We start from the raw sequence: 230,686 nt of genomic DNA, 5'->3' as shown, positions 1-230,686 counted from the left end.
TGGTCCTGCGACCAGAGCAGGTCGGCATTGATGCGGTAGTCACCGCCCAGGAAGTTATCCATCGGAACGTACAGGTCATACGTACCACCGATGGAGACTTTCCACTCACCCGGAATTTCGAAGTTCGGGTCGAGATTGTTCATCTCGAAGCCCGGCGAACCATTCCCGGCCGCAACAGCGTCGATCAGCTGCGACGGAACCGAGTAACCCGGTCCGGCACCATCCGGATAGACAATGCCTGCATCGAACAGCGTCGTGAAACCGGCACCGTAGAAGAGGCCTTCATTCACGCCGAACTGGGAGATGAAGTCGGTCGAGTAGGTGTTGGAGAGCCAGACGTTCGGATCACCACCGGAGAAGAGACCGAAGCCACCACGCAGGGAGAGATCGTCATTGACATCCCACTGGACGCCGACACGCGGCTGAAGCAGGTCACGACCGTCCATGCTCTGGGCGTTCGAGTAGCCGTAGGATGCGAGGAAGTTCGCATTCTCGGCCGGGCTGTCGTCCGAGGTGTAGAAGTCGTAGCGCAGGCCCGCAGTGATCACGACGCCATTGCCCAGGTCCCACTCGTCCTGTGCGTACAGGGCGTTGGAAGCGTAGGACCAGTCAGCAGCCGCATCGGCCGGGTTCAGGCTCGGTGCGTTGTTGTAGTCGATGTCGTCCGGGATACCATTGCGGAAGTCTGCAATGCTGTCGAAATCGTACTGGCCGATCGTGTGCTGGACGAAGAGGTTGAAGATCTCCGTCTCTTCACGCTCGTAACCGAACGAGAAGGTGTGATCGTTCCAGGTGTACGTACCGCGGGCGGTCACGTTGAACACGGTGTAGTTCAGCTCGTTCGACTGACGCGAGTCGTCTTCACCGATATAGATCGTGTTGCGCTGACCGGTGCCGTCGATGGCGACCGTATTGCTGTCGGTGATGCGCATTTCGCCGAAGCCGTCATTGCCGATCGAATCCTGGGTGTTGACCAGGTCGGTAAAGCCGATGCGAACTTCGGTGGAGAAATTGTCGGTCCAATCCGAATACAGAGAGCCGACATAACGGTTCAGCTCGGCGCCACGCTGGTACAGGTGGTTGGAGAATTCGAACTCGTTCGGGTCACCATCGGACGCGGTGATGTTGAAGCCGTCATTGTAGAGATAGACGAAGTCAGCACGGTGTTGGTTGTTGATTTCCCAGTCGAAGCGAACCAGCAGCTTGTCGTCTTCATTCGGGAAGCTCGTCGGTGCGAAGCCCGGATCGTAGTTGTAGACGGTGCGGGCAATGTCGAGGATTTCGTCAAACTCGGCCTGCGTGAAGCCGGCAACTTCGTTCAGGGCGCCAGAACCTTCAACGCCGCGCGTGAAGGTGTTGGCACCTTCGAGGTGCTCGTAGTTCACGAAGAAGAAGAGACGATCTTCGATGATCGGGCCACCCACGTGGAAACCGTAGCGCTGCTCGTCGAATTCCGGAGCCTGAACGCCAGACCCTTCAAGGCTGTCGCCCTGCATGGAGTCGCTGGTGTAATCGTAGAAAGCGCCGCCGTGGAACTCGTTGCCGCCGGATTTGGTGACGGTGTTGATGTTACAGGCCGAGAAGCCGCCGTAGAAAACGTCGAACGGAGCCAGCTCAACAGCGACCTGCGACAGGGCGTCAAACGGGAAGGGCTGACGCTCGGTCGGGAAACCGTTGCGGTTCAGGCCGAAACCGTCATTGATGCGGACACCGTCGAGGGTCAGCGAGTTGAAGCGCGAGTTGGCGCCGGCACACTGGATGCCGTCGACGTCGGCTTCATCGACATAGATGCGCGGATCGGTACGGATGATGTCGTTGATCGTCCGGTTGACCGACGGCAGACGCTCGAGGTCCTGCTGGGTGAACACGGCCGACGGGCCGACAGCAACTTCAACGGCGTTGATGGCGGATGCCGTCACGACGATGACGTCAGCCGACGCGGAGTCGAGACGCAGGTTGAGGTCGGTGGCAGCGCCAAGCTCGACATAGACACCTTCAACGCGCTGGCCGGCATAACCCGGTGCCGACACGGTGACGATGTAAGGTCCGCCAGGACGAAGGTTGTCAGCGGCGAAGGAACCGGTCGAACCGACCGTTGCGGTCCGCACGGAGCCGGTCGGCACGTGCTGGACTGTGACCGAGGCACCGGCCATGGAAGAGCCGTCGCTGGACGAGACAGAACCGGAGATCGAACCGGTCGTCTCCTGCGCGTAAACCGCAGCCGGAGCTGCAGCCAGCAGGGCGATGGCCGCCGTGCCGAGAGAAAGTTTCTTAGTAAAAGACATTGATCATGTCCCCCGATAAACCGAAGAGCGAGGAAGAGTTCCCCGTACGAAGCAAGCGCCGTCTACGCCGGGCGCTCGAACTTTCCAAGACATCTACGCGAAGCTTTTGTGACAGCCCGCGCCTCGCCCTCGTCAAAGACACCCCTTCGCGAGCGCAGCAAATCGCAAGATATGTGTGTGCAGCCGCACAAAACCTCAAAATCCGCGACGTTCAGAAATTTTCGCCGAAGTTTTTTATCCCCACGGCTCTTTACGGCCAGAGTCGAAAAGCGCATAGGCTGCGGCGAAAATGTAACACTTTTAGGCAGCCCTCCGGACCCATCATGCCCGAGTCACCCATCGCTTCTCCGCTGAGTCGGGACACCTGGACCCGCGCCGCGATTGTCCTGATCGTCGGCTTCGCGGTCCTGCGTATCATCGCGCTCGCGATCAGCCCGGTGTCGCTCTATCAGGACGAGTCCCAGTACTGGGTCTGGTCGCGTCAGTTCGACTGGGGCTATTACTCCAAGCCACCGATGATCGCCTGGTTGATCAGCCTGTCGACCGGCATCCTCGGCGACAGTGATTTCGCGATCCGCTTGCCGGCGACGCTCCTGCATACCGGAACCGCGACTTTCCTGATGCTCGGGGCACGGCAATTATGGGATGAGCGGACCGGATTCTGGACTGCCGCCCTCTATCTCACCATGCCGGGGATCTGGCTGTCCGGCTTCGTGATCTCCACCGATGCCGTGCTTTTCCTGGCCTGGTCAGCGGGTCTGTACGCGCTCCTCCGCTTGCGGGCGGGCGGTGGCTGGGGCGCCGCGATCGGACTCGGTTTTGCGCTGGGTTTCGGCTTCCTGTCCAAATACGCGATGATCTATTTCCTGGTCTCGACCGGTCTGGCCATCCTCTTCGATGAGCCATCGCGGCGGGCCTTGCTGAGCCTTCGTGGCGCCGCGGCGCTGGCCATATTCCTCGCCCTCCTTGCTCCCAACCTCGCCTGGAACGCGGCCAACGACTTTGCGACGGTCACCCACACCGCCGCCAACGCCAATTGGGGTGGCGACCTGTTTCATCCCGGGGAGTTGTTCGAATTCCTGGTCGCCCAGCCCGGCGTCTTCGGACCGTTCACATTCGGCGTGCTCCTGACCCTTTTCGGCCTCACCATCTCCCGTTTCCTGCGCACCGATCCGGATCAGCGCCTGCTGGTTCTCTACGCCCTGCCGCCTCTCGCCGTTGTCGCGGTCCAGGCCTTCATCTCCCGTGCGCACGCCAACTGGGCGGCAGCGACCTATGTCGCCGGTACCCTGCTGGTAATCGGATTTTTGTTGCGCGGTGCAACATGGCGGCGCTGGGCGCTGTATGGATCAATCGGATTGCACACAATCATCGGCCTCGCCGCCATTGCGCTGGCCGCCAGTCCGGCCCTCGTGGTCGCCCTCGGGGCAGAGAACGCGACCAAGCGAATCCGCGCCTGGGACGTCACCGCCGAACAGATCCTCGCCGCCGCGGAAGCCGACGACTATGCGATGATCGTCTTCGACGACCGCAACGCCTTCCACCAGATGCAGCGCTATGCCCCCCAGCTGGAGGGGCGCATGGCCATGTGGCTGCGCTTCTCCGGACCGACCAATCATGCCGAGGATGTCTGGCCCCTGTCAGACGATCAGAACGGCCGCCTCCTGGTGATCTCGAACAGGCCCCGCGAAGTGCCGCGGCTGCGGGAAGATTTCGAGACCTTCGAAGCTGTCGGCCAGCTGGCCATCCCGCTGGATGGCCAGTACACGCGCGATTTCACGCTTTGGGAGGCCGAAGGCTATCGACGTGTCGAACGCGACGAAGCTTACGAGATCCGGTGGCAGACCTTCGATGCGTCCGACGAGGCACCACCCGCACGCGGTTATAGCGGCGACGGTCGGTAGCGCCCCTCTGGCAGGCCCAGCGCCAGGGTCAGGTTCTGCATCGCCTGAACGGCGGCGCCCTTGAGCAGATTGTCGAGCGCGCTGACAACGACCAGTCGGCGGCCGTCCGCACTGACGGCGAAACCACCGACCACCGCACCGGGCTGCCGGGCGCCATCGCGGACTTCGGGGATGTCAGAGGTCACCTGGATCAGTGGCTCGTCGGCATAGGCCCGCTCGAAGGTCGCCCGCACGTCCCCAGACGTCATGGAAGCTTTCAAGGTCAGGTGCGTGGTCGCGACAATACCACGAAAAAAGGCAGCAACATGCGGGGTGAAGCAAACGCTCTCGCCGGTATGACGCGCCATCTCGCCTTCGTGCAGATGACCGGCCAGCGCATAAGGCATGAGATTGTCGGCCAAGGCTTCGGTGTCATTCTTGCGCGAGGGCGAGGTGCCGGCACCGGAATAGCCGGACACGCCGAACACATGGACATCGCCGTCGAGCTGACCGCGCAGCGGCGCGATCGCCAGCTGGCCGGCGGTCGCATAGCAGCCCGGATTGGCGATCCGCCGTGCACCGATGAGGCGGTCCCGTCCGTAAATCTCCGGCAGGCCATAGGTCCAGGCCTCGTCGAAGCGATAATCGGCCGAAAGGTCGACGATCACGGTGCCCGCGGCGATGGCCGCCACGAAGGGAGCCGCGGCACCATTTGGCAGAGCCAGGATAACGGCGTCCACATCACGCGCCGCCACGTCGTCCGGCGACAGGGCTTCGAAGTCGAGACCAGTGGTGATTTCCGGCGCCATCTCCGCGACCGGGCGACCGGCCCATTCGCGCGAACTGGCGAAGGCCAGCTCCAGATCGTCACGCTCACCGATCAGGCGCAGGAGTTCCCGTCCGGTATGGCCGCGCGCGCCGACCAGGCCGACCCGCCGGGCGCTCATTTCGGCGCCTCGAGGGTCGGCGGCAGGGCGAAGGCCTTTTCCACCACGTCGGCCACTTCGACCGGACCCATCTCGCCGCGCCAGAACACGGTCCATTCATCCCGCCGCACCGCGCCGTCACACTCCTCGAAATAGAAGCCATTGACCGGATTATTGGTACGCGAGCGCCAGATCAGTCGCGGTGCATAATCGACCAGCCGGTTCCACACCGTCCGCCCCAGCCCCTCACCGCGCGCCTCGTCAAGGACAGCAAATTTATCAAGATAGACCCAGCCATCCAGCCGCGTGGTGATCGCTGCGGCGCGATAGCTCTCGGTGACGAAAGCCCGGTCCACAACCAGCCTGTCCCAATATCCGGAGACGGCCGACCGGCCGAAAGCCGCCTTGACCAGATCATCCAGACGCCCCAGATCGAGGCTCGACTTGTCATCGGTGGCGACAATCCGCTCACCGCGGCGGATCAGCGTGCCCGACCCGGCATGGGTGAACAGTTCGCGCGCCAGTTCTGACGGACGGGTGATGGAGACCGATGAGGACAGAGGCAGGTCGTCGAGGAGACGCTTGATCTCCTCAAGCTTGAGCCGCATCCCGCCATTGACCCAGTCGGCCTGCATCAGGTCACCAAAATCAGTCGCCAGGTTGATCGAGGACAGGATGTCGCCATCCTCGTCCAGCAAACCGCCAGTGCCGGTCAGGAAGACCACCTTGTAGGGCTGCAACGCATGCACCAAGGCCCGAACGGCGACATCGGCATTGATATTGACCAGCGTGCCATCCGGCGTCTCGCCGAGACAGGCCAGGATCGCCGCCTGCCCGGCCCTCGCCGCCGACCCCACCAGATCGAGATGGATATGGCGCGGCTCACCGACCCGGCCCAGCTTGTCCGCGTCAACGATATCGGCCTCGAACACGCCGCGCGGCACGGCAGCTGCCCGGCCGCCGGCATCGCGGATCGCATCGACCAGCGCCAGATTGGCCTGGGTCAGCGTATCCCGGATGATCGGGATCGCCTTGTCGCGGGTGACGCGCAATCCATCAACGCGCTCCGTCGGGATATCCGCCGCTTCCAGCGCTGCGTCGAGTTGCGGACCACCGCCATGAACAACGACCGGTGTCAGGCCGACCGTCTGCAGGAAGGCCAGCGCCGAAGCGAGGCCCGGAAGGTCGTCCTGGATGACCGCACCGCCGACCTTGATGACGGCGAAACGCTCCTGGTCGATGCCGGAAAAGCGGTGCAGGTATTCACGGATCTCCTTGCCGTCGCGCATGTGCGACAGCAATTGAACGATGGTCTGGCGGACGCCCGGTGCGTTCGGATTCATTCCGCCCCTCCCGGTTGTGAGGCCAGCGTTTCCATCACCGCCATCTGTACCGGCAGGCGATTGGCCGCCTCCTCGATGCCCATGAAGGCCGGACTGTCGACCACCGCGTCAGCAATCTTCACATTGCGGCGCATCGGCAGGCAGTGGCTGACGGTGGCATTATTGGTCAGGGCCATCTTTTCCGGCGTGATCATGAAGTCAGCGCCCTTGGCCCGAAGCGGGGCCTCGTCGCCCCAATTGCCATAGAAGGGCAGAGCGCCCCAGCTCTTGGCATAGACCACATCGGCACCGTTATAGGCGGCCTCGACATCCGTCGTCAGCGTTACCGAACCGCCGCCCTCGGCGGTAAAGCGCTCGGCCGCCGACATGTAGCGCTCATCGAGGCGATAGGCCTCGTCGGGCACCAGGATGCGGACATTGGCGCCGAACTTGGAAGCGATCAGCAGGGAGGAATTGGCGACCGCCGTATTGAGCGGCTTGGGATGTGGCACCCAGGTCAGAAGATAGGTCTTGTCGGCAATCGGCCCCATCCGCTCCTGAAGCGCCAGCATATGGGCCAGCTCCTGACAGGGGTGGACGATGGTTTCCATGTTGATGACCGGCACGGTGGCGTGTTTGGCGAAGGCCTCGATCAGCGGGTCCTCGCGCTCGGACTGCCAGTCCTTGAATTCCGGGAAGCAGCGGATGGCGATCAGGTCGACATAGGAGGACAGCACACGCGCGGCCTCGCGGACATGCTCTTCCTTGTCGCCATCCATCACCGCGCCATCACCGAACTCCATCGGCCAGGTCGCGCCCTTGGCGTCGAGCACGATGGCGTGGCCGCCCAGGCGTTGCGTGCCGATATCAAAAGAGGTCCGCGTCCGCAGCGACGGATTGAAGAAGACCAGCGCTACCGATTTGCCTTCGAGTGATCGGCTGACCGTGCCGGACTTGAAGGCGCTGGCTCGGTCGAGCAGGCCCTGAAGTTCGTTGCGGGTCCAATCTGCGGTCGAAAGGAAATGGCGCATGTCCGGTCCTTGCTGGCGGTTTGAGGGGTAAATCTGTGCGCAAGCCATATGGCGCGCCCGCACTCTCTAGGACATCCGTGCAGCTCACGCACGGAAAATTCCAGCATCCGGGCCTGCCGGGCTTGATGCGGGAGTGGAAATTGCAGCGCGTGTGTGGAACAAGCCGGTGATCACTGGATTTGAGGCCCGCCATGTCCGTTCTCGCCGTCATTCCCGCCCGTTTCGGATCGACCCGTTTTCCCGGCAAGCCACTGGCGATGATCGCCGGCCGGATGATGGTCGAGCGCGTCTGGCGCATCGCCGCGGCAGCGCCCGGCGTCGACCGGGTTGTCGTCGCAACTGACGATCAGCGGATCATGGACGCGGTCGCAGCCGCCGGCGGCGAGGCAGTCATGACCGATCCGGACTGTCGCAACGGCACCGAACGGGCGCTGGACGCGGTGAAGCGTCTGAACAGCGACGCCGATATCATCATCAACGTCCAGGGCGACGCGCCATTGATCCCGCCTTGGGTGATCGGCGGGGTTGCCGAAACCCTGCGCGGCGACCCGTCACTGCAGATGGCCACACCCGCCATCGCCCTGCCGCCCGAGACCGAGGCCCGCATGCGCGCCGACAAGGCGAACGGGTCTGCCTCGGGCACCACCGTCGTCTTCAACAAGGCGATGGATGCGATGTATTTCTCCAAGAATGTCATCCCTTTCCGCCGCAAGCCGGACGAGGGCGCGCCGACCTATCAGCATATCGGCCTGTACGGTTATCGCCGCGACACGCTGGAAGAGCTGGTGGCGCTGGAGCCAACCCCGTTTGAGCTGACCGAGAGCCTGGAACAGTTGCGGGCGCTCGAGAATGGCATCCCGATCCGCGTCGTGCTGACCGACTACCGCGGCCGCTCGGCCTGGTCAGTCGATGCACCGGAGGATGCTGTCCGCGTTGAGGGCATCATCGCGGCTGAAGGCGAGCTGGTCTGATGGGCCGTATCCTGCTCGCCCGCCACGGCAATACATTCGGCCCCGGCGACACGCCGGTCTGGGTCGGGGCGAAGGAAGACCTGCCGCTGGTCGAGAGCGGCGAGGCGCAGGCCCGGGCGCTGGGCGAGGCCCTGAAGGCGGCGGGTGTCACCCCGGCCCGCCTGATCTGCGGCCCCCTCAAGCGGACCCGCCGGGCGGCAGAGATCGTCGCCGGACTGACAGGCTTTGCCGGCGAAATCGAGATCGACCCCCGTTTGACCGAGATCGATTACGGGTCCTGGGGCGGCAAGGCGAATGATGAGATCATTGCCGAATTCGGCCAGGACGCGCTGGATTGCTGGGACAAGCGCCACACCCGTCCGGGCGGTGTCGACTGGTCACCGTCGGAGGTGGAACTCAAGGCCAACGCGCTCGCGGCCATGACGGACGCGGCAACAACGGACGGCCTCGCCCTGGTGATCACCTCGAACGGCATCCTGCGCTACATGCACGCAGCGCTGAGCGGCGATGATGGCAATGCCAAGGTGAAGACCGGCCATCTGTGCGCCGCCGAGATCGACGGCACAACCGGATCACGCCTGCTCTGGAACGAGAAGCCGGACGCCGACCTCATCGCCCGACATTTCAGCTGATCAGTCGACCCGTCCGAGGAAGGCTTCAACCGCCTGCCAGGCTTCCGGCTCGGTGATGAAGGGGGCGTGGCCGACATCAGGCACCTCGACCGTCGCCAGGTCAGGCTTGCGCCGCTTCATCTCGGCGATGGTCGCCGGCGTCAGCAGGTCCGATATGCCGCCACGGACGACCAAGGTCGGGATGTCGGCAAAGGGTGTCCAGAAGTCCCAGAGATCAGGCAGCGCGCCGCCCTCATCCATCTGCTCGACCAAGGCCCCGTCATAGGCGAGCGCGATGGTGCCATCCTCGCGTTCGACCCAGGTCTTGCGAGCGAAATCATCCCAGAAAGCGGCATCACCATCGCGCTTGGGGAAGGCGGCGAGGTTTGACTGGCGCGTGCGCGCTGCGGCTTCGGCCCAGTCAGTGACCGGATCGCGGCTTGAGACATTCGACTTGATCCGGTCCAGACCGTCACTGTTGATTTCCGGACCGATATCATTGATCACCGCCGCCGCCACGAGATCCGGCTGCAAGCTGGCGATGATGAAGGTCATCAGCCCGCCCATCGACGTCCCGACAAAAACCGCCCGCGACACCTCGATCGAAGCCAGCAGCGCCATCACGTCCCCGGCATAGGTCGGTGGCTGATACCGCGTGGCCACCGGATCATGATCGGATTGGCCGCGACCGCGCGAGGAGATCGAAATCACGCGCCGCCCGGTTGCCGCGACCATTGGCGCGAAATCCTCGAAATCCCTGACATTGCGGGTCAGCCCGTGCAGGCAGATGACCGGCAATCCGGTCTCCTTGCCCATGGCCGGATAGTCGCGCCAGTGAATGCGCGGCCCATCCGCGGTCTCGAAGAAATGATCGGTGAAGTGCGCGTCAGTCATCAGGACGGTTCAGCCTCCGTCGGCGGTTCGGCCTGCGGGACAGGCACGGTTTCCCCATCGCCTTCCCAATCACGGGCCAGATAGCGCGACGCCCAGAACATGAAGAAGGCGGCAACGAGATAGAGGCTGGCGCCGATCACGATGGAGATCCGCAGCGAGCCATCACCGAAGGTCGGCTGCAGCACGGTCGACACACGGCCGAGCACGTACACGCCGCCGCCAATCCCCAGGAGGTTGTTGATCAGCAGGAAGACCGAGGATGCACTGGTGCGCATGTGCGGTGGCATCAGGTGCTGGAAGGCCGACAGGACCGGGCCCAGCCAGGCCAGGCCCAGCGCGGTCGGGATGAACAGGATGATCACCGCCATCATCGGCGACGGCGCCATGATCCCGGCCCAGTAGAGCGGTGCGCTCAACAGGAAAGCGATCGCCGGCACGGTCGCGAAGGCGGAGCGCTTGGCCTTGCCCATCACATCGCCCATCACGCCGCCGAGGAAGATGCCCAGGCTGCCGGCTACAAAGAGCACGCCGCCGAACAGCCAGCCGGTTTCAACCAGGCCGAGCTGGAAGCTGCGCGAGAAGAAGGACGGCAGCCAGAAGAAGACGCCATAGCCCATCATCGACGAGGCCGAGGCCCCCATGATCATCAGCCAGAAGCTCGGCTTTTCGAGCGCCAGCGACATGAAGTCCCGGAAGGCGGCGAAGAAGGCGCCGATGAGGAAACCAGCCGCCGCGTGACCGATCAGCCAACCAATAGCCGCCGTCGAGAGACCGGCTCCGCCCATCGCGGGAACAAGCCAGGCGACCAGGGCGGACAGCGGCATCAGCACGGCGAGGCCGACCATCAGCATGACCGGGCTGGTCGTGCGGGCGACCCATTGACCCGCCATCCAACCGGACACGGCGCCGACACCGGCCGCCGCAAGCAACAGCGGTATGGACTGCTGGGACGTGGCACCGAAGACCGCGATGTTGAAGATGGAAAGCAGGCTGGGAAGGGTGAAGATCACCGCTCCCGCAATGGAGAGAATGCGGGCCTTGTGTGCCGGGTAGACACCGACTTCCTGTTTGGCCTGGGCCGTCTTGGTCGGGACACTGTCAAACTGGCCGCGCTTGGGTTCGCGAACCACCAGCTTGAAGATCGGCGCCAGAACGATGCCGGCGATCCCGACAATGAAGAAGGCCGAGCGCCAGTCCAGCGCGTCGGAAATGCCGCCGCCGGCGATCTGTGAACCGGCGATCACGCCGAAAGCGCTGCCGACCGGAATCCCCAGCGAGTAGATCGCCAGGGCCCGCGAGCGTTCTGCGGGCGGATGATAGTCGGCGATGATGGTGTAGGCCGGGGCGACCCCACCCGCTTCACCAATGCCGACACCGACACGCGCCAGGAAGAGGTGGGTGAAGTTCTGGGCAAAACCGGACAGCGCGGTAAAACCACTCCACACCGTCAGAGCGGCGGTCATGATCCAGGTCCGGCTCATGCGGTCGGCGAACCAGGCGATCGGAACGCCGAGGGTCGAATAGAGAACGGCAAAGGCGATACCGCCCAGCAGACCAAGCTGCTCGTCGGTCAGGCCGAGATCCTCCTTGATCGGAATGGCGAGGATGGAAATGATCTGGCGATCCAGAAAGTTGAACGCATAGACCAGAAACAGCAGCAGCATCACAAGGCTGCGATACCCTTTGCTGGTTTTTGTCGCGGCAGCGGATGCGCCGTCCCCGTTTTCACTCGCCATGATCTCTCCCCTCAAGGCCTGCCGGTCGTTGTCCGACCGTGCGATGCATCGCTCTCCATCGACGCAAACATGAATGGTCATTCAGGTTTGGTCAAACCCGATTTCCATCAAACGCCTGCGTGCGCTAGTTTGCAGCGCGCCGCGACGCAGGCACGATGTTGCACAGAAAAAGGGCAATGCCCAATGATTGATAGGGGTTGAGATGAAACATACCGGAATTCCTGCAGCGCTGATCGGACTGACGATCGCCGCCTGCTCACCCGCCAGCGAAAACGGGACAGACGCAACCGCCGCGCCGACCGAAGACAGCGCTGCCAGCCATACCGAAAGCATGACCAGCGTCGCCATCAACGAGGCCGACCTGCGTCACCGCATTTCGACCCTCGCCGATGACAGCTTCGAGGGCCGCGCCCCGGCGACACCGGGCGGCATCGCCGCCAGTCAGTGGATTGCCGACGAAATGGCCCGTATCGGCCTGGAGCCGGGTTTTGACGGCAGCTATTTCCAGCCGGTCTCCCTGCTCGCCGTGACGCTGGACGCCGAACAGTCCAGTTTTGACGTCGCCTTCGAGGGCGAACCGCTCGGCCTGAGCATGGGCGAGGATGTGGTTTACTGGTCAAAGCTGAACTCGTCTGACATCGCCATCACTGACAGCGAGCTGGTCTTCGTCGGCTATGGCGTTGTGGCGCCGGAATATGGCTGGGACGACTATGCGGGCCTCGATGTCGAGGGCCGTACGGTCGTCATGCTGGTCAATGATCCCGGCTATGCCAATCCGGACAGCGGCCTCTTCAACGGCAATGCCATGACCTATTATGGTCGCTGGACCTACAAGTACGAAGAAGCGGCCCGCCAGGGCGCAGCCGGGGTCATCCTGATCCACCAGACGGCGCCTGCCTCCTATGGCTGGAACGTGGTCTCGGGCTCGTGGTCGGGCACCCAGCTCGATCTGGCACGCGAACCGGGCCAGGGCACATTTGCCGACATTGAAAGCTGGGTCACCGAAGACCGGGCCCGCCAGATGTTCGACCTCGCCGGACTCGACTTTGACGCCGTGACCGCAGCCGCGGCCCAGCCGGGCTTTGAGGCGGTTCCGATGACCGGCCTGACCGCCACCGGCTCGCTGGTCAATACGGCCGAGACGATGGACTCCCGCAATGTCGTCGGCATCGTGCCCGGCACAACGCGTCCGGACGAATACGTGCTCTACACCGCGCATTGGGACCATATCGGCATCCGCGACGTGCCTGAGGGCGAGGACGGTATCTATAACGGCGCCGTCGACAATGCGACCGGCACCGCGGCCATCCTCGAGATCGGTGAAGCCTTCGTGGCCAATCCGCCCGAGCGCTCGGTGATGATCCTGGCGGTCACCGCCGAGGAGTCCGGCCTTCTGGGTTCGGCCTATTACGGTGAAAACCCGATCGTGCCCTATGGCCAGACCGTGGGCGGCATCAATATCGACGCCATCCTGCCGTCCGGTCGTTCGCGCGACGTGGTCGTGGTCGGCCACGGCGCTTCCGAACTGGAAGACGTGCTGACCGCAGCCGCCGCCGAACAGGATCGCTATATCGTTGCCGATCCGACGCCGGAAGCGGGCTATTTCTACCGCTCGGACCATATCTCGCTCGCCAAGCATGGCGTGCCGATGCTGTACGCCGATGGCGGGTTTGATCTGCGTGAAGGCGGCACCGAGGCAGGTGAAGCGATGGGCGAGGACTACCGCGCCAATCGCTATCACGGTCCGGCCGACGAATACTCCGTCGACTGGGACATGTCGGGCATGGTCGAGGACACCACGCTGTTCTTCAATGTAGGCTCGCGTCTGGCCAATTCGGGCGATTGGCCGAACTGGTATGAAGGCAATGAGTTCCGCGCCCTGCGCGACGCTCAAATGGGCGAGTAGCCCAGACCCGAAAACAAGCAGCAAAGGGCGGCCCGACGGGTCGCCCTTTTTGCTGAAACCAAGACCCTCTTCACACCGGATTTTAATCCAATCCCGTCATGTTGGCTGTCAGGATGAGGTGTTTGAAGGGGGGCTGGTGATGAAGATTTCAAAAGTATTGGCAGGTTTGGCCGGGGGCGCGCTGAGCCTCGCTGGCTCCGCTTTCGCCGAGGATTTACGCGTCCCGCAGGGTGAATATTTCCAGATGGGCCGGATCGGCGGCAGCATGGATTCGGACCCTGAATACTTCTGGGCCCATTTCCTCGCGGCCCACGATAGCGACGGCACACAAACCAGGGGCGTTGTCATGATGATCCCGGCCGGCGGAGACACCGACACAGAAATGGTCGGAACCTGGACGGTGGACAACGAGACCGGGGCGGTGACCATCGAGCCAGGATTTTATGAGACGACACATTGCGATGCCTGGCCCGAATATTTTGACGGTGAAACCATCGACCTGACGGCACCGTCAGAGAAGAATTGCTGGGTTGGCAACAACCACGCGTCCTATGTCAGCGAAATGGTCTATCAGGGCCTGCGCTAGGGTCGGTGGATTGATTTCGGCTTGAGCGGTATTTGGCCGCCAGGACGCGACAAAAAGGGCGACCCGAGGGGCCGCCCTTTTTCTGTTTGCATGTTGACCGGCCGGCGTCAGAAGGTGCGACGCACCACGACCTTGTCACCACGTTCTTCAAGCCGCGCCGAATAGCGCTTCTCGTCGAGCGTCGCGCCGGAGTGGATGCAATAGACCGTCCGGGCCTCGGAGATGCGCGGCCAGTGAATGAAGTCACACAGCAAGGACTGCATGCCGGCCGAAACATTCACCTCCAGCGTTCCGATGCTCTGGGCAAAGGCGAGATTGTTCTGGAACATGCCCTCGGCCCGCAATTGCTCGAGCGCTGCCGAAAAATCACCGCCGAGGAAGTCGCGGACATTACGGCCCTCGATCTCATTCCGCTTTATCCCGAACAGGTCCAGCGCGCCCAGCGAGATCGCCTTGATCATGCCCATTGAGTCGGTCACGAACTCAACGGTCGGATTGAGTGATACGAGGTCGACCCAGGTCGGAGCCGGCGCGATCACGAACGCATCCTGGACCAGTTCGGCCATGCGTCGCTTGATCCGCTCGGGTGGTTCACTGTCGCCATTCTCCCAGCGCGAGATCATGGCCTGGGTGACGCCGAGATCACCTGCCAGAGCGGCCTGCTTCAGCCGTTTTGACATGCGGAAGTTCCGGATCACCGACGGCCAGTTCACCTTGCTCGACGTCATCGACAATTTGATATCGTGAACCAATCCGTCCCCCTTGCAGGCTCAACCCCGCCCTGTCAGTTCAACTTGCCCGCCCAACTCCCGGCGCAGGCTTTCAAATTCCGTCGGGCTGATCCTTGCCCCGGTCAGCATCCAGCGGACCCGGCCATCTTCAGCCGCATGTGGCCAGTGCAGACCATGCACCGGTCCAATATCGCGATTTTTGTATGTACTGGCAAAACAATACATGTCAGCACTTTCGACGCTTTCAAGCGCGCCGTCAAAGAAACCTTTGGCAACGAGAATGTTGAACAGGCCGACAAGGTCACCGCAGAACAGCGCATCGATGCCTTTCCCCTCTATTTGACCGCGTGACAGGTCGAGCTCCCGGATCAGGCCGGCGCTGGCGGTTTCGACCACACCATCAACGCTCACGACGGCCGCCATGCCGGGCTGGAAGGATACATGATTGCGCCAGCCGACCAGGGGCGACGCCATCGCGTCGGAGGTCCCGGCGAGCGCCCGAATACGCGCCTGCATCCCCGGCGCCGGGCTGACCTCGCCGGACTCCCAGCGCGACACCATGGCCTGGGTGACACCCAGATCCTCGGCGAGAGCAGCCTGCTTGATATTGTTGGTGAAGCGATAGCGGCGCAGATAGTTGCGCCAGATATCGGGTGCGCCTTCCGCCGGATTGTCATCGACGGGCATGGACTATATCGCCTTGCGGATGATGCGATTTCCGCCAAGCCGCATGCGAACATCATCGCGAACACGCACTGATACTTCAGCGCCGGACAGGAGCCAGACGATTTCCGGTCCGGGCAGGAAGCTTGGCCGGTGCAAGCCATGCACATATCGCGTCCGGCGGGTGCCGTCCGGTGCGTGGAATGTCACGGTATCAATGCTCTCGGCCGATGAGACACGGCCTTCAAACAATCCCGATGAACACAGGTCGTCATACAGATCCAGCCAGTCGCCTTCGAAGGCTTCGTGGACATAACGGCCTTCCAGCCCGTGACGGTCACAATCCAGCGCCCGGCAGAAGCCGCGGCTCGCCCGCACGATCCGGCCGGCGGCATTGATCACCCCGACGACAGCCGGGTGTCTGCCGATACGGTCGAGCCAGACATCGCGGGAAACCGAGGCCTGGGAAGCCCAGTAGAGATCAAAAAGTCGGGCCTGGATTCGGTCCGATGGCAGCGCGGCAGACGACTCCCATCGGGACACCATGGTCTGGGTCACGCCCAGATCATGCGCCAGGGCCGCCTGTTTGAGGCCTTTCGACAGTCGATAGTGGCGTATGACGGACGGCCAGTGAATGGCCTGGACATCAAGGGTCGGCGAAGGTGCGGACATGTGCGCTTCTCCTGATCGAGAGGGCGCGCCGGTGCCGGTCATCGGCGGTTATAATTTATAACGCGTTTTGGTCGCGCTGTGAAGGCTGGCGCTTAAAGCAACCAAATGCACGCAATCACAGGCTCGATTGCGACACTTGCGTGAAAAAGACAGGCGACTGCGCCTCGCTGATTGATTGATTGCGCTGCTCATTGCTACGTGGCGCGGGGATTTGTCTTGAAGGGGTCCGGGCCATGGCCGATCTGAGCACCACCGTGTGGGTCTTTTCGATCCTCGGATTTCTCATCGGCGCCTATTCCATTGTCGCCAATGATGCCATCCAGACCCTGGGCACATTCCTGAGTTCCAACGCCAAGCGCCCCTGGTGGGGCCTGTGGGCCTATGCCTGCTCGATCATCGTGGTGGTCATGCTGTGGGGCTTTTTCGGCGGCGCTGGCGATATCGCCTTCGGGCGCCTGAACTCCCTGCCCTACCCGGATGGCGGCGTGCAATGGTGGCACGCCATTCCGCCGCTCTTCCTGCTGATCCTGACCCGCTACGGCATCCCGGTCTCGACGACCTTCCTTGTCCTCACCATTTTCGCACTGACAGGTGGCGCCAATACCGAGGGCGTCCTGCCGAAAATGCTGACCAAATCAGCGCTCGGCTACATCGTGGCGATCAGCGCCGCCTTCTTCGTTTACCTGCTCATCTCAAGGGTTTTCGAACGCTGGATCGATCGCACGAAGGACAAACCCCACCACCCGGCCTGGTTCGTCGCCCAATGGGCCGCCACCGCTTTCCTGTGGTCGCAATGGCTGATGCAGGACCTCGCCAATATCTTCATTTTCCTGCCACGGACGACCGAGCTCGTTCCCGCACTCGATGGTGATGGTCTGCCATTGATGCAGGAAGGCGTGGCGGTCATGCAGACCCAGGTGACCTTCTCTCCCTTACTGCTGGTCTTTGCGACGGTCGTGATGCTGGCCCTGCACGCCATCATCTTCCGCAATCGCGGCGGCGAGATCCAGAAGATTGTCCTGTCGAAGACCAACTCCACCGACATCCGCGCGGCCACCGCCATCGACCTGATCTACGGCGTCATCCTGTACATCTTCAAGGAGGTCAATGACGTGCCGATGAGCACGACCTGGGTCTTCCTGGGCATGCTGGCGGGCCGCGAAATCGCGATCGCCTATATCGCCGGCCTGCGCTCCAGACTCGCCGCCCTGTGGGATGTGACCTCGGACGTGCTGCGCGCTTTCCTGGGCCTGCTGATCAGCGTCATCCTTGCCATTTTCCTGCCCGCCTGGGCTCGCGGTGAACTGGGCGAGCTGATGTCGGACCTGCCCGGTTACGTCGCTCGGGCCCTTGGTTTCTAAGCCCGTCCATCACCCGTTTGGACGTGGATAATTCATATTTTATGAGTGCTCATTCATCCGCACAGAGCGGCAAGATAGTCCAAGATTCAAAGGGGTTAGAATTCCATCTTGGATATCGACTGGGCAAAGACGGTCCGCTCGCTTCGACTGAGGTTGAGGCTGAAACAAGGCGCGATGGCCGAGCTCATCGGCGTCAGTCAAACCTATGTTTCACGGATCGAGTCCGGTCTGGTTCTCCCACCGGAACCCGTCGCGGCCGCCATCATGAAACTGGCCGAAGATCCGCGCACCCGTTCCCTGTTTGATGATCTGCGCGCCACGGTCAACCACAGCCCCTTCCCCTGCCTGCTCCTTCAGACCGGACCCGATGGCCCCAGCGTCGAAGCCGCCAGCACGGACATGACACGCGACTTCATGGCCGGCACGAAACAGGTCCGCGACACGCCGGGTCTCGACCGACTGATCAGTGACCTCGACGCCCTCGCCCGGGAAGGCCTCAACGATGGTAGCATTCTAGGCGCGTCCGCCGTCTGGGTGGACCGTGAGCGTTCAGATCGGTTCTGGCAGGTGCGCTACACGCCAATCCGTGACGAGACCGGCGCCAGCTTCGTCCATGTCACCCTGGCCGGCCTGGAAGACAGCCCGGCCGCCCGCGCCGCCGCCAATGACGCGACGCCGCGGATCGACCGGTTCAACGAAAGCTGACGTCAGCGGTAGCGCGATTGCAGCTTGGCGAGGGCCGCCCGGCCCGGTGTCAGGCGCTCGTAGGGCACCTGGTTCAGCGGGGTTTTCGGCAGCTTGTTGGCCGCCTGCATGTCCGGCAGGTCGCTGTTGAGATACAACAGGCCGGTACGGATCTCGCCCTCGGTCTTGTTCATCATCAGCGTCTCGATCGCCTGGGCGCGGTCGCGCGGATCGTAGTCACTGTCGGTCTTGCGCAGGAAGAGCTCGCCGCCATCCTGCATCGTCACCCGCATTGCTCCGTCCTTGTCGTAGGACCCGGTCACCTCGTCGGCATGGGCGACGAAGTCCGTATGCACCATCGGGTGATAGTATTTGTAGGTATGGGCATAGCTCTTGGTCGACCCCTTGTGATCATTGAAGGTCACGCAGGGTGAGATGACGTCGATCAGGGCAAAGCCCTTGTGCTTCAGACCGGCCTTGATCAGCGGGATCAGCTGCGACTTGTCACCGGAAAAGGCGCGCGCCACGAAGCCGGCGCCCAAGGTCAGTGCCTGGACGCAGGGGTCGATCGGCATCTGGTCATTCTCGATGCCTTTCTTGGACTTCGATCCATAGTCGGCCGCGGCCGAGAACTGGCCCTTGGTCAGCCCGTACACGCCATTATTCTCGAGGATATACAGCATGTTCAGATTGCGCCGGATGGCGTGGGCGAACTGGCCAAAGCCGATCGACAGCGAATCCCCGTCACCGGAGATGCCGATATAATTGAGATCGCCGTTGGCGGCATTGGCGCCGGTCGCGACCGACGGCATGCGCCCGTGCACGCAGTTGATGCCGTGCGACTGGCCCATGAAATAGGCGGTCGTCTTGGACGAACAGCCGATGCCGGAGACCTTGGCCGCGCTTTCCGGCGCCAGATCCAGTTCCCAGAAAGCCTGGACCAGGGCGGCAGTGACCGAGTCGTGGCCGCAACCGGCACAAAGGGTCGACATCACGCCTTCATAATTGCGGACCGACAGGCCCAGCTTGTTCTTGGGCAGATGCTTGTCGATGAAGGGTTTGCTCATGGAGGTCATGCGACGTCTCCCAGGGCTTCCAGATGGGCGGAAATGCCCTCGATAATGAATTTCGGATTGGCGGCCATGCCGGCATAATCGAGGATCGAAACCAGCTTGTGCTTGGGTGCTTCGGTCTCGTTGACCAGCAAGGACCGCAATTGCCCGTCCCGGTTCTGCTCGACCACGAACACCTCGTCATACTGGTCAATAAAGGCATCGACTTCGGCATTGAAGGGGAAGCCGCGGACGCGCAGATAGTCCAGCTTCACGCCATTCTCGGCAAAGCGGTCGAGGGCTTCCAGCACCGCGCCATCACAGCCACCGACCGAGATGATCGCCCGCCGGGCGTGCTGGCCGCAGCGCGTGATGACCGGCGCGGGAACGGCATTGGCGGCGTTCTTCCACTTGGTGGTCAACCGGTCGAGCACTTCCTTGTACTCATCACTGTCCTCGGTATAGCCGCCCTTCCAGTTATGGCCGGAACCGCGCGTGAAATAGGCGCCCTTGGGATGGGTGCCAGGCAGCGTGCGGTAAGGAATGGCATCCCCGTCACGGTCTTCATAGCGGTAGAATTTCTCGAGTTTGTCGATTTCCTCGGCGCTCAAGACCTTGCCGCGGTCAGGCTGGTAGCTGTCATCCCAGTCCAGCTCCGGGATCATCCAGTCATTCATGCCGATATCGAGATCGGTCATGAAGAAGACCGGCGCCTGGAAGCGTTCGGCGATGTCAAAGCTCTGCACCGCCATCTCGAAGCATTCCTTCGGATTGGCCGGGAAGAGGAGGATATGCTTGGTATCACCATGGCTGGCATAGGCCGCCAGTGTGATGTCGCATTGCTGGGTCCGCGTCGGCAGGCCGGTTGACGGCCCTGCCCGCTGGACGTCGAACAACACCACCGGCACTTCGCCATAATAGGCAAAGCCGATGAACTCACTCATCAGCGAGATGCCCGGCCCCGACGTCGGGGTGAAGGAGCGGGCGCCATTCCAGCCAGCGCCGATGGCCATGCCGACCGAGGCCAGCTCGTCCTCACCCTGGATGATGCAGAAATTCTTCTCGCCGGTTTCCGGATCAACGCGGAACTTCTCGCAAAACGCTTTGAAGCCATCCATCAGCGAGGTCGAGGGCGTGATCGGATACCACGCGCCAAAGGTCGCCCCGGCATAGACACAGCCCAGGGCCGCAGCCGTATTGCCGTCGATCATGATGTGACCGGCGGTCTTGTCCATCGGCTCGATGCGCAGCGGCAGCGGGTCGGGGTGATGTTCGCGGACATAATCGAGACCGAGGCCGATCGCCTTCATGTTGGCGTCGATCAGATGCTCCTTGGTACCGAACATCTCCTTGACCAGATTGCGGATGACCTCGACATCGAGACCGGTCAGGCCGGCGACGGCACCAACATAGGCCATGTTCTTCATCAGAACGCGGGTGCGGGCATTATCGAAGGCAGCATTGACCAGACGCGCCAGCGGCACACCGATCGCGGTGACATCGGCGCGGGCATGCAGGTCCGGGCGCGGCCAGGTCGAGTCATAGAGCAGGAAACCGCCTGGGCTGACCTCGGCGAGGTCTTGTTTATACGTCTCCGCATTCATGGCGACGATGAACTCGGCCGTGCCCGAGCGCGCCATATAGCTGTCCTTGGTCAGGCGGATCTCATACCAGGTGGGCAGGCCCTGGATGTTGGAGGGGAAGAGGTTCTTGCCCACCACAGGCACGCCCATCCGGAAGATCGCCTTCATCAGAAGACCATTGGCCGACGCCGAACCGGTGCCGTTCACATTGCCGATCTTGATGACGAAGTCGTTGACCCGGACTGCGTCTGTCACGTCCACGAGATCCTTCATTCGGCCGCCACTTTCTTCGTTTCATCGTCGACATGCGGAATGAAGATGTCGGCGTCCTGCATGTCCCACGCCGCGGTCGGGCAACGCTCGGCGCACAGGCCGCAATGCAGGCAGAGGTTTTCGTCCTTGACCATGACCCGCCCGGTATCCTTCAGCGGTTCGGAAACAAACAGGTCCTGGTCCTTGTTATTGGCCGGCACGCGCAGCGACTGGCGCAGCTCGGCCTCCTCGGCGACCGGCACGATCGACAGGCAGTCAACCGGGCAGATATCCATGCAGGCGTCGCACTCCTTGCAGAGCGGGGCCTCGAACACGGTCTGCACGTCGCAATTCAGGCAACGCTGGACCTCGGTCGCGATCTGCTCGGCGGTATAGCCTGTCTCGACTTCCATCTTGCGATTGGACAGGCGCGCCTTGAGCTCGGCCAACGGCATTTGCCGACGATGTTCGCCGGTATAGCTGTTGGAATACATCCACTCATTCACGCCCATCTTGGCGGATTGCAGATTGACGCCACGCGGCAGCCGCGCGGTCATGTCGGTCGCCTCGCAATGCTTGTGGATCGAGATCGCCGCCTGATGGCCATGCTCGACCGCCCAGATGATGTTCTTGGGACCAAAGGCACTGTCACCGCCAAAGAAGATGCCCTTCTTCGTCGACTCGAACGTCGTCTCGTCAACGACCGGCACGCCCCATTTGTCGAATTCGATACCGATATCGCGCTCGATCCAGGGGAAGGCATTCTCCTGGCCGATCGCCAGGATGACATCGGTGCAGGGGATGACCTTGGTTCCGGCGATCTTGGTGTCAGTGATATTGCCGTCCTCATCGAGCTGATACTCCATCAGCTCGAATTCCATGCCGGTCAGCTTGCCATTCTCGACGACGAAGCGCTTGGGAGAGTGATTGACCAGGATGTCGACATTCTCGTCCTCGGCGTCTTCCAGCTCCCAGGGGGAGGCCTTGAAAAATTGCCGCGGCTTGCGCGCCATCACCTTCACATCAGTCGCGCCGAGGCGCAGCGAAGTTCGGCAGCAATCCATGGCGGTATTGCCGACCCCGATAATCAGGACTTCCTTGCCGATCTTGTCCACATGCTCGAAGGCGACGCTTTCCAGCCAGTCGATACCGATATGGATATTGGCGTCGGCCTCGTCGCGGCCCTCGATCTTGAGGTCCTTGCCCTTGGGCGCGCCGGACCCGATGAAGACGGCGTCATAGCCACTCTCGCTCAAGGCCTTCAGGCTCTCGATCCGGTGGCCGGTCTTCAGCTCTACGCCCTGGTCGAGGATATAGCCGATCTCCTCGTCCAGCACTTCTTCGGGCAGGCGGAAGGAGGGGATGTTGGCGATCATCAGCCCGCCGGGACGGTGATGGGCTTCAAAGATCGTACACTCATAGCCCAGCGGGGCGAGATCATTGGCCACGGTCAAGGACGCCGGACCGGCCCCGATCAGGGCGATCTTCTTGCCATTCGTGCTGGCCGGCTTTTGCGGCACGAGGTGTTTCACCTCGTCGCGATGGTCGGCAGCGACCCGTTTCAAGCGGCAGATCGCAACCGGCTCCTCCTCGACCCGGCCACGCCGGCAGGCCGGCTCACAGGGCCGGTCACAGACCCGGCCGAGAATGCCGGGAAAGACATTGGATCGACGATTGACGAGATAGGCTTCGGTGAATTCACCTTGCGCAATCAGGCGGATATACTCGGGCACCGGCGTATGCGCCGGGCATGCCCACTGGCAATCCACGACCTTGTGAAAATAGTCGGGATCGCGCGTATCGGTCGGCTTCATGCTCCTCACCCCGGGCTTGCACCCGTTCTGTCTGTATGGGCCGGCAACCATCGAGGGTCGCGGAATTGGCCCCATACTCACATGGTGAACGCCGCAAGGGTCAAGCAATTTCCCCTTTAAGCGACCGATTGCGCACGCCTTTGTTTGTTAGTGCGAGTGAATTGCAAAATGGTGGCGGTAACGGCCGAATGCATTGCAACTAGAATCGATACAACCTCGAAAAATAACAGTTTGGATGGACCACTAGGTGCAGAACGTCTTTGCTCAGTTCGGCCATAGCGCACAGTCCTCGCCTTGGGAAACGGTTTTAGTCTCGTTTTCTGGCGTGTTGCTCGGCGGCCTGATTTCGCTTTTTTCAGCTATGTACTTGAATGCTCGCGCGAACAGGAAAAGCGCACTTAAAGACGGCCTTGTATTTGTTTCGAACGCCACTTCGCTGATAAATGACATCGCATCTGTTCATAGGCCAATTATGAACCAAATAAATATAGCCAACTTGCTATTTCAAAGCGATTTATACTGGCAAGCCATTCTGCCCTTTGTATCATCAAGAGATTCATCGTTTACATCTCCAGCTGAATCCATACATTTCGTTATGGAAAAAATGGACGATGAAACACTCAACAAGTTTACGCAATTAATAAATATGCGCAACATACTTGTTGCTGCACTTGCCTACTATAGCAAAACAAGACTTGAGCTATCCGCACTTCTTGATGAACATTCTACAATCGAAGAAGATAATCCAGTTGGTGGTTTGATGAAGACTGAGTTCACCAGCACCGGAAATGCCGGACTAATACGCCGCATTGGCGAAATTCGAGGTATCGCAAAAGAACTCGTAGAATTGGCAAGCGAAGCGATGGTACTCGCCTACGCCTTTTCGGAGCACGTCAACGCCAAGCTATATGAACGGTATCCGAAGCGAACCGGATTGTTCGGAAGGAGGATTCCAACCCAATTTCCGTATAGACTCGCTCCGATGTAGTGCTGTGCCATGACACGCCCCACACCCCTCCAGAACCGCGTCACCCCCACCGGCGAGATTTGTGCCCACACGGCCCGCGGCACGCTGATGGGCAATCGCGGCATCCTGCATGATGAGCGCCAACGACTCGGCACGGCGCGCTGGAAACACCTGGCCTGGGTCACGTGCACCCTTGCCTTCAAGGAACGCCGCCGCGAACTGATGAAGCCCGGCTGGTATACCGAGCTCTTCTTCACAGACGAAGCCGTCGCCCTCGCCGCCGGGCACCGTCCCTGCGGCGAATGCCGGCGAGACGATTTCAATCGCTTCCGGGAGGCTTTCACGCGCGCCCATCCGGACCTGCCAGGCCTGGTTCGAGCGCCGGATATGGACCGCTTGATGCACAAGGCACGGGTCCTGTCGCGATCGCGGGCGCAGGTGACCTATGGGGCCACGCTTTCGAAGGTTCCGGAGGGTGTCTTCTTTCGGGTCGCGCCCGACGGGGAGCCGCTGGTGCGCTGGCGGGGACGGGTCTGGTCCTGGTCGTTTGATGGTTATGCAGCGGGACCGGACGCTTTGCCGGATCGGGTGGAGGTGCTCACGCCGGAGCCGACTGTGAAGACGATTGCGGCGGGTTATATGCCGGTCTGCCACGCCACCGGATAAACCCCTCCCATTTCTCCCGGACGCGCGTTCGCGCGATCCGGGACCCACGAGAGACTCATCATCACCGGAGAAGCCCGTCGGTCCCGGCTCTGCGACCTGCCTGCGCAGGCCTCCGGCCGGGAAAAATGAGTTTTGGACTGGTAGCGCCGCGCGCGGAAATACCCATAGATCGCTTGTCAGCCAGCAGACGCTATCCGGTTTTCAAGCTCAAGGGTGAAACCGCGAAGCGGCGCGTACGCGCCCTTGACCTTGAAAACCGGCTAGCGCGAACTCACGGCAAGCGATGAATGGGCAGCTGAGCGCGAGCGCCCCTCGCCCACGCCCCCCTCACAACTCATCCACCGAATGCTCATGCACGCGCGCCTCGGCCTTCAGCCAGGCGATGAAGGCCTGCGCATCCGGGCTCAGAGGCCGGTTCCGCGCTGTCACAATATGATAGGCGGAGCGGACCGGCGTCGTTCCGTCGGGGAAGAGGGCGACGAGGCGGCCACTGGCGAGATCGTTCTGCACCAGGGCGCGCTTGGCCAGGGCGACGCCGCGACCGGCGACAGCGGCGTCGATGACCAGGGCTGACTGGTTGAACCGCACTCCCCCGGCCACATCGACACCCCGCGCGCCGCGCGCCTTGAGCCAGGACGCCCAGTCGGCGCCATCGACCTCGGTTTCCGGAGAAGCGTCGTGCAAGAGCGTCTGGCCACGCAGGTCCTGGGCGCGGGCGAGCGCCGGGCCATCACGCAAGAGGTCGGGCGAGCAGACCGGCAGGACTTCCTCGGCCAGCAGGGCTTCCTCATTCAGCGTCATGTCGCCGCCAGGGCCGTAGCGGATGCCGAGATCGGCGGCGCCGGCAGCCAGATCAACCCGCTCCGAGGTCGCGGCGATCCAGACTTCAACGCCGGGCACTTCCTCCTGGAAGCGGAACAGGCGCGGGGCCAGCCATTTGCCGGCGAAGGAGGGCGCGACCGAGACGGTCAGGGCGCGGCGATGGACGGGCTGGCGCATCAGGGAGACGGCGCGTTCCAGGGTCTCGAAGGCTTCCGATGTGACCCCGGCTGCCGCGCGGCCCGCCTCGGTCAGGCTTAGCCCCCGCCCCTGCCGGACGAACAGTGGCGCCCCGACATGCTCTTCCAGCTGCCTTATCTGCTGGCTGATCGCGCCCGGCGTGACCGCCAATTCGTCAGCCGCGCGGGCGAAGCTTTCAAGCCGGGCGGCGGCCTCAAAGGCGCGCAGGGCATTGAGGGGCGGAAGGCGGGATGTCTGGACCATGCCATGAATTTAGTTTTTCTAATGTCAAAAGCCAATAATCGTCGTTTGTATTCACTGCAACGAATAGAAATATTGAACTCGTCGCGCCACGAAGGCGCAGGAACGGACGAGTGACCATGCGTGTATTTCCTGCCTCCATTCCCCTAGATGGACAGACGGTGATCGTTGTCGGGCACGGCCCGATGGCCGAGCCGAAGGCACGCCTGTTCGCGTCTTCCCCAGCCCGGTTGCTTTGGTTCACCGGTGAGTCCAGCGATCCTGTTGCTTCGGATATTGCCCAGTATGCGAAGATTTTACGCCGTGTGCCGACGCGGCGGGACTTTCGTGGCGCGACAATCATCTTTCTGGCTGGCGGCGAAGTCCGCGACGTCGCCAAGCTGGCCCGCTGGGGCCGCAGCCAGGGCGCTCTGGTCAATATCGTCGACAGCCCGGCGGCGTCCGACTTCCAGACACCCGCCATTGTCGACCGCGACGGCATCGTCGTTTCGATCGCCTCCGGCGGCGCCGCTCCCGTCCTTTCCGTCGACATCCGTGCCGCCATCGAACAGGTCCTGCCGGCCCGCATCGGCGTGATCGCCGACCTCGCCCGCGAGCTGCGCGGCACGGTGAAGTCCGTGCTCTCCAAGTTCGACGACCGCCGCGCCTTCTGGGAACGCGCCCTGCGCGGCAAGGCCCGTGACCTCGCCCTCGCCGGCGACAAGGCCGGTGCCCGCCGCGAAATGCTTCGCGAACTGAATGGCGAGACCGCCGAACGGACTGGCATTGTCCACCTGGTCGGCGCCGGTCCCGGCGATCCCGACCTCTTGACCCTCAAAGCCGCCCGCCTGCTGCGCGAAGCCGATGTCATCGTGCATGACCGACTGGTGTCTGAAGGCGTGATGGATCTCGCCCGCCGCGACGCCCTGCGCATCGATGTCGGCAAAACCAAGGGACATCACCCCGTTCCGCAGGAGCAGATCGGCGAAATCCTGGTCCGCGAGGCGCGCAAGGGTCAGCGCGTGGTCCGCATCAAGGGCGGCGACCCCTTTGTCTTTGGACGCGGCGGCGAAGAGCTGGATGTCGTCCGCGCCGCCGGGATCGCGGTCGAGGTCACCCCTGGCATCACCGCCGCTGTCGCCTGCGCCGCCTCAGCCGGCATTCCCCTGACCCATCGCGACCACGCCCAATCGGTCACGTTTGCGTCGGGTGTCGTCAAGCAGGACGGGCCGGACGCCGACTATCGCGCCCTCTCCGCCGCCAATTCCACCACCGTCTTCTATATGGGTGTCGGCGCTGCGCCGGATATCCAGGCGAAGATGGTCGCGGCCGGACGGCATCCCTCCACCCCGGTCGCTCTGATCGAGAACGGCACGCGCGACAATGAGCGCCGCGTCTTCGGCACGCTCGGCGATCTCGCCGGCCTGGTGAAGCGCGAAGCCATTTCCGGCCCCACCATCATGATTGTCGGCGAAGTGGCCGGTGCTGCCCTCGCAGGCGCCCGGACCCTGGCCGGACAGGAGCAATTCGCATGAAGACCGTGACCGCCAACCGCCTCACCGATGGCCGGGTGATTTATCGCACCGCGACCGGCCAGTGGACGACCGAACTCGCCGAGGCCGCCCGTCTCGACGAGGACCAGGCCGATGCGACGCTCGAGATTGCCGCGGACGAAAGCCACATCGCCGTTGGCGCCTATCTGATCGAACTCGAAGAGGACCGGCCCGGCGGCCAGAAATGGCGCCGCGAGGGCATCCGTCTGACCGGTCCGACGACCGGTTCCACCCACGCCCAAGCGACGGTCTGAGCCATGTACCAGTATGACAGCTATGACCACGCCATGGTGGCCGACCGGATCGCGGAGTTTCGCGACCAGGTGGCGCGTCGCCTCGATGGTCGCCTGACCGAGGACCAGTTCAAGCCGCTGCGCCTGATGAATGGCGTCTATCTGCAGCTGCACGCCTATATGCTGCGGGTGGCCATTCCCTACGGGACGTTCAACAGCACCCAGATGCGCACCCTGGCCGGGATCGCCCGCGATTATGACCGCGGCTATGGCCATTTCACCACGCGCACCAATATCCAGTACAACTGGCCGGCCCTAGTGGATATTCCCGACATTCTCGACCGCCTCGCCGCGGTCGAGATGCACGCCATCCAGACCTCGGGCAATTGCATCCGCAATGTCACCGCCGACCCGTTTGCGGGCGCAGCGGCGGACGAGCTGGAAGATGGTCGCCCCTGGGCCGAGATCGTGCGGCAATGGTCCAGCTTCCACCCGGAATTCACCTTCCTGCCGCGCAAGTTCAAGATCGCCGTCAACGGGGCGAAAGCCGACCGTGCCGGGATCCGTGTCCACGATATCGGCCTGCAGATCGTCCGGAACGAGGCCGGGACAACCGGGTTTGAAGTCTGGGTCGGTGGCGGCCAGGGCCGCACGCCGCGCCTTGCCCAGTTGATCAAGCCCTTCCTGGCGCCGGAGGGCCTGCTGTCCTACCTCACCGCCTGCCTGCGCGTGTATAATCAGCATGGTCGCCGCGACAATCTCTACAAGGCCCGGATCAAGATCCTGGTCGAGGCCCTGGGCGCCGAAGAATACGGCCGCCAGGTCGAGGATGAATGGGCGGTGATCCGCGAGGGCGAGCTGAAACTCCCCGCCGCCGAGATCGCCCGCATTCGTGCCTTCTTCGACCAACCGAAACAGGCCGATCCGACGCCTGTCCCGGTGACCGGGAACCGCGCCTTTGCCCGCTGGCTCGACCGCAATCGCCGCGATCATGCGGTCAATGGCCTGTCCTCTGTCGTGATTTCCCTGAAACCCATCGGCGGCACGCCGGGCGACATCACAGACGCGCAGATGGACGCCGTCGCCGACCTGGCCGAGCGCTTTGGCTTCGACGAAATCCGCGCCACGCCGGACCAGAATTTGATCCTGCCGCATGTGCGCAATGGCGATCTGGAAGCGGTGTGGGCCGGGCTGGTCGAGGCCGGCCTCGCGACGGCCAATGCCGGCCTGGCGACCGATATCGTCGCCTGCCCGGGTCTGGATTATTGCAACCTCGCCAATGCCCGTTCGATCCCGATCGCCCAGGCGATTTCCAACCTGCTGGAGGAGACCGGCCTGTCGGAGAAAGCCGGCGATGTGACCATCAAGATTGATGGCTGCATCAATGCCTGCGGGCATCATCACGTCGCCCATATCGGCGTACTCGGCGTCGACAAGCGCGGTGAGGAATTCTACCAGATCACACTGGGCGGGGCCTTCGGAACCGATGCCGCCATCGGCTCGATCATCGGCAAGGGCCTGGCCGGCGAGGACGTTCCCGCTGCCATTGCCCGCCTGCTGGAAACCTATCTCGACATTCGCGCCGACAAAGAGCGCTTCATCGACACGCTGCGCCGTGTCGGACCTGACGCCTTCAAGGAGGCCATCTATGCTGACGCTTGATCGCAAAGACGACACCCCCCCCATCGCCGACGCCCAGCTGGCGGCCGGTGGCGGCCGGATCGTGGAGCTGACCGGCGATACCGATTGGCGCCAGGCGAAAGCCGCGATCGCCGGCGCGGTGCGGGTCGATATCCGCTTTCCAAAATTCAATGATGGCCGTGGCTTCACCCTGGCCACCCAATTGCGCCAGCGTGTCGGATATACCGGCAAGCTGCGCGCCGTCGGCGATCTCATTCCCGACCAGGCCCAGCACCTGATCCGCGTGGGATTTGACGATGTCGAACCGGACCGCAAGGGGTTCGACGCTGACTGGGCCCGAGCCCGCACCCGCTTCGCCCACGCCTACCAGCCGGGCCAGGGCAATGTGACGCCGCTCTTCCGCCACCGCCACAAGCGGCCGGAGGACGATCTTGCCGCACTGAATGCCCGCTACCGCGACTTGTCTCCGCAAGATATTTTGCGCGATGCCATCGAGAACGAGTGGATCGGCAAGATCGCCATCATGTCGTCTTTTGGTGCCGAGGCCGCCGTCGGCCTGCACATGATCTCCCAGATCGATCCGGCGACCCCGGTCATCTTCCTCGATACCGGGCGCCTGTTTGCCCAGACCGAACAATACCAGCGCCAGCTGACTGACCAGCTCGGACTGAGCAATATCCGCCTGTTGAAACCGGACGCCGAAGCGGTGGCCGAAGAAGACAGCGACGAACGTCTGTGGCGCCGCGACGCCGACGCTTGTTGTTCCCTGCGCAAGGTGCGTCCGCTGGACGCAATCATCGGCGATTACGACGCCTTGATCACTGGTCGCAAACGCTTCCATGGCGGCGGCCGCATGAGCCTGCCTGTGGTCGAGCGTATCAATGGCCGCATCCGGATCAATCCGCTGGCCAATTGGGACGCGGCCGCGATCGAGGATTATTTCCGGCGCTTCGATTTGCCGCGACACCCGCTGACCGATATGGGGTATGCCTCGATCGGGTGCTGGACCTGCACCGCGCCGGTCCAGGCCGAGGGCGATATCCGCTCCGGTCGCTGGCTTGGTCAGACCAAGACCGAATGCGGAATCCACACCCCGGCCCAAGTTGCGGCTGAATAAGAAAGCTGACGAAAGGACACAGCCAGTGTCTGCCAAACATGTGCTCGACCTGATCGGCAACACCCCGCTGATCCGGCTGGATGGCCCGTCCGATGCGACCGGCTGCGAAATCCTCGGCAAGGCCGAATTCCTCAATCCGGGCGGCTCCGTGAAGGACCGCGCCGCGCTCAATATCGTCCGCGAGGCCGAGGCCGACGGGTCCCTGAAACCGGGCGGCTCCATTGTCGAGGGCACGGCCGGCAATACCGGGATCGGACTCGCCCTGGTCGGCGGCGCGCTGGGCTATGACGTCATCATCGTCATGCCACGCACCCAGTCGGAAGAGAAGAAGGCGGCGATCCGCTCCTTTGGTGCCCGCCTGATCGAGGTCGACGCGGCCCCCTTCTCCAGCCCCAACCACTTCGTCCATTATTCTCGCCGCCTGGCCGAGGAGCTCAATGAGAGCCAGCCAAACGGCGCCATCTGGGCCAACCAGTTCGACAATCTCGCCAACAAGCGCGCGCACACCTTGACCACCGGCCCGGAAATCTGGGAGCAGACCGGTGGCGAGATTGACGGCTTTATCTGTGCGGTCGGTTCCGGCGGCACGCTGGCCGGCGTCGCCGAAGCCCTGCGCGCGCAACGGCCCGACATCGCCATCGGCGCCGCCGATCCGGCGGGCGCGGCGCTCTTCAACTATTTCACCAAGGGTGAGTTGAAGGGCGAAGGCTCATCGATCACGGAAGGGATCGGCGTCAACCGCATCACCGGCAATCTGGAAGGCCTCGCGGTCGACCATGTCTACCGGATCGAAGACGCCGAAATGCTGCCCATCCTGTTTGATCTGGTGAAGACGGAAGGCCTGTCCCTGGGCGGTTCGGCCGGCATCAATATCGCTGGGGCCATGCGACTGGCCCGCGATCTGGGTCCCGGCAAGACCATCGTCACCATGCTGTGTGACAGCGGTGCCCGCTATGCCGGCAAACTGTTCAATCCGGACTTCCTGTCCTCGCGGGGCTTGCCTGTTCCGCCCTGGGCCGATACCGAAGCGCCGCGCGTGACGGCCTGACGCCTTATCCGACAGACCCCACCCGAAACCGAGTACGAGACCATGACGATGACCGCGACCGCGCCTGCCAAGAAGAATGCCGTTTCCGCCAAGCCCGGCCCGTTCACGGTCGAGACGGTATTGTCGGTGACGCACTACACCGACCGGCTGTTCCATTTCCGGATCACCCGTCCGGACGCCTTCCGCTTCCGCTCCGGCGAATTCATCATGATCGGCCTGCCCAAGGAAGACGGCAAACCCCTTCTGCGCGCCTATTCGCTGGCCAGCCCATTCTGGGATGAAGCCCTCGATTTCTACTCGATCAAGGTTCCCGATGGACCGCTGACCTCACGCCTCCAGCACATCAAGGAAGGCGATGAAGTCCTGCTCGGTCGCAAGCCGACCGGCACGCTGGTGCTCGATGCCCTGAAGCCCGGCAAGCGCCTCTACATGATCTCGACCGGCACCGGCATTGCGCCGTTCGCCAGCCTGATCCGCGACCCGGAGACCTACGAAAAATTCGACCAGGTCATCCTCACCCATACCTGCCGCGAGGCCGCCGAGCTGACCTATGGCAATGAGCTTGTCGCCGCCGTCAGAGACGACGAGCTGATCGGCGAATTCGCCCGCGAAAAACTTGTCCACTTCGCCTCGGTCACCCGCGAAGACGGGCCGATCAAGGGCCGCGTCACCGACATGATCAACTCCGGCGAACTGTTCGAACGCCTCAACGTCCCGCCGCTGGACCCCGAGGCTGATCGCGTGATGATCTGTGGCTCGGAAGGCCTGCTGAGAGACGTCAAACAGATCTGCCTCGACCGGAACTTCATCGAGGGCTCGAACGCGGCGCCGGCAGATTTCGTCGTCGAGAAGGCGTTTGTGGCGACGTAGGTCAGCGGCGTTGGCCGGTCAGGCCATTCCTCACCTCCCTTCCTCTGTCATTTTTCCCGGAGGCGCGCAGCGCCATCCGGGACCAACGGGAGACTCATCGCTTGCCGGAGGGTTTCGTGGGTCCCGGCTCTTCGCCCCGCTGTTGCGGGGCTGCGGCCGGGAGAAATGTGCTTTGGTTTGAGAGGGATTGGCACGCGGCAGCTTGCGGCAACATCCGGCGCTGACGACGCGCGTGTCATCCCGGGCGAAAACCTGCGCAAGCAGGTTGCAGACCCGGGATGACAAAATTTTTGTGCATTTATCCCCGCTGTGCACCGCTTTCCTTCTCCCTCGGGAGAAGGTGGCCGGAGGCCGGATGAGGGGGATTCCTCTCGCGTTCATGTGGACTTACCCCTCCCCCTCTCCCTCTCCCAAGGGAGAGGGAGAGGGCGCTCTATCAAAAAAATCGGCCAAACTTATCCCCACCCCTTATCCGTCGACACATAATGTCTCCGGTTTTCGGGATGGGAGGCACGGGCCCTGTCACTTGTGCCCGGAAACTTGCGGAGCCTGTCCGCGCCTTGGATGTGACACTCCAAAGCTCCGGCAGGGCGTGCGATCAGGTCCAGGGGCACTAAACGACCGACCCTCAGTACCTGCCGCGTTGGAATCGGGGGCGAGAGCGTCCGGGAAATCTCCGTGAGCGGGATGCTTGTCGAAGCCTACCGTTATCAAAACAGCGCTTTATCGGCTCCGGCCGGCATCCCGCTCCCTCCCATCTCTCCGGCGCGAAAGCGTGCGGAGCCCTCACCCTGTGGCTTGGACAGGGTCGGACTCGATCGCTTGACACATATAAACATATCTTTATATGTGAAGTCGCGCCGATTTGAGATCTAGCTTGCGGGCGCGGAACAAGTGCGGCTAAAGCGGATTGATCGAGGCACCCGGCAATCGCCACGCATTCCCTTGGCCTCGTCAGTACCCCGCAATCGGCGTGTCGCGCTTTCCGCAAAGACGGAATGTGAAACAATGTCCCTGGTTGCGGCGCTTGATTATCCCCTTGATACGGTCCCGGCGACGGCTTTGACGCCGCGCCTGCGCGTTGTCCTGCTGGGCTGCGGCACGGTGAATGCCGGTGTCCTGGCGGGTCTGGAAGCCATGCAGGCCGAGGTCGAGATCGCCGCCATTGTCACCCGCAAACCGCGGCGCAGACACGACGACCGATACGCCTGGCTGACCGATCTCAATGCCGCTTTCGACACCGGGCCGGACCTGATCATCGACGCCCTGCCCGACTGTGCTGCGGCTGAAAAGGCCCTCACCCTCGCGGTCGAGCGCGGCGTGCATGTGATCTCGGCCAACAAGGCCGTCATCGCCCGTCGTCCGGACCTGGAAGCAAAGGCCCGCCGGGCCGGCACCGGCTTTGCCTATTCGGCGGCCGTGGGCGGCGGCGTGCCGGTGCTGGAAACGGTAGCTCGGTTGAAGGCCTCAGGCGAAACAATCACCCGGGTCCGGGGCGTGCTCAACGGCACCTCGAATTTCGTGCTCGGCCTGCTGGAAAAGGGAATTGGGTTCGACGACGCCATCGCCGCCGCCCAGGCCGCCGGATTTGCCGAGGAAGACCCCAGCGCCGATGTTGACGGGCTTGATGCCGCGGCCAAGCTGGCCCTGATTGCCCGCGCCGCTTTCGATATCGCCCCCGACCCCTACGCCATTCCCGCCGACAGCCTGTTCGACCTGTCGGTCGGCCAGATTCTCGGGGCCCGCGAAAACGGCCTGCGCTACCGGCAGGTGGCCGAATTGTCGGTGCAGGAGGAGGGCGTCATCGCCACGGTCAGACTGCAGGCCCTGGCCGAAGACCATGCCCTGGCCCGGGTCGAGAATGAGGAGAATGCGGTCGAGATCGTCTGCGCCAGCGGCACCACCCTCATTCTCAACGGTAAGGGCGCCGGCCAGACACCGACCGCCGGCTCGGTCCTCTCCGACGTGCGGGCCCTGCTTGCCCAGGGCGGCGCCTGATGTGTGTGACCCTGGATCATCCACCCGCCCTTCGATGTCGGGACATCTCGACCATCGCCCTGACCGCGACCGGCTCACCGGTCTCGGTGACCGGTCGCATTGCCGGGCCGGAAGGCGCGCCGGTCATTCTGGTCCTCGGAGGCATTTCCTTCGGCCGTGGCGTAACCGATACGGTCGACGGGAATGGCTGGTGGCGGCAACAGGCGGGCCCGGGCAAGGCGCTGGACACCAATCGGCACCGCATCCTGTCTTTCGATTTCATCGGCGCGGACATCCACCCCTTCCCGTCCACACAGGATCAAGCCCGCGCCATCCTCGCCCTGGCCGACGCCGCCGACATCCGGGACTTCGCCATTGTCGGCTCCTCCTATGGCGGCATGATCGGACTGGCCCTGGCAGCGCTGGCACCGGAACGGGTGCGCGAACTCGTGGTCATTTCCGCCGCCGACCGCGCCAGTGAAATGGCCCGCGCCTGGCGCTCCATCCAGCGGGAGACGGTCGAATTGGCGCTGCGCTTGGGCGACGGCAAGGCCGGACTGGATATTGCCCGCCGCCTGGCGCTGACCACCTATCGCACACCGGACGAATTCGAGACCCGCTTCGCCGAACCGGACCCTGACAGTCGCGACGCCAACGGCGTCACCGGCTATCTGGCGGAAAACGGCCAGCGCTATGCCGACCGGACAGACCCACGCCGCTTCCTGGCCCTGTCCCGGTCAATGGACGAGCATCGCGTCGATGTGTCCGCCATCACCTGCCCGGTCGCATGGGTCGCCGTGCTCGAGGACCGTCTCGTCCCGGCCGACCAGATCGCCGGCGCGGCTGCGCGCACCCCGAACGGGCGGCTGATCACCTTCTCGTCGCTCTATGGTCACGATGCCTTCCTGAAGGAAGACACCATCATCGCCGCCACACTGGACGAGATTTTCGGGAGCTGACATGTCGAGCGATCAACGCACCAAGGCCATCCGGGCCGGACTGAACACCGACCGCAGCTGGAACGCGGTCATCCCGCCGCTTTCGCTCTCGACCGCCTACCGGCGCGACGACCCGGCCATCCAGCCTGCCTTCGATTATGCCCGCACCGGCAATCCGGGTCGGTCCCTGCTGGCAGATGCCATCGCCGAACTCGAGAACGCCGCCGGAGCCATCGTCACCGGGTCCGGCATGTCGGCGATCGACCTCCTGCTGCACGACATTCCGCACGGCGCCCGGGTGCTGTGCTCGCATGACGCTTATGGCGGCACACGGCGACTGCTCGACGCCCGTGGTCGCGGCGGCCGGCTGGTCCCGGTCTATGTCGACACAACTGACCTCGACAAGGTCGCCGTCGCGCTCAATGAGGATGCCGCCCTGATCATCGCCGAGACGCCGTCCAATCCGCGCCTGCGCATCTCCGATATCAAGGGCCTCGCCCGCCTCGCCAAGAACGCCGGGACAGAGCTGGCCGTCGACAACACGGTGATGTCGCCAGTGCTGCAACGCCCTCTGGATTGGGGGGCCGATTATTCGGTCCAGTCCGTCACCAAGCTCTTGAACGGACACTCCGACATGGTCGGCGGGGTGGTCTGCTGCGCCGACCCCGAACGGGTGGCCGAGCTGACCTGGTGGGCCAATTGCGTCGGCGTCGGGGCGGCCGCCTTTGACAGCTATCTCGCCCTGCGCGGCCTGCGCACCCTGCCCTTGCGGGCCAGGGCCCAGTGTGAGAGCGCGCTGGAAGTGGCCCGATGGCTGGACGCCGATCCTCGGGTCGAACGCGTCGACTATCCGGGCCTGGAAAGCCATCCCGGCCATGCCCTCGCAGCGCGTCAGCAGGACGGGTTCGGCCAGCTGATCAGCCTCGAACTGGCGCCCGGCGCACCGTCACCGCGCGATGTGGTCTCGGCACTCGAGATCTTCACCCTGGCGCAATCGCTGGGCGGCGTGGAAAGCCTGTGTTGCATCCCGGCCCTGATGACCCATGCCTCGATGTCACCGCAAGCGCGAGCCGAGGCGGGTGTCGCCGACAGCCTGATCCGCCTGTCGATCGGCCTGGAAAGCGCTGCCGACCAGATCGCCGATCTCGACCGGGCGCTGTCCGCGGCCTGAACGGTTACACGGCGTCGGACCGCACCCGCGCCACGGCCTCATGCCAGCCCTTGCGGTCGGCATCGCGCCGCTCCGGATCGCCGGCCGGCGTGAAGCTTTGGTCCGCCGCCCACAGCTTGCGGCCATCCTCCAGCGAGGCAAACAGGCCGCAGCCAAGACCAGCTAGAAAAGCCGCGCCCCAGGCCGTCGCCTCGACGCTGGCCGGTCGGACGGTTTCAATCCCGGTCAGATCGGCGAGGCGTTGCAGGAAGGTGTCATTGCGGGCCATGCCGCCATCAACGCGCAGGCTGCGGGCCTCGACACCGTCGGCGGCCATGGCTTCCAGCAGGTCGCAGGTCTGGTGGACCGAACTGTCCAGCGCCGCCCGGGCGATCTCGGCGCGACCGGAACCACGGGTCAGTCCCGTCAGCGCGCCGCGCGCTTCAGCATCCCAATAGGGCGCGCCAAGGCCGGTGAAGGCCGGAACCAGGTAGACGCCGCTGTCGGGATCAGCACTCTGGGCCAGGGCCTCGATCTCGGACGCCTTGGCGATCAGGCCCAACCCGTCTCGCAACCACTGAACGGTCGCCCCGGCCGACAGCACCGAGCCTTCCAGTGCATAGGTCGTTTCGCCATCGATACGATAGGCAATTGTGGCCAGGAGCTTGTTCTTCGAGCGCACTGGCGTATCGCCGGTATTGATGAGCAAAAAGGCGCCGGTGCCATAGGTCGATTTCATCTCGCCCGGCTTGAAGCAGACCTGGCCGATGGCCGCCGATTGCTGGTCGCCGGCGACCCCGGTGATTGGCAAATCACGGCCCAGCACAGCGGTCCCTGCCCGACCGAAATCACCGGCACTGTCCCGCACCTCGGGCAGGACCGCCGCCGGCACATCGAACAGGTCGAGCAGGTCCTCATCCCAGCGGTTGGCAGCGATATCGTAGAGAGCGGTTCGGCTGGCATTGGTCGCGTCAGTGGCATGGACGGCGCCACCGGTCAGCTTCCAGATCAACCAGCTGTCGACCGTCCCGAAGGCCAGCTCCCCGGCTTCGGCCCGCGCCCGGGCACCGTCCACATGGTCGAGGATCCAGGCGATCTTGGTGGCCGAGAAATAAGGATCCAGCACAAGTCCGGTGCGGTCGGACACGAGATCGACATGGCCCGCTTCGCGCAAACGGGCACAAGTGTCCGCCGTGCGCCGGTCCTGCCAGACGATGGCGTTGTGGATCGCCTCGCCGGTCTTGCGATCCCAGATCAGGGTCGTTTCGCGCTGATTGGTGATGCCGATCGCCTCGGCGCGATAGCCGGCCTTCTCGGCAGCGGCGAGCGCCTCCCGGGCGGTGGCGCGGACGGTCGCCCAGATGACGTCGGGATCATGCTCGACCCAGCCCGGCCTGGGATAGATCTGCTGGAACTCGCGTTGGGCGGTGGCCACGACCTTGTAATCGGGTGTGAAGACAACGGCTCGCGAACTGGTGGTGCCCTGGTCGATCGCCAACAAGGCCTTGCGCTTGGAAAACATTGCCATCCCTCCCCGAAAACCGCCCGTCGCCGGAGCGTCGGTGTGACTATAGCCCTGACGGCGCCGGTGAAAACACGCTAGGCTCACTGGCAAACGGGAGGATGCATGAGCGACTCAGATTTCTCGCTGGAACGGTTGGCCAGCCCCAGCGGCGCCGATCTGGCGATCTATACGCATGAGGCGGAAGGTTCGCCACGCGGCATCGTCCATATCAATCACGGTCTCGCCGAACGCGCCGGGCGCTATGCCCGCATGGCCAACCAGCTCGCCGGTCGCGGCTATCATGTCATTGCCCATGATCATCGCGGACACGGCCAGACCACAGCCGCCGACGGCGGCCCGCGGCGCTTTGCCGACAAGGATGGCTGGACCAAGTTGATGCAGGATGTGGCCGCCGTCCACGCCGAGGCCCGCACGCGCTGGCCCGGTCTGCCGCTGGTCATCTTTGGCCATTCGATGGGCTCGGTCATCGCCTTCAACCATATCCTGCGGGCGCCGGACAGCGTCACCGCGGCGGCGATCTGGAACGGCAACATGGCGCTGGGCGGCCTGAAGGGCGTGATGCGCCTGGTCCTGTTCTTTGAAGCCCTGTTCGGTGGCGGCGCACTGGCGACCAGCCACACGCTGGACAATCTCACCTTCAAGGCCTGGAACAAGCGTTTCCCGGAAGACCGCAGCGATGCCGACTGGCTGTCACGCGACACGGCTGAAGTGGACGCCTATGTGAATGATCCGGAATGCGGATGGCCGTCGACGGTCTCGCTGTGGCGCGACTTCCTCGACGGCGTCGCCTATGCCGAGGATGACACGCATCTCGCAGCCCTGCCCAAGGCCTTGCCGATGCATCTGATTGCTGGCTCGAAAGACCCGGCGACGGAAGGCGGCAAATCAATGGAAGCCCTGGCCAAGCGGTTGAAGAAAGCCGGCCTCACCGATATCCGTCTGGAAGTGCTCAAGGATTTCCGCCACGAGACGATGAACGAGATCGGCCGTGACGCGCAGATCGAGGCGTTCGCCGACTGGCTCGACCGGGTTACCGGCTGATCCATGGACCCGCGTGATGTCGTCATCATCGGGGCCGGTGCGGCCGGGCTGATGTGCGCCATCGAGGCGGGCAGGCGCGGGCGGTCGGTGACGCTGATCGAGCACAGCAAGGCACCCGCCGAGAAGATCCGCATCTCCGGCGGCGGACGCTGCAACTTCACCAACATGCATACGACGGCCGAGAATTTCCTGTCCGGCAACCGCCATTTCGCGAAGTCGGCGCTGAAGCGCTACACCCAGTGGGACTTCGTCGACTGGATCAATGGCCACAACATCCCCTGGCACGAGAAGACGCTGGGCCAGCTGTTCTGCGACCACTCGGCCAAGGACATCATTGGCGCCCTGCTCACAGACCTGAAATCCGCCGGCGGAGAGCTGCGCCTGTCGACGTCGGTCACCGCCGTCGCCCGTGAGGGAGACGGTTTCCGCCTCACCCTGTCTGACGGATCGACGCTGGGCTGCCAGTCCCTGGTCATCGCCTCGGGCGGCAAATCGATCCCGAAAATGGGCGCCACGGGCTTTGGCTATGACGTGGCCCGCCAGTTCGGTCTCGACCTTGTCGAGACCCGGCCCGGCCTGGTGCCGCTGACCTTTGATCCGGACACGCTGACCCGCTTCAAACCACTCGCCGGCGTCGCGGTCGACGGGATCGCCTGTCACGGCAAGGCGCGCTTTGCCGAGGCCATGCTGTTCACCCATCGCGGCCTGTCCGGACCGGCTATCCTGCAGATCTCGTCCTACTGGCGAGAGGGCGACACGATCCATGTCCATATCCGGCCCGATCTCGATGTGTTCGAAGTTCTGCGCGCCGCGCGGCAGACGAATGGCCGCCAGGCCGTGCAGACCGCCCTCGGCGAACACCTACCCAAGCGACTGGCCGCGATGCTGGTCGAGGAGTTCGGAATGAGCGGCAATCTGGCCGACCAGTCGGACAGGAAACTGCGCGCTTTCGCCGACCATCTGGCTGCCTGGCCGATCACCCCGACAGGGTCGGAAGGATACCGCACAGCCGAGGTCACACTCGGCGGTGTGGACACGGACGGGCTGGACAGCCGCACCATGCAGGCGCGGGCGGTGCCGGGGCTGTATTTCATCGGAGAAGTTGTTGACGTGACGGGTTGGCTTGGCGGATACAACTTTCAATGGGCTTGGTCGTCCGGCTGGTGTGCCGGACAGGTCGCCTGACAATAAATGAGACCGGGACGGGCGCGACAAAATGGGTCGCGGATTGTTCTCGCCACGAAACGGTATGGGGGGTATCTCTGAGGGAATGAACGGCGTTCGCCGGGCTGGCGTGACGTCGATTGCAGACCGACGAGAGCAGTTTGGCCATGAAGTTGAATACGTCATACCTGTCTGCGGCCGGCATCTTCGTCGCGGTCGTGCTTCTCTTCACCCTCGGCACCGTGTTTCGCAGCGATGCCGGCATACAGCCGGGCACGCAAGGCCCCGAACATCCGCTGTTTGAAGTCGTTACCCGAACCGTCACCGCCTCTCCGCGTCCCGCCGAACTGCGTCTGCGCGGCCGGACCGAGGCGATCCGCGCCGTTACCGTGAGAGCCGAAACCGGTGGCCGCGTGGTCGAAGCGCCGGTTCTGGAAGGCTCGCCGGTTTCCACCGGAGATGTCATCTGCCGGCTTGAGGTCGATGCCCGCGCCGCCGCGGTCGATCAGGCCGAAGCCGACCTGCGCGCGCGCCAGCTGGAATTTGAAGCTGCCACCGAACTCCAGGCCCGCGGCCACAGATCGGCCAACAGCGTCGCCGCCCTGGAGGCGGCCCGGGACGGTGCCCGGGCGCAATTGCGCGCCGCCCGCGAAGAGCTGGCCAATATCGATCTGCGGGTACCCTTCGACGGGTATTTTGATGGACGTGACGCCGAGATCGGCGACTTCCTGCGCACGGGCGACCCGTGTGGCACAGTGCTGCAGCTCGACCCCATCCTGATCGTTGCCGAGGTCGCCGAACGCGATGTCAGTGCCCTGCAGCCGGGCATGCCCGGCGAGGCCCGCCTTCTGAGCGGCGAGCGCGTTGATGGCAGCATCCGCTTTGTCGAGCGCCGTGCCAATCCGGCCACCCGCACCTTCCGCGTCGAACTGGAAGTTCCCAATCCCGATGGCCTGATCCGCTCGGGCCTGACCGCGGAGATTCGCCTCAACCTGCCGCCGGAGCCCGCGCACCGCGTCCCGGCTTCCATTCTCGCCCTCGATTCGAATGGCGATCTGGGTGTGCGCATCATCGAGGATGGCGACACGGTCCGCTTCCTGCCGATCCAGCTCTTGAGCGATGATGGCGAGCAGGTCTGGATCAGCGGCCTGCCGGAAACGGCGGAAGTGATCGTGCTTGGGCAGGACTTTGTTTCTGATGGTACCCAGGTCGATGTCCGCCCGGAGGGAGCGAGCCGTTGACCGGCATCGTCGACTTTGCCATCGGCCGGGCCCGGATGATCCTGGCCATTTTCGTCTGCGCCCTGATCGCCGGCCTGATCGCCTTCGCGACCCTGCCGCGCGAAGCCGACCCGGACATCCCCTTCCCCTTCGTTATTGTCGTGGTGCCGCTGGACGGCATCTCCCCGGAAGACGCCGAGCGCCTGATCGTTCGTCCGACAGAAACCGAGATGCGGGCGATCGAGGGGCTGGAAGAGCTCAACGGCACCGCCTCGCTCGGCGCCGGCACGCTGGTCGCAGAATTCGACGTCCCCTTTGACGCCGACCAGTCCGTGCTCGATGTGCGCGAAGCCGTCGACATGGCCCGGCGCGAATACCCCGAGGACGTCCGCGAACCGGTGATCCAGGAATTCAACTCGGCGCTGGCCCCGACAATCGCCGTCCAGATCTATGGCGAAGCCCCCGAACGGGCCCTGTTCCGTACCGCTCGCGCCCTTGAAGACGAGCTGGAAGCCCTGCCACAGATCCTGCAGGTCGACATTCAGGGCCTGCGCGAGGAAGTGCTGGAAATCGTCATCGATCCGGCGCGGCTGGAAACCTATGGCGTCACCTATGCCCAGCTGTTCAACGCCGTTCAGTCCAACAACCGGCTGATCGCCGCCGGCTCGCTCGACAGCGGCGAAGCGCGCTTTCAGGTCAAGGTGCCCGGCCTGTTCGAAGAAGCCGATGACGCGCTGAACCTGCCACTGACCCGCTCGGGCGATACGGTCGTTACCCTGCAGGATGTCGCCACCGTGCGCCGGACCTTCAAGGATGCCGACAGTTTCGCCCGCTATAACGGCGCCCCGGCCTATACGCTCCAGGTGGTCCGTCGGTCCGGCGAGAACATCATGGAGACCGCCGCGGCGGTGCGCGCGCTGACCAATGAGGCCGCGGCCAACTGGCCCGAAACCATCCGCCATGACTTCTCGCTCGACCTGTCGACCTATGTCCGCGACAGCCTGCAGAGCCTCACCTCGTCGATCATGCTGGCGATCATCCTGGTGTTGATCATCGTGGTGGCCGCGCTGGGCCTGCGCTCGGCCCTGCTGGTCGGGATCGCCATCCCGTCGAGCTTCCTGTTCTCTTTCCTGCTGCTCGACCTGTACGGGCTGACCGTCAACTTCATGGTCATGTTCGCCATGGTTCTCGCGGTCGGCCTCTTGGTCGATGGTGCCATCGTGGTGGTCGAATATGCCGACCGGAAACTGGCGGAGGGCGAGACCCGCAAACAGGCCTATGCCAGCGCCGGCAAGCGGATGTTCTGGCCGATCGTCTCCTCGACCGGGACCACGCTGGCGGCCTTCGTGCCTTTCCTGTTCTGGAACTCCATCCCCGGCCAGTACATGGCCTTCCTGCCGCTGACCCTGATTTTCGTGCTGACCTCGGCGCTGGTGATGGCGTTGATCTTCCTGCCGACCCTGGGTTCGGTCTTCGGTCGCAAGGGCGGCGTCGTCGACACCGGCAGTGCGGTCGCCCACCTCAACGCCCAGGAGGACAGCGATCCGACCGACCTGCCGGGTCTGACAGGTATCTATGCGCGGACCATCGCCCGCCTCGTGAAGCGACCGGCCATGGTATCGCTGGGAGCGCTCATCATCGTGGTCGGCGTGGTGTTCAGCTTCGGTGCCACCGCCTCGAACATGCGCACCGAGTTCTTTCTCGATGCCGAACCGGAACAGCTCTACGTCTTCGTCCGCGCACGCGGCAACATGTCACCGGCCGAACAATACGAATTGGCGCTGGAAGCGGAAACCCGGTTGCAGGGCATTGAGGGCATCAAGGGCTATTACACCGTCGCCGGCACACCGCCCGGCCGTTCACCGTTCGACGGCGTTGGCGCCGCTCCGGCGGACACGGTGGCGCGCATCTTCGTCGAGTTCGAACCCTTCGGGCAGCGCCCCAATGGCCGCCTCATCGAGCGTGAGATCCGCGAGGCCATGATCGGTATTCCCGGCGTCATCATCGAGGTCCGGCCCTTCCAGCAGGGCCCGCCCGTCGGCAAGGACATCCAGGTCGAATTGCGCTCGGATGACGCCATGGCACTGGAAGCCGCGACCCGTCTGGTGCGTGGCTTCATCGACCAGATGGACGGCGTCACCGACATTGACGACACCCTGCCCCTGCCCGGCGTCGAATGGCGTCTCGATGTTGATCGCGAAGAAGCCGGTCGCTATGGCGCCGATGTCACCCAGCTGGGCGCAGCCGTACAACTGGTGACCACCGGTACACTGGTCGGTCGCTATCGGCCCGACGACGCCGAAGAAGAGGTCGACATCCGGGTCCGCTTCCCGGCCGCCGACCGCGACATTTCCCGCCTCGACGATCTGCGGGTCAACACCTCCACCGGCGCAGTCCCGATCTCGAATTTCGTGACTCGCGAGGCCCGCCAGCGGGTCGACTCGATCAGCCGCCGTGATGGCAAGCGCGTCCTGATCGTCCGCGCCAATGCCGATGAGGGATATGCCGGCAATCTGCTGCTGACCGAGTTGCGCGACTGGATCGACGCGCGGGTCGCTGACGGCACCATCCCGCGCAGTGTCGAAATCAATTATCTGGGCGCTGACGAGGAAAACGCCGAGGCCGGCGCCTTCTTCGGCAGCGCCATGCTCGCCTCGCTGTTCATGATGGCGGTGATCCTGCTCTGGCAGTTCAATAATTTCTGGCATGTCGTGCTGACCCTGCAGGCGGTGGTCCTGTCGGTGGTCGGCGTCCTGCTGGGCGTGATGCTGACCTTCCCCTACATCTCCATCCTGTTCCTCGGCACCGGTGTGGTGACGCTGGCCGGCATTGTGGTGAACAACAATATCGTCCTGATCGACACCTTCCAGCGCCTGCGCGGGCTGGGCATGCCGGTCGACGAAGCGATTGTCCGCACGGCGGCCCAGCGCTTGCGACCAGTCATGCTGACCACGATCACCACGATTTTCGGCCTGCTGCCGATGGTCTTCCAGCTCAATGCCGACTTCGCCCACGGCACCCTGTCGATCGGCGGACCGGCCAGCGAGTGGTGGGTGCAATTGTCGGCGGCGGTGGTCTGGGGGCTGGGCTTCTCGACCCTGCTGACCCTGCTTTTGACACCGGTCCTGCTGGGTGCACCGTCGCGACTGGGCGGGCTGGTGCGACGTCTGATCGGGCGCCCAAAACAGGCCGATGCCCTGCCCGCCGAATGATCAGTCGCGACTGACCCGGATCAGCCGCCCCTCGGCCTCGTCGGTCAGCAACCAGACCGCACCATCCGGCCCGACCCGGACATCGCGGATACGGGCCCCGACCTCTCCGAACAGGACCTCCTCGCCGACGACCTGGCCATCTTCCAGATCAACCCGTCGGACATGGCCCGAGGGAGTATCGGCATCGCCGGGAATGAGGGCTGCGACCAACAGGTCTCCGTCCCAGTCGGGAAACATCCCGCCGCGATAGAGCGCCATCCCGGACGGCGCGATCGAAGGCACCCAGACATGAACGGGCTCGGTCATGCCGTCATAGGTCTCGAACGGTGTCACCAGGGCGCCGGTATAGTCGATGCCATGACTGGTGATCGGCCAGCCGTAATTGGCCGAAGATGAAAGCTCATTGATCTCATCGCCACCACGGGGGCCGTGCTCATGACTCCACGCGACATGGTTTTCAGCGTCGTACACGACCGCCTGAGGGTTTCGATGACCGAGGGAAATTACGCCGGGCGCTGAGCCTTCGATGACCTGTTGGGCCGGCTGCCCATCGAGGAGAAGGCGGACAAATGTTCCAAAATGCGTCTCCGGATTCTGCGCCTCTTCGCGATAGTCGAAACCGTCACCAATGCCGATGACAAGGCTGGGCGGCTGGCCGACCAAGGCCGGGAGCATGGCGATCCGACCGCCATAATGGACGTCGGTCCGACGATGCGGCATGGCCTCGAAAAGAACGTCAAACTCGACAAGCGCGTCGCCCTCAAGCCGCCCGCGACCGAGGTATAGCGTGTTGTCACCCGCCCGGCCGCCGCTCCAGCTGAGATAGACCAGGCCGTCCGTCTCGAAGTCGAGCGACAACGCCACATCCAGCAATCCGCCCTGGCCGGAATAGAAGACCTCCGGCACGCCGCTGACAGGCGTTTCGACCAGGCCGGTCTCATCAATGATCCTGAGACGCCCCGGTTTTTCGGTCACCAGCATCCGGCCGTCCGGCAGGAAGGCCAGGCTCCACGGGTATTCCAGGCCTGTGACCCGCGTTTCGAGCGTCTGCGCCGATACCGGAGCCGAAAGGAGCAAACACGCCAAAGCCAGAACCGAGATCACCCGCATCATTCACTCCCGAATTGTCGTTGTCTCCGCCACCCTATAGGCTCGCGGCCACCCTGTAGAGTACCAGCGAGGCCTTCGGGATGACGACAGTGCGAACAGTAGCGATCTACCTCCTCGCGGTCCTCGTCGGGACGGTTCTGGTCAGCCTGGCCAATACCCATGTCGACCTGCAGGCCCTCGCCCGGATTGGTGCGGAGATACCCCTGGATGTGCGGACCGATGCCAGCCTGCGCGACTTGCAAGGCTTCGCCCCGACGCTGCTGGTCCTGAACCTGATCGGCTTTGCGATCGCCTTTCCGGTGGCCGGGTGGGTGTCTCGCTGGCTTGGCCCGAACTGGCGCCTGTTCGGCTTCGGCCTGGCCGGTGGGCTGGCCGTGATCGTCATGATCACGAGCATCACACTGGTCTATCAACACCTGCTCGGATCGACGATCACGCCGGTCGCTGCCAGTCGCGAGCTGTCTGGCCTTCTGACCCTGGCGCTGGGCGGCGTGCTCGCCGGCCTGCTGTTCGCCAGTCTCAAGCCGGCGGCGGATTAACCGCGTCATCCGGCATTCGACTCAATTGAAAGTCGAATGCCGGTGCTGCGACAGACCTCTCCTTAAAACCGCTGTCCTAGCCTGACCTCATTGAAGGAGAGGCTGATGACACGAGTTCGCGAGACCGTCCGTTCCGACCTGCGCAACATCATCAAGGGTGGGGCAACCTCGCGCATTCTCGACCTGCACTCGATTGCCAAGCGCTATGGCGAATTTGACGCCCATGCCGACAACCCCTTCTTCCAGCACTCCCGCCTGAACCGCTGTTTCGTGGTCAAACACACCGTTCGCGCCCATGAACGGCCCTATGTGATGTCGAGCCAGCCTGTCGTCACCAAGGTCCTGGTTCCGCTCGCCCATGATGACCTCGCCCTGGGCGGACACGCCGTCTTTGTCGAGGAACTGGGCTTTGCTTCAAAGATGCGGACCCTGTTCGAGCGTACCGACGAGCCACACCTGCTCGATCTCGACCTGATCCGTCTGCGTGAACTGGCCGCCCTGCCCTCCTTCGACCCCTTCCTGATCGCCGAGCGGTTCCGCGACCATGTCCGCCCGATCGACGATTGCTACTTCAACATTACCGATGCCGAAGTCGACCGGATGGAGTCCTCGGTCGCCAAGCAGATCGTGTCGGTCATCGCCCTCGCTTTTGGTGAGGAAAACGGCGGGCGCGATGACGAGCGGGCCATGCGCTTCACCCGCCAACTCCTGTCAGGCGATCTCGACGGACGGATGCAGGCGCTGCGCAAATCCCTCGACATGACCGAAATGGAATTCAAGTCCGGCATTTTCGGCTGGAAGGGTGTGCTCTACTACCGCTGGTGCATGAGCGAAGCCCTGGACGCCCTGAAAACCTTCATCGCCCAACTCAAGGCCGTGTCGATTGTCGGCGCCTCGGAACCGGAAAGTCTTGAACTGCAACGCATGCGCCGAACCATCATTGACGAGACACGACACAGGTGGAGAAGCCTGACATCGATAATGGATGAGTATGAAACCGTCTTCGGCCGCTTTTGCCGTGGCGAAGATGTCAACGGGTTCCGCAACTTCCTGTTGAAGGCACCGACTTTGTTCTACGACGTCGGGAGTGACCTGTCGGTGGTCAGCCATATACCGGGCTATTGGTCCTATTGGGCCAAACAGAACACCAAGGGATTCCTGCATGCCCGCGAAGCGGTCATGCTGTTTTCAGACTTCACCGCCAGCGTGACCCGCGTCTCACCGGACAGCGAAGGCCGCCCTGACGATACGCGTCGACGCATCCATTCTCCCATCCCGCACCCGGTAGTCCACGCGGTCAGCGCTGCCTAGTCGAATAACTTATGAGCGGCCGAGCCGGCCTCGATTACCAATCTGACAGGATTGCTGTCCATCCTTGGCAAACCAAGGGTGAGAACGAGTATGGATGCCAATCTGAAGCGGATCGTCCAGGGCGGGGCGACAACACGCATCTTCGACCTGTATTCGATCACCCGCGCCCATGCGGACGACCTGGAGTTCGAGCGACGGCCGGTTTTCCAACACCCCAAACTGAACCACGCCTTCCTGATCAAGCACACGGTCCGCCCCCACGAACGGGGCATGCTGGCGGTTGATGCGGCTGTGGTGACCAAGGTCATCATCCCGGTCAGCATAGATAACCTGGGGATGGGCGGGCACTCACTCTTCGTGGAGGAACGGCGTGGTCTGACCAAATTGCGGCGCTTCCTCGATGTGACCGTCGACGGCGGCGACCATCTGGATGACGATCTTGCACGGCTGCGCGAGCTGTCCAAGCTCCCCTCATTCGACCCCTTCCTGCTCGCTGATCGCTTCCTGCGTCATGAACGCCCCATTGATCCGCGCTATTTCCAGATCACGCCGAAAGAGCGCAAGGCCATGCAGGCCTATGTCGCCAAACAGATCGCCGGGGTGGTCGGACTGGCCTTCGGTCACGAAAATCTCGCCGATGATGACGAGAGGGCCCTCAAATTCGCCGTCGAGATCATCGAGGGCGAGGACACACCGAAAATGAACGCGCTGCGCCAGACCCTCGGCATGACCAAGGAAGAATTTGTCGATGGCATGTTCGGCTGGAAGGGCGTGCTCTATTACCGCTGGAAGCTGAATGATGCGACCGACCGCCTGCGCCAATTCGTCATTGAGATGGACGATCTGATGATTCGTGGCGTCACGCCCCAGGAACGCAGCCAGATCAACGAGATCCGCAAACTCATACTCAAGGAGACCCGCCAGCGCTGGGCGGCGCTGGTTTCGGTGCTCGACGGTTTCCAGACGGAATTCGACCGCTTCTGCCAGAGCGGCGACCCGGTCACCATCCGCGAATTCCTGCTCAAGGCAGACGGGTATTTTTACCATCTGGGCAGCGACCTGTCGGCGCTGACCCATGTCACATCCTATTGGGAGTACTGGTGGCGCGGTCGCGACCCCGGTTCCCTCTCGGCCCGCGACGCCATGGAAGTCTTCCCCGCCTTCTTGCGCAGCCTCATCCGCGACAAGGGGCAGGGCGTTCCCAAGGCGTTGATCGGCTGATTGCCCCTCTGTCCGACACAAAAAAGCCGGACCCGAAGGCCCGGCTTTCCTGCGCGCCTGAGCGCCGCCCTACTCGATCGTGACCGGCATCAGATTGTCGTCTGAATTGCGGTCGATCAGCTTGTTGTAGGGATCAATCCCCGCATAGAGCGGCTGCTCGTCGACGATCAACTCGATCCGCATCGTGGTCTCGTTGATACGATGCTTGTCCATGTAGAGCACATGATCCGAGCCCTCATAGGCATCGTCGAGGTTTTCCGTGAAGACACCGATATCGATCATGTAGTCAATGGCCTCCTCGGTCTGCTCGCCGGCCCCGTCGGCCTCAAACTTGTGAGCTTCGATCTCCAGAACCAGGTCCCAGCGACCATCTGTCCGTTCGCTCGCCGTGGCCGAAGTCACATTGAGATCGAACAGGACGATGCGCTCGAAGAAGTCATGGATCATCGCCTCATGCTCAGGCCCCGCCTCCTCGCGCAACAGGCGCAGGAAGTCGAGCGTCGTCGCATAGGGCTCACCCTGGAAGGCCCGCTCGGCGATCAGGCGCTGCATGGCCCGGTTCACCACGTCCTCACCGACATAGTCCTGCAGCGCATACATGATCACCGCGCCCTTGCGGTAATGGATGTATTGCTGGTTCTCGACCCGGTAGAGCGGCTGCTCCTCGATCGCTTCCGAACCCCGACCCGACAGATAGCTGTCGAGCTCGTACTTCAGGAAGCGACGCATATGGTCCTCGCCATATTCCTGGCGCATCACCATCAGGGCCGAATACTGGGCGAAGGTCTCGATCAGCATCGTGCCGCCCTGGACATTGGCCGACATCACCTGATGCGCCCACCACTGGTGCGCCGCTTCGTGGGCGGTGACGTAGTAGACATAGTCGATGTCCTGCGGGTCCGAGAGATCGGCGATGAAGCCGATGCCTTCCGAGAACGGGATGGTGTTCGGGAAAGCCTGGGCGAAGGTCGCGTAGGCCGGGAACTCCAGAATGCGGTACTGGCGATACTGGTAGGGGCTGAGATGCTCGGAAAAATATCCGATCGAGTCCTCACCCGCCTCCAGCATCCGCTCAACATTCCAGGCATGATCGGGATGATGGAAGACCTGGTAGAGAATGCCGTCGGTCTCCCGCTCCGCCACCTCATACTCGGCCGAGAGCCAGGAGTAAAAGTTCAGGATCGGCCGATCCATGACGTATTCAAAATGCGGGCGGCCGTCCTCTTCCCACTCACGCGCCAGATAGCCCGGCGCGACTGCGATCTGGCCCGGAGCCGTCGAAACGGTGGTCCGGAAGGTCACATAATCGGAGTTGGTGATCCCGTTCTCATACCAGCGGCTTTCATCCTCGAGCGGATAGGCCCGCTCGATCGGCTCCAGACCTTCGCGGCGGCGCTGCTGCCGGTCGGTCAGGCGCCAATTGCTGTTGAAGCCGATATTGGGCATCGACTCCGAATTGTTGAAGAAGGTGCCGTTGTGATTGACGGTCCCGACATTGCCGGAATTGCGGAAGCCCGGATTGTTGCGCTCGACCGTGAAGTCAAAACGCCGAGTTTCACCGGGTTCAAGCGGCGTGCCGAGATCGAAGGAGTAGAAGTAGAACCCCTCATCCGAGGTCGCCAGTGAACCGCCTTCGAGCTCCTGCGAGACGATGGTTGTTCCCTGTCCGTAGGAAATCCACAGCGTGTCGATCGCCGTGTCTTCCTTGTTCTCCAGCACATAATGACCGGTGGCCGTATAGCGACGATCCTCCGGATAGATGTCGACGTCATAGGCCGTCTCGATGATGGTCGGCTGCGGCAGGTCCTGCAGGTGCAGATACTGACGCTCATACTCCGCCGCCAGGCCCCGCTGGTCGGGTCCCGAGATATAGGTGTTGAGGATGTTGGTGTTGTAGAAAATCCAGCCACCTGTCGCACCCGCGCCGATGACGGCGATGAGGGCGACCATGCCGGTGGCGGGGGTGAAGGCCCGGGGAAGCGCCAAAACGCGCTTGGCAATCGGCCTCATAATGCCTCGGGTCCACAACGCATACGACAAGGCCAGCAACAATACCGCCCAGAATGCCCAATAGGTGTAGAACCAGGCGGCGATCCCGACGAAATGACCATAGCCATTCATATCAGAATAGGGAGTGCCCGGCGCATTGCCGTAATTATAGAGCAGATGATCATAGCCGAGCGTCGCCAACCCGCCGCGCGCGAGCAGGTAGGCGATCATGACGCCCATTCCGAGCCAGCGGTTATTGAACAGGACCTGCACAAACACGGCGAGCGCCGCGAAAATGCTGAACGGTACGATGATCTCCACCAGCGAGCGGATCAGATACTGATCGAGCTCGATCGCTGTATAACCGCGAATGAGCTGGATGGTCACTGCAGCCACAACTCCCAGCAAGGCCAGCGCGGCAACAACGACGCAAAGCGCAAAGAATTTGGTGGTTACGAAAACCCAACTTGGTGTGGGTGTGGCATCAACAATTTCGGAGAACCCAACCCGCCGTTCGCGCCACATCACCTCAGCTGCGTAGTAAATGATAACGACCAGCGGGAACCAGGCAAAATTCGAGTTGATCACGCTGAACATAACCCGAGTGACCGGGAAGTTCGCCGTTCCGTAGAATTGGCTCCCAAGGATCAGCCCCGGGATGGTGTTGAGCAGGGCGAACGCGAGGAGAATCCAGAACGCCACATTAAAAACGACCCCCTTCACCTCGAACCCGAGCCGCGCCATGAACTGGCTGAACGCCGCGCCAACATCCGTACGCGGCGTCATGCGGGGAAGTCGTATCTCGCCAATGGCGTAGCTGCTCTCAACGGACGCCCTCGAACGCCCGAACAACCCCGCCCCACCAGGAGCGCGGAACCTGAACGTCAAGACATTCACAACCAACAATGCGACCGAAATTCCAAGCCACAGAAGCCGGTTCGTGAGGAAAACGCCTTCAAGCGGCACGATCTGGGAGTTCTGTTCGGAGATTGTCCAGTACCGGGTAATCTCGCCAAAAGCGTTCAGGCCAAACGGATCGACTATCGCAAACAGGTCGCGCAAGTCAGGTTGGAAAGCCGAGAGGAAATTGCCGACGACCCACAGGATCAAAAGCCCGATAAACGCGGTGTAAGTCAAAATGGTCGACCGCGTGAGATTGGCGACTGTAAAGAGGATCGTACCGGTCGACAGCATGTTCACCAAGCCACCGACAACAAACATATAGGCATACCAGCCTAGATTTGTCGGCCCTATCCGTTCAGGGTCGAGCCACGGCATGCTGGTCGCAACCAGGAACGCCAACGGCACGCTGGCAAAGACCACCGCGGTGATCAAGAACCCACCTAGAAAACGCCCGAGAACAAAGGTTCGCTCGTCAACCGGTCGGGAATGAAACAATTCCGCCGTCTTAAATCCATAGTCCCGCAACACACCGGACGACAGGAACGCTGTTGGAATGATGGCGCCGAACACGGACATGGCGAGCACGACAAGCGTCAACTCGGTTGGCGAATTGAAGTTGATGGCGCGACTGCCGCCGAGTGTGACCTGTTCGGTCGCACCGATCAGAAAAACCAAGATTACGAACAGCGCAAATATCGCGATAGACGCTGGGGATAGGAGTTGAAACCGGAATTCGAACCCGGCGATTTTGCCTAACATGATATACCCTCCGCCCGCGCCGACTTAAGCCGCTGCCGCTGCGGACTGGCCGCCGCGGATGGTCGAGAAATACACATCTTCAAGATCAGCAGCCGCCGACACGAAGTCATCGCCCGGCTGGCTGTCGGCCAGGACGCGGATCATCACCTGGCCCATGGTCAGGCGTTCGGAGATGACATTGTGGCGGGTGCGCAATTCGGCGAGATCGGACTTGGCGGCCGTCTTCGACCAGACCTTGCCCTCCAGCGCCTTGACCAGATCGGCCGGCACGCCCTGGGCGACAATCTTGCCCTGGTTCATGATCGCCATTTTCGGGCACAGGTCGGAAACGTCCTCGACGATATGGGTCGACAGGATGACCACAACATTTTCGCCGATCTCGGACAGGAGATTGTGGAAACGGTTGCGCTCTTCCGGGTCGAGGCCGGCGGTCGGCTCGTCGACGATGATCAGCTGCGGGTCACCCAGCAGGGCCTGGGCAATGCCGAAACGCTGGCGCATGCCGCCGGAATAGGAGGCGACGGATTTCTTGGCGTGCTGGGTCAGATTGGTCTGTTCCAGCAGGGCTTCGACGACCTGCTTGCGTTCCTTGGCATTGGTCAGGCCCTTGAGGACCGCCAGATGGTCCAGCATCGCCCGCGCCGACATGCGCGGATAGACACCGAAGTCCTGCGGCAGATAGCCCAGCGTGGCGCGCAGTGCCTTGGGATCCTTGACGATATCGATCTCACCGAAGGTCGCCTCACCACTATCGGGTGCCTGCAGCGTGGCCAGGGTGCGCATCAGCGTCGACTTGCCGGCACCATTGGGGCCGAGCAGGCCGAACATGCCCTTGGGAATGTCCAGCGTGACCCCGTCCATGGCGCGCACGCCATTGCCATAGGTTTTCGTGAGATTCTTGATCGTCAGCATGATGTTATTGCGCCGGCCTTGCCCGCGTCCCTCTCCTGTCCCTGGGCGCCAACCTAGGCCGCGCCCCATTATGGCGCAAATGAGGCTTTGTTCAGGATCGGCGCCAGAGGGACGCGTGACCCGATCTGTCCCCCCCAACCAGAATCCGGCGGATTCCAGCGCGCCCTCTGCCGGAACAGCGTGACCGCAAGCCTTCGCGATTGTATGCGGAGACACATGGCTCCACCTCTTCTCACGCTCCAGAACATCCATCTCACCTTCGGCGTGACGCCGCTGCTTGCGGGCGCCGACCTGCAGGTCGATGAAGGCGAACGCCTGTGCCTAGTCGGGCGCAATGGCTCGGGCAAGTCGACCCTGCTCAAGGTCGCGGCCGGTCTGGTCGAATGCGATGAGGGCGACCGTTTCGTCCACCCGTCGGCCACGGTGCGTTACCTGGAACAGGATCCGGACCTGTCGGCCCATGCCACCATCCGCGACTATGTGATGTCGGGCCTCGCGCCGGGCGATGCCGATTACCGGGCCGACTATCTGCTCGAACGCCTCGGCCTGACCGGCGACGAGACCCCGGCGCAGGTTTCCGGTGGTGAGGCCCGACGCGCCGCGCTGGTCCGCGCCCTGGCGCCGGACCCCGACATCCTGCTGCTCGACGAACCCACCAACCATCTCGACCTTCCGGCGATCGAATGGCTGGAGGAGGAGCTGCGCCATTGCCGTTCGGCCCTGGTCCTGATCAGCCATGACCGCCGCTTCCTGGAAAACCTGACCCGCAAGACCGTCTGGCTCGACCGCGGCCAGACCCGCCAGCTCGACCAGGGCTTTGGCGGCTTCGAGGCCTGGCGCGACACGGTGCTGGAACAGGAACAGGACGAGTTACACAAGCTCGACCGCAAGATCGTGCGCGAGGAAGACTGGCTGCGCTATGGTGTCACCGCCCGGCGCAAGCGCAATGTCCGCCGCCTGGGTGATCTGCACGCCCTCAAGCAACAACGCCGCGACCATCGTGGACCGCAAGGCACCGTCAAGCTGGAGACCTCTGAAGCCGGCGAAAGCGGCAAGCTGGTCGCCGAGGCCAAGGGCGTCTCGCTGAACTATGGCGAACGCGCCATTGTCAGTGACTTCTCGACCAAGATCGCCCGCAATGCCCGCATTGGCCTGGTCGGCCCCAATGGTGCCGGCAAGACCACCTTACTCAACATCCTGACCGGCCAGCTGGCGCCGGACAGCGGCACGGTCCGCCTCGGCACCAAGCTGGAAATTGCCTCGCTCGACCAGAAGCGCCTCGCCCTGAAGGATGACTGGACCTTGTCGGAAGCCCTGACCCAGGGCAGCGGCAACCAGGTCGAGGTCGGCGGCAAGACAAAGCATGTCGTCGCCTACATGAAGGATTTCCTCTTCCCGCCGGAACAGGCCAACACGCCGGTCCATGTATTGTCCGGCGGCGAGCGGGCGCGGATCATGCTGGCACGGGCCCTGGCCCTGCCGTCCAACCTGCTGGTCCTCGACGAGCCGACCAATGATCTCGACCTGGAGACGCTCGACCTGTTGCAGGGCCTGATCGCGGATTATGCCGGCACGGTCTTCCTGGTCTCGCACGACCGGGACTTCCTCGACCGCTGCTGCACCTCGGTGATCATCGCCGAGGGCGATGGCCTCTGGCAGGAATATGCCGGCGGCTATGCCGACATGGTCGCCCAGCGCGGCGCCGGCGTGAGCGCTCTCGACAAGTCTGGCGGCAGAGCCGGCAAGCCAGCCGAAAAGCCGGCCGCCAGCACCGAGGTGAAGCCGGAACGCCGCCGCATGGCCAACAAGGATCGCTACGCCCTCAAACTCCTGCCCGACGAGATCGAGAAACTCAGCCAGGAAATCGCGCGCCTGGAAGCCGACATGGCCGACCCCAAGCTGTTCGCCGACAGCGCCCGCTTCGCCGCCGTCTCCAAACGCCTCGGCGAAGCCATGCAGGACCGCGCCGACAAGGAAGACCGCTGGCTGGAACTGGAGGCCTTGCGCGAGGAGATCGAGGGCTGACCCCCTAGCGCAACGCCCGTGAATGCGCCGGTCCCAGCAGGATGGCGTTGAGGAGCAGCAGGTCGAGACCTTCCAGATAGGCGCGCGTGGTCGGCGACTGGGTGATCGCCACCACCTGTCCGGCGCCCTGACGGGTCGACAGGACGAAGGGCTTCAGGGCCAGCTGGTCGGCATATTCCTCCCACAGATAGCCGCCCGCGAGCAGCGTATCCCGGGCCTCGAAACGCAGGGCGGTTGTGGCATCATCCATCGCCACGGGCGCATAGATGTCGGAGCCGGTTACGAGGGCGGCCGCGCCGCCACCATATCCAGCGGCCATCCAGGCATTGGGATTGGCGACCACATTCACCAGCGCACCCGGAGAGGATTCCGGCAGGGAACCGGCGGCGGCTTCCAGGACCCGAAGCTCGGTCTCATTGGCCAGCACTGTGCCGTCAATGGTCTGGCCCGAAGCCGAAACACCGTCGCGCGGAGTATCAGCAGCGCGCTCGCGCTGGGCCGGGATCAGGCCGACATCACTGGAGGCCAGCCAACGGGTAGCATCCCCCAGACCGACCACAACGCCGCCTTCACGCACGAACTCACCAATCGCGCTCGCACCAGACGAACCCAGGGCTCCCGACAGGCCACCATACCCCTGTTCAGGCAGGATCAGCACATCGTAATTGTCCAACCGGGCCCGACTGGCAGACCGGGCACGGATCACCGAGACCGGAATGTCGTAGCGACGCTCGAGGACATAACGAGTGGCACCGGCCGAGGTCGGATCGGTACCGGCGTCCCACAACATGGCGACGCGCGGTGCGCGCAGGGCCAGAAAATTGTCGCTGCCCGGGTTGGGACCCTCATCGACCCAGCTGGTGGCCATACCCTCAAATCGGGCACCGCTCTCCGCGGCCAGGCGGTTCATCAACGCGTCCAGATCATCGGGCGCGCCATGGCGCGGCACGACGACAGAACCACGCGGGAAGTTGCGGTCGCCGATACGGAAGGCGGCATCGGTGGTTCGCATCGCAACACCGGCACGCGCCAGCGCCGCCACAAAGCGGGCCTGCCCGGCATCGGTCCAGGCGATGACATAGCCCCACTCGGCGCTGTGCTGCGTGGTGACGCGTTCGATCGGCATTTCCGGCTCCACCGGGTCGGTGGCCAGGTTCGGCGAGCGGCGGCAGGTGGTGGCATCGACATTGTTCATCAAAGGCAGCGACCAGGCGGTCACGTCATAGAGCTCATGACCCAGACCGTCGGCCCGGCGGCGCTCCTGCTCGACCATAAAGTCGGCGGGCAGATCGGTCGTGGGCTCCAGGAGTGTGCGGGCAAGACGGCCAGCGGGCTGGTCAAAACGAACCAGGAAGCCGCCATCGTCCAGTCTCGTCCCGCAAGCTGACGTGCCCGGCGCAACGCGCCCCACCTCGATGCCCTGGGCCGCCAGGTTGCGCGCAGTCCGCTCGGCGCCCCAGCGATTGCCGGACAGCGACAGCAACATGGCTTGCGGATCATCGTCGCTGGTCGACGCGCTGGCGCGGAATTCGACGAAATCGGTCAGGAAACGTTCGCGGTTTTCGGCCACCACCTGGGCGGTCGACAGGCTGGCCACGAAGTGATGATTGACGCCATCGGCATAGGTCAGTGTCGAGCCGTCGCGGCGGCGCCAGGCCAGACCGCGGGCCGAGGCCTGCTCATAGGTCATGGCGACCGAACCCTGCAGCGTTGGCCACATGTCGCCATAGCCGGGGTAGAAGGCGTCATAGACTTCGCGCGTGAAATAGGCATAGCCGAGCCGGTCGAACCATGTCCCGTGATTGCGGCCGATCAGGGCCTGGGCGTCACGCTGCGACTGAACGATCTCGGGATTGAAGGGTTCCGCCGACGGGGCGAAGAAATAGCTGCTGTCGCCGCTCATTTCGTGGGCGTCGACCACAACGACAGGACGCCATTCCAGGATCGCGTCGGTGCGACCGCGCGTCTCCGGCTGGGTACGGGCGAACCAGTCGCGGTTCAGGTCGAAAAGGTAGTGGTTGTAGCGTCCGCCCGGCCACGGCTCGTCATGCTCGGCGGTGTACCGGTCGCCGCTGAATTCGAGACCCCGCGCGGAGCGGAAGGACTGGAGAAAGCGGTTGCGACCATCCGGGTTCTGGGTCGGGTCGACCACGACAATGGTATTGTCGAGGATGGTCTCGACCACCGGGTCGTCCTGCGCGGCGAGCAGGTGGTAGGCGGTCCGCAGCCCGGCATCGGTCGAGGATATCTCATTGCCGTGCACGCCATAGGACAGCCAGACTACCGCCGGCAGATCGGCGATCAGCGCCGCCCGACTGGCGGCATCGAGGCCGCGCGGATCGGCAAGGCTGGCCAGACCGGCCCGGATATCATCAAGACGGGTCATCACCTCGGGATTGGCGATCACCGCATAGGCCAGCGGCCGACCTTCCCAGCTGCGCGCATACTCGACCACATCGACCCGGTCCGGTGCCGCCGCTTCCAGGGTGTAGAGATAGTCGATGGCGTCCTCGGGCGGCGTGATCTCCTCACCGAAGGCATAGCCAAAGGTCGCCCGTGCATCGGGAATGGCCGGATCGTAGCGGGCTTCAAACGGCGATGGCTGCGCCCAGGCACCTCCGGCACCGGAGATCAGGACAGCACTGGCAGCGAGAACGGCGCGAAACATGGAAACCCCCGGGGCGATTGAACAAACACTTAACCAGCTTTTGCCTCGCGGGGAAAAGCCCGCAATCCAGCGCGTTAAGGTGTGACGATCGGAAATCCGGCCTGCGGCTGCTCCAGCATGGCGAAAAATCCGAGCAGGGCCAGACGATCTCCCTGCACCGCGAAGTCCTCCGAGCCGATCATGTCCATCAAGCCCGCTTCCTGTTGCAGCAGGCGCATCCAGAAGGCTCGGGTCAGCGTGACCGTGGCATCGGCGTCGCTCTCGGCAGCATCCTGGCGATGATGCATCACCCCGTTTGACAGACGGACGACATGGGTCTCGCCGACGTCGGAGAATATGAAATTGAAGGTCCGGTTCCGCCCTTCCGCCCGCTCGCTGTCCAGCCGCGTCGCCATGGCCGCAAAAAACATGTCGAGCGGGATCTCGTTGAGAATTGCCGATCCGGCCGCTGTTGCATCAAGCGCGGCCACACCATGGCGCAGCTCATGGGCGCCGGTCAGGTAGACATCGCGCCAGGGCGCCGACTCGGCAACATAGCCAAGTTGTTCGTACGCCCGGGCCAGCATGTCGCGGGCCGCGTCATCATCCGGCGCCGCGAAGACCGCATGCTGCGCCAGTTCCGCAGCCCACCGGTCGTCACCCGCCTCGTGAGCGTCCTCAGCCATCTGGACGACGGCATCGATACCGCCCATCGCCTCGACATAGCGCTGCGCCGCGACCGTGCGTGGCAGCGGATCCAGATGCGCCGGCACCGCGTCATACCAGCCGAAATAGCGCTGATACACGGCCCGGGCATTGTGCTTGAGCGTGCCATAATAGCCTTGCACCGCGAAGATATCCGCCAGACCCTCAGGCAGGGAGATGGTTTCGGCGATCTCGTCCGGCCCCAGGCCCCGCGCGGCGAGGCGCAGCGTCTGGTCATGGATGAATTTGTAGACATCGCGTTGGGCGACAAGGAAGTCCGCCGCCTCGGATTGCCCCCAGACCGGCCAGTGGTGGGAATTGAAAATGACCTGCGTGCGCGGACCGAAGCGACGCAGCGCATCGTCGATCGCCCCGGACCAGGCCAGCGCATCGCGGACCTGGGCACCGCGTAGGGTGTAGAGATTGTGCATTGTGCGCGAGACCAGTTCGGCGCCACACCAGGCTTGAAGGTCGGGGAAAAAGACCGTGAGTTCAGCCGGCGCTTCGGTGTCGGGCGCGTACTGGAATTCCATGCGCACCCCGTCGATTTCCAGCGTCTGGCCGGTTTCATCGATCACATGGGTCGGCTGCGCGATGGTGTGCGTGCCGAGTGCCGGATGCTTGCCCAGCCCCGATCCGACATGACCCCGCCGCGAACGAGGCAATTGCGTGCCGTACATGTAACCGGCCCGTCGCCCCATCACGATCCCGGCCATGACATTCTCGCTGACAGAGGCCTCAAGGAAACCCGCCGGCGCGATGATCGGCGTGTCCGGTCCGGCCACGGCACCGACGCCACCAAAATGATCAATGTGAGAATGAGTCAGGATGACCGCGCTGACCGGGCGCTCACCCAGCTCGCGATTGACCAGTGCCAATGCGGCCCGGGCAGTTTCCACCGAGGTCAAAGGATCAATGATGATGCGGCCGGCCTCGCCCTCGATCACCGACATGTTGGCGAGGTCGTATCCTCGAACCTGGTAGACGCCGGGGATCACTTCGAACAGGCCGTAATGATTGTTCAGGCGGGCTTGTCGCCACAGACCGGGATGAACGGTTGCCGCTGGCGCGTCGGTCAGAAAGTCATAATCGGTGACGCGCCAGATAGTCGCCCCGTCGGCGTCACGAATATCCAGGCTGTCATCCCGCCCGACAAAGCCCCGCATGGCCAGGGCGTCATCATCGGACACAATCGCATCGATGCGCGCCGCAAGCTGACCATTGGCCGCGGCAGTCGCCGGTGACGCCGGATTGAAACCCGCCCTGTCCGGCCCTGCTTCACCCGCGGCAAGCTCCATGTCCGTCTCGCTGCCGCTGCACGCCGCTAGCAGACATCCCAGTCCTGCCATCAAGGCCACCAAATACCGCATCATCCCCTCCGAAACCCGACCTGGCCGCAAGCCTAGCCTCCATTGCACCACTTGACGATGGAGACACCGCCAGCCTGTCAGACAAGCAACCGAATTTGCTGGTATTATTGTTCAAGCTGACTAATTTTGGCGACCAGTTGCGAATATCTTTCATTTTGATTGCCCCGCCGGGAGCAGGCATGACGCTCGACACATCCTGGAACGCCGCCCTTGCAAGTCTCGAGATTCGGGATGAGGCGGCCTGCCGCGATATGGTCGGACAGGCTGAGCGTGTCCATGTCGCAGCGGGAACAGTCATCATCGCCCAGGATGAGGCTGATGATCGGGTATTCCTTCTCTTGAAGGGCAAGGCGCGGGTCGTGCTGTTGTCAGAGAATGGCCAGGAAATCTGGCTGGATGCCTTTGGATCGGGCGCCGTTTTCGGTGAGCTGGCTGCGCTGACCGGCGCGCCGCGGATATCGGGCATCATTGCTGAAGACAATTGCGACTTGGCAATCTTTGACGGCACTGACTTCTTTGGTTTGATGCGCCGCCATGGCGAGATCGGGCTTGCCCTGGCCCGCCTGCTCGCCCGACGGGTCCAGCACACCACGCAGCGGATGTTCGAGCTGTCGGCCCTGTCCGCACCCGGTCGCATCTATGCCGAACTCCTGCGCATGTCTCGCCCGGTCGGCCTGGACCGGACGGCCCGCGTGATCCAGCCGGCACCCTCGATGAAGGAGCTTGCCATGCGGGTCAATTCAACCCGCGAAACGGCGTCGCGCACCATCAATGACCTCCAACGCAAAGGCCTGCTCGAAAAGCTGAATGGCCGGATAGAGCTGGTTGACCCGGACCAGCTAGATCGACTTCGTGGATCGAGCTGACGGACTCATCTGCAAGCCGACGACCGCATCGCTGGCGGTTGCCCTGAGTGCGTAAAGGCGTTGCTCGGGCATCATCGCGTCGATCCGTATCTGGCCGACATACTCGCTGCGAAACCCTGTCGACGACATCGCCAGTGCTGCTGCGAATGCCTCGCTGACAAAGATCGATCCGGGCACCGTCACCGCCTCGATCCGGGCCGCGACAGCGACCTGCCCCCCGAACAATGATGGTCGTTTTTGCAGGGGATCCTCGCCTTCATGAACAGGCCCGAAATGTCCGGCTATCCTCAGCCCGACAGTCGTTGGCAGATCGTGGGCGACCAGGTCGACCGCCGCGAAAGCCTGCCGCAGCGCATCGGCCGCGACCGCAGCGCTCTCGACCGAGTCGAATGCCAGGAACATGCCGTCACCCCAGCTGTCGGCATGAACGGCCGGAGCCGCCAAGCCGTCGCAGCAATCAGCCAGCGGCTTGAGTACGGCCTGCACGAAATGCGGCACCCGGTCGTCCGGAACAGCTGAAGATCCGGCGATGTCGAGGAAAAGCATGGCTCGCATGACCGGATGAAACCCCGGCTCGAGTGCGGCTTCTCCCTTGGGGTCGATGCTTCCGGTACTCCGTGTCCCGGTATAGGCAATCCGCGCCTGGTCGAGGCCGCAATCCGTCCAAACCTGCCCATCGTGATGGGTACCAAACAACGCCGGATCACAAGGCACAGCCTCGTCTGCGATGAGTATCTGCACGGGTGTCGTGGCGAGAACACTGGCGCGCATTCGCGCCAGGCCCATGGCGACGACGCTGGAGAAACTCAGCGCCCGGGGCGAGGCGATACGCCGGTCTGTTGTCAGCTCGACAACTTTTTCGGCCTTCTCGAGACAGGCTTCAAAGCGATGGACCCAGGCTTCGCCGAACGGGCGCACGGACGCATCCAGAAACACCGGCACCGGAACCGGCAGGACAATGTTCAGCTCACAGCCCCGCGCCAGCGCCGCCTCGGCTATCACGATATCCGACCCCGCAGCGAGGGCGCCATGTACCGGGCCGACATGATGCCGGGCAAGCAACAGTTCGACCGTGTCACGAAGGCGGTTCTCATCGCTGGGCGCAAGTAGTCCCGCCCCTTCGCCGGTGCCGAAGATATGACCGGCAAAATGCGCCGGGCGCGGTGGTTCAAGCGGCGCCAACCAGTCGGATTCAAGTCCCAGAACGGAGACCAGCAATCGCAACTGGCGCAGAGTTGTCGCGTGGGCGAGATGATTGCCCGGATCCTGGCGGAAGGCTTCGCGCAGAGTCGACCGGGCGGCGGGCAGGTCGCCGATCAGGAGGTAGGCCTCCGCCTGGGACGCGTGCCGGTAATAGGCCTGCTCGGGTGAGGCCGAGGCGGTTTCGAAGCCACCGAACAGGACCCGCCGCGCGAATGTGTCGGCCTCTTTGGACCTACCTGCCAACATGTACATGCTGGCTGCGTTGACGGCGGGATAATGGCCGCCGGTTCGGGCGAAGACGTCGGCATAGTTTTCGGCGCTTTCAAGCGCGAGACGGGCAAAATCCTGCCCGGACGACTCCAGTGCCAGCGCTTTCAGCAACCGGGCCCCGACCGCGAGACAGTCCTCGTCATGGCGGACGTCCGCCAGCCTGTAATCCCGGTAGGCCGCCGCGGCCCGTTCCAGCGCGCCAGAGCGGATCAGACAAAGAACGGCGCGATGCTTGAGCCAGACATCATCCGGACAATCACGCAAACCGTCCTGGCACAAATCATAGGCCCGCGCGAGATCGCCTTGATTGAAGCGGTCGATAATGCGCTCACGCATTCCGTGCCACTCCGCGTGAAGCGGGATGTCGCGCATTGGCAACCGAATCAGGGCGGGAGAAGGCGGACCTGAGGGTCGATAATGACGCGCGTCGCCTGGTTTCCGGCATCCTGGGACGCATTGATGAAGAGCGCGAATTCATAGTCGGCAGGGGCCTCGACCGGTTGGGTCTGGATCTGGAAGCTATAAGGCTTGCAGTTTTCTCCATTAAGGGTGAGCCAGTCCAGCCCGCAGAACTGGCCGGTCGGGTCTTTGCCCTTGAACTTGATGCGGGCCTCCTCGAAGCCCCAACCCGGAACGTGGATATTGAAAATCATCCGGGTGCGCCCATGTGCGTCCTGATCAAACGGACAGGGCAATACGGCGCTGCAGGGTGTCCACATTCCGGCAAGAGCGGCGCCCACCGCCGTGCGCATGGTCGACGCGTCGGCATCGCTGAACGCGTTGACGGTTTCGGCAAAGACCACGAAGATTTCCGCGATCTCGGTTTCGTCAAACATGTCCCGCCCGACATCGCTACCGTTCATGACGGTGAAACCGTCACTCGCTCGCGCGATCAGGCTGATTTGTGTCTGCGTGGGCAATTGACCGCAATCGGCCAACAATTCTTTCTGGACCAGTGTCCCGTCGAACGCGTCTTTATCGATCACAGCCATTTGGATCCCCTCTGGCATCTTTCGACCGCCCTGCCGTCGGGCCAGTCGCATTCACTCGGTCGCCTGCAACTCGCGTTCAAAGGCCTCGCGAGCGTATTGCAGCTCGGCGGCCGAGTCGGTGCGGATCCGATCCTGCACGGGCTCAAGCCGGCGGACAATCTCCTCGCGAATTCGTCGCGCCTCGGCGTGATGGCCCTGCGCCTCGCGCACATCGGCCAGCGTGTTGGCACCTGCCGCATAGTAATAGGGCGCGTGATCAACCGCACCGGACCAGTCATCGACCTGACCCAACGCGGTCAGCATGTGTTCGATCGAGGCCTGGGCCGCTGTCAGGTCACCGCGCGCGGCAAAAATCCGCCCCTCGATCAGGCTGGCATGCAGGCGACTGACGGCGAAACGGGCCCCCTCAGCCGCGCCCCAGGCCTCATGCGCCATGAATCCGGTCGCCGCGACATAGGCGTCGCGGGCCAATTCCACCTGGCCGGCATACAAGGCGGCCTGGGCCAACCAAAGACGCTGACGCACACCAATGAGGCGCCACTCCAGATTCTCCGGCTCGTGCGCGATCAGGGCGGCCGCCTCCAGAGAGGCGGGTTCGAGAATTTCGAGAGCCATCTGCAGATCGGCGGATGATGTCCGTATCCCCGGCGCGATCAACAGGCGCGCCAATGCGTACTCTGCAGCAATGACGGATCGGCGCACACGCCAGTCATCGGTCGGATCGACCCGGCCACTCTCATACAGGTCGAGTTGCTCGCGCAGCACGCCCATTGCAACGTCTCGACCGTCGGTAATCTCCGATATCGACGCCACCCAAGCCAAGGTCTCCGAGACTTCCAGCCAGGCCGGATCATTGTCCGGCCGGCCAGCCGCAATCGCGCGAAGCTGGGTGAGGCCTGCCGTTGCCGCAGCCAGCGCATCGTCCCATCGCCGCTGGGCGACAAACAATGCGCCCATGTTCGAGTGGGCGTAGGCGACCTCCGCCTGCCATTCGGGATTGTCGGGATTGATCTCGATCAGTCGGTAAGCGAGGTCACGGTACTCGCCAAATCGCTGTTCGGCCGTCGCGAGATCTCCCCGGCGCCAGGCGAAATAGCCGACATAATAGCTGCTCTGGGCATGCTCATAGACCCGCTCGCCCATCGTGGGTTCGACGGCAAGAATGCGGCTGGTCGACTGGTAGGCGATGCGGAAGTGCTCGTACGCGTGCTCAAGATCTCCTTGCGCACTGTCAATGACCCCCAGGAGGTGGAAGGCGCGGGCCCGTCGGCCCAGCTCATCGGTCGTCATCGCACCGCCGCTCTGACCGTCATAATACTCGATGACCTTCGCGCCGACGGCATCCAGCACGTCAAGACGCCCGACCGGCTCCAGATTGTCTCGCAAATCATTCAGCATGAATTCTATGAGGTCCTCGGCCTCGGCCTTGCGCCGTACCGCCTCGGACCTTGCCGAGATGGCGAACAACGTCAGAGTGGCCATGATTACAGAAAGGAGAACAGACGCGCCTGTGATGGCCGTCACGCGGCGCTGGCGGCGCTGGATGTCGCGCTGGATCAGCTGATCGAGGCTGACACCGATCAGGCCCGCCACCAGTTTCAGCAATGCCATCCGTCGACCGTCGGCCTGTCGGCGCATGTCCGCAGCAACCGGTTCGGACTTCGTCCCGTCGGCAGCCGGTTCGAGCAGGGCCGGCGGGAAGCAGCGCTCGCCAGGCTCGGCATCCGGATCGGCGTCAGGATTCCCGGCCACGACGGCGGCCAGCACAATCCCGTTCGGACTAAGCTGGCGATAGGCGCGGATCTCCTCGTTCACCCAACGTGACGCGACGGCATCAGGCGAACAGATCACGATCAATGCATCAGAATTGGCGAGGGCGTCACGGACCGACGCGGACAGATCGCGAGTGGCCGCCAGGTCTTCCCGGTCCCGGAAAATTGGCGTCAGACGGCGTGGAACCGGACCGTGCCCCGTATCGCGCCCGACCAGCCTCGACGGAATGTTGTATGTCTCCAGCTGGCGATGCAACCAGCGCGCAAACACCTGATCCTTATGGCTGTAACTGATGAACGCCTTGTAGCGCGTGCCCACACCCATCACCTGTCCCCAAACCGCAGGCAGCCATCATTGGTGTTTCGCACGACCTGTGCAACCGCAAGCAGCCAGCGACGAGGGTGCGCACCGGGCTTTCAACACTTTTCTGCATCAAATCCATGTGGTGACACGCATACCGAAGTGGGCGCGGATCTCAGCTCCGGCCGGACCATCCGTCCAAATTGCGGCGGGGCACAAGGCGAAGTTGGGGCTTCGCATGGGCAAGGACTTGTGCCCCGCCGTTCCCGTCTCAGAAGACTGGCACGGGGTTTGGGGCCGCTCGATGAGCGGTACCGGCAATCTAGTCAGGTGTTGCCGCGCAACATGTGACGACGGTCACGCCTGCAGAAAAATCATCCCTGCGCCGGCGCCGCCCCGGTCACATCCAGGCTCAAAAGCTCGATTGTGACCCCGCCGAAGCCCGCGCGCGTATGCAGGCGCACCGGCAAGTGACCATTCTGCCCGACAACAGGGGCAAGCCACAGGACCAACGGATGACGCAACTCCCTTTCATTCGGGTAGTCTTCCGGATCATAGCCGGAGATTGGTTCGTACCAGGCGTGGCAGACCAGCGCCTCGCCGCGCCAACCACGCGTTCTGACACGCTCGAAACCGACTGTTTCCAGTCTCAGGTCATACCGGGCCTTGCCGTCAAAGACCGACAGCCGCCCCTGACACCCGTCACCGTCTTCCAGGCGTCGAGACAATTCGAAAAAGGCGGTCATCGGGTCGATCACCCCGGTCCGGTCGCTTTCGCTGGCTGGTGGTTCGCCCCAGGATCCAAACGGCGGTTCGACGTCCGTTTCCGCGACAGGCCCCGCAAAGTCGATGCGCACATCTCGCACTTTTGAACCGGTCCGCTCGGTGTGGGCGTAGGCCAGAGGCTGCCGTCCCCCACTTCCACCGCGGCCGCTGACTTCGGCACGAATATCGAAGTCCGTAAAGAGCGCGGCCAGGCCGGCGGCTTCAATGAAACTGTCGGCTTGATACCCGGCCTCGCTGAACCGGGCATCGAGTGTGATTTCGCCGACCTTGAATATCAGGACCGACGAAGCATAGCGGGCCGTCACCCGGGTCTCGTGGGCCGGGGTGGCCGTGGTGGACGGGCTGGCCGCAGTGACTGTCGCTCCGTCTGCCGAAAAGCCGTCGCCGATCGCAAGGCCAAGTCCGAGAACAAGGCCGGAAACCAGAACCCGAAACGAACCAGCTGTACGCATGTCACAATCCTATCCGGTCAAACGGGCTACAGGCTGGTAGAACCGTGCGGCAGGATGATGGCAGGTCAGGCCGGAATCAATCCACTGCCAACCGGCGAGGCTGTCACAAGGTCAGGAATGGCCAGCGCTCCCTCCTCGGCCGGCCCCGCGAGCTGACGGAAACCGGCAAACAATTCACGCCCCATCCCGGCCTGTGCCGAGCTGGGCGTTTGCGCAAGTTCACGCCCTTCAAACCCGTCTGCGACAATGGCAAGTTCACCCGAGCGGGCATCGAGGCGGATCAGGTCCCCATCATGGACCCGGGCCAGCGGACCCCCGAGCGCCGCTTCCGGGCTGACATGGATGGCCGCTGGCACCTTGCCGGAGGCGCCGGACATGCGGCCGTCAGTCACGAGGGCAACCCTGAACCCGCGGTCCTGCAAAGAGCCAAGGGCCGGCGTCAGCTTGTGCAGTTCCGGCATGCCGTTCGCCCGGGGCCCCTGGAAGCGCAAAACCGCAATGAAATCACGATCCAGATCGCCCGCCTTGAAGCGGTCGAGAAAGCTCTCCTGGCTTTCAAACACAATTGCCGGCGCCTCGACGATACGGTGCTCCTCCTTCACGGCCGAGACCTTGATCACCGCCCGTCCGAGCGGACCTTCGAGCAGTTTCAGGCCACCATCAGCGGAGAACGGCTCAGCCACAGGCCTGACAATGGACAGGTCGGCAGAGTGACCTTCGACCGGTTTCCAGATGAGTCCGTCGCCGTCCGGGAAGGCTTCCGTGGCGTAGGCCCGCAAGCCCTCGCCCATCACCGTGCGGACGTCATCGTGCAGCAGGCCGGCATCCAGCAGCTCGCGTATGACAAAACCCAGACCGCCGGCGGCGTGGAAGTGGTTCACATCGGCCGGCCCGTTCGGATAGACGCGGCACAAAAGCGGAGTCACCGCAGCAAGCGCGTCGAAATCGCTCCAGTCGATCAGGATGCCGGCGGCGCGGGCAATGGCGATCAGATGAATGGTGTGATTGGTCGAACCGCCAGTCGCGTGGAGGCCGACAATGGCGTTCACCAGCGCTTTCTCGTCGACCACTTCTCCCATCGGCGCATAGTCTGTTTTGTCGGCAGTGATGGCAGCGGCGCGCTGGGCTGCGGCACGTGTGAAGGCCGCGCGCATCGGGTCGGCCGGATTGACAAACGCCGCGCCCGGGATGTGCAACCCCATGATTTCCATCAGCATCTGATTGGAGTTGGCGGTACCGTAGAAGGTGCAGGTGCCCGGCGAATGATAGCTCTTGCTCTCGGCATCAAGCAGGGCATCGCGACCGACCTTTCCCTCGGCAAAGAGCTGCCTGACTCTTGCCTTTTCCGGGTTGGGCAGGCCCGAGCGCATCGGGCCGGCCGGCACGAAAATCACCGGCAGGTGGCCGAAGCGCAGCGCGCCAATCATCATGCCCGGAACAATCTTGTCACACACGCCCAGGCACAGGGCGGCATCGAACATGTTGTGGGACAGGGCCACAGCCGTCGACATGGCGATCACATCGCGGCTGAACAGGGACAGTTCCATGCCCGGTTGCCCCTGGGTGACACCGTCACACATCGCCGGAACCCCGCCAGCGACCTGCCCCACGGCACCAACCTGGTTGAGCGCCTTCTTGATCTGGTCCGGATAGGGGCCGAAGGGTTGGTGCGCGGACAGCATGTCATTGTAGGCGGTGACAATTCCGACATTGGCCCATCCACCGCTCTTGAGGGCGCGCTTGTCATCACCACCGCATGCCGCGAACCCGTGGGCGAGATTGCCGCAGGACAGGGTGGATCGGTTCCGTCCGGTTTCGCGCGCCGCGGCGATCTGGGCGAGATAGGCGGCACGGGTCGGTGCGCTGCGGACGCGGATGCGGTCGGTGACGGCGGCGAGCGTCGCGTTGATCGTCTGGGTCATCATCGTCTTCCGTTCGTGCAGATGCTCGGTGGGTCCGGTTAAATCAGGGCGCCCAGTGAATATCGGGACGGTCCGTTTCGGAGCGCAACAGTGCGCGGACCGGCATGTCGGCGACCGGACCATCGGCCATTGCCGATTCCAGGGCCGCTTTCTTGCCCTCACCCGCGATCAGGAGAAGGCTCATACCGGCGCCGGCCAGGGCTGCTCGGGTCAGTGTCATGCGGTCGGTCAGGTGGCCGGTGACGGCAGTCTGCCGGGCCCGGATCGCGCACACCGGCGCGCCGGTCTCGGAAAGCGCGGTCTCCAACCCATCGGCACGCGGAAACCAGGACGCTGTGTGGCCATCATCGCCCATGCCGAGGATCACCACGTCAGGCGGGAAACGGACGCCTGACAGACTTGCGGTTACATCCGCCACACCGTCCAGCGGAGTCTCGCCACGAGCCTTCAGACCGATCAGTCGGGCTGCGGCGGCCTTGCCGGTCATCAGGGTCGAACGCAGAAAGGTCTCGTTCGACCCTGGCTCTCCCGCGTCAACCCAACGCTCGTCCACCAACACGACACACACACGTGCCCAGTCGAGTTCGGTTGCCGCCAGACGTTTGTAAAGCGCTTCAGGCGTCGAGCCACCGGACACCGCCAGCACAGCCTCGCCATCCCGCGCGATCGCTGTCTCCAGAGCAGTCGCTATCGGCCCGGCAAGCGCCTCCGCCATCGCTGCCCTGTCCGGATGGACGGTCAGTGTGTCTGTCTGCTCAGTCGCCAAGGCCATCAAACCATTCCCTTTCCTCTCGGGCGAGCAACAAGGCGGATTGTGTGGGCCCGTCTGTGCCGGCCTGGTAGCCATATAGCTTTGACTGGGTGTCCTCCCAGGACTGGATGATTCCGTCGACCCAGCGCCAAGCCGCCTCAACCTCGTCGCGTCGCATGAACAGGCTGAGATTGCCGCGCACGACCGCCATCAACAGGCGCTCATAGGCGTCCGGATAGTCATGATCAAAATGCTCGGCATAGGCGAGGTTGAGCGGCACATAGCGCAAACGCAGACCGCCAGGCCCCGGGTCCTTGGTCATCAACATCAGCTTGACGCCCTCATCCGGCTGCAGGCGGATGACCAACCGGTTCGGACGCATCGCGCCTTCCGTCGCCCCCACAACATCATGCGGAATGGGTTTGAACTGGACGATAATCTCTGACCGTCGGGCAGCCATGCGTTTGCCGGTCCGCAGGTAGAAGGGGACCCCCGCCCAGCGCCAATTGTCGACATGGGCCCGGACACCGACAAAGGTCTCTGTCTGGGTCGCATGGCCGACTTCCTCGGCATAGCCGGGCACGGTCTCGCCATCGACAGCACCGGCCTGATACTGCCCGCGCACCACATCCTGGCCCACATTGACGGCGGTCACCGGGCGCAGAGCCTTGAGGACTTTGAGCTTTTCTGTCCGGACTGCGTCAGGATCGAGCGAGGCAGGCGGCTCCATCGCGACCAGACAGGCCAGCTGGAGCAAGTGATTCTGGACCATGTCGCGCAACGCACCGGACCGGTCATAATAGCTGGCCCGCTTGCCGGCCCCCAGCGATTCCGCAACCGTGATCTGGACGTGGTCGATGCCGTTGGCATTCCAGATCGGCTCGAACAGATAGTTGGCGAAGCGCAGGATCAGCAGGTTCTGGACCGTCTCCTTGCCGAGATAGTGGTCGATACGGAAGATGTTGTTCTCGCGGAAAACCTCACCGACCTTGTCATTGATCGCCCGTGCCGTGTGGTAGTTCGACCCGATCGGCTTTTCCAGGACAATGCGGGCGTTCGGCGTGTTCAGCTTGTGCGCCGCCAGGCCGGCACAGATTGACCCGTAGATCGAGGGCGGCAGGGCCAGATAATAGAGCCGGATCTTGTTCTCGTCGGGGTCGAGCGCCGCGGCCAGATCACTCCATCCGGCAGTCTCGCTTGCAGCGTCCACGGACACATAGGCCAGGCGCCCGGCGAATTCAGCCCATGCCGCCTTTCGTTCTGCCGAGGTTTTTCCGGTGATCACATGGGTCGCGGCAAGCTCCTGAAAAACCGAGGACTCCATGGTATCGCGCGACGCGCAGATGATCCGGCTGTCATCGGTGATCTGACCATCGCACCAACGGTGAAAGAGCGCGGGGATCAATTTGCGGAGCGCCAGATCCCCTGTCGCTCCAAAGACAACAATATCAAACGGTTCAACGGGTACGAGTTCGGCCATGTCCGGCTTCCTGCTTGACGCTCCAGGGCCTGCGGGCGTCTGCTGCTAGATTAATGTTACCCCTAACATGCTCGCATCATGTGGTCGACCATGATCTCCATTGATCGGCGCCCCGCGCGACTCCGACGCCCGCCCCCTGCGCGCTTTGGGCGCATGCCGGTCCGGACAACACCGCATTATTCTCTCAATTAAATTATGGAGAATTTCCGGCATGCCCTCCGTCGACCCGACCTTTATCGCCAAATACGCTCTCGAGGCCGTACCACGCTACACCTCCTATCCGCCGGCGACGAAGTTCCGCGGCGGCACAGGACTTGAACAATGGCAGGGCTGGATGCAGGAGCAGGGCGAAGCCCCCGCCCTTTCGGTTTACGTCCATATCCCGTTTTGCAAATCAATGTGCTGGTATTGCGGCTGCCACACCACGATTCCGAACGGTCACCAGCGGGTTCGCAACTATCTGACGGCCCTCGACATCGACATCACAAGACGGGCCGAGATCGCGCCGACAGATGCACGCGTCTGCCATATCCATTTCGGTGGCGGCTCGCCCGACATGCTGAGCGCCGACGAGTTTCGCGCCGTGATGCATCGCATCCGCACCGCGTTCAATGTCACAGCGGATGCGGAGATTGCCGTCGAGCTTGATCCCCGCGAGTTGGACGCCGAACTCTGCCGCGCAATGGCCGAAACCGGGGTCAACCGCGCCAGCCTGGGTGTGCAGGACATCTCTCCGGAAGTTCAAAAGCTGATCAATCGGCCCCAGTCACGCGACGTGGTCCAGGCCGCCGCAGACCGATTGCGTGAGGTCGGCATCGCGGCCATCAACATGGACATGATGTACGGCCTGCCTGCTCAGACAGTCACCAAAGTCCGCGAGACCGCCGGTGCTATCGCCGAAATGGGCGCAGATCGCGTTTCAGTGTTCGGCTATGCGCATGTGCCCTGGTTCAAGAAACACCAGCGCGCCATTCCGGAGAACCGGCTTCCGGGCGCCGAAGAGCGGTTCGACCAGATGCAGGCCGCTGGACAAGCCCTCAGCGAAGCCGGCTATGACCGGATAGGACTGGACCACTTCGCCCGCCCGGGCGATCCACTTGCCCAAGCCGCGCGAAACGGCGGACTTCGCCGCAACTTCCAGGGCTACACCACTGATCCTTCGACCATCCTCGTCGGGCTTGGCGCCTCCGCGATAAGCGAATGCCCGCAAGGCTACGTCCAGACCGAACCCAATCCGGTCCGCTATGCCGACGCGGTGATTGCAGGCAAGGACATGTTGGTGCGCGGCATCGAACGTTCCCCTGCCCAGCGGGCCGTCGCAGACCGAATTGCAGCCCTGCTGTGCAAGTTCGAAACCTGGCTTGAAGCCGACGACCCGGTCGACCAGATCAATGACATGGTCCTGGATGGCCTCGCCCGGATCGACGGTCAGCGGATCACCCTGACCGCGGCCGGGCGCCCCTATGTCCGCAATCTCGCGGCACGGCTCGATCCGGATTTCCGGTTCTCGACGGATCAACACAGCGTCGCAGTCTGACACCACAATAGGGGAGGACAGGTCGCCGTCCGGGCCTTATAAACCTTGGATCGAGTTCCATGGTGACCCGGTTTGAGAACCGCCCTTCTTGCAGCCCTAGTCTTGTTGACCAGTCCGGCGGCTTTCGCCGAACCGTTGGCACATGTGCAGGGCGTGCGCGATGCCGAGCTGCTGGCGGCCTTGGTAGCCGCCGTTGGAGATCGCGAGAGTTCAGCGGATATTCCGGCCACCAGTGCCATGCGCGATGCCCGGACAGCGGCTGGCCGGGCGCGCCGCTTGTTGCGGTCACGAGGCTATTACAGCGCCCGTGTGGATACCTATGTCGATGACCGGCACGGCGCGAGCCTGCGAGTCCTGCCGGGTCCGCAATTCACGGTCAGGCGTGTGGACGCGCAGACCGGCACCGATTCCGCTGCCCGCGACAGTGCCCTGGCGGCCGTCTCGCTGCCCGTTGGCGCACCACTTCTCGCACAGCCTGTCATCGATGCCGAAGCCCGTGCCCTGCGGGCCTTGCAGAATGGCGGCTGGCCTGACGCCGAACTGCTGGATCGCGAAGTTGTCGTCGACCATGCCGGCCAGGACGCCTTGATCACCTTCCGCTTCGAGGCCGGACCCTTTTCGCGATATGGCGATGTCAGCCGCGAGACGGATTCCTGGGACCCCCAGTTCATCGCCCGCATCTCACCCCTTCGGCGTGGCGCGGCGGCCAGTCGCGAAGAGATGCTGACCTATCAAAGGCGCCTTGACGGGCTGGCCAGCGTCCGCTCCGCAAGGGTCACGCTGGGGCCGGCCACTGCAGAAACCGCCGAACGAACGATCAATGTCTCACTGACAGCCGCCGCGCGCCACACGATCGAGACCGGCCTGAGTTATTCCACCAGCGAGGGCGCAGGTGCGGACATGCGCTGGACCCGGCGCAACATGTTCGGGCGGGACGAGACCCTGACGCTGTCGACGACGCTGGCGACCCTGAACCAGTCAGCATCGGCACGTCTTGAGCGCCCGCATTGGCGGCGCCACGCACAGACCCTATTCCTCCATTCCGGGGTGACCCGGGAGACCACTGACGCCTATGACCAGGACGAGATCGAGGCCGGTATCGGCATCAATCGCCGGGATGGGCGACGGACCTACGGCGCCGGCATATCGCTCGACACCTCGCGGGTGACTGATGTCGATGGCGAGCGCGACATCGTCACCGCGGCCTTCGATCTGAGCGGAGCCTATGACAGCCGCAATGATCCGCTTGATCCGACCGGCGGTGTACGCCTGTCACTGCAAATGACACCCGCGCTGACATTCGGCGACGAGGACGGCCGGTATGTCCGCCTGGATGCCAGGGCGGCTGGCTATTTCCAACTGGGCGAGGACCTCATCGCAGCCGGGCGGGCCCGTATCGGGTCCGTTCTGGGCACCTCCGCGTCAACGCTCGCCGCCGATCAGCGCTTCTTCGCCGGCGGCGGCGGGTCAGCACGCGGGTTCGAATACCAGTCCCTCAGCCCTGTCGGCAGTGACGACCAGCCCTTCGGCGGACTGTCGGTGGTCGAAATCAGCACCGAGCTTCGCTGGCGGATCAACCCGCAATGGGGCGCGGTGGCGTTCGTGGACAATGCCATCGCGTCAGACCTCAACGCCCCGGAATTTGGCGGAATGCGCAGTGCGATCGGAGTTGGTGCCCGCTACTATTTCGACTTCGCACCAGTCCGCATCGACATCGCTACACCGCTCGACCGTCGCAGCGGCGAGCCCGCCTTCCAGATCTATTTCAGTCTCGGCCAGGCGTTCTGAGCGTGAACCGCTTGGCTCTCATACGACGCCTTGCGCTCTGGGCGGGACTTGTCTTGATCGGTCTCACGGTCATTGCGATCGGCTTGCGAGTGGCAGCCAGCCAGGCACCGGGTCGCTGGCTGGTCACCAGCCAGCTGGACGGACGCCAGATTGCGGGCGTCGGACGCATCGCGGTTTCCGGCGTGCGCGGCGACCCCCTGTCCAGGCTGTTCATTGAACAATTGACCCTGAGCGATGACGAGGGAATCTGGCTGACCGCCAACGCCATCACGCTCGACTGGCAGGCCCGAAGCCTCCTGATGCGCCCTGTCCGGGTCAATGAAGCCCTGGTCGAACAGGTGGTCATTGCCCGCCGCCCCATTTTCGACGCCGCCCCGGCGGTTCCGGCCAATGACCGATCAAGCGCCCCTGCGAGATTGCCCGCTGTCGACCTTGATCGTCTCGAACTGTCGCGCCTGGAATTGGCACAGGGCGTGGCCGGACCACAAGCCGAGCTGACGGCTGGGGCGAGCGCCCAGATTCGGCCAGGGGCGAGCAATCTGTCACTTCAAGTCGAACGGCTTGACGTCCCGGGTGACGATCTGGCGGCAGACCTGCGCATCACGGCGGAAGGCATCGCGGGCACGCTGATCGCCAATGGAGAGGCCGGCGGAACACTGGCGGCCCTGTTACGATTGCCGGATCAAACCATCCGGATCGCCGGCCACGCAGACGGCGATTACACATCCGGTCGCGGCGAGCTGACCCTGAGGGCCGACGGCGACATCAGGGCGGAAGCGGGCATCGAGTGGGACGAGCGTGACTGGCGTGCCGCCGCCACCATCAATGTCGCTGCTTGGGACTTGGTCGCCGAACCTCTGGCGGCCGAAGTCACAGCGGTGCGCGTCGAGGCTGACGGTATCCTCGCAGACGGCGTCACGATCAATCATGTGACCCTCCGATCCAACGATAGCCGGCTCGTATTGCGCGGCGTGACCGCGCCGGTCATCCAGGCAGAGTTCGACATCAGCCCGGCCCTGATCGCCCGCCTGTCGGGCGACCGTGTCCGCACCCGCTCGGTCAGCGGATCAGCAGACCTGACCCGGGGTGATAGCCTCGACATTCAGCTTCGCCCCGTAGCCGAAGGGGTCGAACTTGCCGACATGTCCGTACAGCGCATCGACGGATCCGTCGGCATTGCCCTGTCAGACGGGTTGCCCCGGCTGACACTGGGCCTGGATCTGGATGGTATCCGGACTGACTGGCCAGAGATTGACCGGCTCGCGGACGGCCGGTTGCGGCTGTCGGGCAGCGTCGCCAACACCGGTGGCGATACCGGCTGGCGGATCGCCCCCGGCTTCGCCATCACCTCGGAGCAGATGACTGTCATCGCCGGCGGATACCTGCCACCTGATGCCGCTTGGCCTGTCGGCGAGGCGACTATCAGCCTCATCGAGACTTCGCTGGTTCATCCTGACCTGGCCGGACCCGCAAATATCGAGATTTCCATCGCGCCGGACCAGTCGGTGGATTTGCGTATCGATGGCAGCGACATGATCTGGCCCGATGCGGCTGACGGCCTGCTCGACGGCATCACCGCACGCACCAGCTTGCGCCCGACCGGCACCGGGTGGACCGTTTCAACCTTCAATGCCCGCAGCCCGGCCCTCGACCTGACCCTCAGTGGTGATTTTGAGGACACGCTTGACTGGCGCGCGACCGGCGATTTGGCGATGTCCGGCGCCATCCCGGTCTCCGCTGTGGAGATTGACGGCGGTCTGGCAACGGCGTTCCGGCTTGTGCGGGACCGCGAGGCCCTGCGGATTCGGGCCGTGACCACGTCGCGGCAGCTACAGGCCGGTCCCGTCCGGCTCCACTCGCCAAGGCTGGGTGTCAGGGGCCGGTTGGGCGGGGTGGTCGACGATGCAGCCACCACGCTGGAATGGGTTCTCACCGCCGACCGCGACACGGGTGACGTCTCGCTCAACGGGACCGTCCGTCATCAGCCCGGTCGCAGTGAACTCATCGTCACCGACGGCCGGTTCGACGACGTCGAACTCAGCGGATCGGCAGCGCTGGCCGGACAGGATGTGACCGTGGCGCTCCAGGCCGAGCGCGAGGACCTGATGTCCCTGACGGCCGGCTTCACCGCAACGCTCGATGACCTGCGCGCCGGGCATTTGGATGCGGAGCTTGCCCTGGAAGCCCAACGGATTGGCGCGGCCGACCTCAATGCCGCAAACCTGACCCTGTCCGGCCCGCTGTCGCGCATCATCGTGTCCGCGCGTGCCGATGGCCGGGTTCGCAGCAATGTGGATCTGTCCGCAACCGGCGAGATTGTCCTCACCGATGACGGCGTGTCCGTTTCCCTGTCGCCTTCGGGAAAATGGGCCGCACACAACTGGACCACTGTTGAGCCCATCCGCTTCGCAACCAACCCGGAAGGCGTGACAGCTTCTGCCGCGATTACGCTCGGGGGTGGTCGTATGGACCTCACCCTTGAGACCGCCGGCATCAGCCCGATTGCCAACCTGATGATCGACAGCCTGCCCGTTGGTGTACTCGCCGATATCACGGCCATGCCCGCGACCCAGGGCATGATTTCCGGAACGGCGGACCTGCGCGAACGAGACGGGATCTGGCGCGGTGACGCGGAATTTGCCGCAACGGGACTGCTGACCAGCGACCTGCCCGACATGCCCGCCCTCGACCTGGTTTTCGAAGCCTCCCTGCAGGACAATGCACACTCAGTGCTCAATCTGACCGGTGGCGGCCTGGTGGCGCGTGCCGAGATCAATCGGGCCGGCGCAACCACCGATATTGCCCGCCCGCAAGGTGACGCCGATGCTGCCCTGTCCGGCCGGATCGAAGCCGATGGAGAGCTGATGGCGCTGGCAGCGTTGTTCCTGCCATCGGACATCCTGTTGGAGAGCGGACAGGTCGACGCCGGTCTGACGGTTTCCGGCACAGTCTCAGCCCCGCACCTGGACGGCGAACTGGCCCTGCGGGATGGCCGGATCAATGCGACGACCGCGGGAAGCCGGATTTCCGACCTGGAGATGGATCTCGCGATGAGCGGCACGCGGTTTGAGCTGACGCGCCTGTCGGCGAACGACGCCCGCGAAGGTCGGCTGACCGGACACGGACAACTGGAACTCCACGAAGATGGCCCGCCACACGGTTCGGCACGGTTCGAATACCAGCGTTTCGTCGCGGTACGCCGCCCGGAACTGACGGTCCAGGCCAGTGGTGATATCGACCTCACGCTTGATGGCGATGGACTATTGGTGGGCGGGGAAAGCCGGGTGGACCAGTTGCGGACACAGCCGACGCTGAACGGGGCCGCGTCGATCCCTCAATTGCAAGTCGTCGAGATCAACCAGCCCAAGGATCACCGCGCCCCGAATGAATCCCGCCTTCCGGTCCGTATCGATTACCGGGTCCGGGCGAGCAACGGCCTGTATGTCTCATCGAGGGCATTCACCTCCGAGTGGGGTGTCGACCTGCACATCACCGGACCGGAGAGCAAGCCGTCACTGTTCGGCACCGCGACCCTGGTTGGCGGGTCGGCCTTCGTGTTCAATCGCCGATTCACGCTTGCGGACGGTACGGTGACCTTTGACGGCGCGCCCGGCGATGCCCGTGTCGACCTGAGCGCCGTTCACAACCGGACAGACTTCCAGGCAACCGCCAGGGTCACCGGCTCGGCCCAGGAACCGACCATCACATTGACCAGCGATCCGGCCCTGCCGGAAGACGAAATCCTGTCCCGGCTATTGTTCGAGCAGTCGGTCAGCGAGCTTGGAGCATTCGAGGCCGCACAGCTGGCTGCGCAACTTTCAGGGCAGAGCCTGCTGGACGTTGTCGGGCAGCTGCGCGACCTGGCCGGTATTGACCGCCTCGACATTTCAACCAATGCCGACGGCAACCTGTCGGTCGTCGGCGGGCGCCGCTTTGGTGACAATGTTTACGTCGAGGTTGGCGCCAATGGTGCCTCGGCCATCAATGAAGCGCTGATCGAATGGTCCCTGACCCCGGATCTCAGCATCCTGTCACGCGTCTCGGCCGACACCGACGCCGCCGTTTCTATCCGCTGGCGCCGTGATTACTGAGGCCGGGCAAGCGCTTGCCTCGAACCGGCACGCAGAGTACGGCTGATGGTTGGGGCGTGATTGCGCCACAAACCAGAAAAGGCCTGCGGGCATGAAGACCTTCCTGTTATCGCTGATCAAACCGAATGGCGCCTGGGCCGGCATCCTGGTCTTCGCGACGCTTGTTGCCGTCCTGGCCGCCGGCATGTCAGGCCATCTCGACACGGTCCGGACCTATCTCGACACACCGATGCTGACGTTTACCGTCGGCAGCCTGGCGGTCAGCGCCTATGACGTGCTGCGCGGCGCGCTGGTGCTGGCCATGGTGTTCTGGACCACGGCAATCATCGCCGCCCTTGTTGAAGGCCGGTTGAGCAAGCTGACCAAGCTGCGCGCCACCACCCGCATCCTGATCACCAAGGTTTTCCAGATCGCGCTCTACCTGGTCGCCTTCCTGGTGACCATGGACCTGATGGGGCTGGACCTGACCACGCTGACCGTGTTTTCCGGCGCCCTTGGCATCGGCCTGGGCTTCGGTCTGCAGAAGATCGCATCGAACTTCATCTCCGGCATCATCCTGCTGCTGGAACGGTCGGTGGAGCAGGACGACCTCATCGAACTACCCGACGGGGTGTCCGGTTTCGTGCGCAAGTCGAGCGCCCGCTACACCCTGATCGAAACGCTTGATGGCAAGGAGATCCTTGTTCCCAACGAAGACCTGATCACCAACCGCGTCACCAACTGGACCCTGACCAATACGCGTGGCCGCATCGAAATCGGCATTGGCGTCTCCTATGGCTCCGACCTGGAGAAGGCACAGGCCCTGATCCTGGAAGCGGCGCGCGAGCACCCGTCCACAATCGAAGACCCGAAGCCACAATGCTTCCTGCGCAATTTCGGCGACAGCTCGGTCGACTTCACCCTGTTGTTCTGGATCGGCGATGTCGTGAAAGGTCGCTGGGCGCCCCAGAGCGAGGTGATGTTCACGATCTGGCGCAAATTCCGCGATGCCGGGATCGAAATCCCCTTCCCGCAGCGCGACGTGCATATCAAGTCATCCGCTTCCGTGCTGGAGGGCTGACATGGACGACACTGCCGGCATTCTCTACGCCGCCTCGATCACCGGAGATGGCAGCGGGCAGCTGCTCAGCGGCACCGCCGTCGCCCACGAAATCCAGGATGACGCCCTGGCCTGGGTTCATCTCGACGCCCTGCATCCAGCCAGTCGCGAGTGGATCGAAAACGAGCTGGACTATCTCGACCCGCTGATCATCGACGCCCTGCTGGCCGACGAGACGCGGCCACGCCTGCTCGAATTCGAGAACGGCGCCATGATGATCCTGCGCGGCGTCAACCTGAATGCCGACTCCCAACCCGAAGACATGATTTCCGTGCGTGTCTGGGTCGACCCGTCGCGCATTATTTCTGTCCAGCGGCGCCAGACCAAGGCCGTCCGCGATATCCAGGACAAGCTGGCATCCGGCAACGGCCCCAAGGATGCCGGCGAGTTCATCGGCCAGTTGTCGGCCCGCCTGTTCGAACGCATGGAGCCGGTGATGACCCAGCTGCACGAGCGGCTGGATGAGGTCGAGGAACGGGTGATGGAGGAGCCGTCTGTCGCCGAGCGTCAGGAGATCACCGCCTTGCGCAAGCAGGCCATCATCTTCCGCCGCTATTTCGCCCCCCAGCGCGACGTCATCGCCTATCTGCGCACATCCGAGTTGGACTGGCTGAACACCGGCCACAGGCGTCGCCTGCAGGAAAATCTCGACCGCATCACCCGCTATCTCGAGGACCTCGATGCCATCCGCGAGCGGGCGCAGATCGTCAAGGACGAGCTGGCCAATGCGCTGGCCGACCGGATGAACAAGAATCTCTACGTCCTGTCACTCGTCGCCGCGATCTTCCTGCCGCTGGGCTTTCTGACCGGTTTGCTGGGTATCAATGTCGGCGGAATCCCCGGCGCCGACCTGCCCAGCGCCTTCTGGATCTTCCTGGTCATCCTGGGCGGGATCAGCGCCGTGCAGATCTGGATATTCAGGATGATGAAGTGGCTGTGAGCCAGCCGCTGAACCGCGGCTAGCCTTCCGCTTCAACCGGTTTGTCCTGCGCCGCCTCCAGCGCCCGTTGGGCCCGCAAATCCGACCACAACCCCTTCCAGAGGCTGTAGCAGCACACCAGAAGCACGACCATGAAGGGCAGACCGGCCGTGATCGCGCCGGCCTGCAATCCCTGCAGGGCCTGCGCTCCACCGCCATAAAGCAGGACCGCGGCAACCAGACCCTCGATGGACGCCCAGAAAATCCGCTGCGGCACGGGCGCATGCAGTTTGCCGCCAGCTGTGATCGAGTCGATAACAAGCGAGCCGGAGTCGGACGAGGTCACGAAGAAGACGAAGACCAGGACGATGGCAATCCCCGAGGTGATCGCGGCAAACGGCAGGTGTTCGAGCATCTGGAACAGGACCAGCGAAACCTCGCCGACCCCGTCGGCCAGCTCGCCGATACCATTTTCATACTGGAAAATCGCGGTCTCGCCGAAGGTCGAGAACCAGGCGATCGTGATCAGCATCGGCACGAAGATCACGGCGACCAGAAATTCGCGGACCGTCCGCCCCTTGGACACCCGTGCGATGAACATGCCAACAAAGGGCGACCAGGATACCCACCAGGCCCAATAGAATACGGTCCAGCCATGGAACCATTCGGTGTCCTCGCGTCCGACCCAATTGGCCAGCGGCAGGAAATCGCGGACATAATCGACGGTGTTCTCCCAGAAACCGTTGGCGATCAGCAGCGTCGGTCCGACGATGAAGATGAACAGCAGGAAGATGCCGGCCATGACCATGTTGATGTTGGACAGTACCTTCACGCCGCCATCCAGACCGCGCACCACCGACACGATCGCGATGGAGGTGATGCAGCCGATGACGATGATCTGGGTCAGGATGCCCGGGTCGATCCCGAACAGGAAGTCGAGGCCACTGGCGACCTGTTGCGCGCCCAGTCCCAGCGATGTGGCCAGCCCGAACAGGGTTGCGACCACCGCGAGGAGGTCGATCAGGTGGCCAGGCCAGCCCCAGATTCGCTCGCCGAGAAGCGGGTAGAAAGCCGAGCGCACCGTCAGCGGCAGGCCTTTGGAGAAGGTGAAATAGGCCAGGGCCAGACCCAGGACCGCATAGATCGACCAGGCATTCAGGCCCCAGTGGAACATGGTCGCGCTCAGCGCCAACCGGGCCGATGCGTCGGTGCCGGGCTCAACGCCCAGCGGCGTGCCGAACCAGTCAGTATGATAGGCCAGCGGCTCTGCCGCCCCCCAGAACATCAGCCCGATACCAATGCCGGCGGAGAACAGCATGGCCAGCCAGGACCGGGTCGAGAAATCCGGTTTGGCCGAGCTGCCGCCGATGCGCAGCTTGCCGAGCGGCGAGACCATGACGACCAGACAGAACAGGAAGACCAGATTGACCCCAAGCACGAAGAACCAGTCGAATGTCGCCAGCACCCAGTCTCGCGCCGCGAACAGGCCTGCCGAAACGGCTTCCGGCATCAAGACGGCCGCTGTCACGAAGCCGATCATGATAACCGCCGAGATGAAGAAAACCGGGTTGTGAACATCGAGGCCGAGCACGGAAATATTGTCCTGCCCGATTTCATGATCGGTCTTGTAGAGGCGTCTGGTCATGATGTTCCTTGTCCCGCTCGGGCCAGTATATCCTCACCCAGCGCACGCTTGAGCGGGTCGAGATGCGGTTCGAATTTCTTCCACTGCGCCACGCCCGCATCAAAGATCGGCTGGCGAACCTGTTCCGAACTGGCCGTCCGGACCGCACGCTCTGTCGTGTGGAAATCGACGCAGGCCTGTTCGAATGGCAGGTCGCAATGGTCGAGAATGCGTCGAACCTGGCCTTCAAGGTCTGAGACGACGTCCTCATAGTTCACGCGCAGGACCTGCCCGGGCAGCACCCGGTCCCAATGATCCATCAGCGCCACATAATTTCGGTAGTAGTGACCGATCTCCTCGAGCCCGTAGGTAAATTCCTGGCCTTCCGCGAATAATTGCTTGAAGCCGGAGAAACAGCAGGCCATCGGGTGGCGTCGCGCATCAATGATGCGGGCATTGGGCAGGATCAGCTTGATCAGGCCGATATGCCGGAAATTGTTTGGCATCTTGTCGGTAAAGCGCGGCGCACCGGCCCGATGGATGCGGGTGTTTTCGATATAGTCCCGGCCCAGCGCTTCCAGTTGCCCGGCATCCAGCTCGTGCAGCACCCGCGGATAGCGTGTCTTGTCGCTCAGCCGCTGCCGCCCCCGCAATCGATGCGACAGGGCGAGAATATTGGGGAGTTCCAAAGTGCCGTCGACCTGACTGTGCGAAGCCAGGATTTGCTCGAGCAGCGTGGACCCGGCCCTTGGAAGCCCGACGATGAAGATCGGGTCTGGATCGGCGCATCCCTTGCCCGACTGACTGGCAAACAGCGCCTCGTCACAAATCTCGGCCTGGGCATCGAGCTCCGCCTTCATCTGCTCGGTCGTATAGCGCGTCTGGACGCGTTTGAGCGTGTTGCCCTTCTCGTAGAAGTCGAACGCCCGGGCGATGTCCTCACGATCCTCGAATGCCTTGGCCAGGGCAAAGCTCAGATGGACGCGATCCTGGAATGCCAACTCGCTTCCGGCTTCCAGCGCCTGCATGGCTGTGACTTCGTCATCGGTGAAACGATAGGTCTTGAGATTGGCCAGCCCGTACCAGGCATCCCCGTGATCGGGTTTGGCGGCAAACGCCGCCCGATAGCTGGCGACCGCGTCGTCATGCTGTCCGAGCGTTTTCTGCGCATGCCCACGAGATGTCAGTGTCGCAGGATCGCCGGGCAGCGTGACGAGGATTTCCTCGAACAGCGTCAAAGCCTCGTCATAATTTCCGGTCTGCATGCACTCGATGGCGTAGTGCGACTTGAACAGCGGATTGTCCCGATCGCTCTCCCAAAGCTTTCGGGCCTGATCAAGCGCGGCCGCAAACTTCTGCCGCTTGCGCAGGATCTGGATGTAGTCGAGCCGGAGCTGGGTATTGTCCGGTTCAAAGCCGATGGCGCTCTCGAGCAGGAAATCGGCATCTTCAAGCACGCCGAAACGCGACCCGATCTCCGCCAGCAGTCTCATCGCCTCGACATGATGGGGCGTTTTCTGGAGGAAGGCCCGGCAGAGCTGTTCCGCCTTGAGCAATTTGCCTTCGTGCAGCAGATGGGTGACCGACACCAGCTCGCGCGGCAGGGCATTGATCCGTTCGGCCTGCGCCGCCGCGCCACTGGCCTCTGCCGGACGACCGGCCGCTTGCAGCAATTCCGACTGGGCCTGCCAGCTGGCGACAAGCGCCGGATTGAAACGGCAGGCGCGCTGATAGGCGATCAGGGCCCGGGCGTCGTCGCCCAGCGCCCGCAGGAGATGACCTTCTTCCTGATAGGCACGGCCAAAGTCGGGTGAGGCACGCTTGACGCGGTCAAGCGCGTCGCGGGCTTCTCCGTGGCGTTTGAGGTAACGGGCGCACACGGCCTGCATGTAGAGCGCTTCAACATGGTCCGGAGACACCTCCAGAACCGGCTGCAGCGTCTCCTGAGCCGCATCGAAACGGCCCTCATACATCTCTTTTTGCGCCGTCTTCAGCGCCTGGACGTGGATGTCCGTCTCTTCTGCCACGCAGGGGTCTCCGCCTGTCTTTCGGAAAACAGAAAGCGTCCCCTCCCGGAGACGCTTTCCATTGTGGCCTTGGGCCAGCGGCTTGTCAGGGCCTAGTACTGCACCCCGACACGCACGCCGATCGTCCGCGGACGGATGACCGTGACGCGCTCGCGATCGAAGACGAAGTTATTGGCAATCTCGCCGCGTTCATCAGTGAGATTGTTGGCGAACAATTCGACCGACCAGCTCTCGCCGGTCAGGCCCGTCGTGAAGTTCAGCGAGGTGTAGCCCTCGACATCCGCCTTGTTGATCTCGATGACGTCAGAAACGCTGTCATCGGTCATCGTCACTTGCGGCATCACGTGCGCCATCATGCCGTTTTCCAGATACCACTCATAGCGGACCCGGACATTCGCCTGATAGCTCGGAGCGAAAGCCAGCTCCGAACCGGCCACGATGTCACTCGTCGGGGTCAGGACTTCCGTGATCTCGGTATCGAGCAGCGAGAAGGCACCTACAACGGTCAGACCTTCAATGCTGGCCGGTGCCCAGGTGACATCCCCTTCGAGGCCGCGGATTTCCGCATTGGCTGCGTTGTCCGAGAAGAAGAGGTTGGTGATGGACGGGTCGAAGATCGTCGTCTGGAGGTTCTCGATCTCGACCATGAAGGCGTTGCCGTTGAAGCGGACCTGGTTGTCAAAGAGATCGGTTTTCCAACCGAGTTCGTAGTTGATCACATCATCCGTTTCCAACGCGTAGGGAACGGTGTAGCCACCCGGTCCGGCCGCGCCGCCAGGGCGGTTGAGCAGACCCGGGCGGAAGCCTTCCGAGACCGTCGCGTAGAACAGCGCCCCGTCGGTCGGACGCCATTCCAGCGTGCCCTTGAAGATGAAGCCGTCAGTCGCCGCGACGTCCGGATTTCCGAACGGATTGTCCGGCGCGTAAAGGGCCGAGATATTTGTTCCGAAGACCTGGGCGTCGTCGGTCTGGCCGAAATTGAAGAAGGAGCCGTTTGCACTGCCGACCAGGTCAACTTCGATGTCATAGTAACGAGCACCCAGCGTGACGGAGAACTGCTCGGTCAGGTCAAATGTGGCCTCACCGAAAACGCCGTATTGTTCGTCCGTGCGCAGCACGTCATTGCGGAAGATCACGCCGGCCGGGAAAGGCCCCGGGTCGGAGAAATAGCCCGGCGAAGCCGATCCAACCGCACCTGTCACGGCGAGGTTGGTCAACGGATAGTTCGGGGCGAAACCGGTGGTAACGCCATCAAAGGAGATCGCATTGACCGAACCCGGATAGGTGAAGTCATTGCGCTCGGCCACTTCCATGTCGGAGTAGAAGCCGCCGAAGGTCGCGCGGATACGGCGATCTGCCGGCGTGTTGAAGCGCAACTCCTGCGTGAAGACCTTGGTCCGCGTGTCCGACTGGACGAACAGGTTCGGCGCCTGACAGGTGCCCGACGGGTCGGCCGCACCCGGATAGGAGACCGAGGCGTCACAGATATAATAGGGCAGGTACTGACCGACGAAGAGATAGTCGGAATAGTCGACGCGCTGATCGGTATTCCGATCCGTGTAGGCGCCGGTATAGACCATTTCCAGAGCGCCGAGACGGCCTTCCAGCGTCCAGCTCGTATTGTGGAAATAGTCGTCCAGCTCGTCTTCCTCGAAGCGCTGGACTTCCAGATCGTCGAGGTTGGGATCCATGAAGAACACGCCTTCGGAGTCCAGCTGCTGCTGCATGTGCATGACGGTCAGCGACCAGTCTGCATTGAAGTCGTACAGCGCGCTCAGACGGAAACCGGAATAGGTCGTGTCGTTGAAATCCTTCTCCAGAAGCGACGAATTATTGGCGTCCAGGAAGGTGACATTGGACAGGTCGGCCGTGGACTGGAAACCGGCGCGAGTCGCGCTCACCGGAACGCCATTGTCACGCATTGTGCCGGCAGGCCGGAAACGGGCCGACTCGGACGCGTTGCGGGTGCCCGGAACATTGTCGATATAGCCGCCCTGCTGATCGACATAAACCACACCGCGAAGGGCAAAGTTGTCGGCGACCGGCACGTTGACGACGGCCTCGACCTTGTTCGACATCTCGCCGCCTTCGGTGAAGGACACGGCAAAGTTTGACGAGGCATAGAAGGCCGACGGATCAGGACGATTGGTGATCAGGCGCACCGTACCGGCCTGCGAGGACGCACCATACAGCGTGCCTTGCGGTCCCGGCAGAACCTCGACGCGCGCCAGGTCGGCTGCATAGACGTCGAGGTTTCGGCCCGGCTGCGATACCGGTTGCTCGTCGAGATAGAGGGCGACGTTCGGCGCCAGACCGGCCACACCGGCCGTGGTCAGGTTCGGCGTCGTCGAAGCGAGACCGCGGATATAGATCGTGGCCTGTCCCGGACCGGAACCGCCGGCGGTCACGCCCGGCAGCTGTTGCAGGTAATCGGTGAAGACATCAACGCCGAGCTCGTCCAGCGTTTCCTCATTCATCGCGTTCACGGCAAGAGGAATATCCTGGGTGCTCTGCTCCCGCTTGGTGGCGGTAACGGTAATGACGTCCACCTGGGCGGCGGCGAGGCCGGCCCCGGCAAGCGACAGGGTCGCGGCGGTCAGAAAGGTCGTTGAAAGTGCCCGTTGCTTCATCATGACGTAGTGACAGTCCCTTGTGGCGTTACATTTTGAAGTGTGTGTAGAGATTTCGGTACGGACTGGCCACCATAGCTTTGAGTTGAAACTTTTTAGGCGAAGCATTTCGGGACCGGACCACCCCGCCACCTCACATACAAGCTGCTGAATTAGAATGGTAAATATGCACCCGTTACTTGAATGTGACAGAGCTGGAGCGAATTTGGACATTCTGTTTCACCGGTTTGTCGGGCACAGATTCTTTGACATCGAACAAGATTTCCAAAATCACTGGGCTCAAACCTGTTGGATTTCCGCGAACCTGCGAGTAAATCCAATTAGGACTTCAGACAGGCGAGCCGAATGAGCGATCACGACGAAATTCTTGTGTCCCTCCGACGGATTACGCGCGCGATCGACCTTCAATCGAAGCGCCTGGTCAAAGCGACCGGGCTGACCGCGCCGCAGCTGGTCGTGATCGACACACTTCGCAAGCGAGGGGATTTGTCGCCCAGTGCGATTGCTCGTGCCGTCTCGCTCAGCCAGGCCACCATCACCTCCATCCTCGACCGGCTGACCCAGGCGGGCCTGGTCGAGCGGGTGAAAAGCGACACCGACAAGCGGGTTGTGATGGCGCACCTGACCGAGACCGGCATAGCAGCCGGGGAAACCGCGCCGGAATTGCTTCAGGCCGGTTTCCTGCGATCCTTCCGCGAGCTTCAGCCTTGGGAACAGAACATGCTGATTGCCTCGCTGCAGCGTATCGCCGAGCTCATGGACGCCGAGAACCTCGACGCCTCGCCCTTCCTCGATACCGGCGAAATCACGCAATGAAGGAGGCGGCAGACCGCGCCCTCTCCGGCCTCAAGGTCGTCGAGCTGGCGCGCATCCTGGCCGGCCCCTGGGTCGGGCAGACCCTGGCCGATCTCGGCGCCGATGTGGTCAAGGTGGAAAGCCCTGCCGGCGATGACACCCGGACCTGGGGACCGCCCTGGATTGACCATGAGAGCGGGCGATCCGCCGCCTATTTCCATGCCTGCAATCGCGGCAAGCGGTCCGTAACAGCAGATTTTCGCAGGCCGGACGATCTCGATTTCGTCCGCGCCCTGATCGCCGATGCCGATGTCGTCATCGAGAATTTCAAGGTTGGCGGGCTGGCCAAATATGGTCTGGATCATGCCAGTCTCGCCGGCGACCACCCGCGTCTCGTCTACTGTTCAGTGACCGGCTTTGGCCAAACCGGTCCCTACGCCAGCCGAGCCGGCTATGACCTCGCCATCCAGGCGATGAGCGGCGTGATGGACCTGACCGGCGAGGCCGACGGGTCACCGCAGAGACTGGGCGTCGCCTTTGCGGACGTCTTCACCGGACTTTACGCCACCATCGCGATCCAGGCCGCCCTCGCCCAGCGAGAACGGACCGGCAAGGGCCAGTACATTGATATGGCTCTGCTGGACTCAATGATCGGGGTCCTCGGCAACCAGGCGATGAACTACCTCGCCACGGGAGATTCGCCGCGCCGGATCGGCAATGCCCACCCTTCAATCGTGCCCTACCAGGAGTTCAGCTGCGCGGACGGCCACATCATCATTGCCTGTGGCAATGACAGTCAGTTCGAGCGCCTGGCCAGGGCGCTCGCTCTCGGCGATGACGTACTGGCCGCCAATCGGACCAATGCCCAACGCGTCGGCAACCGCGCGACCCTCGCCGCGCTGATGGCCGACAGGCTGGCGGCCATGCCCCGCTCCGATGCCCTGGCGCTGCTGGAAGATAACGGGGTACCTGGCGGCCCCATCAACTCGGTCGCCGAGGCGTTTCGCGATCCACAAGTCCAACATCGCGGGCTCGAGATCACCTCGGATGGCATTCCGGGAATCCGCTCACCGATTCACATGTCGGGCAGCGAAACGGGGGCAACGACCCGATCCCCGGGCCTCGGCGAACACACCGAAGACGTGAAGACCGAGCTGCGCAAGAAGGGCTGGCGCGGGTCCGGGATGAAATGATCCCTAGCCGTTGAAACGTTCACCGTTTGCTGCCTTGCCGGCGAGATAGGGTGACACCTCGTGCCCGAAGGACTTCAGGCCCGCGACAACAATATCAAGTCCGATCGTGTCGGCCCAGAACATCGGACCTCCCGTATAGGCCGGCCAGCCATAGCCATTGATCCAGACGGTATCGATGTCCGACGCTCGCTGCGCCATGCCTTCGTCGAGGATTTTCGCCCCCTCATTGATCATCGGGAAGAGCAGGCGATTGCGAATTTCTTCGGGTGAGAATGATTGCGGCGCCTGCCCGGACCGGGCGACGAAGGCGGCAATCACCTCTTCAACCTCAGCTGACGGGGTGCGGCGGCGGTTCTCGTCGTAATCGTAGAAGCCCTTGCCATTTTTCTGGCCGCGACGGTCCCGCTCGCACAGAACGTCGCGAATGGTTTCGCCCTTCGAAGCCTCCTTGTTCCAGCCCAGATCCAGACCGGCCAGGTCCGCCATCTGGAACGGGCCCATCGGCATGCCGAAATCCGTCAGCGCGTCGTCAACCGCCCAAGGCGTAATGCCCTGCATCAACATGGCGTTGGCGGCTTGCTGGCGTGGCGACAGCATACGGTTGCCGATGAAGCCGTGACAGACACCGGACACCACAGCAACCTTGCCGACCTTCTTGGCCAGTGCCATCGCCGTCTTGAGCACGGTCGGTGATGTCTTCTCGGCGCGGACCACCTCCAGCAGGCGCATCACATTGGCCGGCGAGAAGAAGTGCAGCCCGAGCACGGCTTCCGGCCGCTGGGTCATGGCCGCCATCTCGTCGACATTGAGATAGGATGTGTTGGAGGCCAGGATCGCGCCCTGTTTGACGATGGCGTCGAGCTTGGAGAAGACCTCCTTCTTGACGTCCATGTTCTCGAACACGGCTTCGATCACCAGGTCGCAATCAGCGAGGCCTTTCATGTCGAGGGTCGGTGTCAGCCGCCCCATGCACTGCTCCACCTGCTCGGCAGTGAACTTGCCGCGCGATGCCGAGCGTTCGTAATTCTTGCGGATGATCGCGACACCGCGGTCCAGCGGTTCCTGCTCCCTTTCCAGAATGGTGACCTCGATACCGGCGGTCAGGAAATTCATGGCGATGCCACCGCCCATCGTACCGGCGCCGAGAATGCCGACCCTGGCGATGGGCAGGACCGGTGTGTCCGCCGGGATATCGTCTATCTTGCTGGCAGCCCGCTCGGCGAAGAAGACATGACGCAAGGCGCGTGACTGGGTGCCGGAGACCAGCTTGCCGAACAGCTCACGCTCTTTCTTCACACCGTCGGCGAATGGCAGTTCAAGAGCAGCGCGGACAGCCTCGATACAGGCCTCCGGCGCTTCAAATCCCTTCAATCGTCGCAACTCGGTCTTGCGGAAGTTGTTGAAGAATTCATCGCTCAATGTCGTGTCGAGCCTGTCCGTACGAGCGCTTGAGACCGGGTGGGATGCGGCGGCACACACACTGCGCGCGAAGGCGATCCCGCTCTCGGCGAGCTGATCATCGGCGACCAGCTTGTCGACCAGGCCGATCCGCTCGGCGGCGGCGGCCGGGATCGGATCGCCCTTGACGATCATGGGCAGCGCCGCTTCGACGCCGACCACACGCGGCAGGCGCTGGGTGCCGCCAGCCCCCGGCAACAATCCCAGCTTGACCTCCGGCAGACCCAGCTTCGCGGAGGCGACGGCAATCCGGTAGTGGCAACCCAGTGCGACCTCCAGACCGCCACCGAGGGCGGTTCCATGAATGGCCGCAACAACCGGTTTGGCGCTCGCCTCGATCGTGTCGATCACTTCCGGCAGGGACGGGCCGACCGGCGGCTTGCCGAATTCGGTGATGTCGGCCCCGGCGAAGAAGGTCCGCCCTTCGCAATTGATAACGACTGCCTTGACCGCGTCGTCGACCGCTGCCTCGGCCATGGCATCGACAAGACCCTTGCGGACAGCCTGACCCAGCGCGTTGACCGGCGGGTTGTTGGACGTGACGACCAGGACATCACCGTCCTTGCGCGTTGTAATTACCGACATCCCCATCTCCTGTTTCTCGACCCTTTGCGGGCGATTGACGCTGCCACTTGATACACTCGACCGACCGGAAGCGGCCCGGCCGCATTTCATACCCTGTATTCGATCAGCGCCGCAAGCATCCACATCTTTAGCCAAATCACTGGCAAACCCATAGCAGGATTCAGGGAAAGGGAGCGGTTGAAATGGGCGAAACCGACAGGGCGATCAGACGAAAATCGCCACGCTCTGCATACCGGTGATGACCGGTTCGCGATCGGCGTTCCAGTGCTGCATGGCCTGGCTGGACGAGCCATGACGGACCAGGTCGGCGGTCGACCGATTGAGCCACCAGCCGTCCGTGGTGACGGGCTCCGCCATCAGCAGATTGATCTGCCAGGTCATCGAGCTGATCGGTCCCGGCTTGGAGAACAGCGCCATGGCAGCCGGCGGCAAGGCATCTCCAATGACCATCAACTCGACCATCGGGTGCAGGCCATCGCGATCCTTCAGTCGAACCCAGCGCATGAAGTCCGGCCTGTGGCGCTCTTCCAGCGGGAGCGCGTGTCGGTACTCCAGATTGCAGGTGAAGAATTTCGGATCCGGGTTCGCCATGGCGGGAGCCGCATCGGCGAAATCCGGAACGTCCGGCCGCGAAGCCTCGGCATGATCGATGCTGGATTCAAGCCCGACCATGAACACAAACAACGCCTTCAGGCCCAATTTCCCGTCGGCGAAAACATTGGCTTCGATGAAGGCGGCGGTCCGGCCACGACGCAGGAGCTCGGTCCTGACCGTGATTGTACCGGCCAGCGGCCCGACAAATGCAATCTGCGCCGAGCGCAGGGGCGGCAGATCCGGCTGTGACCGCATGGCCGCTTCAAGGGCAAGGGCCGCAGTCAGCCCTCCATAGGCCGTGCGTCCCTGCATCCAGGTGTCGGGAATATCCACAGTCAGGGATGACTGTGTGGCTTCAGCGGCGGCCAGTATCTGCGGTAGCGACATCAGTCGTCCTTCAAAGAATCCAGCGCCATCTTTGACGCCTTCTGTGTCGCGGGCGACACCGGGTGTGATGTCGACAATCCGCCATCAACCGGGATGGCCTGTCCATTGACATAGCTGGATGCCGGCGATGCGAGAAACAGCGCCATGGCGGCAATCTCTTCAGGCTCGCCGCCTCGTTGCAGCGGATTGAGCTGACCGATCCGGTCTTCCCGGCCGGCAGCCCGAACCTGATCGTAGAGAGGCTTGGTCATGCCTGTTTCGGTCAATCCGGGGCAGATCGCGTTGACGCGGACATTGGTCCCGATCAGGCTCTGACAGGCGTGCTGGACCAGGTTGATGACCCCGGCCTTGGACGCCGAATAGGCAACCGGACCGGCGCCATGGCGCAATCCGGCGACCGACGCCGTACAGACGATCGACCCGCCCCCGGCCTTCATGATCTCGGGTGCAGCATGCTTGATGAGGAGGAAGGGTCCGATGAGATTGACCCGGAGCACATCGGCCCAGGTCTCTTCGGTAGTTTCGAAGAATTCGGGCAGGCCGCCGGTGATACCGGCATTGGCGTAGGCGATATCGAGTCGACCAAACCTTGCGACTGCCTCGGCGACTGCTGCGCTGACATCCGCGCCCGAGCCGGCATCCATCTCCATCGCGCTCGCCGTCCCGCCGGCAGCCCGGATCGCCTCGGCGGTCTCCTCAACCGCTGCCGCACGATCGCAGACCAGGACGCTGGCACCGGCCTGCGCAAAAAGGATGGCCGATGCGCGACCGATCCCGGAGGCCGCACCGGTAATGATGGCGGACTTTCCCGCCAGACTGAACATGGACATCGCGCCCCTCCCGATTGAATCCGCAAGCACCTGACCGTCCGGCCTCAGGCGCCCGCCTGCCGGGCAAAGTGCCAAGCCCGCTTAGCCAGCGGAACCAGGCGCGCCACGGTCGCTTCTGCTTTGTCACTGGACGCATTGCCGTCCAGGATCCGTTTCTTGATACCCTGAACAATCCCGACCAGCCGGAACAGGTTGTAGGCAAAATACCAGTCCAGCGCCGGGACACCGTCACGCCCGGTCAGGGAGCAATACAGGTCCACGGTCTGATCCAGCCTTGGAATACCGGTTGCTGCGAAATCGACGCCTTCCAGACCGGCACCCCCGTCCTCCCACGGCATCGCCCACTGCATGGCGTAATAGGTGAAGTCGGCGAGCGGATCGCCAAGTGTGGAGAGCTCCCAGTCCAGAACGGCCTTGATGCGGGTCCCGCCGGGCTCGAACAGCGCGTTGTCGATGCGATAGTCGCCATGAATGATCGAGGTTCGGGCCTGTTCCGGAATTGTCCGGGGCAGGAATTCAATCAACCTCTCGACCTCGGCAAGATCGTCGGTCTGGGACGCCCGGTATTGCCGGGTCCAGCGGGCGACCTGCCGCTCGAAGTAATTGCCCGGCCGTCCAAAATCACCCAGTCCGGCGGCGACGTGATCAACATTGTGGAGCCTGGCCAATGTTGTGGTCAGCTCCCGATACATGGCGGACCGGTTTTCCGGCATCTCACCCGGCAGACTGCCATCTGCCAGCGAACGACCGTCGACCAGTTCCATGACGTAGAACATCGAGCCAATCACGCTGTCATCGGTGCACAGGGCACGGGGTTGAGCGACGGGGAATCCGGTCGGATGCAAGGCGGAGATCAAGCGGTATTCGCGATCGACAGCATGGGCCGACGGCAGGAGCGGGCCGAAGGGTTTGCGACGCAGCACACAAGACGCGTCGGCAGTGTCCAGACGATAGGTCGGATTGGACTGCCCGCCGGGGAATTTCGTCAAGCGGACCGGTCCCGTGAACCCGTCGATTTCCGTCGCAAGCCAGGCGGCCAGCCGGTGCAGGTCAATTTCTTCAGGCGGTGACGCCCCGGCCGCAGCTGCCCCTGTCGCAGCAGTCCCTATCGAAGCAGTCATAGCGCATCCCGGTCGAGAAACCCTCGGCGCGGCCATCCCGCGCCGCAGCAAACTAAGACATACCGTTTCCTCGGTAAATGGTTACACTGCGCCCCGACAACACCGCATATGAGCCCTGAAAACGTTCTGATATCACGATCTTTTTACAATCCATCAGAGGCGATCGCGCCATACCGGTTTTGCTATCGCAATGGAGGGATGACTCGCACAATCGACACGTCGGGCCGCGTGACCAGATAAACAAACTCTGCTAAGCGAATGATATGAATGCGACTCCGAAATCCACGGACACGGCGAAGACCCGCCGCTTCCATCAAAAGCGCGAGCTCATCCTCGACGCCGCCGCCACACTGATCAACCGCCATGGTGTGCGCGGCATGACCTTCGTCGACGTCGCCCAGCTGGTTGACCTGAACACCACCAGCATCACCTACTACTTCAAACGCAAGGAATTGCTGGCCGCCGCCGTGCTCGAGCGCGCACTCGAGCGGATCGAGGACATGGTCGCCAACGCCGCGTCCGAAGCAAATCCGAGAGCGCGTGTCGAACGCTATATCCGGCTGAATTTCGATCTGCAGGCGCGCATCAATGCCGAGGTCGAACGCCCGATCGCCGTGATCTCGGACATTCGCGCCCTGAACGAGCCCTTCGGCAGCGAACTCACCACGCGCTATGTCCAGGTCTTCCGCAAACTTCGCACTTTCTTCGATGCGCCGAAGAATGCCGAGGAAAAGATCCTCGGCACCATTCGTGCCCACGTCCTGGTCCAGAACATGTTCTGGCTGCCGGCCTGGCTGTCGCAGTACTCGACCGGCGATTATGAACGCGTAATTCACCGGATGATCGAGATTTTCGAACACGGCATCGCCATGGATGGCGCTGGCTGGACACCGGCCCTCCTTCCGATCGACGAGTCGGAATTGAAGGTCGGCATTGAGGGCATGCCCGGCAATTTCGCCCGCGCCGCGACCTTCCTGATCAATGAACGCGGCTATCGGGGTGCTTCGGTCGAGCAGATCGCCTCGGAACTCAACGTCACCAAGGGCAGTTTCTACCATCACCTCGAAGCCAAGGACGAGCTGGTTCTGGAGTGTTTCCGACGCTCCTATGGACGGGTTTCGCTGGTCCAGCGAGCCGCGACCAAGGCGGGTGGTGATCACTGGCAGCAATTATCCTCCTCCATGGCGACGTTGCTGAATGTGCAGCTGTTCAGCGAGTTTCCGCTTCTGCGGACAACGGCATTGCAGGCCCTGCCCAATGAATTGCGCGATGATGTTCTGGACCGCTCCAACCGCATGGCACGACGCTTCGCCGGCATGATGATCGATGGCATTACCGAAGGCTCGGTGCGCCCGATCGACCCGCTTGTCGCCAGCCAGGCGATCATGGGGGCACTCAATTCGGCCCATGACCTGCGCGACTGGATCCAGGGCGTCGATCCGGATGCGGCCTTTGCCTATTACGCCTCGACGCTGGCCTACGGCCTGTTCTCACCGCCCCCCAGACCGTTCAAGGACTGACCCAAGCGCCAATGGCGCCACGGCGTGATCGCCTGGCGTTTCGGGTAGAGAGGGGAACGGGATGTCGGCCAATGCCGTCAACCGGTTTGATTTGAAAAACGTGACATCGCCGACATCCCGTTCGCGGAGTTTTCCCGGACGCTCTCGCCCCCGATTCCAATGCGTCAGGTAGATGGGGTCGGTCGTTTAGTGCCCCGCGACCTGGTCGCACGCCCTGCCGGAGCTTTGGAGTGTCACATCCAAGGCGCGGACAGGCTCCGCTCGCTTCCGGGCACAAGTGACTGAGCTCGCGCCTCCCGTCCCGAAAACCAAAGGCATTATCGCCTGGCTGGTAGGGGTGGGGATAAGTTTGTCTCTGTCCCCACCCTACACACCGTCATCCCGATGGCAATCGGGACCCAGACTGCGACGCGAAGCCGTTGCCAAAATTGGTGAAATCGCGCCTGCGAGACTAGGTCCTGACCTTCGTCAGGATGACGATTTGTGTGCGTTGTGCGGGGGATAACCCGCCCCTCCTCGACCGGGGAGAGGCCCCGGAGCGCGAAGCCCAATCCACTAAAAAGGGCCCCGACCTTTCAGTCGGAGCCCTTTTCGTTTCTCACCTTGCCGGATCAGAATTCGGTATTGAATCCGACCCGGATCACCCGGCCGACCGGATTTCCGGTGAACGGGTCGTAATTGTAGTCCTGCCTGGAAAAGCTCGGATCCTCATCGGTCAGATTGATGGCCGTGAACGAGAAGGTCGTTGCATCACCAAAGTGATAAAGCAGGTTGAAGTCGGTCGTCAGCTGACTGGCGATCGTGCCTCCCTGCGTCAGGACCGGATTGCCGACGATGTACGGGTTCGGGGCGAACGGCCCGGTTCCCAGGTCAGCGCGCTGATCCCGATAGCTGTCCGTATAGGTAAAGGTCAGTCGGGTATCGATGTTTCCGACCGTGTATTCGAAGAAGCCTCGCCCCTTCCATTCCGGCACCGGATAGGCGGTGGTCTGGAAGTTCATGAAGCCGACACCGTCGAAGCCCTGCTGGACCACAACGCCCTCAACCGTCTCATCACCCAGCTCATTGCCGAGCATGTAGGTGGCGGTGATTCCGGCATTGAGCGTGCCGCCCAGAACATCCCCGAAATCATAGTTGAGAATGAAATCGACCCCTGAGCTGGTCAGGTCCCCACCATTGACCACTTCAGTGCGTACCCGCGCGATATTGGCTGCCGCACAGGTACCGGCACCGGCAACGCCGCCGCCATCATTGAACTGGAAGCGCTCACGCAGACCGTCGAATGCCGGATCGGTACAATTCGCCGGATCGGCAAAGAGGGTGGCGACCATGCCCGACAGCGGCTCGGTATTGATGGTGTCCTGAATTTCGTACCGGAAATAGTCCACGCTGGCCGTGAAGTTGTCGGTCGAAAACAGCGCGCCTATGGAGTAGTTGGTCGCCGATTCCGGGGCCAGAGCCGGATTGCCGAAGACGTCGACAGGCCGGAAGCTCGATGCAATCACCTGCAATGAAGTGACGTTGGAGTTGACCGTCTGCTGGGCCGGTGGCCCGCGGAAGGTTGTTCCGGCGGAGCCGCGCAGGGCAAAGCCCTCGGAAATCTGCCAGCGAGCCGTCACTTTCGGGTCAAAGGTCGAACCGGTCTGACCACCATAGTCTTCATAGCGCGCCGCCAGCTGGACATTGAAGTCATCCGTCACGGGAAGCTGCAGCTCGCCGAAGATGGCATAGACATCGCCATCGGCATCACTGTCGGCATTGGATCCAAGGAAGGCCCAGGCGCCTGTTTGCGGATCACAGGTCGTATTGCCCGAGACCGGAGTGTCGCGACACGGATTGACGGCAATATTGTTGTTGTCGCCATAGGCGGCGGAATAGGTCTCCCGCCTGTACTGACCACCAAACCCATAAAGCACAGGTCCGCCCGCGAGCTCCCAGCCGGTTTCACCGCTCAGCGTGGCTTCGGCGACGAAGAGCTCGGTTTCCAGTGTGGTTGTTCCGCGCACGAAGAACCAGTTGATCAGTTCGGCACTGTTCTGGTTGGGCTCGGCACCCGGCCGCTCGACCCCGGTGACAGCATTGGCCGGCGCCTGGTTTCCGAACGGGTTGTACCACATGCAATCGCCAACACCCGGTGTACCGGTGGCCGGATTACAATTCGGTCCGCCCAGGCCACCCAGCGCCAGCTGGACCCGATCGCCGAAGCTGTCATAGCCGTCATAGAAGCGCTCATAGCGGTGATAGGTGACGTTGACGTCGAACGATGTGGTGTCGTTCAGCTCACCGTTCAGCCCGGTGGAAATCCGGAAGCTCTCGTTTTCACGCAGGCCCGTCGCCGACCCCAGATCGTCCGGGTGTCCGGCAAAGGCCGGGTTGCCGCCGGTGAGAAGCGGGCGGAACAACAGAGTGGGGAACAGGGCCGCGACCGTTCCCGCCGGCACGATGCCGGGGTTTTCCGTGACCATCTGGATGAAGCCCGGATTGTTTCCGGGAACGATGAAGCCGCTCGGTGACCCACCGACGCTGACCGACGGCGACTGGGTCAGCAGATACATCGGCGAGGTCCGATAGTGCGGCACCTCGTCATGGCCGAACAGGATGCTCATCTCCCACTCGACATTGTCGGTGAGGTCGATCCCCATCTCGGCCCAGAGCTGGTATCGATCCTCTTCTTCGACCAGCGCGTCAAAGCCTGTGTATTGCGTCCGGCACCAGTTGGCCGCCGTCACGAAGCCGCCCAAGGCGGCACAATCCGGGTCTGCCCGAAGGCCACCGATCGGGGCCACGCCGACGCCGGGGATAACACCCAGCGGCAGGAAGGTTGCGGGGTTGCCGCCGCCCGTCCAGCCACCTTCCGGATTGGCCTCAAAGTCCTGCACGGCGAAGTCGCGATCCATCGCCAACAGCTCCGAGCGGTGCTGATAGCCCGCCGCGATCAGCAGCCGGAAATCATCGCCCTGGTGACCGAAACTGCCCTGAAGCGTGTAATCGCCATCGGTATCTGAAATGAAGGAGTAGTCGCCGCCGAAGCGAAAACCGTCCTGGCCGGAGCGGGTGATGAAATTGACCACGCCGCCAATGGCATCGGATCCGTAGATCGCGGCCGCGCCATCCTTGAGAATTTCGATCCGCCCGATTGCCGCTGCCGGCAGCAGGTTGAGATCAACAAACGGGACCCCCGTCCCCGCCGGCACCAGTCGCCGGTTGTTCAGCAGCACGAGCGTTCTTTGCGGACTGAGACCGCGCAGGTTGACCGAGGCCATGCCTTCGGTGGCCTGGGATCGACTATCGAACTGGTTGGTGTCGCCGATGACCCCGCTCGAGACCGGCAGCGCCTTGATCAGCTCGACCGGTGACGGATTGCCCAGACGGGCCAGTTCTTCGGCGGACAGGACATCGACCGGCAGGGCCGCGTCCTCCGGCGTTCCGCGAATGACGGAACCGGTGACGATGATAACATCGTCTTGCGCGAAGGTTGCCGCCGAAGCTCCGGCCATCATGGCCAGGGCGGTCAACGCACTGCTCGCGCGCATAAGACCTTTAACAGTCATAGTCTCCTCCCAGACTGGTGCGGCTGCTTTGTTTTTGAACATACCGCACATTCGATTAGATCAATCGGAATTTGGCAAGTCAAGGAAATAGGAGACGTTTGCCCAAGCAGGTAAGGCTAATTCGTCGCTGCACTGCGGCATGACCCTAGGCGTTCAGATGACGCGGTTCGCGTACTGCGGAAACTAGAACACCCAAAGCCGCCAGCAGGCTGACGATCGAGATGACAAAGACCGGGACCAGGCCGGCAAAGCTCGCGATCAATCCACCAACGATCGGACCAAGCGTCGCCATGCTCGTCTCGACCGTCGTTGAAAGGGCCAGCCGCATGGGGATGTCGTCTCGGTTTCCGAATTCGAGAACCAGCGTCGTCGAACTCATCATGTACCCGGAGGCTGCCGCTCCCAATCCGAAGAAGGCGACCAGAAAGTGCCAGGGCGTATCAGCAACGACCATCACGCCGAGCGAGACGATCCATGTCGCAACGGTCAGGATGAAAACCAGTCGAAACCCGAACCGGTCGCCCAGGGAACCCCAGATCAGGTTGGTCAGCGTGTCGGCCCCCAGAAACGCCAGGGAGAACAATCCGATGGCCGCCCCGTCCACCTCCATCTTCTGACCCGCATGGATGATGCAGAACGGAATTGCGATCCGGCCGGATGTGGCCAGCATTTGCGCGATCAGGAAGTTGCGATAGTCACGATCGACCAGCAATTGCGGAAATTCTCGCACCCTGTCCATCACGCCCATCCGGACCTTGACGGTCGGACTCTCCGGCTCGCGCATCACCAGCCACAAGGCACCCAATCCGAGGCTGGTCAGCACGAAGGCGACCATGAAGGTGGTCGCATAGCCATTTCCGAACGCGTTGTTTTCGATCAGGTGCGCACCGGCCCACCAGGACAGCGCAGCGGCGATCGCACCGCCCGCCACATTGCGCCAAGCCTGCAATCGCCCGCGCATGCGGACCGGTATGACCTTGGACAGCACCACTTGGAAGGCGACCCGCTGGGAGCCCAGGAAGAAGCCGAACAGAAGCAGGAAGAAGAACGTCGCCGCGAGCAGGACCGACCCGGTCAGGAACCAACCCGCCAGCGCCAGCCCCAATAATTGTATCCGCATCAGGATGCCGATGGTCATCGCAGCCGGCATGACCAGACGGCGGTGCTCGATATGGGCGGCCCCCATCACCGGTGACGCGATCGCCCCGAGCTGGATCAGGGCTTGGCCGATCCCGACGAAAATCGGCGAACCGGTCAGCATGTGCAAATAAGCGGGCACAAAGGTCGGCGCGAAGATCAAACGGAAGCCAGTCATCCCCAGCATGCCGTGAGTGAAGTGGGCGATATAGTTGCGCCGAAGATTGCCTTCCACGAAATCGCTATAGACCTGCTCGGGATCGACCGGGACCGTCGGCTTGGTGGTCGGCTCACTCACTGGTCGGCCCTGGGGTCACGTTCAGACTCCAGCCGGCGCGAAGAAAGGAAGGTTCGGACCGGCCCCCTCGCCGTCGGCGTCGCTGGGCCGCGGCGCCAACCGCACCCGCCGGCCGATGGCCAGACCGTCCAGATCGTCGGCGACCAGATTGGTCAGCACGGCCGGCCCTTCATCCAGCACAACATAGGCGACCGCGAAGGGCGCCCCCTCGCCGCGTCGCATAACCGAGAGACTGTAGATCTCGCCCAGCCCCGCCGTGTCGAGCCAGCGCGTCTCTTCGGATCCACAATGCGGGCATATATGGCGGGGATAGTAGTGGGACTGGCCACAATCGTCGCAGGACCTGATCCGCAGGACGCCTTCGGCCAGCCCGTCCCAGAAGGCCTGCGTTTCCGGATTGGGCTGCGGGGCGGGAAGCTTGCGCGCACTCATGACTGACGCTCCAGGATGATGGTGGCGGCGCCATGACGCGCCCCGAGCGAGCCACCAATGCCGGTGGCGACGGCGAGGTCACAATTCGGGACCTGGACAGCCGGAGCCGCCTCACCACGCAATTGCCGCACCGCTTCGATCACCTTGGTGATGCCACCGCGGAACATGGGGTGATTGTTGCACAGCCCGCCGCCATCGGTGTTGAAGGGCAGCTTTCCGGTACCGGAAATGAGATTGCCGTCGGCGACGAATTTTCCGCCTTCGCCCTTGGCGCAAAAGCCCAGATCCTCCAGCTGCATCAGCACCGTGATGGTGAAGCTGTCATAGATGGAAGCGTATTTGATGTCGGCGGGCGTCACGCCGGCCTCCTCGAACGCGCGCGGACCGGACTTCGCGGCGGCCGACACAGTCAGATCGAGGCCCAGACCTCCGGACGGCCCCTTGGTCGCCTCGCCGGCGCCGAGAAGGGAGATGACCGGGCGGTCGAGGGTCTTCGCGATCTCCGGCGAAACCACGACCAATGCACCGCCGCCATCGGTCGTCACACAGCAATCGAGCCGGTGCAGCGGGTCGGCAATCATCGGACTGTTCACGACGTCCTCAACCGTCACCACCTTGGGCAACATGGCGTGCGGATTGTGTTGGGCATGGTGCGAGGCGGCCACCTTGATCCAGGCAAGCTGCTCGGACGTCGTCCCGAACTCATGCATGTGACGCGCGGCGCACATGCCATAGCTGGTGTGATTGGTCAGCCCGACCCATTGCTCGAACGCATTTTCCGGAGCACCGGGCCGGAAGCGCTGCACCGCCTCGGAGCGTGGACGCCCGGCCAGGGTGATCAGGGCGACGGAGCATTTGCCCATCGCAATCGCCTGTGCCGCATGGGCGACGTGCTGGATATAGGTGCAGCCCCCCATCTCGGTACTGTCGGTGTGGCGGATATCGAGACCGAGATAGTCGATCATCGAGATCGGTCCGAAACCCGGCGCATCGGTAGCGCAGAAATAGCCGTCCACATCCCTCAGCGACAGGCCGGCATCGGCCAGAGCGCCGGCCGCACACTCGGCATGCAGCTGCGGCGTGGTCATGTCCGGCGCAAGACGGGTGGGATGCTCGAAGGCGCCGGCGATGCAGGCGGAATTACGCAAACTCATGCGAGCTCCTGTTGGGGGTAGTCGGTGATCATTTCACGACCGGCTCCACATCAACCGGCGCGGCATTTTGCGCCTCGAGGGCGGCGAGGTTGGATTCGTGATTGGAGCGGTCAATGCGGTAGAATTTGAGAAAAAGCGCCCCGCCGATGAACAAGAGCGCCATCGTCGGAATGTAGAGTTCGGCCAGGCTGGTGATGACATCCGGATCAACCCCTGCCGTACGAGCATTGGCGGGCATGCCGACAATGGCCAGCATGATGGACGCCACCATCGCGCCAAATCCGGAGGCACATTTCTGCATGAAGGAATTGGCCGAGTAGAACAGCCCCTCGGCCCGCCGCCCGGTCGCGATGGCGCTCTCATCAGCAACATCGCCGATCATCGCGTGAACGAGAATGGCGGAGGAAATGGCGCAGGACGAGTACAGCGATGAGATGACGAAGAGGGCCGGCAGGAGCATCGGGTCACCATTGGCGTAGAACAGGCCCAGAAGCCGAAGCACATAGGGGGAGACAGCGAGCAAAACCCCCGTGACAGCGAGCAGGAAGGCCGCACCGCGCTTGCCGAAGCGTCTGGATATCCACGGCGCTACCAAAAGCGCGAGGAAGGCACCCAGAAACCCGTCCAGCGCGAGAAGGGCCATTTCCTGGTTACCCAAGCCCCACAACAGGGTCCCGAAATAGAGGATGAGCGCCGAACTCATGCCGATCGCCGTGTATTTGAGAATGCCGAAGGCCAGCACGGCCAGAAAGCCCTTGTGGGAGAATGTCCGCCCCATCAGCATGAGCGTCTGGAAGGGATTGCGGACCTTTGGCGGTGGCAGATGGCGCAGATATTTGATCCGGTTATGGGTTCCGAGGGTCGAGACCAGAATGGACACGATCATGATCAGCGCGCCGGCCCAGCCAAACGCTTCATAGCCGGCCGGATTGGTATAGCCGTGCGGGTGTTCCGGTGTCGCGGCCAGAAAGAACCAGAGCGCGATGAAGGCCAGGCCGATCCCGCCAAAATAGCCGAAGAAAAAGCGATAGCTCGCGATCGAGGTGCGCTCGTCATAGTCGGAGGACAGTTCCGGCGCGAGCGCCGAGGACGGAATTTCATACAAGGTGATGAAGGCCCGCACGCAAGATGCCACGACCACAATATACCAGAACAGGCCGACACCCTCGAGCCCGGCCGGCGGGAACCAGAGCAGGAGAAAGCTTCCGGCCGCCGGCAGCGCCGCGGCATACATGAGCGGGTGACGTCGCCCCCAGCGCGTTCGCAAGCTGTCGGATATCTGGCCCACGATCGGGTCGGAAATGGCGTCTATGATCATCACCACAAGGATGGCCGCTCCGACCAGCCCGGCCGGCGCGCCGATCACGAAATTATAGAAATAGAGCAGGAAAACCTTGAAGGCCGCATCCTTGACGCCATACGCCATGGATCCGACGCCATAGAGAAGCTTGGTGATATAATTGATCGGTGGCGCCGCAATGGGCGCCGCAATATCGGTCATGCTTCCTCCCTGCGGGCGCGCCTTTGCCGGCGTCTGCCCGGTCTCGCATTCGACCCTGTGGACCCCGGCAGGACCTCTACACAGACAGGTTTTCATGCGATGGGTATGAGCATACTTGTTTTATGAAAACCGGCAAGACCCCGGGAATGAACACGCTTTCGTATCGCTGCGATCCGGAAATCTTCAGCCGCTGACCAAATTTGAGGACACGGTCCGATTTTCTCTTGCCCCGCACCCGTGCCGCCGACTAAAACGGGCGGCATATCCGTTGGCGCAACAGGGAGAATGGACGCGCTGCAGAGCCGCAAATCGCCGCAAGCCCCGGCAATCCGGGTTTTCGAAGCCGCCCTGCCAGCAACGCCCGACCCCTGACCGCCGCAAGTCCCGAACGCCCCTTATTCCGGCTCCCAGCGAGCTCCTGTTTCCGCAAAGCAAAGAGATAGAATCATGCGTGATGCCGTCATCGTCTCCACCGCCCGCACCCCGATCGGCAAGGCCTATCGCGGCGCCTTCAACGCCACCCCGTCACCGACCCTGTGCGGCCACGCCATCGCCTCGGCGGTCGAGCGCTCCAAGGTCGATCCGGCTGAAATCCAGGATGTGATCATCGGCGCCGCCCTGCAGCAGGGCGTGCAGCACACGATCGGCCGCACCGCCGCCCTGCGCGCCGGCCTGCCGGTCACAGTCGCCGGCCAGTCGATGGACCGTCAGTGTTCGTCCGGACTGATGACGATCGCCACCGCGGCGAAACAGGTCATTGTTGACCGCATGGACGTGGTCGTCGCCGGCGGCGTCGAGTCGATCTCGATGGTGCAGACCAAGGAAATGCGCGTGCAGCCGGACCCGGAACTCCTGGCCATGCACAAGGACATCTACATGCCGATGCTGCAGACGGCCGAAATCGTCGCCGACCGCTATGGCATCTCGCGCGAGCGCATGGACGAGTACGGCCTGCAATCCCAGCAGCGCACCGCCGCCGCCCAGGACGCCGGCAAGTTCGACGACGAGATCGTGCCGATGAAGTCGACCAAGATTGTCGTCGACAAGGCAACCGGCGAAACCTCCCAGCAGGAGGTCTTCCTCGAAAAGGATGAAGGCAATCGCCCGACCACCGAGCTGGCCGGCCTGCAGGGCCTGAAGACCGTCATCGAGGGCGGCACCATCACCGCCGGCAATGCCTCGCAGCTGTCCGACGGCGCCTCGGCCTGCGTGGTCATGGAAGCCGAACTTGCTGCCAAGCGCGGCCTGGCACCTCTGGGCCGTTATATGGGCATGGCAGTCGCGGGCACCGAACCGGACGAGATGGGCATCGGCCCGGTCGTCGCCGTCCCGAAACTCCTCGAACGCTTCGGCCTCAAATCGGATGATATCGGCCTGTGGGAGCTGAATGAAGCCTTCGCCGTCCAGGTGCTCTATTGCGCCGACAAGCTGGGCATCCCGGCCGACAAGCTGAACGTCAATGGCGGCGCCATCTCGATCGGCCACCCCTATGGCATGTCCGGCGCCCGCATGGTCGGCCACGCCCTGATCGAGGGCAAGCGCCAGGGCGCCAAATACGTCGTTGTCACCATGTGCGTCGGTGGTGGCATGGGCGCGGCCGGCCTGTTCGAGGTTCTCTAGTCAAACGCCCTCACCACACATGGAAAAGCCGCGCCGGACAATCCGGTGCGGCTTTTTCATGGGGCCAACCGCTCAGACTCGCGGCGCCCTACTCGTCCCGCAGCCGGATCAGGCCTTCCTGCGCCGTGGACGCTACCAGCTTGCCGTCGCGGGTGAAGAGTTGGCCGCGATTGAAGCCACGGGCCGCGCCGGACCAGGGGCTGTCGGTGTCGTAGAGCAGCCAGTCACTCATATCGACATCGTCATGGAACCAGATCGCGTGATCGAGGCTGGCGGATTGCATCTTGCGGGTCATCCAGCTGACGCCGTGCGGCTGCATGCAGGTGCTAAGCAACGCCATGTCCGACGCGAATGCGAGAATGGCGCGGTTCATGATCTGGTCGCCGGTTGCCAGGTCAGTGGCCCGAATCCAGATCTGGCGCCGCGGTTCGCGCTTGCGCGGATCAAGCGGCGACCAGGGATCGACCGGACGCATTTCGATCGGCCGCGGTCGGGTCATGAACCGATAGAAGGGCTCGGGAATCTGGTCCTTCATCTTGCGCAGCAGCTCGACTTCGGTCGGCAGATCGTCGGGCATGGGGACGTCACCCAGGTCGACCTGGTGTGTCAGACCTGTCTCCGGCTTCTGGAACGAGGCCGTCATGTTGAGGATGGGCTTGCCGCGCTGCATGGCGATGACGCGACGGTTCGAGAAACTGCCACCATCATAGTCGCGCTCAACACGGTAGATGATCGGGAAGTCCTCGTCGCCCGGGCGCATGAAATAAGCGTGCAACGAATGGACATGCCGCTCGGGATCAACCGATGCCACGGCGGACTTCAATGCCTGGGCAATGACCTGGCCGCCGAAAACCCGGCCGCGGCCGCCAGGATTGCGGCGCCCACGATACAGGTCGACATCGATCTCCTCGACATCAAGAAGATGGACCAGACCGGCCGCCAACTCCGCCGGCGTGACTTTCCGGCGCTCCTCCTTGTCGTCCTTCGACGTATCAATCTCAGCCATACAGGGCGCCCTCAACAGATCCTTTGCACGAGGCCAATTCTGGACCGCGCGCGCACAAATTTCCAGCTTCGGGTACGCTGTTCAGCAGATCAGGTCAGGAGGCGACAATGCGCAGCGACTTGGTCGGCGCATCCCACGGCAAATGCTGGGAATCAAGAATGACCATATTGTCCCGGTTCACGATTTCCGGCCGGGCATTGTAGCCCAACAACTCCTTGACCGAATGATCGGTGTGGCGCGCCAGCATCATGGTCTCGTCGGAAGAGAAGTTGGTCAGACCGCGCGCAACCTCATCACCGCTCTCCGAGTAGATGTGCAGGACATCGCCCTTGGTGAACGCGCCATGGATCTTCACCACATCCTCGTGACTGACCCCGGTTGCGCTGGTCTTCAGCGCCGCCGCGGCAGCATCCGTCAGCACGAGACCGCCGGCGCGATGCAGGCGATTGGTCAACCAAACTGCCCAGGACGATGCCGGCGTTCCCTTGGCGACACATTTGGTATGCCGACGCTCGCCGCTCAGGACCGCAGAAACCGGGCGGTCGATCGTGCCCTCGGCGATCAGGGTGGTACACCCGGCATTCTGGGCCAGATTGGCCGCCTGGATCTTGGTCAGCATGCCACCCGAGCCGAGCGAACTCGTGCCGGAGGTGACTTCCAGATACTCGGTCACGTCCTCGATGGTGTCGACAAACTGCGCCTCAGGATCAGATGGATCGCGATCATACAGCCCGTCGATGCTGGTCAGGATGATGAGATGATCGGCCTGGATCATCTGCGCGACACTCGCGGCAAGACGGTCATTGTCGCCAACCCGGATCTCTTCGGTAGTCACAGTGTCATTCTCGTTGACGATCGGCATGATGCCGCGCTCGAACAAACGCTGGATCGTGTTCTTTGTGTTGAGGAAGCGACGACGCTCCTCCAGATCGTCCAGCGTCACGAGGATCTGGGCGATATCAAAGCCGTGCTCCTGGGCCACCTGACGGTAGGCATGGAGCAGGAGCGGCTGGCCGCACGCTGCGGCCGCCTGCTTGTCGAGTACGCCCGCCTCCTCCGGCGAGGTCTTGATCGCATTGAGTCCCAGCGCCACGGCACCGGATGACGCCAGCACCACATCATGCCCCTGGTCACGAAGCCGGGCGATGTCCGCCAGCAATTCGTTCATGAAGGCATAGCGAAGTGTCAGTCGGCGATCATTGGCCAACAGGCTTGATCCGATCTTGACGACAATGCGTTGACGCTGGCTCACACGGTTCTCCTCGATAACGCGCCGCTGTTCAATCCGGCGCCAATATTCGGCGCAAACTATTTAGCATTCGAAATTTTTCAACCCCATGACGTGACCAAATATCCGTGAGATGGCTCAGAAGAGCCGGTGCATGGCGTAATTTCTTATACGGCGCAGGCAAGGAGCGCGGCATGCCGCGACCGCATATATAATTTGAATTCGAAATTGTTTTTGGTATAAGCCGCCCAACATCATGCTCGACCTGCCCCGGCGGTTCGGGCATTTTCATGTGAGCAAGGCACTTCCGGCCGGGACTGTCGTCACCAATGGAGCGGACACGGTATGGACATTTTGTTGGTGGGATGCGGAAAGATGGGCGGCGCGATGTTGCGGCGCTGGCTCGATGCCATGCCGGCGCGCTTCACCACCGTGAACCGCAGCGGGCGCGCCCTGCCGCCCGGGACCGAACACGTAACCGGTCCGGACGCGCTGACCGGACGCCGCTTCGATGCCATCATCATCGCGGTCAAGCCGCAACAGATTCCGGATGTCATGCCGGCCTATGCCGGCTTGCTGGCTGATGGCGGTTGCTATGTCTCGATCGCCGCCGGGTTCTCGACGGGATCTCTGGCCAACCTCCTCCACCAAGCCCCGGTGGTCCGTATCATGCCGAACCTACCGGCCCTGATCGGACGCAGCGTCAACGGACTGTTTGCCGGGCCGACCTGTGAACAACACCATCGCGAGCTGGCCGATCAGCTGGCCCGGGCGACCGGCACAGCGGTCTGGCTGGACGACGAGGACGAGCTGGACCGGCTGACAGCCGTCGCAGGCAGCGGGCCGGGATATGTCTTCGAGATCGCGCGCAGTTATATCGCAGCAGCTGAGACTTTGGGCTTCTCGAAGGAAACCGCCCGCTCACTCGTTCTTGAAACCATGGGCGGCGCCATTGAAATGGCAACCCGCTCCGATCAGGACGTCGCAGAACTGCGCAATTCAGTGATGAGCAAGAACGGCACGACCGAGGCGGGCATCAATGTGCTGCGCCGGGATGGCCAGCTCGACGAGCTGCTGCGCGATACGACCCGCGCCGCCTACGACCGGGCGGTCGAGCTTCGCTAATTGCGCGACACGCCCTTCTCAACAACACTCCACCCCAAGGAAACCATGTCAGATCGTATGCAAGCCTATATCGAACAACTCGGCCGTCAGGCCCGTGCCGCCTCCCGCGTTCTCGCGACGGCATCCACGGAGCGCAAGAATGCGGCCCTTGTCGCAGCAGCTGCCGCCCTGCGGATGCGGGCAAACGACCTGCTCGAGGCCAACCGCATCGATGTTGACGGCGTACGCAAGGCCGGCAAGCCGGACGCCTTCATCGACCGTCTGATGCTCGATGGCGAGCGGATCGAAGGCGTCGCCAGTGCCGTCGAGGCGATCGCCACCCTGCCCGACCCGGTCGGTCGCGTCCTCGCCGAAATCGACCGGCCCAATGGCTTGCGGATCGAACGTGTCGCCGTGCCGCTGGGTGTGATCGGCATGATCTACGAGTCGCGCCCGAATGTCGGCGCTGACGCCGGCGCGCTGTGCCTGAAATCCGGCAATGCCGTTATCCTGCGCGGTGGCTCGGAGAGCCTCAATTCAACCCGCATCATCGTCGAATGCATGAAGGAAGGCCTGCGTGAGGCCGACCTTCCGGACGACGCGATCCAGATGATCGACACCGCCAATCGCGACGCCGTCAAACACCTGCTCCAGTGCACGCAATTCGTCGATCTGGTGATCCCGCGCGGCGGCAAGGGACTGGTGACCCTGGTCCGCGACCAGGCCCGCGTACCGACGCTGCTGCACCTGGATGGCAATTGCCACACCTATGTCCACGCCGATGCCGATCTCGACAAGGCAGCCGCCATCATCGAGAACGCGAAACTGCGCCGGACGGGTATCTGCGGTGCCACCGAGAGCCTAGTGATTGATGCCAGTGTCGCCGGGACGCTGCTGCCGCGCCTGCTCGACCGCATGACCGCCTGCGAATTCCGGGGCGACGAGGCCGCCGTCACCATCGACCCGCGCGTGAAGCCGGCCGACGAGGCGGACTGGGATACCGAGTATCTGGATGCCTGCCTGTCGGTGAAGATCGTCGACAGTCTCGAGGCGGGGATCAACCATGTCACCGCCCACTCTTCGGGCCATACCGACGCCATCGTCACCGAAGACGCGGATGCGGCCGCCTGCTTCCTGGCGATGATCGACAGTGCCGTCGTGATGCACAACGCCTCGACCCAGTTCTCCGATGGCGGCGAGTTCGGCATGGGCGCGGAGATCGGCATCGCAACCGGCAAGATGCATGCACGGGGACCTGTGGGTCTCGAGCAGCTGACCTCGTTCAAATACCTGGTGCATGGTGAGGGTCAGACCCGCCCCTGACGGGCCCGACTGCCACTGGCCTTGAGCCAGACGGCAAATTCCTCAATCCTCCACCATCGTTTCGCTGAACCCAAGGCAAGTCCATGGATATTGAAGCTCTTATCTCGCTGGCGCTCTACTTCATCCTGATGATGGCGATCGGGCTCTATGCCTATCGCAAGTCAACCGATGACGTTTCCGGCTACATGCTGGGCGGCCGCCAGTTGCACCCGGCTGTCGCGGCCCTTTCGGCCGGTGCGTCCGACATGTCGGGCTGGATGCTGATGGGCCTGCCGGGCGCCATCCTGCTGACCGGCATGTCGGAAAGCTGGATCGCCATCGGCCTGATGATCGGTGCCTATTTCAACTACAAGCTCGTGGCTCCGCGGCTGCGCGTCTATACCGAGGTAGCCGACGACGCGATCACGATCCCGGACTATTTCGAGAAACGGTTTGCCGACAATTCGCGCCTGCTTCGGGTGATCTCCGCCATCGTCATCGTGCTGTTCTTCACCATCTACACCTCGGCCGGCGTGGTCGCAGGCGGCAAGCTGTTTGAAGCCTCCTTTGGTCTCAACTACCAGATCGGCCTGTTCGTCACCGCCGGCGTGGTCGTGGCCTATACATTGTTCGGTGGTTTCCTCGCGGTCAGCCTGACCGACTTCGTGCAGGGCGTGATCATGTTCCTGGCGCTGGTACTGGTGCCGGTCGTGACGATCATGCAGCTGGGCGGCTTCGGTCCGACCATCGACGCGCTGAGCACGTTGAGTGTCGATGTCAACGGGTGGGAGAAACCCTATCTGTCGATGATCCCGCAAGAGAGCCTCGGCCTCGCGGCGATCGGCATCATCTCGACCATGGCCTGGGGGCTGGGCTATTTCGGCCAGCCGCACATCATTGTGCGCTTCATGGCAGTGAAGTCGCTCAAGGACGTGAAGGTGATGCGCCGGATCGGCATGAGCTGGATGCTGATCACCGTTGTCGGTGCCCTGCTGACCGGTGCCGCCGGCCTCGCCTATGTGAAAAGCCAGGGCATCCAGACGGCTGACGGTCTCAATGTCGCCCGGGTCGTGGAAGCGCCAAACGATGCGACCACCACGATGGGTGAACTGGAGAATATCGACACCACTGGCGCCTTCGCCGATGGCGAGGTGATGCTGCAGGATCAGGAAACCATCTTCATCCTGCTCTCCCAGGTCATTTTCCACCCCTATATCGCCGGCTTCCTGCTGGCGGCGATCCTGGCCGCGATCATGAGTACGATCTCGTCCCAGCTTCTGGTCTCGTCGAGTTCGCTGACGGAAGATTTCTACAAGATCTTCCTGCGGCGCGGCGCCAGCCAGAAAGAGCTGGTTCTGGTCGGACGCCTGTCGGTGCTGGCGGTGTCGCTGGTGGCGATCGGGCTGGCCTTCAATCCGGACAGCAACATCCTTGGCCTCGTTTCAAACGCCTGGGCCGGCTTCGGTGCCGCCTTCGGTCCGGTCATCCTGGTCAGCCTGTTCTGGCGCGGCATGACCCGACTGGGTGCCATCGCCGGCATGATTGCCGGTGCGGTCACGGTGCTGGTCTGGATCTACGGCCTGCAGCTGTCGGGCGTGATGTATGAGATCGTGCCGGGCTTCATCGCCTGTCTTGTGACGCTGTACATTGTCTCCAAGGCGACCGCCAAGCCGGGACCGGATGTCACCGACTATTTCGACGAGATGCACAAGCGCGTCAAAGCCGGATAGTCACGGCTCCTGCCGGACAAAAGAAAGCGGCGGCCCATCGGGTCGCCGCTTTTTTCTTGCCTTGAGACAGGGCTGGAGGATCAGGTCTTCATCGCCGCGGCCGCTGCCGCATTCGCCGTGATCGTGTCCCAGTCACCGGCCTCGATCATCGCGCCTGTGGCAATCCACGACCCGCCGACACAGACCACATTCGGCAGGGCCAGATAGTCCGGCGCCATCTCACGGGTGATCGACCCGGTCGGGCAGAAACGGATGTCCGGCAAGGGGCCGGCGATGGATTTGAGATAGGGACGGCCACCGGCCTGCTCGGCCGGAAAGAATTTCAGGATCTCGAACCCGGCCTCGACCGCGGCCATCGCCTCGCCTGCCGTCGCGACGCCTGGCAGGACCGGAAGGCCCGACGCCAGCAGCGCCGGAATGAGTTGTGGCGACAGTCCTGGCGAAACCAGGAAGTCGGCACCGGCAGCCATGCTGTCCGCGACCTGTTCGGGCGTGCGGATCGTCCCCATGCCGATGATCATGTCCGGCTCGGCAGCCTTCATCGCAGACAGGACGTCCAGCGCAGCCGCCGTGCGCATGGTCATTTCCACCACGCTCAACCCGCCGGCCTTGAGGGCGCGGGCCAGCGGAGCCGCCTTGTCGACATCGCCGACGGTCAGAACGGGGATCACGCTGGCAGCGCGGACGAGCGTTTCAAGTGTGATGGTCATGAGTGGAGACTACCCTGTTCTGCCAGCGCCGCAGCACCGCGCAGGGCGGCGCCGTCGGACTGGATTAGCCGGATCGGAATTTCGGAAACATAGCGTGTCATGGGGCCTCGGCCCAGAAAACGGGATTTGAAGGCGCTCGCCTCAAGCAGGGCCTGGATCCGCGGAAGAATGCCGCCGCCCAGATAGATGCCGGCCCGCGCGCCGGTCAGGACCGCCACATCGCCGGCATATCCGCCCAGCGCGGCACAGAAAAATTCGACCACCCTGGCGCCGGTCGACGCCGGATCAGACAGGGCCTCACGGGTGATGTCCTCGGGACGGTGGCCAGGCCAGGTATCGCCCTCGATCTGGCACAGGGCGCGATGGATATTAACCAGGCCGCGGCCGGACAGAATCCGCTCCCACGACACGAAACCGTATTCGCGGGCCAGCAGACGACCGACCTCGATTTCGATATCTGTGCGCGGCGCAAAGCCGGCATGGCCGCCTTCGGTGGCGATGACCTTGACCGCGTCGCCATCGGGCACCAGCAGGCCCAGACCCAGCCCGGTCCCCGGCCCCAGTACGGCCACCGGCGTTCCTGCAACCGGCCGCCCCGAAGAAATCTCGACAATGTCGGCGCTCGGGGTGAGTGGCGCTCCGCGGGCCTGGGCCTCGAAATCATTGACCGCCATCAGCGCGTCCATGCCCAGCTCACCGCCCAATTCCTTCGGACGGAAGCTCCAGGTCGCATTGGTCAGCTGCACGCGGCCGGCGCGGATTGGCGAGGCGACAGCGAAACAGGCCCGGCCCGGCCGGTCGCCCTCGCAACTCTCCAGATAGGCCATGGCGGCATCACGCAAATGTTCGAAGTCTTCATTCTTCAGACGGCGCACCTGGTCGAGATCAAAGCCGCGCGAGACACTGCCCCGCGCGATGGCGAAACGGGCATTCGTGCCGCCGATATCGGCGACCAGATAGCTCGGTTCATTGCTCATGGCCGGTTCAACCCGCTCCCGGATAGATCAGTCCGTCGGCCATCCGCGGTGCTGGCGCTCGCGACGGCTCTTCTCTTGGCAAACCCTATACGTCATATGTTACCCCTAACATAGCCTTTGATTTCAGCGCGGTCCGGTCCACGTCTTTCCACCGGCGACGGAACAGTCCAGACAGTCGGGCTACACGCGCTACGGAGACCCGCCATGACAGACCTGACCGGTAAAACCATCGCCATCACCGGCGCATCCAGCGGCCTGGGCCAGCATTTCGCACGACTGCTCGCCGGACGCGGCGCAAAGCTGGCCCTGATGGCCCGGCGCACCGACCGGCTCAACACCGAGGTCGACGCCATCCGGGCCGGCGGCGGGGACGCCGTGGCGATTGCCCTGGATGTCACGGACGCCGAGGCCATCGGACCGGCACTCGATCGGGCCGAGGCGGAACTGGGTCCGCTGCAGGTGATGATCAATAATGCCGGTGTTGGAGGCGAAGGCATGGCTCTGGACATCACGCCGGAGCATTTCGACCAGACCTTCGCCGTCAACACCCGTGCCGTCTATTTCGGCGCCCGCGAAGCGGCCAGATGCATGCTGGCCTCCGGCGTCGCCGAAGCGGGTGAGGCACGGATCATCAACATTGCCTCGATCGCCGGACTGACAGTCCTGCCAGGCCTGACCGCCTATTGCGCGTCCAAGGCCGCCGTCATCTCGATGACTAAGGGACTGGCCCGCGAATGGGCCCGGCAACACATCGCGGTCAACGCGATCTGCCCCGGCTATATCGAAACCGAGATCAACGCCCACTGGTTCGCCACCGAAGGCGGAAAGAAGGCCATCGCACGCCTGCCCCGCAAACGCCTGATGGACATCACCGCACTGGATGACGCCCTTCTGATGCTCGCCGGCCCGGCAGCCGGATCAATTACCGGTACCGCCATCACCATCGATGACGGGCAGGTGCTCTAGCGCCCGGCTCGAGGCCGGTCGGTCAGCGCGGCTGGCTGACCGAAGGCACGTCGGTGAATGGCAGGATACCGAACTCCGGATAGATCTCCGTCGGGTAGTAGAAAGTACCATTGGCCGACACCAGGGCGATCGTCTTCAGATCCTTGAAGTCTGACGTCGGATCACCGGGCACGAGGAAGAAATCGGCCAGCATGCCGGGAGCGATCGTTCCCAGCTCGTCGTCCACGCCCAGATACTCGGCCATCCCATGGCTGCCCCAGGCGATGATCTCGGCCGGGGTCATGCCGATATTCTGGTACAGTTCGAGTTCGCGATGGTGGGCGAAAGAGCCGCCAAGGTCGGTGCCCGGCACGATGAACACGCCGGCATCGCGCATCATGCGCAGGGTCTGCGTGATCTGGTCGAAGGCACCGCGATAATTGGCGTCATCCTCGTCCGTAGCAATGTCGGCCCAGGCGCTGCGAGCCCCACGCTGGGTCTCGACCGGCATGTGGTCGATATAATCGACAACACCCGGCGACACCTCTCCATTGCGCGACAGGAGCAGCGCTTCGTGGATGGCATAGGTCGGGTCAATGGCGACCCCATTGGCCACCATCGCATCGATCGTGTTGCGAACCGCGTCGCTTTCCAGATCAAAGGCAGGCAGGCGACGCAGCGCGGTCAGGCGCAGCAGGGAGCGTGTGTCCTCACCTTCTTCCAGCACCCAGCCCAGCATCACCTGGTTGATATGGGTCATCTCGTCATAGCCGGCGGCAATCATGGCGTCGGCATTGGTGAAGGCAGGCACATGACCGGCAACGCGCAGACCATTGGCGTGCGCCGCTTCGATGACGGCCGGAATCCAGTCCGGGTTCATCGAGTTGTAGACCTTCACCTGGATGTAGTCACCGCTGGCCGCATAGGTCTCAACGGCGGCGACGGCTTCGGCCTCGGTTTCCACCAGGATGCCATTATTCGAGCTGAACGGGCTGCGACCTTCGATGAAGCCGCTGCGGTGCACACGCGGGCCGGCCACTTCACCCGCCTCGATACGGGTGATCAGCTCGCCCAGAACCTCATTATTATTGCCCATGTCGCGGACGCTGGTCACGCCGGCAGCGATATTGAGGAAGGCGCTGGTTTCGCCCATATGGGCATGCATCTCGAACAGGCCGGGGATCAGCGACCCGCCCGCGCCGTCGATTTCGGTCTCACCCGGCTGTGTCGCGACATCGAGCGCGTCGATCGCCGAAATCCGGTCACCGTCAACCACAACCGATACCGGCTCACCCAGGGCAAGTGTCTCCGGATCGAAAACCCGGACATTCCGGATCCGGACCGGGCCATCATAGTGATGCGCCACGCGGGACTGGATCTCGGCAAAGCGACTTGCGCCATAGCCGGCTGCGAGCGAACGCAGACGTTCGTCCTCGGCCTCATAACCGGCTTCGAGGATGGCGAAGCCGGGCGTGATCAAACCGAAGAAAGCCGGCCCGTCCATCAGAAAGTAGGTCGGGTTTTCACTGGTTCCGGACAGGCCGTAGGCTGTCACGTCGCGGCTCGCCTCGCCATTGCTGACGCTCAGCTGGTCAACCTCGGACAGGCGCAGCTCGCCACCCGGAATGGCCGCCATCGACATGTCGTCGCGCGCCAGCAGGGCGCGGGCGGCAATCGCCAACCAATAGGGGCTGGCATCCTGCGGCACATAAAAGGCGTCGCCATCGGGAATGGCCTGGTCGCTGCCGGTCGCATCGCGCCAGCGCGCCTCGCTGTCGATGTATTCGAAGCTCTCATCGATCGGATTGCCGAAAGTCGAGGCCCCGGAAATTGTCCAGTCGACAGGCAGGCCACGCTCATCGAGCGTGACATTTTCGGTGATCGTCGGACCGCGGCCATTATTGCGGTATTCGAACTCGACCGCATAACCATTGTCGGTCGGCTGGATGTCCATGCCGCCGATCTCGGTTCCACCGACAAGGACGGTGAAGCGCGTGGCTTCCGGTGCGCCCTGGACGGTCGACGAAACCTCGTCGGTCGTTCCGTTTTCAACCGGCGGGCTGCACGCCGCCAGCGTAGCAATGGCCATACCGGCCCAGATCGATTTCATGGTCATGGACATTGCTGTCTCCCCCGAGGCAAATCCTGATGTCGAGGGTTAGCATCGTTTCCCGGGCCTGTCTTCACGACCGTTCTGCTCGCCGTCGATACCGACCGGAGCGGCCTGTTTGCCGGCGACAGGCCAATGCAAGGAAGATTTGGGTACCGCGCACTGTCACGTCATAATAGCGTGCGATTGAAGGCGGCAATCGGGGAGGTCGGCGCCACACCATGCCAATGTTGATCGATACAATCGATAATCCTGATGCTCGCGCGGCGTGCGCTCGACATTCGAACCGCCCTGACTCCCTGATTGAGGTGCTGCACCAGCTTCAGGCGACGGTTGGTCACGTCTCGGACAGCGCCATAGCCACCATCGCTGATGCACTCAACCTCAGCCGCGCCGAAGTGCTGGGTGTGGTCAGTTTCTACCATGACTTCCGCCGCCAGCCCGGGGCCGCCCACACCCTCAAGATCTGCAGGGCGGAAGCCTGCCAGGCAGCCGGCGCGGATAGCGTGGCTGCCGAGATTGAAACAAGGCTGGCGATCCGCGCGTCCGCCGGTAACCGGACGGCCATCGACCTTCGCCCTGTCTACTGCCTCGGCAATTGCGCCCTGGGTCCGGCGGCAATGCTGGACAACCGCCCGATCGGCCGGTTGACCACCGAACGTGCCCTGGCCGCTCTGGACGGGCTGGACATACGCGCTGGAGACGGCGAATGAGCGGCACCGTCCAACGCATTCTTGTCCCAGGCGATTCAGCCGCTCGATCCGTCGGCGCGGACGAGGTCGCCTCACACCTGGCCCATGTTCTGCCCGCCGACACAGCCATCATCCGGAACGGGTCCCGAGGCCTGTTCTGGCTGGAGCCGCTGATCGAGGTCGAGCGGAACGGCCAGCGCCTCGGTTTCGGACCGGTGACAGCCGACGATGTGGACTCGCTCGTCGCCGCCGACTTCCCCGCCAGCGGACACCCGCTCGCCCTGGGTCCGGTCGAGACAATCCCGCAACTGGCCAAACAGCAACGCCTGATCTTTGCCCGCTGCGGCCTCGACGACCCGCTGGACTTGTCGACCTACAAGGCCGGTGGCGGGCTCGCCGGCCTGTCCAAGGCCCGAGCTCTGGCACCGGACGCCATCATCGAAGCGGTCAAGACGTCGGGACTGAGAGGACGCGGCGGCGCCGGCTTCCCCGCCGGCATCAAGTGGGAAACCGCTGCCAAGGCGACAGGTGACGCGACCTATTTGTGTTGCAACGCCGATGAGGGTGACAGCGGCACCTACGCCGACCGCCTGTTGATGGAAGGCGATCCCTTCACCCTGATTGAAGGCATGTGCATCGCCGCCCGGGCCATCGGTGCAACTCACGGGCTGGTCTATCTGCGCTCGGAATACCCCGACGCCATCCGCACTCTCAAAGCCGCCATCGGGGTCTGGCGCGAGGCCGGGCTGTTCGAGGGCCTGTCCGCTGGCGACCGGTTCGACATCGAGGTCCGCACGGGCGCCGGTGCCTATATCTGCGGCGAAGAAAGCTCGATGCTCAACAGCCTCGAGGGCAAGCGCGGCGAAGTACGCGCCAAGCCGCCCATCCCCGCCATATCCGGCCTGTTTGGTCAGCCGACCATCGTCAACAATGTGCTGACGCTCGCCAGCGTGCCATGGATCCTCGAGCATGGCGGCGAAGCCTATCGGGATTTCGGTACCGACCGGTCACGCGGCACGCAAGCCTTCCAGCTGGCCGGCGACATCAAGCAGGGCGCGCTTGTCGAGCTGGCCTTCGGTGTCTCATTGCGCACCCTGATCGAGGAGTTTGGCGGCGGTACGCGGTCCGGGCGGCCGCTGCGCGCGGTGCAGGTCGGCGGCCCCTTGGGGGCCTATTTGGCCGACGCCGATCTGGATGTCGCGATGGATTATGAGGCTCTGGCCGCGATTGGTGGTATGCTGGGTCATGGCGGGGTCGTGGTGTTCAACGACACGGTCGACATGGCGCGGCAAGCCCGCTTCGCGATGGAGTTCTGCGCCATCGAGAGCTGCGGCAAGTGCACGCCGTGCCGGGTCGGCGCCACACGCGGCCGCGAGACACTGGACAGGATCATCGCCGGCGAGGATGTGGCCGAAAACCTCGCTTTGGTCGAAGACCTTTGCGAGCTGATGACCGACGGGTCGCTGTGCGCCATGGGCGGGCTGACCCCGATGCCGGTGCGAAGCGCCATCGAACGCTTCCCCGAAGACTTCACCCGTCCATTGGCCGCCGAGTAGGAGATCTTCATGCCACTCGACAAGGACATTGATTTCGGAACGCCGGCACCACGCAAGCCGGCCGGGACCGTCCGTTTGGAAATTGACGGGTTTGAAGTCTCCGTGCCCGAGGGCACCAGCGTCATGCGGGCCGCCTCGACCCTGGGCACCCAGATCCCGAAACTGTGTGCAACCGACAGTCTGAAGGCCTTCGGCTCCTGCCGGCTCTGCCTGGTCGAGATCGATGGCAAGCGCGGCACGCCAGCCTCCTGCACCACGCCGGTCGAGCCGGGCATGAAAGTCACCACCCAGTCTGACCGCCTGGCGCGCCTGCGCCGCGGCGTGATGGAGCTCTATATCTCCGACCACCCGCTCGATTGCCTGACCTGCTCGGACAATGGCGATTGCGAACTGCAGGACATGGCGGGCGCGGTCGGCCTGCGCGATGTCCGCTATGGCCTCGCCGGCGAGAACCATGGCGGCCAGGAGAAAGACGTCTCCAACCCCTATTTCGACTTCGAGCCGTCCAAATGCATCGTCTGCTCACGATGTGTCCGGGCCTGCGACGAGGTCCAGGGCACCCTGGCGCTGACCGTCGAGGGGCGCGGTTTCGACTCGCACATCTCGGTCGGCGGCCCGGACTTCTTCAACTCCGAATGCGTTTCCTGCGGCGCCTGTGTCCAGGCCTGCCCGACCGCCACCCTGCAGGAGAAGACTGTCGTCGAGCACGGCGTGCCGGACCGGACGGTGAAGACGACCTGCGCCTATTGCGGAGTTGGCTGCTCCTTCAAGGCCGAGCTGAAGGGCAATCAGGTCATCCGCATGGTGCCGGACAAGGATGGCAAGGCCAATCACGGGCATTCCTGCGTCAAGGGGCGCTTTGCCTGGGGCTATGCCTCGCATGCCGACCGCATCACCGCGCCGATGATCCGCGACAACATTGACGAGCCCTGGCGGGAAGTATCGTGGGATGAAGCCATCGGTTTCGCGGCGGATCGCCTGAAAACGACCCAGGCCAAGCATGGGCGCAAGTCGATCGGCGCCATCTCGTCCTCACGCTGCACGATCGAGGAAGTCTGGCTGGTCCAGCGCATGGTGCGCGCCGCCTTCGCCAACAACAATATCGATACCTGCGCCCGGGTCTGCCATTCGCCGACCGGCTATGGCCTGAAGGAAACCTATGGAACCTCCGCCGGCACCCAGGATTTCGACAGTGTCGAAGAAGCCGACGTCATACTGCTGATCGGCGCCAACCCCACCGACGCGCATCCGGTTTTCGCCTCGCAGATGAAGCGTCGCCTGCGCGAGGGCGCCAGGCTGATTATCGCCGACCCGCGCGCCATTGACCTCGTTCGCACACCGCATATCGAAGCGGCGCACCATCTGGCGCTGCAGCCCGGAACCAATGTCGCCCTGGTCAATGCACTCGCCCATGTCGCCGCCAGCGAAGGCCTGCTGGACGAGGCCTTCATCGCCGAGCGCTGCGAGACCGACAGCTTCGCCGACTGGCTCGACTTCATCCGAGACGACGCGAACTCGCCGGAAGCCGCGGCCGCGATCACCGGTGTACCGGCGGACGACATCCGCGCAGCGGCCCGTCTCTATGCCGGCGGCGGCAAGGCGGCGATCTATTACGGGCTGGGCGTGACCGAACACAGCCAGGGCTCGACCATGGTCATGGGCATGGCCAATCTGGCGATGGCGACGGGCAATATCGGGCGGCGCGGCGTTGGCGTGAACCCGCTGCGCGGCCAGAACAATGTCCAGGGCTCATGCGACATGGGCTCCTTCCCGCATGAATTCCCCGGCTACCGCCATGTCAGCGATGATGCGACCCGGGCGATTTTCGAAACGGCATGGAAACGCCCCCAGGACGCCGAGCCAGGCCTGCGCATTCCCAACATGTTCGACGAGGCCTGCGGCGGGACCTTCAAGGGGCTCTATGTGCAGGGCGAGGACATTGCCCAGTCCGACCCGAACACCCAGCATGTCGAGGCGGCCCTGCGGGCGCTGGACATCCTGATCGTGCAGGACCTTTTCCTCAACGAGACCGCCCGCTTCGCCCACGTCTTCCTGCCCGGCACCTCCTTCCTCGAGAAGGATGGCTGTTTCATCAATGCCGAGCGCCGGATCAACCGGGTTCGCCCGGCCATTCCCGTCAAGACCGGGATGGCCGAATGGGAGGTCACCCAGGCCCTGACCCAGGCGATGGGATACGGTGAGACAGCTTTCTCAAGCAGCGCCGAGATCATGGACGAGATCGCCGCCCTGACGCCGACTTTCGCCGATGTCTCCCATGCGCGGCTGGATCGCGATGGCAGTGTGCAATGGCCCTGCAACGAGGCCGCACCACTGGGCACGCCGATCATGCATGTTGACGGCTTCGTGCGAGGCAAGGGGCATTTCGTTGTCACCGAATTCGTGCCGACGACCGAGCGGACCAACCGCAAATTCCCGCTGATCCTGACAACCGGGCGCATACTCAGCCAGTACAATGTCGGCGCCCAGTCGCGGCGGACCGAGAATGCCCGCTGGCATGACGAGGATGTGCTGGAACTGCATCCCAGCGATGCCGAAGCGCGAGGAATTCGGGACGGGCACTGGGTCTCGGTGCGCAGCCGCAAGGGCGAGACCACCCTGCGCGCCCGCCATTCCGAGCGCATGGCGCCCGGCGTCGTCTATACAACCTTCCACCACCCTGAAACCGGCGCCAATGTGGTGACGACCGAGAATTCCGACTGGGCGACCAGCTGCCCGGAATACAAGGTCACCGCAGTCGAGGTGGCGCCGGCCAACCACCGGTCTTCCTGGCAGGAGGAGCACGCTGGTTCGTCCCGTCAGGCGCGTCGTATCAAGCGCGACGATCATGTCGAACCGGCCGAGTAAGATGCCGCATATCACCGAGCGTGGCAGCTCGGCACCGTCATCCCGGCCTGCAAGACTGGCCGATGGCACGGCCTGGTCTGTGGCCGAAGAACTGCCGGTGGCGATCATCTACAATCGCCGCAATTACGCCGTCATGCTGGCGACCCCGTCCGACATCGCCGACTTCGCGATCGGCTTCTCGCTATCGGAAGGCATCGTGACGCGCCTCGGGGACATCGAGGCCATCGAGATCATCAATCAGGACATCGGCATTGATCTGCACATTGAACTGGTCCCGGATCGTCTGGAGAGGCTGGAGATTGTCCACCGGCGCCGCAATCTGCCCGGCCGCGCCGGGTGCGGACTGTGTGGACTGGAAAATGCCGAAACCCTGATCACGCCGCTGCCACGTGTCTCCCCTGCGCCAGTCGAGCTGTCCTGTGACGCGCTGGCAAAGGCGATGGCGTCCCTCACGGACTGTCAGCCCTTGAACTCGCAAACGCGTTCAGTCCACGCCGCCGCCTGGTGCAACGCAACCGGCGACATCCTCATCACGCGCGAAGATGTCGGCCGCCACAATGCGCTCGACAAACTCATCGGTGCCAATGCCCGGAACGGCGTCGATCACACGGCCGGATTTCTGGTCATGTCCAGTCGCTGTTCCTACGAGTTGATCGAAAAGGCCGCGCGCGCCGGAATCCCGGCGCTGGCCAGCATTTCGGCTCCGACCGCCTTTGCCCTCCGCAAGGCCGCTGAAGCCAATATCCGTCTCTACGCCCGCAGCGGTACCGGCTTTGTCGCCCTGGATTGACCGGTCGGCCAGGTTGATTAGTGGACATATCTATAGCTATTGGAAATTAAATTGATTGGATCAATTCGCCCCGATTTGAGATGATACTCCCGCTGCCGCTCATCCGGGCGGAGGCAGACGATCAATCCAGATTGGAGCAAGCGCATGGACGGCAACAACTCGAATTCCCAAGGCAAGTGTCCGGTAATGCATGGTGGCAACACGGCGTCCGAGGGTGATGTGATGGCCTGGTGGCCACGCGCACTCAATCTGGAAATCCTGCACCAGAAGGACACCAAGCCCAACCCGATGGGCGACGGACAGTCCTATCACGAAGCGCTCAAAACGCTCGATTTTGATGCCCTGAAAGCCGACATGCACGCATTGCTGACCGACAGCCAGGACTGGTGGCCGGCTGACTATGGGCATTATGGCGGCCTGATGATCCGCCTCGCCTGGCACTCGGCCGGCTCCTACCGCCTGGCCGATGGTCGCGGCGGTGGTGGCAGCGGCAATATCCGCTTCGCCCCGCTCAATTCCTGGCCGGACAATGGCAATCTGGACAAGGCGCGCCGCCTGCTTTGGCCGCTGAAGAAGAAGTATGGCAACAAGATCTCCTGGGCCGATCTGATCCTGCTCGCCGGCACGGTCGCCTATGAAAACATGGGTCTGAAGACATTCGGATTCGGCTTTGGCCGCGAGGATATCTGGAGCCCGGAGATCGACACCTATTGGGGTGCCGAAAAAGAATGGCTCGCCCCCTCCGACAGCCGCTACCAAGACGTCTCCAAGCCGGACACGATGGAAAACCCGCTGGCCGCAGTCCAGATGGGCCTGATCTACGTCAATCCGGAAGGGGTGAACGGCCAGCCCGACCCGCTGAAAACCGCGGCCCAGGTCCGCACGACCTTCGCCCGAATGGCGATGAATGATGAGGAAACCGCGGCCCTGACCGCCGGTGGCCACACGGTCGGCAAGACGCACGGCAATGGTGATGCGGGAGCGCTTGGCCCCGAGCCGGAAGGCGCCGAGCTGGAAAACCAGGGCTTTGGCTGGATCAATCCCAATCTGGCTGGCAAGGCGAGCAATGCGGTCACCTCGGGAATTGAAGGCGCGTGGACGACCAATCCGACGCAATTCGACATGGGCTATTTCGAGCTTCTGTTCGGCTATGAGTGGGAGTTGAAGAAGAGCCCCGCCGGCGCCCAGCAATGGGAGCCGATCAACATCAAGCCGGAACACATGCCGGTTGATGCCAGCGACCCGTCCCAGCGCCGCATGCCGATCATGACTGATGCCGACATGGCGATGAAAATGGACCCGGCCTATCGTGCGATCTGCGAGAAATTCATGGCCGACCCGGCCTATTTCAAGGACACGTTCGCTCGCGCCTGGTTCAAGCTGACCCACCGCGATATGGGCCCGAAGGATTGCTACATCGGACCGGATGTTCCGTCCGAAGAGCTGATCTGGCAGGACCCGATCCCCGCCGGGCCGACCAGCTTTGATATCGCCAAGGTGAAGGCCGCGATCGCAGACAGCGGTCTCTCGGTCAGCGAAATGGTATCGACAGCCTGGGACAGCGCCCGCACCTTCCGTGGATCGGACAAGCGCGGCGGTGCCAATGGCGCCCGTATCCGGCTTGCGCCGCAAAAGGACTGGGAAGGCAATGAGCCGGACCGTCTGGCCAAGGTGCTCGGCGTGCTCGAACCGATCGCCCGCGACGCCGGTGCCAGCCTGGCCGATGTCATCGTTTTGGCCGGCAATGTCGGCATCGAGCAGGCCGCCCGCGCAGCCGGCCATGACGTTGCGGTGCCATTCTCACCGGGCCGCGGCGACGCGACCGACGCCATGACCGATGCCGATTCCTTCGACGTTCTCGAGCCCCTGGCCGATGGCTATCGCAACTGGCAGAAGGCCGACTATGTGGTCAGCGCCGAAGAAATGCTGCTGGACCGCACGCAATTGCTCGGACTGACGGCTCCGGAAATGACGGTCCTGATAGGCGGTATGCGCGTGCTGGGCACCAATTATGGCGGCACGAAACACGGCGTGTTCACCGACCGCGAGGGCACGCTGACGACCGACTTCTTCGTCAACCTGACCGACATGGCCTACTCATGGGTGCCGGTGGACCGTCGCACCTATGAAATCCGCGATCGCAAGACCGGCGAAGCCCGCTGGACGGCGACCCGCGCCGATCTGGTATTCGGATCGAATTCGATCCTGCGCGCCTATGCCGAGGTCTATGCCCAAGACGACAATGCCGGCAAATTCGTCGCCGACTTCGTGGCGGCCTGGACCAAGGTCATGAATGCCGACCGGTTCGACCTCGCCTGATTGGTTGATCCGTTATCGAACAAAGAAGGGGCGGCTCGCAATGAGCCGCCCCTTTTTGTGTGTCGCAGCTTGAAGGCCTATTTCGGTGAGCCGAAATGCTCGGCGCTGAAGCTATAGGCGGCAGCAGCCGGCGGGCCCCCGACCGAAGGGGAGGCGCTAACAGTGTATCCGACCCCACTGCAAGCTCCCGGCGCGTCCGGCATGGTGCGGTTGAAGACCATCAGGGCGAGACCCGTATAGTCGGCGGTATCAATGCTGCCGCCGCGCCCCAGCGGGACAACCTCGACACGATCACCACGCTGGCCCAGGGCCAGAAGCTCCAGCTCGGCATCACCGTCCACGCTAAACTGGTAACGACCGTCGAGATCAACGGTGATGTAGTTGGCGCCCAATTGCTCGAGCCCGCCCTTGGAGTTCACGCCAGCTTCGCTGTCCATCGTGTGATGGATACGGACAGTTGAATTGAAGACCGGAGCAAGGTCATAGGCCAGTGCGTAATTCTGGGCGCGCCAGCGCTGGATCACATCCGGGATCGTTGTGCCGACCGTGTCGAGAGTCGCTGACATGGTCTCGAACCCGTCCAGCTCGACACTGTTTTCCCACATGTCCACGACGATGCCTTCGCCATAGCTGTCAGCCATGGATTGCAGCAAGGTCCACTGGGAGTAGTCGAAGCCACTCTCGCTGGTCGTCCAGCACATTTCCGGCGCGTCGAAATCGGTCTCGACATAGTCGGTGGCATCCTGGTCACCGCCGACCGTGGTCGTCTCGGTCCAGGACGCGGTTGCTTCATAGAGCCAGTCGAGGCCTTCCTCGGAGTCGTAGCCGAACTGGACGACATGGTTGAACTCATGCGTCGCGGTGGCACGCATCAGGCTGTGTACAGGCGCTTCCTTGCCCATGCCGACGAAATCATTGTCGATCACGAATACGGTCCGTGCGGCCGTGGTCTCGCGGACATCCCCGGTATTGGAATTGTCGAACACGATCTGCACCGGATAGGTCACGCCCATCGAGCCATCTGCATCAGCGACATAGGCGCGGTAACGGCCATCATCATCGCGGATCGGCTCAGCCCAACCAATACGGGAAACCTGAACGTCGAGCATTTCCTGCAAGGCGTCGGACACCGACTGCGCATATTCGGTCGACGAGGCGTCCACGCCTTCGAGCGTGTAGAGGACCCGGAAGTCCGGCGACAGGATCGTCAACTCGGGACCGCTCAGCGACACCCGGTTTTCCAGCAGGGCCTGCAAGGTGTCGACAACCGATGCATCGACCCAGGACAGGTCGAGCTGGAAGTCCCCGCTGCTCTCACCACTGCCATAGCGGCGCATTTCCAGCGTGTACTCGCCGCTTTCCGGCGCCGTGAAGGCGATGGCGGAGTTGAGCGAGCCGTCGCCGCGATCGTCGTTCAACGCGACCGGGAAGCCATCGGCTCCAACCAGACGCAGGACCGGATCCAGATCGCCGCTGGTCGTATCGGCGACCGCGAGGACTGTCTGTCCGGCCTCCAGCTGAAGCGGATAGTCGAACTCGGTCTGCCCGGAGCCGATAGTCCCGGTATGACGGGCGAAGCGCTCGCCTTCGATGGTGGTGAAATCGAACGGCACTTCTGCATTCGGATCGGTCGCCAGCGAGAAGATCAGCTCGCCGGTTCCGGTGCCGCCATAAGTGCTGACTTCGACCCGGTAGCGGCCAGCGTCCTCAGCCTGGAAGACAAGTTGCGAATTGAGGCTGCCATCACCGCGATCATCATTCTGGGCCAGGACATTGCCCGCTGCGTCGAGCAGGGCGAGCGTGGTGTCGAGCCCCTCGGTCACGGCGAATGTGGAGGCGACGAGAATATCGTCGGCTGCCAGATCGACATCCTGGCTGACGCTGGCGCGGCCTGGATCAAGCGCGACCACGCGCTCGTCAATCACGGTAGCCTCGCTTGAAAGGCCGACATCGACACCGTCGGCAATCGACAGCGTATAACTGCCCGTTGCATCGCCATAGCCGGTCACGACCGCCGAATACTGGCCGCTGACGGTGGGCATGTGGATGATCTGCGAAGTGAGGTCACCGGGCGCGCGATCATCATTCTCGGCCAGCACGCGACCGTCCGGCCCGAGCAAGGTGAGAATGGTGTCGAGGCGATCCACAGAGGCGGTCGTCAGGGTGACGACCTGGCCGGCCTCGAGGGTCAGTTCAATGGTCGAATTCGGTGCTTGGGCGGTGACCTCGCCAGCCACCTCACGCGCCTCACCGGATTGCGCATGCGCACCGCCAGCCAGACAGACAAAAGCACTCAAGACAGAAACTACGCGCACAGACACCTCCAACGCCCCGTCGCCGGACAGATCCAATGCGACTTCCCGACACCGGCTTTAGCGGTATCTCAAGACCACCACAAGCAAGCGACTGGCAGTCAGCCCGCCAGAACCCGGCCCGCACTACCGCAATTTGAAGCGTTGCACCTTGCCGGTCTGGGTCTTTGGCAGGGAGTCCAGGAAGGCCACAGCGCGGGGATATTTGTAGGGCGCGATCGTCGCCTTGACGTGGTCCTGCAGGGCGCACGCCAATGTTTCGCCAGCGCAATGACCGGCCTTGAGCACGACGAACGCCTTGACGATGGTGCCCCGCTCGGTGTCAGGCGCACCAACCACGGCGCACTCGGCCACGGCCGGATGGGTCAGCAGCGCCTGTTCGACTTCCGGGCCGGCGATATTGTAGCCCGACGACACAATGAGATCGTCAGCCCGTGAAAAGTACCAGAAATATCCGTCCTCATCGCGCCGGAAGAGATCACCGGTCAGGTTCCAGCCGCGCTGGACATAACCGGCCTGGCGGTCGTCATCGAGATAGAGACACCCGGTCGGCCCGCGCACGGCCAGGCGCCCCACCTCGCCGACCGGCACCTCGTCGCCGTCATCGCCGACCAGCCGGGCCTGGTAGCCGGGCACGACCCGTCCGGTTGAACCGACCCGGACCGGCTCGCCGCTGCCTGCGATGAAGATGTGGATCAGCTCCGTCGCGCCGATCCCGTCGATCAGACGCAATCCCGAGCATTGGTGGAACGCATCCGAGATGGCAGCTGGCAGGTGCTCGCCCGCTGACACGCATTTGCGCAAGGACGACAGGTCATGTGTGTCCCAATTGGCCATCAGGGCACGATATCCCATCGGCGCCGTGAACAGCGTGGTCGCCTTGAAGGTCTCGATGCACTCGCAAAGCGCATCAAAACCCGGTCGGTCCGGCAGCGCGACGGCGATCCCCGCGCGCGCCGGAAATACGACAAAGGCGCCCAGTCCGAAGGTGAAGGCAAAGGGCGGCGTGCCCGTGTAGATTTCGTCGGCTTGCGGCTTCAGTCCGTGGCGGCCGAATGTGTCGGCCATGGCCAGGACGCTGGAATGGAAATGGGCGCAGGCCTTGGGTTGTCCGGTCGTTCCCGAGGTAAAGGCCAGCAGGGCGACATCATCGCGAGCGGTATCGGCATTGTCGAAATCCGCCGGCTTGCCGGGCAGCGCCGCCGCGAGTTCGCTATCTTCACCCCAGCACTCGATCCGGCCCAGGACCGGTTCGTTCCGAGCCGCCTCGCGCACGGCCTCGACCAACGCCGGATCGCAAAGCGCGAAACCGACCTGCCCTTTGGCGATAACCTTGGCCAGTTCACCGGCCCGCAACATCGGCATGGTCGTCACAGCCACCGCGCCGGCCTTCATCACGGCGTACCAGGCGACCATGAGATCAACACCGTTGGGCCCATGCAGCAGCACCCGGTTTCCGGGCACGACACCCATCTCGTCGACCAGGTAGTGGGCTAGCCGGTTGGCCTCGGAGAGCAGCTCGGCATAGGTCAGCGAGCGGGCCGAGGAATAGACCGCCATCCGATCACCGAGGCCTTTTTCAACTGTCCGGTCGAGCAGTTCGGCACCGCAATTGAGCCGGTCCGGATAGGCCAGCTCCGGCAGGTCAAAGCGGAAGTCAGGCCATTGCTCCCGCGGTGGCAGATTCCGGCGAGTGAAACGGTCTGCATGACCGCTGGGCTGAAGCTCTGTCATCACGTCCTCCCCGACGCGTCGACCGGCTGTCTTGTCGTGCAGGGCCTCTGACGGGCCCGCTGTCACGACGGGATGACGGCCGTGGTTTCGATTTCGATCTTGGCGCGGGTCTCGATCAACCCGTCGACAACCAGAAAGGCCATCACGGGATAGTTGCGCCCCATCAATTCCTTCCAGATCGCGCCGAGCTGCGGCCCAGCCGCCAGGTATTCGTCGCGATCACTGACATAGCCGGTCATGCGGACCACATGTTCGGGGCCGGCTCCGCCTTCCCTGAGGACCGCCAGCGTGTTGGCCAGAACCTGACGGAATTGCGCGGCAAAATCGTCGGAGACAATTGTTTCGGTCTCGTCCCAGCCGATCTGACCCGCAATGAAGACCATTTTCCCGGTCGCAGCGATGCCATTGGAATAGCCCTTGGGGCGCGGCCAGCCCGGCGGTTGCAATCGCTCCATCAATCCGTCTCCTTGAAGTTCAGCATGCGGCTCCGCAATTCCGGCAGGATCGAGATCGGCGAATTGCCGGCTTGATCGATGAAGACCAGCGTCGGACGGGCAATCATCCGCACCTCGTCCCCGCATCGGGCGGTAATGGTCAGCTTGATCGAGGACCGGCCCAGCTCACGCACCACCAAAGAGAAGACCAGCGTGTCATCGAGCCGGCTGGGAGCCTTGAATTCGGCCTCCATTCGCGCCAGCGGAACGCCGTGCGGCCCGTTCACGATCATGGCGTCGAAGCCATAGCCGACGCCCTGTTCGAACCAGTCCTCGATGGTCGCGTTGATCATTTCGAAATAGCGCGGATAGAAGACGATCCCGGCCGGATCGACATCGGCAAACCGGATGCGCCGGATGACATCAAAACTCATGGCGCAGTCTCCGCCAGGTGGGCGCGGGCGATCACCAGCTTCTGGACCTCGGAGGCCCCCTCATAAATGCGCAGGGCCCGGATTTCCCGATACAGCGCTTCGGGTACGCTGCCCTTGGTGACGCCCATCCCGCCGAAGATCTGCACTGCGGTATCGATGGCGCGCTGGGCGGCTTCGGTGGCATGGAGCTTGGCCATCGCCGCTTCGCGCGTGACCCGCGCCGCGCCCTGGTCCTTGGTCCAGGCGGCGCGGTAGATCAGCAGGGCTGCCGCGTCGATATCCAGCGCCATTTCCGCCAATTGAGTCTGCACGCCGGGGAGGTCGGCCAACGGCGCCCCGAACAGGTTGCGCCCACGGGCGCGCGCCGTAGCCTCGTCCAGTGCCCGACGGGCAAAACCCAGCGCCGCAGCGCCAACCGTCGAGCGGAAGACGTCCAGTGTCCCCATGGCGATCCGGAAACCGGCACCGCCCTCGCCGATACGATTTGCAACAGGGACCCGGCACCGATCGAAACGAAGGCGCGCCAGAGGGTGCGGTGCGATGGTCTCGATCCGCTCGACCACCTCAAGACCGGGAGACGTCGCCGGCACAATGATCGCACTGAGACCGCGCGCGCCGTCGGCCTCGCCGGTGCGGGCGAAGACCACATAAAAGTCGGCAATCCCGCCATTGGAGATGAAGGTCTTCTCGCCGCTGATGACATAGTGGTCGCCATCCATTTCAGCCCGCGTCGAGATTGCGGCGACGTCGGACCCGGCATCCGGTTCGGTCAGCGCGAAGGCGGCGCAGAACTCGCCTGTACCGGTACCCGGCAACCAGGCCTGTTGCTGATCGCTCGACCCGAACAGGGAGATGGCGCCAGAGCCAAGCCCCTGCATGGCGAAAACGAAGTCGGCCAGGCCGGAGCGGTAGGCCAGATGCTCGCGGATCAGGCACAGGGAGCGGACATCCAGTTTCTCGCTTGTGCCTCCAAAGGCTGCCGGAACGGCATTGCGGACTATTCCGGCCTCGCCCAAAGCTGCCCGTATCGCGGCGCAATCGGCATCGACATCGGCGTGGTCATGGAAGCCATCGGCACCGAAACGCGCCTCTGCCCAATCCGACACCTCACGGGCCAGATTGCGATGACGATCCTCGAGAAAGGGCCAGGCGAGATAGGACTGGTCAGACATCTAATCGCCCTCGAAAACCGGCGTCTCGCGGGCAGCGAAGGCCCGGTAGGCGCGTTCAAAGTCCTTGGTCTGCATGCAGATCGCCTGGGCCTGGGCCTCTGCCTCGATGGCCGTGTGCAGACCCATATCCCATTCAGTGTTGAGCTGGTTCTTGGTCATAGCATTGGCGAAATTCGGTCCCGCCGCGATCCGGCTGGCCCACGCCTTCGCCGCCGGCATCAACTCATCCGCCTCCACGAGCTGGTTGTAAAAGCCCCAGCGCTCACCCTCTTCGGCCGACATAGAGCGGCCCAGGAAGAGCAACTCGCTCGCGCGGCCCTGACCGATGAGGCGGGGCAGGATGGCGCAGGCGCCCATATCACAGCCGGCCAGTCCGACCCGGTTGAACAGGAAGGCCGTCTTGGCTGCGGGTGTCGCGATCCGGAGATCCGATGCCATGGCCATGATCGCTCCGGCACCAACGCAGATACCATCAACCGCCGCGATGACCGGCTGCGGGCAATCGCGCATGGCCTTCACCAAATCACCGGTCATGCGGGTGAAGTCGAGCAGACCCGGCATCTCCATCTCGACCAGCGGGCCGATGATTTCGTGCACATCACCGCCGGAGCAGAAATTGCCACCGGCACCGGTGACAATGACCGCCTGGACAGTGCGCGCATAGACGAGACCGCGAAACAGGTCGCGCAGCTCGGCATAGCTCTCGAAGGTCAGCGGGTTTTTCCGGTCCGGACGGTTGAGCGTGATGGTCGCGACGCCGTCTTCGAAGGACCAGAGGAAGTGTTCGGGGGCGTAGGTCTTTGGATCCAGCATGATCTATCCGTCCTGTTCGGTTCGCAGGGAATGCAAGAGGTGTTCGGTCTGGTCAGTCAGGCTGTTGGCCGCCTCGCCAGGCAAGTTTGCGAAAATGTCGGCAAGCCAGTCGGCATGGGCCTTGGCCATGATTGTGAATGTCGCGCGCCCGGCCTCCGTCAGGTCGACGCGAAAGCGGCGACGGTCCTTTTCCAGCGCGGTCCGCGTGACCAGGCCGTCCGCGACCATCCGGCTGATCAGTCCCGTGACATTGCCATTGGTAACCAGAAGCCGCTCGGACAATTCGCCCATCAACAGGCCGGTCTCGGCCCGATCGAGGGCGGCCAGGGCATCAAAACGCGACAGGCTGACACCGAATTCACGCTGGAAGCGCGTCCGCAATTCCCGTTCGATCAAGGCGGTCGGGCGGTAGAGACGCAGCCACAGCTTGACCGCCGTCCGTCCATCGATCGATCCGGTTTGCGCGGATACGACCATGTCAGACAGCTCCGCCCGAGATGGCGATGGCCTGGCCGGATACCGAGCCGGACAGGGGCGAACACAGCCAGGCGACAGCCTCGGCGACTTCCTCGACCTGGATCAGACGGCCTTGCGGATTGGTCTTGGTCAGCTCGGCCAGCGCCTGGTCGCGCGTCCGGCCGGTCTTTTCCATGATGTTGGCGATGGAATTCTCGACGATTTCGGTCTCGACATAGCCCGGACAGACAGCATTCACGGTCAGCCGGGTCTGCGCGTATTCGAGTGACAGCGATTTGGTCAGGCCGACGACCGCGTGTTTGGAGGCGACATAGGGCGCGACATAGGCGCCGCCGCGAAGACCGGCGATCGAGGCGATATTGATGATCCGGGCATAGTCGGCGCACATCATCGAACCGGCCACGGCCTGACTGCAACGAACCAACCCCTCGACATTGACTGCCTGGATACGCTGCCAGTCGGCCATCGGCGTCCGATGGAAGGCCGCAGCCGACACGATCCCGGCATTGTTGACCAGGATATCGACCGCGCCTGCAGCCTCGAAGGCCGACCGGACGCTGTCATCATCGGTGACATCGCAACGGATCGCGCTGGCCCCTCCAATACCGTCTGCCGCCTCTCGCAGACGGTCCAGGTCGCGGCCCATCAAAACCGTCTCGACACCCTCCGCCGCCAGGCGGCGTGCGCAGGCCAGACCGATACCTGTTCCGCCACCGGTAATGACGGCCCGTCGTCCAGCCAATGCGCTCATGCCCGAAACTCCGTCTCATTGGCGCGCTGGAGATTGCGCGCGAGTTGGTCAAACCCGGCGAGGTATTGCGGCGGCACGTCGACGCCGCGATAACCCAGCTCTGCGGCAGCGCGCAGGGTCCAGTTGGGATCGAGCAGGTGCGGCCTCGCCAGCGCGACAAGGTCGGCGCGGCCGGCAGCGAGGATCGAATTGACATGATCCGGCTCGTAGATATTGCCGACCGCCATGGTCGCGCATCCCAACGAATTGCGGATCTGGTCGGAATAGGGCGTCTGGAACATGCGGCCATAGACCGGACGCCCCTTGGGTGTGGTCTGACCGGCGGAGACGTCGATCAGGTCAGCCCCGGCATCGATGAAGGCCTGGGCAACAGCGACGCTGTCATCACCATCAATGCCCTGCCCGGCGACCCAGTCAGTCGCGGAAATACGAACCGCCATCGGTTTTTCAGCCGGCCAGACATCCCGCATGCCGCGGAAGACTTCGAGCGGGAAGCGGAGCCGGTTTTCCAGGCTGCCACCATAGGCGTCGGTGCGATGGTTGGAGATCGGCGTGATGAAGCTGGACAGGAGATAGCCATGGGCACAGTGCAGCTCGACCATGTCGAAGCCCGCCTCAACGGCCCGCCCGGTGGCCCTGACAAAGTCGGCGAGGACTCGATCCATATCGTCACGGGTCATCTCGATGGGGGCCTGATTGCCCTGATCCCAGGGAATAGGGGACGGTCCGTAGACAGGCCAGTTGCCCTCCGGCAAGGGCACGTCATAGCCCTCCCATCCGATCCGCGTGGATCCCTTGCGGCCGGCATGGGACAGCTGGATGGCCATTTTCGCGTGGCTGTTTTCATGCGCGAAGTCGGTAATCCGGCGCCAGGCCTCGACATGCTGATCCGTGTACAGCCCGGTGCAGCCCGGCGTGATGCGGGCATCGGCGCTGACATTGGTCATCTCGGTATAGACGAGCCCTGCCCCGCCCAGACAGCGGGCGCCATAGTGCACCTGATGGAAAGCGCCGGGCGCGCCGTCGCGGGCCGAATACTGACACATGGGCGAGACGACGACGCGATTTTCAAGCCGCATGTCGCGCAGGGTGAACGGCGCAAACATGGGCGGCTTCGCACCGGCCTCCCCGCCAGCCTCGGCAAACCAGCTCTCCACGCCCGCCAGCCAGTCCGGATCGCGCAGGCGCAGGTTTTCATGGCTGATCCGCTGCGAGCGGGTCAGCAATGAATAGGCAAACTGCTTGGGTTGGAAATCCAGATAGCGGTCTAGGTTTTCGAACCATTCGGTGGAATTGCGGGCGGCGCTTTGAAGCTTGAGCACTTCAACCTTGCGCGCCTCCTGATAGTCGACCAGCCCCTCGGCCACCGGCTTTGTCGTGCTGGTCAGGACATCCGCCAGCATGATCGCGTCCTCGAAGGCCAGCTTGGTGCCCGAGCCGATCGAGAAATGGGCGGTGTGGGCGGCATCCCCGAGCAGGACCACATTGTCATGCACCCAGGTATCACACAGCACCCGCGGGAAATTGAGCCAGGCGGAACCGCGCTTGTGCGCGGCATTCGACATCAAGGCCTCTCCATCCAGCCAGGATGCGAATATCTGCTCGCAGACCCGACAGGTTTCCGCCTGGTCCATGTCGCCGAACCCCCAGGCCTCCCAGGTTTCAGGCGCACATTCGACGATAAAGGTCGAGGTCTGGTCGTCAAACCGGTAGGCGTGGGCCCAGACCCAACCGTGTTCGGTCTCGGTGAAGATGAAGGTGAAGGCTTCGAACACCTTGTGCGTACCGAGCCAGACGAAGCGGTTGCGGCGGGTCTCGATATCGGGCTTGAAACTGGCCTCGAACCGGGACCGGATCTTCGAGTTGAGACCGTCCGACGCGACGATCATGTCGGCATCGGCAAAGGCCGACAGGTCGCCATCGATTTCGGATTCAAAGTGCAGACCGACGCCCAGCTCGCGCGCCCGGTCCTGCAGGATGTTCAGCAGGTGTTTGCGACCGATGCCGCAAAACCCGTGACCCGTCGAGGTCTCGACCGTGTCGCGGAAATGGACATCGATATCGTCCCAGTGAGCGAGACTGTCGGCAATCGTGGCCGCGCTCTCGGGATCATTGCCGGCCAGATTGTCCATCGTCTGGTCGGAGAACACCACGCCCCAGCCGAATGTGTCGCCGGGCTTGTTGCGCTCATGGACATCGATCTCGCAACCGGGATCGCGCAGTTTCATGGAAATGGCAAAATACAGACCGGCCGGTCCGCCACCAAGGCAGGCAATCTTCATCCCGGGCCATCTCCCCTCGAGAACGCCCGATTAGTTTAGAACTAAAATATATCGGCACAAGAGCCGGACGTATCGGCCTGGACTCGATGCCATCAAAGGCGTTGCGGGTGCGAAGCCCCCGCTTCACACCCGCTCCGACACCCGGCGCTCACCCCTGAAGCCGGCGAAGCCGGCTTTCGCCAGGGTGTCAGTTGAAGCTGAACCGCAACTCGACCCGCGCTGCGCGCGCTTCGAAATCGGCTTCACCCAAACCGTCGACGTCCATTTCCAGCAGGATTGACGCTCCCGGTGCCAGCTGACCGCGCAGGCCCAGCTTGGCATCTGCGCGAACACCACCGGTGCCAACCAACCGGCCGTCGATATCAAGCAGCTCTGCCGGGTTGTAGTCCCACACGCCAGTCACACCGATGCTCGGCTCCCACCAACCGCCACTCGCCGTGCCGAAGCGATAGGCGACTTCCGGACCGGCGCGAAGCCGGCCGATGGCGATGGTCTGTTCGGGAATACTGATCCCGAGCGAGTCGGAATAGCCGTCCTGGGTCTCCTGGAAGTGGGCGAGGCTGACACTCGGACGGATCCGCCAGTCACCGGACCGCCACTCACCCGACAGGTTCATGCGGACCATGAAACGGTCGGTTTCGAAGGTATCCTCATAGAGACCAAGCGGATCGACGGTATTGTCGGACTGGCCATAAAGCGCCAGGGCATCAAACCAGACACCCTCGCTGATCTCGCGCACCAGATAGGGGCCCGCCATCCAGCCGGAACCACTGACCCGGGCGCCGCGGACGGCTCCGGCTCGCACAGCGATCTCGTCTGTGGTCTCGTCGGCCCAGTCATGCTGCAGCATCACGCCGGCAACCGTCCGGTCATCGACCGCCCAGTCAACACCCAGCTGCACCACGCCAAAGGCGCTGTCGGCCGCATCGCCCGAGCGTTCATCAGACACCGAGGCGTAGTTGGCAGCGAGCCAGATGTCGGCACCACCGCTATCAGCCGATCGGGCCACACCCTCGCCAGGCATTTGCGGAGTACTGGCGGCGGCGTGATTGCGCATGCCGGCCAGGCTGGCGCCCATCGACACCATGCGATTGCCGCCATTGATATCGGCCGAGAACTGACCGGGCGAGCTCGTGTTCCGGTCCCGGACGCGACGCGTCAGCTCCGGAGCCGCATTCAGAAGGCTGTCAGCACGGCGAACCAGGAAGTTGCGGATCGCACGCTGGGTGGCCAGGCGGACTTCCGCCTCGTCACGCGTGTTGGCAAAGGTACAGACGATGTTTTCGTTGGCATCGAGATCGATATCAACGCGCCCGGCTGCCAGGTCGATGACGCTGCCATTGTCGGTGTCGCCAACGCAGGAAAGAGAGTCGAGCCGCCACCCTTCCGGCAGGCTTTGGGTGACATCATAGCTGCCCAGCAGCTTGCGGACTGGCGTACTCGCCGCATGTCCACCCTGCGTGGTCAGGCTGATGGCATCAAGATCGGCATCCGACGAAGCAAAGTCGAATGTCGCGTCTCTTTGCACGCCACCCGGCGTGGTCGAAACCAGCTGGATCGTGCCCCGGCGCTCGGCGATGGTCACGGTCAGCGGGATCGCCACGACGGTCGTGTTTCCGGCTGCCCGGGCATGGGCGTTCGGCGTCTTGGCCGCGGCGCCGCCACCGCTGAGATTGATCACGGTCACGGTGCCGGTATAGGTGCCGGCTTCCAACCCGTTGGCGAGTTCATTGACCGAAATGGTCAATTCCAGTTCTCCCAGTGACGGGATGGTGCCAGTCCGTGGATCAACATCGAGCCAGGGCACATCGACCTCGACCAGGAAGTCGACCGGTTGACTGCCGGGATTGGTGACCCGCGCGGTGGCCGAAATTTCAGTTGGATCTTCGACATCTTCAGCCACGACAACAGCGACTTCGATCGGTTCGGCGACCGCTTCGAGGCTCGCCTCAGCCGCCAGGCTGTCATTGCCCGCAGCGTCCGCAGCGGCGCCCGCAGCAACGCTGAGCGTGATCGTCCCAACCGTCTGCGGCGTAACCGTCACGGACCAGCTGGTCGTGTCGATGGCTGCAAATTCAGACAGGTCGCCATTACTGACGGAAATATCGTCCACAACAAATCCGGTGACCGCTTCGGAGAACGTGAAAACCGCTGTGAACACGCCTTCGGTCTCTTCGCCCGGCACGGTAATTTCCAGGCTGGGCGGTGTGTTGTCTGTGATGATGGAGTAGGTGTCCGCCGCTGTATTGCCATTGCCGGCGCCATCGACTGCACTGTCGGCTGCAAGGTCAACGGTAACCGGGCTGCCGCCGGACGGGGTCACGACCACGGTGTAGACTGCCCCGTCACCCGCCAGATCGGACAGATCGGCATTGGTAACCACGAGATCAGCAAGCTCAAAGCCGGTGACATCCTCACTGAACGTGATGGTCAGCGTAAAGGCGTCGACAACCGGTTCGATCGCCCCGGAACTCAGCACCACGCTCGGCGCGGACTGGTCGTTCTCGATAACGAAACTGGTCGCCGCGACATTGCCGTTACCGGCATCGTCGGATGCGGAGTCCGCGGCCAGGTCAACAGTCACAGCGCCATCGGCAGAGGGTGTAATGGTCACCGACCAGGACGCAGCAGCCCCGCTCAGGCCAGAGGCCACGCCGTTGTCGACAACAAGGTCAGCCAATTCGAAACCGCTGACCGCCTCGGAGAACACAATGTTCAACACGAAGGCCCCGGCCACCGGATCGCTGGACGCGCTCGACAGGACGACCGTCGGGGCGCTGGCGTCTGACGTGATCGAGAACTGGCTCGCCGCCACATTGCCATTGCCGGCATCATCTGTCGCCGCATCGGCGGCCAGGTCGACAGTCACCGCACCATCAGCCGTGGCCGTGATCGTCACTGTATAATCTGCACCAGTACCGGACAGGTCCGAGGCCGTTCCGTTGGAGACGACCAGATCGCTGAGGGTAAATCCGGTGACGTCTTCCGAGAAGGCTACCTCCAGCGTGAACGCGCCGGAGACCGGATCGCTCGCGGCGCTCGACAAGACCACCGTCGGCGCGCTGCCATCTGATGTGATCGAGAACTGGCTCGCCGCCACATTGCCATTTCCGGCGTTATCTGTCGCCGCATCGGCGGCCAGATCGACAGTCACCGTACCATCGGCGGTCGCCGTGATGGTCGCTGTGTAATCAGCGCCGGAACCGGACAGGTCCGAGGCGGAGCCGTTGGAGAGCACGAGGTCTTCCAGGGCGAAGCCGGTGACATCCTCCGAGAAGGTTATATCCAGCATGAACGTGCCGGAGAGCGGATCGCTCGCGGCGCTCGACAGGACGACTGTCGGGGCAATGACGTCATTTTCAAGGATGAAGGTGTTGTTATTGGTGCCGGTCGGGACTGTGCTCGCCAACATGGTGCCCGCGACATCGGCAATGTCGTTGCCACCGGCGAGGGTCAAGGTCACCGTACCGTTGAGTGTCGCCAGATCACCCCCTTGTGCCGTCACCGAGTACTGGTAGCTGGGCCCGTCCGGGCCCAAGCCCTCGGCACTGGCCCGACTGCGTGCGCCGTCCGCAGCCCGGCCCCGGCGACCGCTGACATACAGAGTCGCCGTCGTACCGGCTATCCGGAAATCGCTCGCATCGACATTGCTGACATCCTCCGAAAAATTGATACCCCAGACAACATAGTCCGAGTCCGTCGTCTCGTCGGTCGGATAGGATCGCTCGATCGTGGTGAGCGTCGGCGCAACCGGGTCGTTCACAAAATAGTTCGGGCCGGCCGCTGCATTGCCGTTGCCCGCTGCATCCGTCATCTGATCGGCGGCGAGGCTGAGAATGACCTGGCCCGCAGCTGTCGGTGAGATCGTGGCGATGAAGTCGTCGCCATTTGCGACCAGCGCCGTCACGGTTCCGTTGCTCACGGCAAGGTCATCGCTTGTGAAACCGGTCACGGCTTCACTCAGGCTGACGGCAACATCGAAGCTGCCGGATACATAGTAGTCGTCCGAGCTGAACGAGACGACCGGCGCAGTATTGTCCATCGTCACGGCACGCTCGTCGGCGCCGCCCGTCACCTCCAGGGAGGTAAGCCGGTTGCCGCCCAGGTCCGTGATGTCCAGGCCGCCGGTGGTCAGGGTGACCAGACCATCCTTGTTGGCCAGGTCACCGCCCGTGGCCGTGACGACGATGACCGTCGATTGCGGCTGACTGACAGACAGGGTGTTGCCAAAGGAATTGACGAGCGCAAAGTCGCTTGCATCCACATTCTCGACCGCTTCAGACAGGGCGATCGCCCACTGCAGTGTGTCGGAATTGGTCGGCGATCCACCGGTGGTGACGAATTCGACATTGGTCACATACGGTGCGGTATTGTCGAAATACTCCGACCAGGTTTCCGCGGCCGTGTTGTCATTGCCCGCCGTGTCCTGTGCCACCGCGGCGTCGATGGCCAGAGAAATCAGGCCGTCCGCTGTCGGCGTCAGGTTAAAGGTGAAGAAGCGGCCGGCGACGGTTTCAACGATGTCAGACGCCGTCGCGTTTCCGATGTCGAGGTCGCTGGCATCGAACCCGGTGACAACTTCGGAAAACACCACCGTGACCTCAAACGGGTCTGAACTCCCGCCCGTCCCATCTGTATAGATGGTGGTTGTCGGCGCCGTATTGTCGAGCCAGAAAGTGTTTTCATTGGCACCGGTCGGAGCGGTGCTGCCATTCAACTCATTGCCGTACTCGTCCGGATAGAAACCACTGTTCAGACGCAAGCGGACTTCGCCATTGGCACTGGCCAGGTCACCGCCGGATGCGGTGATGTAAAAGCCGATGGAATAACGCGTGACCTCGAGGGTCGCCGTCGAACCCGTCAGCGTGAAATCATCGGCATCGAGCGAGAAGAAGCTGGAGATCGACGAGAACTGCATGTCCCAGGTGAGACTGTCGGCATTGGTGTATTCGCTCGCCGGTGTCTGGCGTGTGAGGCTGGCGATGACCGGGGCGGCATGGGAGACCCGATAGGTGTCCTCATTGGCGCCACTCGGGCTGGTTTCCGTCAGGGCCAGACCATTGGCGTCGGTGATCGATGCACCCGCCGCGAACGACAGCGTCACCGTGCCGGTCATCGTGGAAATATCCCCCCCACCGACAATCACTTCATAGGCATTGCCCCCCGCACTGGCGACAGAAATCACGGAGCCCGTCGTTCCATCGACCGTGAAATCCGGAATTCCAACGCCCTGCACGGCTTCGGAGAACGTCACGAGCCAGGTCAGGCTGTTGGCATTGGTGTACTCGTCTGTTGGCGTATCGCGCTCGATGGACAGGACAGTCGGTGCCGTTCCGTCATAGGCAACCGAGTACTCGCTCGCCGCCGTGCTTGTATTACCGGCCTCGTCCTCAGCCGCATTGGCTGCGACATTGATCGTGATCGGCGTATTCCCGTTCACGGTCGCATCGGCTGTGTAGACGTCGCCGGAGCCGGACAGATTGTCGAGCGTGACATTGGTGGCAACGACATCGTCCAGCGTGAATCCGGTGACATCCTCATCGAAGGTGAAGGTCACCGTGAAATCGGAAGCGGCCAGCGCCGGGCCGGAAATGGTGAGACCAGGCTTCGTATTGTCGATTTGATAAAACTCTTGCGACGTCGCCGCCCCATAGCTGGTCATCGCCCGACCGGCGACATCCTCGATTGTCATGGAGTGTTGCCCGAACAGGGTCAGCGAGACGCTTCCCCCAGTGCTGTGATTGCCGCCGATGGTGGCCAGGTCACCGCCACTGACCGTCACTTGATATTGGCTGGGCGAGGTCGAAACGACCTGCGTAATGGTGCCGGTTGTCGGGCTTGTGGCATCGTCACTGATCGTACGCAGGTCAGCAGCATCAAAGCCGGTCACGTCTTCGGTGAAGGTCACGGTGAATGTCAGACTGTCCGCATTGGTGACCTCGGACGCCGGGTTGAGCCGCTCGACTGTATCAATCCGCGGAGACTTGAGGTCATAGGCGATCGAGAAGGGAGTCGCGGCTGCGTTGTCATTGCCGGCCCTGTCCGGTGCCGCGCCCGCTTCGAGCTCGACCGTTACGGTGCCCTCGGTGTTGGACGTCGGCCGGATTGTCACCTGGTAGTTCGAACCGGAACCAGAGAGCCCCGATGCCGTACCATTGGTCACGGTCAGATAGCTCGACTGGAAATGGACGTCCTCGGATACGCTGATATCCAGAGTGAAATTGTCGATCGCTGGAGAAACCACAGCGCTGCTCAGCGTGTAGACCGGCGCTTGCGTATCATAGACGCCCGCAAACTGGGTCGCCGCGGTGTTGGCGAACCCGTCTGCATCGACGGCAACCCCGGCAGGAAGGTCAACCGTGAAGGCCCCCTGAGCAGTGGGCGTGACGGTCAGCGTGAACGAGCGCGAGCCTGAACTCAGCACGGCAATGGTTGCGTTGGAAAGCACGAGATCGGTCGCGGGGTCGAACCCGGTCACGCTTTCGGAGAAGGTGATACCCAGCGTGAGGGGTCCAGAGTAGGGCGACAGGGACCAGGGGTTCATCGCGACCGTCGGAACGGTCACGTCCGATGAAATTGAGAACTGTGTCGACGCCGTATTGGGGTTGCTCGCGTCGTCGTAAAGGCTGCCAGCGGGCAGATCGACCGTGATGGTTCCCGCGTCGAGCGGGCGCAACACAAAGCTGCCGGACGTGGCATAGGCGTTGAATGAAAAGCTCTCCAGGCTGGCATTGGACAGCACGAGATCATCGGAACCGAATCCGACAATCAGGTCGGCGAAGCCATCCTGCGGCGTGCACGCCACATCGACCGTGAAGGTGGACGTCACCGGCGCCGACGCGGCCGAAGAGAAGGCGCAATTGGGTGGTGTGTTATTGACCGTCGTCCCTTCCGGGGAGACCGTCGCAAGATTGGTCAGCGCAACACCAAAGAGATTTTCGATATCCTGACCCGCGACAAGAACAAGATCGACATGGCCGTTGAGGTCAGCCAGATCTCCACCCTCTACGGCGGCGCGATAATAGCGGGCGTCACTGCCGGTACTGACCAGGTTGGTAATCGTCGCGGTCGAGCCGGTGACTTCGAAATCAGTCGCATCGACATTGCGGACTTCGCTGTCGAACGAGATATTGAAGGTCAGGGTGTCGGCATTGGTGTAGGTTGACCCGTTCACGGTTTCCAGCCGCGGCGCGGCGGGCACGGCGTGTGAAACGGCGGGCGCCAGCAGCGCCAAGCCGGCAGCAGCAACCACCATCCGGCCTGTTGCGGGGAGCTGGGAACGGACCAATTGCGCTGCCTGTTGACCGAATTGGACAACCGCGCGCGACGCGCGTGAAACAATCGACACCATCACTGAACTCCCCTGACCGCTGCGAACTGCCGGAAGGCTTCCCTGAAACCCGGGCCCGGCATCCCCTTGCGCAACCTCAAATCGAACACCCCCCATCCCGCCACAGGCGCACGCCCGCAATCTGGATAAAGGTTTGATTTAAATTTGATTGGGCCGGATTTTGCCGGTAGCAACAATCACCCAAACGGGTGGTCTTGCCGACCGTTCACACGGTCGCTTGAAAGGCCTGCGCTGATGAGTCTGCCCAATACCCATTTACCGATCACGCCATCGGCCCGCACGCCTCTGGGCATCGGCACACGCATTGGATACGGCATCGGCGATTTCGGCTTTGTGGCGGCCTGGCAGGGCGCCGCGCTGTTCCTGCTCTATTTCTATACGGACGTGTTGCATCTCTCGCCCTGGGTCGCCGGCGCGATCTATCTGACGGGCATGATCTGGGATGCGGTCTCCGATCCATTGATCGCCAGCCGCGCCGAACGGTTCGCGGCCCGCCGGGGCCGCTACGGCCCGCTGTTGCGACACGCCGCCATTCCGCTGGGAATAAGCTACACCCTGCTGTTCACGGTACCCGCCGGCGGTGCAATCTGGACCATCGGCGCCGCCTTTGTCGGTCACCTCATCTTCCGCACGGCCTACACCTATGCCAGCATGCCCTACAACACATTGCCCGTGCGCCTGACCACCGACGGTGACGTGCGCAGCAGCCTGTCCGCCCTCCGGGTCATCGGCGCGGCATTGGGCGGGCTGACTGTCGCCATCGCGACCCCCCTGCTTGTCCAGTCCGTTGCCCATGCCGGCGAGCGGACCGGGTATGCTCTGGCGTCGTTCGTGATCGGTGCCCTCATTGTCGCCATCCTGCTGGGATCCAGCCTGGCGACCCGGGAACCCGACCAATCCCGGCCCTTCGCACCCAAGGCCAATATTCGTCAGGACATTCTGGAACTCTGGACGGCCACCCGCCGCAATGGGCCGCTGCAACGCCTGCTCGTTCTGATGATGTTGGCGACCATTGGATTCGCGCTGTTCACGCAGAGCCAACTCTATTTTCTCAACCACGTCCTGAATGCACCCGACATCACCGCCGCGGTTCTGGCAGGTCCGGCCCTGGCGATGATCATCACGGCTCCGCTGTGGATGATGCTGTCAGCCCGGACCTCCAAGCGATCAACAATGATCAGCGGCCTGCTGGTCGCGACGGCCGGCTATGTATTGATGGGGCTGGCCCCGATCGGCGGGACAGCGGTCGCCCTGGCAGCCGTCTGCCTGATCGGCGCCGGCAGCGCCGCCATCCCGGTCATGTTCTGGTCGATGTTGCCCGATGTGATCGACCATGGCGAGCTGAGCACCGGCATCCGCGTTGAAGCCCGGACCTTTGGGCTGACCACCTTTGTCCAGAAATGTTCGGCCGGGCTGGCGGCACTGCTGACCGGCGGATTGCTGACACTAACTGGCTACGCCGCGGAAGAAGCACCAGGTGCACATGCCCTCGATTCCATCACCGCCATGGTGTCCTGGATTCCGGCTGCATTCATGCTGGCGATGGTGATTGTGACCCGTCGATATCCGGTCAGCCGGGAACAACACCGGTCCATCATCAATCAATTGGCCACCCGCAGCGACACCGGTTGAGCCGCCTTCTCACCCGTTCGGGCGGTTGAGCCGAACCGACCACGGTGGCAATCTTGCGGGAAGGCTCCACGTCGGCGCCAGCTGAGGCGTTCCGAGGGCCCTTCATGACCGATCCCGCCCGAGACAATCCGGAACCCGCGACGCCTATCCATGCAGACCTCGATCAGCGCCGTCTCGATCAGGCCCGGCTGTTGCACGCGCGTACCCGCACCTCATGCCTGGTCGTCGAATGCGTCGTTCTTTATCTCGCGGCGCTTGTCGTCCTGAATGGCGACGTGCGGTTTGCCGGCCTGTGGCTGGCCTGCACCAGCTCGATGGTCGCGGTCGTCTACCTGGCAGCGAAGCTGCTGGCGCCGGACGGAGTCACCAGCGAGAATTACAAGCGATACCTGACGGTACACACGGCGATTTCCGGCGCGACCGGTCTGGTCTGGGGCGGCCTCGCCATCGCCTATCTCGACGCCGACAACCTGTTCAACCTGTTCATCGCCATCAATATGGTGTTCTCGATCACGGTCGGCGGGATGATGCCCAGCGCTGAATACCGTCCGACCTATGTCAGCCTGGCCACCAGCACACTCTTTCCCTTTTCCGCCTACTGGCTCCTGACCGTCGAGGGGCCGCTGCGGATCATCGGGATCGGATTGCTGATCTATTACGCCTTCGGATTGATGGTCAGTGCCCGGGCCGAACTGCAGACGATCGCCACACTGGCCGCGGCGCGGACGGCAGAGTTGACCCGCAAGCTTCAGGAACAGAACCGCGTCATCGAACAGGCCAGCGCCAGCAAGTCCCGCTTCCTCGCCGCAACCAGCCACGACATGTCCCAACCCCTGCAGGCGCAAAGCTTTTTCATCACAGCCATGCGCCGCACCCTGAACCAGCCCGACCAGGTCGAGATGCTGGACAAGATCGAGGGGTGCTGGCGGAGCCAGCAGCACTTGCTGCAGGCGCTTGTCGAGACGGCGCGACTGGACAGTGGCGCCGTGATTGCCCGCAAACGCGTGTTTGACCTCGCGGCAGAACTGGACGGGCTCAGGGCTGAGTTCGGTGCGATGGCGGTGGATGGCGACATCGCTTTGATCATCAGCGAGGCTCCGGTCTGGGTCGAAAGCGACCCTTTGCTGGTCACACGTATCCTGCGCAACCTGCTTGCCAACGCCATCCGTTACACGCCGCCCGGCGGCCGGGTCGATCTGCACTGGCATCAAGAAAATCTCTCGGTTTTCGTCGAGGTTGTCGATACGGGACCGGGCATCGAGGCGGCCGACCGGGCCCGGATTTTCGATGAGTATGTCCAGCTGGGTTCATCCGGGAATGACGCACCACAAGGGCTTGGCCTGGGGCTGACCATTGTCAGTCAGCTCGCCCGCAAGCTTGACGTGGAACTACGCTTTGACAGCGAACCGGGCGTGGGAACCCGGGCCGGTATCGTGCTGCCCTTCCGCCAGGTTCAGCCGGCAGCCCGTCCCGAGACACCCGCCATTACGAGCATCGCCGGCTCGCCGCTGGTCGTTCTCGTCGAAGACGAAGCGGCACTGCGCGAAGGACTGACCATGCTGCTGACCGATTGGGGTTGCCGTGTGATCGCGGCGGCGTCCGGCGCGGAAGCGCTTGAGCTGCTGTCCTGGGCCGACGCCGAGCCGGCGCTGCTGATCATCGACAAGCGACTGGCCGACGGCGAAGACGGGCTGGACACCATCCTGGCGCTTCGGGCGGAAGTCCTGAGCGATGTGTTCGCCGTATTGCTGACCGGGGACATCTACCAGTTCGAGCGCGTGGAGAGCATCGACAACATCACGGTTCTGGCGAAGCCGGCCGATACCACCCAATTGCACGCGATCCTGATGGAACACGTCCGGCCGGCCCCCTGACCGGCTAGATCAATCCGAGTGCCTGGGCCTTGCGCACGCAGGCGGTCCGGGTATGAACATCCAGCGCCTCGAAAATCGCCCGCATGTGGGATTTGACCGTGTTTTCGCTGATATTGAGCGTCGCCGCGACTTCCTTGTTCGTGGCCCCGCGCGCCATCAGATGCACGATCTCAAGCTGGCGTTGGCCGAGGCGCGGCAGCGGGCGGTCGCCACGGGGTAGCCAGTCATCATCCGTGTCGCCGTCGGCTTCCGGAGCTCCGAAAAAACGGCTCTGACCGGCCAGAATTCCGTCAACGGCCTCAAGAAGCGTGTCGGTATCCGCGGACTTGTGCACAAAGCCCCGCGCGCCAAGCTTTTTCATTTCCGCGAGAGGAGGCTCGGCACCGATCCCGGACAGCATCAGGACCGGGCAGCGCGACTTGCGCTCACGAATGGCGGCCAGCAGGGCGAGACCATTCATGGTCCGCATGACGAGGTCGAGGATTATCAGGTCATAACCGGAATCAGACGCGAAAGACTTGAGGAATTCGACCGGGTCATCGAAGACTTCGACGGTATGCCCTTCGCGCAATTGCATCAGCAATGCGCTGAAACCGTCGGAAAACATGCGGTGGTCATCAACCAGCGCAATCCGTCGTGTGGCTCTCATTTTTCGAGCGGCTCCGACATCCCTGTCCCTCATTTGCCCTTGTTCCAGATGATCGCTGCTGGTCGAAAAGGCAAGGCTGGAGATTGGTTTAACGCGCTGCGGTCAACTCGGCAAACTTATCAAAGCGGGGAAGTTCCGCGACGCCGGAACGCAAGCCGCGTTCAACGGGGCGACAGGCTGCCAACGCGCAATTCCAGGGTCACCCGGTCGCGCATGGCCCGGGCAAAGAGCTGCCTGACCCAACGACAGTGAGGGTCATCGAGTACCGGCGCCCAGTTCGCCCGCCGCGTCTTCCTCGGGTCATTTTGGTAATATCAATACTCCGGATGATTTTGCGGGCTTTGGCAATTTGGCGTGACATGCGACGAGACGTCACTTGCGGCGGCGCGGCGACATGATAATTGTCAAGCCAGAGTGATCAGGAGGCCCGGATGGACCGGCCGGACATGACCCTTCAGCGCGCGCCGCTCGTCGATACGTTCGGCCGGCAGATCACCTATCTGCGCCTGTCGGTCACCGACCGCTGCGATCTGCGCTGTGTTTACTGCATGAAGGCCAAGCCGACCTTCCTGCCCAAGGCGGACCTGTTATCGCTCGAGGAGCTGACAGCGGTGTGTGACAGCTTCATCGCCCGCGGGGTCACCAAGATCCGACTGACGGGCGGTGAGCCGCTGGTCCGCAAGGATATTTTGAGCCTGATCGGGAATCTGGGTGCGCGCATCGGCAAGGCCGGTCTGGAGGAGGTCTGCCTGACCACCAATGCGACCCAGTTGCCACGCTACGCCGCCGCCCTGGCCGAGGCCGGCATCCGGCGGGTCAACATCTCCCTGGACACACTCGATCGCGACACCTTCTCCACCCTCACCCGGGGCGGCCGGCTGGAGCAGACACTGGCCGGCATCAAGGCCGCCAGCGCCGCCGGGCTGCAGGTCAAGATCAATGCTGTCGCCATGCAGGGCGTCAATGACCGCCAGCTGCCCGCCCTCATCGAGTGGGCCCATGGCGAAGGTCATGACGTCACCCTGATCGAGGTGATGCCGATCGGCGAGGTCGGCGTCGACCGGGCCGACCAGTTCCTCTCTCTCGCCCGGCTTCGTGAGACGTTCCAGGCTCGCTGGACACTCACCGACCTGCCCGACAATACCGGTGGCCCGGCCCGCTATGTCCGGGTCGAGCAGACCGGCGGGCGCCTCGGCTTCATCTCGCCGCTGACCGGAAACTTCTGCGACACCTGCAACCGCGTCCGCCTCACCTGCACCGGCAAGCTCTACATGTGTCTGGGGCGCAATGGCGCCGTGGACCTGCGCGACGCGCTGCGCAATGGTGAACCCGATGCGCTCGACGCCATGCTCGACACCGCCATGCGCCAAAAGGCACAAGGACATGACTTCGATGTGTCGCGCGGCGCGGCGGCCGCCGTTCCCCGCGACATGGCGACCACCGGAGGCTGACCATCATGCAGCTTGAACTCGAATTCTTCGGCCCCCTCCAGGACCAGATCGGGAGCCGCTCGACCCGCATCCACACCCGGCAGGCACCCGATACCGTCGACAGCCTCATCGCCCTCATCACCGAAACACAACACGGACGAGACGCCCTGCGGGCCTCACATGTGCGCCTCGCCATCAACGACAGGATGGTCGCACGAAACGCGCCTCTCAACCTCACAGACGGCGACCGCATCGCCTTCATGTCACCCTTCTCAGGCGGATGACCATGAAACCGCTCATCATCCTCACCGACGAAACACTCAACACGCAGTCCTTCTGCGACAGGCTCGGTCAGGACCCCGCATGTGGTGCTGTTGCGAGCTTCTCCGGCCATGTGCGGGCCAATGCCGGCCTGACCGCACTCGAGCTGATCCACCACCCCGTGCTGACCGCGCACGCGCTTGAACAGATCGGTGAGAGCGCCATGGCGCAATTCAACCTTCAGGAACTCCTGATCGCGCATCGGCATGGTCGCATGACGGTCGGCGAGACCATCGTCCACATCGCTGCCACCTCCGCACACCGGCGCGCCGCGCTCGACGCTGTCAGCTATACGATTGATGTGTTGAAAACCCAGGCCCCCTTCTGGAAGCGGGAGTGGCGTGGCAATGATGCCGTCTGGATCGAGCCAACCGCAGACGATCACAATGCATCCGATCAATGGATGGAGACCACCCCATGACGAATTCTCCCGTGACCGTCGGTTTCGCCGTGATGACTGTATCGGACACACGCGACGACCGGACCGATAAGACCGGCCCCTGGTTGCGCGAACAGATTGCAGCGGCTGGCCACAGCGTCATCGACCACGCCATCATCGCCGATGAGGTGACATCAATCCGTGAGAAGGCGCGGGCCTGGATCGTCAATCCAGCCATCCAGGCCATCATCACCACGGGTGGCACCGGACTGACAGGGCGCGACATTACCCCGGAGGCGCTGCGCCCCCTGTTCGACAAGGAAATGGACGGGTTTGCAGCCGTTTATCACCAGGTCAGCTTCAGGTCAGTCGGCGTGTCGACCATCCAGTCACGCGCCATCGCCGGAATTTCGAATGGCACCTATATCTTCGCAATCCCCGGCTCGTCAGGCGGCTGCAAGGACGCCTGGAACCACATCCTGCGGGACGAGTTCGACGAAGCACACCGACCGTGCAACCTCATTGATCTCCTGCCGCGTCTGACGGAGCGCTGAAATGACAGAACGCCTCACCCACCAGGACGCCTCCGGTCGGGTACGGATGGTCGCCATCGGTGACAAGCAGACAAGCCAGAGACGCGCGGTCGCTGCGTCCCGCCTGTCGATGTCACAAGCTGCATTTGATGCGATCCGCAATGGCCAGGGCCCGAAAGGCAATGCCCTGTATGCCGCTGAACTGGCCGGGATCATGGCCGCCAAGCGCACATCGGATCTCATTCCGCTCTGCCACCCGCTGCCGCTCACATCGGTCAAGCTGAGCATCGAGGCGGCCACCTCCGGATGCGCTTTCGAAATCCGGGCCGACGTTAGCTGTGACGGCAAGACAGGGGTCGAGATGGAGGCCCTGACGGCGGCGTCGGTTGCGGCTTTGACGCTTTACGACATGGCCAAGGCGCTGGACAAATCCATGGTGATCGACGCGGTGCGGCTGCTCGAGAAGCAGGGTGGCAAGTCAGGTGACTACCAGCGGGCGGAACCAACGGCATGATCACTCTGGATACCGCGATCGACATCCTGCGCGCCAGGCTGACGGCGTTGGGTGCGGAAACGGTTCCGCTCTCATCGGGAGCCGGCAGGACCCTGGCAGAGGGCGTCTCGGCCCGTCGGACCCAGCCCCCCTTTCACGCCTCGGCCATGGACGGCTACGCGGTGCGCGCGTCTGATCTCCTTCGCGGCGAGACCCGCTTGACGCTGTCAGGTGAATCCGCAGCCGGTCATGCCAGCGAGCAACCGCTGCGTGCCGGTGAAACGATGCGCATTTCCACCGGCGCTCCTGTCCCCGCAGGCGCTGACCAGGTCGTGATCCAGGAAAACACCCGTTGTGAAGGCTCTGATATCTGGCTGACGGATGAGTCGAAGCCCGGCAAGAACATCCGGATGGCGGGGACAGATTTCGACGCCGGCACGGAGTTACTGAGGGCTGGGGACCGGATTACCCCGGCCGCCCTGTCACTGGCTGCCAGTTCCGGCGCGACGGAATTCAGCGTCACCCGCCGCCCGCGCGTCGCCATACTGTCAACGGGAGACGAGTTGGTCGAGCCCGGTGACGCCACCCGACCCGACCAGATCATCAACTCACTGGCCCCCGCGATCGCAGCGATGGTCAATGCATGGGGTGGCGTCCCCTCTTATCTGGGTATCGCGCGCGATGACCCGGCCGATGTTCGCGACAAGCTGGGCCAACTCGGCTCGGCCGACCTGCTGGTCACCATCGGCGGGGCGTCGGTTGGCGATCATGATCATCTGCGCGCTGTTTTTGGCGAGATGGGTGGACAACTGGCATTCGAGAAAATCGCCGTGAAACCCGGCAAGCCGACCTGGTTCGGCCAGTTGGATGACACCCACACGCTGGGCCTGCCGGGCAATCCGGTTTCCGCAATGGTCATGGCGCGACTGTGTCTGAAGACGGCCCTCACCTGTCTCTTGGGGGGGCGTGACACCCCCCTGTTCAGGCCCGCCCGCCTTGGTGTGGACCTGCCAGCCAATGGCGCGCGTGAGACATTCGTGCGGGCGCGGCTGGACGCCGCCTCGGGTCGGGTCGCACCACTGTCCAACCAGGATTCCTCGGCCGCATCAGCGCTCGTCGCCTCGAATTGCCTCATCCGGCGACCGGCAAACGCTCCGGCGGCTGGGTGCGGTGATCGCACCCAGATCCTCATGCTTGATCACCCATGACAATACTGGCGGGCCTGGCTGGCGCTTTCGCGCTTACCGCGCTGGCCTATGCCATGGTCGGATTCGGGGGTGGCTCGACCTACACCGCACTTCTGGTGCTCGCTGACACCGATTTCCGGATTCTCCCGGCGATCTCCCTGGCCTGCAATGTCACCGTGGTGAGCGGTTCCGTCGTCCAGTATGCGCGCGCACGCCTGATCCCCTGGCGTCGACTCTGGCCCCTGATTGCCTGCTCCGTGCCGGCAGCCTGGCTGGGTGGAATGCTGGAAATCCCGGAACGCCTGTTCGTGACGCTACTTGGCATGGCCCTGCTGGCATCGGCGATAGCCCTTGCGGTGCGCAAACCCGCACCCGCTTCCCGCCCGCCCCGCCTGATGCGCGGTTTGACTCCGGCACTGGGCGGCGGCATCGGACTGCTGGCCGGCCTGGTCGGAATTGGCGGCGGCATTTTTCTGGCGCCGCTGTTGCACCTTCTCCGCTGGGACGGTGCCAAGGCCATCGCCGCCTCTGCCGCGACCTTTATCCTCGCCAATTCCCTGGCGGGCCTTGCGGGCCAGGCGCAACGCCTGGTCGCGACTGGCACCCTGGCCGATCTGACGGCCTATTGGCCCTTGCTGCCAGCGGTCCTGATCGGCGGACAGGTCGGAGCCTGGATCGGACGGACGCGCACCTCGGACACCTGGCTGGTCAGGCTGACAGCCGCCCTTGTCTTCGCGGTTGCCGCCCGATTGCTCTGGCGCGCCATCACCGGCTGACATCGCCCCGGGCGGTCCTGCGCCACACCGTCAGCCATTTGGCCTGCCACCGGCAGATTTTCATCCTACGCGGCCTTCGTCGCGGCTTCGAAAATCGCCAGACCCTCATCCAGCTGGTCGAAGGGAATGGTCAGCGGTGGCAGGAAGCGCACGACATTGCCGCGAACACCGCATGAGAGCAGGAGCAAACCCTGCTGGCGGGCTTCGGCGACAATTCGGGCTGTGCGGGCAGGGTCCGCCCTCTCCGCATCACCATCAACCACGAACTCTGCAGCGCTCATCGCACCGAGCGTTCGCACATCGCCCAAACCCCTGTCTGCCTGGCGGATGGCTTCGCAGCACCGGACGATCCGGTCACCGATCTCCCTGGCCCGCTCGCACAAACCTTCAGCCTCGATTGTGTCCAGCACGGCCAGTCCCGCCGCACAGCCCAGCGGCGACCCGCCATAGGTTCCGCCCAGACCGCCCGGATTGGCAGCATCCATGATGTCGGCCTTGCCGATCACGCCGGAGATCGGGAAGCCGCCCGCCATGGCCTTGGCGACCGTCATCAGGTCAGGCTCGATACCGGCATGGTCACTCGCGAACATGGCACCGGTACGCGCAAATCCTGACTGGATCTCGTCCACGATGAGCAACATGCCGTGGCGATCACAGACCTCCCGCAGAGCCTGCATGAACGCCGGAGACGCCGCATAAAACCCGCCTTCACCCTGGACAGGTTCGATAATCATCGCCGCGACCCGCGAGGCGTCGATATCGGCCTTGAACAGACGCTCTAGCGCGACCAGGGAATCGTCTTCGGAGACTCCCAGATAGGGCGCCGGGAATGGCACATGGTGGATATCGCCCGGAAACGGGCCGAAGCCGGTCTTGTACGGGACCACCTTCCCGGTCAGCGCCATGCCCATCATGGTCCGGCCGTGGAATCCACCGCCGAAAGCGATGATGCCCGGGCGTCCGGTCGCGGCGCGGGCGATCTTCACGGCATTTTCGACCGCCTCGGCACCCGTCGTCAGGAAAATTGTCTTCTTCGGCGTGTCGCCGGGGGCTGCATCATTGAGCCGCTCGGCCAGCCGGACATAGCTCTCATACGGCGTCACCTGTGCGCAGACATGCGAGAAGTTGTCGAGCTGGGCCATCACTGCGGCCTTGACGGCCGGATGGTTGTGACCGGTATTCGTCACGGCTATTCCGGCTGCGAAGTCGAGAAAGCGGCGGCCCTCAACGTCCCAGATTTCGGCGTTCTCGGCGCGGGCGGCGAAGACCTGGTGCATCATGCCAAGGCCACGCGGAATGGCGGATTCCCGCCGGGACCAGAGTGTCGTGTTATCCATTACATGTCCTCCCACCGGCTTACGCCGACAGGCCTCCCATCAGCATGTATTTGATTTCAAGGTAATCATCGAGGCCGTAACGCGATCCTTCGCGCCCGAAGCCGGATTGTTTCACGCCGCCGAACGGGGCCGCGGCCGAGGACAGCACGCCTTCATTGATGCCAACCATGCCGTAGTGCAGGGCATCACCGACCCGCCACGCCCGGCCGAGGTCTCGCGTATAGAGATAGGCGGCAAGGCCGTGCTCGGTATCATTTGCCAGCTCGATCGCCTCGGCCTCTGTCGCGAAACCGGCCAAGGGCGCGACCGGGCCGAATATCTCTTCGCGCATGACGTCCATATCGGCCGTGACAGCGTCAATCACGGTCGGCTGATAGAAGAGGTCGCCAGCCGGGTGTTTGGCGCCGCCGGTCAGGACACGCCCGCCCTTGGCCAGCGCGTCGGAAACCATGCGCTCGACCTTGGCGAAAGCCGCCTCGCTGATCAGTGGACCAATCTCGGCCCCGTCCTGATCACCCGGCCCCACCGTCAGGGCAGCGACGCGCTCGGCCAACCGGCCAGCGAATTCATCCTTGACGCTGTCATGGACAAAGATGCGGTTGGCACAGACGCAGGTCTGACCGGAATTGCGGAACTTCGAGGCCATCAGACCGTCCAGCGCCGCGTCCAGATCCGCATCCTCAAAGACGATGAAAGGCGCATTGCCGCCCAGCTCCATGGACACCCGCTTCACGGTCGGGGCGCATTGCGCGATCAGCTTGCGACCGACCCCGGTTGATCCGGTGAAGGACAGCTTGCGAACGGTCTCGCTGGCAGTCAGCACCGCGCCGATCGCGGCAGCGTCGGTGCCGGGCACGATATTGAAGACCCCGCCCGGGAGTCCGGCTTCGATGCCGATCCGGGCCGCCAGCAGGGCGGACAACGGGGTTTCAGCAGCGGGCTTGGCGACCAGGGTACACCCTGCGGCCAGCGCGGCGGCGGCCTTGCGGACCAGCATCGCATTGGGGAAATTCCACGGCGTGATGGCCGCGCAAACGCCGACCGGGGACCTGGTGACAAGGATGCGCCGGTCGGCCCCCGGAGCCGGGATCACATCGCCATAGGCCCGTGTCGCTTCCTCGGAGAACCAGTGCAGATAGGACGCGCCGTACATGACTTCGCCGCGGGCTTCGGCCAGGGGCTTGCCATTCTCACGGGTCAGCGTGCGCGCCAGTTCGTCGGCGCGCTCGATCATCAAATCGGCCCAGCGGCGCAGGATTGCCGCCCGCCCCGCAGCCGGCATGGCCGACCAGTCGGCCAGCGCCGCGTCGGCCGCCGCGATCGCGTCTCGCGTTTCCTGTTCGCCGCAATCGGCGATCGAGGCAATTACATGTCCGGTGGCCGGATCCCGGACGTCAAAGCGGCGACCAGTATCGGCATTCTGCCACGCGCCACCGATCAGCGCCTGGGTTGGAACAGTCTGATTCACATCCAGCATTTGGTTACCCCCGCACATTGTCATGGGGCCAGATTGTACGGTCAGTGGCAAGGTCGGTAGGGCCAGTTTTCAGCCTTCGGTCGCGCCAGTTTGCCGGCGCCCTCCGTCCAGCACGCGCGCCGGCCAGAGCATAAAGGCCAGGCTGACGCCAAGACCCGCGATCGCGACCCAGATCAGCATGGTGAAACCCGCTCCCGCCCCCAGGATGGCCCCGGCGATCATTGGTCCTGAGGCAAGCCCCATTTTCGAGATGAAGCCGGCGAACGCCGACGCCCGCCCCGCGCTGTCGAACTCGGCGGTCATGCCGAACAGGTAGGCGATGACGAAGCCCCAGGTGATGCCGGTGCCGCAATTGGCGATCAGATAGGCCGCCGGATCACCGCTCCACTGGAACATGGCCGTGCCGGCGAAAGTCAGCAGCATGGAGGCGCCGAGCAGCCAGAAGCGGCCGAAACGCAAGCCACAGATCATGACCAACAACGGCCCGACCAGCGCCACCCAGGTCGCCAGTCCCAGGGCCGTCGAGACATAGCCACGGTCTAGCCCGAAATCGATGCCGAGCCGGATGATGTAGGCGAGCAGACCCATATTGGCCGCCTGGAAAAGGAAGATGGCGGCATAGGTCAGAAGCAGGGGCGGCCATTGGATGCCGGGCCCCTTCCTGGCTGCAGGCTCGCGCGCCGGATAGCTGTCGAGGAAGGGCAGCATGAGCAGCGTCGCGAGGCTGAACAGCGCCAGCGCAATGAACAGGGCTTGCGTGCCGTAGACCGGCGCCAGCGGCGGCAGGACCATCACCGCCAGACCACCGAGCCCGAACTGGACAAAGAGCAACATGCCGAAACTGCGATCCGGATTGGCTGTCCGTGCAATGACCGCGAAGGCGGTGCCGGTCAGGACACCGCCGACCACGCCATGGGCCAGACGGACAGGCAGAAGCAGGTCAAAGCTCGAAATCCAGATCGAGCCGATATCGACCGAGATCAGAACGACCAGACAGACAAGCGCCGTGCGTCGCCAGGGCAGCGTCTTGATCAGGAATACTGCGGCCAGGGCGCCAGCCGCGGCGCCGTAAATGTTGGCGGAGCCGATCTGTCCGGCCTGGCTGTCCGTAAAGCCCAGCCCGGTGACCAGGCCATCAACGATGGCGGCCATGATGTTCACATAAAACAGACCCGCAGTGGCCAGAAAGGCCAGCATGACAGCCGCGATCAACCCGTCGGGCGCCGCCGTCGGCAGGGCGCTCTGACGGCGCGGCGTGGGTGTATCAAGCGTCATGGTCTGACCTCACAGAAGGGTTCAAGAGCATTGGATTGTTGGGCCGCGCGACGCCAGGCGAACTGGCGACCGTCACTGACATAGGCGTAGACATGGCCGTTGGGGATCAGCGCGACGGTAATGCCGCCATAGCCGGACATCGCCGGGATCCATGCATCACCGGTGCACCCCAGCGCCGGGCCGGCATTCCACGCCCAGAACCCGTTTTGATAGCGCTGGGTATCACCGCCGGCGGGCAATCCGCGATCAGCCGCGTCGCGCTGCAGCGCCGCCGCCAGCATGCCGGGATCCAGCCTGTCGGCTGCTCGGGGGCCGTTGAGATAGGCCGCCAGGCGCATGATGTCGTCGAAATGCAGGGTCAGCCCCCAGCCTGAGACCGGCTGTCGCTCGGCGTCATAGGTCCGGCGCGTCCGGTCAGCGAGCGGCGACAACCCGACCTCGCGCCAGAGCGGCACCAGGAGATCATCATAGAAATCGGCATCGGCCTGCCCGCTCCTGTTGCGCCACAAGGCCTGGAGGGCCGTACCAAGAATGTAGGTGTCGGTGGTGTGGTAGACCCACCTCTCGCCAGGGGCCGCGCGGCGCGGGTGCAAGCTGCACGCCGCTTCGATCCGGTCCTCATGGGTGGTCTGTGACATGAATGCCCACAGCGAAGGCGCATCCTCGTCCTGATTGTAGTCGGCGGAGGTATAGAGCCCGGTGGCCATGTCCAGGGCGTGCTCGAATGTGACGCCCTGCCACCGCGCCGATGAACAGGCCGGCACATGGTCAGCAATCAGCGCCGTGCGGGCACCCGGATAAAGCTGCTCCAACCGCATCAGGGCCACAGCTGCCACCATGGATTTGGCAAGCGAATAGGACGGCAGAGGCAGGGTGTCGCAATAAGGGTCTGTACCGAACCGGGTTTCGCAACCACCCGCGAACAGCTCACCCTCCGCCAGCAGGCCATAAACTGTCATCGCCTCCGGCGACACTTCGAGTGGTGATCCGAAAGCCGCCAGATCCACGTCGGCAAATCGGTCCTGAAGGGTCGCGATTGCTTGCCGCGGCGCCCGATTGGCGATCTCAGCCTGGCGGCGATCACGGATCAGGTCGGCGGACGGGCCCGGCCCCGGCTCAAAACTGACAGGCAGGCGGGTCCACAAGTCGAACTGGAAATAGGCACATGTCTCGGCGCCCATAACAAGGACCGCCGACTGCGCGCCACTGTCTCCATTCGTGTCGAAGCTCAACCAGCCGGTATGAACACAATTGGCGTTGCGCTCCTGGAGCGCGACCGGCAAGACCGCCCGAATTGTACCGTCCGGCGATTGCCATGCCCGGCCTGGCTCGACGATCCACTCCCAATGCGGGTGTTCGCCCTCTAGTGGTCCCCGTCGCACCGGGATCAGGTCATCATCCTCACCGACCAGGACGATCTCGAGCGGTGGTAGCGAGAAGATACCCGCCTCGGACTCATAACCGAATTCATCGCGATGGACGCGGAAGCCATCAACCCGGCCCAGGAACGGGATGATCAATCGGCCGGAAACCGGTTCCAGCGGCGAACGAGCGCCGTCGGGCCTTGCGAAGGCCTGGCTCGACAGCGGCTGCCCAAGCGGCCCTTCACCCGCCGGAATCTGCAATCCCAACTCAAGCTCGGCTGGCCTCGCGTCAACCCGAAGATCATCGGCCCAGCAGGTATCATTGAGTGTATTGCCGGCGACGCGCAGGCGCACGGCGACCCAGTCTCCGCTAGGCGGATGCGCGAGCGCGCCACCGACCCGGTGCATCGTCAGACCGTCATCCTGTCCCGGGCTGATCCGGCCCAGCTCCTGCCAGATTTCGCCATCGACAGACACCTCAAGCAGACAGGCATCATCGCCCTCGAGATCGCGAGCGGCGAAACTGACCGATACCCGCACATCGTCGCGACCGTCCAGCGGCACAACACGAGCCGCCCAGGCATTCCGCCGCAGTCGCAGCGAGTGATTGCCGGAATATTCCGTCAGCTGGATATCGCCGCGACCTGCCGCCCCGCGCCACTCATGGCCCAGACCGGTCTCGAAATCGTCGACCACCCGTGCCTGTGCCTGGGCAACCCCGGAGACCAGCAAGGCGGCCAGCGCGACCAGGACACACCTCATGGCGTCACCCCGAGCATCTTTGCCAGTGGCTGGAGTTGCTGCTCGTATCTTCGCCATAGGCCGACCGAGCTTGCATACAGCGGTTGGCGAACCTGCGCCGCACTGTGGGTCGCCGATGGGCTCGGATTGCGGTGAAAGGCTAGACAGGCCTCTTCGAATTCGAGCCCGACAGCCTCCAACAGACGGCGGGTCTCACCATCCTGATCCGCGACCACGTCTTCATAGCGGACATCGATGATGCGGCCTGGCAGGACCTCTCGCCAATGCGCCATCAACGCGTCCTTTGCCTGCATGTAGGCGGCCAGGTCGGCGAAGTCGTAGGAGAATGGATAGCCCATCCGGAACAGGGCCTTGTAGAGAGAATACGCGTTGTCCATCGGATCGCGTTGCAGATGGACGATGCGTGCGTCCGGCAGTGCAGCAGCGATCAGCCCGATGTAGAGGAAGTTCGCCGGGGCCTTGTCGATAAAGAAGCGGGAGCCGGAGGTCCGTCCGCCGGCGCGTTTGCAATAAGCCTTGCCGAGAGTCGACGGATCCAGCCTCGACGCGGCCTGGACCAGGCCCGACTTGCCGCCCTCCGCCTGGCAGAGTGTCGTCAGGGCCAGGGCGAAGTCATTCAGTTCGCCAAGACTCTCCACGTCGGAATGCGCACTCAGGATCCGGTCGACCAGCGTTGTCCCGCTGCGTGGCAGACCGAGCACGAAAACCGGTCCATCCCCTCCATCGCCACGCCCGACCCTGTCGAAATAGGCCTTGTCAAACACCGTCGCGATCTGACCCATCGTCGTGACATCACCGGTCACGTTGTAACGCATGAGTCCTCGACGATGCTGGGCGCCGACCGTCAGCGCCTCGAAACTCGCCGTGTAATCGCCCAGGTCTTCCAGTTCCTTGGCCAGGGCATAGTGTAGCGCGACCGGCCCCATGGGCGTGCGGTGAGGCACGCGGACCATTCGTTGAAGTTCGGCGACATGATTTCGGTCGGCCGTCTGGCGACGCAGCGTGGCGCGATTGTAATAGGCGTCATAGTCATGCGGTGCGCTGGCGATCACGGCATCGAAGGCAGCCTCCGCCTCCTCCAGCTCACCCACAGCGACCAGATGCGTGGCGAGATTGTATCGATGTGCCGGTTCGTCGGGCGACAATGCGGCTGCAGCGCGTGCGCATCGGGCGGCATCGACATGCTGGCCACATTGACCGAATGCCTCAGCCAGACGGCCCAGCCAGTTGGCATTCCCCGCGGCTTCACTCTCCATCGCCAGCAAACCGGTCCTGGCCTGCTCGACCTCGCCGAGATGGACATCCGCCTCGACCATCATCAGTCGCGCCAGCGGCGATGAGGGCTCGAGATTGATGGCTTCGGTCAGCGCTGAGCGCATGCCGGCGAAATCACCGGCCTTCTGCAGGGCCCGGGCATGAATGATCCAGGCGTCAGGATAGTCCGGATACTCGCGCACCAGCGCCTCTGACATGGCCCTGGCCTGTGCGATCCGACCGGCCCGCAGGGCCCGGTCGATATTGGCAAGTCGGTCTTTGGGCGGGGCGGAGGTATTCACGGCGACCATGAGAAAGTTGACGGGGCGGCCGTTTGCACGACCGCCCCGACCCTATCCGATCAGAAGCTGAAGCGAACGGTCGCACCGACAGTACGCGGCAACGCGATCATTTCCTTGTTACCATTTCCGAAATACCCGTCGGCCGGGGCCGTGCCCATATAGGCTTCGGTGAACACTCCGGTGACGCCTTCCTCATTGGTGATGTTCTTTATCCACAAGGACAGGTCGACATTGTCGCGCGAGAAAGTCGTCGTCAGGTTCCAGATCGAGAACCCGTCGAGCGGCACATTGAAGGTCGGCGAGGTCGTAATGGCATTGCGCGTTTCCGACTGGTAATAGCCATCCAGTCGCGTGAATGTCGTCCAGTCGGCCAGTCGCCCGGTGTGATCCAGAGACCAGTTGAACTGGTGCTCCGGCGTTCCCGGCAGCATGGCGCCATCAAGGGCGATCGGAGCCGCCGGTGCCGGACGATCCGGCGCATGGAAGTTCTCGCTCAGCTGGGCGTCGATATAGGCGTAACCGAGCGTGTAGTGCCAGTCATTGCCGACGAAACCTTCCAGCGAGGCCTCAAGTCCATAGGTGCGGGCAGCGCCGCCATTCTGGACCGCGAAGAAGCCCCAATTGGTGGTCGACGTGTTGAACTGCGGGTCGGCCCAGTCAATGTAAAAGACACTGACATCATAGATGAAGTTGCCGCGGTCACCCTTCACACCGATCTCGTAATTGACGACCGAGTCCGATCCATAGACCTGCCAGCGCGGATCTTCGGCATAAAAGCCGGCCAATGGAACCGCATTGGCGCCACCGCGGCGATAGCCTTCCGAAATCGTGGCATACAGCATGTCGTCATCCGAGAAACGCCAGGAGCCGTTCAGCTTGAACAGGACGTCGCTCTCGGAGGTTTCGAAGTCGGAATTGACGTCCGGGAACAGGCCGGCCCACAGCGGCAGGGCCATGTAGCTGTCATTCTCGGATTCATTGTCGAAATAGCGACCACCAAAGGTGATGTCGACGTCCTCGCCGGCATGCCAGGTCAGCTCGCCGAACACCGACATTTCGGTGAAGTGCTCGGTCTGGCGATAATCCCAGTCCTGATCGCCACTGACCGCCCCGGCGGCGAGCGGAAGCAGGGTGTCCCACCAGTCCTTGAAGCCGACAAGATAGCTCTGCTGGGTCATCTCGCGCTGCTGGCTTCGATAGAAACCGCCCACTACATAGTCGAAATCACCCCCGTCATCGGAGACCAGCCGCAATTCCTGAATGACCGCCTCATCGGCATAGGACCGGACCGCTTGGGCCATCGGGCGCGGATAGTTGTAGTAGAAGCCGAGCCAGCCTGCCTGCGCGTAGAAGCCGGTATTCTCGCTGACGCTGTCGCCGCTGTGGTCGTAGTGCGACGTCGAGGATGTCAGGGTCGCGAAACCGAGATCAACTTCCGCCTCGAGCGAGGTCATGTTGATGTCGCGGCTGGACGGCTCCAGCTGGATCGACCCGTTCTCGTAGTCATCATAGGTGTTCCCGAAACCGTCAGTACCGACAGTCTGCTGGCGGCGGCCACCGACTTCATCGGACTGGCGGGCGTGAACCAGCCGGATCGACGTCGTATCGCTGGGCTCGACCAACAAGGTGGCGCGACCCATCCAGGTGTCGAACGTGTCGGCATCTTCCTGCGACCGGTATGAGGCGGTCGGGTCCAGGACACCGTTCGGCGCGACCGGCGTACCGCTGGCGTCAAGCTCATAGAGGTTCACATAGTCTGTGATGCCCGGGTAATCGCCCAGGCTTCCGACCAGGCGCAAGGCAGCGCGCTCACCCAGCGGAATGTTCAAGGCACCGTCGATACCGAAGCCATAGCTTTCGGAGCCGTTCACATGCGATGCGGAGCCCGACAGATAGCCGCCAAACTCGCCCATTTCGGGATCACGTGTGATGTAGCGGATCGTGCCGCCCAGCGAGCCGGAACCATAGAGCGTGCCCTGCGGTCCGCGAAGCACTTCAACGCGCTCCAGGTCGCGCAGCGCGAAATTGGCGAAGATCGGCGTATCATTGATGTAAGTTGAGACCGAGGCGACCGAAGAGGTCGCATAGTCGCCCAAACCATTGCCGTCGACCGCGAGGCCTCGAATTCGGGCCGCATTCAATGTACCGGCATTGCGCGCACCGCGATCAACGACCGTTACGCCCGGGATCGAGCGAAGGAGTTCGGCCTCGTCCAGGATCTGGCCCGCCTCGATCGCTTCGCCGCCAATGGCCGAGATGTTGTAAGGCACGTCCGAAACCGTCTCTTCGCGCCGTGTTGCGGTGACGGTAATGACGTCGCGTGCCGCGCCTTCATCCTGCCCAAGCGCCACACCCCCGAGGCTCAGACCCGCGAGTGCGGTCCCGCCCATGAGTGCTGCCGAAAGAACCTTGCGGCTCATGCTGTTTTTCGTGAATTCGCCCATGATACTCCTCCGGTGATACCGGCCCCTGCTTGATACGACCTTTCGGCCCAGACACAGTCAGTCCAATATTTTCAGTCTCGGTTTGCGACCGCCGCCCTGTTCGGCGGACGGTGGTCGCGCCGCATCGCCCCCCTGGCGATGCGGCATTTCCAGAGCCCCCAGCCCCGGCATGCTTGCCCGCCGCGCCTTGATGTCGGCGTGCAACGGGAATTCGACGTCGCTGTCGCGAAAACTCTTCAGAACCTGGCCCAGCCCGTTCCAGCCGCGCTCGCGCAGGCGGGATACGGTCGACAGATCGAGGTCCAGCGCGATCACCTCGCGGCCCGCACCCGCTTCGTAAATGACCTCTCCGCCCGGCCCGTAAACGGCCGACCGCCCGACCCCCAGATCGCCCGCCAGATTCACATCGACAAAAATGCATTGGTTGATGGCCGCATTCGAACGCGCGATGGCCAATTCGACATCGCGGTCGATGGTGTTGGTCATGGTTGGCAGGAGAATGACTTCGGCGCCCAGACCGACAAGCGTCCGGATGACTTCCGGGAACCACATGTCGTAGCAGATGGCGACGCCGACCCGGCCAATACCCGGAACGTCGAAAACAACCGGATCACGTCCGGCTGCCACGCCCGCCTCATACGGCAGGAAGGGGAACATCTTGTCGTAACGCGCGACGATCTCGCCTGCCGGATCGATCACCGGGGTCGTGTTGTAGATCGCGCCATCACGGCGCTCATACAGCGAGCCGGGCACGAGCCACAGACCGGTTTCAGCGGCCAGGGCCTTGAGACGCGCCTCGGTCTCGCCGCCGGCCAGCTCGGCTTTGTCCAAGCTGGCGCCATGCACGGCCAGCTCACCAAGCACGACCAGATCGACCCACGGGAAACGCTTGGCGATAGCCCGCGTCTCACGCTCGACGAGTTCGAGATTGTCGCTCTTGTCCGCTGCCAGTTGAAGCGCCGCAATTCCAAGTGACGACATGTTGAACCTCCCCGCACGCGACCCCCACAACGAGGTTGGCCGCATTGTTGGGAAAGCATGACAGGGCTGTGACGGCTCACTTAGAACCAGATCAGCACGCCTTATGGGTCCAGTTGGTGGCGTTGGCTTGCGGCAATGGGGCCAGATTGAATTGACTGACGCACCTCAGGACCCGGCCCCCTCGTTGGCCTGTGCCAGCACTGCGGAGTCCACCACATGCCCTTTCCGGTCCAGCCAGTGGAGCTGGTCGCCTTCGAAAGCGACCGCAAATCCAAGGACTTCGCCAAACGCCCAGTTGCGCCATTGTCGGTACCATTGCCCCCCATCGACCCACCAACGGCCGACATCGCGATCCTCACCGGCAAAGCCCGCCTGGCCCGACATGCGCCCATCGGCATGTAGTTCGATGGTGCAGGGATCACCATAGACCGTCTTGTACAGAAGGGTTGCGCCGGACAGTCGTGACAGCAACGCTTTCCCCTCCAATGCCGTGGGCTCGCCCCGGCCGGTCTTGCGGTCATCAATATCGCGCATGGCACGGGACAGTTCGGCGATGCCGTCACGGATTGATGACGCCGGGAGGGATGTCACGCCGAGCCGGAACATGTTGCCCGGGCCATTATCGTCAGCGAACCAATGATCAGCCGGCTCGATCAGGATGCCGCGCGCCTCTGCCGCCCGGATCACTTCACTCGCATCCAGACCGTCCGGCCCGCGAACCCAATAGGATGTGCCCCCCTCGACCGGAGCGACGGCGATGGCCAGGGGGCGATAATGGTTCAGCGCGTCTCGAAGCGCTATCAGTCGCTCGGCACACACCTGGGTCAGTCGGCGCATCATGGCGTCGTAATGCCCCAGCGACAGGAAGAAAGCCGCCGCTCGCTGGTTGTTCGGCGACGGCCGCCGCGTCGTGAGATCACGCAGCCGACGAGCGGCCGCAATGATTTCCGGCGCCGCGACCATGTATCCAAGTCGCACCCCGGGCGCGAGCACCTTGGACAAGGACGCAACATAGACGACACGTTGACCGTTTTCGAGGCTGCGCAGGGCCGGCACCGCATCACCGAGATAGTTCATCTCGCACTCGAAATCGTCCTCCAGCACAAGAAAGTCGTCGCGCTCGGCCATGGCCATCAATGCGTGACGCCGCTCCAGAGACAGGGTCACCCCGGTCGGGCGCTGCCGGCTTGCCGACACGCAGACCAGATCCCGACCACCCAACCGCTCATCGACGATGATCCCGGAATCGTCGACCGGTTGATGATGAACATTGGCGCGGCGCAGGGCGAGCAGCGACCGCAATTCCGGCAGGCCGGGCTCTTCCACCGCCACCTGACTCTTCTTTCCGACCAGTACCTGCAGGGCGAGGAACAAGGCCTGTTGCTCGCCGACCGTTATCAGCAACTCGTCCGGTCGCGCAGTGATGCCGCGCCGGGGCAAGAGCTTGGTCCGGATTTCCTCGATCAGCGCCGTGTCATCGACCTCGCCATTGTCCAGAGACCAGTCTTCGACTTCAGAAACGGCGAGTGCAAGCCGGCTGGCTTCTCGCCATTCTGTGACCGGAAACAGCGACCTGTCATAACGCCCCTCGATGAAGGGGTAGCGGTATTTCTGCCAGTCAGGCGGGCACTTGTAGGCCGAGTCCGACGCCAGGCCCGGCTCGAGGAAACGGGAGACGACATCGGCACCATCCGTCGCAACCGCGCCGCCAGGCAGGGCCGGTGAGGCCAGTCGCCGGACCGCCGCAGTCTCCGGTACATAGAGGCCCGATCGCTCGCGGGTTTCGAGATGGCCCTCCGAGATCAATTGCTGGTAGGCGAGGAATACGGTGTTGCGAGAAACACCCAGCTCCTTTGACAGGCGGCGTGACGACGGCAGCCGCGAGCCAGCCGGAAAGACTTCGGCATAGATCGCTTCAATGACCCGACGCCTGATCTGCTCCTGCATCGACAACGGACTCGCCCGGTCGAGACGAAAGAGCGGCGCGAGGGATTTCGAATGTTGGGCCAAATCATCTACACCGGAGCCAGGAACGACCTGCGCACGCTATCAGCCGCGCATGATCCGGCAAGCATTCCACGGCAGCGCCCGCAAAGGCCTGCCACCTGGTCTGCAATCTCTTCGCGAACATCTGCGTCCCACCGGTGCTCGGCTTTGCGTGAAAACAGGAGGGCGGCGTTATTGGAAATCGGACGGGATCAAGTGATGTGGTCAAGGCGGGCCTGATAGGGGCATTCCGCTCGCAAGTGCAGCCGCACCGCCTGTCATGCTCCTGACGCCGCGAGCTTTCGTCGCGGCTATTTCGATCCGGCGTCGGCCAATTCGTTGAGCAGATCCTCGCGGGTGTGCTGCAGGTGCTCGGCAATCAGGGTCCGTACGACCACGTCATTTCGGGCCAGCCAGGCCTTGAGGATTTCATGGTGCTCCTGCTCCGCTCGAGCCGGCCGGCGGGTCGGCTCCAGGTGTTTGCGGACATATCGGTCAGCCATCACATTGAGACGGGCGATGATGCTTTCGGTCAGGGGGCGCCCGGCCGGACCGATCAGCGCCATGTGAAAACGGCGGTTCAGCATTCCAACTGTCGGTTTTTGCGCCCTCGCTTCGGCGTCGAATTGTTCGAGGGCTTCGACGGCGCGTTCCCGTTCCTGATCGCTTGCCTTCAAGCAGGCATAGGCGGCGGCTTCCGGCTCGATCTGCAATCGCAGGGCGAAGATCTCTTCGGCTTCCGCATAGCTCAAAGGGCGCACGAAAAAGCCCCGATTGGGTTGGGATACCACCAAGCCTTCCTGTTCCAGTCGGGCCAGGGCCTCCCGGAGCGGGATCTTGCTGACTTGAAACTCCTTCGCCAGAGCGTCCTGGCGGATCGGATCATTCAGACCAAAGGCGCCGGATACGATCTTCTCCCTGACAATTTCAAGAATGCGGTCGGACAGGGTCCTGACCTCAAGACGGGTGGTTTCCATGGGGTTCCGAGCGTTGCAAGGGAAGTCGCCGTGTATCGATTACCGCATCTTCCAAGCCAGACGCAAATTGCGGTGTCGCCACGAGCGGGAAACCTGGAAGCCATGTGTCAGGACGGTGGCGTCTGGCAGCAATTCTGGAGCTCCTTGGACGCTCCGGTACCAAGCCAGGCTGACAGGCGGTTCGGGAAATGGTGCGACAGGTCGCCCAGCCCCCTGACTGTGACACCCAGATCACGGACCAAACCGTCCTTGATCGAATAGATCCAGCCATGGATCGCAATGTTCTGCCCCCGACGCCAGGCATCGGCGATTATCGGGTTGCAGGCGATCGACCGCACCTGCATGGCCACATTGCCTTCGCAAAGCGCGTCGAGGCGTTTTTCCGGATTGCGGATCCGGAGTAGATATCCGGCCAGTTCATCCGAGGTGTCACGGATCGGCTGCAGCCAGTGATCAATCAAACCATGCCGATCCCCCGACACGGCAGCAGCCACACCACCACATCCATAGTGGCCACACACAATGACATGCCGGACTTTGAGGGTTTCGACAGCGTATTGCAGAACCGAAAGGAAATTGGTGTCCTGGGCTGGAGCGAGGTTGGCAATGTTTCGATGGACGAACAGCTCGCCCGGGTCGAGGCCGACAATGTCATTGGCCGGCACCCGACTGTCCGAGCACCCGACCCAGAGATAGTCCGGATGCTGCTGCGCCGACAGCCGCCGGAAGAAGTCCGGATCATCCCGGGTCTTCCTGTCCGACCAGACCGTGTTGTTGCGCAGCAGATCTTCGATCATGGAGGTCTCCGTCCGGTCAGAACCCCTAGTAGTTCACCGTGAATGCCAACCAGACCTTGTCGCGATCGGCCGGGCCGCCAGTGGGTCCGTTGTAAAAGGCTCCCTTGAGTTGAAGTGAGTAGTGCGCGCTGAGACGCGCAGTCACCACGGCATCGATCTCGGACCCCAGGTCACCGCCACCGTGGAGCGCTTCAAAGTCATGGAAGGCAACCGCCGCCGACAGGCCCTCGCCAATCGGAGACTGGGCAGCGGTCCAGCTGGCCCGGACATAAACATCCCGCATTCCGTTCGCTGGTGTCCCCAGGAACACGTCCGCCCAGCCCTGATAGGCGTGAAGCGTCGCCAGCGGCGTGGAAAACCCGCGCGTGCCATTGCCGTCCAGGCTCTCAACGCCGATGGCACCGCTGAGACCATTGGCCGCCATGCTCGCCTGAGCCCTGAACATGTCCAGATCGAAACTGGCCGGATTGTCGCCGTGCTCACTCTGGCGCGCATATTCGGCAAACCAGGCGAAACTCGCGCCTGCGGCAGTGTCATGCTGCCCGCTCCAGCGCAGGCCATAGGTCGCCGCGGAGAGCGCCGCGACGTCCTGGTTGTCGACCAGATGGGCAAACCCGCTGATCGTACCCATGCCACCCGCATAATCGACATTGAACAAATGGGCATCGAGATCCCATTCTCCCGCGGGATGGTCGTCGCCGAAGATCCGGTGAACCCGGTCCAGATAGAGATAGTTCAGCGTCAGGTTCTCAACGCCGGTCCAGGTCACCCGGAAGGCGTCAAATGTCTGCTCATTCTGCCGGAAACCGACATTCCCGACATGCCGGGCATCACCCAGAATGACGCGCTGTCGTCCGAGAACCGCGACCGTATCCGACACACCACTGAAGCTGACCTGCAGGCGGTTTAGCTCCGTCTCTTCCGGATCGGCCACGACCGGATAACCAGCGAGGCCGTTGGTGGTCGAGTTGAAGTCATCAACAAGATGGAGGACGTTTTCAGCCTCGACAAGGAAGCGAAAACCTTCCACCTCGCCGCTGTCGATGCCGAGGCGTGTCCGGAGGGTAAGCGCATTGGCACTATCGGCGAACCCGTCCTGGTCGACCTGTTCATAGCGCAGGCGGGCATTGAACAGGATATCCGGTTCGGCCTGCGCCAGCGCTGTACCGGTATTGGCGACGAGCCCGCAGGCACAGCCCAGAAGCAGCATGGATCTGGTCGGCTTTTTGACGGTCAGTTTCACGACATGGGTTCCTATTGAACGAGTGGGGACTGCGCCCCTTTGAGATCAACTCCGGAAACATCGGCGTCTCCGATGACCAGCGAAATGAATTGCGAGACAGCGCGGCGCCAGCTGGCATCACGCAGGAATTCCTCGACCAGCGGTCGCGCCTGTTCGAACGCCGGGATCTCGCCACGCACCGCGTGATCGAGCCGGATGATGTGCACGCCATAGGGAGTCTCGACCGGTTCGGGATGAATGGAGCCCGGCTGCATTTGTGCCAGCACAGCCTCAAAGGCCGGTGTCGTCTGGCCTCGCATGACCTGACCCAGACGCCCGCCTTCGGTCGCCGACGCACAATCCGACCGGTCCCGCGCCATACGGGCGAACAGGTCCGGCTTGTCGCACAGCGTGTCCAGCAGCGTCCTTGCCTCGGTCAACGCCCGCTCAAATGCCGCCTCGTCCCGACGATCAGCCTGAAGGAGGATGTGGGCCGGCTCATAGAGATCCGGCGCGCGCAGCTTCTCTCGGTTGTTGTCGTAATAGCGACGACAGGAAGCCTCATCCGGCTCCGGCGTCTTGACCTCGGCGTCCAGCATGACCCGGATCAATGCGTCATCCGGCGCCTCCGGCCGACCCTCGGCATCCGTCAGCGGCTCGGCCGTCAATTCCAGGGCGCGGGCGCGCTGGAGCAAGGCTTCGCGGATTGCCAAGGCGCGGGTCGCAGCCTGCCAGGCGGCCTCGGGGCGCTTGGCAGGATGGTGCTGGGCTTCAGCGGCAATGGCTTCGGCAGAGATCTCGACACCATTGACCCGGACCGGAACAACAGCCTCGGCGGGCCTTGAAATCAGGGTGCTTGTGCTCATCGGGCCTCTCCCTTCTTCGGCTTGCGGCGAACGACCTGATAGCCTTGGCGGAAAATGTACCGGACCGGTGCGCTGAACATGTGGACCAGTCGCGTGAACGGAAAGACCAGGAAGATCGTCAGGCCCAATGCCAGGTGTGCCTTGAAGATCCAGTGCACATCCGCAACGTGCTCGGCGACGCCGGGCTGGAAGGTGAAGATGCCCTGCGCCCAACTCATGAACTTGGTCATCTCATGACCGTCGAGATGTTGCATCGATACCGCGATCGAACCGACGCCGAGCAGGAGTTGCGCATACAGCATCAACAGGATGGCCATATCGGAAAAACTAGTCGTCGAACGGATCCGGGCATCGAACAGTCGGCGGTGCAGCAACAGGCTGGCCCCGATCAGCGCCATCACACCGGCAACGCCGCCAGCGATGACCGCGAGAAGCTGTTTCGCACCGTGACTGATCCCCAGCGCATCGAAGACCTGGATGGGTGTCAGCAAGCCGACAAGGTGACCGAAGAAAATCACCAACACGCCGACATGGAAGAGGATCGAGCCGAGGACCAGCTGACGCCGGCGCAAAAGCTGGCTCGACCCGGCGCGCCAGGTGTAGGGCTCGCGGTCGTAGCGGATGATCGATCCGACCACGAGAACCGCCAGGGCGATATAGGGATAGATGCCAAACAGGGCAGAGTTGAGGATATCACTCATGGCCGGCGTCCTTCATCGGAAGCGGCGGCAGGGGGGACCGCCATCTTGGTGAGCATGTCTTCGGCGACCGGGCAACCGGCCGACGGGTCGGGGCCGAACTGGACCTGTTCCTCCTCCCAGGCCTGATCGATGGCCTCGAGGGTTTGAGGGTCCTCGGACGGTGTCTCGACAACGGACTTGTCCAGCTCCGCCGGACGGACAGCAATCCGCGCCAGATCAAGCAGGACAGCCTGGTAAATGCTGTGGCGCTTGCCCAGCCGCTCGGCGAGGGCATCCAGCACATGCGCGGTTTCACCCAGAAGGGATCGGGCTTCATCCAGCGGTCGTTGTGACAGGTATTCGAGGAAAAGCGGCAGAAAGTCGGGAAGCTCGCTCGCCGTGATCTCCAGACCGTGGCTCTCATAGAGGGCCTTGAGATCAACCATTGCCTGACCACGGTCACGGCTTTCGCCATGCACATGCTCGAACAGGTGAAGCGACAGCGCACGAGAGCGGTCGAACAAGTCGACATATCGGGCTTGCAGCTCATAGAGGTCCTGCGAGGCGAGTTCCTCGATCAATTTCGTGACCCCGGCGCCCTCCTTCGGCGCGATAAGGGCCTCCGCCTCCAAAACGTCGGCAAAGGCCGGCGCTGACGCCCGGATATCCTCGGTCGGATAGCTGAGCAGGGCTGCATATACCTTGAAAGACAGGGTCATCAGCTTTTCTCCATCGGGGTGACCTGGGCGCGCCGACGCGGGCTGCCAAACAGCGAGGCCTTGCTCTCGCCATCCGAGCAGCCATTGCCGAAGCTGAAACCGCACTCGCCGCGAATGTCGAAGGCTTCTTCCGCCTCTTCACGATGCGAGGTCGGAATGACGAAACGATCCTCGTAATTGGCGATCGCCATGATCTGATACATGTCCTCGATCAGATCCTCGGTGAGGCCGACCCGTTCGGCGATAGAGGCGTCGATCACGCCTTCAACGGTTTTCGAGCGCATGTAGGCGCGCATGGCGAGCATCCGCTCCAGGCCGAGTGCGACCGGTGCTTCATCCCCGGCCGTCAGAAGATTGGCCAGGTAGCGAAGCGGGATGCGCAGGGAACGGACGTCCGGCATCTCACCATCGGATTCGAGGGCGCCGGATTCGGCCGCATTCTTGATCGGTGACAGCGGCGGCACATACCAGACCATCGGCAGGGTGCGGTATTCCGGGTGAAGCGGGAATGCGACTTTCCAGTCGATCGCCATCTTGTAGACCGGCGATTGCTTGGCCGCCTCCAGCCAGGCTTCCGGCACGCCGTCGCGGCGCGCCTGTGCCTGGACTTCCGGATCATGCGGGTCGAGGAAGATGTCGAGCTGGGCCTGGTAAAGGTCCTTCTCGTCTTCCATCGAGGCTGCATCCTCGATGCGGTCGGCATCATAGAGCATCACACCGAGATAGCGGATCCGGCCGACACAAGTTTCCGAGCACACGGTCGGCTGGCCGACCTCGATACGCGGATAGCAGAAGGTACACTTCTCGGATTTGCCGCTCGACCAGTTGTAATAGATCTTCTTGTACGGGCAGCCGGACACGCACATGCGCCAGCCGCGGCACTTCTCCTGGTCGATCAGGACAATGCCGTCTTCCTCGCGCTTGTAGATCGCTCCGGACGGGCAGGCCGCCGCGCAGGTCGGATTGAGACAGTGCTCACACAGGCGCGGCAGATACATCATGAAGGTGTTCTCGAACTCGCCGTAGATCTCCTTCTGGATGCCTTCGAAATTGTAGTCCTCCGAGCGCTTGGAAAACTCGCCGCCGAGAATTTCCTCCCAGTTGGGACCCCATTCGATCTTCTCCATCCGCTCGCCGGTGATCAGCGAGCGCGGACGGGCGGTCGGGAAGGCTTTCGACTCCTTGGCCGACTGAAGATGGCCATAATCGAAGGTGAACGGCTCGTAGTAGTCGTCGATCTGCGGCAAGTCGGGATTGGCGAAAATCTTCGCCAGAACCCGCCATTTGGACCCCATTTTCGGGTGCAAGGAACCATTGCCGGAGCGCTTCCAGCCGCCATTCCAGCGGCCCTGGTTCTCCCAATCCTTGGGATAGCCGACGCCTGGTTTGGTCTCGACATTGTTGAACCAGGCGTATTCAACGCCCTCGCGGCTGGTCCAGACGTTCTTGCAGGTCACGGAGCAGGTGTGGCAGCCGATGCACTTGTCCAGATTGAGGACCTTGCCGATTTGCGCACGAATTTTCATTCTGCTGCCTCCATTTCATCACCGGCAGGGCCTTCGAGCCAGTCGACCTTGTCCATCTTGCGGACAATGACGAACTCGTCGCGGTTGGAACCAACCGTGCCGTAATAGTTGAATCCGTAGGATTGCTGGGCGTAGCCGCCGATCATGTGGGTCGGCTTGAGGGTGGTCCGGGTGACCGAGTTATGGATGCCACCCCGCTGACCGGTCAGTTCCGAGCCCGGAACGTTCACGATCTTCTCCTGGGCGTGATACATGAACAGCGTGCCCGACTTGATCCGCTGCGAAACCACGGCCCGGGCCACCAGGGCACCGTTCGAGTTGTAGGCCTCGACCCAGTCGTTATCGACAATCCCCGCTGTGCGGGCATCGTCTTCGGACAGCCAGACGATCGGGCCACCCCGGGACAGGGTCAGCATCAACAGGTTGTCGGTGTAGGTGGAGTGAATCCCCCACTTCTGGTGCGGCGTGATGAAGTTCAGCACGATCTGCTGATTGCCATTGGGCTTGGAGTTGATCACCGGCGCCACGGTCGCGGTATCGATCGGCGGCCGGTAGACACACAGGCCCTCCCCGAAGGCGAGCATCCACTTGTGGTCCTGATAGAGCTGCTGGCGACCGGTCAGCGTGCGCCATGGAATGCGCTCGTGCACATTGGTGTAGCCGGCATTGTAGCAGACATCCTCGCTCTCAATGCCCGACCAGGTCGGCGAAGAGATGATCTTGCGCGGCTGGGCGACCACATCGCGAAAGCGGATCTTCTCGTCTTCCTTGGGTACGGCCAGATGGGTGTGATCCCGCCCGGTGTTCTTCGACAACGCGTCCCAGGCCTTGACCGCCACCTCGCCATTGGTCTCCGGCGCCAACATCAGAATGGTCTCGGCCGCATCGATCGCGGTCTCGATTTTCGGCCGCCCCTTGGAGACACCGGCCTCGCGCACGACACCGTTCAGGGCGCCAAGGTGTTCGATCTCGTCCTCGGTATTCCAGTCGATGCCCTTGCCGCCATTTCCGAGCTTGTCCAGCAATGGGCCGAGCGATGTGAACTTCTTGTAGAGGTTCGCATAATCCCGCTCGACCACACTGATCTGCGGCATTGTCTTGCCGGGAATGGCTTCGATCTCGCCCTTGGTCCAGTCCTTGACGTCGAAAGGCTGCGCAATTTCGCCCGGCGTGTCGTGCAGGATGGGCGTCAGGACGACATCGGTTTCAACGCCCAATTCCTCGGGGGCGACCTCGGACAGCTTCTTGGCCAGGCCCTTGAAGATGTCCCAGTCACTGCGCGCTTCCCAGGCCGGATCGGTGGCCGCGGTCAGCGGATGGATGAAGGGGTGCATGTCCGAGGTGTTGAGATCGTTCTTCTCGTACCAGGTCGCCGTTGGCAGCACGATGTCGGAATAGACGCAGGTCGTGGACATACGGAAGTCGATGGTGACCAACAGGTCCAGCTTGCCCTCCGGGCATTTTTCCACCCATTCGACCTCGGACGGACGCATCTCGGGTCCGGCCTCCTGACCAAGCACGCCATGGCTGGCACCGACCAGGTGCTTGAGGAAATACTCGTGCCCCTTGCCTGATGAACCGAGCAGGTTTGAGCGCCAGACGAACAGGTTGCGCGGCCAGTTGGCCGGATTGTCGGGATCCCCGCATGACATCTTCACGTCACCGGATTTCAGACCGTCGAGCACATAGGTCCTGGCATCGACACCGGCCTCGGCCGCCGCGCGGGACAGCTCCAGAGGGTTGGTCTGCAATTGCGGCGCGGACGGCAACCAGCCCATCCGTTCGGCCCGGACATTCCAGTCAATCATTGACCCGGACCAGTCGCCCTCGGGCGCCGTCGGGGACAGGATCTCATCCACGGCCAGCGTCTCGTAACGCCATTGCCCGGTGTGGGCATACCAGTTGGATGTCGAGTTCTGATGACGCGGCGGCCGGTTCCAGTCGAGCGCGAAGGCGAGCGGCTGCCAGCCGGTCTGCGGACGCAGTTTTTCCTGCCCGACATAGTGGGCCCAGCCGCCGCCGGACTGGCCGATACAACCGCACATGACCAGGAGATTGATGATCCCCCGATAATTCATGTCCATGTGATACCAGTGGTTCAGACCGGCACCGAGGATGACCATCGACTTGCCTTTGGTCTTCTCGGCATTGGTGGCAAAGGCCCGCGCCGTGGCGATGATCTTCTTGCGATCAACGCCAGTGATTGCTTCGGCCCAGGCCGGCGTGTACGGCGCCATGTCGTCATAATCGCGGGCGACGTCATCGCCGCCGAGGCCACGATCCAGTCCGTAATTGGCGCACATCAGGTCAAACACCGTGACCACCAACGCGTCGCCATCTTTCAGCGTCACGCGACGCGCCGGCAGCTTGCGCGACAGGACATCGGGATGATCCGTGCCGGCAAAATGGTCGTGGTGCTTGTTGCCGAAATAGGGGAAGCCGACCTCGACCTGCTCGTCATGCCGGTCGTCGAGGATGAAGGACAGTTCCAGCTCGACCATGTCGCCCTTGCCGGTGCGCTGCTCGAGATTCCACTTGCCCTTTTCACCCCAGCGAAAGCCGATGGAGCCCAGCGGCGCCACATAGCTGCCGCTGGTGCGGTCATAGGCGATGGTCTTCCACTCGGGGTTATTGTCCTCACCGAGATCGCCATCAAAGTCCGAAGCCCGCAGCAGGCGGCCCGGCACATAGCGGCCGTCTTTCTTCTCCAACCGGACCAGATTGGGCATGTCGGTGTTTTCGCGGGCGTAGCTTTCGAAATAGGCGGCCTGCCGGTCGAGATGGTATTCGCGCAGGATCACATGACCCATCGCCAGGGCGAGCGCAGCGTCTGTACCCTGCTTCGGGTTGAGCCAGATATCGCCAAACTTGGACGCTTCCGAATAGTCCGGACAGATCACCGCGCTCTTTGTGCCGCGGTAGCGCGCCTCGGTATAAAAATGTGCGTCCGGCGTCCGGGTCTGCGGCACGTTCGAGCCCCAGATCAGCAGGAAGCCTGCATTGTACCAGTCCGCTGACTCCGGCACGTCGGTCTGCTCGCCCCAGGTCTGCGGACTGGCTGGTGGAAGGTCGCAATACCAGTCGTAGAATGACATGCAGACGCCACCGAGCAGCGACAGGTAACGCGAGCCCGCCGCGTAGGACACCATCGACATCGCCGGAATGGGCGAGAAACCGAATACCCGGTCGGGCCCGTATTCCTTGGCGGTATAGGCGTTGGCGGCGGCGATGATCTCATTGACCTCGTCCCAGTCGCCGCGAACCATGCCGCCGGCACCACGCTTGGAGACGTAGGACTTGCGCACCTCCGCATCCGCCTGGATCGACCGCCAGGCCGCCATCGGCGTCAGGGTCTCGCGCGCCTTGCGCCATGCTTTCAGCAGCCGGCTCCGGATCAGCGGGTATTTCAGGCGATTGCCCGAATACATGTACCAGGAATAGCTGGCCCCGCGTGAGCAGCCACGGGGTTCGTGATTTGGCAGATCCGGACGGGTTCGCGGATAGTCGGTCTGCTGGGTTTCCCAGGTCACCAACCCGCCCTTGACGTAAATCTTCCAGCTGCACGAGCCGGTGCAGTTCACACCATGGGTCGAGCGTACGATTTTGTCGTGCTGCCAGCGCTTGCGGTAGGAATCCTCCCACTTCCGGTCTTCTGTCGTGGTGATGCCGTGCCCGTCAGAAAACGCTTCTGACTTGCGTGCAAAGAATGTGAGGCGGTCGAGAAGATGGCTCATATCTCTGTTTCCTTTACGGGTTTTTCACGTCAGCGCCGGGGCGCAGGTAGAACCACCAGTTGATGGCGATACAGATGGTGTAGAAAACGGCGAAGCCGATGAGGGCGTATTCCGGCGTCGTCGCGCGGATTTGCTCGCCGAAGACCTGCGGGATGATGAAGGCACCATAGGCCGCTACGGCGGAGGTCCAGCCAAGCACCGGACCGGCCTGCTCGCGGTCAAAGACGACGGCGATGGTGCGGAAGGTCGAGCCATTGCCGATCCCGGTCGCCGCAAACAGCACCAGGAACAGGATCAGGAAGGGCGTGAAGAAAACTTCCGGCGTGGCAGACGCGTAAGCCGCCTTCATGAACCAGGCGACGCCCAGCGCACAGATGACCATCACCACCGAGATGACCTGGGTAACGAGCGCTCCGCCGAACCGATCAGCCAGCTTGCCACCGACCGGCCGGATCAGGGCGCCGATAAACGGCCCGGTCCAGGCAAACATCAAGGCGCTCGGCCCGTTGGCATTGATCACGTCATGCGTAAGCACCCCGTCCACTTCGATATGCTGGAAGCCGAAGATGACCTTGATGGCGAGACCGAAAGCCGCCGCAAAACCGATGAATGATCCAAAGGTCATCGTGTAGATCACCGTCATCACCCAGGTATGGGTGTTGCGGAAGATCTTGTACTGGCGGTCGAGGCTCTTGCGGATCGCGCCGGGGATTGCCTTGAGTGCGAACACCGTGGCCGCAATCACCAGCGGCAGGACCAGCCATTTGGAAACACCCCAGCCGGACCCGTTGGCGTCCGACGGCAGCATCAGCCAGAGACCGGCGGCGGCCATGATGAGACCGATCGCGAGCATGCCGGCAATCTTGCCGAAGGCCGCAACAGGGGACCCGATATTGGGAGACACATGCTCGTCGCGGATATTGTTCATCCCGAACCAGGCTGCCACGACAACCGGGATCAGGATCGCCACCCAGATAAAGCCGGCATTGTGGAGAAAGGTTTCGGTGCCCGCTGGTATCCGACCGATCAGCGTGCCCGACGTGTTCTCGAGCACCATCGATGTGCCGCCGAACACGCCGACGGTCATCACCAGCGGGATCAGGATCTGCATGGTGGTGACACCGAAATTGCCGAGGCCGGCATTCATGCCGAGCGAGTAGCCCTGGACCTTCTTGGGGAAGAAGAAGCTGATATTGGACATCGAGCTGGCAAAGTTGCCGCCACCAAAGCCGGACAACAGCGCCATCAGCTGGAATTGCCACAGGGGCGCATCCGGGTTTTGCAGGATGACCGCGGTCCCTGCCGACGGCAGGAGAAGCAGCGCGGTGGTAAAGAAGATGGTGTTGCGACCGCCGGCGAGACGGATGAAGAAGGTCGACGGAATGCGCAGGGTAGCACCGGACAATCCGGCGATGGCCGTCAGGGTGAACAGTTCCGCCTGCGAGAACCCGTAGTTCAGATTGATCATCTGAATGGTGATGATGCCCCAGTAGAGCCACACCGCGAACCCGCACAACAATGACGGAATGGATATCCACAAGTTGCGATTGGCGATGGACTGGCCACCACTTTCCCATTGCGCCGGATCTTCCGGGTTCCAGTCTTTGAGGTCCTTGGCCATTGTCGGCATTTCCTTGTTGTTGGGTCGACTGCGGCGATGACGGTCGCGACCGGGGGAGGTTCGGCCGTCACCGCCGCGGCGAAATCAGCGCGCCGCCGGTGCCGGGTGGGGGAGGTCGGGGACGTCGCTGAGATGGGTATCGGTTTTGAGCTCGGGGAATTTGCGCCGTTCCATCCGGCGGATGGCCAGGTGCATCCAGATCGTCGAGACAAGGACGATGAGGAACATCAGCATGAAGCAGCTGGTCCAGACGCCGGTCAGGTCGTTCATGATGCCGAAGCTGATCGGCAGGATGAATCCGCCAAGTCCGCCGATCATGCCGACCAGGCCGCCTACAGCCCCGACATGATGCGGATAGTAGACCGGGATGTGCTTGTAGACGGCCGCCTTGCCGAGCGACATGACGAAGCCGAGGCCGCAAGCCAGGATCGCAAAAAGCGGGACGCCGATGCCAAAACTGAACTCGATCGGGCCGTTGATACCTTCGACGATGTAGGTCGTGTTCGGATAGCTGAGAATGAACAGGCAGATCAGAGACACGATGAAGGTGAGATACATGACGAAGCGGGCACCCCACTTGTCCGACATCCAGCCGCCCAAGGCGCGGAAGATCGAGGCGGGAAGCGAATAAGCCGCGGCCAGCATGCCGGCGGTCTGCAGGTCAAGGCCGTAGGCGCCCACATAATAACGCGGCAGCCAGGAGGCTAGCGCCACGAAGGCACCGAAAACAAAGAAGTAATAAGTCGCGAACCGCCAGACCTGAGGGTCTTTGAGAGGCTCGAGCTGCATCAGGGCAGACGCCGGGCGTGTTCCTGACTTGCGCTGGGCTACCAGGACCGGATCGTCCTTCGTGAACACCCAGAAGATCAACGCCATGATCAACAGCACGCCGGCATAGATCTGCGCCGTCTGTTGCCAGCCAAAGGCGACGACCAGGAAGGGCGCGCCGAAATTCGTCACCGCGGCACCCATATTGCCGACCCCGAATATCCCCAGCGCGGTGCCTTGCGACTTGGCGTCATACCAGCGCGACACATAGGCGATGCCAATGATGAAGGAGCCACCCGCCAGCCCCACACCCAGGGCCGCGAGGAGAAAGAGCGGATAGCTGTCGGCCATCGACAGCAGGAAGGCGGCGACCGCGGTTGTCACCATCTGGATGGGGAACATGATCCGGCCGCCGACCTGCTCGGTCAGGATGCCCAGAAAAATGCGACTGATCGAACCGGTCAGTACGGGGGTCGCCACCAGCAGTCCGAACTGGGTCTCGGACAGGCCGAGCTCCTGTTTGATCCGAATCCCGATGATCGAGAAGATTGTCCAGACCGCGAAACAGGTCGTGAACGCCAAGGTACTCATCCCCAGCGCCTGCGTCTGTTGGCCCTTTGTTACCCCGTCAAGCACATGCATGTCGCTCTCCTGCATCTCCTTCGACCCGAAGGCGTCATGGATTGATAGCAAACTGTACTTAATCGATGAACCATAACACTTGTCGCGCGTCAAACAACCGCACGTGCAAACAAGTGAAGAACACATATCAACTTGTATGTTGAAGATTTTAATGCGCGCATTTATTGTGAATCAACTCACCTCTTGATGTAGGTCAAGGATGCGTGTAGGTGGGCGTCAGCCGGCCAGACAAGGCATAGATCGGAGACGACATGCGCGACGAAGATCGCCAGACCATTCGAAAGCTGCCGTTGTTTTCAAAGATGGAAGAGCGTCATTTCGACCAACTCATGCGCGCCGCCTATGCCCAGCGCATCCCGCCGCATGTCGATCTGATCCGCGAAGGTGAACCGGCAGATTTCCTGTATCTGGTGATGGAGGGCAGCGTTGAACTCTTCTCGTCCAGCCACGGTCGGGAGACGTCAATGGCAATCGTGTCACCGGTCTCGACCTTCATCCTTGCCGCCACCATCAAGGACTTGCCCTTCCTGATGTCCGCACGGACCGCAACCGCCAGCGCATTGCTCCTGATCCCGTCCCAGAATGTCCGGGCAGTTTTCGAGGAAGACCCGGAATTCGCCCGCGCGATTGTGACCGAACTCGCCACTTGTTACCGCTCGGTCGTGAAATCGATGAAGAATCTCAAGTTGAGGACCGCGGTCGAGCGTGTTGGCAATTACTTGCTCCGCCTGCATGACAAGGCCGGACAGGACCGTGTGGTGACCCTGCCCTACGGCAAGAAAAACCTCGCCTCCATCCTCGGCATGACACCGGAAAACCTGTCCCGCGCCTTCGGCGCACTACAGGCACACGGCATCATCATGGATGGGGCACGGGTCGAGATTGACGACCGCGAAGCCCTGGCCCGTTTCTGCAAACCCAATCCGCTGATCGATGACCCGCGCAGCTGATACCTTCAAATTGACAGGCATCGTCCTGGCCGGCGGAAAGTCTCGCCGGATGGGTCGTGACAAGGCGATGCTGGAGCTGGACGGGGAAACACTGCTGGACCGGGCCCGCGCCGTTCTGGCGTCAACCGGATGCGGATCAATCCGTATCAGTGGCCGCCCGGGCCATCCGGACGGTATTCCAGACAGTCGCCCCGGCGAGGGTCCCGGACAAGCCATATACGATGCTTTGGAGCTGGCCAGGAAAGCCGGTCAGGACGGCGTCCTCGTCATCCCGGTCGACATGCCCGGCCTGTGTGTCGAAACCCTGACCCCGCTCTTGCAACCTTCGTCGGCCCGTTGCCGCGCCTGGGTTGATCATCCCCTGCCCGTATTCATCGCCGCCCAAGGGGGATTGCCGGACCGCACTGAAGCCGTATCGGTTCGCAGTCTGCTCGCCGCCCTTCGAACCGAGTGGTTGCCGATCAAGCCGTCTTACTCGGGTCATTTTGGTAATATCAATACTCCGGATGATTTTGCGGGCTTTGGCAATTTGGCGTGACATGCGACGAGACGTCACTTGCGGCGGCGCGGCGACATGATAATTGTCAAGCCAGAGTGATCAGGAGGCCCGGATGGACCGGCCGGACATGACCCTTCAGCGCGCGCCGCTCGTCGATACGTTCGGCCGGCAGATCACCTATCTGCGCCTGTCGGTCACCGACCGCTGCGATCTGCGCTGTGTTTACTGCATGAAGGCCAAGCCGACCTTCCTGCCCAAGGCGGACCTGTTATCGCTCGAGGAGCTGACAGCGGTGTGTGACAGCTTCATCGCCCGCGGGGTCACCAAGATCCGACTGACGGGCGGTGAGCCGCTGGTCCGCAAGGATATTTTGAGCCTGATCGGGAATCTGGGTGCGCGCATCGGCAAGGCCGGTCTGGAGGAGGTCTGCCTGACCACCAATGCGACCCAGTTGCCACGCTACGCCGCCGCCCTGGCCGAGGCCGGCATCCGGCGGGTCAACATCTCCCTGGACACACTCGATCGCGACACCTTCTCCACCCTCACCCGGGGCGGCCGGCTGGAGCAGACACTGGCCGGCATCAAGGCCGCCAGCGCCGCCGGGCTGCAGGTCAAGATCAATGCTGTCGCCATGCAGGGCGTCAATGACCGCCAGCTGCCCGCCCTCATCGAGTGGGCCCATGGCGAAGGTCATGACGTCACCCTGATCGAGGTGATGCCGATCGGCGAGGTCGGCGTCGACCGGGCCGACCAGTTCCTCTCTCTCGCCCGGCTTCGTGAGACGTTCCAGGCTCGCTGGACACTCACCGACCTGCCCGACAATACCGGTGGCCCGGCCCGCTATGTCCGGGTCGAGCAGACCGGCGGGCGCCTCGGCTTCATCTCGCCGCTGACCGGAAACTTCTGCGACACCTGCAACCGCGTCCGCCTCACCTGCACCGGCAAGCTCTACATGTGTCTGGGGCGCAATGGCGCCGTGGACCTGCGCGACGCGCTGCGCAATGGTGAACCCGATGCGCTCGACGCCATGCTCGACACCGCCATGCGCCAAAAGGCACAAGGACATGACTTCGATGTGTCGCGCGGCGCGGCGGCCGCCGTTCCCCGCGACATGGCGACCACCGGAGGCTGACCATCATGCAGCTTGAACTCGAATTCTTCGGCCCCCTCCAGGACCAGATCGGGAGCCGCTCGACCCGCATCCACACCCGGCAGGCACCCGATACCGTCGACAGCCTCATCGCCCTCATCACCGAAACACAACACGGACGAGACGCCCTGCGGGCCTCACATGTGCGCCTCGCCATCAACGACAGGATGGTCGCACGAAACGCGCCTCTCAACCTCACAGACGGCGACCGCATCGCCTTCATGTCGCCCTTCTCAGGCGGATGACCATGAAACCACTCATCATCCGTCGATCTGTTCAGGTTTTCACGGGCCTGGCGCCGAACATCATTGGCGCATAGGCCAGGACAAAGAGAAGGAAGGCCGCGCTCCATAATATCGCGCCGGTCGCTAGCAGCACCGGGTCGTTCGCCATCAAGGCCGCCGCGACCCGCAATACAGCTCCGAGATGGACGAGACCGTAAATCCATAGCGTCGCCGTGTTTGCCCGACGCTGCCGACCTGTATGGCCAAGGCTCGCGCGCGTCATGACGGCGAGCGTCATCGAGCCGATGAGACCGGCGGAAATCGCGTGGAGACCCGCGCTGGCGGATATGAAGGTCGGGCCAATCACCCCGGCTCCCAACATAACGAGGCCAGCGGGCAGCCACGCATATCCAAGATGAAGCGACCACATCAGCGGTTCAAGAAGCGTTGCACCTCCCTGCCACCGCAGCAGTCGGTAGCAATGAATGATGCCGGCGAGGAGCAGGAGTCCACCGGTCAGGAGGTGGGCGGGCCACAGCACCCAGGCCACGAGCGCGACAGCCAACAGGCCTATCGATAGCTTGTCATACGCCATCATTGGCGGCACCACCCTGGAAGCGGCCTCATTGTCCCGCCCCGCCAGCCAGTTGCGGGTAAAGCTTGGGACAATGCGCCCGCCGATCAGGGCGATAAGAATACAGGCGACTGCCAACGCCCCCTTGATCGCCTGCGTACCTGTCGGGGACCAATGATATGCCACATGGGCCAGGGCGTAGATCGCGATCAGGCCCGCGACCGGAAGGTTGCGCCAGTTTCGGCCAGCCCCGATCTCCCTGAAGACAACGGCCGCCAGCACAATCAGGAACGCCGCGTCGATCAGGGTCGCCACCGGACCTGGCAGCATCAAACCGGTTATTCGTCCAAGGCCCCACAAACCGAACAGCAAGGCCAGCCGCCAGCCGGCAACAGGCGCCCGCCCGGTCCAGTTCGGGATGGCGGTCAACGCGAACCCGCAAACAATGGCGGACAGAAAGCCAAAAACCATTTCATGAGCATGGCCGGAAACACCGGAACCGGCGAAGGGTAATGGAAGTCCCAGATACTCGACCAACCAGAGGGGCACAAGGAGCCCGGCCCAAGCAGCTCCACCCAGAAAGAATGGCCGGAAGGCATTCTGGAAAACCGGCCAAGACCTGCGCCTTTGCGCGCCTCGATCAACACCATCCGACATTTGCGACCCCATAAAATTGATATTTCTCAATTCTAGTCGCTGAAGGATATTTGAGAATGAGGCGCATTGACGCGGCAAGATGTTCGCAAGACATGCGAACCGGGCAGATCGGGATCATCGGGCATTGGCGGCGCGGGTCCGGTCTGCCAATTGCCGCGCTCGACACCATAATCCGCGCACCGACAAGCCGCCCAATTGAAGGCCAGACCCAACCGCGTTCAGGCGTGCCGGCCTGGACCCGGCAATTGCAGCTAACCGATCGGAGCCGGCGCCGTCACGGAGTCACGTTCGACAAGCTCATATTCGAGGAGAACGGCTGCATTCGGCGGATCCGCGGGGAGTGATAGCGAGTCAATCAGCCTTTCGACGGCCATCGCACCATACTCCACCAACGGCTGGCGAACGGTGGTCAACGCCGGCCAGGTCCGGTCAGCAATCTCGGAATCATCAAACCCGACCACGGACAGTCGCTCAGGCACTGCGACGCCTCGACGGTGTGCGGCCATGACGATCCCGGCTGCCATGTCATCATTGGCGGCGAAGACCGCTGTCGGGGGATCATCCCGGTCGAGCAGGTCGTCACCAGCCTTCAGCCCCGAGGAAAATTCGAAATTGCCCGGAAGCACGAGAGCCGGATCGAATTTGATGCCGGCCGTATCCAGCGCATCGCGGTAGCCGCGAAACCGTTCCTGGGTGGCGTTCTGGTTTTCCTTGCCCCGCTGAAAGGCAATCCGTGTATGGCCCCGGTCGATCAGGTAGTGAGTCAAATCCCGGGCCGCCGCCTGTTCGTCGATCATCACCGTAATTGAGGACCCGGGCAGGTCATGCGGGCCGATACGCGCCACCCGTACATCAAATTCGGACAGGACTTCCGCCAGACGAAGATTGTTGGACAACGGAGGCACCAGCAGCAGGGCATCCGGCTTGCTGACCTCCATGAGCCGGGCAAAGCGCTCGTGCAACTGGCTCCAGTCCATATCCTCTATTCGCTCGAAGAGCGAAATCATCAGCTGATATCCGCGTGCCTGACAGGCTCGTACGGCACCGAACTGGATCGCATTGACATAGCTGGACCGATCCGAATGGGAGACCATGTGAACGGAATAGGAGCGCCCTCCCCGCAGCTGACGCGCGGATGTGCTGGGTACATATCCGACTTCAGCAGCGGCCGCCTGGACGCGTTCTCGGAGCGCCTCTTTCACATGGGGCTCATTGTTGAGCACCCTCGACACAGTCTTGACAGACACACCGGCCTTTTCGGCGACATCAACCATTCGTGCCATGCATTGCCCCCAAGGCGGTCAGTGCGAACGAATCTCTTCGACGATCTTTGCGTGCAAGTGCCGGTTCAATGGCAGGCGCAGGATTACGAGAGAAGAAAGGAACAGCAGTATCGACGGCCCCGCGAACATGTAAAGCTCAAGCCTGTCAGCCGTTTCAACAGATTGCTGGGCCAGGTCCGGGTCATACCCGACCGCCTTGAGCATGACGCCGACCAGGAGACCGGCCAGCCCGCCGGCGGTTTTCTGCGACAGGAGAACCGAGCCGAATACGGCGCCTTCATTGCGCGTGCCACTCTTCCACTGGCCGAATTCCACCGTATCGGGCACCAGAGCCCAAACCAGTACACCAAAACCACTGAACCCCACGCCATAGAGCAGGATCTGCAAGGGCAGGCCCCGGAACAGGACCGGACCGAAGGCCGTCAGGAGCAGGCCCGTCACGATCACGACCCAGCAAGCAGCGATCCAACCGACGCGCTTGCCGAAGTGGCGGATTACCGCTGTCCAGATCGGGATGGATGCCAGGGTTGCGACCGCATATGCGGTCATGACGGTTTCCTTGCGGGCGAAATCAACCTCATGGGCTTCGATATAGAAGGCCAACGGAATCAGAAACGAAGCCCCGGCCCCAGACTGCAGGAATATTGCCAGAAGCAGGACTTGCAGGGCCCGATTGACCCGCACGGCCCGCCAGAACCCCCGGAAGCTCAAATCGGCCGGCGTTTCATGGGTTGTCTCGAGCGTGCGTTCTCGCGTGAAGAGGAAACAGGCGAGAAGGGCGACCGTCGCGACAACACCGCCCATTATCGCTGCCACGAGAAACCCGGACGGCGAGACATCCGAGCCGCCCCCGAAGGCCCGCACGACCGGAAACCACAAGCCGGACACGGCAAGCAATCCGAGAAATGCGAAAGCCATGCGTGTGCCGGAGAGGACGGTACGCTCGCGGCTGTCAAAACTGAGGCGGGACGCCAATGCAGAATAGGGAACCGCCACGATCGTGTATGCCAGCCGGAACACGATGTGCGCCATCGCCAGGGCAACCATCAAGATCCAGCCCTCGAGCGGCGGCACCCAGAACAACAGTACGAAAGCCGCTCCCAAAGTGACGCCGCCGATGGCGAGATAGGGCCGGTAGGTTCCGTATCGGGTCCGGGTCCGCTGGGTCAGATTGGCCACTACGACATCCGAGACGGCATCCCACGCCATGCCGATAAAATAGATCAAGCCAGCGGCGTCGGGCGACAAGCCGACCACCTCCGCATACCAGAACACCAGGATCAGCGAGAGCGCGTTCCAGTAAATGTTCAGGCCAAAATCACCGGTGCCGTAGCCAAGATAGGTCTTCAAATCGCGCTCGTCGGTTTTGCTATCGGCAGGGTTTCATGGATTCCCGCTCGGAAGGAAGCCCGCCTTCCAGAATGCAACGGGGCGGCAGGTCAGATATGACCTGCCGCCCCTGCATGCTTACTCGCGGAGGGAGCGAGCTAGAAGCGACCGCGCAAGACGAACGCAAAGCGCCGGTCATTGCGGAAGTAGGCCCGCGGTGCCTGCACCAGGGTTGGATTGATGACCGCGCTGGTTTCGGAGACCTCATCCAGCAGGTTCACCGCCTGCAGACCGACAGTCAGGCTGTCCGTGATGTCGTAGAAGATAGAGCCATCAAGCTGGCCCGTACTCTCGTGGACGACAGGCGTGAACGGATAGATCACGTCCCGAACGGTCAGCGTGTATTCTGACCGCCAGTTATAGGCGAGACGGGCACTCCACTGGTCGGTCTCATAGAAGCCGACAAGATTGACCGTGTGCTCGGACATGAGCGGTAGACGCAATTGCGACACGTCGAAGTTCGGGGCATTGCCACGACCGTTCGGTTCGTCGTTCTTGGGACCGATATTCGGAATGCCCTGAGCATCGATATAGGTGTAGTTGGCTTGAACGCCCAAGCCGGACCACATCCCGGGCAGGTCATCGAAGGTTTGCTGATAGGCAACTTCGAAGCCCTTGATCTCGCCGCTGTCGGAGGCGTTGCCAACGCCGTCGACATCGACCGCGAAGGTTTCACCGTTATTCTCGATATCCCGCTGCAGAATGGCCGGAACGATGTAGTCGCTCAGGTTTTTCTGGAACAACGAGAAGGTCAGCGAACCAACGTCATCGAAATACCATTCGAAAGCGAGATCGAACTGATCGGCAGTGATCGGGTCCAGTTGGACGTTGCCGGTCGAGGCATTCGGCCCCAGCCATGCACCGGTCACGGGATCGTCACCGCCTTGCTCAATCACAAGGTTGCTTTTCATCAGGCCAAAATCCGGACGGAAGATTGCCTGGGACAGGCCCAGACGGATCTGGAATTCATCCGTCAGACCGAACACCACGTTGGCACTCGGAAGCCAGTTCTCGTAGGAGTGACTGTCGGTGCCGGTCTGATTGCTGCCATCGGCCCAATCAAAGAACGCCGCTTGAGTCGCCGCGTCTTCCAGACAGATGCCGGGCGGAGTGCCGGCGATACCGGCACAATAGGCCGTCGGCGTCATACCATTGAACACCAGGGCACGATCCGGGAAGGACAGCGCACCAACCGCGCTTGTTTCCGTTTCTACATAGCGCAGGCCGACATTGCCCGAGATACGAACACCGTCAGAGCGGTGCTCGTTATCGAAGTCCAGGCGACCGTAGAACGCGGTCGTGTCTTGGGTCACATCGGTGATCTCGGAGGGCAGGAATGCCGTGCCCGGGACAACTCCTCCGCGCTGGGCCAGAGGGACCCAGCCACCGTTTCCGGCCGCGTCGCGCATCGCCAGGATGCCGGCAACAGCCTGGTCGTAATTATCACCCAGAGCGCCGGTATACATCGGCACGCCGCCTTCGAGTCCTGTCGTCATGCCACGCATGTAGTTGTCGAAGGTATAGAGCTCGAACGTTCCCGGCGGGATGGCCGGATTGTCGAGCGCGAAGGGCGAGTTCCATGTCGCGGAAATATTGCCCCAGTTATAGACCGAGCTACGCACAATCTGCTCGCGGTTGGAAACACGGCCACCAAAGCGAACAGACCTCAACCAGCTATCGCCTTCAAAGTCATATTCGGCGTCTGCACGGAATGAGACCGATTCCCCCTCATTGTCAGAGAGGTGGTCCATTGCCGAGCGGAGATAGTAGTTGCTGGCGTCGGAGAAATAGGGATCCGAGCCATCGGCAGGACGGCTGTAGATCACGCTGGGCACATCACCGGTCACATCCAGATCGATGTCCGAGAAGAACGCACCGTGAACGGTGACATCAGCGATGTTCACTTCGGACTCAACGAATTGCAGGTCGAAACTGGCACGGAAGCGGTCCGTTGGCGACCAACGGAGATTGAACCCGATATCTGTGGTCAGGCTTTCATCGACCTTGCCGCGCGCAAGGGCGAGTTGGCGCACGCCATTCAAAGGGTGGGTCGGATCATTGGAACGCCAGCCGACATTCTCCGAGATCACACCGCTTTCGAACAGGCCATTATCGTCATAGGTGAAGCTTGTCCCCGGAGCCGGCGTGATCCCGGGACCGTCGTCGATAGACGGCTCAATCGCGCGTTCCGACCAGGCGTTCTCGTAAGAAGCCCGGAAGAATTGCGCGGTCGCCTCCAACTCACCATCAGCACTGCGCCACTGAGCGGCAGCCGAAATCGTGTCCCGGGTCCGGTCAAACAGCTGCGTCCGGATACCGGCGCCTGAAGGTATGTAGAGACTTTGACCATCGGCGGGGTCCCGATCGAGCCACTCGGCGACGAGCGTGCCGTCGGCGCGGCTCTGCAACTCGGAATAGGATGCACCAAAGAGCAGACCGAATTCAGACCCGTTCCCGAGCTCCCAGCGATTGCTGTAGATGCCGGACACGGTCGGCGTGACTTCCTCGGCAAAGTCCGAGTAGTTCGCTTCCAGGGTGAATGCCATCATCTGGCCGCCCTGATCAAACGGGAGGCGGGTATTGAGGTTCACCGTACCGGCGAGTCCGCCTTCAATCATGTCGGCGGACTGGTTCTTGAACACCTCGACCGACCCGAGCATTTCCGGCGACACGTCATTGAAGCCGATTTGCTGACCATTGTCGGCAGAGAACACATCACGGCCGTTCAGCTCACTACGGGCGAAGTTGAGACCCCGAATGATCGCGCCAGACCCTTCGACCGAGAAGTGGTCCGGGTCATTTTCACCTTCAAACCGCGTGATGTTCACGCCTGGAACGCGCTGCAACGCCTCCGCCACCGAACGGTCCGGCAGGGCACCAATATCCTCGGCCGTGATTGCATCAACCAGAACATCGGAGTTACGGCGGATTTCCTGGGCGCTTTGCAGGCTGGAGCGGATGCCCCGAACCGTGATCACCTCGGTATTGGAGTCATCGTCCTCTTCGACCTCCTGGGCGTAAACCCCGGTCGAAACCATGGCTATGGACAGGGCTGCGAGGCTTGCTCCCCGCCACAATCCAGATCGCAGCCCTCTTCCAGGCCGATCCTTCATCCCTTTGTAAAACATACTCTTCTCCCCTCGTTTGGCTAAAGTCTCCGCCGTTGACAGCGTTGTCAATTTTTGCCACTTTCAATCAAACAACCTGTTCTGTCAACAAGAACCAGCGATGGTCGAGGTGCAGAGTTGTAGGGAGAATGCAAAGATGCCAAGCATCGGCTGCGCTCCGGGGAGGGAAGATTGGGGCAGGATGTACCCAGGCGGATCGTCGTCGTCGGCGGCGGCACCGCAGGTTGGATGGCAGCAGCCGCGCTGGTGTCGGTTTTGCCGGCTCGGCGCGTGCAGGTCACGCTGATCGAATCGGAGGCCATCGGCATTATCGGCGTCGGTGAAGCGACGCTTCCGCATCTGCGCCAGTTCAACGAAACCATAGGCATAGACGAAGCCGAGTTTCTCGAAGCGACCTCCGCCACCATGAAGCTCGGAATCGAGTTCGTGAACTGGGCCAGGATCGGCGATCGCTATGTCCACCCGTTTGGTGATTTTGGTGCAGACATCGCCGGCCTGCCTTTCCATCAGGCGTGGTCACGAATGCGGGCAGCCGGTCAGTCTGGCGAAATTGGCGACTATTCACTGCCGGTCCGGATGTGTGCCGAGAACCGGTTTGAACGACCGGCCGATGATCCGACCGATTTCGCCTCCCGATTTGGCTATGCCTACCAGTTTGATGCGACCCGATATGCCCCCTTTTTGCGGCAACACGCGGAGGCGCGCGGAGCGAGCCGGGTCGAAGGCATTGTCAACGCTGTCCATCGCGATCCGGCGACCGGCAATATCCATCGGCTTGATCTGGACAACGGACAGGTGGTCGATGGCGACTTCTTCTTCGACTGCACCGGATTTCGGGGCGTTCTGATCGAGCAGGCCCTCAATGTCGGGTATGAGGACTGGTCGCACTGGCTCCCCTGCAACCGCGCGATTGCCGTGCCCAGTGAAAAATCAGGCCCGACACCGCCCTACACACGCGCCACCGCCCATCAGGCTGGCTGGCAATGGCGGATCCCGCTCCAGCACCGGACCGGAAACGGCCACGTCTACGCCAGCGACTTTACAGATGATGACGCGGCCCGCCAGGTCCTTCTCGACAATCTCGAGGGCAACGCGCTCGCGGATCCGCGACCACTCAGGTTCACGACCGGGCGGCGGAAGCAGTTCTGGTCACACAACTGTATCAGCGTCGGCCTGGCGGGCGGCTTCCTCGAGCCACTGGAGTCCACCAGCATTCATCTGACCCAGATCGCAATTACCCAATTCATCGAATTATTCCCGGTGACCGGCGACTACAAACTCGAGCGGGACAGCTACAACGCACACATCGCCCGTGAGTTCGAACGGGTTCGCGACTTTCTCATCCTCCACTATCATGCCACCGAGCGGACCGACTCAGCCTTCTGGAACTATGTCCGAACCATGCCCATACCGGACTCTCTGGCCGAGAAGATGGCCCTGTTCCGCGAAACCGGACGGGTGGCGCGCTATCAGCAGGGGCTGTTCCTGGAACCAAGCTGGCTCGCTGTTTACCTTGGTCAACGGGTCCATCCAAACCATTGGGATGGGCGCCTCGACGTCATTGCGGACGCGGCCCTTGATCAATCCTTGAACGCCATTCAGTCCGACATCGAGAGAGCCATTGCCCGAATGCCGGACCACGATACCTGGCTGGCGCGGCTTGCGACCCGGGCGGAGGACAGCCGCCATGGCTGATCCAACTCGAACAATCCGCATTCTGGGCAACGGCCTTGAAGCCTGGCTTTGCGCCTACGTACTCAGCGGCTCGGTCGCGAACGCCAGCCTGACGATCCAGATTCATCCTGACGGTACCGCGGTCAGGGAGGACGGTCTGTACACCATCCTGCGCCCATCCGCGCTCGAGACGCTGGAGACTTTCGGCATTGGGCTCCAGGACCTGCTTCGGCTTCCCTCAACCCTGCCAAGCCTCGGACAGGTGATTCAGACGGCCAATGGCGATGAGACCATCGTGCCCTATGGCGGTCGCGGCATCGATTGGGCCGGGACCGGGTTTCACCACCATTGGCTTCGTGCCCGGCAGGCGGGCCTGCGCCATCCATATTTTGCTTTTTCACCCGGCTATCACGCGATTGCCGGCAACCGCTTTGCGCCGCCGGACCGACGCAATGCAATCGGATCGATGCAACATGAAAGCGGGCTTCATGTCAGCGCTGGCGAACTGACTGAACAACTGAAGCAAAGCCTCGGCGACAAGGTGGCCGTCGTCAGTCAGTCAGACGCCTCATCGGAGGTGGACCTGTTGATCCATGCGACAGGTCGTGAGGACGCTGTTTCGGCTTCGCAGCGCTCGCACATCGGTCCGGTCAGACCCTGCGCAATCCGCCGCGAGGAGCCCGATGGCTCCCGCCTGCAAATACCATTGCGCACCGGCTGGCTTGACCTCGCCACCCCGGCGGCGCCGGCCGCGCGCCACCAGGGCAGTACGCCCTGGCGCGAAGGCGCGCTGCATGTCGGAAGGTCGGCCGCCCGATTGCCCGGCCTCGAAGACCGGGCAATGGACCGACTTCTCTTTGAGCTTCGGACTCTCCTGGACCTTTGGCCACGCGCGACCTCTCAGGCATTGCCAGCGCTCGAATACAATCGTCTTTGGTCGCAGGAAATGGACGAATGGGCGGCCTTGAGCGCGCTGGTCTCTGGCCTCGACAATCCGCGCTGCAGTGGCCGGCAGGCCCTGTTTCGGCAGCGCGGCTATATCGAGCCTCTCGAAAGCCAAACGATTTGCGCGGAAGACTGGGTAGATGCCCTCATCGCACGTCATGTGGTTCCTGCTCAGTATGACCGTTTGAGTGAGCGCCTCAATGACCCACAGCTGAAGTCGGAATTGCAGACGCTATCCCAGGCTGTCCTTCGCACTGTTCGGGAGTTCCCGGCATTTCCAGCGTATCTTGACGCCATTGACCAGGCGCTCGGGCGCCCACCCCCATCCACGACGGAGTCAACGGCATGACAGGGACCATCTCCAGAGTTGTGATTGCGGGAGGCGGAACAGCCGGCTGGATGACTGCGGCGGCCCTGTCGCGCTTCCTCGTCCCGACCGGCGTCACGGTCGAGCTGGTCGAAAGCGAGCAGATCGGGACGGTCGGGGTCGGAGAAGCGACCATCCCCGGCATCATCGATTTCAATCGAATGCTCGGCATTGACGAGGCGGACTTCATCGCCGCCACCAAAGGCACGTTCAAACTGGGTATCGAATTTGTTGACTGGGACCGGATCGGCAGCCGCTATCTCCATCCATTTGGCGATTATGGATTTGATCTCGAGGGGGTCCCCTTCCACCACTACTGGCTGCGCGACCGCTTTCGGGGTAGCGACCAACCGCTCGCCGCCTATTCCATGTGTTGCCAGGCCGCGAAGGCCGGAAAGTTCATGCGACCGGTCAGTGATCCGCAATCGCCGGTCTCGCAGATGCGACATGCCTATCATTTTGACGCCGGCCTCTATGCTCGCTACCTGCGCGACTACGCGGAAAAGCGTGGCGTGACACGCGTGGAGGGCCGGATCAAAACGGTTGAGCAGTCCGCCAGGAACGGCACGCTGACAGCCCTTGAACTGGACGATGGCCGTCGCATCAAGGGCGACCTCTTCGTTGATTGCACCGGTTTTCGCGCCCTGTTGATCGGGGAAACGCTCGGCGTCGACTATGATGACTGGCGCGCCTATCTGCCATGCGACCGAGCCATCGCGGTGCCATGCGAGAAAATTGATGCTGCCGCACCCTACACCCGTGCAACCGCCCGTGGCGCTGGCTGGCAATGGCGGATCCCGCTCCAGCACCGGACCGGCAATGGTTATGTCTATTCGTCGGCCTTCATGGGGGATGATGAGGCAGAAGCAGCGCTTCTGGCCAATCTTGACGCCGCAACCCTCGGTCCGACCAACAAGCTGCGCTTCACCCCCGGGCGGCGCCGCTCGGTCTGGGAGAAAAATTGTGTCGCTATCGGCCTGTCCGCCGGCTTCCTGGAGCCGCTGGAGTCGACCAGCATCCATCTCATCCAGGAGGGTGTCAGCAAATTGCTGGCGCTGTTCCCGCGCGACGGCATCAGCCAGCGCGAAGTGGCCCGCTACAATTCGATCATCGGAAATGCCTACGACTATGTGAGGGACTTCCTGATCCTGCACTACAATGCCACCGCACGAGACGACAAGCCGTTCTGGGACTATGTGCGCACAATGGACGTTCCCGACAGCCTCACCGAAACCGTCGAGCTCTTCGCCGAGAACGGACGCTTCTTCGCCCACAAGAGCGACCTGTTCAGCATCACCTCCTGGGTTGCGGTGATGGTCGGCCAGGGAATTCTGCCCAGAGGCTACGATGTGGTCGCTGACTCGATCACGGAGCAGGATCTCACCGCCACGCTCGCCAGCATGCGCCAGACCTACGCCCAGGCCGCATCAAAGATGCCGCCGCACCAGGCCTTCGTTGATCATCTGGTGAAAACCGCAAGCCAAAAGAGCCAAGCCCATGCCCGTTGATCCCATTCGTTCCGTACTCATTGTCGGTGGCGGCACGGCTGGCTGGATGACTGCAGCTGCGCTGGCGAAGATATTCGGCGGTCAGAAACTCGATATTCGCCTCGTGGAAAGCGAGCAAATCGGCACAGTCGGGGTCGGTGAAGCCACGATCCCGCAAATTCTGCTGTTCAACCGCATGCTGGGGATCGACGAGAACGAGTTTGTTCGCGCGACCCAGGGCACCTTCAAGCTCGGGATCGAATTCGTCGACTGGCGGCGGAAAGGGCATAGCTATATTCATCCGTTCGGCTCCTATGGCAGCGATATGGATGGCGTGATGTTCCATCACTTCTGGCTTCACGCGCGCCAGCGAGGTTACGAGGTCGATCTACCGGAATTCTGTCTCCAGGTGATCGCCGCCAAGCAGAACAAATTCCTGCGCCCGGTGCCCGATGCCCGCAATTCGCCGCTGGGACATATCGCCTACGCATTCCAGTTCGATGCCAGCCTCTATGCTGCCTATCTGCGCCGGTACGCGGAAAACCTTGGTGTCACGAGGACCGAGGGCCGGATTGCCGATACCCGTCTCGACCCGGAGACCGGTCATGTCCAAGGCGTGCAACTTGAGACAGGCGAAACGATTGAGGCCGACTTCTTCATAGACTGCTCGGGCTTTCGCGGCCTGCTGATCGAACAGGCTCTCAATACTGGCTATGAGGACTGGAGTTCCTGGCTGCCCTGTAACAGAGCCCTCGCGGTTCCGTCAGAGAATACCGGACCGCCCTCGCCCTATACGCGCTCGACGGCCCGGAAAGCCGGCTGGCAGTGGCGCATTCCGCTGCAGCACCGCACCGGCAACGGTCACGTCTATTGCTCCGATCATATAAGCGACGATGAGGCCACCAGCATCCTGCTTTCCAACCTCGAAGGTCCGGCACTGCGCGACCCGATCCAGCTGCGCTTCACCACCGGGCATCGAAAGAAATTCTGGAACAAGAACGTGCTGGCGATCGGACTGTCAGCCGGCTTCATGGAACCGCTGGAATCCACGAGCATCCATATGATCCAGAGCGGGATCGCCCGGCTCATGACGCTTTTTCCCGACCGCTCGTTCAACCAGGTCGACATCGACGAATACAATCGGCTGACCCTGCAGGAATACGCCTATGTTCGCGACTTCCTGGTCCTGCACTATCGGCAAACAGAACGCGATGACAGCGAGTTCTGGCGTTATTGCCGGAACCTGCCGCTATCCGACCATCTTGCCCGCAAGCTGGCAATGTACCAGACGAATGGTCGTGTCAGTCGCGAAAAGGACGAGCTCTTCAATGAAACAAGCTGGCTCGCGGTCATGGATGGGCAGGGAGTGGAGCCGCAGGGCCATCACCCGCTTGTTGCGGGTCTTGGAGACGCCGAGGTCGATGCCCGTCTTGAACAGGTATTGAGCGTTGTTCGGGCGTCCGCCCGTCAGATGCCGTCTCATGCCGAATTCATCGCCAACCAATGCGCGGCTCCGGCCGACATCCAACGGTTTCAGGCCTAGGAGATCATCATGCTCGTCGCGCTTGTCAGCTTGACCCAAACGATCGCCGCAAACGGCTGCGACATACCCGCCGGCGAAACACCGATCCTGTTTAACCAGACCGGATTTGAGACCGGAGCCACCAAGCTGGCGATCTTGCGAAATGGGTCAGGCACGCCAGCCCGTTGGGATATCCGCGATGCCGATGGCATGGTCCGGTTGAGTGGAGAAACTCTCGTCCACGGGATGGACGAAAGCTCCGGCGATTCCGTTCACCAGATCCGCTTCGACGCCCTGACCGACGCTGGCAATGGCTACCGCATCAGTGTTTGCGGCGAAGAAAGTCGACCTTTCACGATCACCGACCAACCCTATGGTCGATTGGCCGAAGATGCCTTGCGCTACTTCTATCTCAGTCGCCTCGGGACCGACCTGCTACCAGAGTTTGCCGGCGGTGCGATGTGGGCCCGCGCCGCAGGTTTTACCGAAAGCCACGCGACCTGCTTCTTCGGTCCGGACCAGGATGGAACGAACTGGCCCGGCTGCGACTACACCCTCGAAACGACGGGTGGATGGGCGGATGCCGGCGATTACGGCCAGTATGTAGTCAATGGCGGCATCTCGGTCTGGACCCTGCAACATGCCTATGAGCGCCTGGCAACACGCGGCCAGCTCGACACATCGGGCTGGACCGGTGAACGGGTGGCCTTGCCACAAGGTAGCGAGCCGGTCAGCGAAATCCTGCTTGAGGCGCGCTGGCATCTCGACTGGATGCTTCAGATGCAAATTCCGGATGGCGAAATGGTTTGGGTCGACCGGCGCGAAACCGGTGCGGCAGAGGCTCACCTGCAGGAGATTGATGGCTCGGGCCTGGTCCATCACAAGCTGCATGAACGGGCCTGGCTTCCGCTACCATTGCTGCCGGCCGATGCGGAAGAGGAACGCTTCCTGATACCACCCTCGACAGCTGCGAGCCTGAATCTGGCAGCCGCAGCGGCCCAGGCTTCACGTCTCTGGGCCGATCTCGACCCGGACTATTCAGTCCGAACACTCTATGCTGCCCGACGGGCCTATCAGGCCGCTCGCCGCCATCCCGATCTGCTGGCCCGAAACAATTTCGATGGCGGCGGCGCCTATGGCGATACCGACGTCCTGGACGAGTTTGCCTGGGCTGCCGCCGAGCTCTTCCTGACGACCGGGGACGCCGGGTATGCGGATGACTTCGCTGCCACGCTGTCGAATGATGCCTATGTTCCCTCAGCCATATTCTGGGCCAATACAAACCTGCTGGCGGACCTGTCACTTGCGCTGGTCACCGAGCAAACGGACCTGCGCTCGGAGGCGGCGGAGCGCCTGATCGCGGAAGCGGATCGCTATCTCGAGGACGCGGCCCGGGAAGGGTATCACTATCCGATGCGTGCCAGCGCCATGAATTGGGGGTCGAATGCCAACCTGCTCAATCGGGGGCTTGTCCTGGCCAGCGCCCATGACCTGACCGGCGATGAGCGATATCGGAATGGTGCCGTCCACGCCCTGGATTATGTCCTGGGCCGGAACGCCCTGGATCAGAGCTATGTGGCCGGGCACGGCGTTCGCAGCATGGAAACGCCTCATCACCGCTTCTGGGCACGCGGTGCCGATCCGGAATTTCCGCCGGCACCAGCCGGGGCGTTGTCGGGCGGGGCCAACCATCTGAACATGGCCGATCCGGTCGCACAGGAAATGCGCGGCAATTGCGCCCCCCAACGCTGCTGGGTGGATCATGTCGATGCCTTCGCGCTCAACGAGGTCGCCATCAATTGGAATGCGCCTCTGTTTGCCCTGGCAGTGCAACTCGAAAGCACGACGCTCCAAGCCTCTGAATGAGACTGGCGATTGACCGCTGACATGATTTGCGCGCCCACAATTGACAACGTAGTCAATAATTGGGCATCTTTTCGGTGAGGGGAGACCAGAATGACCAGGAAGACGCAAAAGCTCGCATCCGTGTCGATTGTCGCAACTTTGATCAGCACGGGGCTGGTAGCCTGTTCCGACCGCTCTGACGCTGGAGTGGCGGACACGTTTGCCGCGGCGTCTTCGCCAGCGATCTACACGCCGCCAGCCGATGCCACAGCCGACCCGGAAGTCTGGCCGGAAATTTCGCCCTTGCCTCTCGATCCGGCTATCGAGGCCCGCATCGACGCGATCATGGCGCAGATGACGCTGGAGCAGAAAGTCGGCCAAACCATTCAGGCTGACAGCGGGTCGGTTACGGCTGAGGATGTCCGCAACTACAGGCTTGGATCGGTATTGAGTGGCGGCAACTCGGCACCCGGACCGCTCGCCTATGCCGACGCCCAAACCTGGCTGGATGCGGCGGACGCCTATTTCAATGCCTCGATCGACCCTGAGGGCGTCGAGATCGCCATCCCGATCATCTGGGGCATTGACGCGGTTCATGGGCACGCCAATCTGCGCGGCGCCGTGGTTTTTCCGCACAATATCGGCCTGGGCGCGATGAACAATCCGGATCTGATCGAGGACATCTACCGGGTAACGGCCCGGGAACTGTCTGTCTCGGGGCACGACTGGACGTTTGCCCCGACGCTGGCCGTCCCGCGAGATGACCGTTGGGGCCGAACCTATGAAGGGTTTTCCGAGGACCCGGCCATCGTCGCCGCCTACGGCGAACGGATTGTCTGGGGCCTGCAGGGCCGACCGGGTACCGACGAGTTCATGAGCGAAGGCCGCGTCATCTCCAGTGCCAAGCATTTTCTGGCCGATGGCGGAACTCTGGATGGCCGGGACCAGGGCGACGCCCGGATCAGTGAAACCGAGCTACGCGACGTTCACGCCGCAGGTTACTACACTGCGATCCCCGCCGGGGTTCTGACCGTCATGGCCTCGTTCTCAAGCTGGAATGACGCTCGCATGCACGGGAATGAGAGCCTCCTCGAAGGCGTCCTGCGAGACCGGATGGGCTTCACCGGCTTTGTGGTGGGCGACTGGAATGGCCACGGCCTCATACCGGGTTGCGTTTCAACCGACTGCCCTGAGAGCTTCAATGCAGGTGTCGACATGTTCATGGCACCCGATAGCTGGCGGGAGCTGTACCATAATACCCTCGCGCAGGTTCAATCCGGCGAGATTTCCATGGAGCGCCTCGATCAGGCCGTCCGACGGATCTTGCGGGTCAAGATCCAGGCCGGCCTTTTTGAACAGGTCGCACCCAGCGAGCGACCGTTGGCCAACAGCAATTCGGTCCTTGCGGCGGCCGAACACCGCGCTATCGCTCGCCAGGCGGTCCGCGAGTCGCTCGTCCTGTTGAAAAACGCCGACCAGACGCTGCCGCTTGATCCAGGGCTGACAGTGCTGGTTGTGGGCGAAGGCGCTGATCATATCGGCAAGGCGGCCGGCGGATGGACTCTTTCCTGGCAGGGCGGCGAGTTCCCGAACGAGGAGTTTCCGGCCGGCGAAAGCATCCTGGCCGGAATTAGGTCCACCGTTGAGGCCGCTGGCGGACAAGTCATTTTCGACCCTGAAGGCCGATCTGATGTGGCTGCTGATGCAGTGATCGCCGTCTATGGCGAAGACCCGTATGCGGAGTTTCAGGGAGATCGGGATCACCTTGATTTCGTCTCGCCAGACTTCGACACCGAACTCCTGGAGCAATACCAGGACCGGAACATCCCCGTCGTCAGTATCTTCCTCTCGGGGCGCCCCTTGTGGACCAACCCGGAGATCAACGATTCCGATGCCTTTGTGGCCGCCTGGCTGCCGGGGACGGAAGGCGGCGGCGTGGCCGACCTGATTTTCCGGTCCCATGAGGACTATGACTTCACCGGACGCCTGTCCTACTCATGGCCTGCCGTCGCCAATTCCGGACCGGTCAATGTCGGTGATGCAGACTACACACCGCTTTATGCATACGGCTACGGCCTCAGCTACGAGGATACGGATTCCGGATCGACGCTCTCCGAAGAGTCCGGCCTGTCCTCCGACGACCACAATGAAGACGGAAGCTTCTATGCCCGCGGTCAGGCAATCGAGCCTTGGACTGTTCAGATCGCGGACGGTCGCGGCTGGCACACACCCGAGGAACGCCTCGCATCAACCGATCATGTGGCACTTGGGGTGCTGGACCGAATTGCCCAGGAAGACAGCATCCAGCTTGTCTGGTCGGCCGGCGGCGAGCTTCTGCGCCTGCACGGTACCGATCCGGTTGATCTGTCCCGCGAAACCAACGGCGCCATGGAGCTGTCGTTCCGCGCCCGTGGTGTGAACAGCCAGACTGCCCGTGTGGAAATCGGAATGGGTTGCGCATCCGGGCCCGAATGCCTTCACTTTGTTCCGATCGATATCCAGCAGGGCCCTTGGTCCGAATATCGGATCAGCCTGAGTTGTTTCGCCGATGCCGGCGTCGACATGAGCCAACTCGACACACCGTTCATTATCCGGGCGCGCGACGAGGATGGCGAGATCGGGATCGGTGAGATCGCTCTCGGATCGGATATTGATGCCATGCGGACCTGCGGCGACGAGTGACAGGCCCGCACCTCTCCGGTCTGCGCGCCGGCGAATTGTGATCGGGCTCAGACCACCAGAACAGCGAGCAGGCTGACCGCCAGGCCGGTCAGGCTCAGGGCCAGCGTGGCAATTGTCCAGCTGCGGAGGGTCTCGGCCTCGCTGAGCCTGAAGACCCGGCTGACCAGCCAGAACCCGCTATCATTGACGTGAGACAAGGCGCTGGCACCCGCCGCGATCGCGACGACCACAAATGCCCGTTCGAGACCGGAAATGTCCAACCCTGACATGAGTGGCGCGGTCATCCCGGCGGCCGTGATCATGGCCACCGTTGCGCTCCCTTGAGCGACCCGGACAAGCAGGGCCAGGAAGTAGCCTGCCAGCAATGGCGTCAGACCAAGCGTCAGGGCCAGTTGCGCCAGCTGCGCTCCCGCTCCGGTATCGACCAGGACCTGTTTGAAAGCGCCGCCCGCCCCGGTCACGAGAATAACGGCGCCGGCCGGTTCGAGTGCACGAGCGATCGCCAGATTGATACGGTCACGGGCCGCCGGTCCTGCCCGTACGGCAAGGAAAGCCGCCAATGCACATGCCAGAAGAAGCGCGCCAAATGGATGTCCGATCAGATTGAGCACATCGACCAGCCCGCCAGACGCATCAGTAAAGCCTGCAGTCGCTCGACCCAGGATGAGGATCAGGGGAAGTAAAATCAGGCAAAGCACCTGTCCAGCCGGCATCGTCGGACCCGGACCGGTCTCCTCTGGCTTCAGCAGGTCCTGCCCGGTCGGCATCTGCCCGAGACGCTCCAGGACGGTGGCAAACATTGGCCCCGCCAGGATCAAGGCCGGAACACCCGTCACCACGCCCGCCAGAATGACCCAGGCCAGATCCGCCTCGATGATTTCGGCCACGGCGACAGGCCCCGGGGTGGGGGGTATGAAGGCGTGGGCAATCGCAAGCCCCGCCAGAAGGGGCAAGCCATAGGCCATCACCGGTTTACCGGCGCGTCGAGCCAGAGCCAGCGCTACCGGCGCCAGGATAATAAGTGCAACGTCAAAGAATACAGGGATGGCCACGATCAGACCAACCACGCCGATTGCGGTCTGGCTGCCCCGGACGCCACTGCGACCGATGACGGCATTGGCCAGGTTGGGGAGGCCGCCCCCGGCCTCCAGAAGTGCTCCGAAAAGCGCGCCCAGCCCGACGATGACCGCTATGAAGCCCAGCGTGCCACCCATGCCGGATGTGATTGTGGCATAGGCATCATCCGCGGGCATTCCTGCCGCGAGGGCAGCCGCCAGCGCCACACCGATCAAGGCGGCAAAGGCCGGAACACGCAGTCTCAGGACAAGGACAAGCAGGACCGGGATGGCCAGACCCGTAACGATCAGCGGACGCAGGCTCTGCGCCAGTTCGGTCAGCTCCATTGCACGCCTCGCATTGGCAGACGCATTCGCATGAGGCGGTCCTGGGCCGTGATGTATAAATCATGGCCGTCGCCGCCGAACGCGCAATTGGCGGTCGCGCTGCCGGTCCGGATCCGGGCCAGCGGGCGACCATCGGGCGCGAGCAGGAACACACCGCCGGGCCCGGTCATCAGGATATGCCCGGTCGCCGTGACTGCCATGCCGTCGGGAAGACCCGGATCACCGGAGGCCAGGTACACCGACGCGTCAAATATGACGTCACCGTTGCCAGCCACTTGACCATCATTCAACGCGAAACGCCGCAAGACCGGGGCCGCTGGGTCAGATTGAGCGACGTAGAGCCAGGCCTCGTCCGGTGACAATGCGATCCCATTCGGGAAGCTCATCGCGTCGGTCAGACGATGGCATCGACCATCCGGCTCAAGACAATAGACTCCATTCCAGGGCAGTTCCTTGAGCGGCGATGCGTCAAGACCTTCCAGCCCATAGGGCGGGTCTGTGAAGTAGATTCGACCATCACGGGAGAGCACAAGGTCGTTGGGACTGTTGAACCGATCCGCGCCGAACCGGTCGACCAAGGTCACGCGTGAGAGGTCGTCAAGATCAAGCCTTTCAAGCGACCGGGTGCCGTGATTGCAGACATAAAGCTGACCATCTGCGCCGTACCACAAACCGTTGGCGCCAGGCTCGCGCAAGCCGACCGCATGTTCCGGTTCCACGCCCGAGGGGTCAAGAAAGACCTCAAGCCCCGCCTCCGCAGACCAACGATAGGCCCTGTTCTCGGGAACATCGGTGAAGTACAGGCATCCCCTCATGCGGTCCCAAGTTGGCCCCTCCGCCCAGGTGAAGCCGTCGGCGAGGCTCTCCAATCGCGTATTTCGCCCCATCAGCGATTCTGCGTCACGGTCGATAATTTCAACTGCGGCGGTCCGATCGGCGACTGTCTCGACACACGCGCCCAGAACCAGGCTGGCGCCCGTCGTAAGGAGGAATTCGCGACGGGTCCCCATCATTCGACCTCGGTCCGGGTCTCGATCGCCGTGGCAGGAACTTCGCTCGTCCCGCCGGACTCAACATGCACACTGGCGCTGGAACGGAGGTCGGCGGAGCTGGATCCCACGTGGAAGAGCAGCTCTCCGGCCTCGATCCGCCAGGAGCCCGGTCGCTCGAAAATGGCGCTTTGTGCCGGTATCAGATGGAAATGAACCGTACGCTGCTCGCCCGGCATCAGCGTAATTCTCCGATACCCTCGCAGCTCCAGTTGCGGTCGCGCCACGAAGGCCAGCGGATCGCGCATGTAGAGTTGAACGACCTCGTCCGCTTCACGATCACCGGTATTTGTCACATCCACGCTGAGACGGATGCCGGCGGCATCGTTTTGCGCAACAAGCTCGCCATAGCTGAAATCGCTGTAGCTCAGACCATGCCCGAACGGATAGAGCGGCGTGATAGGCTGGTCATGATAGCGGTTGGTGTCCCGGTCGAGATCCGGGTCAGCCGGGCGGCCACTCGGGAATTCAGAATAGCTGTATGGGACAGCCCCGGTGGTCCGCGGGAAACTTACCGGCAGACGCCCGGACGGCGACACCTCACCGTACACAATATCCGCGAGGGCCGGACCCGCCTCCACTCCAAGCATCCAGGCATTCAGAATGGCGTCGGCGCGCTCGGCAAGATCGGGGATGGCCAGCGGGCGACCTGTCACCAGGATGACGATGACCGGTTTGCCGGTCTCGAAAATGGCATCTGCCAGTGCTCGCTGACTGGCTGGCATGAAGAGGTCCGACCGGCTTCGGGCCTCGCCGGACATGTCATAGCCCTCGCCAACCACCAACACGACCCTGTCAGCGCTCTCGGCCAGCGCGACGGCCTCGGCGATGCCTGACAGGTCGTCGTCGGCTGGATCGGCGCCGATCGCGTGAAGGACATCAACCCCTTCCGGCGCTCCGGCCTCGAGCCCGTCGAGCAGTGTGATCACATCCTCTGGCCGGCCTTGCGCCCGCCAGGAGCCCAGCTGCGTCCACGCATCCGTCGCCAGGGCACCGATAACCGCGACCCTGCCCGCGCCCTCGCCCAGAGGAAGGGCGTCCGCCTCGTTCTTGAGCAGGACCATGGAGCGTGTCGAAACCGCCCGGGCCAGCGCCCGGTGGTCCTGGGCCAGCAGTTCCGACGTTTCACGCGCGGTCTGGTGATAGGCCATAGGGTCATCGAACAGGCCCAGTTGTTCTTTCGCCGTCAGGATGCGGCCGACAGCAAGGTCGAGATCATCCAGCAATTCCGGGTCGGCCTCGATCGCCACCCTCAGATCGTTCACGAACACGGAACTGGTCATGTCCATGTCAACCCCGGCGCGAAGCGCGAGCGCTCCGGCTTCGGCGCGGTTATCCGCGACACCATGATTGATCAGTTCGGCAACCGCGTTCCAGTCGCTGACAATCATCCCGTCAAAGCCCCAGCGCCCCCGCAATGTTCCATCGATGAGGGTTTCGTTTGCGGTGGACGGCACGCCGGCTATGTCGTTGAACGCCGTCATCATCGACCCTGCGCCGGCGCGGCTGGCCGCGTAGAAGGGCGGCAGGTAGATTTCGTACAGGCTTCGTTCGGACAGGTCCGCCGTCCCGTAGTCCCGTCCACCTGTCGGAACGCCATAGGCGCCAAAATGCTTGGCCGTCGCCAGGATCGTGTCCGCTTGCGCCAGGTCTTCTCCCTGATAGCCCGCGACCTGGGCGGCCGCCATCCGGGCTCCGAGATAGGGGTCAGAGCCGCCACCTTCGACGATCCGGCCCCATCGGGGATCGCGGGCGATGTCGACCATCGGGGCGAAGGTCCAGTGCAGACCGGAAGCGCTCGCTTCCTCTGCTGAAATGCGGGTCGCCGCCTCCCAGTCCGATTCATCCCAGGTGGACGCCATGGCGATCGGAACCGGGAAGATCGTACGGTAGCCGTGCACAACATCCATCGCGAACAGCAAAGGAATGCCGAGCCGGCTCTCTTCAACGGCGACGCGCTGCAACTCGGCAAGGGGCTCGGCGCCAGCGACATGCAGGTAGGAACCGACTCCACCTCGCCGGACCCGGTCCAGCTCGTCGTCGGTCAGACGGGAGTTCAGATTGCGACTGCGCCCACCAGCGGCCTGGTGCAGCTGTCCGAGCTTCTCCTCCAGCGTCATGCGTTCGAGAAGATCACTGACGCGCGGAGAGAAGGCGTCGACATGGGTCGATGGCGCCTCGGTCGGACCGCACGCCACCAAGGATGCTGCCATCGCAATGGCTGATACAAACTTCAACATCATTCCCCCTCGTCGCGACTTCGCGAACTTTCCGATCCAGCTGGATGAACGCCGCAAACCGTCACCCGGTCCCGCCCCGCCGCGACAACTCCCCGGACCATCCGAAGCCGGAGAGGCAGATATCTGCTCGATCGACGTGGCAATTGTCAACGTTGTCAAATTTGCGGATGCGCGTGTGATAGTCAAGCGAGGAACCGTCAGTGCCCCCTAGCTTCGCGAAATGACTGGTGAACCGGCTCGCAGGATCCGGAGCGCCTGCCCCGCCAGCTGCTCAACCGGCAGATCCGCCTGCAGGCGATGAGCGTCCGCTGGCGGTCGCAATGCGTCGAACTGTGAGGTTACCAACTTGGCGGGCATGAAATGGGCTGACCTGGCCGCCACACGTCGACCCGCCTCCTCGGGCGAAACGTCCAGCCACAACCAGGTCAGGTCACGCGGATTGTCCCGGCCCAACCAGTCCTGGACCGCCGGAGTCAGCGCAGAACAGGAAAGAAGGATATCGGGCTCGGGTCGACTGTCGGCCTCGGACCTTATCGCCCTGACCCATTCCTTCCTGTCCACATCGGTCAGGGGACTGGCCGCAGCCATTTTCCTGATATTGGCCGGTGGGTGAAAGTCATCCCCCTCCAGCACCGGCCAGCCGGCCTTCTCTCCAAGTACGTGAGCGAGTGTGGTCTTGCCACACCCGCTCACGCCCATGCAGACAATGAGCCGGCACACACCGTCACCAGAAGCGGACGTAGATCGCCACCAGGATCGCGATGATGACCAGGCTGGCCAGATTGAACACCGGCTCGGTGGCAAACCGGATACCGCTCAGCTCGACCGGTCGGTTTTCTGCCGGCTTGCCGGTCAGCAAGGACACCAGGACGCCGATCCCGACACAAAGCAGGAAGACGATCCAGATCCTTACCACGAAAGGCAGGTCCAGTGCCGCCAGTCCGAACGCGGCCAGAATCGTCGAACCTGCGCCCCCAACAGCTGCCGGGTTGGCCAGAAGCCAGAACAGGAAGGACAGTCCGACGGACGAGATCAACAGGGCGAACGCGCCCATTGTGTTGGTTCGTTTCCAGAAAAATCCGAGCAGGAAGACCGCGACCACGCCCGGTGCCACGAAGCCGGTATACTCCTGGATGGTCTGGAAGGCGCTTTCCATTCCGCCCAGGAAGGGCTGGGCAAGAACCAGCGCGATCAGCATCGCGGAAAAGGCCGCAATCCGCCCCACCCCGACATAGTGCTGCTCGGACTTTTCAGGTCGCATCGACCGATACATGTCCATGGTGAAGATTGTCGAGATCGAGTTCATCATCGACGCCAGCGACGACACGATGGCTGCGATCAGCGCCGCGAAAACAAGGCCTCGCACCCCAGTCGGAACGAGCGTCATGAGGATGCCATAAGTGCTGTCCGGACGGTCGTCGAGAACAGCCTGATCGAGCAGGCCATTCTGCGCCAGATACAGCGCTGCAATACCCGGCACCACCACAATGACCGGGATCAGGAGCTTGAGTCCCGCTGCAAAGGCCAGACCCTTGCGGGCTTCACTGAGGCTCTTCGATCCGAGCGCACGCTGGATAATGTACTGGTTGAAACCCCAATAGGAGAAATGAAGAACCCAAAGCCCGCCCAGCAGGGTCCAGATACCGGGAAGATCGGAATAATTGGGGTGATCCGAACTGAAGATCATCTCGAAATGCCCGGGAATCTCGTCGATCAGTCGCGTGGCGCCCAACCAGGCTCCGCCGCCCTCGCTGACCAGGCCGAGGGAAATCCAGGTAATCAGGAGGCCGCCGACAATCAGCACCACGACCTGCACAATGTCGGTGAGGGCTACGGCTTTCAGTCCACCATACAGCGAATAGACAACCGCGAAGGCGGCCAGAGCCATCATGGCTGGCAGGACCGCCATGCCGGTCACCGCATTCAGAGCCAACCCACCCAGCCATAATACACTGGTCAGATTGACCGCCGTGTAGAGCGCTATCCAGAAGACCGCCATGATCGATTTGACGCCGCCGCCGAAGCGTTGGTCGAGGAATTGCGGCATCGTATAGACGTTGCGTTCCAGAAAGATCGGCAGGAAGAATTTGGCAACGATCAGCAATACAATCGCGGCTTGCCATTCATAGGCTGCGATCGCGAGGCCGACCACATAGCCTTGCCCCGACATCCCTATGATCTGCTCCGCCGAGATATTGGCAGCGATCAACGACGCACCCACGGCCCACCACGGCAGCGCCTTGCCCGCCAGGAAATAGTCCGTGGAGTCCTTCTTGTGCCCCGCTTTTTCCCGACTAACCAAAAACGCAATTGCAATCAGCGAAATCGCGTACCCCGCCACAATAAACAGATCCAGGCCAGACAAGCTCATATTTCCCCCCGCTTTGCCGTTGATCGGCAACATGTCAGCGTGTTTGTGATCACGCTTGATAACGTTGTCATACCGTTCGCCAATACGACGCCCATGTCAATCCACAGGACGAAGGGGCCGGACAGCCACCAAGTTGGAGCCCGTTTGGGGGGCCGTCAGACGGTTTTGAGCCCAAAGCTGAAAAGACAGGAGCGAAGTGGCCAGCCCCTGGAAGATCGGATCGCCAAGGATGACCGGGCCTTTCGCCCGCTAGATCGCTCTGCATCCGAAATCAGGCGGAGGTCAGAAAAGTGCTGCCAGACGACCGCAAACCGTTTCGGGTCTGACACCGCCCACACGAGCGTCGGATGCCTCTCAGAACCTGCTGGTCAGTCATCCTCCGCCAAAACAGGCGGCGGTTGCCAGTCCCAATCGGGACGGCCGATATGGCGACCATACCAGTCCAGCTCGGCATTGATGCGGAACAGGCGATGATGTGGTGAAGCAAAGCTGTGCTCCTCGTCGGGCACGAGGTAGAGGCGTACCTCGACTCCCAGATTCCGCAGCGCCTGGTAGAGCATGATCGACTGGGACGGGTGCACGCGCTCATCATCTTCCCCGGCGAAGATCAGGGTCGGTGTGGTCACCGCATGCAGGTCACGCAGCAAGGATTGCGGGACAAAGGCCCGATCATAGGTCCCCTCGGCCCAGACATCAGCATCGAACAGGAGTCGACGGGCACCGCGGACATCGCTGGTCAGGTGGTGCACGGCCCAATCGACCGCCCCGGCACCGCTCATTGCCGCCGCGAACCGGTCGGTCTGCGTGATCAAGCGGTTGGTCATGTGACCGCCAGCACTCCAGCCGGAAACAATCATGCGCTCCGGGTCCGCCAAGCCTGACGCGACCAGATGGTCAACGCCCGCCAGGACATCACGGTCCGCGTGGGCGAAATACTCACCATGCATGCCCCTCATGAATTCGTCGCCATAGCCGACACCACCACGGTAGTTCACCCACAGGACAGCATAGCCCTCCGCTGCCAGCACCGGCACAAAGCGTGACCACTTCCATTGCCCAAACTGGTCGCCTGACCGTGGTCCGCCATGAATCTGGACCACCAGTGGCGGCGGACCGTCACCGGAGTGCAAGGGTGGAAAATAGAAGCCTTCGATCATCGTGCCGTCATGACTGCGCCATTCAACAAGCTGTTGTCGCGGCAGGGCGACGGCTGACACACTGGCCGCGCCGATTGTCGTGAGGCGGTCGCTCTCGCCGCTCGGGGTGACACGCCAGAGATCACCATTGCTGGTTTCCGTCTGGAACAAGGCCAGCACCTCGCCAGTCTCATCCGCCAGCGACCAGTCGACCAGGGCACGGTCCTCGAGCGAAATCACGGTCAGGCTGCCGGCATCAACGTCAACACGGACAAGGCCGGAGCGGATGCCGTCATGGACGGCAACGACAAGACTCTCCCCCCCCGGCAACCAGGCGAATCCATCGACTTCCCAGCTGGCATCGGGCGCCAGGACGCGGGTGACGCCGCTCTCCAGGTCGAGCACGACCAGTTTTTCCTGTACGTAATCAAGCCCGTCCTGGCCCAGTCGTGCGCGGTAGGCGATCCGCCGCCCCGCCGGCGACAGGCGGGCATTGCCTTCCGGCCAATTGTTCGAAGTGACACGGCGGAAGGGCTCACTCGGCCCGTCCGCGACCATAAGCTCGCTTTGATAGGTCGCATCGGCATGGGTTTCGGCTGAGACACGGACCAGGATCGCGCCATTGGCTGCGAGGTGAAAGCCGCGGACATGGACATCACCCTGGGTGACTTGTTGACGCGCACCGCTATCCACCCGCACTCGCCAGAGATGGCGGCGGCGCGTTGCTTCATAGTAAGGGTCAACAATATGGGTGGTGCGTCGGCGTTCGCGCTCCGCCTCGGACCGGGCATCGCTGGCGAGGTAGTACACAAACAAACCGTCCGGCGACCAGGCGATCGAGCGGACGGCAGAAGGATGACGGGTCAGACGCTCCAGCTCGCCCCCGTCGAGATCGCGGATATAGACCTCGTCATTGCTGCTGCCTTCTGGCGAGATTTCCGCAGCGATCCGCCGACCGTCCGGCGACAGGACGACCCGGTCGGCAGTATCGAGATCCGGTTGATGGCGCAGGCTGGTCTGGTCATGTCGCCAGAGCCAATACCCGGTTACGCTCTCGTTCTCGGCCCAATCCGTGGTGACACGCTGAATCAAGGCGACCCGGCCATCATGGGACAGATGAACACCGTCCAGACGGGGCATCTCGATCATGTCGACCGGCGTCATCTCACGTCGCGCGGTCGCTGCGACCGGATTGAGGGCCAGCGACGGCGCATCGTTGGCGTGAGCGGTCGGCGCCAGGGCGAAGCTCAGCCAGCCCGCAAAGGCCAGACTGGCCAGAACGGTGGATCGGATCATGTCAGACTCCGCGGAAATGTCAGGAAAGCAGCGGGGCGCAGGCGGCCTGCGCCAGTCGGATCCGCCCGCCCCGACCGCCGCAGGGCGGGGTCGGGGCGGGCGTCACCGGAGGGACCGGTCAGGCAGCGCGATCAGAACTCGCTGCGAATACCGAAGTAGAATTGCCGTCCCACGAGGGAGTTCTGCGGCGAGTTGATGTTCGAGCTCGAACCGCTGGCGAAATTGCCCGGCATGAACGGACCCATTTCATCGAACACGTTGGTGACACCGGCATAGACACTCGTCCGGTAGTCATTGTCGAAGCGGTAACGGGCATAGACATTGGACCGGAACTGGTCATCCGCCACGAAGTAGAGCGGGTCGGTCGGATCGACGTCGAGATCGTCAACGCCGCCGGACTCGTAGCGCAACGTATAGGACGCGTAGAAACCGCCCTCGCTCCAGGACAACCGGGCCCGAGCTTCATGCGTCGGATCATACATGGAGCCGTTGGAGTCCTCGCGGACCGGCTGACCGGCCTCACCGACAAACTCGAACTCATCGGCCAGCGAGCGCGAATAGCGCAGGTCGAGACCGAATTCACCCGGCAGGCTGTCGACCTCGAAGTCCCACATCACCGAGACATCAATGCCTTCGGAAAGAAGCTCGTTGAGGTTTTCCTGGCGGTTGATGACTTCCACAACCCGACCGTCCGATGTGTCACGGGTGATGACGTCACAGAAGCGGTTGTTCGGGAAATCTGCGGCGCCATAACACAGATCGACCGTGGTCTGGGTCGAGATCGAACCGATCGCATCTTCAACGCGGATATTGTAGTAATCCACGATGATGTAGAGGTCTTCAGCGAAGCTCGGAGCCCAGACCGCGCCAACCGTGAAGGTGTCGGCTGTCTCTTCGCGAACGTTCAGATTGCCGGCATTGGGGCCGTTGACCGAACCGTCGAACTCGAAACGCTGGCCGGCATTGTTGGGATCCGCAAAATAGGCTTGGATGCCCGCTTCCGAAAGACAGTTCGCAGAAATCGTTGCGGCGGAGAAATCACTTCCGGCCGGCGGCGTCACACCGCTGCCATCCGGCATCAGCCCGTCACACGGGTCGAGCAGGCTGTCGGAATCCTGGCGCGGGGCCGAGAAGATTTCCGTGATCGTCGGTGCCCGTTGCGAGCGCGAATACTGACCGCGAAGGCGCAGGCTGTCGGTCGGCTCCCAGTAACCACCGGCATTATAGGAATAGATCGTGCCGATGGTGGAATAATCCGCGACGCGGCCGGCAAGCTGCGCGGTCACGTTGGAAAACAGCGGAATTTCCAGCTCGGCAAAGGCTTCAACCACATCGAAACTGGCCTCGATCTCCGGGACGACCGAGAGGCTGGTCGTCTCCTCCAGGATGAGGGCGTCGACATTGGTGTCCTGGCTTTCTTCACGCCATTCAATGCCGAATGCGGCAGCAACGGTACCGGCCGGCATCTCGAACAGATCGCCATCGACCGAGCCGCCAAGGACGGTCTGCTCACGGATTTGCTGAACATGGCCGGCAACCCGGATGTAGTCCGCCATTTCCGGCGTGATCGATCCCTCACCGAAAATGTCGAGCGGAACGCAGCCATCAGCCCGCGCACCCGCATCGACACATTGATAGCCACCATTTCCGTCGGCCTCGATGTCCAGCGCATAGTGGATGTTGAGATAGTTGAGATTATTGCCCTGGATCTGGTTCTGCTCGAACCGTCCATACGTGGCAAAGGTCTGCCAGCGCCAAGTGTCGCCCAGATCGCCGGCAAGGCCGACGGCAGCCCGCGCCGTCGTGCGCTCATTGTCGCGGGTTTCCTGACCGACCTCGTTGAAGCGGCGATACCAGCTGACCGACCCCACGCGGGTCTCTTCGACCGCCGCCGGGATGAAGGGGTGATTGCTGGCGATCTGGCCGATGTCGAACGTATTGCCCAACGGGCCGACATCGGTGGAGTAAATCGCCGCCTCGTAAGAGCCCTCGTAAAGGCTGTCGACCCGCGACCAGAGGAAGTCGGCGGTTGCCTCGACGCCACCATCGAACTCGTAGCGGGCGGCGAGCGCAGCGGTGTAGGCCGTCACTTCCGGCGACAGGGTGCGGCCGGGACGGAAGTTGTAGCCGTCGAGGGCCGTCTCAAAGCCGACCGATGGCGTGCGGCCGTCATTCGGGGCAAGTGACCGGTCATTGTACCAGACGCCGTCGATATTCCAGGCATCGTCGCTCTCAAAACGTCCGCCAGGAAGGTAGGACGAGAGATAGATGTCATTGAACTCGCCATTGCCCGACCAGTCGTCAGTCCGGAGCGAATCCGGACGCGTTTCGTCGGCATAGATCGGGGTTTCATGGTCATAGCTGGCGCCGAACATGATATTGCCGCGCTCATTGTCGAAATTGCGGCCCATCGTCAGTTCGATTGTGGTCTCTTCTTCGCCGCTGGCATCAGCGAAGCCGTAGCGGGCATTCACTTCAATCCCGTCGAAATCACGCTCGAGGATAATGTTGGCAACACCGGCGATGGCGTCCGACCCGTAGATCGCGGAGGCGCCGCCCGTGGTGACTTCAATCGACTGAACAAAGCCGGCCGGGATGGTTTGCAGGCTGACCCGCTCGCCATTGCCCGAGTTCGAGACGGCACGACGGCCATTGATCAGCACCAGGGTGCGATCGGCGCCAAGTCCCCGCAGATTGACCGTCGACAGGCCTGAATTCTGGATCGAGAGCTCGGAGTTCTCCGGCGACAGGTCTGCATCAACGCCCGGCATCGCGGCCAGCAGCTCACCGACATCGACCGTGCCGGATTCGACAATGTCATTGGTCGTGAAAATCTGCGTCGGGATTGCCGTCGTCGCATTGGTCCGGCGGATACGCGATCCAGTGACGACAATCGTGTCATCCTGGCTGGTCGCTTCCGGCGTCTCGCCGGCCTGCTGCGCCAGACCGGTCGTGCTTGCCAGCATGATTGCGGACATCGCCGCGCCAACCATCAGCCCGCCCCGCGTCGTTGCCCGGCCCACTCGTTTGAACTCCCGCATCAGATACTCCCCTCAATGCATGCCACGCCGTCCCCTCGACGGCGGATCACCACGCCTGTCTAGGGAGGACACGCCAGGGCCGGCACCGGGTACCTGCGCGACGACATTTTTATGAATTTCCGTCCGACGCTTCTCAGCGGAGGGGTTACCAGTTGCGCCTCAAGCCCAGATAGACCGTGCGCCCCGCGACGTCATAAGCCGGATTGAAATTGCGCCGGTCGCCACTGTCGGTACCACTGGGAAGGAAGGGGCCGTAATCGTGGAAGACATTGTTGACCCCGCCAAACAGTCGCCAACCTTCGACCAGGTCGATCCGGGCCGACAGGTCATGTTGCAGCCATGGGTCAACAGCGAGAAAGAGCTGGTCATCGGCATCGCCCGCGTCTGCACGGTCGTGACTATCAAGACTGGCGTCCTCATAGCGCGCGCGCCATTGCAGTTGCCAATCGCCCCGTTCCCAGCTCAGCGAGCCAGTCCAGCGATGGGTCGGCGTGCCGACTTCCCCGTCCCAGCGATTGATCTGGACAGATCCATCGGTCCGCGCAAATTCCTGCTGCAAACGATGGGTGTAGGCATAAAGAATTTGCGCGCTCCACTCGCCTTGCAGCCAGCCATCACCAACACGCCAGCCATCGCGGACACGGACATCGACGCCGCTTGATTTGAGTGCATGCAGATTGTCGGTACGATTCAGCATTGCCACCAGCTGGCCGGTCCCGGACCGTTCAATCGCATCACAAAAACTGTTCGCAGCGAGCGGTAGCGTTGCGCCATAGCACTCCCGCAACAGGGACTGGCTGCTCAGGGACGAGATCGCGCCATCCACGCGGATGCCATAGGCGTCCAGCATCAGCGAGAAGCCGGGGCGCTGCGGGGGTGTGAAGACAAAGCCGAGATTCCAGCTCCGCGCTGCCTCTTCGGTCAGATCGGGATTGCCGGAATTGGGCGCATAGATGTTTCTGCCGCTCTGCGTAAAAACGCCATCGCTTGCTATCACGGCGGCGATGCGGGCATCAGCGCGGCAATTCTCTGCCACCACGCCCGACGAGGCTGCCGTGACGCCGTCGCAGGGGTCAGACACGCTGTCATAATCGCCGCGCGGCGCCGAATACAATTCACTCATGCCGGGCGCCCGCTGGGCGTTGGCGATCTGCGTGCGCACTTGAAATCCGGGCGAGACGACCCAGCTGGCGCCAAGCCGGAAACTACCGACCCCGCCAACACTTTCAATGTCGTAACGGGCCAGTCGCCCAGCGAATTCAACACCGAAATGCTCGATCATGGGGCGCCCGGACAACAGCGTTACCGAGGTCTCGAAGAACGCTTCTGTCGCATCCACAGCCGCATCCAGATCGGGCACATCGACATAGCCGGTGTCACGCGACTGGGTAACCGGGTCTCCGACGGTGCGTTGCCGATCACGTCGATGCTCGACGCCCACGGCCAAGGGTATGGCGCCCAACCCCGGGAAGACCGCCTCGCCGGTCAGAGTGATGCCGAAAGTATCCTGGCGGACATCGATATCGAGCCTGTCGGTCGCCCGGATATAGTCCGCCGCTTGAGGACTGATCGACCCGATGCCGAACATGTCGAGAGGCACGCAGCCGGCCAGGCGGGCAGCGCTGTCGCGACATTGATACTCGCCCGCCCTGCCCGCGACCGGTTCAACATCCAGGGCCTGTTGGACATGGCGGAAATTGAGTTCTCCGCTGCGTATCTGGGTCTGCACATATCGACCATGTCCGAGGTAGGCCTCCCAGTTCCAGCCCGCCGCCTGTCCGCGGAGCCCGGCCCAGAAACGGTCGGTCGCGCGATCAATATCGCGGTATTCCGGCCCCAGTTCGGTAAAGCGTCGACGCCAGGTGATGCCGCTCAACCCGTCGGCCAGCGCGGCTGCGCGGATCGGTGCCGGCACGAAGGGATTATCCAGCGCGATGCGACCGATATCCTCCCGCGCGGGGCCGAAATCCTGTCCATAATAGGCGGTCTGAGCTTCGCGTGTTGCCTGGCTCTGACTGCGTGAGACAAGCGCCGTCGCGAACAATTCAGCCTGTCCGGCAAGGTCGTAGCGCGCGTTCAGCGACAGCATCTGGCGCTCGCGCGGCAGGCTGATCGTAGCGTCAGGCCGGATCGAGACACTGTCCAGTTCAGAATCGAAATCCTGCCGCAGGCCGGATTCGTCAAACCAGAAATCATAGCCGATGAAACGGCCACCGGACGTGTAGGTGCTGCGGTCCGTCTCCAATTCCGTGCCGTCATCGGAAAGGGCGACATCCGCTCGTGCCCAATCCCGTTCATCGGCCCCTATACGGCTGACCTGATCGATCGTGAGGTTGGCAAGCACATGACCGCGACCGGCGTCGAACGGCCGACCAATGGTCATGGAGCCGACCGAGAACCCTCCGCCGCCATTTTCGGTCATGCCCGACTGGAAAAGCGCTGAGCCGCCGGTCATGTCGTCACGCAGCACGAAATTGACCACGCCGGCGATGGCATCCGAGCCGTAAAGTGCCGACGCACCACCGGTCGTGATCTCAACCTGCTCGACAAACTCGATCGGGATCGAGCCCGATCCGAAACGACTGGCATTGCCACTATTGGAGACCGTGCGCCGCCCGTCGATCAGCACCAGGGTCCGGGTCGTGCCCAGACCGCGCAGCCCGACCGATGTGAGACCTGCATTCTGGGCGCTCAGATGGGTCGATTGCCCGGAAAACTCCAATGTCGCGGGAGATTGTGCTGCCAGCAATGCTCCCATTTCGTACGCACCGGACGCCTCGATTTCCGCACGACCGACCACGAAAACCGGTGTGACCGCAGTCAGGTTGGAGCGGGCGAAGCGTGAACCGGTCACCACGATCACGTCACCCGGATCGGCCGGGGCCGTTTCCCGGGCCAGGGTCAGCCAGCCAACGGGCCGGCTTTCCGGGGCCTGCCCCGCCGCGGAGGGCAGGGCCGTCGGCAAGTCTGGGGATGTCGGGGCCAGCGCCGAGACTGACAGGACACCGGTGCGGGCATCAACGCGGTCAACCTGCAGGCCGGTCCCGGCCAACAATTCATCAAGCGCATTGCCAGGCGTTGCCAGACCGCGCAGGGCCGCGACGCGATGACCGTCGACAAGACGCGACTCGAACAGGAGCTGACGGCCCGTGAGGATAGAGTAGCGGCGCAGCGCATTGGCGAGCGGGCCAGCCGGTATATCAAACAGGATGCGGGTTTCGCTGCCGGTTTGAGTGCTGGGCGGTCGATCAGCCTGCGCCATAGCGCTCGGCACCAGAACGAGACTCATGGCTGCGCCAGCCAAAAGCCGGGCAGAGAAGCTCAGACCTGACCGCCCGACGCGCATGCCGTCCCCTCAAACCTTTCCGGACCCGTCCCTCGAGCGTGTTGTGGTCACACGCCGCCCGTCACTCATTTGTACTGTAGAGCTGTATCCGATCGGCGCCGCGCTCGATCCCGACCGGCCCCATCCGGTCCAGTGCCGCGAAGAAGGCTTCGCTATCACGCGGGTCGAACACACCGGACACGGCGATTTCGGCAACGTCTGCATCAGCGAACTCGACCGTGATATCGCCATAACGCCGGAACTCGTCGACGACATCAGCCAGTCGCCGGCCATCGAACACGAGCCGACCGGAGCGCCAGGCCACGGCCAGGTCGGCATCGACCCGCAGCGGCGCCGGGAGCGGTGTCCCCGGAGCCAATTCGACCTGGTCGCCAGCATGCAGCAAGGCCGGGCTGGCCGGGGCCACCGTATCGTGCGCCTGTACGATCCCCTCGACAACGGTGACCATCGTGCGCCCGTCATCCCGGGTGTAGACGTTGAAGGCGGTGCCGATGGCCCGCACTTCATAGCCGCCCGCCGCGACAATGAAGGGGCGTGACGGGTCATGCGTAACCTCGAACAGGGCTTCGCCCTGCGGCAAGGCGATGCGGCGCTCATAATCACTGAAACTGACCTCAATGCGCGAGGCGGTATTCAGTGTCACCGTGGACCCGTCGGCCAGGACCCTGGTCTGCATTTCACCGCGCCCGGTCGAAAACGCCTCGGCAACAACCTGTTCGGCTGGCGGCGTCGGAGCACCCACCAGAAACGAGCCGACCAGGAACGGGGTCACGGCCAGGAACAATAGGACCGAGGCCGCCAGGGCGACCGACCGCCAGCCCAGGCCGGCGAAAGGACGGACGACAGAACCGGCATGCCTTGGCACGGACCCACCTTCGGCCTCCTCCAGCTCCGCCTCGACTTCCGCAATCAATCCCTCTGCCCAGCTGCCGGTCCGCATCTGATCGAGCGCCGCGTCCAGGTCGAGACAGGCCGACAGCGCATCGCCATGGCGCGGGTCGGCGTCCAGCCAGGCCAACAGCTCGGACTGGCGCCCAGGATCAAACGGCGCCCCGGCCTGCAGCCAGATGGCCCAGCCTGCGGCGTCGTGGTGAATATCGGACGTCGGATCAACCGGCATCATGCCCAGCCCCTGTGGTATTGCTTCCGGGTTTGGTCCCGGATTGCAGACGCGCAGCGCACAGCGCCATGCCGCGTTGGATGTGTTTCTTGACCATGTGCGACGACACGCCCATGCGTTCGGCGGCCTGCTGATAGGTCAATCCTTTCAGCTTGCACAGCACGAAAGCCGCCCGGCATTTCGGCGGCAGGCTGCGGATGGCGGCCTGCAACGCCAGTTCGCGCGCCTCGTCCGGCGGCGCATTTTCAACCTGTGACCGCGACTGCACGAACACGTCGGTATAATGGTGCGCGACGCTATCGGCATGGCGTTGCACCGTATCGCGGTGGCGCAGATGATTACGGGCAAGATTGGTCGCAATCGTGGTGAGGAAGGCGGACTCGTCGCGTACCGGTCGCGCCTCGACATCGGTCTTCAACAAGCGCTCAAAGGCCGACTGTGTGATGTCGTCAGCGTCCTGCGGATTTTTGACGATGCGGCGGACAATCCAGCGCAGACGCGAGCCATGCTCGCGGTACAGGTTTTCGACATTGAACGCGTCACTCACGGCCACGACCAAGCCCCACGCCTGCAGCCTTGCCCGCCGCAAACGCTTTCCCCGTTGGCCCGCACACCGGACCCGCACGCCAGACCACGCCTGACACAAGACTGTCATCGTCGCCCGCACAGGCCGACCGCGCAAGGTACCCGATCAGCCACCCCGCGTGTCTATTCCAGATGGTGCCGAAATCTCCGAAAGGTGTTCCCAAACGACAATCCCGCGCACCATCACGAGGGTGCCGTCAGCTACATACGCTCTGGTCTCGAACGACGGGGGCTGTGCCTTCGCTAGGCCAGAAGGCCAGCCTGGATAGCCTTGACGACAACCTCTGTCCGGTTGCGGGCCTCGAGCTTCAGGGCAAGGGAACGCAGGTGGAGCTTCACCGTTGTTTCCTGAATGTTGAGACTGCGGGCGATTTCCTTGTTGGCCTCGCCGCGCTGCAGGCAGAACAGGACTTCGCGCTCTCGCGGTGTGAGCGAGGCCGGCGCGTTTTCCGGGTCGGTCGTGTGATGGATGGGCGAGAAAACCTGACCGGCCAGGATGAGCCGGACGGCCGCGACCAGACCGTCGGCCGGCATGGTTTTCGGGATAAAGCCGCGGGCACCATTTTCCAGCAACATCTGCACCTCCATCGGCGCAGCCATCCCGGACAGGATCGCAACCGGCTGGTCGCCATGCCGCTTCATCAAATCCCTGACATCCTGCACACCGGCGATACCGGGCATTCTGAGATCCAGCAGGACGAGGTCATATCGGCTGCCGTCAGAAAGAATGCGCTCGACCTCATCGCCGGACCGAACCAGTTCAACTTCGACATCGGGAATGTCGTTTTCGAGCAAGGACCGGACAGCGTCGAGGACGAGGTCATGATCGTCGGCAATCAGAATTTTCATGCTCTGTTTCCTGTGTTCGGACCTGGCCGCACTAGTCGGCCAACGGCGCTCCGATAGTCTCAATCAGATCGTCGAGCGTAGCCGGTTTGGCAAGCGTAGCGGCGAGTCCGGCCGGCAGCGGTGGCTGCAGCGCGCCTGAACACATCACGATACGCGTATCCGGGCGGATGGCGAGCAAAGCACGCACCAGTTCATCGCCTGACATTTGCGGCATCCGGCGATCTGTAACCACCACGCCAAACGCCTTGGGCGCAGCCCGGAATACCTTCAGTGCCTCGACAGGGTCTGTGAAGCCGACCGGGTCCCAGCCAGCGCAGCTGGCCGCCTCGCAAACGAAATTCATCAAGGTCTTGTCATCATCCACGACGAGGGCGCCGGTTGCATGATTGGCCTCGCCCTCACTGTCGTCAGCCGCCGCCGGCACAGCGATTTCCGCGATCTGAAGCGGCAGGTCTACCACAAAAACAGTGCCTTCGGCCGGGCGGCTATAGGAGGCGACACAGCCTTCCTGGCCGGTCAACAGGGCATCGACCGTGGCCAGGCCCAGCCCGCGCCCACGCCCCTTGCTTGACTGAAATGGTGTGAACGCCTGGTCGAGCGCCTCCTGGGGCATGCCATTGCCATCATCCTGCACCACAAGGCGAGCTGCCGGGTAGTGACGAAGCTCGCCGCGATGATTGATCGCTGATGGCTGAAATGGAAGGTCAAGCGGCTCGGCCTCTTGAATGCGCATGGTACGCACTGTGACCGTTCCGCTTGTCCCGAGCGCCTCGTGGGCATTCTTGACCAGATTGGCGACAAGGCGGGCAAACAGGGTGGGGTCGATTTCGCAAACGAGCCGCTCGTCATCGGCAACGAGTTCGAGGCGATGGGGCGCCGTGAACTGGTTGGACATCATCTCCACGACGTCCCGAACAATCTCGTCGATGGCCCGCGCTTCCCGCACCGGGTTGGCATCAAAAGTCATCAAATCGTCGACCAGATCATTGGCCTGGCTGCACGACGTCACGATGCGATCAAATATCAACGCGTCTTTCAGCGATGTATTGCTGTTCCGCAAAAGACGCGCCGACGCATTGATCGCGGTCAGGATATTGGCGAAATCGTGCGCGACAGACGAGGCCATGCGCCCCAGCGCATCGCGGCGCTCGGCATCGGCCAGCATCGCCTGCAACTGTTCGCGCTGACTCTCGCGACGCTTGTCGATGGCAATATCGCGCGAAACACAGAGGATACCGCCGTCAGAAAGCGCCGTCAGGGAGAGGCTTTGATGGACTGCCGAGCCGTCCTGAGCGCGCCCCGTCGCCTCGCCGCGCCAATATCCGTCGCGCGTGAAGGCGGGCATGACCTCGCGTTCAAAGACGGACAAAATCTCATCGTCGTAAAGGGAGGTCCATGGGCGCCCGAGACAATCGTCCACACTGGCATAGCCGAACATGCCGGCATGCATCGGATTCATATAGGTAAAAATGCCGTCCGCGTCGGCAATCGCAACACCATCGGCTGAGACATCGATGGCTGTGCTCAGCCGCTGCACCTTGGCAGTCTCTTCACTCAGACGTTCCTTGGCTTCATAGAGGCTCGCCGACTTGGCTTCGAGCACACGCTCGGCTTCACGGCGGGCGGCGGTTTCCCGGGCCAGCCGCCTTTCAAGCCTGCCAATCTGATCATCCTTGTCAGTCAGTGTTCTGCCCCAGACACGATCTCGAAGCGGGCTTCGCGCAACGGCTTGTCGGCGTTGTCATCCCTGTGAACTACGTATTCGTCCGCTTTGCCATAATGGTCCAGAGCGGCAAGGATCATGCCTTCGCAAAGATCGGCCATCGGGCGGGTCGAGTGATAATCGACGACGAGGCGGGCATTGCCATCACGCGCCGTTACCAGGATCTCCGGAACTTCCGCGTCGGGATAGAGTTTGCGGACATCACGGTGGATGACGCCGTGAATACGCTCCATCAGATCAAACGGATGGGTGATCCCGGGTTGCTCGTGCGAGGCGATCAGGGCCGCAAACAGCGAATTGCCGAAACCGACCAGAAGTTCACGGACCGACTGGCCAGTCAGCTCTGCTGTCTTCCCGACCAAGGTCAACATTTCGGTGTGATCGTAATAGCCGACACTCGTATACGCCCCGCCGGACGGCAAGTCCGCTTGATCGAACACCTTGTCAACCAGAGCCTCGCCGAAAGCGTTTTCTGCGTGGTCAATGAACTGACGGAAAACAACGCCCTTCATGTGTCTACCCTTCTTCTCAATCCCGACGTCATTGTCGCGCGAGCGGGCGCGAAGACAACCTGACCATTCGGACAGGTAGGGCGGCCCCGGTTCGATCGGTCGGCCCGGCCTGACCAGGCGAACATGTCCCCTGTCCGAATGGTCAGGTAGGCCTGTCCACCTGCCGCTGAGAATGGGCCACATGGTTAATATCGCCGCCCTGCGCCGGCTGCCAACTTCGGATCAACAAACAGATGACCCCGAGGAGGCAGACATGCCGATCGCCAGTTTCGCCCTTGCCGCCGCCCAGATGGCGACCCCCGTCAGCCTGGACTCCGGATTTGCCGTCAACCAGGCAATGGGGTTCCAGCAGGACGCGCAAGGCAACCGGGTTGTGATCTCCGGCACCAGCCAGCTGTCGACCGGCACGTCCGGCGGTGGCACTCAGAGCCGGCTCATGCCCAGCTGGGGCGTGACCGCCACGACGAGCCAGGCGACCGCCATCGGCAATCTCGTCAGCGTCACGATCACCGGCAACAACAATACGGTCCAGCTCGACACCACCCAGATCAATCTCGGCAGCCAGACCGCCATCGTCGGCGAGTTGCCGAACGGTTCGGGGAATTAGGATGAGCTGGTTGCCCCCCCTCAAAGCCGGCGTATCGGCTCTCACCCTCTGCGCCATGACAGGCTGCGCCAGCCTTTCCGGTGACTTCCATGACCACATGGCCGGCTATACCGGCGCCCGGGTGATCGACAACTCGACTGCCTATTCCCCAGACCTGGTCTGCCTGGCCCGGACCGCCACGGCGGGTCGCCCGCGGATTGCCGTCGGTGACGTCAACGACCTGACCGGGCGGTTTTCCTCGCTCGACGGAACGGTGGCCACCCAGGGAACGGCGTTGATGGTGATGTCGGCGCTGGACCGGGCAGGCTTCCCGCTTGCCGAACGCCTCGACACGCGCGTCGCCCAGCAGGAGCTGGAATTCGCGAACAGCCGTCTGATCGGACCGGATGGCCAGCCGACAGAAAACTACCGCCGGGTCATGGCGGGCTCCATCGCCGGGAGCGACTACATCATTCTCGGCGGCATCACAGAACTGAATTTCAATCTGCATTCCGGCGTCGCGGAAGCGCGTATCGGACCGCTGATTGGCGGCCGTCGCCACTATGCGATGACCGTTGGCCTGGACCTTCGCCTGGTCGATGCGACTGACCTTCGTGTCATCGATATCGTCAGCCAGAGCAAGGTGATCCGCGGACACGAGATCCGCGCCGGCGTGTTTGAATTCATTGGCGACACGACGCTGGACATCGGCATGGGCGAACGCGTCCAGGAGCCGGTCCACACCGCCATCCGAACGATCGTCGAAAGCGCCGTTTTCGACCTCGTCTCAGGCCTTGCCGGCCCCGCCGCGCAAACCTGTTCAACCGCAGGGACAGCCGCGACCGGCACCCCTGTTTCCTTCCAGACCCCCACTTCCGGAGATTAATCATGAAACGGTCTGTTCTTCTCGCCACTGCCCTGGTGGCACTGTCTGCCCCGTCCGCCTTCGCCCAGAACAAGGGCCGCGGCATCGAAGTCGGCGTCGGCCTGGGCCGCGTCAACGCACAAGTCAGCGAAATTGACGCAGCCGCAGAACTGGATGCGACGGGCATCATCGATACGATCGACTATGCAACCGATCAGCTGAATACCGGCAACCAGACGTCCGTGCTGAACCTCACCAGTGGTGCGCTTGGCGAACTGTCGGGCACGGCTGCCTCCATCGGCAACTCCTTCTCGCTCGACGCTGCCGCCCGTGTCACCAGCGATCTCGACCAGATGAATCTCGGCCACGCTGTCTCGGAAGCCAATGCATCCGTCTCGGCTGTCGGTACCGCGGCCGTGACCGCCGCGTCGATCGGCAACTCTGCCTCCGTGACCGCCACGGACGCCGTTGTCGATGCTGATATTGCCCAGGCGAATCTCGGCTCCATGACCGCGACCGTGAACGGTTCAGTCGGCAATGTATCGGAAGCGACGCTGACCGCGGCCTCGATCGGCAACTCCCTGTCGGTCGAAATGCCCGGCGGCAGCAACCTGACCGGCAACCAGTTCAACTCCGGCACGATGGTGGCAGAGCTGAACGGTTCTCTCGGCGGCTTCTCCGAGATCGCGGCCACTGCGGCGTCGATCGGCAACTCCGCATCCCTGACCAGCCTGAACACCGGTATTGCCGGCAATATCGCCGCCAATCTGAACCAGTGGAATGCGGCAGGCCAACTGTCCGTGCTCAATGCGGCGATCAGCCATGGCGGCGATGCCGCAGCCACAGCGGCTGCCATCGGCAACTCCGTCAGCATCAACGTCAATTGAGTCGGAGAAAGGCGCCGGGCCTCCCCCCCTTTTGGGTCCGGCGCCTTTCAGCCCTCTAACCATTCAGAGAAACATTGCGATGAAACCGATCCTGGTTGTCCAGAACGAGCCAATGATGACAACGCTGCTGTGCCACCGCCTGACCATGAATGGTCACTCGGTGCTCACCGCGATCGACGGCCGCTCCGCCCTCGATCTGGTCAGCTGGGCCCGACCCAAGCTGGTCCTGGTCGACATGCTGCTGCCGGACATGCGCGGCTTGGAAGTCCTGTCGCGCCTGAAGCGAGTGGCGGCCACCGCCGACGTGCCCGTCATGATGTTGCTACCCTATGCCCATGAAGGCGATACGGTGGCGGCGCTCGAAGGCGGGGCGCATGATTGCCTCGTCAAGCCGATCCAGCCGCGTGAATTGATTGCACGTATCTCGGGCGCCCTGTCTCGCCAGAAAGTCGCGGCATGAGCCTCCGATCCTGCTTGTTTGGCGGCCTGGTAGTGACCGGCCTGGTGGCCGGTCCCGCCATGGCCCAGCCCGATGGCGACTGGACCGCCGATCTGGTGGTCGAGCACGCCGCCCTGTCGCGAACCGCGCTGGACGACTGGTCTGCGGCCGGCCTGCAAGTGGGCTACCGCAATGCTGATGCTCGCCTGACCTGGGGCCGCGCCGAATGGTCCCGCCGTTTCGGTACGCAGGACATCTTCCTGCAGGCCGGTTTGCAGGAGCGTTTGGCGGGCGGTGTCGCTTCAGTGGCGCTGGGCAGCGCATTCGGTGGCGATTTTCGCGAGGATATCGATTTGCGCCTCGCCTGGACCCGCCCCGCCTGGCGGCCCGCTCAAGGCAGCGGCGGGACCGATTTCGACCTGACCGCGCGCTTCGCTGACTATGGCGACGGCGTGGTGACCGTGCTGGCACCTGGCCTTGTCCACTATCTGGCAGGTCGCGATGCCTGGCTTTCGGTCTCGCCGATTATTGTGCGCGCGTCCGGCGGCGATTGGGAAAGCGGTCTCGCCCTGCGCGGCGACACGGCCCTTGGCGCCAAATGGCGGATCCGCGGCGGGCTGAGCCTCGCGCCTGATGTCGAGGCCGGCCGCGTGGCCCGTACCCGAAGTGTCGAATTCGGCGCTCGTCGCACCTTTGGACCAGACCGGGAAATCGGCTGGACCGTGTCGCAGGTCGACCGGTCGGGCAGCTATGCGCGCACAGGCCTTGCCCTGTCCATGCGCCAACGTTTCTGAGGACAATCATGCACTCGCTCGAATGGATAATGACGGCAGCGGCAATCTTTTGCGCGCTCGGGCTCGGCCTGGTGGCCAGCGCCGCGATCATCGTTCTGTTCGAGCGCTGGCAGGCACCGGTGCGCGCCAGTCGGGATGCCTACCGCACAGCCTGCCTTCTGGACCATGTCGCCACCGGCGCGCCGCTGCCGCGGGTCAAGAGCCGTCGTTCTGCCCGGGCCTGGTCGCGGATCGCCCGCGAGCTGGCCGAGTTGCTGGCCGGCATGGAGGGCGATGCCCTGCGCGACCTGTCCGACCGCTTCGCTGCCCTGGCACCGTCCCGCCAGCGACCACTCTGCCTGCCCACCGTCCGGGGTGACGCCTCGCTGGACCTGGCTATTGCCGACTTGGACAGGATGGCGACATCGTCCTTGGCTGGCGAACGCCGCAAAGCGCTGCGTGCGCTGGTGTGGCGCGGTCATCCCGATGCCACGAAAACCTTTATCCGCGCCTTGCGCGATAACGACGCTGAAGCCCGCATCCTCGCCCTGGCGGGACTGGCCGACCTGCGCGTCACAGCCGCCTCCGACCGCATCGCCGAGATGCACAATGATCCGTCCTGGCGGGTGCGGGAGACCGCGCGTCGCGCCTTGCGGATGATCAATGAGCCTGCCCGTCAGGCCGAGCAGTCAGGAGTGATCCAATGGATATGATCATCGATTTCTTTGTATGGCCGGACGTCACTTTCCCGGTCACCTTTCTCATCCTGGCCAGCGCCCTGTTCCAGGACACGCTTTACGCCGTGCTGATCGCGATCGCCGGTGTCACCCTGATGCGACGCCGCTTCGAGCCCAATGCGCACAGACTGATGCGGCGGATCGGACAGGCAGCGCCCCGGGTCAGCATTCTCGCGCCGGCCTATAATGAGGCCGAGACTGTGGTTGACTGCACCCGGGCCCTGCTGCGTCAGAACCACTCGAATTACGAAGTCATCGTAATCAATGACGGGTCGGGTGACGACACCTTGAACCGGTTGGTGCGGGCTTTCGATCTGAAGCCGGCGGAACGGGAATGTTCGGACCGCCTGGATTTCGCGCCGGTGCACGCGGTCTATCACCGGCCCGGACCGGTTCCGCTCTGGGTGATCGACAAGGCCAATGGCGGCAAGGCCGACGCCCTCAATGCGGGAATTGCCCATGCATCCGGCAGCCTGTTCTGCGCCATTGATGCGGATTCCCTGCTGGAGGCCGACGCCCTGATCCGCACCAGCCAACCCTTTCTCGACAATCCCGACACCGCCGCGGTGGCCGGGACGGTCCGTGTCGCCAATGGTTGCCGACTGCGGGAAGGCGCGGTCGAAGAGGCCGGCCTGCCGCGCCGTTTCCTGCCACTGGTGCAGTCGCTGGAATATCTGCGCGCCTTTCTGGTTGCCCGTTTCGCCCTCAGCGAACTGGGCGCCCTGATGATCGTGTCCGGCGCGTTTGGCATGTTCGACCGGGCCCGCGTGGTCGAGGTCGGCGGTTATGATCCGCGCACGGTCGGCGAAGACGCCGAACTGATTGTCCGCCTGCACCGAGACGGTCGCGACAGCGACCGCCCCACCGTGGTGCGTTTCATTCCTGAACCGGTCTGCTGGACCCAGGTACCCGAACGCCTCTCCGATCTGGCCGGCCAGCGCCGACGCTGGCAACGCGGCGCGCTGGAGACACTGTGGCGCCACCGCGACGCCGCGCTTCGCCCCGGCTACGGCCTGCCCGGAACGCTGGGCCTTGGCAGCATGATCGTGATCGACGTGGTCGGGCCCTGCCTGGAAGTGCTCGGCTATGTGCTGGCCTTGCTGCTCGCCGTGACCGGACAGATTTCCTGGACCTGGTTTGCCGCCCTGTTCGCCCTTGTGTGCAGTTTCGGTTTCCTGTTGTCGGCCTCAGCCATCCTTTTGCAGGAGATCGAATTGCGCCGCACCGCCTCCCTGAAAGCAATCGGCCAATTGCTGTTTGCCGCAGCTATCGAGAATTTCGGCTATCGGCAGTTGAGCAATATCTGGCGGTTCGCCGGAACCATCGATTTTCTCAAGGGCCGAAAACATTGGGGCCAAATCAAGCGCTCCGCCTTCGATACGACAGACGCGCCAGTCAACCCGTGCTAAGTCTGGCTCGGCCCCAACCGGGTTGCAGCGCGGTCAGTGTCAGGTCGATCGCGCCCCACGGGCCAAAATCGACGCGGCTGCTGTCGTCGACATGGGCTTCGTGAACTCCGGTAACCGCTCCGGTTGAAATACGACTTCCCGCTTCGAGGGCGATGCCACGCATCTGCATCAATCGCAAAGTAAACTCCAGCGCGCCTATCGGGCCTCCGGGCAATGATGCGGCTGTCGTTGCCCCCACCCGGGTCCCGTTGATGGTTACTGACGCGGGCATGTCCGACCAAGGTCGCGACTGCCAATCGCGGATTTCCGGCCCGACAATCAGTCCGAAATTATTGCCAAAATCAGTCACGACGCAGATTGGACCGAGTTGATTGATACCTGGAAAAGGGCTGGACGCGATTTCAACGCCCACATGCAGTTTTCCGGCAACGCGACGGGCCAGCTCTGGCGTAATCTCCGTACCCACCGGCACTGACTCGGCAAGTACGAAAATGAACTCGGCCTCGATCGCGGCAAAGCCATCGGCGAAAACCGGCATCGCGTGCACTTCACCATCGGCATGCCCCCGGATCAGATCCGAAAAGATCGGACCAACCAGTCGTTCGGCACCGACCGGGTTCCGGAACGCCGGCGGAACCAAGCCGATTTTCCAGCCAGCAACCATATCGGGCCACCGGGCAATCGACATGTCCTGGATTGCATAGGCATCCGCCAACGTCGCCGGAAGTTCACCGGGATAGTCCCTCAATCCAAGCGCCGCCTGACGCGCGTCGACGAAGGCTGCGGAAATGATTTTCTGGTTCGGCGTCAAGTCATTCTTCCCTGATTTTCCTCGCCTTGTCGGCCGACGAGTTGCTCTGACGAAGGGGCTTGCGCCACTCTCGATATTGGTTACGGTTCCGATAAAGGAAACCGGTGTCATTTTTCACGGTATGCCCTCAAGATCAAGCCGCGAGCAACAATCAGCGGCACGTAACGACGATGGTCACCGACAAATCGGGACCGCTGGGGAGGAGATAGAAATGATCAGATGCGCTTTGCTCGTTGGCGTTTGCGCCATCGCAACTGGTTGCGGTCACATAGATGCATTGACGACAAATTTTTCTGCCGACGGCGCCACGTCTCCAGCAATTGTCAGTGACGGCCAGATCGCTTTCCCGGGCGCAGATGGCTTCGGGCGCTTCAGTCGCGGTGGCCGTGGCGGCGATGTCTACACGGTGACACATCTCGGTGATGCCGGTCCCGGCTCTCTGCGTGAAGGCGTCGAGGCTGACGGCCCGCGCACGATCGTGTTCGCGGTATCCGGCACGATCCAACTGGAAAGCCCGCTCCGTGTTCTGAACGATCACATCACGATCGCTGGCCAGTCGGCCCCCGGAGCCGGCATTGCCCTGCGCGACTATCCGCTGCAGATCCACGCCAATCACGTCATCGTCCGATACATCCGCTCGCGCATTGGCGGCGAGAGCCAGGTCGAGGATGACGCCATTTCGATCGTCGGCGGGTCGGACATCATTCTCGACCATGTCTCGACCAGCTGGGCGATCGACGAAACCCTGTCTTCGTCACAAAGCTATCGCGGAACGCCCGGCCAGAAGCACCTGACCAATCTGACAGTGCAGTGGTCGATCATGTCCGAGGGACTCTATCAGGCCGGACACGAGAAGGGCGACCGCGCCTATGGCAGCCTGATCCGCGGCAATAATGGCGCCCGCTATTCCTGGCATCACAATCTGTGGGCCAACCACAATTCCCGCATGCCCCGCATCGGGAATTACGCGACTCCCTTCGCGGACCCGGAAGGCCTCTTCCTCGATTTCCGCAACAATGTTTTCTACAACTGGGGGCATGGCGCGGAGACTGATTTTTGGGACTGGGTACCTGCCAGCGCCGAGTTTGATCCCTCGACCCAATTGGGCCTCAACCAGGACCCACTCTATGGCCGTGAGAACACGGATTACCACCATGCTGCCGGTACCGATCTCGATCCGGCCTCCGTCGCCCGCTACAACTTCATCAACAATGCCTATGTCCAAGGACCGCAGACGCTGGGACCGGTCATTTTCTACATGCGCAACACGACCGGGCGGGCCCATTTCTCGGGCAATACGATGGATCACGAGCTGCGTGACCAGCGGCCGATGTTGCGTTCTGCGGCGCACGATCTGAGCTGGGTTGATGAGCCGTACGAGGCCGATTTCATTCGCACCGACAGCGCCGATGAGGCCTATACAGCAGTGCTGGAAGGCGTTGGGGCGTCGCTCTGGCGTGACTCGGTCGACCAACGCATCATCGATGACGTGATCAACGGGACCGGGCAGATCATTTCATCCGAAGCGGAAGTCGGCGGATGGCCCGACCTGCCCTCCGAGGCACCGCGCACCGACAGCGACGGGGATGGCATTCCGGACGAGTGGGAAGTCGCCCGCGGCCTCGACCCTCACGATCCGGACGACGGCTCGCGCGACAATGACGGCAACGGCTATACTGAACTCGAGGACTGGCTGAACGAACTCGTTGAGTAGCGAAAGCTGTTCGGACCCTGGGGAGGGATCATGATCAATCGCAGACACCTCATCGCGACAGGGGCCGCCGCCGCTGTGGCCGGTTGCGGGCAAGCCGACCGGCCACTCTATTCCGCCGACGCCCATGTCGCCGACTATCCGACGGTCCAGGGTGTTGAAGCCATGGCCCGCATGGTCGAGGAACGGACCGGCGGACGCCAGCGCGTGAAGATTTTCGCCGGCGCCCAGCTGGGGTCAGAACGCGATACGCTGGAACTGACCGTGTTCGGCGCACTCGACCTCAACCGGGTCAACCTGGCACCGCTCAATTCGATCGCCAATGAGACGATCGTGCCCAGCCTTCCCTTCCTGTTCAGTTCGATCGACCACATGCGCGCCTCGCTGGATGGCGCGCCTGGCCAGACAATCCTCGATGCGCTGCGTCCACACGGCCTGGTCGGCCTGTGCTTCTACGACAGTGGCGCCCGCAGCTTTTACAACACCCGTCACCCCATCAACGAGCCGGATGATATTCGTGGCATGAAGATCCGGGTGCAGAACTCCGATCTTTATGTCGGCATGGTCGAGGCGCTGGGCGCCAATCCGACACCTATGGCTTTGGGCGAAGTCTATCAGGGCCTGGTCCAGGGCGTGATCGATGGCGCTGAGAACAACTGGCCGTCCTATGAATCGGCGAGGCATTTCGAGGCTGCCCAGCACTACAGCCTCACCCGGCATGTCATGGCGCCGGAAATCCTGGTGATGTCGAAACACCGCTGGGATCGCCTGTCCGGTGAGGACCAGGAGATTTTCCAGCAAGCCGCACGGGACAGTGTGCCGGTCATGCGTGAGCTCTGGGATGCCCGTGTCGCCGACTCCCGAGAACGGGTGCTGGCGTCTGGTGTCGAGGCCAATGAGATCGGCGATATCGCGGCCTTCTCCAACCTTATGGAAGGCGTCTGGGACCGTTTCGTGGTCACCGATGTCCAACGCCGCCTGGTCGAGGACATCCGAAATCTGGGGGGCGCGGCCTGATGCGTATTCTTGCCAATCTTCTCGGTTTTGCCAGCCGCTCTTTGCTGATGCTCGGCGGCATCGGCTTGGCCATCATGACGTTGATCATCGGCTGGCAGGTGTTCGCCCGCTACGTGCTCAATGCCAGCCCGTCCTGGTCGGAACAGGCCTCGCTTGTCCTGATGATCTGGTTTGTCAGTTTCGCCGCCGCGGCCGGGGTCAAGGAAGGCTTCCACATCCGGATCTCCGCCTTCGCCGACAGCCTGCCCGGCCGATGGCCGAACCGCCTGCAGCTTGTCTCCCACCTCATCGTCGCCCTGGTTGGCGCGGCCATGGCTTTCTGGGGCGGGGAACTCATCATGCGGACCTGGGAGCACACCATTCCGACGCTCGGCATCTCGCGCGGCTTTGCCTACCTGCCGCTGCCGATCAGCGGCGTGTTGATCGCCCTGTTCGCGCTGGAGAACATTCTTGAACAACTCAATCCGGCTATCGCCGACGATGCGGAGTCCTGAACGATGGAATTATCAGTTCTCCTGGGCGTCCTTGTCTTCCTGTTGATCATTGGCGTACCGGTTGCTTTCTCACTGCTTGGCGCGACGCTGGTCACCTTCTTCATGATGGACATGCCGGCCATCGCCGTCTTCCAGCGCATGGCGGGCGGGATGAGCATTTTCTCGCTGATGGCCATCCCCTTCTTCGTCTTCGCCGGCGAGCTCATGCACCGATCCGGTATCGCCGAGCGCCTCGTACGTGTCGCGGAAGCGGCTTTCGGACGATCTCGCGGCGGACTTGGACAGGTGGATGTTGGTGCCTCGATGCTTTTCGGTGCGGTCTCGGGTTCGGCCATCGCCAGCGTGTCGGCCATGGGATCGACCCTGATGCCGATGATGCGCGAGCGCGGATATGATGCCGACTATGCGGTCAATGTGACCTCGACCTCGGCCGTATGCGGCCTTCTGATCCCACCGTCGCACAACATGATCATCTATGCCGCCGCGGCCGGTGTCGGCGTGTCGATCGGCGAGCTCTTTGTCGGCGGGATTGTGCCCGGGATCCTGACCGGCGCGACCTTGATGGTTGCCGCCTGGCTGGTTGCTGTGAAGCGCGGCTATCCCAAGGGCGAGTTCCCGGGCTGGATGGCTTTCCTGCGCGCCTTCATCATGGCTCTTCCTGGCCTGTTTACCGCCATCATCATTGTCGGCGGTGTCCTGGGCGGCCTGTTCACGGCAACAGAATCCTCGGCCGTCGCGGTCATCTACACGGTCGCCGTCGCTGCCCTGCTATACCGCTCAATGGGCCCGCAGGCTTTCCTTGACGCCGCCATCCAGGCCGTGAAGACGACGGCCATGGTCCTGTTGATCATCGGTTCCGCCTCGGGTTTTGGCTGGATGCTGGCCCTGCTGGAAGCGCCCTCGCAACTGGCCAACCTGATCACCACGGTGACCGACAATCCGATCCTGATCCTGCTGATCATCAATCTGATACTGTTGGTGCTGGGCACCTTCATGGACATGTCGCCGTTGATCGTGATCACCACGCCCATTTTCCTGCCCATCGTGGTCGGACTGGGCATGGATCCGGTCCAGTTCGGCGTCATCATGATGCTGAACCTTGGTATCGGCCTGGTCACCCCGCCGGTCGGGTCAGTCCTCTTCGTCGGTGCCGCCATCGGCAAGGTGAAGGTCGAGGAAACGGTCAAGACGATCTGGCCCTTCTATGGCGCCCTGTTCGTCGCCCTGATGGTGGTGACCTATGTGCCGTCGGTGACCATGGGCCTGGTCAATCTGATGCGGTAGGGCACACCTTCTCGACTTCGCACGCAGAATGCGCCGAAGGATGGGAGGGAAACGGGATGCCGGCCAATGCCGTCAACCGGTTTGATCTGAAAAACGTGACATCGCCGACATCCCGTTCGCGGAGTTTTCCCGGACGCTCTCGCCCCCGATTCCAATGCGCCAGGTACTGAGGGTCGGTCGTTTAGTGCCCCTGGACCTGATCGCACGCCCTGCCGGAGCTTTGGAGTGTCACATCCAAGGCGCGGACAGGCTCCGCAAGTTTCCGGGCACAAGTGACTGAGCTCGTGCCTCCCGTCCCGAAAACCGAGGGCATTATGGGTCGGCTGGCGAGGGGGGAGGACTAGTTCGTGTCTATCCCCACCCCACACACCGTCATCCCGATGGCAATCGGGACCCAGCCTGCGATGCCAAGCCATTGCCAAGACAGGTGAAATCCGGCCTGCGAGACTGGGTCCGGACTTTCGTCAGGATGGCGGTGTGGTACGGGTTATGCGGAGGATAACCCGCCCCTCCCTGACCGGTGAGAGGACCCGGCGCGCGAAGCGCGTTGCTCGCGGCGGATCTCAATCTAGGATTTCCCCAAACGGGGTGAGGGTGCCCGGCCGCCAAAAAAAAGCCGACCCCGAAGGGCCGGCCGGAGGGAAGGTTCGGGAGTTGCTTGACTAGCGGGCGAGCCAGCCACCATCGACGGCCAGCACTGTGCCGTGGACGTAGTCAGCCGCCGCGGACGACAGGAAGACAGCGGCGCCGCCAATATCCGACGGGTCGCCCCAGCGCCCGGCCGGAATACGGCCGAGTATCTGTTCATTCCGGTCGGGATCAG

General features: G+C 62.8%; 166 protein-coding genes (2 of these 166 running past the window's edge). 75 read left to right on the top strand and 91 right to left on the bottom strand.

Going from position 1 to position 230,686, the window contains the following annotated elements; genetic code table 11:
- Positions 1-2,285: the 5' portion of a TonB-dependent receptor gene (locus ACN0X9_RS01350; RefSeq protein ID WP_417485841.1), read on the bottom strand. The gene continues 928 nt to the left of window position 1, outside the view; only the first 2,285 of its 3,213 coding nucleotides appear in the window; the start codon lies at positions 2,283-2,285; its stop codon lies beyond the left edge, outside the window.
- A gap of 323 nt (positions 2,286-2,608) precedes the next feature.
- On the opposite strand from ACN0X9_RS01350, the gene ACN0X9_RS01345 reads away from it, so the two are divergent.
- The gene (locus ACN0X9_RS01345; RefSeq protein ID WP_417485840.1) at positions 2,609-4,189 is read left to right on the top strand and encodes an ArnT family glycosyltransferase; all 1,581 of its coding nucleotides are present in this window, start codon (positions 2,609-2,611) and stop codon (positions 4,187-4,189) included.
- On the opposite strand, the gene argC is transcribed toward ACN0X9_RS01345, so the two are convergent.
- The 3 genes from argC to ACN0X9_RS01330 are packed head-to-tail and all read right to left on the bottom strand — an operon-like array spanning position 4,168 to position 7,447.
- A complete protein-coding gene (gene argC / locus ACN0X9_RS01340; protein ID WP_417485839.1) occupies positions 4,168-5,115 on the bottom strand; it encodes an N-acetyl-gamma-glutamyl-phosphate reductase in 948 nt (315 codons plus the stop codon). The two genes, ACN0X9_RS01345 and argC, sit on opposite strands and share 22 nt — an antisense overlap.
- A complete protein-coding gene (locus ACN0X9_RS01335) occupies positions 5,112-6,437 on the bottom strand; it encodes an acetylglutamate kinase (RefSeq protein WP_417485838.1) in 1,326 nt (441 codons plus the stop codon). The genes argC and ACN0X9_RS01335 overlap by 4 nt, the downstream gene beginning before the upstream one ends.
- Positions 6,434-7,447 (bottom strand): N-acetylornithine carbamoyltransferase, encoded by a 1,014-nt coding sequence (locus ACN0X9_RS01330; protein ID WP_417485837.1) that lies wholly within the window; start codon positions 7,445-7,447, stop codon positions 6,434-6,436. Before ACN0X9_RS01330 ends, ACN0X9_RS01335 begins: the two co-directional genes overlap by 4 nt.
- A 191-nt stretch (positions 7,448-7,638) precedes the next feature.
- On the opposite strand from ACN0X9_RS01330, the gene kdsB reads away from it, so the two are divergent.
- Complete coding sequence (gene kdsB, locus ACN0X9_RS01325; protein WP_417485836.1) at positions 7,639-8,418, top strand: 3-deoxy-manno-octulosonate cytidylyltransferase; 780 nt, start codon at positions 7,639-7,641, stop codon at positions 8,416-8,418.
- Positions 8,418-9,050: a histidine phosphatase family protein gene (locus ACN0X9_RS01320; RefSeq protein WP_417485835.1), complete on the top strand. Its 633-nt coding sequence runs from the start codon at positions 8,418-8,420 to the stop codon at positions 9,048-9,050. The genes kdsB and ACN0X9_RS01320 overlap by 1 nt, the downstream gene beginning before the upstream one ends.
- Here ACN0X9_RS01320 and ACN0X9_RS01315 read toward each other — a convergent pair whose 3' ends face one another.
- Positions 9,051-9,923, bottom strand: a complete 873-nt coding sequence (locus tag ACN0X9_RS01315; RefSeq protein WP_417485834.1) for an alpha/beta fold hydrolase — start codon at positions 9,921-9,923, stop codon at positions 9,051-9,053.
- Positions 9,923-11,659, bottom strand: a complete 1,737-nt coding sequence (locus tag ACN0X9_RS01310) for a spinster family MFS transporter (protein ID WP_417485833.1) — start codon at positions 11,657-11,659, stop codon at positions 9,923-9,925. Before ACN0X9_RS01310 ends, ACN0X9_RS01315 begins: the two co-directional genes overlap by 1 nt.
- A gap of 202 nt (positions 11,660-11,861) precedes the next feature.
- On the opposite strand from ACN0X9_RS01310, the gene ACN0X9_RS01305 reads away from it, so the two are divergent.
- Both ACN0X9_RS01305 and ACN0X9_RS01300 read left to right on the top strand, forming a co-directional pair.
- Entirely contained in the window at positions 11,862-13,565 is a 1,704-nt protein-coding gene (locus tag ACN0X9_RS01305; RefSeq protein WP_417485832.1) for a M28 family metallopeptidase, read from the top strand.
- Entirely contained in the window at positions 13,525-14,151 is a 627-nt protein-coding gene (locus ACN0X9_RS01300) for a hypothetical protein (protein ID WP_417485831.1), read from the top strand. Before ACN0X9_RS01305 ends, ACN0X9_RS01300 begins: the two co-directional genes overlap by 41 nt.
- Before the next feature lie 107 nt (positions 14,152-14,258).
- Here the strand turns inward: ACN0X9_RS01300 and ACN0X9_RS01295 are convergent, their stop codons facing one another.
- From ACN0X9_RS01295 to ACN0X9_RS01285, 3 genes are read right to left on the bottom strand one after another with little or no spacing between them, the layout of a single operon-like run.
- A complete protein-coding gene (locus tag ACN0X9_RS01295; RefSeq protein WP_417485830.1) occupies positions 14,259-14,879 on the bottom strand; it encodes a helix-turn-helix domain-containing protein in 621 nt (206 codons plus the stop codon).
- A gap of 42 nt (positions 14,880-14,921) precedes the next feature.
- Positions 14,922-15,569, bottom strand: a complete 648-nt coding sequence (locus ACN0X9_RS01290; protein WP_417485829.1) for a helix-turn-helix transcriptional regulator — start codon at positions 15,567-15,569, stop codon at positions 14,922-14,924.
- Positions 15,570-15,572: 3 nt separating this feature from the next.
- A complete protein-coding gene (locus ACN0X9_RS01285; protein WP_417485828.1) occupies positions 15,573-16,217 on the bottom strand; it encodes a helix-turn-helix domain-containing protein in 645 nt (214 codons plus the stop codon).
- Positions 16,218-16,450: 233 nt separating this feature from the next.
- On the opposite strand from ACN0X9_RS01285, the gene ACN0X9_RS01280 reads away from it, so the two are divergent.
- Together ACN0X9_RS01280 and ACN0X9_RS01275 are read left to right on the top strand one after the other, a co-directional pair.
- Positions 16,451-17,578 carry a hypothetical protein gene (locus ACN0X9_RS01280; RefSeq protein WP_417485827.1) on the top strand — a complete coding sequence of 376 codons (1,128 nt, stop codon included), beginning with the start codon at positions 16,451-16,453 and terminating at the stop codon, positions 17,576-17,578.
- Positions 17,579-17,686: 108 nt separating this feature from the next.
- Complete coding sequence (locus tag ACN0X9_RS01275; RefSeq protein WP_417485826.1) at positions 17,687-18,283, top strand: helix-turn-helix domain-containing protein; 597 nt, start codon at positions 17,687-17,689, stop codon at positions 18,281-18,283.
- A 2-nt stretch (positions 18,284-18,285) separates the two neighbouring features.
- On the opposite strand, the gene ACN0X9_RS01270 is transcribed toward ACN0X9_RS01275, so the two are convergent.
- The 3 genes from ACN0X9_RS01270 to ACN0X9_RS01260 are packed head-to-tail and all read right to left on the bottom strand — an operon-like array spanning position 18,286 to position 22,963.
- Positions 18,286-19,338 (bottom strand): 2-oxoacid:ferredoxin oxidoreductase subunit beta, encoded by a 1,053-nt coding sequence (locus ACN0X9_RS01270; RefSeq protein WP_417485825.1) that lies wholly within the window; start codon positions 19,336-19,338, stop codon positions 18,286-18,288.
- Positions 19,335-21,170, bottom strand: coding sequence for a 2-oxoacid:acceptor oxidoreductase subunit alpha (locus tag ACN0X9_RS01265; RefSeq protein ID WP_417485824.1), 1,836 nt, complete (start codon positions 21,168-21,170; stop codon positions 19,335-19,337). Before ACN0X9_RS01265 ends, ACN0X9_RS01270 begins: the two co-directional genes overlap by 4 nt.
- Entirely contained in the window at positions 21,167-22,963 is a 1,797-nt protein-coding gene (locus ACN0X9_RS01260) for an FAD-dependent oxidoreductase (protein WP_417485823.1), read from the bottom strand. Before ACN0X9_RS01260 ends, ACN0X9_RS01265 begins: the two co-directional genes overlap by 4 nt.
- Positions 22,964-23,210: 247 nt before the next feature.
- Between ACN0X9_RS01260 and ACN0X9_RS01255 the strand changes: the two genes are divergently transcribed.
- Positions 23,211-23,951, top strand: a complete 741-nt coding sequence (locus ACN0X9_RS01255; protein WP_417485822.1) for a hypothetical protein — start codon at positions 23,211-23,213, stop codon at positions 23,949-23,951.
- Between the two features lie 9 nt (positions 23,952-23,960).
- A complete protein-coding gene (locus ACN0X9_RS01250; RefSeq protein ID WP_417485821.1) occupies positions 23,961-24,596 on the top strand; it encodes a hypothetical protein in 636 nt (211 codons plus the stop codon).
- 327 nt (positions 24,597-24,923) lie between these two features.
- Here ACN0X9_RS01250 and gcvA read toward each other — a convergent pair whose 3' ends face one another.
- Positions 24,924-25,859, bottom strand: coding sequence for a transcriptional regulator GcvA (gcvA, locus tag ACN0X9_RS01245; protein ID WP_417485820.1), 936 nt, complete (start codon positions 25,857-25,859; stop codon positions 24,924-24,926).
- 116 nt (positions 25,860-25,975) lie between these two features.
- Between gcvA and cysG the strand changes: the two genes are divergently transcribed.
- From cysG to ACN0X9_RS01200, 9 genes are all read left to right on the top strand, one after another.
- Positions 25,976-27,370, top strand: coding sequence for a siroheme synthase CysG (gene cysG / locus ACN0X9_RS01240; RefSeq protein ID WP_417485819.1), 1,395 nt, complete (start codon positions 25,976-25,978; stop codon positions 27,368-27,370).
- Positions 27,367-27,642: a DUF2849 domain-containing protein gene (locus tag ACN0X9_RS01235; RefSeq protein WP_417485818.1), complete on the top strand. Its 276-nt coding sequence runs from the start codon at positions 27,367-27,369 to the stop codon at positions 27,640-27,642. The genes cysG and ACN0X9_RS01235 overlap by 4 nt, the downstream gene beginning before the upstream one ends.
- A gap of 3 nt (positions 27,643-27,645) precedes the next feature.
- Entirely contained in the window at positions 27,646-29,283 is a 1,638-nt protein-coding gene (locus ACN0X9_RS01230; RefSeq protein ID WP_417485817.1) for a nitrite/sulfite reductase, read from the top strand.
- Complete coding sequence (locus tag ACN0X9_RS01225; RefSeq protein ID WP_417485816.1) at positions 29,270-30,379, top strand: phosphoadenylyl-sulfate reductase; 1,110 nt, start codon at positions 29,270-29,272, stop codon at positions 30,377-30,379. The genes ACN0X9_RS01230 and ACN0X9_RS01225 overlap by 14 nt, the downstream gene beginning before the upstream one ends.
- A 25-nt stretch (positions 30,380-30,404) precedes the next feature.
- Positions 30,405-31,427 carry a cysteine synthase A gene (locus ACN0X9_RS01220; protein ID WP_417485815.1) on the top strand — a complete coding sequence of 341 codons (1,023 nt, stop codon included), beginning with the start codon at positions 30,405-30,407 and terminating at the stop codon, positions 31,425-31,427.
- Positions 31,428-31,469: 42 nt separating this feature from the next.
- Positions 31,470-32,297 (top strand): ferredoxin--NADP reductase, encoded by an 828-nt coding sequence (locus tag ACN0X9_RS01215; protein ID WP_417485814.1) that lies wholly within the window; start codon positions 31,470-31,472, stop codon positions 32,295-32,297.
- Positions 32,298-33,305: 1,008 nt separating this feature from the next.
- Positions 33,306-34,295: a homoserine dehydrogenase gene (locus ACN0X9_RS01210; RefSeq protein ID WP_417485813.1), complete on the top strand. Its 990-nt coding sequence runs from the start codon at positions 33,306-33,308 to the stop codon at positions 34,293-34,295.
- Complete coding sequence (metX, locus tag ACN0X9_RS01205; RefSeq protein WP_417485812.1) at positions 34,295-35,233, top strand: homoserine O-succinyltransferase MetX; 939 nt, start codon at positions 34,295-34,297, stop codon at positions 35,231-35,233. The genes ACN0X9_RS01210 and metX overlap by 1 nt, the downstream gene beginning before the upstream one ends.
- Before the next feature lies 1 nt (position 35,234).
- Positions 35,235-36,383 (top strand): trans-sulfuration enzyme family protein, encoded by a 1,149-nt coding sequence (locus tag ACN0X9_RS01200; protein ID WP_417485811.1) that lies wholly within the window; start codon positions 35,235-35,237, stop codon positions 36,381-36,383.
- Between the two features lie 4 nt (positions 36,384-36,387).
- Here ACN0X9_RS01200 and glpK read toward each other — a convergent pair whose 3' ends face one another.
- Positions 36,388-37,884 carry a glycerol kinase GlpK gene (glpK, locus tag ACN0X9_RS01195; protein WP_417485810.1) on the bottom strand — a complete coding sequence of 499 codons (1,497 nt, stop codon included), beginning with the start codon at positions 37,882-37,884 and terminating at the stop codon, positions 36,388-36,390.
- 105 nt (positions 37,885-37,989) lie between these two features.
- Between glpK and ACN0X9_RS01190 the strand changes: the two genes are divergently transcribed.
- From ACN0X9_RS01190 to ACN0X9_RS01175, 4 genes are all read left to right on the top strand, one after another.
- Positions 37,990-38,928: an alpha/beta fold hydrolase gene (locus ACN0X9_RS01190; RefSeq protein ID WP_417485809.1), complete on the top strand. Its 939-nt coding sequence runs from the start codon at positions 37,990-37,992 to the stop codon at positions 38,926-38,928.
- Between the two features lie 3 nt (positions 38,929-38,931).
- On the top strand, positions 38,932-40,113 hold the full coding sequence (locus ACN0X9_RS01185) for an NAD(P)/FAD-dependent oxidoreductase (RefSeq protein WP_417485808.1): 1,182 nt from the start codon (positions 38,932-38,934) through the stop codon (positions 40,111-40,113).
- A 146-nt stretch (positions 40,114-40,259) separates the two neighbouring features.
- Positions 40,260-41,333, top strand: a complete 1,074-nt coding sequence (locus ACN0X9_RS01180; RefSeq protein WP_417485807.1) for an efflux RND transporter periplasmic adaptor subunit — start codon at positions 40,260-40,262, stop codon at positions 41,331-41,333.
- Positions 41,330-44,524 carry an efflux RND transporter permease subunit gene (locus tag ACN0X9_RS01175; RefSeq protein WP_417485806.1) on the top strand — a complete coding sequence of 1,065 codons (3,195 nt, stop codon included), beginning with the start codon at positions 41,330-41,332 and terminating at the stop codon, positions 44,522-44,524. The genes ACN0X9_RS01180 and ACN0X9_RS01175 overlap by 4 nt, the downstream gene beginning before the upstream one ends.
- Here the strand turns inward: ACN0X9_RS01175 and ACN0X9_RS01170 are convergent, their stop codons facing one another.
- A complete protein-coding gene (locus ACN0X9_RS01170) occupies positions 44,525-45,637 on the bottom strand; it encodes a PQQ-dependent sugar dehydrogenase (RefSeq protein WP_417485805.1) in 1,113 nt (370 codons plus the stop codon).
- Positions 45,638-45,714: 77 nt separating this feature from the next.
- On the opposite strand from ACN0X9_RS01170, the gene ACN0X9_RS01165 reads away from it, so the two are divergent.
- The 3 genes from ACN0X9_RS01165 (at position 45,715) to ACN0X9_RS01155 (ending at position 48,705) form a co-directional block, all read left to right on the top strand.
- Positions 45,715-46,173 carry a hypothetical protein gene (locus ACN0X9_RS01165; RefSeq protein WP_417485804.1) on the top strand — a complete coding sequence of 153 codons (459 nt, stop codon included), beginning with the start codon at positions 45,715-45,717 and terminating at the stop codon, positions 46,171-46,173.
- Between the two features lie 105 nt (positions 46,174-46,278).
- On the top strand, positions 46,279-47,484 hold the full coding sequence (locus tag ACN0X9_RS01160) for a hypothetical protein (protein ID WP_417485803.1): 1,206 nt from the start codon (positions 46,279-46,281) through the stop codon (positions 47,482-47,484).
- 90 nt (positions 47,485-47,574) lie between these two features.
- Positions 47,575-48,705: a hypothetical protein gene (locus ACN0X9_RS01155; protein ID WP_417485802.1), complete on the top strand. Its 1,131-nt coding sequence runs from the start codon at positions 47,575-47,577 to the stop codon at positions 48,703-48,705.
- 69 nt (positions 48,706-48,774) lie between these two features.
- Here the strand turns inward: ACN0X9_RS01155 and ACN0X9_RS01150 are convergent, their stop codons facing one another.
- A complete protein-coding gene (locus tag ACN0X9_RS01150) occupies positions 48,775-52,272 on the bottom strand; it encodes an ABC transporter permease/M1 family aminopeptidase (RefSeq protein ID WP_417485801.1) in 3,498 nt (1,165 codons plus the stop codon).
- 108 nt (positions 52,273-52,380) lie between these two features.
- Positions 52,381-53,268 carry an ABC transporter ATP-binding protein gene (locus tag ACN0X9_RS01145; RefSeq protein ID WP_417485800.1) on the bottom strand — a complete coding sequence of 296 codons (888 nt, stop codon included), beginning with the start codon at positions 53,266-53,268 and terminating at the stop codon, positions 52,381-52,383.
- A gap of 216 nt (positions 53,269-53,484) precedes the next feature.
- Between ACN0X9_RS01145 and ACN0X9_RS01140 the strand changes: the two genes are divergently transcribed.
- Complete coding sequence (locus ACN0X9_RS01140; RefSeq protein WP_417485799.1) at positions 53,485-55,293, top strand: ABC-F family ATP-binding cassette domain-containing protein; 1,809 nt, start codon at positions 53,485-53,487, stop codon at positions 55,291-55,293.
- A 4-nt stretch (positions 55,294-55,297) separates the two neighbouring features.
- Here the strand turns inward: ACN0X9_RS01140 and ACN0X9_RS01135 are convergent, their stop codons facing one another.
- Both ACN0X9_RS01135 and ACN0X9_RS01130 read right to left on the bottom strand, forming a co-directional pair.
- Positions 55,298-57,961: a M14 family zinc carboxypeptidase gene (locus ACN0X9_RS01135; RefSeq protein WP_417485798.1), complete on the bottom strand. Its 2,664-nt coding sequence runs from the start codon at positions 57,959-57,961 to the stop codon at positions 55,298-55,300.
- Positions 57,962-58,035: 74 nt separating this feature from the next.
- A complete protein-coding gene (locus ACN0X9_RS01130) occupies positions 58,036-59,943 on the bottom strand; it encodes an alkyl/aryl-sulfatase (RefSeq protein WP_417485797.1) in 1,908 nt (635 codons plus the stop codon).
- A gap of 251 nt (positions 59,944-60,194) precedes the next feature.
- Between ACN0X9_RS01130 and ACN0X9_RS01125 the strand changes: the two genes are divergently transcribed.
- Positions 60,195-60,881 carry a Crp/Fnr family transcriptional regulator gene (locus tag ACN0X9_RS01125; protein ID WP_417485796.1) on the top strand — a complete coding sequence of 229 codons (687 nt, stop codon included), beginning with the start codon at positions 60,195-60,197 and terminating at the stop codon, positions 60,879-60,881.
- Here the strand turns inward: ACN0X9_RS01125 and ACN0X9_RS01120 are convergent.
- The 7 genes from ACN0X9_RS01120 to zwf form a co-directional block, all read right to left on the bottom strand.
- The gene (locus ACN0X9_RS01120) at positions 60,855-62,690 is read right to left on the bottom strand and encodes a tetratricopeptide repeat-containing protein (protein ID WP_417485795.1); all 1,836 of its coding nucleotides are present in this window, start codon (positions 62,688-62,690) and stop codon (positions 60,855-60,857) included. The genes ACN0X9_RS01125 and ACN0X9_RS01120 overlap by 27 nt on opposite strands.
- 47 nt (positions 62,691-62,737) lie before the next feature.
- Complete coding sequence (locus tag ACN0X9_RS01115) at positions 62,738-63,346, bottom strand: hypothetical protein (protein WP_417485794.1); 609 nt, start codon at positions 63,344-63,346, stop codon at positions 62,738-62,740.
- A 51-nt stretch (positions 63,347-63,397) separates the two neighbouring features.
- A complete protein-coding gene (locus ACN0X9_RS01110) occupies positions 63,398-65,443 on the bottom strand; it encodes a toll/interleukin-1 receptor domain-containing protein (RefSeq protein ID WP_417485793.1) in 2,046 nt (681 codons plus the stop codon).
- A gap of 350 nt (positions 65,444-65,793) precedes the next feature.
- Complete coding sequence (locus tag ACN0X9_RS01105) at positions 65,794-66,657, bottom strand: DUF3108 domain-containing protein (protein ID WP_417485792.1); 864 nt, start codon at positions 66,655-66,657, stop codon at positions 65,794-65,796.
- Between the two features lie 65 nt (positions 66,658-66,722).
- Entirely contained in the window at positions 66,723-68,579 is a 1,857-nt protein-coding gene (gene edd / locus ACN0X9_RS01100; RefSeq protein WP_417485791.1) for a phosphogluconate dehydratase, read from the bottom strand.
- A 43-nt stretch (positions 68,580-68,622) separates the two neighbouring features.
- The gene (pgl, locus tag ACN0X9_RS01095) at positions 68,623-69,351 is read right to left on the bottom strand and encodes a 6-phosphogluconolactonase (RefSeq protein ID WP_417485790.1); all 729 of its coding nucleotides are present in this window, start codon (positions 69,349-69,351) and stop codon (positions 68,623-68,625) included.
- A complete protein-coding gene (zwf, locus tag ACN0X9_RS01090) occupies positions 69,335-70,810 on the bottom strand; it encodes a glucose-6-phosphate dehydrogenase (protein WP_417485789.1) in 1,476 nt (491 codons plus the stop codon). Before zwf ends, pgl begins: the two co-directional genes overlap by 17 nt.
- Before the next feature lie 211 nt (positions 70,811-71,021).
- Between zwf and hemN the strand changes: the two genes are divergently transcribed.
- The 5 genes from hemN (at position 71,022) to ACN0X9_RS01065 (ending at position 80,265) form a co-directional block, all read left to right on the top strand.
- The gene (hemN, locus tag ACN0X9_RS01085; RefSeq protein ID WP_417485788.1) at positions 71,022-72,347 is read left to right on the top strand and encodes an oxygen-independent coproporphyrinogen III oxidase; all 1,326 of its coding nucleotides are present in this window, start codon (positions 71,022-71,024) and stop codon (positions 72,345-72,347) included.
- Between the two features lie 102 nt (positions 72,348-72,449).
- Positions 72,450-74,135 carry an autotransporter assembly complex protein TamA gene (locus tag ACN0X9_RS01080; protein ID WP_417485787.1) on the top strand — a complete coding sequence of 562 codons (1,686 nt, stop codon included), beginning with the start codon at positions 72,450-72,452 and terminating at the stop codon, positions 74,133-74,135.
- Positions 74,136-74,188: 53 nt separating this feature from the next.
- The gene (locus ACN0X9_RS01075) at positions 74,189-78,226 is read left to right on the top strand and encodes a translocation/assembly module TamB domain-containing protein (protein ID WP_417485786.1); all 4,038 of its coding nucleotides are present in this window, start codon (positions 74,189-74,191) and stop codon (positions 78,224-78,226) included.
- Positions 78,227-78,317: 91 nt separating this feature from the next.
- Entirely contained in the window at positions 78,318-79,286 is a 969-nt protein-coding gene (locus ACN0X9_RS01070) for a mechanosensitive ion channel family protein (RefSeq protein WP_417485785.1), read from the top strand.
- A gap of 1 nt (position 79,287) precedes the next feature.
- Complete coding sequence (locus tag ACN0X9_RS01065; RefSeq protein WP_417485784.1) at positions 79,288-80,265, top strand: zinc transporter ZntB; 978 nt, start codon at positions 79,288-79,290, stop codon at positions 80,263-80,265.
- Positions 80,266-80,284: 19 nt separating this feature from the next.
- Here ACN0X9_RS01065 and ACN0X9_RS01060 read toward each other — a convergent pair whose 3' ends face one another.
- The 3 genes from ACN0X9_RS01060 to ACN0X9_RS01050 all read right to left on the bottom strand — a co-directional run bounded on the left by ACN0X9_RS01060 (position 80,285) and on the right by ACN0X9_RS01050 (position 86,528).
- Positions 80,285-81,889, bottom strand: coding sequence for a BCCT family transporter (locus tag ACN0X9_RS01060; RefSeq protein WP_417485783.1), 1,605 nt, complete (start codon positions 81,887-81,889; stop codon positions 80,285-80,287).
- A complete protein-coding gene (locus ACN0X9_RS01055) occupies positions 81,886-83,895 on the bottom strand; it encodes a sulfotransferase (protein WP_417485782.1) in 2,010 nt (669 codons plus the stop codon). The genes ACN0X9_RS01060 and ACN0X9_RS01055 overlap by 4 nt, the downstream gene beginning before the upstream one ends.
- A gap of 92 nt (positions 83,896-83,987) precedes the next feature.
- Positions 83,988-86,528, bottom strand: coding sequence for a TonB-dependent receptor (locus ACN0X9_RS01050; protein ID WP_417485781.1), 2,541 nt, complete (start codon positions 86,526-86,528; stop codon positions 83,988-83,990).
- Between the two features lie 342 nt (positions 86,529-86,870).
- On the opposite strand from ACN0X9_RS01050, the gene ACN0X9_RS01045 reads away from it, so the two are divergent.
- Together ACN0X9_RS01045 and ACN0X9_RS01040 are read left to right on the top strand one after the other, a co-directional pair.
- Positions 86,871-87,341, top strand: coding sequence for a MarR family winged helix-turn-helix transcriptional regulator (locus ACN0X9_RS01045; RefSeq protein ID WP_417485780.1), 471 nt, complete (start codon positions 86,871-86,873; stop codon positions 87,339-87,341).
- The gene (locus ACN0X9_RS01040; RefSeq protein ID WP_417485779.1) at positions 87,338-88,513 is read left to right on the top strand and encodes a CaiB/BaiF CoA transferase family protein; all 1,176 of its coding nucleotides are present in this window, start codon (positions 87,338-87,340) and stop codon (positions 88,511-88,513) included. The genes ACN0X9_RS01045 and ACN0X9_RS01040 overlap by 4 nt, the downstream gene beginning before the upstream one ends.
- A gap of 3 nt (positions 88,514-88,516) precedes the next feature.
- Here ACN0X9_RS01040 and ACN0X9_RS01035 read toward each other — a convergent pair whose 3' ends face one another.
- From ACN0X9_RS01035 to ACN0X9_RS01020, 4 genes are all read right to left on the bottom strand, one after another.
- Entirely contained in the window at positions 88,517-90,556 is a 2,040-nt protein-coding gene (locus ACN0X9_RS01035) for a 3-hydroxyacyl-CoA dehydrogenase NAD-binding domain-containing protein (RefSeq protein WP_417485778.1), read from the bottom strand.
- Between the two features lie 204 nt (positions 90,557-90,760).
- On the bottom strand, positions 90,761-91,537 hold the full coding sequence (locus ACN0X9_RS01030; protein ID WP_417485777.1) for a thioesterase family protein: 777 nt from the start codon (positions 91,535-91,537) through the stop codon (positions 90,761-90,763).
- Positions 91,537-92,361: an SDR family NAD(P)-dependent oxidoreductase gene (locus ACN0X9_RS01025; RefSeq protein ID WP_417485851.1), complete on the bottom strand. Its 825-nt coding sequence runs from the start codon at positions 92,359-92,361 to the stop codon at positions 91,537-91,539. Before ACN0X9_RS01025 ends, ACN0X9_RS01030 begins: the two co-directional genes overlap by 1 nt.
- A gap of 50 nt (positions 92,362-92,411) precedes the next feature.
- Positions 92,412-93,488: a phosphotransferase family protein gene (locus ACN0X9_RS01020; RefSeq protein WP_417485776.1), complete on the bottom strand. Its 1,077-nt coding sequence runs from the start codon at positions 93,486-93,488 to the stop codon at positions 92,412-92,414.
- A gap of 263 nt (positions 93,489-93,751) precedes the next feature.
- On the opposite strand from ACN0X9_RS01020, the gene ACN0X9_RS01015 reads away from it, so the two are divergent.
- Positions 93,752-95,008, top strand: a complete 1,257-nt coding sequence (locus ACN0X9_RS01015) for a TetR/AcrR family transcriptional regulator (RefSeq protein WP_417485775.1) — start codon at positions 93,752-93,754, stop codon at positions 95,006-95,008.
- A 611-nt stretch (positions 95,009-95,619) separates the two neighbouring features.
- On the opposite strand, the gene ACN0X9_RS01010 is transcribed toward ACN0X9_RS01015, so the two are convergent.
- The 5 genes from ACN0X9_RS01010 to ACN0X9_RS00990 all read right to left on the bottom strand — a co-directional run bounded on the left by ACN0X9_RS01010 (position 95,620) and on the right by ACN0X9_RS00990 (position 103,081).
- Entirely contained in the window at positions 95,620-98,559 is a 2,940-nt protein-coding gene (locus ACN0X9_RS01010) for a TonB-dependent receptor plug domain-containing protein (RefSeq protein WP_417485774.1), read from the bottom strand.
- Between the two features lie 145 nt (positions 98,560-98,704).
- Complete coding sequence (locus tag ACN0X9_RS01005; RefSeq protein WP_417485773.1) at positions 98,705-99,994, bottom strand: MFS transporter; 1,290 nt, start codon at positions 99,992-99,994, stop codon at positions 98,705-98,707.
- Positions 99,995-100,015: 21 nt separating this feature from the next.
- Complete coding sequence (locus ACN0X9_RS01000) at positions 100,016-100,426, bottom strand: Zn-ribbon domain-containing OB-fold protein (RefSeq protein ID WP_417485772.1); 411 nt, start codon at positions 100,424-100,426, stop codon at positions 100,016-100,018.
- Positions 100,423-101,580 (bottom strand): thiolase domain-containing protein, encoded by a 1,158-nt coding sequence (locus ACN0X9_RS00995; protein WP_417485771.1) that lies wholly within the window; start codon positions 101,578-101,580, stop codon positions 100,423-100,425. The genes ACN0X9_RS01000 and ACN0X9_RS00995 overlap by 4 nt, the downstream gene beginning before the upstream one ends.
- A 28-nt stretch (positions 101,581-101,608) precedes the next feature.
- Positions 101,609-103,081: an MFS transporter gene (locus ACN0X9_RS00990; protein ID WP_417485770.1), complete on the bottom strand. Its 1,473-nt coding sequence runs from the start codon at positions 103,079-103,081 to the stop codon at positions 101,609-101,611.
- A gap of 447 nt (positions 103,082-103,528) precedes the next feature.
- On the opposite strand from ACN0X9_RS00990, the gene ACN0X9_RS00985 reads away from it, so the two are divergent.
- Positions 103,529-104,701 carry an acetyl-CoA C-acyltransferase gene (locus ACN0X9_RS00985; protein ID WP_417485769.1) on the top strand — a complete coding sequence of 391 codons (1,173 nt, stop codon included), beginning with the start codon at positions 103,529-103,531 and terminating at the stop codon, positions 104,699-104,701.
- Between the two features lie 88 nt (positions 104,702-104,789).
- On the opposite strand, the gene ACN0X9_RS00980 is transcribed toward ACN0X9_RS00985, so the two are convergent.
- Together ACN0X9_RS00980 and proB are read right to left on the bottom strand one after the other, a co-directional pair.
- Positions 104,790-105,707 carry an acyl-CoA thioesterase gene (locus ACN0X9_RS00980; protein WP_417485768.1) on the bottom strand — a complete coding sequence of 306 codons (918 nt, stop codon included), beginning with the start codon at positions 105,705-105,707 and terminating at the stop codon, positions 104,790-104,792.
- A gap of 94 nt (positions 105,708-105,801) precedes the next feature.
- Positions 105,802-106,959, bottom strand: coding sequence for a glutamate 5-kinase (proB, locus tag ACN0X9_RS00975; protein ID WP_417485767.1), 1,158 nt, complete (start codon positions 106,957-106,959; stop codon positions 105,802-105,804).
- Positions 106,960-107,280: 321 nt separating this feature from the next.
- On the opposite strand from proB, the gene ACN0X9_RS00970 reads away from it, so the two are divergent.
- The 3 genes from ACN0X9_RS00970 to ACN0X9_RS00960 all read left to right on the top strand — a co-directional run bounded on the left by ACN0X9_RS00970 (position 107,281) and on the right by ACN0X9_RS00960 (position 111,071).
- The gene (locus ACN0X9_RS00970) at positions 107,281-108,060 is read left to right on the top strand and encodes a pyrroline-5-carboxylate reductase family protein (protein WP_417485766.1); all 780 of its coding nucleotides are present in this window, start codon (positions 107,281-107,283) and stop codon (positions 108,058-108,060) included.
- A 45-nt stretch (positions 108,061-108,105) separates the two neighbouring features.
- On the top strand, positions 108,106-109,362 hold the full coding sequence (locus tag ACN0X9_RS00965; protein WP_417485765.1) for a glutamate-5-semialdehyde dehydrogenase: 1,257 nt from the start codon (positions 108,106-108,108) through the stop codon (positions 109,360-109,362).
- Positions 109,363-109,445: 83 nt separating this feature from the next.
- On the top strand, positions 109,446-111,071 hold the full coding sequence (locus ACN0X9_RS00960; protein WP_417485764.1) for a sodium:solute symporter family transporter: 1,626 nt from the start codon (positions 109,446-109,448) through the stop codon (positions 111,069-111,071).
- A gap of 80 nt (positions 111,072-111,151) precedes the next feature.
- Here ACN0X9_RS00960 and eda read toward each other — a convergent pair whose 3' ends face one another.
- Both eda and glk read right to left on the bottom strand, forming a co-directional pair.
- Positions 111,152-111,781, bottom strand: coding sequence for a bifunctional 4-hydroxy-2-oxoglutarate aldolase/2-dehydro-3-deoxy-phosphogluconate aldolase (gene eda / locus ACN0X9_RS00955; protein ID WP_417485763.1), 630 nt, complete (start codon positions 111,779-111,781; stop codon positions 111,152-111,154).
- Positions 111,778-112,758 (bottom strand): glucokinase, encoded by a 981-nt coding sequence (gene glk / locus ACN0X9_RS00950; RefSeq protein WP_417485762.1) that lies wholly within the window; start codon positions 112,756-112,758, stop codon positions 111,778-111,780. The genes eda and glk overlap by 4 nt, the downstream gene beginning before the upstream one ends.
- A 204-nt stretch (positions 112,759-112,962) precedes the next feature.
- Between glk and ACN0X9_RS00945 the strand changes: the two genes are divergently transcribed.
- Positions 112,963-113,724 carry an SDR family NAD(P)-dependent oxidoreductase gene (locus ACN0X9_RS00945; protein WP_417485761.1) on the top strand — a complete coding sequence of 254 codons (762 nt, stop codon included), beginning with the start codon at positions 112,963-112,965 and terminating at the stop codon, positions 113,722-113,724.
- A gap of 22 nt (positions 113,725-113,746) precedes the next feature.
- Here ACN0X9_RS00945 and ACN0X9_RS00940 read toward each other — a convergent pair whose 3' ends face one another.
- Complete coding sequence (locus tag ACN0X9_RS00940) at positions 113,747-115,825, bottom strand: amidohydrolase family protein (RefSeq protein WP_417485760.1); 2,079 nt, start codon at positions 115,823-115,825, stop codon at positions 113,747-113,749.
- A gap of 296 nt (positions 115,826-116,121) precedes the next feature.
- Here ACN0X9_RS00940 and ACN0X9_RS00935 point away from each other — a divergent pair, with 296 nt between their 5' ends.
- The 5 genes from ACN0X9_RS00935 to katG all read left to right on the top strand — a co-directional run bounded on the left by ACN0X9_RS00935 (position 116,122) and on the right by katG (position 124,035).
- On the top strand, positions 116,122-116,526 hold the full coding sequence (locus ACN0X9_RS00935; protein WP_417485759.1) for an NAD(P)H-dependent oxidoreductase subunit E: 405 nt from the start codon (positions 116,122-116,124) through the stop codon (positions 116,524-116,526).
- Entirely contained in the window at positions 116,523-118,061 is a 1,539-nt protein-coding gene (locus ACN0X9_RS00930; RefSeq protein WP_417485758.1) for a formate dehydrogenase beta subunit, read from the top strand. Before ACN0X9_RS00935 ends, ACN0X9_RS00930 begins: the two co-directional genes overlap by 4 nt.
- A gap of 9 nt (positions 118,062-118,070) precedes the next feature.
- The gene (fdhF, locus tag ACN0X9_RS00925) at positions 118,071-120,926 is read left to right on the top strand and encodes a formate dehydrogenase subunit alpha (RefSeq protein WP_417485757.1); all 2,856 of its coding nucleotides are present in this window, start codon (positions 118,071-118,073) and stop codon (positions 120,924-120,926) included.
- A gap of 1 nt (position 120,927) precedes the next feature.
- Positions 120,928-121,716, top strand: coding sequence for a formate dehydrogenase accessory sulfurtransferase FdhD (gene fdhD, locus ACN0X9_RS00920; RefSeq protein WP_417485756.1), 789 nt, complete (start codon positions 120,928-120,930; stop codon positions 121,714-121,716).
- 144 nt (positions 121,717-121,860) lie between these two features.
- Entirely contained in the window at positions 121,861-124,035 is a 2,175-nt protein-coding gene (gene katG, locus ACN0X9_RS00915) for a catalase/peroxidase HPI (protein WP_417485755.1), read from the top strand.
- Positions 124,036-124,112: 77 nt separating this feature from the next.
- On the opposite strand, the gene ACN0X9_RS00910 is transcribed toward katG, so the two are convergent.
- The 10 genes from ACN0X9_RS00910 to ACN0X9_RS00865 all read right to left on the bottom strand — a co-directional run bounded on the left by ACN0X9_RS00910 (position 124,113) and on the right by ACN0X9_RS00865 (position 141,795).
- Positions 124,113-126,350 (bottom strand): hypothetical protein, encoded by a 2,238-nt coding sequence (locus tag ACN0X9_RS00910; protein ID WP_417485754.1) that lies wholly within the window; start codon positions 126,348-126,350, stop codon positions 124,113-124,115.
- Between the two features lie 123 nt (positions 126,351-126,473).
- Entirely contained in the window at positions 126,474-128,081 is a 1,608-nt protein-coding gene (locus tag ACN0X9_RS00905) for an AMP-binding protein (RefSeq protein WP_417485753.1), read from the bottom strand.
- Positions 128,082-128,143: 62 nt separating this feature from the next.
- Positions 128,144-128,536: a RidA family protein gene (locus tag ACN0X9_RS00900; RefSeq protein ID WP_417485752.1), complete on the bottom strand. Its 393-nt coding sequence runs from the start codon at positions 128,534-128,536 to the stop codon at positions 128,144-128,146.
- Positions 128,536-128,949, bottom strand: a complete 414-nt coding sequence (locus tag ACN0X9_RS00895) for an acyl-CoA thioesterase (protein ID WP_417485751.1) — start codon at positions 128,947-128,949, stop codon at positions 128,536-128,538. Before ACN0X9_RS00895 ends, ACN0X9_RS00900 begins: the two co-directional genes overlap by 1 nt.
- Positions 128,946-130,121 carry an acyl-CoA dehydrogenase family protein gene (locus ACN0X9_RS00890; RefSeq protein ID WP_417485750.1) on the bottom strand — a complete coding sequence of 392 codons (1,176 nt, stop codon included), beginning with the start codon at positions 130,119-130,121 and terminating at the stop codon, positions 128,946-128,948. The genes ACN0X9_RS00895 and ACN0X9_RS00890 overlap by 4 nt, the downstream gene beginning before the upstream one ends.
- Entirely contained in the window at positions 130,122-130,934 is an 813-nt protein-coding gene (locus tag ACN0X9_RS00885; RefSeq protein ID WP_417485749.1) for an enoyl-CoA hydratase family protein, read from the bottom strand.
- Positions 130,935-130,937: 3 nt separating this feature from the next.
- Entirely contained in the window at positions 130,938-131,411 is a 474-nt protein-coding gene (locus ACN0X9_RS00880) for a MarR family winged helix-turn-helix transcriptional regulator (protein ID WP_417485748.1), read from the bottom strand.
- Between the two features lies 1 nt (position 131,412).
- Positions 131,413-132,162 (bottom strand): SDR family NAD(P)-dependent oxidoreductase, encoded by a 750-nt coding sequence (locus tag ACN0X9_RS00875; protein ID WP_417485747.1) that lies wholly within the window; start codon positions 132,160-132,162, stop codon positions 131,413-131,415.
- Positions 132,159-134,444 carry a bifunctional salicylyl-CoA 5-hydroxylase/oxidoreductase gene (locus ACN0X9_RS00870; protein ID WP_417485746.1) on the bottom strand — a complete coding sequence of 762 codons (2,286 nt, stop codon included), beginning with the start codon at positions 134,442-134,444 and terminating at the stop codon, positions 132,159-132,161. The genes ACN0X9_RS00875 and ACN0X9_RS00870 overlap by 4 nt, the downstream gene beginning before the upstream one ends.
- Before the next feature lie 187 nt (positions 134,445-134,631).
- A complete protein-coding gene (locus ACN0X9_RS00865; RefSeq protein WP_417485745.1) occupies positions 134,632-141,795 on the bottom strand; it encodes an Ig-like domain-containing protein in 7,164 nt (2,387 codons plus the stop codon).
- A gap of 234 nt (positions 141,796-142,029) precedes the next feature.
- On the opposite strand from ACN0X9_RS00865, the gene ACN0X9_RS00860 reads away from it, so the two are divergent.
- Together ACN0X9_RS00860 and ACN0X9_RS00855 are read left to right on the top strand one after the other, a co-directional pair.
- Positions 142,030-143,427 (top strand): MFS transporter, encoded by a 1,398-nt coding sequence (locus tag ACN0X9_RS00860; protein ID WP_417485744.1) that lies wholly within the window; start codon positions 142,030-142,032, stop codon positions 143,425-143,427.
- A gap of 104 nt (positions 143,428-143,531) precedes the next feature.
- A complete protein-coding gene (locus tag ACN0X9_RS00855) occupies positions 143,532-145,301 on the top strand; it encodes a hybrid sensor histidine kinase/response regulator (protein ID WP_417485743.1) in 1,770 nt (589 codons plus the stop codon).
- A 4-nt stretch (positions 145,302-145,305) separates the two neighbouring features.
- On the opposite strand, the gene ACN0X9_RS00850 is transcribed toward ACN0X9_RS00855, so the two are convergent.
- A complete protein-coding gene (locus ACN0X9_RS00850) occupies positions 145,306-145,950 on the bottom strand; it encodes a response regulator transcription factor (protein ID WP_417485742.1) in 645 nt (214 codons plus the stop codon).
- A gap of 446 nt (positions 145,951-146,396) precedes the next feature.
- Here ACN0X9_RS00850 and moaA (ACN0X9_RS00845) point away from each other — a divergent pair, with 446 nt between their 5' ends.
- Genes moaA (ACN0X9_RS00845) through ACN0X9_RS00815 form a run of 7 tightly spaced genes read left to right on the top strand, consistent with a single transcriptional unit; the run spans position 146,397 to position 151,069 of the window.
- The gene (gene moaA, locus ACN0X9_RS00845) at positions 146,397-147,401 is read left to right on the top strand and encodes a GTP 3',8-cyclase MoaA (RefSeq protein ID WP_417485716.1); all 1,005 of its coding nucleotides are present in this window, start codon (positions 146,397-146,399) and stop codon (positions 147,399-147,401) included.
- Positions 147,402-147,406: 5 nt separating this feature from the next.
- Positions 147,407-147,664, top strand: coding sequence for a MoaD/ThiS family protein (locus tag ACN0X9_RS00840; RefSeq protein WP_417485715.1), 258 nt, complete (start codon positions 147,407-147,409; stop codon positions 147,662-147,664).
- Between the two features lie 2 nt (positions 147,665-147,666).
- The gene (locus tag ACN0X9_RS00835; RefSeq protein WP_417485741.1) at positions 147,667-148,122 is read left to right on the top strand and encodes a molybdenum cofactor biosynthesis protein MoaE; all 456 of its coding nucleotides are present in this window, start codon (positions 147,667-147,669) and stop codon (positions 148,120-148,122) included.
- Positions 148,119-148,634, top strand: coding sequence for a molybdenum cofactor synthesis domain-containing protein (locus ACN0X9_RS00830; protein WP_417485740.1), 516 nt, complete (start codon positions 148,119-148,121; stop codon positions 148,632-148,634). Before ACN0X9_RS00835 ends, ACN0X9_RS00830 begins: the two co-directional genes overlap by 4 nt.
- 1 nt (position 148,635) lies before the next feature.
- Positions 148,636-149,127, top strand: a complete 492-nt coding sequence (gene moaC, locus ACN0X9_RS00825) for a cyclic pyranopterin monophosphate synthase MoaC (RefSeq protein WP_417485739.1) — start codon at positions 148,636-148,638, stop codon at positions 149,125-149,127.
- Positions 149,124-150,314: a gephyrin-like molybdotransferase Glp gene (gene glp, locus ACN0X9_RS00820; RefSeq protein ID WP_417485738.1), complete on the top strand. Its 1,191-nt coding sequence runs from the start codon at positions 149,124-149,126 to the stop codon at positions 150,312-150,314. The genes moaC and glp overlap by 4 nt, the downstream gene beginning before the upstream one ends.
- Positions 150,311-151,069 (top strand): sulfite exporter TauE/SafE family protein, encoded by a 759-nt coding sequence (locus ACN0X9_RS00815; RefSeq protein WP_417485737.1) that lies wholly within the window; start codon positions 150,311-150,313, stop codon positions 151,067-151,069. The genes glp and ACN0X9_RS00815 overlap by 4 nt, the downstream gene beginning before the upstream one ends.
- Positions 151,070-151,134: 65 nt before the next feature.
- On the opposite strand, the gene gabT is transcribed toward ACN0X9_RS00815, so the two are convergent.
- The 18 genes from gabT to ACN0X9_RS00725 all read right to left on the bottom strand — a co-directional run bounded on the left by gabT (position 151,135) and on the right by ACN0X9_RS00725 (position 177,803).
- On the bottom strand, positions 151,135-152,406 hold the full coding sequence (gene gabT, locus ACN0X9_RS00810; RefSeq protein ID WP_417485736.1) for a 4-aminobutyrate--2-oxoglutarate transaminase: 1,272 nt from the start codon (positions 152,404-152,406) through the stop codon (positions 151,135-151,137).
- Between the two features lie 19 nt (positions 152,407-152,425).
- The gene (locus tag ACN0X9_RS00805) at positions 152,426-153,883 is read right to left on the bottom strand and encodes an NAD-dependent succinate-semialdehyde dehydrogenase (RefSeq protein WP_417485735.1); all 1,458 of its coding nucleotides are present in this window, start codon (positions 153,881-153,883) and stop codon (positions 152,426-152,428) included.
- Between the two features lie 69 nt (positions 153,884-153,952).
- Positions 153,953-155,158 carry an MFS transporter gene (locus tag ACN0X9_RS00800; RefSeq protein WP_417485734.1) on the bottom strand — a complete coding sequence of 402 codons (1,206 nt, stop codon included), beginning with the start codon at positions 155,156-155,158 and terminating at the stop codon, positions 153,953-153,955.
- On the bottom strand, positions 155,155-157,284 hold the full coding sequence (locus ACN0X9_RS00795; RefSeq protein ID WP_417485733.1) for a serine hydrolase domain-containing protein: 2,130 nt from the start codon (positions 157,282-157,284) through the stop codon (positions 155,155-155,157). The genes ACN0X9_RS00800 and ACN0X9_RS00795 overlap by 4 nt, the downstream gene beginning before the upstream one ends.
- The gene (locus ACN0X9_RS00790) at positions 157,281-158,849 is read right to left on the bottom strand and encodes a sulfotransferase (protein ID WP_417485732.1); all 1,569 of its coding nucleotides are present in this window, start codon (positions 158,847-158,849) and stop codon (positions 157,281-157,283) included. The genes ACN0X9_RS00795 and ACN0X9_RS00790 overlap by 4 nt, the downstream gene beginning before the upstream one ends.
- A gap of 50 nt (positions 158,850-158,899) precedes the next feature.
- Entirely contained in the window at positions 158,900-161,260 is a 2,361-nt protein-coding gene (locus ACN0X9_RS00785; protein ID WP_417485731.1) for a TonB-dependent receptor, read from the bottom strand.
- A gap of 81 nt (positions 161,261-161,341) precedes the next feature.
- The gene (locus tag ACN0X9_RS00780; RefSeq protein ID WP_417485730.1) at positions 161,342-162,265 is read right to left on the bottom strand and encodes a carbon-nitrogen hydrolase family protein; all 924 of its coding nucleotides are present in this window, start codon (positions 162,263-162,265) and stop codon (positions 161,342-161,344) included.
- A 165-nt stretch (positions 162,266-162,430) separates the two neighbouring features.
- Positions 162,431-164,212 carry a PLP-dependent aminotransferase family protein gene (locus ACN0X9_RS00775; RefSeq protein WP_417485729.1) on the bottom strand — a complete coding sequence of 594 codons (1,782 nt, stop codon included), beginning with the start codon at positions 164,210-164,212 and terminating at the stop codon, positions 162,431-162,433.
- Positions 164,213-164,562: 350 nt separating this feature from the next.
- Positions 164,563-165,228, bottom strand: coding sequence for a GntR family transcriptional regulator (locus ACN0X9_RS00770; RefSeq protein WP_417485728.1), 666 nt, complete (start codon positions 165,226-165,228; stop codon positions 164,563-164,565).
- Positions 165,229-165,335: 107 nt separating this feature from the next.
- The gene (locus ACN0X9_RS00765) at positions 165,336-166,025 is read right to left on the bottom strand and encodes a carbonic anhydrase (protein WP_417485727.1); all 690 of its coding nucleotides are present in this window, start codon (positions 166,023-166,025) and stop codon (positions 165,336-165,338) included.
- A gap of 25 nt (positions 166,026-166,050) precedes the next feature.
- A complete protein-coding gene (locus tag ACN0X9_RS00760) occupies positions 166,051-167,268 on the bottom strand; it encodes a hypothetical protein (RefSeq protein WP_417485726.1) in 1,218 nt (405 codons plus the stop codon).
- A gap of 11 nt (positions 167,269-167,279) precedes the next feature.
- Positions 167,280-168,113, bottom strand: coding sequence for a peptidylprolyl isomerase (locus tag ACN0X9_RS00755; protein ID WP_417485725.1), 834 nt, complete (start codon positions 168,111-168,113; stop codon positions 167,280-167,282).
- On the bottom strand, positions 168,110-168,814 hold the full coding sequence (gene narI / locus ACN0X9_RS00750; protein ID WP_417485724.1) for a respiratory nitrate reductase subunit gamma: 705 nt from the start codon (positions 168,812-168,814) through the stop codon (positions 168,110-168,112). Before narI ends, ACN0X9_RS00755 begins: the two co-directional genes overlap by 4 nt.
- Positions 168,811-169,512, bottom strand: a complete 702-nt coding sequence (narJ, locus tag ACN0X9_RS00745; RefSeq protein WP_417485723.1) for a nitrate reductase molybdenum cofactor assembly chaperone — start codon at positions 169,510-169,512, stop codon at positions 168,811-168,813. Before narJ ends, narI begins: the two co-directional genes overlap by 4 nt.
- Positions 169,512-171,038 carry a nitrate reductase subunit beta gene (gene narH, locus ACN0X9_RS00740; RefSeq protein WP_417485722.1) on the bottom strand — a complete coding sequence of 509 codons (1,527 nt, stop codon included), beginning with the start codon at positions 171,036-171,038 and terminating at the stop codon, positions 169,512-169,514. The genes narJ and narH overlap by 1 nt, the downstream gene beginning before the upstream one ends.
- On the bottom strand, positions 171,035-174,772 hold the full coding sequence (locus ACN0X9_RS00735) for a nitrate reductase subunit alpha (protein ID WP_417485721.1): 3,738 nt from the start codon (positions 174,770-174,772) through the stop codon (positions 171,035-171,037). The genes narH and ACN0X9_RS00735 overlap by 4 nt, the downstream gene beginning before the upstream one ends.
- Before the next feature lie 13 nt (positions 174,773-174,785).
- Complete coding sequence (locus ACN0X9_RS00730; RefSeq protein ID WP_417485720.1) at positions 174,786-176,393, bottom strand: antiporter; 1,608 nt, start codon at positions 176,391-176,393, stop codon at positions 174,786-174,788.
- An 84-nt stretch (positions 176,394-176,477) separates the two neighbouring features.
- The gene (locus tag ACN0X9_RS00725) at positions 176,478-177,803 is read right to left on the bottom strand and encodes an MFS transporter (protein WP_417485719.1); all 1,326 of its coding nucleotides are present in this window, start codon (positions 177,801-177,803) and stop codon (positions 176,478-176,480) included.
- 251 nt (positions 177,804-178,054) lie between these two features.
- Here ACN0X9_RS00725 and ACN0X9_RS00720 point away from each other — a divergent pair, with 251 nt between their 5' ends.
- The 4 genes from ACN0X9_RS00720 to ACN0X9_RS00705 all read left to right on the top strand — a co-directional run bounded on the left by ACN0X9_RS00720 (position 178,055) and on the right by ACN0X9_RS00705 (position 180,647).
- The gene (locus ACN0X9_RS00720) at positions 178,055-178,753 is read left to right on the top strand and encodes a helix-turn-helix domain-containing protein (protein ID WP_417485718.1); all 699 of its coding nucleotides are present in this window, start codon (positions 178,055-178,057) and stop codon (positions 178,751-178,753) included.
- Complete coding sequence (gene mobA / locus ACN0X9_RS00715) at positions 178,737-179,291, top strand: molybdenum cofactor guanylyltransferase (RefSeq protein WP_417485717.1); 555 nt, start codon at positions 178,737-178,739, stop codon at positions 179,289-179,291. The genes ACN0X9_RS00720 and mobA overlap by 17 nt, the downstream gene beginning before the upstream one ends.
- A gap of 88 nt (positions 179,292-179,379) precedes the next feature.
- Positions 179,380-180,384 carry a GTP 3',8-cyclase MoaA gene (gene moaA / locus ACN0X9_RS00710; RefSeq protein ID WP_417485716.1) on the top strand — a complete coding sequence of 335 codons (1,005 nt, stop codon included), beginning with the start codon at positions 179,380-179,382 and terminating at the stop codon, positions 180,382-180,384.
- 5 nt (positions 180,385-180,389) lie between these two features.
- Entirely contained in the window at positions 180,390-180,647 is a 258-nt protein-coding gene (locus ACN0X9_RS00705) for a MoaD/ThiS family protein (RefSeq protein ID WP_417485715.1), read from the top strand.
- A gap of 31 nt (positions 180,648-180,678) precedes the next feature.
- Here the strand turns inward: ACN0X9_RS00705 and ACN0X9_RS00700 are convergent, their stop codons facing one another.
- The 4 genes from ACN0X9_RS00700 to ACN0X9_RS00685 all read right to left on the bottom strand — a co-directional run bounded on the left by ACN0X9_RS00700 (position 180,679) and on the right by ACN0X9_RS00685 (position 187,567).
- Positions 180,679-181,857: an NnrS family protein gene (locus tag ACN0X9_RS00700; protein ID WP_417485714.1), complete on the bottom strand. Its 1,179-nt coding sequence runs from the start codon at positions 181,855-181,857 to the stop codon at positions 180,679-180,681.
- A gap of 251 nt (positions 181,858-182,108) precedes the next feature.
- Complete coding sequence (locus ACN0X9_RS00695; protein WP_417485713.1) at positions 182,109-183,140, bottom strand: LacI family DNA-binding transcriptional regulator; 1,032 nt, start codon at positions 183,138-183,140, stop codon at positions 182,109-182,111.
- Positions 183,141-183,158: 18 nt separating this feature from the next.
- The gene (locus tag ACN0X9_RS00690) at positions 183,159-184,490 is read right to left on the bottom strand and encodes an MFS transporter (protein WP_417485712.1); all 1,332 of its coding nucleotides are present in this window, start codon (positions 184,488-184,490) and stop codon (positions 183,159-183,161) included.
- 137 nt (positions 184,491-184,627) lie between these two features.
- The gene (locus tag ACN0X9_RS00685) at positions 184,628-187,567 is read right to left on the bottom strand and encodes a TonB-dependent receptor (RefSeq protein WP_417485711.1); all 2,940 of its coding nucleotides are present in this window, start codon (positions 187,565-187,567) and stop codon (positions 184,628-184,630) included.
- 261 nt (positions 187,568-187,828) lie between these two features.
- Here ACN0X9_RS00685 and ACN0X9_RS00680 point away from each other — a divergent pair, with 261 nt between their 5' ends.
- The 6 genes from ACN0X9_RS00680 to ACN0X9_RS00655 all read left to right on the top strand — a co-directional run bounded on the left by ACN0X9_RS00680 (position 187,829) and on the right by ACN0X9_RS00655 (position 198,179).
- Entirely contained in the window at positions 187,829-189,352 is a 1,524-nt protein-coding gene (locus ACN0X9_RS00680) for a tryptophan halogenase family protein (RefSeq protein WP_417485710.1), read from the top strand.
- Positions 189,345-190,625 carry a tryptophan 7-halogenase gene (locus ACN0X9_RS00675; RefSeq protein ID WP_417485709.1) on the top strand — a complete coding sequence of 427 codons (1,281 nt, stop codon included), beginning with the start codon at positions 189,345-189,347 and terminating at the stop codon, positions 190,623-190,625. Before ACN0X9_RS00680 ends, ACN0X9_RS00675 begins: the two co-directional genes overlap by 8 nt.
- On the top strand, positions 190,622-192,151 hold the full coding sequence (locus tag ACN0X9_RS00670; RefSeq protein ID WP_417485708.1) for a tryptophan halogenase family protein: 1,530 nt from the start codon (positions 190,622-190,624) through the stop codon (positions 192,149-192,151). The genes ACN0X9_RS00675 and ACN0X9_RS00670 overlap by 4 nt, the downstream gene beginning before the upstream one ends.
- Positions 192,141-193,673: a tryptophan halogenase family protein gene (locus tag ACN0X9_RS00665; RefSeq protein ID WP_417485707.1), complete on the top strand. Its 1,533-nt coding sequence runs from the start codon at positions 192,141-192,143 to the stop codon at positions 193,671-193,673. The genes ACN0X9_RS00670 and ACN0X9_RS00665 overlap by 11 nt, the downstream gene beginning before the upstream one ends.
- Before the next feature lie 9 nt (positions 193,674-193,682).
- The gene (locus ACN0X9_RS00660) at positions 193,683-195,518 is read left to right on the top strand and encodes a glycoside hydrolase family 9 protein (protein WP_417485706.1); all 1,836 of its coding nucleotides are present in this window, start codon (positions 193,683-193,685) and stop codon (positions 195,516-195,518) included.
- Positions 195,519-195,608: 90 nt separating this feature from the next.
- Positions 195,609-198,179 carry a glycoside hydrolase family 3 N-terminal domain-containing protein gene (locus tag ACN0X9_RS00655; RefSeq protein WP_417485705.1) on the top strand — a complete coding sequence of 857 codons (2,571 nt, stop codon included), beginning with the start codon at positions 195,609-195,611 and terminating at the stop codon, positions 198,177-198,179.
- A gap of 47 nt (positions 198,180-198,226) precedes the next feature.
- Here ACN0X9_RS00655 and ACN0X9_RS00650 read toward each other — a convergent pair whose 3' ends face one another.
- The 13 genes from ACN0X9_RS00650 to ACN0X9_RS00590 form a co-directional block, all read right to left on the bottom strand.
- Complete coding sequence (locus tag ACN0X9_RS00650) at positions 198,227-199,582, bottom strand: GntP family permease (RefSeq protein WP_417485704.1); 1,356 nt, start codon at positions 199,580-199,582, stop codon at positions 198,227-198,229.
- Complete coding sequence (locus ACN0X9_RS00645) at positions 199,573-200,595, bottom strand: SMP-30/gluconolactonase/LRE family protein (RefSeq protein ID WP_417485703.1); 1,023 nt, start codon at positions 200,593-200,595, stop codon at positions 199,573-199,575. The genes ACN0X9_RS00650 and ACN0X9_RS00645 overlap by 10 nt, the downstream gene beginning before the upstream one ends.
- Positions 200,592-202,871 (bottom strand): glycoside hydrolase family 3 N-terminal domain-containing protein, encoded by a 2,280-nt coding sequence (locus ACN0X9_RS00640; protein WP_417485702.1) that lies wholly within the window; start codon positions 202,869-202,871, stop codon positions 200,592-200,594. Before ACN0X9_RS00640 ends, ACN0X9_RS00645 begins: the two co-directional genes overlap by 4 nt.
- A gap of 207 nt (positions 202,872-203,078) precedes the next feature.
- Positions 203,079-203,570, bottom strand: a complete 492-nt coding sequence (locus tag ACN0X9_RS00635) for a gluconokinase (protein ID WP_417485701.1) — start codon at positions 203,568-203,570, stop codon at positions 203,079-203,081.
- A 25-nt stretch (positions 203,571-203,595) separates the two neighbouring features.
- Positions 203,596-205,242 carry a sodium/sugar symporter gene (locus tag ACN0X9_RS00630; protein WP_417485700.1) on the bottom strand — a complete coding sequence of 549 codons (1,647 nt, stop codon included), beginning with the start codon at positions 205,240-205,242 and terminating at the stop codon, positions 203,596-203,598.
- 368 nt (positions 205,243-205,610) lie between these two features.
- A complete protein-coding gene (locus tag ACN0X9_RS00625; RefSeq protein ID WP_417485699.1) occupies positions 205,611-207,674 on the bottom strand; it encodes a S9 family peptidase in 2,064 nt (687 codons plus the stop codon).
- 131 nt (positions 207,675-207,805) lie between these two features.
- Complete coding sequence (locus ACN0X9_RS00620) at positions 207,806-210,715, bottom strand: TonB-dependent receptor plug domain-containing protein (protein ID WP_417485698.1); 2,910 nt, start codon at positions 210,713-210,715, stop codon at positions 207,806-207,808.
- Positions 210,716-210,860: 145 nt separating this feature from the next.
- Entirely contained in the window at positions 210,861-214,004 is a 3,144-nt protein-coding gene (locus tag ACN0X9_RS00615) for a TonB-dependent receptor domain-containing protein (RefSeq protein ID WP_417485697.1), read from the bottom strand.
- 118 nt (positions 214,005-214,122) lie between these two features.
- Positions 214,123-215,184, bottom strand: a complete 1,062-nt coding sequence (locus tag ACN0X9_RS00610) for a FecR family protein (protein ID WP_417485696.1) — start codon at positions 215,182-215,184, stop codon at positions 214,123-214,125.
- On the bottom strand, positions 215,171-215,728 hold the full coding sequence (locus tag ACN0X9_RS00605; RefSeq protein ID WP_417485695.1) for an RNA polymerase sigma factor: 558 nt from the start codon (positions 215,726-215,728) through the stop codon (positions 215,171-215,173). Before ACN0X9_RS00605 ends, ACN0X9_RS00610 begins: the two co-directional genes overlap by 14 nt.
- A gap of 281 nt (positions 215,729-216,009) precedes the next feature.
- A complete protein-coding gene (locus ACN0X9_RS00600) occupies positions 216,010-216,615 on the bottom strand; it encodes a response regulator (protein ID WP_417485694.1) in 606 nt (201 codons plus the stop codon).
- Positions 216,616-216,646: 31 nt separating this feature from the next.
- Entirely contained in the window at positions 216,647-218,218 is a 1,572-nt protein-coding gene (locus ACN0X9_RS00595) for an ATP-binding protein (RefSeq protein WP_417485693.1), read from the bottom strand.
- A gap of 77 nt (positions 218,219-218,295) precedes the next feature.
- Complete coding sequence (locus ACN0X9_RS00590) at positions 218,296-218,850, bottom strand: heme NO-binding domain-containing protein (protein ID WP_417485692.1); 555 nt, start codon at positions 218,848-218,850, stop codon at positions 218,296-218,298.
- A gap of 253 nt (positions 218,851-219,103) precedes the next feature.
- On the opposite strand from ACN0X9_RS00590, the gene ACN0X9_RS00585 reads away from it, so the two are divergent.
- The 7 genes from ACN0X9_RS00585 to ACN0X9_RS00555 all read left to right on the top strand — a co-directional run bounded on the left by ACN0X9_RS00585 (position 219,104) and on the right by ACN0X9_RS00555 (position 224,546).
- Complete coding sequence (locus ACN0X9_RS00585; RefSeq protein WP_417485691.1) at positions 219,104-219,457, top strand: hypothetical protein; 354 nt, start codon at positions 219,104-219,106, stop codon at positions 219,455-219,457.
- Between the two features lies 1 nt (position 219,458).
- Positions 219,459-220,322 carry a CsgG/HfaB family protein gene (locus tag ACN0X9_RS00580; protein ID WP_417485690.1) on the top strand — a complete coding sequence of 288 codons (864 nt, stop codon included), beginning with the start codon at positions 219,459-219,461 and terminating at the stop codon, positions 220,320-220,322.
- A gap of 2 nt (positions 220,323-220,324) precedes the next feature.
- A complete protein-coding gene (locus ACN0X9_RS00575; RefSeq protein WP_417485689.1) occupies positions 220,325-221,188 on the top strand; it encodes a hypothetical protein in 864 nt (287 codons plus the stop codon).
- Positions 221,189-221,267: 79 nt separating this feature from the next.
- Complete coding sequence (locus tag ACN0X9_RS00570; RefSeq protein WP_417485688.1) at positions 221,268-221,648, top strand: response regulator; 381 nt, start codon at positions 221,268-221,270, stop codon at positions 221,646-221,648.
- Positions 221,645-222,421, top strand: a complete 777-nt coding sequence (locus ACN0X9_RS00565; protein ID WP_417485687.1) for a YaiO family outer membrane beta-barrel protein — start codon at positions 221,645-221,647, stop codon at positions 222,419-222,421. Before ACN0X9_RS00570 ends, ACN0X9_RS00565 begins: the two co-directional genes overlap by 4 nt.
- A gap of 8 nt (positions 222,422-222,429) precedes the next feature.
- Positions 222,430-223,113 (top strand): HEAT repeat domain-containing protein, encoded by a 684-nt coding sequence (locus ACN0X9_RS00560; RefSeq protein ID WP_417485686.1) that lies wholly within the window; start codon positions 222,430-222,432, stop codon positions 223,111-223,113.
- Entirely contained in the window at positions 223,104-224,546 is a 1,443-nt protein-coding gene (locus ACN0X9_RS00555; RefSeq protein ID WP_417485685.1) for a glycosyltransferase family 2 protein, read from the top strand. Before ACN0X9_RS00560 ends, ACN0X9_RS00555 begins: the two co-directional genes overlap by 10 nt.
- Here ACN0X9_RS00555 and ACN0X9_RS00550 read toward each other — a convergent pair.
- The gene (locus tag ACN0X9_RS00550; protein ID WP_417485684.1) at positions 224,533-225,468 is read right to left on the bottom strand and encodes a 2-keto-4-pentenoate hydratase; all 936 of its coding nucleotides are present in this window, start codon (positions 225,466-225,468) and stop codon (positions 224,533-224,535) included. The genes ACN0X9_RS00555 and ACN0X9_RS00550 overlap by 14 nt on opposite strands.
- Before the next feature lie 166 nt (positions 225,469-225,634).
- Between ACN0X9_RS00550 and ACN0X9_RS00545 the strand changes: the two genes are divergently transcribed.
- The 4 genes from ACN0X9_RS00545 to ACN0X9_RS00530 are packed head-to-tail and all read left to right on the top strand — an operon-like array spanning position 225,635 to position 229,863.
- The gene (locus ACN0X9_RS00545) at positions 225,635-227,071 is read left to right on the top strand and encodes a pectate lyase (RefSeq protein ID WP_417485683.1); all 1,437 of its coding nucleotides are present in this window, start codon (positions 225,635-225,637) and stop codon (positions 227,069-227,071) included.
- Positions 227,072-227,101: 30 nt separating this feature from the next.
- Entirely contained in the window at positions 227,102-228,085 is a 984-nt protein-coding gene (locus tag ACN0X9_RS00540; RefSeq protein ID WP_417485682.1) for a TRAP transporter substrate-binding protein, read from the top strand.
- A complete protein-coding gene (locus tag ACN0X9_RS00535; RefSeq protein ID WP_417485681.1) occupies positions 228,085-228,579 on the top strand; it encodes a TRAP transporter small permease in 495 nt (164 codons plus the stop codon). The genes ACN0X9_RS00540 and ACN0X9_RS00535 overlap by 1 nt, the downstream gene beginning before the upstream one ends.
- A gap of 3 nt (positions 228,580-228,582) precedes the next feature.
- Positions 228,583-229,863 carry a TRAP transporter large permease gene (locus ACN0X9_RS00530; RefSeq protein ID WP_417485680.1) on the top strand — a complete coding sequence of 427 codons (1,281 nt, stop codon included), beginning with the start codon at positions 228,583-228,585 and terminating at the stop codon, positions 229,861-229,863.
- Between the two features lie 662 nt (positions 229,864-230,525).
- Here ACN0X9_RS00530 and kduD read toward each other — a convergent pair.
- Positions 230,526-230,686, bottom strand: the final stretch of a protein-coding gene (gene kduD, locus ACN0X9_RS00525) for a 2-dehydro-3-deoxy-D-gluconate 5-dehydrogenase KduD (RefSeq protein WP_417485679.1). The gene runs 595 nt beyond the window's last position; the window shows 161 of its 756 coding nt (coding positions 596-756); the start codon falls outside the window, past its right edge; its stop codon occupies positions 230,526-230,528.

The sequence above is a fragment of the Maricaulis sp. genome (genome assembly GCF_048268525.1).
Taxonomy (GTDB): domain Bacteria; phylum Pseudomonadota; class Alphaproteobacteria; order Caulobacterales; family Maricaulaceae; genus Maricaulis.
The sequence above is the reverse complement of the archived record's forward strand: the minus strand, read 5'-3'. Positions and strand labels throughout refer to the sequence as shown.

What these genes read in the sequence shown, in the direction of transcription:
- ACN0X9_RS00650 (WP_417485704.1), bottom strand. Translation starts at nt 199,582, where the DNA reads ATGGAGCTGACCGAACTGGCGCAGAGCCTGCGTCCGCTGATCGTTACG.
- fdhF (WP_417485757.1), top strand. Translation starts at nt 118,071, where the DNA reads ATGCCACTCGACAAGGACATTGATTTCGGAACGCCGGCACCACGCAAG.
- ACN0X9_RS01025 (WP_417485851.1), bottom strand. Translation starts at nt 92,361, where the DNA reads ATGTTCAGTCTGGCGGGAAAGTCCGCCATCATTACCGGTGCGGCCTCC.
- ACN0X9_RS01215 (WP_417485814.1), top strand. Translation starts at nt 31,470, where the DNA reads ATGACGATGACCGCGACCGCGCCTGCCAAGAAGAATGCCGTTTCCGCC.
- ACN0X9_RS00670 (WP_417485708.1), top strand. Translation starts at nt 190,622, where the DNA reads ATGACAGGGACCATCTCCAGAGTTGTGATTGCGGGAGGCGGAACAGCC.
- ACN0X9_RS00625 (WP_417485699.1), bottom strand. Translation starts at nt 207,674, where the DNA reads ATGATCCGATCCACCGTTCTGGCCAGTCTGGCCTTTGCGGGCTGGCTG.
- mobA (WP_417485717.1), top strand. Translation starts at nt 178,737, where the DNA reads ATGACCCGCGCAGCTGATACCTTCAAATTGACAGGCATCGTCCTGGCC.
- ACN0X9_RS01140 (WP_417485799.1), top strand. Translation starts at nt 53,485, where the DNA reads ATGGCTCCACCTCTTCTCACGCTCCAGAACATCCATCTCACCTTCGGC.
- ACN0X9_RS00890 (WP_417485750.1), bottom strand. Translation starts at nt 130,121, where the DNA reads ATGTCTGACCAGTCCTATCTCGCCTGGCCCTTTCTCGAGGATCGTCAT.
- ACN0X9_RS00720 (WP_417485718.1), top strand. Translation starts at nt 178,055, where the DNA reads ATGCGCGACGAAGATCGCCAGACCATTCGAAAGCTGCCGTTGTTTTCA.
- ACN0X9_RS00620 (WP_417485698.1), bottom strand. Translation starts at nt 210,715, where the DNA reads ATGCGGGAGTTCAAACGAGTGGGCCGGGCAACGACGCGGGGCGGGCTG.
- ACN0X9_RS00775 (WP_417485729.1), bottom strand. Translation starts at nt 164,212, where the DNA reads ATGCAGGAGCAGATCAGGCGTCGGGTCATTGAAGCGATCTATGCCGAA.
- ACN0X9_RS01135 (WP_417485798.1), bottom strand. Translation starts at nt 57,961, where the DNA reads ATGTTTCGCGCCGTTCTCGCTGCCAGTGCTGTCCTGATCTCCGGTGCC.
- ACN0X9_RS01200 (WP_417485811.1), top strand. Translation starts at nt 35,235, where the DNA reads ATGTCGAGCGATCAACGCACCAAGGCCATCCGGGCCGGACTGAACACC.
- ACN0X9_RS00770 (WP_417485728.1), bottom strand. Translation starts at nt 165,228, where the DNA reads ATGGAAACCACCCGTCTTGAGGTCAGGACCCTGTCCGACCGCATTCTT.
- ACN0X9_RS01185 (WP_417485808.1), top strand. Translation starts at nt 38,932, where the DNA reads ATGGACCCGCGTGATGTCGTCATCATCGGGGCCGGTGCGGCCGGGCTG.
- ACN0X9_RS01070 (WP_417485785.1), top strand. Translation starts at nt 78,318, where the DNA reads ATGAAGACCTTCCTGTTATCGCTGATCAAACCGAATGGCGCCTGGGCC.
- ACN0X9_RS00830 (WP_417485740.1), top strand. Translation starts at nt 148,119, where the DNA reads ATGACGAATTCTCCCGTGACCGTCGGTTTCGCCGTGATGACTGTATCG.
- eda (WP_417485763.1), bottom strand. Translation starts at nt 111,781, where the DNA reads ATGACCATCACACTTGAAACGCTCGTCCGCGCTGCCAGCGTGATCCCC.
- ACN0X9_RS00835 (WP_417485741.1), top strand. Translation starts at nt 147,667, where the DNA reads ATGAAACCGCTCATCATCCTCACCGACGAAACACTCAACACGCAGTCC.
- ACN0X9_RS00985 (WP_417485769.1), top strand. Translation starts at nt 103,529, where the DNA reads ATGCGTGATGCCGTCATCGTCTCCACCGCCCGCACCCCGATCGGCAAG.
- ACN0X9_RS01120 (WP_417485795.1), bottom strand. Translation starts at nt 62,690, where the DNA reads ATGCGTGAGCGCATTATCGACCGCTTCAATCAAGGCGATCTCGCGCGG.
- ACN0X9_RS00905 (WP_417485753.1), bottom strand. Translation starts at nt 128,081, where the DNA reads ATGACAGAGCTTCAGCCCAGCGGTCATGCAGACCGTTTCACTCGCCGG.
- ACN0X9_RS01010 (WP_417485774.1), bottom strand. Translation starts at nt 98,559, where the DNA reads ATGACTGTTAAAGGTCTTATGCGCGCGAGCAGTGCGTTGACCGCCCTG.
- ACN0X9_RS01020 (WP_417485776.1), bottom strand. Translation starts at nt 93,488, where the DNA reads ATGACTGCTTCGATAGGGACTGCTGCGACAGGGGCAGCTGCGGCCGGG.
- ACN0X9_RS00630 (WP_417485700.1), bottom strand. Translation starts at nt 205,242, where the DNA reads ATGAGCTTGTCTGGCCTGGATCTGTTTATTGTGGCGGGGTACGCGATT.
- cysG (WP_417485819.1), top strand. Translation starts at nt 25,976, where the DNA reads ATGCGTGTATTTCCTGCCTCCATTCCCCTAGATGGACAGACGGTGATC.
- ACN0X9_RS00610 (WP_417485696.1), bottom strand. Translation starts at nt 215,184, where the DNA reads ATGATGCCGGTTGATCCGACGTCCGATATTCACCACGACGCCGCAGGC.
- ACN0X9_RS01125 (WP_417485796.1), top strand. Translation starts at nt 60,195, where the DNA reads ATGACGCTCGACACATCCTGGAACGCCGCCCTTGCAAGTCTCGAGATT.
- ACN0X9_RS00550 (WP_417485684.1), bottom strand. Translation starts at nt 225,468, where the DNA reads ATGACACCGGTTTCCTTTATCGGAACCGTAACCAATATCGAGAGTGGC.
- ACN0X9_RS00575 (WP_417485689.1), top strand. Translation starts at nt 220,325, where the DNA reads ATGAAACGGTCTGTTCTTCTCGCCACTGCCCTGGTGGCACTGTCTGCC.
- ACN0X9_RS00755 (WP_417485725.1), bottom strand. Translation starts at nt 168,113, where the DNA reads ATGAGCACAAGCACCCTGATTTCAAGGCCCGCCGAGGCTGTTGTTCCG.
- ACN0X9_RS01315 (WP_417485834.1), bottom strand. Translation starts at nt 9,923, where the DNA reads ATGACTGACGCGCACTTCACCGATCATTTCTTCGAGACCGCGGATGGG.
- ACN0X9_RS01050 (WP_417485781.1), bottom strand. Translation starts at nt 86,528, where the DNA reads ATGATGAAGCAACGGGCACTTTCAACGACCTTTCTGACCGCCGCGACC.
- ACN0X9_RS00725 (WP_417485719.1), bottom strand. Translation starts at nt 177,803, where the DNA reads ATGCATGTGCTTGACGGGGTAACAAAGGGCCAACAGACGCAGGCGCTG.
- glp (WP_417485738.1), top strand. Translation starts at nt 149,124, where the DNA reads ATGATCACTCTGGATACCGCGATCGACATCCTGCGCGCCAGGCTGACG.
- ACN0X9_RS00990 (WP_417485770.1), bottom strand. Translation starts at nt 103,081, where the DNA reads ATGACCGATATTGCGGCGCCCATTGCGGCGCCACCGATCAATTATATC.
- ACN0X9_RS01230 (WP_417485817.1), top strand. Translation starts at nt 27,646, where the DNA reads ATGTACCAGTATGACAGCTATGACCACGCCATGGTGGCCGACCGGATC.
- ACN0X9_RS01115 (WP_417485794.1), bottom strand. Translation starts at nt 63,346, where the DNA reads ATGGCTGTGATCGATAAAGACGCGTTCGACGGGACACTGGTCCAGAAA.
- ACN0X9_RS01330 (WP_417485837.1), bottom strand. Translation starts at nt 7,447, where the DNA reads ATGCGCCATTTCCTTTCGACCGCAGATTGGACCCGCAACGAACTTCAG.
- ACN0X9_RS00565 (WP_417485687.1), top strand. Translation starts at nt 221,645, where the DNA reads ATGAGCCTCCGATCCTGCTTGTTTGGCGGCCTGGTAGTGACCGGCCTG.
- ACN0X9_RS01310 (WP_417485833.1), bottom strand. Translation starts at nt 11,659, where the DNA reads ATGGCGAGTGAAAACGGGGACGGCGCATCCGCTGCCGCGACAAAAACC.
- ACN0X9_RS01180 (WP_417485807.1), top strand. Translation starts at nt 40,260, where the DNA reads ATGAAGTTGAATACGTCATACCTGTCTGCGGCCGGCATCTTCGTCGCG.
- argC (WP_417485839.1), bottom strand. Translation starts at nt 5,115, where the DNA reads ATGAGCGCCCGGCGGGTCGGCCTGGTCGGCGCGCGCGGCCATACCGGA.
- ACN0X9_RS01110 (WP_417485793.1), bottom strand. Translation starts at nt 65,443, where the DNA reads ATGGGTGTGGGCACGCGCTACAAGGCGTTCATCAGTTACAGCCATAAG.
- ACN0X9_RS00705 (WP_417485715.1), top strand. Translation starts at nt 180,390, where the DNA reads ATGCAGCTTGAACTCGAATTCTTCGGCCCCCTCCAGGACCAGATCGGG.
- ACN0X9_RS00655 (WP_417485705.1), top strand. Translation starts at nt 195,609, where the DNA reads ATGACCAGGAAGACGCAAAAGCTCGCATCCGTGTCGATTGTCGCAACT.
- ACN0X9_RS01265 (WP_417485824.1), bottom strand. Translation starts at nt 21,170, where the DNA reads ATGAAGGATCTCGTGGACGTGACAGACGCAGTCCGGGTCAACGACTTC.
- gabT (WP_417485736.1), bottom strand. Translation starts at nt 152,406, where the DNA reads ATGGATAACACGACACTCTGGTCCCGGCGGGAATCCGCCATTCCGCGT.
- ACN0X9_RS01235 (WP_417485818.1), top strand. Translation starts at nt 27,367, where the DNA reads ATGAAGACCGTGACCGCCAACCGCCTCACCGATGGCCGGGTGATTTAT.
- ACN0X9_RS00535 (WP_417485681.1), top strand. Translation starts at nt 228,085, where the DNA reads ATGCGTATTCTTGCCAATCTTCTCGGTTTTGCCAGCCGCTCTTTGCTG.
- ACN0X9_RS00685 (WP_417485711.1), bottom strand. Translation starts at nt 187,567, where the DNA reads ATGGTTTCGACCGGGGTTTACGCCCAGGAGGTCGAAGAGGACGATGAC.
- pgl (WP_417485790.1), bottom strand. Translation starts at nt 69,351, where the DNA reads ATGGCCTTGGCGACTGAGCAGACAGACACACTGACCGTCCATCCGGAC.
- kdsB (WP_417485836.1), top strand. Translation starts at nt 7,639, where the DNA reads ATGTCCGTTCTCGCCGTCATTCCCGCCCGTTTCGGATCGACCCGTTTT.
- narI (WP_417485724.1), bottom strand. Translation starts at nt 168,814, where the DNA reads ATGAGTGATATCCTCAACTCTGCCCTGTTTGGCATCTATCCCTATATC.
- ACN0X9_RS00895 (WP_417485751.1), bottom strand. Translation starts at nt 128,949, where the DNA reads ATGAGTTTTGATGTCATCCGGCGCATCCGGTTTGCCGATGTCGATCCG.
- edd (WP_417485791.1), bottom strand. Translation starts at nt 68,579, where the DNA reads ATGACCCAGACGATCAACGCGACGCTCGCCGCCGTCACCGACCGCATC.
- ACN0X9_RS00540 (WP_417485682.1), top strand. Translation starts at nt 227,102, where the DNA reads ATGATCAATCGCAGACACCTCATCGCGACAGGGGCCGCCGCCGCTGTG.
- moaA (WP_417485716.1), top strand. Translation starts at nt 179,380, where the DNA reads ATGACCCTTCAGCGCGCGCCGCTCGTCGATACGTTCGGCCGGCAGATC.
- ACN0X9_RS00560 (WP_417485686.1), top strand. Translation starts at nt 222,430, where the DNA reads ATGCACTCGCTCGAATGGATAATGACGGCAGCGGCAATCTTTTGCGCG.
- ACN0X9_RS00635 (WP_417485701.1), bottom strand. Translation starts at nt 203,570, where the DNA reads ATGGGCGTGAGCGGGTGTGGCAAGACCACACTCGCTCACGTACTTGGA.
- katG (WP_417485755.1), top strand. Translation starts at nt 121,861, where the DNA reads ATGGACGGCAACAACTCGAATTCCCAAGGCAAGTGTCCGGTAATGCAT.
- fdhD (WP_417485756.1), top strand. Translation starts at nt 120,928, where the DNA reads ATGCCGCATATCACCGAGCGTGGCAGCTCGGCACCGTCATCCCGGCCT.
- ACN0X9_RS01060 (WP_417485783.1), bottom strand. Translation starts at nt 81,889, where the DNA reads ATGACCAGACGCCTCTACAAGACCGATCATGAAATCGGGCAGGACAAT.
- ACN0X9_RS00995 (WP_417485771.1), bottom strand. Translation starts at nt 101,580, where the DNA reads ATGAGTTTGCGTAATTCCGCCTGCATCGCCGGCGCCTTCGAGCATCCC.
- hemN (WP_417485788.1), top strand. Translation starts at nt 71,022, where the DNA reads ATGCCCTCCGTCGACCCGACCTTTATCGCCAAATACGCTCTCGAGGCC.
- ACN0X9_RS00940 (WP_417485760.1), bottom strand. Translation starts at nt 115,825, where the DNA reads ATGTCCATGACCATGAAATCGATCTGGGCCGGTATGGCCATTGCTACG.
- ACN0X9_RS01300 (WP_417485831.1), top strand. Translation starts at nt 13,525, where the DNA reads ATGAGTTCCGCGCCCTGCGCGACGCTCAAATGGGCGAGTAGCCCAGAC.
- ACN0X9_RS01015 (WP_417485775.1), top strand. Translation starts at nt 93,752, where the DNA reads ATGAATGCGACTCCGAAATCCACGGACACGGCGAAGACCCGCCGCTTC.
- ACN0X9_RS01035 (WP_417485778.1), bottom strand. Translation starts at nt 90,556, where the DNA reads ATGTCGGTAATTACAACGCGCAAGGACGGTGATGTCCTGGTCGTCACG.
- ACN0X9_RS01345 (WP_417485840.1), top strand. Translation starts at nt 2,609, where the DNA reads ATGCCCGAGTCACCCATCGCTTCTCCGCTGAGTCGGGACACCTGGACC.
- ACN0X9_RS01320 (WP_417485835.1), top strand. Translation starts at nt 8,418, where the DNA reads ATGGGCCGTATCCTGCTCGCCCGCCACGGCAATACATTCGGCCCCGGC.
- ACN0X9_RS01250 (WP_417485821.1), top strand. Translation starts at nt 23,961, where the DNA reads ATGACACGCCCCACACCCCTCCAGAACCGCGTCACCCCCACCGGCGAG.
- ACN0X9_RS01305 (WP_417485832.1), top strand. Translation starts at nt 11,862, where the DNA reads ATGAAACATACCGGAATTCCTGCAGCGCTGATCGGACTGACGATCGCC.
- ACN0X9_RS00795 (WP_417485733.1), bottom strand. Translation starts at nt 157,284, where the DNA reads ATGAGGTGTGTCCTGGTCGCGCTGGCCGCCTTGCTGGTCTCCGGGGTT.
- ACN0X9_RS00855 (WP_417485743.1), top strand. Translation starts at nt 143,532, where the DNA reads ATGACCGATCCCGCCCGAGACAATCCGGAACCCGCGACGCCTATCCAT.
- glpK (WP_417485810.1), bottom strand. Translation starts at nt 37,884, where the DNA reads ATGTTTTCCAAGCGCAAGGCCTTGTTGGCGATCGACCAGGGCACCACC.
- ACN0X9_RS00555 (WP_417485685.1), top strand. Translation starts at nt 223,104, where the DNA reads ATGGATATGATCATCGATTTCTTTGTATGGCCGGACGTCACTTTCCCG.
- ACN0X9_RS00645 (WP_417485703.1), bottom strand. Translation starts at nt 200,595, where the DNA reads ATGATGGGGACCCGTCGCGAATTCCTCCTTACGACGGGCGCCAGCCTG.
- ACN0X9_RS01105 (WP_417485792.1), bottom strand. Translation starts at nt 66,657, where the DNA reads ATGCGTACAGCTGGTTCGTTTCGGGTTCTGGTTTCCGGCCTTGTTCTC.
- ACN0X9_RS00960 (WP_417485764.1), top strand. Translation starts at nt 109,446, where the DNA reads ATGGATATTGAAGCTCTTATCTCGCTGGCGCTCTACTTCATCCTGATG.
- ACN0X9_RS00765 (WP_417485727.1), bottom strand. Translation starts at nt 166,025, where the DNA reads ATGATCGAAGATCTGCTGCGCAACAACACGGTCTGGTCGGACAGGAAG.
- ACN0X9_RS00675 (WP_417485709.1), top strand. Translation starts at nt 189,345, where the DNA reads ATGGCTGATCCAACTCGAACAATCCGCATTCTGGGCAACGGCCTTGAA.
- ACN0X9_RS00900 (WP_417485752.1), bottom strand. Translation starts at nt 128,536, where the DNA reads ATGGAGCGATTGCAACCGCCGGGCTGGCCGCGCCCCAAGGGCTATTCC.
- ACN0X9_RS00815 (WP_417485737.1), top strand. Translation starts at nt 150,311, where the DNA reads ATGACAATACTGGCGGGCCTGGCTGGCGCTTTCGCGCTTACCGCGCTG.
- ACN0X9_RS01145 (WP_417485800.1), bottom strand. Translation starts at nt 53,268, where the DNA reads ATGCTGACGATCAAGAATCTCACGAAAACCTATGGCAATGGCGTGCGC.
- ACN0X9_RS00695 (WP_417485713.1), bottom strand. Translation starts at nt 183,140, where the DNA reads ATGGCACGAATGGTTGATGTCGCCGAAAAGGCCGGTGTGTCTGTCAAG.
- ACN0X9_RS01190 (WP_417485809.1), top strand. Translation starts at nt 37,990, where the DNA reads ATGAGCGACTCAGATTTCTCGCTGGAACGGTTGGCCAGCCCCAGCGGC.
- ACN0X9_RS01260 (WP_417485823.1), bottom strand. Translation starts at nt 22,963, where the DNA reads ATGAAGCCGACCGATACGCGCGATCCCGACTATTTTCACAAGGTCGTG.
- ACN0X9_RS00870 (WP_417485746.1), bottom strand. Translation starts at nt 134,444, where the DNA reads ATGAAGATTGCCTGCCTTGGTGGCGGACCGGCCGGTCTGTATTTTGCC.
- ACN0X9_RS01270 (WP_417485825.1), bottom strand. Translation starts at nt 19,338, where the DNA reads ATGACCTCCATGAGCAAACCCTTCATCGACAAGCATCTGCCCAAGAAC.
- ACN0X9_RS00930 (WP_417485758.1), top strand. Translation starts at nt 116,523, where the DNA reads ATGAGCGGCACCGTCCAACGCATTCTTGTCCCAGGCGATTCAGCCGCT.
- ACN0X9_RS00945 (WP_417485761.1), top strand. Translation starts at nt 112,963, where the DNA reads ATGACAGACCTGACCGGTAAAACCATCGCCATCACCGGCGCATCCAGC.
- ACN0X9_RS00665 (WP_417485707.1), top strand. Translation starts at nt 192,141, where the DNA reads ATGCCCGTTGATCCCATTCGTTCCGTACTCATTGTCGGTGGCGGCACG.
- ACN0X9_RS00660 (WP_417485706.1), top strand. Translation starts at nt 193,683, where the DNA reads ATGCTCGTCGCGCTTGTCAGCTTGACCCAAACGATCGCCGCAAACGGC.
- ACN0X9_RS00840 (WP_417485715.1), top strand. Translation starts at nt 147,407, where the DNA reads ATGCAGCTTGAACTCGAATTCTTCGGCCCCCTCCAGGACCAGATCGGG.
- ACN0X9_RS00530 (WP_417485680.1), top strand. Translation starts at nt 228,583, where the DNA reads ATGGAATTATCAGTTCTCCTGGGCGTCCTTGTCTTCCTGTTGATCATT.
- ACN0X9_RS00780 (WP_417485730.1), bottom strand. Translation starts at nt 162,265, where the DNA reads ATGTCGTCACTTGGAATTGCGGCGCTTCAACTGGCAGCGGACAAGAGC.
- ACN0X9_RS00965 (WP_417485765.1), top strand. Translation starts at nt 108,106, where the DNA reads ATGTCAGATCGTATGCAAGCCTATATCGAACAACTCGGCCGTCAGGCC.
- ACN0X9_RS00850 (WP_417485742.1), bottom strand. Translation starts at nt 145,950, where the DNA reads ATGAGAGCCACACGACGGATTGCGCTGGTTGATGACCACCGCATGTTT.
- ACN0X9_RS00585 (WP_417485691.1), top strand. Translation starts at nt 219,104, where the DNA reads ATGCCGATCGCCAGTTTCGCCCTTGCCGCCGCCCAGATGGCGACCCCC.
- ACN0X9_RS00980 (WP_417485768.1), bottom strand. Translation starts at nt 105,707, where the DNA reads ATGGCTGAGATTGATACGTCGAAGGACGACAAGGAGGAGCGCCGGAAA.
- ACN0X9_RS00730 (WP_417485720.1), bottom strand. Translation starts at nt 176,393, where the DNA reads ATGGCCAAGGACCTCAAAGACTGGAACCCGGAAGATCCGGCGCAATGG.
- ACN0X9_RS01160 (WP_417485803.1), top strand. Translation starts at nt 46,279, where the DNA reads ATGACACGAGTTCGCGAGACCGTCCGTTCCGACCTGCGCAACATCATC.
- ACN0X9_RS00860 (WP_417485744.1), top strand. Translation starts at nt 142,030, where the DNA reads ATGAGTCTGCCCAATACCCATTTACCGATCACGCCATCGGCCCGCACG.
- ACN0X9_RS00875 (WP_417485747.1), bottom strand. Translation starts at nt 132,162, where the DNA reads ATGAGCGCATTGGCTGGACGACGGGCCGTCATTACCGGTGGCGGAACA.
- moaA (WP_417485716.1), top strand. Translation starts at nt 146,397, where the DNA reads ATGACCCTTCAGCGCGCGCCGCTCGTCGATACGTTCGGCCGGCAGATC.
- ACN0X9_RS01130 (WP_417485797.1), bottom strand. Translation starts at nt 59,943, where the DNA reads ATGGAGCTTGCCGCGGGTGAAGCAGGGCCGGACAGGGCGGGTTTCAAT.
- narH (WP_417485722.1), bottom strand. Translation starts at nt 171,038, where the DNA reads ATGAAAATTCGTGCGCAAATCGGCAAGGTCCTCAATCTGGACAAGTGC.
- ACN0X9_RS00640 (WP_417485702.1), bottom strand. Translation starts at nt 202,871, where the DNA reads ATGTTGAAGTTTGTATCAGCCATTGCGATGGCAGCATCCTTGGTGGCG.
- moaC (WP_417485739.1), top strand. Translation starts at nt 148,636, where the DNA reads ATGACAGAACGCCTCACCCACCAGGACGCCTCCGGTCGGGTACGGATG.
- ACN0X9_RS00880 (WP_417485748.1), bottom strand. Translation starts at nt 131,411, where the DNA reads ATGGTCGTATCCGCGCAAACCGGATCGATCGATGGACGGACGGCGGTC.
- metX (WP_417485812.1), top strand. Translation starts at nt 34,295, where the DNA reads ATGTGTGTGACCCTGGATCATCCACCCGCCCTTCGATGTCGGGACATC.
- ACN0X9_RS01155 (WP_417485802.1), top strand. Translation starts at nt 47,575, where the DNA reads ATGGATGCCAATCTGAAGCGGATCGTCCAGGGCGGGGCGACAACACGC.
- ACN0X9_RS01045 (WP_417485780.1), top strand. Translation starts at nt 86,871, where the DNA reads ATGAGCGATCACGACGAAATTCTTGTGTCCCTCCGACGGATTACGCGC.
- ACN0X9_RS00800 (WP_417485734.1), bottom strand. Translation starts at nt 155,158, where the DNA reads ATGACGCTTGATACACCCACGCCGCGCCGTCAGAGCGCCCTGCCGACG.
- zwf (WP_417485789.1), bottom strand. Translation starts at nt 70,810, where the DNA reads ATGGCCGAACTCGTACCCGTTGAACCGTTTGATATTGTTGTCTTTGGA.
- ACN0X9_RS01040 (WP_417485779.1), top strand. Translation starts at nt 87,338, where the DNA reads ATGAAGGAGGCGGCAGACCGCGCCCTCTCCGGCCTCAAGGTCGTCGAG.
- ACN0X9_RS00885 (WP_417485749.1), bottom strand. Translation starts at nt 130,934, where the DNA reads ATGCTGGATCCAAAGACCTACGCCCCCGAACACTTCCTCTGGTCCTTC.
- ACN0X9_RS00735 (WP_417485721.1), bottom strand. Translation starts at nt 174,772, where the DNA reads ATGAGCCATCTTCTCGACCGCCTCACATTCTTTGCACGCAAGTCAGAA.
- ACN0X9_RS01295 (WP_417485830.1), bottom strand. Translation starts at nt 14,879, where the DNA reads ATGACGTCGAGCAAGGTGAACTGGCCGTCGGTGATCCGGAACTTCCGC.
- ACN0X9_RS00785 (WP_417485731.1), bottom strand. Translation starts at nt 161,260, where the DNA reads ATGAGCCGCAAGGTTCTTTCGGCAGCACTCATGGGCGGGACCGCACTC.
- narJ (WP_417485723.1), bottom strand. Translation starts at nt 169,512, where the DNA reads ATGACCCTGTCTTTCAAGGTATATGCAGCCCTGCTCAGCTATCCGACC.
- ACN0X9_RS01000 (WP_417485772.1), bottom strand. Translation starts at nt 100,426, where the DNA reads ATGAGTGCGCGCAAGCTTCCCGCCCCGCAGCCCAATCCGGAAACGCAG.
- ACN0X9_RS01225 (WP_417485816.1), top strand. Translation starts at nt 29,270, where the DNA reads ATGCTGACGCTTGATCGCAAAGACGACACCCCCCCCATCGCCGACGCC.
- ACN0X9_RS01210 (WP_417485813.1), top strand. Translation starts at nt 33,306, where the DNA reads ATGTCCCTGGTTGCGGCGCTTGATTATCCCCTTGATACGGTCCCGGCG.
- ACN0X9_RS01280 (WP_417485827.1), top strand. Translation starts at nt 16,451, where the DNA reads ATGGCCGATCTGAGCACCACCGTGTGGGTCTTTTCGATCCTCGGATTT.
- gcvA (WP_417485820.1), bottom strand. Translation starts at nt 25,859, where the DNA reads ATGGTCCAGACATCCCGCCTTCCGCCCCTCAATGCCCTGCGCGCCTTT.
- ACN0X9_RS01285 (WP_417485828.1), bottom strand. Translation starts at nt 16,217, where the DNA reads ATGTCCGCACCTTCGCCGACCCTTGATGTCCAGGCCATTCACTGGCCG.
- ACN0X9_RS00600 (WP_417485694.1), bottom strand. Translation starts at nt 216,615, where the DNA reads ATGAAAATTCTGATTGCCGACGATCATGACCTCGTCCTCGACGCTGTC.
- ACN0X9_RS00700 (WP_417485714.1), bottom strand. Translation starts at nt 181,857, where the DNA reads ATGTCGGATGGTGTTGATCGAGGCGCGCAAAGGCGCAGGTCTTGGCCG.
- ACN0X9_RS01030 (WP_417485777.1), bottom strand. Translation starts at nt 91,537, where the DNA reads ATGTCGCTACCGCAGATACTGGCCGCCGCTGAAGCCACACAGTCATCC.
- ACN0X9_RS00615 (WP_417485697.1), bottom strand. Translation starts at nt 214,004, where the DNA reads ATGAGTCTCGTTCTGGTGCCGAGCGCTATGGCGCAGGCTGATCGACCG.
- ACN0X9_RS01065 (WP_417485784.1), top strand. Translation starts at nt 79,288, where the DNA reads ATGGACGACACTGCCGGCATTCTCTACGCCGCCTCGATCACCGGAGAT.
- ACN0X9_RS00865 (WP_417485745.1), bottom strand. Translation starts at nt 141,795, where the DNA reads ATGGTGTCGATTGTTTCACGCGCGTCGCGCGCGGTTGTCCAATTCGGT.
- ACN0X9_RS00580 (WP_417485690.1), top strand. Translation starts at nt 219,459, where the DNA reads ATGAGCTGGTTGCCCCCCCTCAAAGCCGGCGTATCGGCTCTCACCCTC.
- ACN0X9_RS00570 (WP_417485688.1), top strand. Translation starts at nt 221,268, where the DNA reads ATGAAACCGATCCTGGTTGTCCAGAACGAGCCAATGATGACAACGCTG.
- glk (WP_417485762.1), bottom strand. Translation starts at nt 112,758, where the DNA reads ATGAGCAATGAACCGAGCTATCTGGTCGCCGATATCGGCGGCACGAAT.
- ACN0X9_RS00970 (WP_417485766.1), top strand. Translation starts at nt 107,281, where the DNA reads ATGGACATTTTGTTGGTGGGATGCGGAAAGATGGGCGGCGCGATGTTG.
- ACN0X9_RS01170 (WP_417485805.1), bottom strand. Translation starts at nt 45,637, where the DNA reads ATGATGCGGGTGATCTCGGTTCTGGCTTTGGCGTGTTTGCTCCTTTCG.
- ACN0X9_RS00790 (WP_417485732.1), bottom strand. Translation starts at nt 158,849, where the DNA reads ATGGTCGCCGTGAATACCTCCGCCCCGCCCAAAGACCGACTTGCCAAT.
- ACN0X9_RS01165 (WP_417485804.1), top strand. Translation starts at nt 45,715, where the DNA reads ATGACGACAGTGCGAACAGTAGCGATCTACCTCCTCGCGGTCCTCGTC.
- ACN0X9_RS01335 (WP_417485838.1), bottom strand. Translation starts at nt 6,437, where the DNA reads ATGAATCCGAACGCACCGGGCGTCCGCCAGACCATCGTTCAATTGCTG.
- ACN0X9_RS00805 (WP_417485735.1), bottom strand. Translation starts at nt 153,883, where the DNA reads ATGCTGGATGTGAATCAGACTGTTCCAACCCAGGCGCTGATCGGTGGC.
- ACN0X9_RS01290 (WP_417485829.1), bottom strand. Translation starts at nt 15,569, where the DNA reads ATGCCCGTCGATGACAATCCGGCGGAAGGCGCACCCGATATCTGGCGC.
- ACN0X9_RS00590 (WP_417485692.1), bottom strand. Translation starts at nt 218,850, where the DNA reads ATGAAGGGCGTTGTTTTCCGTCAGTTCATTGACCACGCAGAAAACGCT.